This window comes from Cohnella laeviribosi DSM 21336 (assembly GCF_000378425.1).
Taxonomy (GTDB): Bacteria; Bacillota; Bacilli; order Paenibacillales; family Paenibacillaceae; genus Cohnella; species Cohnella laeviribosi.
The window spans coordinates 57,344-272,175 of sequence record NZ_KB899808.1 but is presented as its reverse complement, the minus strand read 5'-3'; the positions used below and the strand labels follow the sequence as shown (position 1 = coordinate 272,175).

The following is a 214,832-nucleotide window of genomic DNA, read 5'->3' as shown; positions in this document are numbered from 1 at the left end:
ATTCTCCATTTCGAGCTCTTCCAAGCGTTTTTGCAACCGCTTGATTTCAAGATCCTTGTTGGTGATAGGCTTCCCGTTGCCTGAAAAAGCTTCATCACCGTGGGTCTGATATTCATACACCCACCGGCTTAGCATTGTTGGAAGGATGCCTAAAGTTTTAGCAACATGGGAAACTTTCTTTCCTTCATCGATGATCTGCATCACCGCAGCCATTTTAAAGGCTTTGTCATACTTTTTCCGCACCATACAAAACACAACCCCTTTACACAAAGTTACGTTGGTCTTAACTCCATGTAAAGAGGTTTGGGGAAAGTCCACTATCGTTTTTTTATTCAATTTGAATTACATTCGAAATTATAGTATAGTTGATTTCAAAGCGTAAACCAGAGGCTTAAAAAAGTTTAAAAAAATAAAACCACCTACAATTAAGTAGATGGTTATAGATGGAATTACACATAAAATCCCAATCTGTAAACTGAACACAAAATAAATATTGTTAAATTTCCAATTTGGTTTACAGTTCAAAATTTTTTCAATATAATATAAACGTAGTGAATATTATATTTCATCAATGTTAATGAAATTAACTTTGATTACTTGCTAATCAACGTTAATTGAATGTTACTTTGATAGTAATCTATGATTAATAGATTACCAACAAATGAATAATTGGGTCTCTTACTTAATGGTTCCATTATTTCGCCATACGTTCGTTTTAAATTTTTATGCAATAAAATATTATCCAGTCTATTTCCTTTTTTCCTTTTTGATAATTTTCCTGTTTTCCGATAGGGACCATTTTCGATACGATATTGGAACCATTGTTATGTTTATCGCAAAATTTCTCACTAGCGCTGTTTTTGATACCAAAAACGCGCTATTTTTATCATATCTTGCACACCTGCATTTTTCATACCGTATGGAGTAACAGTAAATAAAAAGACTTCCCTAGGAAGCCATTCAAAACGCTTATAAAGTTGGGGAAGACGGTATTAACAACGGCGTTAATTGAATTTCGTTTTTAAATTTAATTTGAAAATGAGAACCTTTTTCGTATTTATTTTGTCCACAACATTTCTTAAACTTTTTACCACTGTTACAAGGACAGGGGTCATTTCTTTTTGCTTTGTCGTATTTCTCGTTATAGTAATACTTATCTATTTCAGTTACTGAAAATAATCTTAGTGGATTTTTATTGTTTTGAACAAAAAAATCTAATAGCTGAAACTTCTCTTTATCTGTCCTGTTATCCCCACTAAGTTCAATTATACAACGCTTATCCATTGGGTGCTGAACTAACGCAACAGCCTGAAATACAATATCCTCACAAATAGTTACTGCTTTTTGCCCCCAGTACAAATTTCCCGGAATGTGTACACAGTCAAGGTCTAAAACAGATTTACCACAAATGCTACATTTTTTGGTCTTAATGACCATTTCGCTGCTCGCAAAAACTTTGTAAGGATATAGCTTTTCCAACTCATATAGGTGTTCGTTAAACTTGTCAATACCAAATTCGCAATGGTCGTTTGTAAATTTGGTGACATCAATTAATCTGTCAATAGCATCTTGTAAAATCAACCAAGAATCTTTATAATTCCCATTTAATAGTGTCTTCCAATACATTGAGTAATATTTTAGCATTTTGCAGTACGCCTTAACCACAAACATAGAGTTTGCGACTTCTTCATTATTCAAAGCAATTGCCTGTTCTTTTATTCTATCGCATACTTCAATGCTCAAATCACACATTTGGATGACATTATCATAATTTCGTCTTGATAATTCACTGTAAATTTTATTGATATTCCTTTTTAATGACGTGTGTTCCGGATAATCGTTAAGTTCTCTTTTTAAAACAGAGAGCATTGGTTAATCCTCCCACAATTTGTTAACGTTAATCTTTTCAAAGGCTTCCTTAAAGCCGTCAATCGACCCTTTGTAGAATAAATGCTTGCTTATCCCTTTTTCTTTGTTTTCAACCAACAAGTTAAAATGTACGGTAGGTTCATCATTCGGTCTGCCTTTCATTCTGTCATATACGTAATTACTTACAAGGTTCACTACAAACGGTAATAATATTTGGCTTCCGATATATACTATTGGAATCCAAATGTCAAACGAATGTAAAGCTAATATTTTCTCTTCGCCTTTGTTCTCGAATAACTCAATTTTAAGGTCTGTATCGTTATTAGCAACCGAAAATTTATAGAAGGCTACCGTATCAGGCTGAAAAGCCCTGTCAACTCCTTCTTTTATCCCAAAGTCAGGTAGCAATATAATATCAGCCTCTTTAACTCTATCTTTTGTTTCATCAGTAAAAACTTCCATCTGCATATAAGTACCCAAAGTTTTTGTAGATTCATGTATTTCTAGCATTATTTCCCCCACCTATTTCTAAATTTTAACATGTTTATTTTATCACAATATTTAGCTAATATGTACCAATAATTATTAGCGATGTATGTAAAAAATATGATATATTTCAGTATCCTCTAGTTACATTTCATCAGTGGCAGGTGGAGTAGCCGATCGATAAGAAGACGGGTTTGTTCTCAGCTTTCGCTTTGGCGAACGCTTCGTCCGACCAAGGGAACCAGTCTACGGGGTTGTAAGCATGTTGCAGAAGATAAGGGGACTTTTCCTTGGCTAATCGATTGGGTTGATTGTTCTTTGTCATGTGGGCATCACCTCCTTGTTTGCTGGTTTTATTTGGCTACATTGAGCTTATCGTGAATGAAATCTTTTACAGGCGCCTCTAGTACATCGGAATACATCCCATTACCCCTATGAGACACTATCGTATGCTAAAAGGAGGTATGAAGGATGTCTCTATTTTGTATGAACGAGAACGTCTCCCACTTGCGCATGGGCATCGATGCGTGTTCCATTCGATCCTATCGTTGCAATGATCTGGTTTGCCGATTGAACCGTATACTCCATATTTTTCAGATTGGTACCCACACTGCCCAGTTCGCTCTTCAGATTAACCACGACAGCCTTGGGGGAGCGATCCAGCACAATATCGATGTCTCCAGCTTCCGTCCTCGCCGAGATATCATTCGCCGGATCGATTCCCAGGGCGGTTATTTTCCCGGCTTCCGTCTTCAACAGCAAATTGCCCGACACCCGGTTCAATCGGATTTCCCCCGCGGACAGCATGATGTCCACGCTTCTCGCCTTCAAATCAGCTGCATCCACGAATCCGAATTGCGTCTCTATGACGACTTGGCCGTATATCTGATCGGGCAGCGAAATCCGCAGCTTTCGCTCGCCTCTTTGCCCTTTGATCGTGTAATATTTCGTTTCTTCGTCTATGCGAATTATCAATTCCCTGGATTGGATCGCTGCATCGAAGGTAAATTGGTTTTCGATCGCTTTGTCGGTCAGCAGTTCCACCTTGGCATCGTGACCCGAAGACCGGGTCACTTCAATTTCCATGGCCTCAGCGTTCACACGAATGCTGTCGAACTCTTTAGACGCGAACGACTTGATCTCCCTCGTCAGTTCGCCTGAACCAGACTTCGCGCCAATGACGGATTCTTCCACTTTTCCGGACCAGGTCACAGTCGAATTTGCGCATCCGGATGCAACGGACGTCAAGATGAAGATTGTCAGCAACAGCAGCATTTTTACATCGTTTCTCATTTTCCATCTCCCCATGATTTTTGTTTAGTGATGCGTCCATTCAGCGGCTTGAACGGGACGGATTTGCTTGAACCGGAGCAACGGCAGCATGGACAAAGCGCCGAGCGCAAACAATCCGGAAGCGATCAAATATAGAGCCGTTAACGGAAGCTGATCTTTCAAAACGCCGACCAAGCTCATGTTAATGACCACGGCCCCCATGAAGAGCGGATTCAGGATGCCGTTTACCCTGCCTACGAAAGCTTCTTCCGCATGATTCAGGATCAGCGTATTGCAAGCAATATGGATAAAGGGAACCATCAAGCCGAAAATCAGTTGGGCCATGAACGCGATCCAGATCACGTTGACCGAACCAAGCACCGCAACCGAGATTGAACTAGTGACGAATCCAACCATAAGCATCGATTGCGGCGTCATTTTCTTGGAGATCCCCATCGCGATACCCCCGCCGAGAATCATCGGACCAAGAATCATAAAGATCTACGAGGTCGTCTGGTACATGGACATGCCAAGCTGGATCTGGGACTCCGGAACGTGAAGCTTGAACAGCTTCATGCCGGAAGGCTGCGAGAACTGGGACAATACGGAAGAGACCAAAGTTGCGAAAAATATCGCTTCCCATCCGCCAAAGAATAGAGCCAGCAGAATGACGAAACAAAATCGCTTGCACGGTACGATTGGAAAATAACGAACGCATGCTTGGCAGCAACCTTTCGAATCGTGGATATTTGAAGCACATCGATTTTCTTTCGTGCTTACGGACTCATTGTAAACGGGAAGCGCGAAGCTCAACCCGCAAGATATGAGCTTGTTCCCGCAATTATTTGCGGAAGACACGCAAAAAAACAGCCCGATCAGGGCTGTTAAGCTAACCGTCGACTCATCCGACGAAGGGAACCAGTCTAGGAGATAAATCCGAAAAGCGACGGAGTCCGCCGGGGAGCATGAACCTCGACATTCGGCCGGCTTCCCGGCGGCTGCACTTAAAAAACGATGCAAATTTTTCCCTCTATATGGCGGATACGCCAAGTCATTCGCCAGCTTGGCCGAACGATTCAAAACGGACTTGGGATGCGTGAGCTCTTGAAAATTCCGGTCAGCCGTTTTCCGTTATCCCCTTATGTTCGAGAGGTCTATTTATCGATCTCTTGCCGGTCTCCTGTATGAAAACGAGGATAAGAATAAGGGAAATAAGCGGCAAGCTTACCGCTAAGGCAACGGCATTCCCTAAGCCGAGCGATAAGGCGAGCGTCGAAACGACCGTAGGGACTAAAATTTGCCCCAAGCGGCCCACGATGTTATTGGTCCAGGCCATAGCGCCGGCACGAATTTCAGTGGGAAAAAGCTCATTGGTCAGCGTCGATCCGACAATGAGGAAAGAGTTCACGAAGCCGGCTGCGATCATGCTGCAGATGAGCACGGCGTAAAAATGGTGAAGGGTGAACACGAAAACACTAAATATACATCCGACGGTAATAATAATCGCCGCGGCGCGCTTGCGTCCGATTCGGTCCATCAGCTTGCCGTTCAAAGCAATGATCAAGATTCCCGTCACGGTTTGAGTCAATAAACCTATGCTCACCATGTTGGGGGTCCAGTTCAATTCGTTTACGGCCCTTAAGGTAAAGAAATTTAAAGTGCCTTTGATTCCGAAATAGAGAAACACCCATACGATGGACATGACCACCGTGTATTTGATATAAGGACTTTTCCAAGGTCCGAAAAAGTCTCCTTTCGGGAGCTTGTTGCCGCGTTTTTTCTCCTCCTGCATGCGCAGGAAAGCCTCGGTTTCAGGCAGCCGCTTTCGAAGCAGGAATACGGGAATCATCGGAATGGCTCCAACTACGTAAAGGACCCGCCAACTTAAGCCAAGCTTCGTGATGACGGGAAGCAGGATTCCGATGAACAAAGCGCCAAAAACCGCCGTAAGCTGGAAGCGTCCGACCGCGCTTCCCCGATGTTCTGTGGAAAATTCCTCGCAGAGAATGACATACCCGACCGACCAGCAGCCGATCAAAAAAATGCGCGCGGCAAACTGCAGGAAAATAAAAACCTCGATATTGGGGGCGAATGCTGTAAGCAGACTGCAAACGGAATACAGATAAACGCTTGTCAAAAACACCTGGCGGCGCCCGATCATGTCTGCCATTCGAGATACGAAAAACGCAACCATGGTTCCGACGGCAATGATGGACAAGGCGTAACCGGACATCTGAGGGGAGATTCCATAATCTTGCACAATGTACGGCAAAGCTATATTTATTACGGTATCATCGAAGCCCTCAAAAAACGCCCCCAAAATGAGAATGGGCCACAACCTTTTTTGACGCGCGTTCAGCATAAACTTTGTGCTCAAATGAACTTCCTCCCGGTAAAAAGCCCTAATGAATTTCAAATATAAAAAAGCCTCATTCCCCTTACGGAGAATGAGACCTCCATTTGAACGGTCGGTCCGCATCAACGTTAATTTTTTTATTCGAAAGCGTTTTAAAGATTTATAAAAATAAAATACCATATTAAATTTTCATGATGCAATTCTTTTTTCATTCTTTCCCTATTTATTTAATGGGATTATTCAACGCGCGCCGACGGCTTGACAGAATATCCTTTTATGGAAAACGATAGGACTGATTGGGAAAGTTGAATTGCGCAATGCAAGTTTCGAAACGACAAGGAGGATCTTCATGTCCGCGCCCGATCTTTCGCAAGTCGATAACCGGGGACCGGCAATTCTGCCGATGCGGCCGCCACGCAGGCGGTTCAGACGAATGACCGGACTCGCCATGGCTGCGCTGTTTCCCCTTCTGCTCCTCTCATCGGCCATTCTGTCCGCGAAGGCTGTTGCGGAGAACGGCGAAACGAATCTCGTTCTAAACGGAAGTTTCGAGGAAATGAACGCCGACGGGCCAGCGAATTGGACAAGGGATGCGTATTGGGCGGGCGAAGACCACAGCCGATTGAGGATCATCGAGGGAGACGCGCATTCAGGCTCCCGGTTTGCGGCCATCGAAAGTTTTCAACCGAATGACGCCAGATGGACGCAGACGGTCTCCGTCAAGCCGGATACGCTGTACAAGTTCTCTTGTTGGGTCCGGGTTGTCCGGGTAGCGAATCCGGAAGCCACCGGGGCGAACCTTTCCGTTCTGGGCATCGGTTCCACTTCGCGGGATTTGAAAAGCGCCTCCGGACGTTGGGAGCTTCTTGAATTTGTAGGCCGAACAGGTGCGGACCAGCATCAGATCACGGTCGCGGTTCGGCTTGGCGGCTATGGGAATTTGAACGCGGGGAGGGCCGATTTCGACGACTTTCGCATGGAAGAGCTCGCTGCCGCCCCCTCCGGAACGATCGTTGTGCCACTCGATCCGGCCGGCGATCAGGGCGCGCCCGGCGATCAAGAGGGGGCCGGCGCGTCCCAAGCGAAATCCCGGCACCCCGGATATTCGGGCTGGATGATCTTCTACGGAACGGCGTATGCGGCTTTATGCTTCTATTTGATTTCCCGGTTTCGCCACCGGAAGCCGAAGACGGCGGAACGGACGCCGGGAATGGGGATTCCCCGGCTGCGGCTGGTTGTCTGTTGGTTCGGGGGCGCGTTTCTGCTCAGGATGATCAGCGCTCCGATCATCCAAGGCCACCCGATCGACGTGCCGGACTTTCTGAGCTGGGCGGACCACGCGTACCGCAACGGATTGCCGAATTTCTACAACGGGGAAATTTTCGCGGACTATCCTCCGGGGTACATTTATGTGCTGTACGTGATCGGCCTGATCCGGCCGCTGCTTGGCTGGGAGCCGGCATCGGCCGCTTCCGTCATCTTGATTAAACTGCCGGCCATGTTGGCCGATCTCGCGGCGGCCTGGCTCGTCTTCAAAATGGCGCTGCGCCTGAAGGACGAGAGCGCGGCTCTGCTGGCGGCGCTTCTGTACGCATTGAATCCCCTCGTCTTTTTGGACTCCGTCGTTTGGGGGCAGATGGATTCCGTATTTTGCTTGTTTATTGTGCTCATGGTCTTTTCCCTTCAGTACAAGCGGCTGCCGGCGGCTTCCGTCTTCTTCGCGATCGCCGTATTGATCAAGCCTCAATCGCTGGTCTTTGCCCCGCTGCTTCTCTTTTCGGTACGAAGCTGGAAAGAAACGGCCAAAGCGGGGATTTGCGCTCTCGCCGTATTTGTTGCCGTCACGCTTCCGTTCGCTCTCCGGCAAGGGCCCTGGTGGATCTTCAAGCACTATGCTGAGATGTTCAGCATGTATCCGTACGCGACGCTTAACGCGTTTAACGTCTACGCCCTGCTCGGGGCCAACGGCGCGAAGACGGACCAAACGTGGGGGGGAATTCCTTTTTCCGGCTGGGATGTCCTCTTTATCGCGGCGATCGTTCTGGTCGTAGGCTTCCTTCTGCTTCGAGGCCGCAGGGACGGGAAGTTGTTCTACGCCGCCTTCCTTCTTGCGCTGCTCGTGTTCACGTTTAAGACCGGAATGCACGAACGATACGGCTATGCCGCCATCCCGCTGGCGCTGATCAGTTGGCTGTGGATTCGGGACAGGCGCGTATTCGCGCTGTTTGCCGGCGTCACGCTGACGAACTTCGCCAACACGGCTTACGTGCTGAAGTTCGCGTTGGACCGGAAATACTTTATTCCGAACGGCAACGGCTTCATGAACCTCGTCTCGTTGTGCAACGTAGGTCTTGCCCTGTACGCCGTGTGGGTCGGTTATGCCGTGTTGGTCAAGAAGCCGGGCGGCCAACCGGTCCAGCCCCTTAAACCGGCGAACGGCTCCGCCGCAATCCCTTTTTCGATGTCCCGCCGGGATGTTCTCGCAATGGCCGCCATTACGGTCGTTTACGCGTCCGTTGCGTTGTTCCGTCTCGGCTCGACGGTTGCGCCGCAGAGCTTCTGGAAGCCGGCGGCGCAAGGCGAGCGCGCTGCGGTCGATTTCGGGCGCGCGCAGCAGGTCGATGCGATCGTATGGTACGGGGGCATCGGAAACGGAAGCTTTCAAGTCGAGTCCTCGGAAGACGGAAACGCATGGAATCCGGTGGCGACCGTCGGCTTGAACGACGGCACCGTTTTTCAGTGGCAAAAGGCGCAAACGGCATTTGCTGCCCGCTATGTGAGGGTCGTCGCGATGCAACCGGGCGCTTCGCTTGGCGAAATGGGCTTTCAGGGGGCGGATCGGAAGCTCATTCCCTTTGCCGTCGAGGGGGCGCCTTCGGCGGCATTCGACGAGCCGGGCTCGGTTCCGCAACGGGCTTCCTATCGAAACGGCATGTATTTCGACGAAATTTACCACGCCCGGACCGCCTATGAGATGCTGCACCGAATGGAGCCTTACGAGACGACGCATCCGCCCCTTGGGAAAGTGCTGATCTCGGCGGGGGTGGCCTTGCTGGGCATGAATCCGTTCGGCTGGCGAATCGCGGGCGTCCTATTCGGGATCGCGATCGTGCCTTTGCTGTATGTTTTCGCCAAACGGTTGTTCGGAAAGACCCGCTACGCCGCGCTGGCCTCGTTCCTGATCGCCTTTGACTTTATGCTCTTTACGCAAAGCCGGCTCGCCACCGTCGATACGTTCGCCGTATTTTTCATCCTGCTGGCTTACGAGCGCATGCAGCGCTATTGGGAAATGAGCTTCTGCCGAGACAAGCTGTCGAAGACGTTCCCGCCGCTTGCAGCTAGCGGGCTCGCTTTCGGCCTTGCATCGGCCGTCAAGTGGATCGGCTTGTACGCGGGCGCGGGGTTGGCGGTCCTCTTCCTGCTTTCGCTGTGGAACAGGTACCAGACCTATCGGGAAAAACGCGAGCGGCCCTTCGCGCCTTATGCGCTGCGGACGGTGCTGGCGGGCGGTTTGTTTTTCATCATCATTCCCCTGATGATCTACACGGCATCGTATATCCCGTTTATGCTCGTGCCGGGTCCCGGACACGGGTTGAAAGACGTCGTTTCCGCCCAGAAGTTCATGTTCAATTATCATAGCCGGCTTAACGCCACCCACCCATTTTCGTCGCTGTGGTGGGAGTGGCCTCTCATCCGCAAGCCGATCTGGTATTACGGAGCCGCGGAATTGGCGCCGGGAAAAATGGCGAGCATCGTGGGCATGGGCAATCCGGCGGTGTGGTGGTCGGGGACGATTGCGGTAATCGCGGCCCTTCGCTCGGCCTGGAAGAAGCGGGACCGGAGCATGACCGTCGTCTTCGTTGGAATCGCCTCGTCTTATCTTCCGTGGATTTTCGTATCCAGACTCACCTTTATTTATCACTTTTTCGCTTGCGTTCCGTTTCTTGTTCTTTGCATCGTTTATTGGATTCGAAAAATGGAAGAGCGTAAGCCGGGATATCGGATTGCGACGCTCCTTTACGCAGGCGCGGTTCTGGTGCTGTTCATTTTGTTTTACCCGATTTTGTCGGGGACCGAAATAGACGTTTCTTACGCGGACCGCGTTCTGAAGTGGTTCGGCGGGTGGATTTTTCACGGGTAAGCGAGCGTTGGAAGCAAGGAAGGGAAGGAAGACGAGCGTCTCCTTCCCGAAATCCATCCAATATCTTGAAATTGTATACATTTTTCGTAAGATTGCTTCTTATCTGTCTCCCTCCCCTGTTCTTATAATGGGGGTATCCCAACGAAAGGAGGGTTTGTAAGCGCTGTCAGCGCTGTTTTGCCGAAAGTTCTCGCATTTGCTGACCTACACTTTGAGGAGGAGGAATTTAATGCGCTGCAAATTTGTCGCATGGTCGCTTGTTACAGCCATGCTGATTACAAGTTTGTTGACGGCTGTAGGACCGTTCGGACCCGCTTCCGCCGCGGGAGGACCGAATCTGACGCCGGGCAAACCCATTACGGCGAGCGGCCAATCCCAAACCTACAGCCCTCAGAACGTAAAAGACGGCAATCAAAATACGTATTGGGAAAGCACGAACAACGCGTTCCCGCAATGGATTCAAGTGGATTTGGGCGCAAGCACGGGCATCGACCAAATTGTGCTGAAGCTGCCCGCAAGCTGGGAAGCGCGCACGCAAACGCTGGCCGTTCAAGGCAGCTTGAACGGTTCGACGTTCACGGACATTGTCGGCTCCGCCAATTATGTATTCAGTCCGTCTGTCGGGAACAACACGGTTACGATCAACTTTACCGCGACCAGCACGCGCTACGTGCGCTTGTATGTAACGGCCAACACGGGCTGGCCGGCGGCGCAGCTGTCCGAATTCGAAATTTACGGCTCCGGCGACCAGACGCCGGCGCCTGATACGTATCAAGCCGAATCCGCGGCTCTGTCCGGCGGCGCGAAAGTCAACACGGACCATGCCGGATATATCGGCACGGGCTTTGTTGACGGTTACTGGACGCAAGGCGCGACGACGACCTTTACGGTCAACGCGCCGACGGCGGGCAACTACGATGTAACGCTGAGGTACGGCAACGCAACCGGCAGCAACAAAACGGTAAGCCTCTACGTCAATGGAGCGAAGATTCGCCAGACCACGCTGCCCAGCCTGCCTAACTGGGATTCATGGAGCAGCAAGACGGAGACGCTTAACCTGAATGCAGGCAGCAACACCATTGCGTACAAATACGACCCGGGCGATTCCGGCAACGTCAATCTTGACCAAATCACGGTCGAAGCGTCGACTTCAACGCCTACTCCTACTCCATCCCCTACTCCTACACCTACGCCAACGCCGACGCCTACACCCACACCTACTCCGACCCCGACGCCTACACCTACACCTACACCTACGCCGACGCCTCCTCCGGGCGGCAACATCGCCATCGGCAAATCGATTTCCGCATCCTCCCACACGCAGACGTACGTTGCGGAGAACGCGAACGATAACGATGTCAACACGTACTGGGAAGGCGGCGGCAATCCAAGCACGCTGACGCTCGATCTCGGAGCGAACTACAATATTACGTCCATCGTGCTGAAGCTGAACCCGTCCTCGATATGGGCTGCGCGTACGCAAACGATTCAAGTGCTCGGACACGATCAGAACACGACGACCTTCAGCAATCTGGTCTCGGCGAAAACGTACTCGTTCGATCCGGCCTCCGGCAATACTGTGACCATTCCGGTTACGGCGACGGTGAAACGTTTGCAGTTGAACATTACGTCGAACTCCGGCGCCCCGGCCGGACAAGTCGCCGAGTTCCAGGTGTTCGGCACGCCTGCGCCGAATCCGGACCTGACGATTACCGGCATGTCCTGGTCGCCTTCTTCTCCGGTTGAAACCGACGCCATTACGCTAAACGCAACGGTGAAGAACAACGGGAATGCCAGCGCCGCGGCGACCACCGTCAATTTCTACCTGAACAACGAGCTGGCGGGCTCCGCGCCGGTAGCCGCGCTGGCGGCAGGCGCTTCGGCAACGGTGCCGCTGAATGTCGGCGCGAAAACCGCCGCGACATACGCGGTCGGCGCCAAAGTAGACGAGAGCAACGCGGTCATCGAGCTGAACGAGTCGAACAACAGCTACACGAATCCGGCTTCACTCGTTGTGGCCCCCGTTTCCAGCTCGGATCTGGTGGGCACGGTTTCGTGGACGCCGAGCACTCCGATTGCCAACAATGCCGTTTCTTTTAACGTAAATCTTAAAAATCAAGGGACGATTGCTTCCGCCGGCGGGTCTCACGGCGTGACGGTCGTGCTTAAAAATGCTTCCGGTTCGACCGTTCAAACGTTCAGCGGTTCCTATACCGGCAGCCTGGCTCCGGGAGCGTCCGTCAACATCGCCCTTCCGGGGACCTGGACGGCGGCAGCCGGCAGCTACACGGTAACGACCACCGTTGCGGCAGACGCCAACGAACTTCCGATCAAGCAAGCCAACAACGCGAACACCGCAAGCCTGACCGTATATTCCGCCCGCGGCGCGAGCATGCCGTACAGCCGGTATGACACCGAGGACGCCACCCTCGGCGGCGGCGCCACGCTGAAGTCCGCGCCGACATTCGATCAGGCGCTGACGGCATCGGAAGCCTCCGGCCAGCTCTATGCGGCGCTGCCCTCGAACGGCTCCTATCTTCAATGGACCGTCAGACAGGGTCAGGGCGGCGCAGGCGTGACGATGAGATTTACGATGCCCGACTCGGCGGACGGCATGGGATTAAACGGTTCGCTAGACGTTTACGTCAACGGCACCAAAGTCAAAACCGTATCGCTGACCTCCTACTACAGCTGGCAGTATTTCTCGGGCGATATGCCCGGAGACGCTCCCAGCGCGGGCCGTCCGCTCTTCCGCTTTGACGAAGTGCACTGGAAGCTGGCTACTCCGCTCAAACCAGGAGACACGATTCGCATCCAGAAGAACAACGGCGACAGCCTGGAATACGGTGTCGACTTTATTGAAATCGAACCGGTTCCGGCTGCGATCTCCCGTCCGGCCAACTCGGTTTCCGTAACGGATTACGGCGCTGTGCCGAACGACGGACAGGACGATCTCACCGCCTTTAAAGCCGCCGTAAACGCGGCGGTCGCATCCGACAAGATCTTGTACATTCCGGAAGGAACGTTCCACCTCGGCAACATGTGGGAGATCGGTTCCGTCAGCAACATGATCGATCACATAACGATAACGGGAGCCGGTATCTGGTATACGAACATCCAGTTTACCAACGCCAATCCGGCGTCCGGCGGCATCTCGCTCCGGATTACGGGCAAGCTTGATTTCAGCAACGTGTATCTCAACTCCAATTTGCGGTCGCGGTATGGTCAAAATGCGGTTTACAAAGGCTTTATGGACAACTTCGGGACCAATTCCGTCATCCGCGACGTCTGGGTCGAGCACTTCGAATGCGGCTTCTGGGTCGGGGATTACGGCCATACGCCGGCGATCCGGGCGAGCGGTCTGCTGATTGAAAACAGCCGAATCCGCAACAACCTGGCCGATGGCGTCAACTTCGCCCAAGGGACCAGCAATTCGACCGTACGCAACAGCAGCCTGCGCAACAACGGCGACGACGCCCTTGCCGTATGGACGAGTAATACGAACGGCGCGCCCGAAGGCGTAAACAATACCTTCTCGTACAACACGATCGAAAACAACTGGCGCGCGGGAGGCATCGCCTTCTTCGGAGGAAGCGGACACAAGGCCGACCACAACTACATCGTCGACTGCGTCGGCGGTTCCGGCATCCGGATGAACACCGTGTTCCCCGGATACCACTTCCAGAACAATACCGGCATTGTGTTCTCGGACACGACCATCGTCAACTGCGGCACGAGCAAAGACCTTTACAACGGCGAACGCGGCGCCATCGATCTGGAAGCTTCAAACGACGCCATCAAGAATGTAACGTTTACCAACATCGATATTATCAACTCTCAGCGCGATGCGATCCAGTTCGGTTACGGCGGCGGTTTCAGCAACATCGTGTTCAACAACATCAACATTAACGGGACCGGTCTTGACGGCGTAACCACCTCGCGGTTCTCGGGACCGCATCTGGGCGCGGCGATCTTCACCTATACCGGCAACGGCTCCGCCACGTTCAACAATCTGAGGACCAGCAATATCGCTTACCCCAATCTGTATTACATCCAGAGCGGGTTCAATCTGATCATCAATAATTAGATATCTTGGCCCGTCTGCGGGGGAGGAACTCTTCGGAGCTCCTCCCTTTTCCGTACACGCAAAAACGTGAGGCGTCTTTATGTGACATCGGTGTGGCTATAAAATACCTCAACCAATATTTAGATATGCTAAATTTACATGAGTAATAAAAAACATTTCCATATTTCTTTGTGTTAAAGTTGTTCAATAGCATAAGGAATGCCCAAAACAGAGTCAAAACTGCAATCTATAAACTTAGTATGTTCGTTTATCTCTACTTCCGTCATCTCGGCAGTATCAAAACTAGTTTTATGAACATGAGAATATTGAAATTTTGAATATGCCAAACACGCCCCATTAAAATTGCAATTATGAATTTTTGAATAATTGAAGTCTGTAGTTTCTAATTCTAATTGTTTAAAGCTCACATTAGTAAGCTTTGATTTACGGAATATGGAGTTTGTTAAGACACAATTACTTTTGAATTGTATATTTTCAATAGTTGCTCCATAAAATGATGCACCAATCAAAGATTTATTCGAAATCACCCCATCTTTAAGTACTGCGCAACTTAAATCAACCCCATCAAGAGAGCTTAATTTTAAAATATAGGGTAAGATATTTTCATGTGTTTTAGCCATTATCGAAATGACATTTTTTTGCGAGATTTCTGACAATGAATGCAATTCAATTCCTTTTAACAATTTTATAATATTATCGTTATCAAAATTCTTACTTTCGAACAAATCCCTTAAAAAGAATCCAACTTCAAGAGTAATTAAAGTTTGTCCTAGAAGCAGATTCACGTCTCTTGTTTTATTTTTAGACGTTATATTCTTTTGTAGAGTTGACAACAAATGATACGCAGTGAAATATTCCATGAATGATTTATGAATAAATTTGTATCCTTTTTCGTCATCATCATTGTTTAAAAAAGAACAACTTTTAATATCATGACTAAAATGATTGATATCATCTTGACTTGTAATCTTAAAATATTCTTGTACTTCTTTTGGGAGTTCTTTATAGTGTATTGACAACTTATTCTTATTAAACATTTTCCAAGCTAATTCCTCAGCGAAAAGTTGTTTTTGCTCAGCTTTAATTAATGTTTTCCCTTTAGAATCTTCTCTTTCTAACCAATATCCAGTATATTTTTCATATAGCATCGCTGCGTTAATTCTTCTACCTTTTTCTTCAAGAAGTTTTGGCATTGTTTCAATTATAACATTTAGCAATACTGGTCTTTTCGCTAAGTCAGATAAATCATGAACCTCTTTCATTATTTCAAGAAAATCTTTAACTTTATACCCTTTTTCGGCTAATTTATCTTTATAACTACTAATAAACTTCTCAATTTGTTCTTCCGTAAGCTCTGCAATCTCAATTTCTGAAAACTCAACAGTTCTCCTGTTAGGTTCAAAATGTAATGGAGAAGATTTAAATATTTTTTCAAATTCATCTTTTTGGTTAAAAAAGTTTGGACGACAAGTTACGATAATTTTAGATTTTAACGTTGCAAATCTACAAATTTCGGTAAATACTTTATATTTAACTGAATAATCTACTCTTCTTGCAACCTCATCAAACCCATCAAAAATGAGAATTAAATAGCCCAATTCAAGTAATTCTAAAAATGTATTAAAATTACCATTTACAATTTTACACTTATTAACTAACATACTAGTAATTAATTGCTCCATATCAAATGCCTTTTCATAATCCCTTAATTGTATAAAAATTGGGATAGGTGCTTCGGAGCCCGATAGAATTTTTGTTGCGAGATCCGCACAAAACTTTGTCATCAATGATGTTTTGCCAGCACCATAGTCCCCAAGTATAACTAAAGCTTCATTTTCATCATCGGCTAAGAACATACTTAGTTCTTTACTTATTCTCAATCCATTAGTGGAATTAATCTCTATGTAATGATTCGCTAAATCACTTTTAGAGAAGTTTCTTACAAGCTGCTGAAGATATGGCTCAAAATTCATTAGGTTCTTTATTAAATCATAGTGACTAAAAAGCTCAATATTTAAATTTTTGGACACTTCTATTGCTTGTGGTGCAAACTTAGCATTAGTTATTAAATATGCTTTATCTGCATGGCCATATAAACCTTGTTTATTATATAATTCCCATGAACCATGAAATTTACGCACGTCCTCACTATTAACAGTATCATTCTCATCAAATTTCCATTTACATTCAACTAAAACACCAAATTTTGAAAATCCATATTGCAATGAAGCAAAAAAATCATGTTGTGTTCCAGACAATGATAAATTTCGCTTCACTTCATAACCTTGAACCTCAAACAATCTAGAAATTTGATTTTCAAAACTATTCCCAGCACAATTTTTACAATAAGGGCTTTTTTTAGGGTTTAACGACTGATTTTTGCATTTACCTAATTTATCTCCAAACCCTTTACAAATAGTTGCTTTAAGTTTACGTGCCAAACTTGTTCCTCCCAAACTAAACAACAGAATATTAAAACTTTATTCATTCATTAAAAAAATCTCATGATGCACTTTTCTCGTTTTTACTTTAAATAAGAGATTTTAGACCTGTTAATTCGACAGATTTCCTTAATATTCCTTCCATAGAAATGAATTATTTAATCTAAACTCCCCGTAGCATCTAACTGTCACGTTCAATCATCATTTGTCCTTATTGTTCGACTTGTTATTGTAGAGAGTAGGAATCTACCTGATTACGGCCTATTTTTTCTACGCGCTAGGCCCTACAGAAATTCTCTAATCGGTTCTAGTAGGCTCATACCCACTACATTTTGATATTGGTGGGTTTCTTTTTACCTTCAATTGCGAAAATTCTCGTACAAATGTTTGGAAAACACGTTGTGGGAATTGGATTCCAGATCATCGGGTCCGTTTCCATTCGTTCATACATTTCCGGGAATGAACATACAATCTCCTGACCGGTTCTTATTAAACATTTGCCAAAGAAATACCAGTATGCGGAGGGTACAGCTATTCTCAGGTAAGAAAGGATCATGACCATGCATGATAGAGAAAACAGGATGGTGAGTCATGCACGGATCATACGGGAGGATATTCCTACGGGGCTCGGTTATGAGGCGCTTGTGGCAGCATTTGAGAGGGAGATGGGACGGTGGGATCCGCTCGTCGAAAACGCGCTCATTCAACAAAAAGCGCCTTGGGAGAAGGTAAAGCGTGTCTTTCATAGCATGGCGGGCCCGCATGGACTTATGATTTTTTTCCATGTGGATCAAGGCCGATTAACGTCGCTTCATCATGGGATCAAACGCTGTGCTCTGTACATCGTGGGCAACGGGATCATCGCTGAACAGATTCTTAGTATTGATGTCCGTGCCAGCCAGTATGTGCCGTTTAGTGTTTGTCTTTATGACAATGGCCACCCGGGCGGTGCAATCATCTCCTTTGACCGCCCTTCTTCCTTTCTGGCGGTATTTCAACAACCGGCTCTAATGGAAATCAGCCGCCTGCTGGATAGCAGAATCTATAGCGTCGTTCACGCCATCCGAAGCAAATACCGATGATAGCGGCACCGCCCAAAACAAAGAAACTGCCCGACGGCAGTTCCTTTGTGTTCCCGTTTCAATGGTCTGCTTCGTTCAAAAACCGCACGATTTCCGCCTTTGAAGGAATGGAAGATTGCGCGCCCCGCTTGGTCACGGACAAGGCCGCAGCTGCGGATGCAAATCGCAAGCATTCCCGAACCGGCATGCCGTTCATGCGAGCGGCGGCAAAGGCGCCGATAAACGTATCGCCTGCGGCCGTTGTATCGACGGCTTGGACTTGATAAGCGCTTATGGCCATTTCATGGCCGTCGCGGTTTGCATAGAAGCACCCCCGATCGCCTAACGTGAGCAGCACTTCCCGGACGCCGCGGCCGATGAGGAGCCGCGCCACTTTTTCCGGCGACTTAGCCGTATCTCCCGAAATGAATTCCGCTTCCGTTTCGTTCAGCACCAGCATGTCGATGATGGCAAGATCGTCATCGGCCATCGGCATCGCCGGCGCCGGATTCAAGATCACGGGAATGCGGTGCTTATTCGCTTCCAAGATAACGCGCTTGTTGACCGGCCAAGGGATTTCGTTTTGCAGCAACACCGCATGAACATCCGAAAACGTCGAGAAGTCGGGAATGTCGCTTGCCGTAAGCTTGCCGTTCGCGCCCTGCGCCAAAATAATTTCATTTTCGCCGTCTGCGTTCACGGTAATAAACGCCATCCCCGAAGCGCCTTCCTTCTTCACGACAGCATCCGTCGAGACTCCCGCCTGTTTAAGGGACGCGATCAGCTCTTCGCCCAAGGAATCTTGGCCGACCGCGCCGATCATTCGGACGCTCGCCCCGGATTTGGCCGCCGCTACCGCCTGGTTCGCGCCTTTGCCGCCGGGAACGAACTCCGTCAGCCTCCCCTGGATGGTCTGTCCGGGAAGTGCAAAACGGTCGACATGGTTCACGATGTCCATATTGATGCTGCCTACGACGATGATTTCGCTCATGGTTCTGTCCTTTCTTCCGCTCCAAGCTTAAAGCTCGACAAAACGAAAATCGGAGAAATAAGCCCTGGCCGCATCGATCGTGCTCACGCCGTACATGCCGTAACCGAACTTATCATCCTGATGCTGCAACACTTGTTCCCCGTTAATCGACAGCGTAAGGGTATGGCCCTGTACGGTCACTTGAAAATCATAGGTTTGATTGAACCGCCATTCGTAGCTGCGGCTTGCCAGCTTTTTGAAACCGAAATCATTGATGTAAAGGGATACCTGATTCTCGCCGTCAAAACCCGCATGATACCCGCGCATCGCGCCTTGCGCGCGGACGGCCACGAGATGGGAATAACCGCTTTGCGGGTTCAGCTTAACCGAAACCGAATAATCTTGGGCAAAGTAGTTGCCCGTATAAGCTTCGCTCGGTTCCGCGGTCATCAGGTACATCGCCCCGTCTTCGATGCTCCAAGCTCCGTGATTGTGGGAGAACGGCGTCACGCAGCCGAAACTCATCGTTTGCTTCTTGAAGTCGATGCTGTAGTTGGCCTTGCCGTAAATGCGGAATTCGTCAATGAAGATGCGCCCCAGACTTTTCGGCTTGCGCGTCGAGTATGCCTCGAGCACGATGCCGACTTCATCGATCAGCTCGCCTTCGGAATCGGGAATGTCGAACTCCACATCGAGCCATTGCTGGTCGACCAGCTTGATATAGCCCTGCACCAGCTCCTTCTTGCTCTTGGCCAGACGGACGTAGGGCGCGATGCCCATCGTTTCGTTGCCGCCCCACTGATCGAGGTAGATCTTCATGGACACCTTCTGGCCCGAGTACGCCTTGGGCGCGAAGGTCGGCGAGTACCGCTCGTCGCTGAAATCGTCTCTCGTATAGAAAGGCTTGTAGTAAATTTTCGATTTCTCGCCGCGGGTCATCCGGTCGAACAGCACTTCCAGCGAGCCGGTGCCCCGAAACGCTTTCTCCGTGGAATGGCGGACCCGGCAGAAGAACGGATCGGAGACGCGAATATTGTGCGTGGAACCCGGAAGCTCGAAATCGAAGTAAATCTCGCCTTCCTTAAAGCTGTCGGTCAACCACTGCGGGCACGCTTCGCCCGCCAACCGGTAGCCCAGAATCGCGAGCTCCTTGGCATATGTCGGAATGTCCAGGATGTTCAAATAGCCGGATATGCCCGACATGACGATGGAATCGTTGATCGGCGTGCGGTATTTGTCCGCAATCCCTTCCAATCCGCATGCCACGCCGAGCACGGTGCCGACGTTCCCTGCGTTGCAATCGGTATCCCAGCCGCACATGGTCGCAATTTCCACCGTCCGGTTGAAGTCGCCCTGACCGTAGATCATCGCCAGGATGCAGACGCCCGCATTCGGAATAATGTGGCAGACGCCTTTATACTTGTCGTAGCCCCATTCTCTCTCGAGCATGTCGCGGCACGCCCGGAAGTCGTCCGGCTGCCGCGCGTGAAATTCCAACACCGCTCTCGCGACTTTCGCATAAAGGGAATCCGCAGGGATTTGACTAAGCCCCGTTTCAATAATCTCTCTCACGTCGCTCGTCTCAAAGGCCTTGGCGATCGCCGCGCAGAAGAATCTGGCGCCGAGCACGCCTTCGCCGTCATGGGATACGCGGGCCGCAGCCTCGCCGAAATCGGCGGCTTTTTTCGGGTTGCACGGATTCACCAGACCCCACGTATCGATAAAGATTTGCCCGCCGATCTGCTCGGCGATGATTTTCCCGTTCTGCTCGATGGAACCGGAGCGCGGAGCCGGAATGCCTTTCTTCAAATTGATATAAGCCGTATGCTCCGTGCTGACGCCGTAGCCGCCCCACCAGAACATGCCGATGCCTTCGCGGGTATAGTTCAGCCAGGCGCGGGCGACGTCGTTCGGCGTGATATCGCGGTCCTTGGCGTCGTCATAAAGCGCGCGGAGAAAATAGTACGGACCGTTCGCATCGTCGTCGGCCGCAAAATTTTTGTACTCCTTGACGTAGTTCGTAATTTCCCCGTACGTATTTTTAATTCGCTCATAGGTCCAAATCGTCGGCTCCACCGGAGCGCCCAGCCGGATGCCGATGTTCATGCCCAAATAGCCCGCGTATACTTTCTCCAAATAATTCGAAGGGATCAATCGGTACACCGCCTTTACATAATCGAACGTAGCTGCTGCACTCTTCTATTGTGCATATCCAGGTCTTGCTGAATGATGAACGCCGCCGTTTCGGCAAATTGCCGGCAATGCTGCTCGATGTTCTGCCGGTTGACTTGTTCCAGCACGGCGATTTCCTCAGCCGGGATCGCCGCGACGCCATGCATGGCTCCCAGGATCGCGCCGATCATGACGCCGATGGAATCCGTATCGCGGCCGGAGCTCACTCCGTCTTTGACGGCCTCCAGGAAATTTCCGTCATGCAGCACGATGTAAGCGAGAGCCAGCGGCAGCTCCTCGATGGAGAACAGCCGGCTTGGCGTATAGTGGTTCGACGGAAGGCCCACCTTGTCGATGCGCCGATTCACATCGTCGCCCATCGGCGAATACCGGCTTATTGCGGCATGGAAACGGCGAACGACCTCATCCCGGTCTTCTTTCCGATCCTTGAGCGCGGCGGCCGTTTCACATAGATCGTGAATGGCGCCCTTCGTTCCGTCCTTGGCATATTGCAGAGCCGTGTTTACAATATCGTCCACCGTTGCGCCCGGCTCGAACGCTTTGGCCACGCAGCAAGCCATCACACCGGCCGCCTCCAGGCCGTAGCTCACTTGATGACCGGATGCGAATAGAATCGCCTCGTCGTAAGCCCCCTTCGGATTGCAAGCGTTCACGATGCCGACGGGAGCCATGTACATCGCCGCGCCGCAATTGACCATATTGCCGTAACCGCCTTCCCGGGGTTCGCAATTGGCCAGAACGTGACGGTTGAAAATATGCTTCTCCGGATAAAACAAACGCTCCAGCAGCACCGTCTCTTTATCCAGCTCCGGAATATATTTCGGCCGGAAGGCAATTTCCTTCACAAACTCGTTGGCAAGGTCATAAGCGTCCAGATGGCGCCGTTCGGTTGCATAAACATTCATCAGCGCGAGCGTCATCAGCGTATCGTCGGTGACGATGCCCCAGCCTCTTCTTCTTCCCTGTCTCGCGGCTTCGGGCAGGTCCGCTTTCCACCATTTCGTCATGACGGTTTCGACTCTGCCGTATTGCTCCTTGATTTCGCCGTACGTCATCTTCTCGACGACAGCTCCCATGGCGTCGCCGTAAGCCGTACCGAATATGGCGCCTTTCACTCGATCGGCAAAAGAAATCATTTACCTAGCGCTCCCCTCTATGCTTTCCGCAGGAAAGCCGCTTTGTCCGCATTGGAGTGTGGGGCGCTCCCGCCCCACACTTAATATTTTGTTCGTTGCAGGTTATTTCAGCGTCTGATTCGCGTAATCCGTAATGTCTTTCCCGCCGGCCTCATTCCACGCTTGTACGAACGCGTCGAAATCGGCGCCGGTTTTTTTGCCGGTAACCATATCCGCCGCGAATTCTTTGTAGACCGCGGAAGCGGCATCCCACTTCGCCGCCAGATCGGCAGGCATGATGAAAGCGTTATCCTTGGTGGACATGGAAGCGAACATTTCCAGCGATTTGAGAGCCGGCTCCGACAGATAAGGCGTGGACGGATCGAATTCTTTGTCCGGCTTGAAGTTGACGGTGTTTTCCACAAAGTGCGGATACCAAGCCGCGAATTTGTCCGTGAGTTTGATTTTGCCGTTTACGATTTGATATTCTTTGCCTTCCACGCCCAGCTTGTCCAGCATTTGGCCTTTCGGGCTCGCCAGGAACTCCAATACGGCAAAGGCCATATCCTTGTTCTTCGAGGTTTTGGAAATCGCGAAGCCGCGGCTTTCCTTGCTGACGTCGACCGGCGTGTAGCCCTGCGCTTTGCCCTTGGCCGGCGGAAGCGGCAGGATTTTCGCGCCCGGTCCGTTTTGACCGATAGATTTCGTATTGTAGATGTCGATGACTTTGCCTTGCGTGCCGGCGATGACGCCCGCCTCGCCGTCGTAGAACGCTTTCTCTTTGGTGTCGAACTTCTTGGTCAGGTACTCCGGATCCAGCAGGCCTTCCTTATACAACTTTGCATAGAACTCGAGCTTTTCTTTCTCGGCCTGCGTCGTTTTGCCGAATACGTATTTGCCGTCGGGCCCCTTGATCCATGTCGAGGTCAGGCCGAACGCCTGCCCGAACACGACGTCAAGCTCGTCGATATCGCCGGCTGTCGTGTAGGCGAACTTCGCGCCGCTCTTCTCTTTCAATTCTTTGAAGAACGTATAGTAGTTGTCGATCGTCGGGTCGGCCAGCAGCGTCTTGCCGGACGAAGCTTTGTCGAACAAGTCTTGGCGAACGACCGGAATCTTGCTGCTGATCGGGGCCAGCCATACGAGATACGGATAGTTCTTCAATCGTTCTTTGTTGAATTCGGTCATCGAAGCTTTGACATACGTGGATTTTTCGATGTAAGGCGTCAGGTCCTCCAAAATTTGCTGCGTGATGGCGAAGTTGTAATCTCCGCCCTGGAAGTAAATGAGATCCGGAATATTGCCGCTTTGCAGCAGCAGGCCCAGCTTCTCGGAGTAGGTGCCGCTTTGCACGGGAACGACCTGCAGCTTGACGTTCTTGCCTTCCGCTTTCATGCCTTCTTCGATGCCTTTGATGAATTTCAGCGAGTTGGGATCGTCGACCGGCAAGTCCTTGGCTACGATGCTGATCGTCACCGGCTGCTGGCTCGTCTGAGCCGAAGATGACGGCGCCGTGTCCGCGGAAGGCTTCTTCCCGGCGGTGCCGCAAGCCGTCGTCGCGACCATGAAGGCCGCAACCAGTGTGATCCAAATTTTTTTCATCGATGTCTTCCTCCCTTTGCTGTGTTTGCTTTTACTCTTTAATGCCGCCATCCATGACACCGTTCGTGTAATACTTCAGAATAACGGGATAAAGCATCAGAATCGGTACCATGGCGACGACGATTGTTGCCGCTTTCAAAGCTCCGAAGTCGAGCTGCGCGATCGGATTGTTAACCAGCAGATTGGCGGCCCCGACCAACGTGGCGCTGTCCCCTTCGACGACGAACTGCCTAAGGAGCACCTGCAGCACGGTATTGTCCCGGCTGGACAAGAAGATGCTGGATTTGAAAAACTCGTTCCACCTCACGACGGCGTAGAACATCCCGATCGTCAGCAGCGGTATCCGGGAAAGCGGAAGAACGATCCGGGCAAAGATCGTCAGGTGCCCCGCCCCGTCCATCTTCGCCGCTTCCAGCAAGGCGTCGGGAATTTCCTCGATGAACCGCATCATGATGATCAAGTAATACACGTTGATGGTGCGATAGAGGACCATGGACCATAGGTTGTCGAGCAGATGCAGATCCTTGACGACCATATATTCCTGCACGATCCCGGGCTCGAAGATCATGATGACGATCAGCACGACCATGATCGGCGTTTTGCCGATTAAATGTTTCCTCGTGAGCACATATGCTGTGATCGTCGTGAAGAAGAGGCTTAAGGCTGTGCCTACGATGGTAATAAACAAAGAGTTGAACAGCGAGCGGCCGACAATCGGATTGCCGAGCACGACTTGAAAGTGGACGATGGAGAAGCCTTTGGGCCAGATGTCGTAACCGTGCAGCAAATGCACCTTGCTCGGGTCCGAAAACGCCTTGGCGAACAGATTGAGGATCGGCACGAGCATCGTAAGCGAGATGAACGCAAGCAGGAGTCCGATCACGAATTTGGACACGGTGAAATTCCGAACAGCCATGCAACTGAAGTCTCCTCTCCTTGGCGGATTACCAGGCGCCTTTAGAGGTTAATTTTTTGGATATGAAGTGAGTGGACAGCACCAGCGCGACGCCGATGGCGCTCTTGAACAAATTGGCCGTCGTAGCGAAAGAGTACTGGCCGTTGATCAAGCCGACGCGATAGACGTACGTATCGATGATATCGATCTTGCTGTTCACCGAGGCGTTGGTAAAGTTCAGCACCTGGTCGAGCCCGGCATTCATAATGAAGCCGACATTCAAGATCAGGACGGTCACCATCGGCACGTACAGATGCGGCAAAATGATTCGCGTAATCATATGCCACCGATTCGCTCCATCGACATAGGCGGCTTCGTACAGGCTTTTGTTGATGCCCAGAATCGCCGCAAGGAAGATGATCGAGTCCCAGCCGATATTGCGCCACGCTTCGCTCGCCACGAGCACCCATCTGATCGCGGTTTTGTCCGTCAGGAAGTCGTGAGCCGGGAAGCCGAACAGCCGGAGGACGTCGTTCACGATCCCGTTCGACTTCGACAAGAACTCGAACCAGATTCCCGCGATCACGACCCACGACAGGAAGTGCGGCAAGTAGGAGATAATCTGCACCGCCTTGCGGAATTTCCCGTTCACGAGCTCATTGAGCATCAGCGCGAACAGGATCGGAAGCGGAAAGATGAGGAACATCTTCATGGCGCTGATGATGAGCGTATTGGCCAGCACCTGCGAGAAGATCGGCGTGCCGAACAGCTCTTTGAAATATTTGAATCCGACATAGACGTGGTCGCCGAGGATGCGGTATTCGTAAAACGCCAGCCTCATCTCGAGAATCGGCCAGATATGAAAGACGGAGAAAAAGGCGGCGGCCGGCAGCAGCATGACATACAGCGTTTTATCGGCCCATATTTTTCGAAGCCTGGAATTCGTCTGCATGGTGTTCACCCCCTATCTGTCCGGTCCCAGGTCGATTTCCACATCCATCAGCGGAGCGTGCTGCTGGGCGCCGTATACGTCCCGGTCCAGGAACGTGCCGGAAGAAATCGCCCTTGCGAACGTGATTTTGAAGCCGAGCGCCTGGTCAAAGAAGACGATATGCGTTATGCTTTCCGGCGCGATGTTGTACAATCTGGAAACAAGCTCTGCGTTGATCACCCCGGAGCGTTTGATCTTGTCATAGATTTCGGGATCGTCGAAAAGCACGTCCACCGTAACCTCGAAAGGTCCGCTGTTCTTGCTTCTCAGCACCGCCGCTGCATCATAAAGCTTCATGGCCGCACCTCGATATATTCGATTGGGAACATCTCCAACCCGTCCGCGACTTCCATCAGGTGGTATACCGAAAATTCGTACACCGGTCCGAACGGCACATCGCTGGGGGCAAACGGAAAGGCCAGATTGCCGGCCGTCGATTTTCTTCCTTCATAACCGTAGTGCAGGAAAGTGGATCTTACCGAACTGCAGACCGCATTGGCGAGCTCCTGCGTCTTGGCGACGACCTCGAACACGATCCCGAGCTCATGCGCCGGCTCGCGGTGCGGTTCCAGCTCGCCCAGCACGCCGTTTAGCCCGTAGTTGATGAAATGGATGCGGTAATCTTCCGGCGGGACTTCGCTGTAATATTCGGCGACCTGCTGCTTGACGAGCTCTTCCACCTCTTCGATGCGGGCAATCAGCAGCGGATCCCGCACGCCCGCCACGACAAACGTGCGGTAAGCCACCTTCATCGCGCCCTCCAGCTTAATCTTGTACACGGGTGTCGCTTCGATCCGGCTGCCGCGCACTTCTACGCTGCCGTCTCCCCGCTCGGTGAATACGCAGTTTTCAAGGTTCAGCACCATGCCCGGCCCATGCAGGATGTACGGATGGTCTTTTTCGTAGAAGGTGTGCGCCGCAACGGAAACGGCCGTGCATCTGCGCTGCTCGTTAAGCGGCTTTACGATGAACGAATCTTTCCGGAGGATGCCCAGCATACTGTCTTTCGTCGTCCCCGGTTCGGCGCAAAGCGCGGAGCATTCCAATATTTTGCCAAGATGGTATGCGAGAGCCGCGTCAAAGCCGTGGTATATGGCAAAAGCCGCAAACGGCGACGGATCGTACGCCCGTCCGCAAAGGATAATGTCCGCCTCCGCTTCCAGCGCCTTCATAATCGGTTCATGGCCCATTTGGGCGACGATGCCGTTGGTGGCGCGGAGCCGGTCCTTTGTTAGCGGTTTCACCGCAAGCCCTAAAGGCTCGCATTTCCCCTCGGCAAGCTTGGCTTCCACCACCTCGAGAGGAATGTCCGCCCAGATGATGGCGATCTTGAGATTGCGGATCTGATGCTCCTGCAGAATTTCCATAATGATCGACCGGGTCCACTCCACATGAACCTTCGCGCCGCTTCCCCCGGCCGAACCGATGATGACCGGTATGCCCGCTACGACTCCCTCCGTGACGATCAGCTCCAAATCCTTCTTGCAGGCTTGCTTGCTGACAATCGCCGTGCCGGCGCCCAATTTATGAGGTCCGGCATCGGTGGAGCCGGCATCGACGACAATCGCGTCGGGGCGGTGTTCCATCCCTTTCATAAACGACGATTTCGGAAAACCGTAGCCCAGCATCCCGCAAGGCGCCAATATTTTCAGTTCTTCCTTTGCCTTTGCCATAAGATCCGCCACCTTCGGTTCCTTCGGATTTGAATATGTTTGGATAATTGGGTGGTCCAATTCGGTCAAATGGACGCGTTATCGCCCATTTGTAGTCGACAGAATGTTTTGCTTCACTTGCTTGAGATGATAAAGGATGGCCTCTCTAGCTTTGGACGGATCTTTCTCTTTAATGGCCTGAAGAATGTTGAAGTGTTCTTTGTACACCTCGTCTTTGCGGCCGGGAATATCGACAGTCTTGTTCAACGTTTTTTGCAGAAGATCCATATGAAGATCGATAAGGTTGACTAGAACCACATTGTGCGTCGCCTTTGCGATCGAGAGATGGAACGCTTGGTCGGGGCTGGTCGGGTCGTCCGAGTCGCTGTCGATCTTCCCCCACTTTTCCAGAGCGGTTTCGATCTCCAGGATATCTTGTTCGGTCGCCCGCTTTGCCGCCAATTCCACGATGCCGGTTTCGAAAATCTCCCGCGCCTCCAGCAGTTCGATAATGGTAGCCCTTTCAATATTCTCGATGATTCGGCTCTTGTCTTCCGCTTTGTTGAGGTTCTTGCTGAGAAAGCGGCCGCCCCCCGGCCGGGTTTCGATCAGGCCCTCCCGTTCCAAGATGCGAAACGCTTCCCGCAGCGTCCCCCGGCTGATTCCGAACGCTTGAGCCAATTCCCTTTCGGTAGGCAATACGTCTCCGGGAGCAAGATTGCCCTCAAGAATCAGATTCTCGATCTGCTCGATCACATCTTCATAGACCCGGTGATACTTGATTTTCTTAATGGTCATAGGTTATTACCTTTCCGTATACGAACTCCGATGGAATTGGATCACCCAATTACCCACACATCCATGCTAATCCGTTTTACCCGCTTTGTCAAGAGATTGTTTAAGCGGTTTCAGCTGCGGACTGTCTTCCATCCTTCTCGGGTGTTACAATGAGTTGGATTGCTGCTCAACGGTTTTGCGGAACGATTTCGAAATTGCGCGGAAGAGAAAAACGGCACGTTGATTCGTTTTGACATCATTCAGGGCCTTCGGAAGCTCTATGATCGGGATCAGGACGAGACCGTCAGGCAGAAGGCGCTGGAATTAATGGAAACGGAAGCGGACTTGAAATATCGTAAGAAGTACGCTTCCGTTTGGAGGAAATAGCCCCTGCCAATGGCTTGACGTGCCGTTACCAATCTCCCGTTCCGAGATTGAACTGCCATTGCACGCCGAACTTGTCCGTCAGGCTGCCGTAGCATTTGCTCCAGAACGTCTCTTGCAGTTCCATCTCGACCTTCCCGCCTTCTTTCAGCTTATGAAAGGCGGATTGCAATTCGTCCAGGTTGTCCGTGACGACCGCAAGGCTGATATTGTTGCCCACGACAAAGGGCATGCCGGGAAAAACGTCGGAAAACATCACATTGCTTCCGAAAATGTTCAGCCGCGTGTGCAGGATCAAATTCTTCGCTTCTTCCGGGAGCGGATATTCCGGGTTTGCCGGCGCTTCGCCATACGTCATCATTTTCGGTTTGTCCGTTCCGAACACCTGCGCGTAAAACTCGACGGCTTCGCGGCAATTGCCGTTAAAATTGAGATAGACATCAATCGCCATTTGCTCAGCTCCTTTGAAAGAAATAAATCGGGAATCAAAAAACGCTTGTTCCAGATTTTTCTAGACTATTCTACACCAATACTTGTCCAAATAAAACAGGAAGGCAAGCCGGACGGCATCGAGAAGGCGATTGGCGCCGGAATCATGCGCCCCTACCGCTCCCTTCGCTGCGTTTCGGTCCGGTGAGCAGGAGCAGAAAAAACGAAAATGCGATGACGGAGCCTGTCCAGGCCCAGACCATCGTCATATTCCCCGTATCGACGGCAACGTAAATCGCCGTCGGAATCGTTTGGGTTTTCCCCGGAATATTGCCCGCAATCATCAACGTCGCGCCGAATTCGCCAAGGCTGCGGGCAAATCCGAGAATATACGCGGTGACGGCCGACCGGTACGTTAACGGGAAGGTGATATGCCGGAACACTTGCCATTCGCTGGCCCCCATCGAGCGCCCCGCTTCTTCCAGTTCCCGGTCCACCGACATAAATCCGGTTTTCAGCGTCTGGTAGACCAGCGGAAAGGCGACCACGACCGAAGCGATGACGGCAGCCCACCAGGAAAATACGACGGGTGCGGCAAACAACCATTCGATAAAGCGGCCGATCCAGCTTTTTCGTCCCAGCAGAACGAGCAGCAGAAATCCGACGACGGTCGGCGGAAGAACTAGCGGCAGAAGGAAAACCGTTTCGAGCAGCGTTTTGCCTTTAAACGGCTTGCGCGACATCGCCCAGGCGATCCCCATGCCGAGCGCCAGAACCGCGATGCTGGATACCAAGGCGACCTGCAAGGACAGCCGGACCGGCGACCAAAATTCGTGCCAGTTCATGGGCGTCACGTCTTAGACGGAACGGAAAATCCGTATTGGACAAAGACGTCCAGTGCTTCTTTCGTTTGCAAATACATATAAAAATCCTCGGCTTCCCTGGGATGCTTGGTTTCTTTCACGACGCCGGCCGGATAGACGATGGGCGTGTAAAGATTCGGATCGACGGCGAAAGCGATCTTCGCCTTGCCCGAAGTCAGCGCATCCGTCTTATAGACGAATCCGGCGTCGGCGTTGCCGGTTTCCACGTATTGAAGAACCTGTCTTACATCCTTCGCCTGAACGGTTTTGGACTGCAGCGATTCCCACAGGTTGGCGTTCTCGAGCGCTTCTTTGGCGTAACTTCCGGCCGGCACGCTTTCCGGAATGCCGATAGCCACGTTTTGGACCGCGTCCTCCGCAAGGTCCCGAAGCTCTTGGACCCCTTCGACCGCCGGATTCCCATCGGCCGGAACGACAACGACCAATTCATTCGCCAACAGGTCTGTTTGCCGCTCCTTGTCGATCAAGTGTTTGTCGACGAGCGCCTTCATCGTTTGAACCGAAGCGGAAAGAAACAAATCGGCCGGCGCTCCCTGCTCGATTTGCTTCTGCAAGGCGCCGGATGCGCCAAAGTTCAAATTCAGTTTAATATCGGGATGTCGGGATTCGTACGCCTGCCGGATTTCCTTCAGCGCGTCGGTAAGGCTAGCCGCCGCCGAGACGGTCAGCTCCACCTTCGGCCCCGGCTCCCGGCTGGCCGCGCCCGATTCGGAAGCCGATGCGGCATGGCCGCCGACCGTATCTGGTTTCGACTCCGCTCCGCAGCCCGCCAGCGCAAGCATCAAGGCAAGAAGCACACACAGAATTGCATAACTTTTCATTGGTTTAACCATCGGTTTCCCTCCAACTTTTATCTGTATATCGAAAGAAAATGAACGCACGCGACATCGCGCCTCATTTTATTGTAAACTGGGTTCATAAACGGTTGACGTCCGTCGGGTATCGCAGAGCGGTGGCGGCGGGCGGACAACCTCAAAGGAGGCTCCCGATGTCCAGCGATATGTCCTATACGACGGAAGAAGTCGCCAAACTTCTGAAAATATCCAAACTTACGGTATACGATTTGATCAAAAAAGGCGAACTGCCCTCCTACCGGGTAGGCAAGCAAATGAGGGTGGACGCCGCCGACCTGGAAGCGTACAAACAGCGGAACAAGGAGTCGATGCAGGCCGGACGGCCGGCCCTATCCGACGTTCCCCCCTCCCCCGCCTCGTCGCCTGCGGCAAGCGGAACCCGGACGATCGTCATTACCGGTCAAGATATCAGCCTGGACATATTGGCCAAGCAGATGGAAAAATCCATCCCCGGCATCCGGCCGCTTCGCGCGTATGCGGGCAGTCTCGACAGCCTGGTATCGATGTACCGGGGAGAAGCGGACATTGTCAGCACCCATCTATGGGACGGCGATACCGGAACATACAATCTCCCCTACATTCGCAAGCTGCTCATCGGTTCGTCTTATCTCGTCGTGAACTTGCTCTCGCGTCGGGCCGGATTTTACGTTGCGCTGGGGAATCCGCACAAGCTGAGCGGATGGGCCGATTTGAAGCGGCCGGGATTGCGGCTGGTCAATCGCGAGAAAGGAGCCGGAGCCCGCGTCTTGCTGGACGAACAGCTGCGCCTGCACGGCATTCGGCCCGAGGAGTTGAACGGTTACGATTCGGAAGAAACGAATCACTTGGGCGTAGCCGGAAAAGTCGCCTCGGGTCAAGCGGATGTCGGCATCGGAAACGAAAAAGCGGCTTCCATCGTCGGCCAAGTTGATTTTATCCCGCTGATTCAGGAGCAGTACGATCTTGTCCTCATGAAAAAACCGGAAAATCGGGATTGGATCGAATCCGTCATCCGCATCCTGAACTCCGCAGCGTTTCAAGACGAGCTTCGAGCGATCTCCGGCTACGACTTGTCGCTGACCGGACGCATTTTGTACGAAACCTGACCGCGTCCATTCGCAAGCGCCGGACCACCACCTACTTATAACTATTTATATCTAATCATAATTAATTATTATCACTATATACCGGGATATGCGTTTTATCAATCTGTTTTGTTATGTTTTGTATAATCAAAAAGGAAGGGCACCCTCTGCGGGAGGGCGCCCCGATGAAACGATCAAGCAGCTTTGCGCAAACCGGACCATCACCTAACCTTTTTTCTTGCCGGGTTCTTCTGCCGGGTTCTTCGCATGCTCCCGATCAGGCTTCGACGCGGGCTTTGGCCGGATCGCATTGGGGAAAAGGCAGCGCACCCAACTGCGCCAGCTTGATCAGGTAGTAGCATTCCTCCCGCGCCATATGGTCCGGCATCAACGGGCTGATGATGTCGAGCGCCTCCGCTTTCAGCTCCAATTCCTCCAGCTCCTGCAGAAATTTGCGGAACAGCGCCATTTCCAGGTCGATCTGTCCGTGAAACCGGCGCAACGCCGGAAAGTCGTGCAGCTGCGTGCGCAAAAACCCCGCCATCTCGACCGCTTTCATATACAGCGCTTGAAAGTGCTTTTCGAATTCGACGCTTTTGCGCAACAGATCCGCCTCGATGCGGTCCAGACTCATCGCGATGGACCCCGCATGGCCGTAGGCGTCCTGAAGCCAGAGCAGATCGTGATGAAGCGGATGATAGACCGGAACCGGCTGCCCGGACAGCAAGGCGGTCAGAATGCGGACATATTCATCGAGCTCGTTGACCATATGATTGAGAAAGGTCGGAGGCAGCGAAATCGTCACTGCCCCCTTCAGCGACCTGGCCAGCAAATTCAGCTTGAATGCTCGCAGCGCCGACGTTTCCTCATGGGCGGCTTGGTTCAGTTGATCCAGGCTCGAGCCGGGCTCCGCAGACCGCGCCTGTTGCAGCAGCCGGTCGAACCCGGCGATAAACCGCCGCGCCCGCGCGATATCGTTCTCTTCCCGGGGCGACAAAGCGTCGAGAATGAACCGCGAGTGGTCGCCCAGGATCTGCAGCCAAAACCGGTGTTCGAACAAGGCGGCCGCATGGTCGTTCCCTTGCAAGCTCAACGAAATCCCCCTCTTCTTATTGGCGTTCACCATCTTAAAAAAGATTATGAGCCGAAGACCGGGGTGATTCTTCCATTCCGGCGCAATCGGGGGATCGATGCCGCTCGATACAGGCGGGCATTCGATACACAAAAAAAGCAGGGCTATAATACCCCGCTTTTCCGTATTTGCACTTTGGGATAATAACGCTGAAAACGCGGTATATTCACCCGGGCAATCGGGCAAAAGACGCCTTCCGCTTCCTCCCCGAAGTGAATTTGCTGCAAATCGCTGTAAATATACCGGACTTTGCTCGTATTCACCATGACGCCCCGATCGACTTCTTCAAAGCCGGTGCCATCCAGAAGTATTCTCCAATCCTGCAATGTCGCATGCAAAGTATATTTCCTTACGGCGAATTCCGTAAAAATGAATGCACTTTCCAATGACCCGCAAATACAACAAGTGATCGAGCGGAAGCAGCACGCGGACGCCCCGATCATGCTTGCTTTCTCTATAAATCACCGGGATCGAGAATAATTCCATGCCCCCACCTTACTCGACGTCTTCGACGCTGGGATTGCCGTAAAAAAATTTGGATACAAGGAGTGTAATCGAAGAAACGGACAAGAATAGCGAAAGTTTTTTCACAAATTTTTTCGTAACCATTTCATCATTCCTCCTTTCCATGTAATTAAGGTCAAACTTTGAAACAGCATGGATATAACAGCAACTTGATGCAAAGCGGCGAAAGAAATCGTCACAATGGTCACGGAAATCCATTTAAACACCCGCTTTTGCTTGTCCGTGGAGAACTTCTGGCCATGCCCGGTTGGAGCCAGACGCCATACCAGCAGCAAAGATATGCAGTTAAGAACGATCAGCCAATCGTCGGATAATCGCGGTACGAAGGGAATGGCGGTCGCTGCCGTTACCGTAAAGACGACGCACGCATCCATATTCCGGAAGTGCCACCCTCCGGAGAAGTAACGGAGCGCGCCCAAGACCGTCAACGCTAATATCGATTCCGGAAATTTGTCAAGCAAAAGGCCCGTCGCCGCTGTCAAAGCGAAGATGAAAACGGTGCTGATCCATAGCTGCAGCGAAAACCGCAAAATCCCTTCGGAGATGCTGGGATCCGCGCCGTTCTGTTTCATGTATCTCGCTCCGGATATGGAAAGCCGTTCAATGATTCCAGGATTGATCCGCATACTCGAGATCTTTCCTTTTCATGGTAGTCAACAAGAGAATAGAAACGACTGCCAACATGGCCAACAGCCCGATGAACCATTCGACATTTGACAATGAAAAACAAGCATAAGCAATACTCATGGAACTCATGGAAAGAAATGAAGCCAAGCTGATAAACACGAGTTGCCGGTTCATTTTGCTCCAATCAAAAGGTGCTTCTCGCGAAGTCGGAACAAATAAAAATCCGATTCGTTTTCTCTGCCAATACATGCCGAGAAAGAAGCAAACGACTGCACAAACAATCTGCACGGTATAGATTTCAATACTCATCTTATTTTCCAAGGATGCAGGAGTGGCAAATCCGATGCTGACCGCTATGACCATGACGATGCCCTGAAAAACGGCGTAAACTATACCAAATGAGCATAAGACAAAACTCCAGATCAAAGGCGTATCGAACAGCAACCAAAAACATAACGCGAGAAAAAACATCTGAATGATCGGTGCAAGCGTCAAATCGTACAAAATCATGACGATGTAGGAAAGAATGGAGCAGAAAAAGGAAGTAAACACGATTTGAGGCCAATAATGCGTCACCGGGTAACGGAACAAGGCTAGAATTGCCACGAGCACGCCGATATATTCGACAATGGAAATCAAGATAAATGCCAACGAAGACACGGCGTTCCTCCGAATGACAAAATCTTCATTTTTCTTTCTCGTATATACAGTATAACCTATGATTTGGTTAAAAGGGAGTATTTTTCGAAAATTTGGAAGACGACAGACTCATTCGCGAGATTCATATTTGGGTCAGTGTTCCTCTAAACGGCCTGGCAACGCAAATACGTTCCGGGCCTCCCTTTTATATGGTATCCCTTCCGTTCAGGAAATGGGCTGAGAGATGGGCTGTGAACTTGTCCTCTGCCGCAGCCGTTCCTTTGCCCTAGGGGAAAGGGCGTAGGATGCCCTCGACGTAAAAGGCTCCGATTCTGGATCATTCCTGAAGCGAAGGGATATCCCCGCAATGACCGACCTCTCCTGAACAGAAGGGATACCGCGGCTATGGCCAACCTCTCCTGAACAGAAGGGATATCCCGGAAATGCCGACCTTTCCTGAAGCGAAGGGATATTGCGGAAACGCCAACCTCTCCTGAAGAAAGGGGATATCGCATAAAAGACAGGAAAACGCGACATATAAGCGCCCATCCTGAGCGGAGGGGATAACGTGCCCCGTCATGCGCGGACGGGATAGCGTGCTCCGTCATGCGCAGACGGGATAGCGACGCTCTATTCTGAGGGAACGGCATAACGACGTTCCGAACTGAGTGAACGGGATAACGGGCCCCATAAACGTTCATAAAGCGATGACCAACCCTGCTCTTATGGGCGCAAAAACGCCCCTCCCCTTGCCGCGAAAAGCAAGACGAAGGGCGTTTCGTTCAAGGGAACGGTTGATCGCATTCGCCGTTTTGCCGCTTGCCGTCCCCGTCTTTCCAGCGTTGCAACGCCATTCGAACGGCTCCGATAGACGCGTCTTTCGGCGCCAAAACGATTCGCAAACCGGGATAGCTCTGCAGCAGCATCTCCAGCAGGGCGGTCCGCACGTACGCATTGTTCAGCAGAACGCCCCCCGCCAACGCCAGGCTTCCGTCCTGTAAGCCTAGTTCGGTGATAACGGGAACGGCCAGCTCGAACAAAGCGCGGGCGCTTGCGCTAGCAATGGCGAGCGCCGCCCGGTCTTCCAACGCGCACGCCTCCGACAAAATGGGCGCCAGAGCGGCGATATCCTTTTTGTTCGTCGACTTGTCGTAGACGAAGCCGATGATCTGCTGCACCGATTCCGCCTGCAGCCGCTTATGGACCATGTCGGTGATCGCCGTTTCCGGAATGCGGCCGTCGCTTGCCTTAAGCACGGCGGCGATCAGCTCCCGGCCGATGCTGTAGCCGCTGCCCTCGTCATCGACGAGATGCCCGCCGCCGCCCGTACGGTGCGTCTTGCCGGCTTCATTGCGGCCGAAGCAGATCGAGCCCGTTCCCGCAATGAGGACAATGCCGCAAGGGCTGTCCAATGCGCCGTACAGCGCCGTTTCGTGGTCGCCCGTCACGGTCAGTCCGCCTTCGTACCCGCACGCCCTGACTTCGGCGGTCAACCAGGAGTCGACCGCGGGATGGCTCACTCCCGCCGCGCCGATGCACAGATGCGCGCAATGCTCAAGTCCGCCGCAGGCGTCGGCGATTTGCGCCATCATCTCTTGTAAGCTATGCCGGATGCTCGCTTCATCCTGGCCGTTATAATTGATCGCCCCGGATGCGAACGACCGCACGAGGCGTCCTGTTTCATCCGCTACGGTCACCGCGGTCTTGGTGCCTCCGCCGTCCATGCCGGCCACATACTTCATGCCTGCATCACGTCTCCGTTCTCCAGGGCAACGCTGATTCTGCCGGAAGGCGAGGCTTCGCCGCCCAGAATCCGGATCAGCGACTTGATCGCCAGCGGCGTATACTCGAATGCGGCAATCGCGCATACGTCTTTATTCAGCCGTTCAAGATCGTAAGGCTTCCCCAGCGCAACCGCCGTCACCCGATGCCCTTCTTTGCGGAACCGCTCCACAAGCTCCAGTTGGCCCGGATGCTCCCGTCCGTTCACCAGCCCGATCACAACCCGTTTGTATCCTTTCGCCCGCTCCACCGCTTGCCGGATCTCGTCCCCGCCGGGATCGATGCCCGTCAGCACAAACGGCGCGGAAAAGGCTTCGGCCATCGCCTCCGGAAACGAAAAGGCCGGACTGACGCTGCTCGACGCCATATCGGTACGGTACGGACTACAGCCGACAAAGATTGTGTCCGCGGCATTCTTCTCAAGCGGCGTCAGCGTCCCGCCGACGTGGCAAATGCTTTCGAGGCTCATCGCCTCCGCCGACCGGCGGTGCGCCTCGCAGCCGACAACCGAAAGGTCCGGCGCCGCGTCCGCGCCATATTTCTTCTTATAGTAAAGCACTTTCTCCACGGCTTCGTCGACAACGGACAAAGGCAACTCCCCGGACTGCACGGCCTGCTCGATCCGTTCCACGGCTTCCATGACAAGCTGCGGGGTATGGCTGATAAAGAGCAGGTGAACCCCGGCCTTCAGCGCTCCGACCGCTCCTTCCGCCGTGCCGAAAACGTTCCGGATGGCGTCCATCTCCAGGCAATCGGAGATGATCAGCCCGTTGTAACCCAGCTTATGCTTCAACAGGCCGGTCACGATCGCTCTTGACATCGTGGCCGGAACCCGATCCGGCTCGAGCGAGGGAAACAAAATGTGGGCGGTGGTGATGCACTCCGCACCGCGCGCGATGGCGGCCGCGAACGGCTTCAGCTCCAGCTCCGCCAATTGTTCCGGGGATTTGTCGATCACCGGAAGTCCGAGGTGGGAATCGACCGACGTATCCCCATGACCGGGAAAATGCTTGACGGACGCCAGCACGCCTCCGTCCTTGAGTCCCTGCAGCATAAGCAAGCCGTATTGTTCCACCGTCTCGGCCGTATCCCCGTACGAGCGAACGTTGATCACCGGATTCAGCCTGTTGTTGTTGATGTCCAATACGGGCGCCAGATTAAAATTGATCCCGAGCGCGCGCAGTTCGCGCGCCGTGATGCGGCCGGCGGCATAGGCCAGTTCCGGCCGGCCGGTCGAGGCGATCGCCATCGCTCCGGGAACGTTGGTCGCTTCCTCGGGCAGACGGGTGACCCGTCCCCCCTCCTGATCGATGGAGATCAGGGGCGGAAGCCCGGTATGCGTGACAATGAGCCGCCGCAGGCTGCCGCAAAGCGCCTTCAACTGCGCAACGCTCTCCGCGTTGCGGGAAAACAAGATGATGTTTCCGACGCGGTATTCCTCGACCAGCCGCTTCAGATCGCCGGTGATGTCGGTCGCCGGAAATCCGGTGGCGATTAACTGGCCGATTTTGTCTCGCAGCGACAATTGATTCATCCCTGATCGCCCCATCCATGTCATTTGGTCTTTCACCAAAACGGCGGATTTTCCGCCCCTCTTTCTGCCTTCAATCATACAGATGATACTGCCGCTTGATCCGTGCGAATTGCCGGCTCTCTTCCCGGAATTGCTCCAGCAGCGCCTCCATCCCGACGGAATCGTCCCGGTACAGGCTGTCTCCGCACAGCAAGTCGATAAACGGCCTGGAACCCTCTTTGACAGGCGGCAAGAAGGCGAACGGCTCATAATGGCGCTTGATCGTATACAATAGCGTAATGCCCGTCTCGAGCGGGCGAACGGCGCGAGCATCCGTAACGTACAGCTGAACGCCTCCGCACAGCTCGCCCCGGAACTTGGATGCCGTCGGTTTGAAATAAACCGGGCGGAACCGGACGCCGGGCAGCTTCCGGCCGTTCATTTCGTCCGCAAGCCGCTGCGGCTCGATAAACGGCGCCCCGATCATCTCGAACGGAAACGTCGTGCCCCGGCCTTCCGACAGGTTAGTGCCTTCGAACAGACAGGTTCCGGCGTAAAGCAACGCGGTTTCGAAACGGGGAATCCCCATCGAAGGATGCACCCAGATCCGCCCCGTCTCCGGAAACAGCATCCGCCGCTCCCAGCCTTCGCACGGAACGACGTGCAGCTTGCCGTTCCAGTTCATCTGCTCGTTCGCCATCAACGCCACCTCGCCGGCCGTCAGTCCGTAGCGGACCGTGAGCGGATAGTTGCCGACAAACGACAGATACCCCGGCTTCAAAATATTCCCTTCCACCGTCAGCCCGTCCAGCGGATCGATGCGGTCCAGCACGACAAACGCCTTGCCGGCCTTCGCGCAATCTTCCAGCGCATAGAGCATCGTATAGATGAACGTATAATACCTGACGCCGACATCCTGAATGTCGTACACGACGACATCGACCGCATCCAGCATGTCCCGGGTCATGCGCTTGGAGTCTTTGCGATACAGGCTGTATACCGGTACGCCCGTTATCGGGTCGGTATACGTGCCGACTTCGCCGCCCGCCTCGATATCGCCGCGCACGCCATGCTCCGGCGAAAACAGCGCGGTCAGGTTAAAGTTCTCGTGCAAAATCTGAATGGTCGAGACAAAATCGGCGTTCAAGCCGGTCGGCGCCGTAATGAGGCCCACTCGTTTTCCTTTGAACAAATGGGCGTATTTCCCGATGCGATCGATCCCGTTTCGAACCATGCCGACAACCCCTTTTTTTCTACAGCTCGTCTTTCAGCACGCGTATCGTTTCCGGCGGAACCATAAACGTCTCGGCGTACATCTTCCGCGCTTCGATGCCGCGAACCCGCGCCAGGTGCTTGTAATATTCCAAATAAGGGAACGATTGGCTTCCGGTCACGAACCAGTGCTGGGATACGGCCTTCACCCACAAGTCGTACGCTTCCTGATCGAAACCCACGTAGATGTACGGCTTATAGTCGACCGCATCCTCCCAGTTCTCGGCATAGTAAAGCCTGGAGGCGAAAAAGGCCGGCAGCTCCCGCTTCAGCGGCGCAAGCGCCGCATAGTAGCGCGCGTCGCCCACAATGAGGTGCGTCGTGTTGTGATCCTTGTGCATGCTGCTCTTGTAATGGGTGATGATGACGTCCGGCCGTACCCGGCGAATGACGTCGCAGACGCGAAGCCGCATTTCTTCGGTATTTTGCAGTTCTCCGTCGGGCACGTCGAAGACGATCGCCTCGCCGCCCAGCATGTCCGTGAACGCCTTTGCCTCCCGCACTTTCTGCTTGCGGTATTCCCCGACTTCCCGGCCTTCCGGAACGCCGCGCTCACCCGCCGTCAGCGCCAGCGTGACGATGCGGCCGCCTTTCAGCGAATGGCTGGCCAGCACCCCGCCCGCCGTCAGCTCCATATCGCCGACGTGTCCGCCGATCGCCAAAATCGTGGTCTTTTGCTCGCTCATCGCGCAAGCTCCTTTCGCATCACCGCAAATTGTTTGACGGTTTTGAACCCGGCTTTCTCGTAAATCCGGATGGCCGGGTTCCCGCTTCCGGTATAAAGCGACATGTACTCCGTTCCGATGTCCCGGAACGCTTCGCATAACCGGAAAAACAAAATCGTCCCCAGTCCGTGCCCCTCGTGATCGGGATGCACCCCGATTCCGGCGAAGTAGCCCCTCCCGTTGTCCTGACGAACGACCGGGCCGGCGAATCCGACGACCGTTCCTCCGCGCGAGGCGACCACCACCGGTTTGCCCTCCGCCGTACACGACGCGACTTCCTTTTGCCACAGTGGATTGTTCAGCCCCACCAACATCTCCGCTACCCCGCTGTGCTTCGCCGGATCGAACAGTCCGACCGAGTATCCGCTCGCGGCGGCCTTGGCTTCCTTGGCCGCGATCTCGTCCGGAATCGCAAAGCCCGACAAATGCAGGTACATCGCGTTCTCCCGGGTCCGTTCCGCATAGCCGTTGCCGAGCAGGAACCGATGCAGCGCGCTGTCGACCGGAACGCCGGGCGCATTGTTATGCTCGTGTCCCGGCGTGCCCGGAATGTACCACGGAAGCCGCATCGGATTGAAAAACAACACCTCCGCCTGTTTTTTGCCGAGCTGCCGGAAACGCCGCTCCAACGCTTCCAGCATCCGACCGAAGTGCTCGTCGTTTTTGCAGTCGCCTGATAGGACGATGCAGGTGAGATAACCCGCCGTATCCCCAAGCGGCAGGTCGTCGCCCGTGCAGCCGCATGCGAACCCCTTCACCCTGCCGCCGGCATCCAGCAGCACGAAAGCGTTGCCGGAATCGAAATACGGATTGGACAAAAAAATGCGGTCAAAGCTTTCCTCCGTCAGCTCCTTGTACCCGTCCATGACGGCTTCCCGGTTCCACAACGCGATCGTCTCCCCGGCGTATCGCCGGTCCCAGGCTGCGATCATGACGCGGCGCCTCCTTTCTTCCGGAATCAATACGAGATTTTCCCCAGCACAACCGGCCGCCGCGCTCCCGTAACGGAAGGGAGATTGCCCGGACGCCCCGCCATGGCCAGGTCCGCCAGCAAAGCGAAGGCAACGGCTTCCTTGGCGTCGCTGTTGTGGCCGGCTTCTTCCTGCGTCCGCACGTTCACGCCCATCGGCTCCATCTCCCGCCGGAGAAAATCGAGCAGAACCGGATTGTAGCTTCCGCCTCCGCCGACGAGCATCTCGTCCGCCGGATGGCGGGACCGGACAAAGCGGCGGTACGCGTCGCCGATCGACCATGCCGTCAAATACGTGACGGTCGCAATCGCATCCTCCGCCGACAGGCCGCGCTCCCGCATGACGGCAAGCAGCTTGTCGACGTATGCCGAGCCGAACAGCTCCCTGCCGGTCGATTTGGGGGGCGGCAAGCGGTAGTAGTCCTCCTGTTGCAGCCATTGCAGAAGCTCTGGATCGACGCGTCCCCTTCGGGCAATTCCGCCGCCCGCATCCATGTTCTTGCCCGGATAAAGCCGCGATACGAGCCCGTCAATCAGCATGTTGCCCGGACCGGTATCGAAGGCAATCACCTGGTCCGGCGCGCAGCCGGCGGGCAGGACGGTCATATTGCCGATGCCGCCGATATTTTGCAGCAGCAGCGTCCGTTCTTCTTCCCGGTACAGCAAATACTCCGTAAACGGAACAAGCGGCGCGCCCTGTCCGCCGGCCGCCATATCGGCCGCGCGGAAATCGGTGACGCACGGGATGCCGCACCTTGCGGCGATGACCGCTCCTTCCCCGATCTGGACGGTGAACCGCAGCTCGTAGCCGCCCTCGCGCCGGACTTCCGGGGCGTGAAGGATCGTTTGCCCGTGGGAGCCGATGACCGATATGTCCCCGGGCTTGAGTCCGGCCGCCGCGATGACCGAAAGCGCCGCCTCGGCGTACAGCTCGCCCAGCCAGACGTTCAGGCGTCCGACCCGGTCGATCGTCGCCTCCCGCGGATCGAACAGCGCGAAAATCTCTTCTCTGGCTTCGGCCGGATACGGCCTATTTTCAAAAGCGACCAGCCTGACCCGGAGCCGATCGCCGGGAGTTTCCATGATTTCGACGACGGCCGCGTCGATCCCGTCGACCGACGTGCCGGACATCAGGCCCACGGCATAGCGGCGTTTGGTTTGCCTATATGTAGCGTTCATCCGCCTTCCACCCTCAGCCTTTCACCGCGCCGACGGTAACGCCTTCGAGAAAATATTTCTGCAAGCTGAAAAACAGAACGAACATCGGAAGCGCGGAGATGGTGGCGCCCGCCATCATCGGCGCGAAATACGTCGTATTGGCGAAACGGAAATTTTTCAATCCGACCTGAATCGTCTGCATTTCCATCGTATTGGTTACCAGAAACGGCCAGAAGAAGGTATTCCAGTTGTCCATGAAGGTGAGAATCGCCATGACGGCGAGCACCGTTTTGGACAGCGGCAAAATCACCATCGTAAAGATCTGCAGCTGGTTGCAGCCCTCCACCTTGGCGCTTTCGATAATCTCGGTCGGAATCGACCCCATGAACTGCTTGGCCAGGAAGATGTTGTACACCGTCACCAGGCCGGGCAAAATCAGGGCGCTGTACGTATTTTCGATTTGAAAAATGTTGACGACGAGAATATACAGCGGAACCTGCGTGACCTGATACGGAATCATCATGGCGCACAGAAGCACGGAGAACAGCACGTTCCGGCCCTTGAAGCGGATTTTCGAGAAGGCGTAGCCCGCAAGACTTGCGAACACGACGTTGGTCACCATGACGGACGCGGCCACGATAAGCGAGTTAAGCAGCCATTTGAACGAGTGAGGACTGTAATCGAAGAAAAACCGGTAAGAATCGAAGGAAATTTTTTTCGGCCAGAGCGAATAGCTGACGGCCCCGGCCTCGACGGGATCGCCGAACGATGACATGATCATGAAGTAGATGGGAAACAACGTCGCGACCGCAAATACGAGGAGGGCAGCCGCAATCGCGGTGTTCCGGACGTATTTGACGAGCTTGTTGCCGGAATGCTGTTTGTATAACGCCATATGCCGTTCGCCCCTCCTCTTAGTACTCTACGTCGTTACCCAGGAATTTGAATTGGAAATACGAGATGACGGCAATGATCAGCGCGAGAATCAGAGATTGCGCGGCCGCCTCGCCGAATTCGAAATATTTGAAGGCATTGTTGAAAATCAGCAGCCCCACCATCGTCGTCGCGTTGTCCGGTCCCCCGCCCGTCATCAGATAGGCGTTCTGGAACACCTGGAAGGAGCCGATCACGCCCGTGACAAGCAGAAACAAGGTCGTCGGCTTCAGAAACGGAATGACGATGTGCCAGAGCTTCTGCAGAAAGGACGCTCCGTCCAGCTCCGCCGCTTCGTAATAGCTGTTGTCGATGCCGAGCAGCGCAGCCAGATAGATGATGATGCTCGTTCCGTGACTGGACAGCCAGGACATGAGCACGAGGGAAAACATCGATGTCGCGCTGGAGCCCAGCCAGTTCTGGTTTTCGATGCCGAACAGGCCGATCATCCGGTTCAGAATCCCGGACGGCAGCGGATCGAAAATCCACAGCCAGACGACGGAAAGCGCGACGCCGGACGCGACGGCCGGCAAATAATACACCGCCTTGAAGGCGGTTTGCAGCCATTTTTTGAACGGCAAAATCAAAATCGCCACGGCAAAGGAAATGACAAGGGCGACCGGCACCGTAAGCGCCGTATAGACGATCGTATTTCGGATCGCTTTCCAGAACAGCGCGTCGCCGAACGTGTTGGCGTAATTTTCAAAGCCGACAAAGGTGGAGCCCAGAGGTTTGTATTCTTCGAAACTGATCAAAAACGCGCTGACGACCGGGTATGCGGTAAACATCGCGTACACCACCAGCGCCACCGCGATGAACGCATAGGCCCAAGCTCCGTCTTCATGGATCTTTCGCTTCTTTATGCCTTTTGACAGCCGAGCCATATTGCCTGACTCCTTTCCCCGTTCCCCGTAACGCGGAGGACGGCCGCCGGCGGAATACCCGCGGCTGTCCTCCGTGAACTTCCGTTAATCTTGCACGACGCCGTCCTGACCGAATTCCTTGATCGCAGCGTTCTTGACCGCCTCGTACATGTCCTCGGGGGTAATTTCATTGGCAAGCAGCGCCTGGAATTTCGGAATGATGACCTCGTCCTCGAGCTTGATCGCCTTGGCGCCCAGTTCGACCGGAATGTCGGGACGGGCCGGGGCCGCATGGGACAGAAGCACTTCGACAGCCGCCACGTTGTCCGGATTTCGGTTGACCGTCATGCTCTTCGCGGCTTCTCTGCCGCTCTTGGTAATATGCGCGACGAACAGCTCGTTGTTGGTCGTTGCCGCCACTTTGCCGCTGGCCAGGAAGTACGCCGCCTTGACAACGTTCGCCTTGTGCTCGGGCGTCGGCTCCTTTTTGCCGCGGAATGTAACGTAGCCGTCGACCGCCGGGGAGGACACCGGAGGCTGGCCCAGGAACGAAGGAACGGGCAGGACGATGTACTCGACCGGAATGCTGCCTTCGACGGCGCTGCCGTCATTGGCTTTGAGCTTTTCGTTGTTCTTGTTGGCAGAGTTTTCGAACGTCGCAAGGCCTTTGCCGGTGATCATCGTTTGCCCGGTCAGGAACATGTTCCAGCGCTTGCCCGCGTCGACCGAGCTGAGCTCTTTCGGCATCGAACCGTCGTCGATCAACTGCCGTACCGCTTTCAGCACTTCCAGATAGTTTTTGCTGGTATAGGCGTATTTCAAGTCCTGCGTAAACGCAGACGGCATGCCCGCGTTTTTGATGAGAATATTCAAATAGTCCTTGGACGTCACGCCGGCGTTGGCGAACACGAAGCCGTAGCGCTTCGTTTTGTCTCCTTCCTTGACGACGCCTTTTTTGATCGCCTCGCGGAATTCCTCGTACGTCCACCCGTTTTTCTGCACGTTTTTCCAATCGATGCCGGCTTCTTCGAGGAACTGCTTGTTGCCGCCCAGCGCGTGGATTTCCATATACGCCGGGAAGCCGTAGAGGCCGTCGCCTTTCTTCATGTATTCCAGCGGCGCCTTATCGAAATCGTTGATCATGTCGGGCGTCGCCACGTCGGTAATGTCCATCAGCATGCCCTGCTGCACGTACTTGGAAATGCCGTCTGAGCCGATGAAGGCGATGTCCGGCGGGCTTCCTGCGTTCACCTGCGTATCCAGCTTCTGCGTCATATCTTCCCAGCTGGCCGGTTCGATCTTGAGCGTCAGATTCGGATACAGGGCGTTAAAGTCCTTCGCCATCTGTTCGAAGTTGTTCTGATAGTTCGCGGAAACCGGCGGCAACAGCGCGGTAATGGTGTCTTTCGCTTCCGACGCGCCCGCGCTCGGACTTGCCGTGCCGGAAGGGCTCGAAGAAGCGTCGCCGCCTTTAGACGAACACGCCGCCAGCGCCGACAGCGATACGGATAAAGCCAATACCGATGCTAATACGCGAAACTTTCTTGCCATTCCAATCGTCCTCCCCTTTGGTTATCCATTCGATTTGGACTTGCGGGCGGAAGCGGCGGGCTTAAACGACTGTCGTGTATGTACGTATGGCCGCTTTCAGATTGCCGTCGCACTTGAGCAGAGCCTGTTCGGCTTCTTCCGCTCCCAACCCGGTTTTGATCATCAAGATTGCCAGCTTGCAATTCATCGAAGCCTTGTGCAAAAATTCGGTCGCCGTTTCGGCGTCTGCGCCGGTCGCGGCCTTAATAATGCGTATGGACCGGTCATACAGCTTCTTGTTGCTTGCCTTCAAATCGACCATCAGATTGTTGTACGTCTTGCCCAGCTTCACCATCGTGCAAGTCGTGAGCATGTTGAGCACAAGCTTGGTCGCGGTGCCGGCTTTCAAGCGGGTCGAGCCCATGATCACTTCCGGCCCGACGACGGGAGCGATACAAACGTCGCAAACTTCTGATAATTTCGAATTTTTATTGTTTACGACGCCGATCGTCGCCGCTCCCAGCTCGGCCGCCCTCTTCAGGCCGGCGATGACAAACGCGGCGCTGCCGCTCGCGGAAATGCCGATCACGGCGTCCTTGTCCGTCACCCCGCACCGCTCGATTAACGCGATCCCCTCCTCTGCATCGTCTTCGCAGCCTTCGACGGCTACTCGTAAAGCCATGTCCCCTCCGGCGATATGCCCCTGCACAAGCGACGGGTCCACGCCGAAGGTGGGCGGGCACTCGGATGCGTCCAGAACGCCTAGCCTCCCCGAAGTGCCAGCTCCTATATAGATCATTCTTCCTCCGTTCTTCAGAAGACGGTGAAGAATATCAACCGCTTTCACAATTTGCGGAATTTCGGCAGCCACGGCGGCGGGAACCTTGGCGTCCTCCCGGTTGAGGAGCCGAAGCATTTCCTCTGTCGAGCATTCGTCGATCATTTGCGTATCCGGATTGATTTCCTCCGTGATCAGTCCCGCAAGATATTCGTTCATGTCGGTTCCTTCTCTCCTGCCCTCGAAAGATGTGCCGGTCCGCTTGCCGGCTTTTGCTTATCTCCATCTCGTTAGTTAGGTTAATATTAAAGGGAGAAAATGGTTCCGTCAATACTTTCTGAAATAAAATTTTAGTTTAAAATTTATTTTTGTAATATTATTCATGAATTCCGGCGCCGGCAATCCGAAGAAAAACGCAAAAAAGCCGGCCCTCTTCCGGGCCGGCGTTAGCCGACTGGCCTGATTTTATTTGCGATGCTTGCTTGCCAGAATGTTGTGCGTCTTGGTCAAATAGCGTTTGACCTTCTGGTATTCCGCGCTGGCGACGCCCGCGAACAGCATGTCGATGACGGTGAGCATCGCGATGCGCGATCCCATCGCCCCGCTGCGGAACGTCAGCTCCGGCGTCGATATGCTCAACACGATCTGCGATTTTTCCGCCAGCTCGCTCTTGTTGTACTTGGTGATGGCGATCGTCTTGGCGCCGTTCTTCTTGACGATGTCCAGCGCGTCGAGAATATCCGCCGTGCTTCCGGAGTTGGAGACGAAGATCGCCACGTCGCCTTTCCCCATCAGCGTGGCGGCCGTCAGCTGGCTGTGCCCGTCGGTATAGGCGTGGCAGATTTTGTTGATGCGGGAAAACTTCTGTTCGGCATCCTTGCACACAAGACCGGAAGCGCCGATGCCGAACAGCACGATGCGGTTGCACGTACGCAGCGCTTCGACGGCGCGGGCGACTTCATTGCGGTCGATGACGCTCAAGGTGTCTTCGATCGATTTGCAGTTGTTGCGCGAAATATTGGAGATGATGACGGACAGATCGTCGCCCGGCTGAATATCGGTGTACTGGTCCTTCTGCTCGTCCTCCATCGACCCCAGCGAAGCCGATATGCTGACGATAAAACTGCGGTAGCCGCTGTACCCCATCGTTTTGCAAAAGCGGAGCACGGAGGCGTCGCTCGTCTTGCTGAGCTGGGCGAGGCTTTTGACGGAAAGATGCGGAATTTCCTCCACATTGGCGAGGATATAGTCCGCCACCCTTCTCTCCACCGGGGTCAGGCTGTCCTTCATGTCCCGTATTTTGATTAAAACGTTGTCGTTGATCGCCATGCGTTTCCCCTACTCGCCCATAAAGTATACTGGCTAAACATCCTAAATTTCCGCCGCAAAAATAAGCTACACCTAACAAAATTCAATTTAATATTAAGCGCATTTTTCTGAAAACACAAGACAAAAATAGATAAAAACTGGCAATTTCACGAAACTTACTAAAATTTAATTTTGAAATTTATTTGTCATTTTGGAATTTTGTTTTGATCGTGATCAGATGCCGCAGTCCGAGTCCGACCCCGGACTCGATCCCCGCGCGACAAATAAAAGCCCTGCCAATGCGCAGGGCTTCTGGGCGGCCTCGGCGGCGGAAGCCGTGTCCGGTTCTACTTGGCCGTCTCTTGCGGCTCCACCCGAAATCCGGCCGTCAGCGTCTTTCGGATCAATGTGCCTTTCCCTTCGACGTCCTTGGCGATGCGGTATTCGCCGGACGGCAAATCCGTTACCCGGATCTTCTGCTTCCAAGCGCCCCCCGCCTTGAGCTCAATGCCGATGGCCGGAACGGCCGCGTTCTCTTCCATCGGAACGGGGGTCCAAATGTCGCCATCCCGGTGCTCGAGGCGGTAGTCCAGACCGTAGAATAGCGTCGTCGGCCCATTGTTGCGCAGCGTGACGACGATATCGCCGCTGCCCGGGTATGCGGGCCGGTCAAGCGTAAGCTCGGCTTTGACTTCCTGAACCGGCACTTCGAGCGCGCCCAGCGCGGTATCCTCCACCTGCTCCCCGCTCAAAATTTCGGCGGTCAGGTAGTACCAGGCTCCCTCCTTCTCCGGGAGCTGTGCTGAAGCTGGAGTAGCTGTTCAGGTCGGTCAGCCGCTCGGTGCTTTCCGCGACCGTCCGGAGATAGGCGCCGTCCCGTTTCCGCTCCGTCAACTTGCAGCGAATCGTGCGGGTCAGAATATCCCGCGCTTTGGCCGGTTCGATGACGTGAATCGAAGCGTCAACCCGGTCCCCCGGTTTTTTCGCGCCGGCCGAAACCGAGACGCCGATGCCGTGTCCGGCAAAAGGTTGCATCACCCGACGACCAGCCGGTCCCGGTCGGCGCCGCCGCGGATCTGCTTGCTTCGCAGCTGGCCGCAGGCGGCATCGATGTCCGTTCCGTGTTCGATGCGGACGGTGCAGTTGATGCCGCGCTTTTTCAAAACGTCGAAAAACGCCCGGATCGACTCCGGCTCGCTCCGCTGATACTGGCTGTGCTCGTCGACGGGATTGTAAGGGATGAGGTTCACCGTCACCTGCCGGATGCGGTGCCCGATCAGGTCCGCCAGCTCGGCGGCATGCTCCTTGCGGTCGTTGACGTCCTTCAGCAAAATATACTCCAGCGTCACTCTCCGTTTCGAGCGCTCCAAATAGTAGTCGATAGCCTGCATCAATTTCTCGATCGGGATGGCGCGGTTGATTTTCATAATGCGCGTCCTAAGCTCGTTGTTGGGCGCATGCAGCGAAACCGCCAGATTGACCTGCAAGTCGCTGTCGGCGAATTCGACGATTTTGTCGGCAAGCCCGCTCGTCGAAACCGTAATATGCCTCGGCCCGATGGCAAGCCCCTTGTGGTCTTTGATGATGCGCACGAAATCGGCCATGTTTTGAAAATTGTCGAACGGCTCGCCGATCCCCATCACCACGACATGGGTGACCCGTTCCCCCTGTCCGGCACGGTCCAGGTACAGCTGCACGTTCATGATTTGCTCCACGATTTCGCCGGCGGTCAAATCGCGGCTTTTGGCAAGCAGGCCGCTGGCGCAAAAACTGCATCCGATGTTGCAGCCCACCTGGGTCGTCACGCAAACCGACAGGCCGAATTTATGGCGCATCAGCACGGTTTCGATCAAGTTGCCGTCGTTCAGCCGAAACAGAAACTTGACCGTCCCGTCCGCCGACTGCTGCCGCGTATGTTCGCTTGCGGTCAAGATGGCGAAATGCTCTTGCAGCAGCCGGATGCAGTCCGGATGGACATCGGTCATATCGGCAAAATCCGTCACCCGCTTCCGGTACAGCCAATCCCACACCTGGGAAGCCCGGTGCCGCTTGTGCCCGTTGTCCGACAGCCATGCCGCCAATTGTTCGTATGTCAATCCGTAAATGGAATCCTTCTTCATGTTCAAGCCTCTTTTCATCGCATTTGCACGCAGCGTTCCGGCTCTTATTGTCCCAGATTTTTTGCGGATTAACAAGAAGGACCCGCATTGACACGCGCCGGTAACGGTGATACGATCCACTCAATTCCTACATATCAAAGCTGCAAGCGGTTGTGGACGAAGCGCTGGAGCGGAATCTCGTCACCGGGTACAACCTGAAGGACAGCCGCTTCGACGCAAACTTTATCGACTCGCTCTCGCTGGTCTGATCGCAGCGCTCCTGGTGGCAGCCGCTCTACTACTCTATGACCGAATTGACGGATTACCGGCTTATTGCCAACAACAAAATCCAAAAAGGTTATTATTACGCCCAATCGTTCTCCTTGAAGGAAAAATCGGCCGACGTCGCAAACGGCTTCAAGCAGATCGACCCGACGGTGGATGTCATCCGTTACGATTTCTGGGCCGATGCCCCGTTTTACCGTTATTTGAACGGCGAATCGACCTGGCGAGGTCCGAACGCGCATAACCGAACGGCCCGCGGTTCCGCAGCGAACCGTCCGGGCCGTTTTTTCCGCGAACGACTGACCCGTTGACATTCCCTATTGGTTGTTTGTGATTGGAAGTCCGTATCCGGGATGGCTTCCGAACCGTCTTCGTCGGTATATCCAACATAGACCGGCTTCCGGCGCCTGAACGGCGAATTTGGTTGGATTTTTCCAATATAGGCGCGCAGCCGTTTTGCTGAAAAGTTGACTGAAAGGTTCGCTGAAAGCTTACCGGAAGGTGGAGTGGGAAAAATAACCGGGAAAGGCCGGCCGATTTGGGACCGTGACGGGAAGCTTTGCGCGACCTCCCTCAGCAAGGACGTCCATCCGGTTTGACACTGCAACCATTTGTCTCTACAATGAAGTACGACGAATGTTCGATAATCATCAAACTTATAACGAGGTGGCGATAACATGGCGTTAAAGCTCGGGGTGCTGGACCAGACGCATATCAGCCAGGGGCGGGACGCTTCGCAGACGCTGGCCGAAACCACCTTGCTCGCCCAGGAAGCAGAACGGCTCGGCTACAGCCGGTTTTGGGTGACGGAACACCATTCGATGAAGGCGCTGGCCTCGTCCAGTCCCGAAGTGCTGATCGCCCACGTGGCGGCAAAGACGGAAAAAATCAAGGTCGGCTCCGGCGGCGTCATGCTCACTCATTACAGCGCCTACAAAGTCGCCGAAAACTTCCGCCTGCTCGAAGCGCTTCACCCCGGACGCATCGACCTCGGCATCGGCCGCGCCCCCGGCGGCATGCCGCTTTCGACCCGCGCGCTCCAGGAAGGGAAGCGGATGGATATGGACAACTATCCGGAGCAGGTGGATGATCTGACCGCATACTTGCACGAGACCTTGCCGCGGGACCACCGGTTTGCCGGATTGCTCGCCGCCCCCACGGTGCCGACGGCGCCCGAGCTGTGGCTGCTCGGCTCCAGCTACGGCAGCGCGCAAATCGCGGCCGCCAAGGGAACCGCGTACGCGTACGCCCAGTTTTTCGGCGTGCCGGGAAGCGAAGTGTCCTTAAGGATGTACCGCGACTATTTCAAGCCTTCCATGCTCAACCAAAAGCCGAAGGCGCTTGCCGCGGTTCTGGTCATTTGCGCCGATACCGATGAAGAGGCCGACCGGCTCGCGACCGGCTCGGACCTGTTCTTTCTTTCGCTGGAGCAGGGAAAGCTGCTTTCCGCCTTCCCTTCCGTCGAGTTCTCGACGAAATATCCGTACACCGATTACGATCGCGAGCGCATTCGCGCCATTCGCGAAAACCGCATCATCGGTTCTCCGGAGACGGTGCGAAGCAAGCTGCTCGGCATGAGCGAGCGGCTCGGCGTCGACGAATTTCTGATCGTGACCATGACGCACAGCTTCGAAGCCCGCCTCCGTTCCTACCGCCTCGTCGCGGAAGCGTTCGGGTTAAGCGGCTAAAGGGCCGTTTCGCAAGCTCGTGAAGCGCGTTTGCCGGAAAACGGTCCAAGATTCGGAAACGAAAAAACCTTCGTCATCCGCACATTCGGCGGGTCGCGAAGGTTCTTTCGTTTATTTTTTGTATTTGCGTATCAAATCCATTTTCCCGCTCCAGGCCTTCGGGCTGAGGTCGACGGCGTATGGATGCGGATTGAGCTTGCGCAGCGTCTCCGGCCAGAACAGCTTGAGCTGCTCCCGATGATGCTCCCGGATCGTCTCCAGCGAAGGGAGCTCGTATACCTGCTCCCCGTTCGCAAATACGGGCTTGAGCAGCGGCATCGCGTCATACTCCTCGACAAACTGGTGCAGGTAGGGATGCACCGGATCGAACAGCTCCAGCCTTTTGCCTTCGCGGACGTCCGTCTCCTCGGCCAGCGCCACGTAATCGGCCAGCGCCTTCCCGGTGCTTCGGTCGATGATCCGGTACACGTCTTTGATTCCCGGCGTCGATACCTTCTCGGGGTTGCCGGAAATTTTGATGACCGGCTCCCACTGTCCGCCCCGCTCCCGCGCGACCAGCTTGTAGACGCCGCCAAGCGACGGCTGGTCGGCTGCGGTGATCAGCTGGGTTCCGATCCCCCAGCCGTCGATTCTGGCCCCCTGAGCCTTCAGCTCGACGATGATATTTTCGTCCAGGTCGTTTGACGCCACGATTTGGACATAAGGCAAGCCGGCGTCATCGAGCATTTTGCGGGCCATCTTCGAAAGATACGCCAAATCGCCGCTGTCCAGACGGATTGCGCGCATCCGCTTCCCTTCGGCCTCCATCCGCTTGGCCGTCCGGATGGCGTTCGGCACGCCGCTTTTCAACGTGTCGTACGTATCGACCAGCAGCGTCACCTGATCCGGCAGCGCCGCCGCGAATTTGTCGAACGCTTCCTGCTCCGAATCGTGCTGCTGCACCCAGGCATGCGCATGCGTACCCGATGTCGGAATGCCGAACATCATGCCCGCGAGCAGGTTGCTCGTGGCGTCGAAGCCGGCGATATAGGCGGCTCTCGCGCCCCAAATCGCGGCATCGGCCTCCTGGGCTCTGCGGGTGCCGAATTCCATCAGCGTTTCGTTCGGCGCGACCAGCCGGATGCGGGCCGCTTTCGTCGCGATAAGCGTCTGGTAGTTCAGGAAATTAAGCAAGGCCGTCTCAAGCAGATGCGCTTCGAATACGGTCGCTTCCACCCGGACCAGCGGCTCGTTCGCGAACACGACCGTTCCTTCCTCCGCCGACCATAGGCTGCCGGTAAAGCGAAACGTCCGCAGCAGCTCGAGAAATTCCGGATCGTACCGTTCTTCCTGCCGGGCCAAATATTCGATCATCTCATCGCTGAATCGAAGCTGGTTGATATATTCGACGATACGCCGAAGGCCTGCGAACACCGCAAATCCGTTGCCGAAGGGAAGCTTGCGGAAATAAGCCTCGAACACGGCGCGGTTCCGATGCGAGCCGTTGCGCCAATGCGCGTACATCATGTTGATTTGATACTTGTCCGTGTGCAGCGTCAGGTTGTCGGATTTCATAAGGTTAAGCCTCCCGTGTTCAAATATGCGCTTGGTGGATCGCAGCGCCGGGTCCTTTTTCGCGAATCTCCAGGCAAGCCGCTTTCGTCCCTATGACACGATACGATTTCAAACGATGAATCGAAGAAGGAATCCGATTCTCATCCATTATTGGCGGAAGCGGCCCCAAACATCCGGAAAGGCGCGGGAAACGAGGACGTGAAGCTCACAAGCCGCCATTTCCCCCGTCCGAAGTTCCCAGCGGAAGATAAATCCGGAATACGCTGCCCCCTTCCGGCCTGTTCTCGGCTGTAATCCGGCCGTCGTGCATTTCGACGATTTCGCGCGCGATGGATAATCCAAGGCCGCTGCCGGCTTCCGAGGACTTGCGGGATTTGTCGTTCCGGTAATACCGCTCGAAAATATGCGGCAAATCGTCCGGAGGAATGCCGCACCCCGTGTCCGCCACGCTCAGAACCGCTTGCTTGCGGTCCCCCGTCACCTGAAAGCCGAGCTCGATCTCGCCTCCCGGCGGCGTGTAGCGGACGGCGTTGTAAATCAGGTTGGAAAACACCCGGTCCATCCGGTGCTCGTCGATCCGCACCCACGCGTTTCCGTCGCCGCCCGTGTCGAGCCAGGTGTGGAACCTGAGCCCTCGGTTTTTCAGTTCCAGCTCGTATTCTTCGGTCAGCCGCTTATGCCAGTTGGCCAGCTTGACGGACATGAAGGACATCGGCGCCTTCCGCGCCTCCAGAATGGACAGCTCGAACAGGTCGTGAATCAAGTTGTTCAGCCCTTCGACCTTGTTCAGCATCGACCGGATGATTTTGTTCTTCTGCTCTTCATCGGCGATAATGCCGTCCCGCAGCGCTTCGAGATAGCCCTGCAGCAGCGTGATCGGGGTCTTGAGGTCGTGCGAGATGTTGCTGATCAGATGCCTGCGCGACTGTTCCATCCGTTCCAAATCCCGGTACGAGCGCCGGAGCTGCTCCGTTCGCTCGGCTATGCGCTCTTCGAGGCGGTTATTCCACTCCCGAAGCTCCACGGACATTTGCTCGGCCCGTTCGTAGGTTCGGGACAGGCGCAGCGAAATGCCGAACGAGTTCATCATTACGAGGAACAGCAGCCCGAACGCGACCAGATCGAACGACCGAAGCCAGCCGTTGTAAATCAGAATGTCGTTCAGGATCGTGGCGACCAAACCGGCTACGCCGATCAGGGACAGCCAAGCGCCCTCCCGCTTCCGGCTGGCGGCTGCGACGAGCGCGGCGATCGTGGCGAGACTGAGCAAAACGACATAGGCCTGATACAGCCAGACGACCGAACTCGCCTGCAGAACCGGCAGCAGCCACGTCAGCGCCGTCAGCCCAAGCCCAGCGGCGACCGCCAGCCGGCTCAAGCCGCGGGAAATTTCCTGCGGATACATGCGCTGATAATATAAGAAGCCGAACAAGCCGCTCAGAATAAAAGCGGTATACTCCAGCCTAGCGGCCAGCGTCCATGTCAGGCCGGCGTGCATCTCCATGAACAGGCCGGAACCGATCACGCCCATCCGGCACGCCACGAACAGGCACAGCAGCCCGAAAAACAGATTGGCCGTCTCCCGGCGCCGCAGCGCGAACAAGCCGAGATGGTACAAGCCGATCATGACCAGGCAGCCGAACACGATCCATTCCTGGGCGGTTTGCTTGAACTCCAGGCGGTGGATCTGCTCGGCCGTTCCCATGGCAAGCTCGCTGCGGATGCCCCCCGTGCGGTGATGGAAATTGGCCACTTCCAGCGTCAGCTCGGTCCGCTCATTTTCACAGCCGAAATACACCGTCGCAGGAAGCTGGTACGGCACGGTCGATGCCTTATCCGAGCCGGGCTGCCCCCGGGATAGCAGCGGCTTTCCGTCGACGAACAGACGCATCGAGGTCGAGATGTTCGGCAACCGGATCGCCAGCATGTCTTCAACCGGCCGGTGCAGAATCGTGAGCCGGTAAACGCCTTTGCCCTGATCGCGAAGCTTCAGGCCATTGGCCAGTTCGGCGCCTCCCCATGTCGCCGGAACCGTCATATACGAATGCGCCGCCGCTCCCCCTTCGGGCTGCCAGACGAATTCCCACTGCCCGTTGAGCGGCAGCACGCCATCCTGTTCGAAATCCCAGTCCGTCAAGTCCAGTATGCCATTTTCGGCCCGGGGCACGCCCGAGCTCCGGTCATGGTCCCACCCTGACGCAAAGAGCAAAGCCGTCAACGCGATTAGAAAAAAAACGACCGCACTTCCCGATCGCAAGACCTTTGCGCTTAAGCCGTTCATCGTTCTCTCTCCCGAAATATCTCCAGCTTCACTCATGGTAAACGCGCATTGATTCTCCGTCAACGCTTTCAGTATAATTAATTTCGTATTGTCGCCCTTAAGGCAGAGCGGATGGAGGAGAAACAAGTGAACAGGCCCAGCGCCGAAATCCTGGTCGTCGACGACGAGCCAGAGATTACCGAACTCATTTCGCTTTATTTGGAGAGGGAAGGTTACGTCGTTCATGCGGCGGATAACGGCAACGATGCGATACGGATTGCGGAAGCGATCCTTCCGGATTTGATCATATTGGACGTCTCGCTCGGAGCGTCCGACGGCATCGAGGTGTGCCGGACGCTAAGAGGCGGTCCGTGCGCGCATGTGCCGATCCTGTTCCTGAGCTGCAAAAGCGAGGACGCCGACATCGTGCGCGGCTTGTCCGAGGGCGGCGACGACTATGTGACGAAGCCGTTCAGCCCGAGCCAGCTGGTCGCGCGCGTGAAGGCCCACATTCGCCGCAGGAGAATGCGCGAGCAGCCGGCGGATCCGGCGCCCCGGACGATGGCCTTCGGGGATTTGAAGATCGATTTGAATCGGCTCGAAGTCCGGCGCGGAGAGGAGCTGATTCCCCTTTCGGTCAAGGAATTCGAGCTGCTGACGGTGCTTGCGCGCCAACCGGACCGCGTGTTCCCGCTGGACGAACTTTATCGGCTCGTCTGGCACACCGACAGCATCGGCGATACGCGGACGCTGATGGTCCACATCAGCAACCTGCGCAAAAAAATCGAAACCGACCCGTCCAACCCCGTTTTCATCCAGACGGTTCGGGGCTTCGGATACCGGTTTAACAGCGGAAACGCATAAGCGGCGGATCTCCCAATCGACGGAAACGCATAATTAAAACGGAAAAGCAGAATGAAAACGGAAACGCACAATCGACAAAGAAAAGGAAGTAAACAGAAAATGCGGATAGCAAGCAATTGGCAGGATTACGAGCTGCTCGATATGGGCGGCGGGGAAAAACTGGAACGTTGGGGCAGCTTCGTGCTGCGCCGTCCGGACCCCCAAATCATCTGGCCTTTGGCCAACGAAACGGAGCAGTGGCGCAACGCGGACGGACATTATTTCCGCAGTTCGTCCGGCGGCGGACGATGGCAATTCCGCAAGCAGTTGCCGGAAAGATGGACGATCGGTTACGGACCGCTCAAATTCTATATCCGTCCGACAAACTTCAAGCATACCGGGTTGTTCCCGGAGCAGGCCGTCAATTGGGACTGGATCATGAAGCGGATCTCGACGGCAGGCCGCCCGATCCGGGTGCTGAACCTGTTCGCCTACACCGGCGGCGCCACCGTCGCCGCGGCCGCCGCAGGCGCGGAAGTTTGCCACGTGGACGCGGCGAAGGGTATGGTCCAATGGGCGAAGGAAAACGCGCAGCTGTCCGGTTTGGGCCAAGCCCCGATCCGCTACATTACGGACGACGTGTTCAAATTCGTGCAGCGCGAGGAACGCCGCGGGCGGAAATACGAGGCGATCATTATGGACCCTCCTTCCTACGGGCGGGGACCGAACGGGGAAATGTGGAAGCTGGAGGACAGCCTGTATCCTTTCCTGTATTCATGCCGCGCGATTTTGTCGGACCGTCCCCTTTTCGTGCTGATCAACTCGTATACGACGGGATTGTCGCCAACGGTTCTGCATAATCTTTTGCATATGGCCATCGGCAGCAAATACGGCGGCAAGCTGGACTGCGGAGAAATCGGCCTCCCGGCGTCCAGCAGCGGGCTAACGCTGCCGTGCGGGATTTACGGCCGTTGGGAAAGCGAAGAATAAAAGGCACTGCCGCTGCGCGCCGGGCGCTTCCTGCAGCGCTTTGGGCGCGCGCCTGCCAAACGATCCGTCCAGGGGAGAGGGGCGCATTCGATGCGAAGAAGTTTGGCGCGGCTTTTGGCCGCGCTCGCCTTGGTGTTGGCATTGGCCGCCTGCACGGGGGAACCGCCCCTGCCCGCCCGGTCCGCCGCGCCCACAGCCGTCTCCGCTTCCCAGCCGCCTTCCGCGGAAGGCGCGGCGGCCGCCGGCGCACGGGAACGTCCGGCGAACGAAGCGCAGGCATCCGGGGATCTCGGGACCGGACAGCCGGCAACGGGCAATACAGCAACGGGCAATTCGGCAGCGGGTAACTCGGCAACAGGCCATACGACAGCGGGTAACACGGTAACGGAAAATACGGCAGCGGACAACGCGGCAACGGACGAATCCGCCTCCCGAGGCGAGACGGGCGAAGCGAACCCGGATGCCGCTCAGCGCGAAGAAGCTTCCGAAACGTCGGAAGCGACTTTGATGGCCGTCGGAGACATTATGGTGCACGCGCCCCAATTGCCCGGCTATTACAACGCTTCGACGAAAACGTACGATTTTACGCCCTGGTTCCGCGAAGTAAAGCCGCTCTTCTCCGCCGGAGACTGGGTCGTCGGCAACTTGGAGACGCCGCTGGCCGGCGGCGATTTGAAATATTCCGGCTATCCCCGGTTCAACGCTCCGGCAGAGCTTGCGACCGCCTTGGCCGACGCCGGCTTCGACATCGTGACGACCGCCAACAACCACACGCTGGACCGCGGCTTCGTCGGCCTGGCCAGGACGCTCGGGAACGTCCGCGATGCCGGGCTCATTCCGGTCGGAACGGCCGCATCCGCCTGGCAGGCCAAGCAGACCGTCATCGTCGAACGCCGCGGCATCCGGCTCGGCTTTCTCGCCTACACGTACGGAACGAACGGGATTGCCGTTCCCAAGGATAAGCCTTATGCGGTCAATTTGATTTCGCTGCCGGCCATTGCCGCAGACATCAAGCGCCTGCGCGAAGAGGGCGCGGATGCGGTGTCGGTGTCGCTCCACTTCGGCACGGAGTACGAGCGCCAGCCGAACGCGGAGCAGCGCTTCATCGCCCGTGCGGTCATCGAGAGCGGCGCCGACATCGTGCTGGGCTCGCATCCGCACGTCGTGCAGCCCTATGAAACGATCGAGGTTCCCGACCCGACGCGGGCCGGAGGAACAAGGCGCGGGCTGATCGTGTACTCGATGGGCAACTTTATTTCCAATCAAACCGGCGACTGGAAAGACGTCGGCGTCATCATGCAAATCCGGTTGCGCAAAAGCGCGGCGGGAGGAAAAACCGTCACGACGGTCGATAAAGTGTCGGCCACGCCGACATGGGTGCTGATCCGCAAGCAGAACCGCTTTAAAACCTATACGATCGTCCCCCTGCCGCAAACGCTTGCCGCGCGCGATTCGAAACGATGGACCGCCGCGGAATACGCGGAGATGGAAAAGCTGCTCAAAGGCATCGACCGGCACTTGACTTCGTTATCGCCGCCTTGACCCTCCGTTCGGACGGTCCCGTCTCCATACACCCGATCATCACTCGGTCTATTGCCCGGCCCATCAATCAGCTCATCAGTCAGCTCAACAACTCAACAATCGGCTTATCCGTTCGGCCCATCCACTCGGGCCATCATGCGGTCCATTCACCCGCCGCCTGCTTGCCGGCCTCTTTCGGCCGGCTCTTTGCTCTTTTCTTGTCCTCTTTCGCCTTTCGTTCCGGCTCTCCTGCCGCGGCTTCCCGCGATCCGGCTCCCAACCGCAGCCGGCTTCGCTATGTCCGCAACGCCTAAGCCGTCGCGCTTCTTCGCTCCGGAACGTCCGCTTCCGCGGCCCCTTCGCCGTCCGCAGCGTCTTTCTCCGCCCCTCCGCTGCGGTCCGCCGGCGACTCTCTTGTTCCCGCCACTTTCCCGATCAGGTAGACCAGCAGTTGGCGGTTATGCGCCGACAGCCGTTCCAGCGAACGGCCGACGATCTCGCTGCGGATTTTCAGCCCCCGCTCGACCTCCGCCCGTCCCGTATCCGTCATGCTGACCCAGACAATCCGCCGGTCCTGCGCGTCGCGGACGCGCTTCACAAGCCCGTTGCGCTCCATCCGGTCGAGCAGAGTGGTGACCGCCGCAGGTGTCGTCTCCAGGTGCGGAATCAGCTCCGACGGCTTCATCGGCTCGAACGCCTGCAGCAGCTCCAGCACCTGCAGTTGTCCTGCCGTAAGCCCCGGCGCCAACTCCGCTTCCATCTGGGTGTGCCAGTCCTTCGAAAGCTTCAACCAGCTTTTTACAAATTCCACCTCGATTTCCATCCCCTCTCCCTCCTTTTCCCGAACCATGCCTTCTCTTTATATTATACGGGTTGCGAATGTCGAAAGATAGTTTAATGAAGTTAAATATTTACGACCTAAATCGAGAGGATGAGGTACGCTGCGACAACGCCCGACATACACTGGGGATAGAGTTTGCGGAACATTCGGACATTTTGAAGGCTGGAGAGAATAAGCCTATGAATTCGGCGGATGAAAAAAAACGGATGATCGGACGGATGGCGAAGGAAGCCGGATTGATCGACGACCCCAAATGGCTGGAGCGGCTGGACGAACCGGTGCCGCTTTGGATCGTTCTGGATATCCTGCTGCGTTGGATGGACCGGTCGGAAACGACGGACGGACCGTACGATTGACGGTCCGCCTGTCTTTTGTTACTCGCTTTGCAAAGGTTTGACAAACGCATCGACAAGCGCGTCCGCGCGTTCGACCGCATGCATCAGCTTACCGTGCGCCCTCCGCTCGTCTATCGGCGCTTGCTCCGACGAGAACGCCGCGGCGGCGCCGGAAGCCGTCACCGTCACGAGTTCAACCTCTTCCTTGACATGGAAGGCCGCGACGATGCGCGTTCCGTTCGGTTTGACCCGTTTGCCTTCCTTGAATTCGAACGTCTGAATGCCCTTGCCGCCGCGCCCCTGCTGCGGATAATCGAGCAGCAGCGTCCGCTTGGCGTAGCCGTAATCCGAAAGCACCAGAATTTCGCCTTCGTCGCCTCCGACCGGGAACCCGGCCACGACCGCGTCACCGTCCTTCAGCGCGATGCCGCGCACGCCTCCGGCCACCCGCCCCTGCACGCTGACGTCGCTTTCGGGGAAGCGGATGCTCATGCCGCCCTCCGTCACGAGCATGATCTCCTGCGGCCTGTCGCAGCGGTAGACGGTGACCACCTCGTCCCCTTCCGCGACCTTGCAGGCGGCGATGGCGATGCTTCGGGTGGTCGCGTAGTCGGCGAGCAGCGACCGCTTGACCTGTCCGCGCCTTGTGACGAACACGAGCGTGGGCGGCTCCGCGCCCTCGGGAGGCGCCCAATCGCTTTGGGCAACCGGGATCGCGGCGACAATCCGGTCCTCCTTCGTCAGCGGCAGCAAATTGACGATGGCGGTCCCGGTATCCTTCCATTTGAACTCGGTGATTTGGTGCACCGGCAGTTGGAAGTATTGTCCCTTCTGCGTAAAAAGCAGCAGCGAATCGAGCGTGTTCATTTGCAGGCTCCAGCGGATGACGTCGCCTTCCTTCACCCCGGAGCTGCCCAGATCGCCGCCCGACCGGGTGAACGACAGAAGGCTCGTCCGCTTCACGTAGCCTTGGCGGCTGAGCGTAACCAGGACGTCTTCCGCCGGCACCGTGACCTCCAGGTTCACTTTCAGTTCTTCCACTTCGCCCTGGATGACCGACCGGCGGTCGATCCCGTATTTGTCGCGGATTTCGCCGAGCTCTTCCTTGATGACGCCGCGCAGTTTTTTCGGATTGTCCAAAATCGAGCGCAGGCGGTGAATTCGCGCAAGCGTATCGTTCAGTTCTTTTTGCAGCGATGTGATTTCCAGATTGGTCAAACGGTACAGCTGCAAGGTAAGAATGGCGTCCGCCTGCCGCTCGCTGAAGCCGAACTTGGAAACCAGGTTGTTCTGGGCGTCCTGGCGGTTTTTCGACGCTTTGATCGTCTCGATGACGGCGTCCAGCAGGTTCAGCGCCTTGACCAGCCCTTCCAGCACGTGGGCGCGGTCCTCCGCCTTTTCCAGCTCGAATTGCGTCCGGTGCGTGACGACTTCGACCTGGTGCGCGATATAAGCCTCCAGCATCGCCTTGAGGCCGAGCTGCCGCGGCGCCTTGTTGACGATCGCGACCATGTTGAAATTGTAGGCGACCTGCAGATCGGTTTTCTTGAACAAAAAGGCGAGTATGCCTTCCGCGTCGGCGTCCTTCTTCAGCTCGATGACGATCCGAAGCCCGCCTCTGCCGCTCTCGTCCCGGACTTCCGCGATGCCCTCGACCTTTTTCTCCAGCCGCAGATTGTCGATCGCGTTCACCAGCTTCGATTTGACGACCTGATACGGAATTTCGGTAATGACGATCTGCTGCTTGCCGCCGCGGACATCCTCGATCGCGGTTTTCGAGCGGACGTAGATCCGGCCTTTGCCGGTTTCGTACGCCTCGCGGATGCCGTCCTCGCCCATAATGATGCCGCCCGTCGGGAAGTCCGGACCTTTGACGATCTGCATCAGCTCCGCCGTGCCGATGTCGGGGCGGTCGATGACCGCGACGCACGCGTCGATGATTTCGCGCAGATTGTGGGGCGGGATTTCCGTCGCAAAGCCCGAGGAAATGCCGCTGACCCCGTTCACGAGCAGATTCGGGTACCGGGACGGAAGCACGACCGGCTCTTTGGTCGTATTGTCGAAATTGTCCTTGAACGGCACCGTCCGCTTCTCGATGTCGCGAAGCAGCTCCAGCGCAATCTGCGACAGGCGGGCTTCGGTATAACGCATCGCCGCCGCGGGATCGTCGTCCATCGAGCCCCAGTTGCCGTGGCCGTCAATGAGCGGGTGAGCCATTTTCCACGGCTGGGCCATCCGCACCATGCCTTCGTAAATCGAAGCATCGCCGTGCGGATGGTAGTTCCCCATCACGTCGCCGACCGTTTTGGCGGATTTGCGGTACGGCTTATCCGGCGTGTTCCCCGCGTCGTACATCGCGTACAGGATGCGCCGCTGCACCGGCTTCAGCCCGTCGCGCACGTCGGGAATCGCCCGGTCCTGAATGATGTATTTGGAGTAGCGGCCGAACCGGTCCCCGACGACCTCTTCCAGAAACGCGGGCAAAAACTGTTCCAGCGAGTTCATCGTAAATGGATCACTCCTCGTATTCGGTGAAGTCGACGTTGTCGATGATCCAGCGCTTGCGCGGGTCCACCTTGTCGCCCATCAGCGTCGACACGCGGCGCTCGGCTTTTGCGGCATCCTCGATCCGCACCTGCAGCAGCGTCCGCGTTTCCGGATTCATCGTCGTCTCCCACAGCTGCTCGGGGTTCATTTCGCCGAGACCTTTGTACCGCTGCAGCTCCGCGCCTTTGCCGAATTCCTTCAAATAATTTTGCAGCTGCTCCTCCGTCCAGGCATAGCGCACCGTCTCCAGCTTGCCCGACTTGCGGGTGATCTTGTAAAGCGGCGGCTGCGCGATGAAAATCCGTCCTTCGTCGATCAGCGGCTTCATGTACCGGTAGAAAAACGTGAGCAGCAGCACCTGGATATGCGCTCCGTCCGTATCGGCGTCGGTCATGATGATGATCTTCGAATAGTTGGCTTCGTTCACGTCGAACTCGGAGCCGATCCCCGCGCCGATGGCGGAAATGACGGCTTTGTATTCGTCGTTTTTCAGAATGTCCGCCAGCTTCGCCTTTTCCGGGTTCATCGGCTTGCCCTTGAGCGGCAAAATCGCCTGGTGCTTCGAGTCGCGCCCCTGCTTGGCGGAGCCGCCGGCGGAATCGCCTTCGACGATGAACAGCTCGTTGCGCGTGTAATCCTTGGACTGCGCCGGCGCCAGCTTGCCGCCGAGACTCGGGCTGTCGCTGCGTTTTTTGCCGCTGCGGATCTCGTCCCGCGCCTTGCGCGCCGCCTCGCGCGCCTTCGCGGCCTGCACCGCCTTGCGGATCAGCATCTGGCCGATCTGCGGGTTTTCCTCCAGGAAGACGGCCATCTTCTCCGAGACGACGGCATCCACCGCGCTGCGGGCCGAAGCGCTGCCGAGCTGGTCCTTCGTCTGGCCGACGAATTCGACCTCGGCCATCTTGATGCTGATGACCGCCATCATGCCTTCGCGCAGGTCGGCCCCGTCGAGATTTTTGTCTTTTTCCTTGAGCTGTCCGATCTTGCGGGCGTATTCGTTCATGACGCGGGTGTAAGCGGTTTTGAAACCCGTTTCGTGGGTGCCGCCCCCGCGCGTCGGAATCGCGTTGACAAACGAGGCGATCGTCTCGGTGTAGCCGTCGTTGTATTGAAGCGCGACTTCCACCTCGATGTCGTCCTTCTCCGCGTAGAAATGAATGGCTTCGTGCAGGGCCGTTTTTCCCTCGTTCAGGAATTGGACGAACTGGCGCGCCCCGCCTTCGTAATGAAACGTCTCCTGCTGGCCGCTCCCGCGCTCGTCCTTCAGCACGACTTTAAGCCCCGAGTTCAGGAACGCGATTTCCTGCAGCCGCTCGGCGAGCGTATCGTAGTTCAGATGGATGTTTCCGTGAAACACCTTCGGGTCCGGCCTAAACGTAATTTTGGTGCCGGTTTTGTTCGTTGTGCCGACGACCTCCAGACCGGTGACAGGTTCGCCTACGTGCTCCTTGCCGTCCGGGTCCGTCCAGCTTTCGAACCGCATTCTATGTATTTTGCCCTCGCGGTAGATCTCCACTTCCAGCCATTCCGACAGCGCGTTCGTAACGGAAGCGCCGACGCCGTGCAGGCCGCCGGATTTTTTGTAGCCGCCGCCGCCGAACTTGCCGCCCGCGTGCAAAATCGTGAACACGACCTGCGGCGTCGGAATTCCGGTCTTGTGCATCCCCGTTGGGATGCCCCGGCCGTTGTCAAACACGGTGACGGAGTTGTCGGGATGGATCGTCACTTCGATTTGCGAACAGAACTTCGCCAAGTGCTCGTCCACCGCATTGTCCACGATCTCCCATACAAGATGATGGAGTCCTGCCGCTGACGTGCTGCCGATATACATGCCGGGCCGCTTGCGCACGGCCGTCAAGCCTTCAAGCACTTGAATATCGTCGGCGCCGTATTCTTCTCCGGCTTGGGCCGGGGAAGCGGTAAACAGGTCTAATTGTTCGGCCACAAAGGGTCCTCCTTGCTTGTCCTCTTCCCGCGTCCGTTTTGAAAGCAGCCATGGCGGCTTAAACCGCCATTTGTTATTTTCAAAACGGACGCGCCTTCCGCTTATTCTAATTCATTATAACTTGCTTCGTAAAGACGGCAAAACGCCGATGGGCCTCTCCGGCCGCAAAGCGGTCATCCCCACGATACCTCTTCTGCGCCGAAATCGCAAATGCCGTCCGCGTTCCGCATGCAAAAGGGCTGCGCCCGAGCCGAGATCTAATCCCGGCCTGCCGGGGCAGGCCGAACGCCGCTTGTGCCTTCGTCCACCTTCGGGGCTTCGACGATCGACCAGCTGACCCTTTTGCCGTCGCGCGTCAAGCCAAAGCCCTTGTTGTCGTCGCCGGCGATGGAAACCAGATTAAGCTTGTCGTACGTTGTCCCCAGCGCATTTGTCACCCACAGCGAGCCGTCCGCCATCAGCATCGCGTTGTCTCCCGCGACCGAAAGGATCCTGGACTCGGCGGCCGCCTTTGCCGGATGCGGAACCCAGAGGGAACACGACAACAATAAGGCCAATAACAAGGATGCGATTCTCGTTCTCTTCATGACTTCGGTTGCTCCTTTCCCATAATCAACAGGAAAATTGTAGCATTTTTATTCGGGACGTTTCTACTATTTTTTACAGAATCAAACAACCTCTGCGTATGCAGAGGTTGTTTGACCTGCCGTTTTATTTTGGGTTTTATATCGAAGATTCAAGCGGACAGAAACCGATATTGCGCCTCGATCAGGTTGCGGTAATGGCCGCCGTGGCGCATGAGCTGCTCATGATTGCCCTGCTCCACGATCACCCCGTGGTCCAGCACCACGATCAGGTCGGCGTTGCGGATGGTCGAGAGCCGGTGCGCGACGATAAACGACGTGCGTCCTTCAAGCAGCGTGCCGAGCGCCTCCTGAATGCGCAGCTCCGTCTCCGTATCGATGCTGGCGGTCGCTTCGTCCAGAATCAGAATGCGGGGGTCGGCAAGCAGCGCCCGCGCGAACGAGACAAGCTGCCGCTGCCCCATCGACAGCGCGCTGCCCCGCTCCTGCACTTCCGTATCGTAACCGTCCGGCAAATGGACGATGAAGTCGTGGGCCCTGACCGCCCGCGCCGCGGCCTCGACTTCGGCGTCCGTCGCGTCCGGACGGCCGTAGCGGATATTGTCCCGGATCGTTCCCGAGAAAATAAACGTGTCCTGCATGACGATGCTGATCTGCGAGCGGAGATCGGCCAGCTTGACGTCGCGGATGTCGATTCCGTCGATCAGCACCCTTCCCTTCACCGTATCGTAGAAGCGGCAAAGCAAATTCACGATCGTGCTCTTGCCCGAACCCGTATGCCCGACCAGCGCCACCGTCATCCCCGGCTTGATATCCAGATCGATGCCGCGCAGCGCGGGTCGATCCGCTTCGTAGCCGAATTCCACCTCTTCGAAGCGCACATGCCCTTCGACCTGCGGAAGCTCCCGGGCGTCCGGCTTTTCCGCCACGACCGGCTTTTCGTCCAGGTACTCGAAGATCCGTTCCGCGGACGACATGGCGATCAACAGCTGCGAGTACATTTGGCCAAGCCGCGTAATCGGCTCCCAGAAGCTGCTCACATAGGAGAAAAAAGCGACCAGCACGCCGACGGTGATCGCTTCCGTCCGCACCAGATGCGTGCCGTACAGCAGCAAAATCAGCGTGCCGACGGCCGACGTCACCTCGATGATCGGCCCGAACAGCTGGTTGAGAGCCGACGCCCGGTTCCAGGAAAGGATGCTGCTGCGGTTCATCCCTTCGAAAAACGCCGTGTTCTCCTTCTCCTGCGCGAACGCCTGCGTCACGCGAATGCCCTGAATGCATTCGTTCAAGTGCGAGTTGATCCGCGACTGCTTGATCCGCACCGTCTGCCAGGCAAAGCGGATCCGCTTGCGCAGCGAAGTGGAAACAATGAACATGAGCGGAACGGTGATCATGACCGCAAGGCCCAGCCTCGGTTCGAGAACGAGCAAAATGACCGTGATGCCGCAGAGCTGCACGATATCGATCACCGAGTTGACGACGCCGTTGCTGAGCAGGTCCTGCAGCGAGTTGACGTCGTTCGTCACCCGAACGAGCACGGAACCGGCCGGGCGTTTGTCGAAAAACCGGAACGACAAATTCTGAATGTGCTTGAACAGCGTGCTGCGCAAATCGAAGATGACGTTCTGCCCGATTTCGTTCGTTTTGCGGATCGTGTACCGCTGCGCCCACCACCGCAGCGCGTACAGCGCGAGCATGACCGCCGTCAGCGTATAAAGAAGCGGAATCCGCCCGCCCGACGCCTTGATCGCGTGGTCGATCGCATAGCTGATCACAAGCGGGATGGCAAGGCGGGTCAGCATGCCGAACAGCGTCATGACGAGCGCGACCCGCGCGACTTCCTTGCGGTAAGGCTTAACAAAGGTAAACAGCCGGCGCATCTGTTTCCAGTTAAACGGTTTTTCGATCAATACGTCGTCCTGGTACAAAAATTGTCGGCTCATCCCGTCACCCTCCTGACGCAGCCGGCGGCGGACTCGATCTCTTCGGGCCGGTCCGCGTATTGAATGCGGTACGTTTCCCGGTACAGCCCCGGAACGCGGACCAATTGCTCGTGGTTGCCTCGTTGGACAACCCGGCCCCGATCCAGAACGACGATTTCGTCGGCATGCCGCAAGGAAGAAATCCGGTGCGCGATAATAAACGTCGTCCGTCCGGCCATCACCTTGCGGAGCGCAAGCTGGATCTGATGCTCCGTCTCCATGTCAAGCGCGCTGGTCGAGTCGTCCAGAATCAGCACCCTCGGCTTGACGAGCAGCGCGCGGGCGATCGCGATCCGCTGCTTTTGCCCGCCGGACAGCCCCATTCCCCGTTCGCCGACGATCGTGTCGTAGCCGTTGGGCAGCTCCATGATGAAATCGTGCGCCTGCGCCAGCTTCGCTGCTTCGACAATTTCCTCCATCGTGGCGTCCGAACGGCCGTAGGACAGATTTTCCTTGATGGTCGTCGAGAAAAGGAACGTTTCCTGAAACACGATCGCCATCTGCCTGCGCAGGCTTTCCAATTCGATGTTGCGCAGATCGACGCCGTCCAGCGTAATCGAACCGTCGTTTACGTCGTATGCGCGCAGCAGCAGCTGCATAATCGTGGATTTGCCCGACCCGGTGCCGCCCAGAAATCCGATGACCGAGCCGGGAGGCGCGTCGAGATCGAACCCGACCAGGGCCGGAGGCTGGTGGTCGTGGTTCGGATACCGAAAGCTGACGCCTTCGAAGCGAACGTGTCCTTTGACGAGGTCGTCCTTCAAAACCAGCGGATGCTCGACATTCCGGATCGCAATCGGCTTGTTCAGCAGCTCCAAAAGCCGTTCCCCCGCCGCCTTCGACTGCGTGAAGTTGTTGATTTGAAAGCCCAGGTTCCAAAGAGGAGCCACGATCATGCCGAGCATAAAGTTCAGCGAAATCAGTTCGCCGAGCGTCATTGAGCCGAAGATGACCCTCAGGCCGCCGACCAAGATAAGAAGCGCTATGCACAGATTGGCCGTAAATTCGATTACGGGAAAAAATTTCGCCCAAACGCCGGCAAGCTGCAGATGGTTGCTGCGGTACTTTTCGTTGCCGACCGAAAACTTCTTCATCTCGTGGGCTTCGCTGTCGAACGATTTGACGGTGCGAACCCCCATGATATTCTCTTGAACGCTGACGGTAAGATTGCTGATCGCCGCCCGAATCGAGCGGAAAACCGGGTGGATCTGCTGCTCGAAGCGGATCGCGACCACGCCGATGACCGCGATAAGCGCAAGTATCATCAACGTAAGAGGCCAGTCGATGACCGCCATCATCACAAAACCGAAAACAAGCAAAAAGAACGTGTTGAGCAGCTGCGCAAAGCCGAAGCCGATAAAGTTCCGGATGCCTTCGATGTCCGCCGTCAGCCTCGACATCAGGTCGCCTGTGCGGGCGGAATCGTAGAACGAGAACGATAGCTGCTGCAGCTTTTCGTAGCAGGCATTGCGAAGCCGGTACGCGAGCCTGTTGCCGAGCCGGCCGCCGCTGAAGCCGTGGAGATACTGGCTGGACGCCTTCAGCACGACCAGCCCTACCGCCATCAAAGCAAGCCCGAGCAGGCCGTCGTACCGGCCTTGGCCGATCATGTCGTCAATGAGCACGCCCAATAAAAGCGGATACACAAGTCCGAATGCGGTTGCGAGCGCGAGCCCCAGCACCGACCCCAGAAGAAACCCCTTGTCCTGCCAGAAGTACGCCTTTAAACCTCGGAAAATGTCCAATTGTCGACTGACCTCCCTGTTGGTGGCTACCTCGGAAGTTTAACAGGATCACCACCCCCGCTCAAACGGCATATAAGAGGATTATGGCGCAACAATCGCGGCGAACGATGCTTAGCTCCCGGATCGAGTCAAATTCTCCCATATGATCGAAATTAATAACCAATATCCCTTTATTGGCATGAAAACGCGTGCAAAACCGCAAAAACAAAAGAAAAGGCCCTCTCTTGAGCGGTTTTCTCAAGAGAGAGCCGGATAATAAGGATTAATCCTGATGGGAAAGAAAGCAAGATTTGGATGATCGCAAATTCGTCCATTGCCCGTAAATTTCGGCCCAAATTCGCTCTTCGCCGGACTGGCCGAGCGACGCCTCCAGACCTGCGGCGAACGCTTCGAGTTCGGCAACCAGCCCTTCCGCGGCCGCATAGAGCGACAGCCGGTATACTTCCGTGATCCGCTCGCTCCATAGAGCCTTCGTCTCCGCCAGCCAGCGGTCGGCCGTTTGGAACAGTTCCGTCTCCAGATCGTCGCGCAGCGCCGTTTTCCCGTCTTTTTCGAAGAAATATTTCGGGCTGCGAAAAGCGTTCCACAACCGCCGTCCGTCTATCGGCGGCGGATCGGCGAACGGCTCGCTGATCGGCAGCTCAAGGTCCGGTTTCGGCGGCTGCTCCGGCGCAAAGCCGTCCAGGGCGGCGTTCGCCGCTTCTTCCGCCACCTTCTCCGCGATCCGTTTATGCAGCGCTCCTTCCAGCCGCAGGCCTGCGGCCCTGAGCTCCTGCAGCAGATCCTCGCCGACGCTCCGCACCAGGTCCGCCCAGCAGGCCTGGAGCATTTTTTTCAGGTCGCGCCCGTCATCCTGCAGCACCGACGGATGAAACGCCGCCGAAAAATGATCGTTGAACCGGTACTTCACCCGCTGGCGCAAGTGGTACAGCTGGTCGCTGGTTTCCTGCACCAGCGGCTGTACTCCCGCAAACGACAGGGAGGAAAGCAGACGCTCTTTGAGCCCTGCGGCTTCCCCCAGCATTCTCCGCTTGCGGGCGTCGCGGGCTTCGGCATCCTCGTTCGCGGACTGCAGCAAGCTCGCCATCAGCGCGTCGATCCGGTCGAGCTCTTTGTGCGCGGCCTGAACGGCCAATCCGCCGAGCTCCTCCCGCGAGAACCTCCAAAACGCCGCTTCGAACGCCTCAAGGCCGGACGAGCGCAGCCCTTCGGCGGAACGCTCCAGCTTCGCGGCCAGCCCGTTCAAGCTGGAAACGGGGAACAGCCGCGGATTGCGAATGCCGTGCTTCAGCAGTTGCCCCTCAACATGGCCCAATACGGCCGTCAATTCTTCGGAGGACGCCGCCAGGTCCGCGGCGTTCACGATAAAGAACATTTTATCGAGCTCGAACGCGTCCTTCACGCTGCCGAGCTGGTTCAAAAATCCCCGGTCCGCTTCGGTGAACGCATGATTGTAGTACGTCACGAACAGAACCGCGTCGGCATCTTTAATATATTGGAACGAGACGCCCGTATGCCTTGCGTTGATCGAATCCGCTCCGGGGGTATCCACAAGCACCGCTCCGCTTCGCGTCAGCGGGGCGTCGATGTGCAGGTCGACCGAAGCGACGAAGCAGGAGGCTTCTTCCTCCGCGACGTACCGGCGGTATTCGTCTTCCCCCACGTGCAGCTCTTGCCCGAGCAAGCCGCCGTACTGCGGCCATCCCTTCGCCGCGGCGAGCAAAAAGGCCAGATGCGGCCGGCCGCGCGGATGAAGCTCCTCCGGCGACATGCTGCCCGCAAGCGCCAGCAGCTGTTCGGCGTCGTCGCCGGCCGCGGCGATGTCCAGATCGGACGCGCCGAGCCGATGCAGCGAATGGCGAATATCCGCAAGCATATCTTCAGCCGATTTCATCCGGATCAGCGCCGTGCCGTGCGGATACGAATCGCTTGGCGCCACGATGCGGTTAATCGTCGCCGTCGTCGGGTTCGGCGACACGGGCAACACCGGAAGCCCCACCAGGCTATTGGCGAACGAAGACTTGCCGGCGCTGAACGCCCCGAATAGCGCGATCGTGAACTGTCTTTCCCGCAGGCGCTTCGCCTTCTCGCGCAAGCCGGCCGCCTGCTTGCGCAGCGGCGCCAGCGGCTCGAGCAGTTCCGCGGCTTTGGCCAACAGCGCCGCGGCCTCCTGCGTGCCGCTTGCCGCAGCGACGCTATCCGAATCGCCCGCCGCCACAGCGCCGCCCTCTCGCGCTCCGGTTGCCGCCGCGCCGCTCGCCGTGCCGCCTTTGGACGCGTCGCCGATTCCTTGCGCGCCGCCTTTCAGCGCAACCTCCTGCGCCCGGTTCGCTCCCGCCGCGGCCTTCGCCTGCGGCCGACCGATTGACAGCGCCGCATCGCCTCCCGCTTCCTTCGGCTCGGGCAGCGTTCCGGCCGCGACAAGCTTCGGTTCGGGCAGCATAGCGAGCAGCTCGGCTTCAGCCGCCCGCTCCTTCTCTTCGAGCGCGTCGAGCCGGCTAACCCACCGTTCCTGCTCCGCCAGCGTTTCCAGCTCCCGCTTCACTTCCGCTTCCGCGGCCTGGCGCTGCGGCTCGCGGGCCTCTTCGAGGCGCTCGTAAAATCTCAGCGCCTCCTTGCGCACCTGCGCCTTCCGGTCCGAGCTCAGCTCGGCGGCAAAATGCAGCGTCGCCTGTCCGTCCGCCCCGGCGCCCGGCTTCACCCGCGCCTTCAGCCATTCGGCATCCGCCTGCGGGAACGCATCGGCCAGCGCCGCCTCCAGGTCTTCGCCTTCAAGCCCGTCTTCCTTCGCTTCCTTGCGCAGCATCTCGCGAACATGGCCATGCACGTTCGCGTCCAACTGCGCATTAAAGCTGTCGGTCAGCTCCCGCCATCTCCGCTGCCGCTCGGCCTCCGTCTTCGCGGCGCTGCCGAACCAGCCGACCTTGAAGTTCGGCTGCATGCTTTCCAGCGCGGCGCGCGCTTTTTCCCGCGTTTCCGCCGGCGTTAAATTCGCGTTGCCCAGCAGCTTATCCAGTTCTTCGCGGAACCTGTCTCTCCGCTTGTCCGCCTCCGTCCGAACCTGCGTCAGCCTGGCCTCAAGCTCCGCCCGTCCGTCGCGGACCCGCTTCGCTCCTTCCTCTCCGCCAAGCCGTTCCAGCAGCGCTTCCCGTTCGATCAAATGCTGCTGCCTGATGCTGTCGCGGTGCCGCTCCGCCAAATGCCGCGCCGAACGGTCCGCGCTATACAGCAGCAGCTGCTCCCGAAGCGGCTTCAGACGCTCGATGATGCCGGTCAATTCGTCCCACTGCGAGAGCGGATGCGCAGGTTCGCGCAGCGACAAATACAAAACGCCGGCCGGCTCAATCCGCCAATGGGCAAGCGCTTGACGCACGCCCTCTTGGAACGAGCGGAAAGCCACCTCTTGCTCGCGGTGCTTGTCGACCTGATTTACGATCAAATAGGTCGGCTTGCCCCAACGGTGCAGCGTCCGCAAAAAACGGAAATTCACTTCGGACAGCACATGGTTGTAGTCCGTCACGTAAAACACGACGTCCGCCAGGTGCAGCGCCGATTCGGTCGCCGCCCGGTGCGCCCCGTCGGTCGAGTCGACCCCCGGCGTGTCGACGAACGCAAGATGAGACCCGAGCAGCGGAACCGGATACGTAACCTCGATCGAAGCGACGCCTTCTCCGTCGATCGCCCAATCGTTCAAACGCTCGACGGGCATTTCCGGCTGCACCGCAACCGTGCCGTCTGCCGCCCGAAACACGACGCGCGCGGCCGGCTCCCCGTTTGCGATCGTCACGACATTCGCGCTTGTCGGGATGGGCGAAGACGGAAGAAGCTTCGCTCCGCAAAGCGCATTCACCAAAGTCGACTTTCCCGCCGAGAAATGCCCGCAGAACGCGAGCGTTAATTTTCCCTGCTCCACCTTTTGGGCCAGTTCCTCGAACTTCTCGCCGTGGACGGCGTCTCCTTCGGCCGCCGCTTTTGCGGCCATGCGCCGCAAAATATCCGCATAAGCCCCTAAAGCCGCTTCGCTTCGGGTCGCGGTCAATTCCGTCGTTTCGCTCACAGGGCATCGCCTCCCTGCGCCTTCTTGGCCGCAGCCGCTTTGCGCTGTCCGTTAGCGGTCTTTGGCCTGCCGGTTTTTTGGGGACGCTGAGCCGCCTTCATTCTTTTTTTCCCTTCCGGACAAACGTCCAGCAGCGCGCATACGTCGCATTTCGGGTTCTGCGCCTTGCAATGGTATCGCCCGAAAAAGATAAGGCGGTGATGCGTAATCGTCCATTCGTCCCGCGGCACTAGCTTCATCAGCTTCTTTTCGACCTCGAGCACCGAGTCGTCCGCCTTGGCGATCCCGAGCCTTTTGGACACCCGCTCGACATGCGTATCGACTGCGATGGCCGGCACGCCAAACGCATTGGACACCACCACGTTCGCCGTTTTCCGGCCCACGCCGGGCAGTTCCGTGAGCGACTCGTGGTCGCGCGGCACCTCTCCTCCGAACCGGTCGGTCAGCATTCGGCACAGCTTTTGAATGTTGGCGGCCTTGTTCCGGAACAAACCGATGCGCCGGATATCCTGTTCGAGCTCTTCGAGCGGAACGTTCAAATAATCTTGCGGCGTCCGGTATTTTTCAAACAGCGTTGCCGTTACTTTATTGACCGTTTCGTCGGTGCATTGGGCGGACAGCAGCACGGCGATCGTCAATTCGAACGGATTGCGGTGATTTAGCTCGCAATGCGCATCCGGGAACATGTCGGCGATGACGTCCAGAATATGTCTCATTTTTGCGGCATTCATCCGGTGACTCCTTCTCCTAGTGAAAAAAAGGACTTTCTTCGCATAATGAAAGTGTACCGAATCTTCGGCGCTCCGACAAGCTTTCGGCTGGCGTCTTCCCGATCGTGTGTCCTCTTTTTCCCTCTTTTATTGGGTATCCCCTTCACTCAGGAGGGGGTGGAAATTCGCAAAAAACGGCCCCCGCTTTGATATCCCGTTCGCTCAGAAAAACGCGCATCTCCAAAAATTGAATTTTTTGCTTGAAAAACGAACAAATGTTTGGTATTATTTAACCAGAACAAATGTTCCTATCTCGGACGGTGAGGATGCATGTTCATTTGGGACGAAACCCTTACGTTTGAGCAGTTTCGCCGCCGCTTTCAAACGGAGGACGACTGCGTCGCCGCCTTGTACCGCTTCAGATGGCCGGACGGATTCCGTTGTCCGCGCTGCGGCCACTCTCAAGCTTATACCATTGCGACGCGCCGGCTGCCGCTTTTTGAATGCCGTCATTGCCGGAAACAGACGTCCCTGATAGCGGGAACCATTATGGAAGGAAGCCGTACGCCGCTTCGCCTGTGGTTCCAAGCCATATTTCTGCACTGCCGTCCCGAAGAAATCAATGCGACTCAATTGGCAAGCATTCTTGGCGTGACCTATAAAACCGCCTGGCTGATGTGCCACAAGCTTCGCCATGCCATGAGCCAGAGAGACGCCGCTCTTCTGCTGGGCGGAAAGGTTCACATCGTGAACGCCATTCACCGCCGACAATTTACGTTGGAATGGCATCAGCAAGAGCATCCTGTTTTGATTGGAGCTTCCGTAGACGAAGACGGACAGTTTTCCTATTTAAAAATCAAAATCCAGCCCAAATTCATTCATCATCATAAATTGAAACAACCCGAAATCGAGCCCTTTCTTCTGCAACATGTCGACAAAAAGGCCCAATTCACGGTGTTCCCGGTTTCAAAAGGAAGCGATGCCAAACACAAGCTCAGAAAAATGGGTTGGTTGGCGGAAAGCTGGCTGGCCAGACTTTTCAGAGGAATTGGCCGAAAACATCTTCAAGTCTACCTCGACCATTATTGTTACATGCGGAACCTCCCGGCTTTTACCCGATTTAGCCGTCTTTTGAACGATTGCGCCGTATTTCCGACGATTACCTATCCAAAGTTGACCGGATCGACGGCTGCCGCCCGGTCTCGCCGCCTTCATCGGAACGCAACGGTCTCATCCCCATTTGCAAGCTGATCGGCAACGTCTTTTTCATCATCATAAAATGGTATTCCCGAACGAAGCTATCCGGTATGGATACATGAAGCGCTTTTGTAGGACCCACGATGGCCCATTCCTTCATGAGGCGAATTTTTTCACCCTGATGAATTCTTCGCGATTCGCTTTCATTATAACTGCTTTGACTTTGCTTAAACGCAACCTTACTCGCTTACTCTCGTCTTGATTCATTCACTTCCTGTCCTGCCGTCATCCTGAGTTAAAGGGATATCAAAGAAAAGCGCTGCAAGACAGATAGGAGAATCGGCAGCGCGCCGAAACCCTTTCCCTGAGCGAAGGGGATATCAAGCAAAAGGCAAACAAACAAGACACACGCAGGTCCCCCGGAACGGCAAAAAGCAGCTGCGCCGGGAAATCCCGGGACGCAACTGCTTTTCGTAAAGATCGTATGGTGGGAATTACGACTTCGCAACTTCGATCGCTTGACCGCGCAGGATATAGATGGTAATCGCATCCCCGTTTACGAGGTTGCTCGCCGTCAGCGTCGTCGTGGCATTATGGATGTAGACCTGAGGATGCAGCTTGACGAAGTTGTTGGTTTCGCTCAGCGAGCTCACTTTCCAGTAGAGAAGCGAGCCGTCAATGCGGAAGAACGTTTTCGCCATTCCGGGAACAATCGTAATGACCGTGCGATCCTGCTCGTCCTTTCGAACCTCGACGCGATCTTCGGCGCGAACCGACGAAAGGGACGGTTGCAGGACGCCATCCTTGTAAACGAGAGGCGAAGCGCCTACGTTTTGCTGGACGGTAGCTCCGGTGTTCGTTTGAAGCTGAATCGTTCCCGCGGCCGCATCGACGGATACGACTCGGCCGTAAGCGGTCGGCACGTATTTAAGCACCGTTGGCGTGTTGCCCAGCATCGTTGCGGTGACGAAGGAACCTGCCGGAAATTGCCCCAGGCCAGCGGCATTTCCGTTCTCGTCAAGATAAACCGTTTCCGCCCCGAGCGTCCACTCGTTAATGGTGCCCGAAGCGGATTTAAGCGTAATTTTGCTGTTGGCCGGATCGACGGATACGACCTCAAATTGCGCTTTTCGTTGGACATACACCGTCGAAATAAAATCCTGAGTCGAGTTCAGCAGCGCCGTCACCGTATCGCCGACCGCAATGTTCGTATAGGTCGGCGAGCTTTGGCCATAGATTTCGACCTTCGGCGTCGTATACGGAATCGTAACGGAAACGCCGTTCGCCTGCAAAAGGGTCAGCGTTTTCGTTGTCGTGTTGTTGGCGGTTACGGTGCCCGTGTATTTGGCGATGAAGGTGATTTTGACGGCGCGATCGTCGATATACCCGATATCCACTTTTTTGTTTTTGTAGAGCATAAGCGACGCGTTCGCCGCCGAAATGAGTTGTCCGTCGAGATAATAACGGGTCGAATCGCCGGTCGAAAACGCCTTGGCCTTTCCTGCGGCATCCTTGACGACCAGCACTTTGGCATCCGCATCGTAGGAAGATACGATCGCGCCGTACATCGTGGAAACCGTGCTGTCGTTCACTTCCACCGTCGCCACTTTGCCGTTTGCGTCCAACGTCATCGTAACCCGGTCTCCGCTCATCAGATCGTTGACGGTTGCGTCCGTCAGATCGCCGATTTTGACCTTGACGTTGTCGGCGTAAAATTTGAGGACGATGTTGCCGCTCCCCCCCGATTCGGTATATTGAATCGTTTTGGCGCTCGTGTCGACTTTAAATATCGTACCGGTGATCGTATTGGCGGCAACCGATTTCGTAATGACGACGGACGTGATTTCTCCGTTTCTGATCTCGTACGCAATCGTATCGCCGACCTTCAGCACTTGCTGGCCGACATAGTTGCCGTCTTTTTGATACGTAGCGCTGGCCGAGACGGAACGCGTCTCCGCGATTCCCGTCGTTTCATCTTTGACGGTAAGCAAACGGCTTGACGAATTCCACGACACCACCGTTCCCTGCCCGCTCTTGCTGACCGTCGATTGTTTGAGCGTTACGGCCACGACCTTGCCGTTGGCCCGAACCGTATCGACAACCAGCTTGACTGCCGCGCTGGAAGGAAGATCGCCCAGCGTCAGCGGGTTATTCTCGGCGTCGGCAACAACCGGAGGAACCTCCGGATCGTATTCGTACGTCTGCACATCTTCGCCGTTCAGAATGGAGATTTGATGCTTTGTCGCGCTCACGACGACCAGCGTTCCTTCCACCGTCTTTACTTGCGGCGTGTCGTCGATCTGTTCGGCGTAGGCGGCGCCGCCCGCGCCGTCGCTGATGACGAGTGCTTTACCGTATAGCGTAAGGCCGTCAAGCGTGGTCAGCTTCTCCGAATCGGCGCGCGAGAAGAGCGTGCTGTCCGTTACGGCATACGTCGTGATCGAACCGTCCGCCTGAAGCAGGGTCAGCTTGTCCGGCGCGATTCCGATCCAGATGCCCGAAGCTTGGTTGGGAAATGCGGTGTTCACGAACGTTTCGGCCCGGCTGATCAAAGTCGCCGCGGTTGCGCGGGAGACCTTGCCTTTCGGATCGAATTTGTTCCCGTCCGTTCCCTTGACCAATCCGAGGCTGACCGCCGCGTTGACGTATCCGAGCAAAGCCGGGTCGATGGCGGCGTTGTCGGCAAACGACGTGGCCCGGCCTTTGGCTGCCGTCGCTTCGTCCTCTTTCCCTACCGCGCGAACGAGCAGCCGCGCGATCCACTCGCGGGTCGCCGGCGCCGTGCCCCAGGAACCGCCTTTTTCCTTCTCCGCCAGCGCATACTCTTCGTTCCGGTTGAGCAGCCCTTTGGCGAACGCGTAATCGACATACGCGCTCGCGTAATTGCTCACGTTAAACGTGCTCGGAAAAGCGATGGCGCCGCCGGTGTCCGCTTTGCTTTCCAAGCCGAGCAAACGCAGCGCCATAATGACGGCATCCTGCCTCGTAACCGAACCGTTCAAGTCGAACTTGCCTTCGTTTCCTTTAACGATGCCCTGCAAAGCCAGCTTGGCAATGTGTTTCTCGGCCCAGTGGCCTGCCGCCACATCGCTGAACGGCGTCGCAGCCGCCGATGCGGACGGAACTCCCGTTACCGTCCCCGTCCAGACGAGCGCCAGCAATGCGATTAAACTCACCCATGTTTTCCCGCGCGTCACGAGCGCCATCCTATCTTCTCCCCTACGTCAAATTAAGATAAACCTTGATTGCCGTAGCCAAGCCTTGCGCCAGTTTGTTTTGGAATGCCTCGGTATACAGCTTCGATTCGTCGGAAGCATTGGACAAATACCCCGCTTCGTAAAGAACCGCAGGCATCGTCGTTTCTCGGGTCACGTACAAGCTGCTTTTGCGGACGCCGTTATCCTTCAGCCCCGTCGCGGAAACCGCATATTTGTGAACCGTCTCCGCGAAAGCCTTGCTGGCATCGCGCGTATAATACGTCTCGCTTCCGTTGGCCGAGCTCGACGTACTGCTGTTGGCGTGAACGGACAAAAACAGGTCCGCTTTCAGCGAGTTCGCCAGGTTCGCCCGGTCCGCCAGCGTCGGATACGAATCGTCGGACCGGGTCAGCACGACTTTCAACCGGGGATCCGCCGCAAGCAAATCCCGCAGCTTCAGAATGACCGCAAGGTTAAAATCCTTTTCCTTTTTCTTCGTGATGCTGATCGCGCCCGGGTCCGAACCGCCGTGGCCGGCATCGAGCACAATTGTATATACGTTCTTCCCGGGGCCGGACGGCGAACCGGCGGAAAGCGGCGCCAGCGCGATTCGAAGCTGATGGGCGTCCAGATCGTTCGTCAATTTGTAGCCCCAGGCTTGCTTGAGATCAAGCACGAAGCGAAGCGTCGAAGGATTGTTCGAAAACAAGGAATACCGGATTTTCTGCAGCGCCTCGTGGCCCGTGACGGCCAGTTCGCCCGTTTGCGTCTTGGAATCCGCCGAAAAACCGGGAACAAAATCGCTGGCGAACCCGGCGTTCGGCATGTCGATCACGATCCGGTCCGGTCCGGTCAACGTTGAAGTAAGAGGCTGAATGATGCCGTCGTATGTAAAAATAACCGTATCGTTTTCAAACTTCACTTCGCTTACGGTGCCTAACAGCCTGGGATTGGCGGCTCCGCCGCTGCCGCTTCCGTCCGTCGCGCCTCCGCCCGTCTCCCCGTTTCCGCCGGTTCCGGTCCCGTCGCCGGGTTCGACTACCCCGACCGTTCCTCCGCCCTTGGGCGGCGTGTCGCCGGAATTCTCGTCCGTCGATCCGCCGGATGATTTGTTGCTGTAGAGAAAAGCGGCCTTGGCGGTGTTGTCCCAGTATACCTGGAGACCGAACGCTTCGCCCGTAAAGCGCAGCGGAATGAGCGTCGTCTCCGATTTGGCCGTCGGAGCCGCAAGCATCGTCCGTTCCACGCCGTCGACCGTCGCCGTCTTCTTGTCAAGCGTCATGACGACTACGGATGTCCCGTTTTTTACGGTGATTTGTTTCGTACTTTTGTTGTAGTCTACCGTGTACCCCAAATTCTCGGTCACGATCCGAACCGGAACCATCGTAAAGTTGCCGATGATTTGCGGCGGTTCAGGCGGATTCAGCACTTTGCCGTCCAGAATGAGCTTTGGCGTAACCGACTGCGCGGATACGACTCCAGCCGACAGGAACAGCATGACGATTGCAGCAAACAATAGAGACGTCCAATTCTTCATGCTCCACCTCGGTGTCAAAAATCTCTTTGCCGAAAGAGTGCGTCCGCTTCCGGCTTGTCCATGAAAAATTAGACGTGAATAATAGATAAAAGTTGCGAGAACAATAGGAAAAAAGGGCCCTTTGTCCCGATTTTTGCCGAACCGGAAACAAAGGGCCTTGGCGCTTGTTCAGTACGAGTTGGCAAGACGAGCCTTATGCTTCTCTTCGTACGCCGCGATTTTGTCTTCGTGCTGCAGCGTCAGGCCGATGTCGTCCAGTCCTTGAAGCAGGAACTGGCGGCGATGCTCGTCGAGGTCGAACGCGATGGTCAACCCGTCGGCGTCGGAGATGATTTTGCTCTCCAGATCGACGGTAAGGGCGTAGCCCTCTTTGGCGTTCGTGCGCTGGAACAATTCTTCGACTTGCTCCTCGCTGAGCTTGATCGGAAGAATGCCGTTTTTGAAGCAGTTATTGTAGAAAATGTCGGCGAACGACGGCGCGATCACGACGCGGAAGCCGTAGTCGAGAATCGCCCAAGGCGCATGCTCGCGGGAAGAGCCGCAGCCGAAGTTGGCGCGGGAAATCAAAATGGACGCCCCTTGATAACGCGGCTGGTTCAGGCTGAAGTCGGGAATCGGTTCGCCTTTTTCGTCAAAACGCCATTCGTAGAACAAAAATTGGCCGAAGCCGCTCCGTTCGATCCGCTTCAAAAATTGTTTGGGAATAATGGCATCGGTGTCGACGTTCACGCGGTCAACCGGCGCGACAATGCCTGTCAATTTCGTAAATGGTTGCATCGTATCGTTGCTCCTTTCTTAAACCGTCACTTCGGAATGAAACTTCCATTTGCGGACGTCGGTGAATTTGCCCACGATCGCCGCTGCCGCCGCCATCTCCGGAGATACGAGATGGGTCCGTCCGCCGCGTCCTTGACGGCCTTCGAAGTTGCGGTTGGAAGTGGAAGCGCAGCGTTGGCCCGGCTGCAGCACGTCGGGATTCATCGCCAGACACATCGAGCAGCCCGCATCGCGCCATTCGAAACCGGCTTCGATGAAGATCTTGTCAAGCCCTTCCTTCTCCGCCTGCATCTTGACGCGCCCGGAACCCGGAACGACGATCGCCGTCACGTTCGGATTCACTTTGTAGCCTTTCGCCACTCTGGCGGCGGCGCGAAGGTCTTCGATCCGGCCGTTCGTGCAGGACCCGATAAAGACGTAGTCGATCGGAATTTCGGTCATCGGCGTGCCCGGCTTCAGATCCATGTAGGCCAGGGCTTTCTCCGCGGCCTTCCGTTCGTTCTCGGTCGGCAGTTGATCCGGATACGGAACGGACGACGTGATGCCCGTGCCCATGCCCGGGCTCGTTCCCCAGGTGACTTGCGGCTCAAGCTTGCTGATGTCCAGTTCGACGACCGCGTCGTAGGTCGCGCCTTCGTCGCTGACCAGCTGCTTCCATTGCTCAACCGCACGGTCGAAAGCTTCGCCTTTCGGCGCGTATTCGCGGCCGCGCAAATAGTTGAAGGTCGTTTCGTCCGGCGCGATCAGACCGGCGCGGGCGCCGCCTTCGATCGACATGTTGCAGATGGTCATCCGCTCTTCCATCGACAGGGCGCGGATCGCCTCTCCGGTGTACTCGATGACGTAGCCGGTCGCAAAGTCGGTGCCGTATTTGGCGATCAGACCGAGAATCATGTCCTTCGCCGTTACGCCGACCGGGCGCTCGCCGATAAAGTGGACCTTCATCGTCTTCGGCTTCGCTTGCTGCAGACACTGCGTAGCCAGCACGTGCTCCACTTCGCTCGTTCCGATGCCGAACGCCAGCGCGCCGAAAGCGCCATGCGTCGACGTGTGGCTGTCGCCGCACACGATCGTCTTGCCCGGGTGAGTCAAGCCAAGCTCCGGCCCCATGACGTGAACGACGCCCTGGTCGATCGTGTTCAGGTCGTAAAGCTTGACGCCGAACTCCTGGCAGTTCCGGGTCAGCGTGTCGACCTGCTGCTTGGAGATCGGATCCTTGATGTTGAAACGGTCTTTGGTCGGCACGTTATGGTCCATCGTCGCAAACGTCAAGTCCGGACGGCGAACCTTGCGTCCGCTCATGCGCAAGCCTTCGAACGCTTGCGGACTCGTCACTTCATGCACCAAGTGCAGATCGATGTACAAAATGCTAGGTTTGCCCTCTTCCGAATGGATGACGTGATTGTCCCAGATTTTCTCGAACATGGTCTTTTTTTGGCTCATGCTTTTCACCCCGTCGTGGTCTTTTCGTGAACGTTCTGTGAACATTTCGGATGAATATGACTCTATCATACCATTTCGGCATTCATTGTTCCAACATATAATATCTATAAGCTTAATAGTTCCATGCTATAATGAAAGTGCAGAAAGCGATGAAACGAATGCGACAGGAGGCTTTCGCGTGGAATTCCGACTGCTTCAATACGTGATCCAGATTGCCGCCGAGCGCAACTTCTCCCGCGCCGCCGAAAAGCTGCATATTGCCCAGCCTTCGCTCAGCCAGCAATTGTCCAAGCTGGAGAAAGAGCTCGGCGTCCTGCTGTTCAAGCGCAGCACGAACTCGGTCGAACTGACCTACGCGGGGTCCGTATTCGTCGAAAAAGCGCAGCGGATCCTCGATATGACGGAACAGCTCCGCCGCGAGATGGAAGATATCGCCGATTTGCGCAAGGGACGGATCGTGATCGGCAGCCTGCCGATGACCGGGACGCATGTCCTTCCGCTGGTCATCCCGGCTTTTCGGGCCGCCTATCCGGACATCGAGATCGCGCTCGTCGAGGAAACGTCGACCGAGCTTGAGCAGCTCACCGCCAGCGGCGGCACCGACGTCAGCCTGCTGTCCCTTCCGCTGACCGAGCACGCGCTCACGTACGAACCCATAATAGAAGAAGGCATCTTGCTCGCCGTTCCGCCCGACCACCGGCTGGCCGGCCGCAAAAGCGACCGGCCGGTGGTTGTGGAGGAGCTTGCCGAGGAACCGTTCGTGCTTCTGAAAAAAGGCCAGGGCTTCCGCGACATCTCGCTGCGCATGTGCGAAAGCGCGGGCTTCAGCCCGCGCATCGCCTTCGAAAGCGGCAATATCGAGACGGTGCAGTCGCTCGTCGCCGCCGGGCTCGGCATCGCGTTCGTGCCGGAGATGGTTGCCCGCAATTCGGGCCGGGAGCACGTCCCGGTCTATGTCCCGCTTCAGGGAGAGCCGACGCGAACGCTGGTCATCGCTTACCGCAAGGGCCGCTATTTGTCGAATGCGGCGGAGGCCTTTATCGCGACCTTTCGCAGCGTGATCAGCCGTTCGCTGGACAAGAAACGGGCAAATCCCTGAACAGGCGCATCGGAACAAGAACGTCGGAACGGGCGCTTCGGAACAGACGCAACCGGAACGGGCGCGATTACCCTTCGTAAAGGGCGGGACGGCGATCGGCGAACACCGGAATCCGTCCTCTGACTTCGTCGACCAGCGCAAGGTCGATGTCGGCCGTCAGAATCGTTTCCTCTTCGCCGGCTTCGGCCACGATCTCGCCCCACGGGTCGACGACCATGGAGTGGCCGAAAAACGCGGTCGTCCCGCTCGTGCCGACGCGATTGCACGCGACGACGTACATTTGGTTTTCGATCGCCCGCGCCTGAAGCAGCGTCCGCCAGTGGTGAAGCCGCGGATGCGGCCATTCGGCGGGAACGAACAGCACCTTCGCGCCGTCCAGCGCAAGCTTCCGGGCAAGCTCGGGAAACCGGATGTCGTAGCAGATCATGGCGCCCGCATCCGTTCCTTCCAATGAGAAGCGTCCGATCCGGTCGCCCGCTTGCAGATGCAGATGTTCGTCCATCAGTTGAAACAGATGGATTTTCGAGTATTCCGCCGTCAACCGGCCGCCGCGGTCAAAAACGTACAGCGTGTTGGTGACGCGATCCGGCTTCTCCTGCCCGCCGGCGCGGAGATTGGCGATCGATCCGGCGATCACATGGATGCCGTGACGGCGGCAAAAGCCGGACACGAACGCTTGGGTGCGCGCCCCTTCGGGATCGGCAAGCTCGCCGATCCGGTCGAGCGCGTAGCCGGTATTCCACATTTCCGGCACAAGGATGACATCCGGCTTCGGCGCAGCCGCCGCCGCTTCCTCAAGCAGGCGCTCCAGCCGTTCGAAGTTGGCGTCGGGAACCCCCGCTTCAATATGCATTTGAATAAGCGCAAGGCGCAGTCGGTTGCTCATGGCTTCAAATCTCCTTCAACTACCGTCGTTAGCAATCCCGTCCCCATCGTAACGCATTTCCGAGCGCGGCGGCAAGCCGGGTTATCCCCTCTTTTCCGATTGCCCTAACTCCTTCCCATGTGCTACAGTTGCCATATCCATGTTTGATTCAGGTTGGAGTGTGAACGAAATCCCATGGCAAAAACGATCCATCCGGCGCAGCGCCTTCAGGAGCTGCCGAAGCAATTTTTCGCCGCGCTTGTCGCCAAGGCGAACGCGCGCGCCGCTACGGGCCGCGACGTGCTCAATTTCGGCCAGGGCAATCCCGACTTGCCGACGCCCCCCCATATCGTCGAGTCGCTCAAGCAGGCGGCCGACAATCCGCTGTATCATAAGTACCCGCCGTTTCGCGGCTTCGCCTTTCTGAAGGAAGCCGTCGCCCGCCGGTACAAGGAGGATTACGGCGTCGAGCTCGATCCCGAAACGGAGGTGGCGGTGCTGTTCGGGGGCAAAACCGGGCTGATCGAGATCAGCCAGTGCCTGCTCAACCCCGGCGACGTCGCGCTCGTCCCCGATCCCGGTTATCCCGATTACTGGTCCGGCATCGTTCTCGCGGGCGGCGTCATGGCGTTCATGCCGCTGCTGGAACAAAACGGCTTCCTGCCCGATTACGAAGCGATACCGGAGGAAGCGCTGAGGAAAGCCAAGCTGATGTTTCTGAACTACCCGAACAATCCGACGTCCGCCACGGCGACGCGGGCCTTCTACGAGGAGACGGTTCGTTTTGCGGAGAAGCACGGCATCGTGATCGCCAGCGACTTCGCCTACGGCGCGATCGGATTCGACGGTAAGCGGCCGGTAAGCTTTCTTGAGACGCCGGGAGCCAAAGAGGTCGGCATCGAATTTTACACGCTGTCCAAAACGTACAACATGGCCGGCTGGAGAGTCGGCTTCGCTCTCGGCAACCGCAACGTGATCGAAATGATCAACCTCATTCAGGACCACTATTACTGCAGCCTGTTCGGCGGCATTCAGGAAGCCGCGGCGGCGGCGCTGAACGGACCGCAGGACTGCGTCGCCTCGCTTGTGCGCACCTACGAGAGCAGGCGCAACGCGCTGTACGGCGCGCTTGCCGACATCGGCTGGCACGCGCCCAAGCCGGCCGGTTCCTTTTTCTGCTGGCTGCCGGTTCCCGAAGGCTATACGTCCGTCTCCTTCGCCGACCTGCTCCTGGAAGAGGCCGATGTCGTCGTCGCGCCCGGCGTCGGCTTCGGTTCGCATGGCGAAGGGTACGTCCGGCTGGGGCTGCTGGCTCCCGAGGAGCGGCTGATCGAAGCGGCCGAGCGGATCGGAAGGCTGGGTCTGTTCCGCTGACCGTTCCTTTACAACCGAAGCCGCGCATGCTATGCTTAAACTATATATGAGCCGCTTAAGAAAGCGGCGCGGATCGGAAAACGCGATGAAGGGAAACGAAGCGGACAAAGGCATGTCCAGAGAGCGAATTCGGAAGCTGCGAGAATTTGCCTTGCCTCCGCCTCCCCCACCCCGGAGCGGCCGGCGACGAGCCGGACAGTCCCCCCTGTTACGGGGAATCCAAGCGGATGCCGCAAACGCGATAAGCTTCAGCGCTTTCGGCATCAATAAAGGTGGTACCGCGGAAGGCAACTTTCGTCCTTTGTTTCAGGGCGAAAGTTTTTTTGTTTTCTTCATGCGCGGCACCGATCCACCGCGTTCGCGTCATTATCGCGATATTTGTGCTACTACATGCAACGAAAGGACTGTGTATCCCATGGCGCAACGGATCGTCGTCAAGATCGGCAGCAGCTCGCTGGCGTCGAGCGAAGGCGGGCTGAACGGCGACCGCGTCCGCTTCTATGCCGACGAACTGGCTTCGCTTCACAAGGCGGGCGCGGAAGTGCTGCTCGTCACCTCGGGAGCGGTTGCCGCCGGCTTCAAGCCGATCGGCTACGCCTCCCGTCCGAAGCTCATGCACGAAAAGCAAGCGGCGGCGGCTGTCGGACAGGCGCTGCTCATGAGGGCGTACCAGGAGGCGTTCGAGGCGCACCGCATCACCGCAGCGCAAATATTGCTCACCCGTCCCGACTTCGCCAGCCGCTCCCGCTCCCAGCATGCGCATCGCACCATCGAGGAGCTGCTCCGGCAGCGGGTCATACCGATCATCAACGAAAACGACACGGTGGCGGTCGACGAGCTGAAATTCGGGGAAAACGATTCCCTTTCCGCGCTGGTCGCCAACCTGGTCAAAGCCAACGGCCTTTATATATTGACGGACATCGAGGGGCTCTACACCGCGGACCCGCGCAAGGACCCGAACGCGCAGCGCATCGACCGAGTCGAGGTCATCTCCGAGGAACTGTACAAAATCGCCGGAGGCGCCGGCTCTGCCGTCGGCACCGGGGGAATGCGCTCCAAAATCGAAGCGGCGCGCATCGCGATGGGGGGCGGCGTGTCGACCTTCATCGGACGGGTTGCCGAGCCTGGCGATCTGGCCGCGGCGGTCGCAGGCCAAGGACGCGGCACTTACTTCGCCGGCTCCCTGCATTCGCTGCCCGCGAAAAAACAGTGGATCGGGTTTCTGTCCGTTCCGCAAGGGCGCGTGATCGTGGACGAAGGCGCCGAAGCGGCCCTGCTGACCAAGGGGCGCAGCCTGCTCCCCGCCGGCGTCATCCGCGCCGAAGGCGACTTTCACCCCGGGGACGTCGTCGAGGTCGCGAACGCGAACGGACGGACGCTCGGACGCGGCGTGTCCAACTACGCCTCGTGGCAGCTCACCGCCGTCGCCGGACTGTCCAGCAAGGAAGCGCAGCGGCGCGTCGACGTGCCGCGCATCGAAGTGATCCACCGGGACGAATGGGTTGAAACTTACGTGCAGCAATCGCAATAAGGAATTCATGGCTAGGAGGCGATACGACATGAGTGAAGTCAAAACCAAAGCGAAGCTGGCCCGGGAAGCCGCGGCCGTGCTCAACAAGCTGACCACCAAGCAGAAAAACGACGCGCTGCTGCGCATGGCCGATGCGCTCATTGCGCGAGAGGCGGACATTATCGCCGCGAACGGCGAAGATTTGGAGCGCGGCCGCGCTAACGGCACCACCAGCGCCATGCTCGATCGGCTGAAGCTGACCAAGGAGCGGATTGCGGATATCGCGCAAGGGCTGCGCGAAGTCGCGGCCCTGCCCGACCCGGTCGGCGACGTGCTGGAGACGATCGAGCGGCCCAACGGGCTGCATATCGAGAAAATCCGCGTGCCGATCGGCGTGATCGGCATGATTTACGAGTCACGGCCCAACGTGACGGTCGACGCCGCCGGCCTGTGCCTGAAGACGGGCAACGCCGTCGTGCTGCGCGGAGGCTCGGCCGCCATTTCCTCCAACCGGATCATCGTGGAGACGCTGAAACAGGCGCTGGCCGGCACGGACGTCCCTCCCGACGCGTTGCAGTTGATCGAGGATACGGACCGCTCCTCCGTCGACGAGATGCTGAAGCTCAACGGCTTGCTGGACGTCGTCATCCCCCGCGGCGGCGCGTCGCTCATCCAAAACGTCGTGCAAAACGCGACCGTGCCGGTCATCGAGACGGGCGCGGGCATTTGCCATACTTACATCGACGCGAGCGCTAACGCCGAGATGGCCGAAGCGATTGCGCTCAACGCCAAAGTCCAGCGCCCATCGGTGTGCAATTCGATGGAAACGCTGCTCGTGCACGCCGAATTCGCCGAGCGCGGCTTGCCGGCTCTGGCCGAACGCTTCCGCGACAGCGGCGTCGAGCTTCGGGGCTGCGAGCGCGTCCGCAAGCTGGTCCCGTGGGCGAACGCCGCCACCGAGCAAGATTTCGCCACGGAATACAACGATTACATTCTCAACGTCAAAATCGTCGACACTTTGGACGAAGCGCTGGACCATATCCGCCGGTTCGGCACGAAGCACTCGGAGTGCATCGTGACGGAAACGAAAGAGCATGCCGAACGGTTCCTGCAGGAGGTGGACGCCGCCGCCGTTTACCATAATGCTTCCACCCGTTTCACCGACGGATTCGAATTCGGCTTCGGCGCCGAAATCGGCATCAGCACGCAAAAGCTGCACGCCCGCGGCCCGATGGGCCTGCCTGCGCTCACCTCCACGAAATACAAAGTGACCGGCAGCGGCCAGGTGCGCCAATAACCGGCGTTGGATAGGAGTGTAAAAAACATGACAAACCAAACGAATTCGTCCCCTCTCGGGAACGTTGGCATCTGTTTTTACGGCGCCGGTTCGATGGCTGAAGCCATTATCCGCGGATTGACGGCGACAGGCGCCGCATCCCCGGACCGCATCGTCGTCCTGAACCGCCAGAACGCCGCAAGGCTGGAGGAGCTTCGCCGGCTGTACCGGGTCGTGCCGGCCGCCGGCGAAGACGCAAAGGCGAAAGCTTTGGCGGAAAGCGACGTCATCGTACTCTGCATGAAGCCGAAAGACGCCGCCGAAGCGTTGCTTAAGCTGAAGTCCCATCTTCGCGGCGATCAGCTCCTCATCTCGGTCGTCGCCGGCCTGTCGATCCGCACGATGGAGCAGCTGCTCGGCAGACCCCACCCTATCGTCCGCACGATGCCGAATACGTCGAGTACGATCGGCCTCGGCGCGACCGGGCTCAGCTTTTCCGCTGCCGTTACCGACGCCGGCCGCGAGCTGGCGCTGGCGATGTTCGAGGCCGTCGGCATGACGGCGGTCGTCCGCGAGGAGCTGATGGAGGCGGTCACCGCCGTCTCCGGCAGCGGCCCTGCCTACATCTATTACATGATGGAGGCGATGATTGCGGCGGGCGTCGCGCAGGGTCTTACGCCGGAAACGGCGCGCGCGCTCACCGTGCAGACGGTTCGCGGCGCCGCCGAAATGGTGCACCGCACGGGAGAAGCGCCCTCCGAGCTGCGCCGCAAGGTGACGTCGCCGAACGGCACGACGCACGCTGCGATCGAAACGATGGACCGGCTCGGCTTCGGCGAGACCGTCCGCCGGGCGATGGACCGCTGCGCGGCGAGAGCCGCGGAGCTGGGCGAAGCGATTGCAAGCGAAGCGCTCAAGCGCATGTGACGTACCCAAGATTTCCAGAAAGCGGGGAGTTGTGATGAGCAACAACGCATACACGACGGCTACCTATCGTCTGTTTGACGACAAAGCCGATTTCGCCAAAAAAGCCGAAGGCATCGCCGTTGGCCTTACCGTCGGCAGCTGGACCGACTTGCCGGAGGTAACCAAACGGAACATGGAAAAGCACCTCGGCAAAGTCGTGTCGATCAAGGCGCACGAGCCGGAAGGCGCCGCGCCCGGCGAGCGTTACGCCGACATTACGATCGCCTATCCGGATATCAATTTCAGCCGCGACCTTCCGGCGCTGCTGGTGACCGTGTTCGGCAAGCTGTCGATGGACGGCCGCATCAAGCTGCTCGATATCGCGCCGTCGGACAAGTTCCTCGAGGCGTTCCCCGGACCGAAGTTCGGCATCGAAGGCGTGCGCGCCGCCCTCGGCGTTCATGACCGGCCGCTTCTGATGAGCATCTTCAAATCCGTCATCGGCTATGATCTGGCGAATTTGCGCGAGCAGTTTCTGCAGCAGGCGCTGGGCGGAGTCGATCTGATCAAGGACGACGAAATTCTGTTCGAAAACCCGCTGACCCCGCTCGAGCGCCGGGTCGAAACGTGCATCGAAGCAGCCAGGGAAGCCGAACAAACTACCGGCCAAAAGCTGATCTATTTCACCAACCTGACGGGACCGACATCGCAGCTTCGCGCCAACGCCCTAAAGGCGATCAACGCCGGCGCGAACGGTCTGCTCTTCAACGTGCTCGCTTACGGCTTCGACGCGCTCGCCGAGCTCGCAGCCGACCCCGCGATCAACGTGCCGATCGCCGCGCATCCCGCGATGGCCGGCGCCTTCTATCCTTCGCCGCATCACGGCATTGCCGCCCCGCTGCTGCTCGGCAAGCTGACGCGGATCGCAGGCGCCGATCTGTCGCTCTTTCCGTCCCCGTACGGCTCCGTCGTCATGCCGAAGGAGGAAAATCTGGCGGTGCAGGCCGCGCTTGTCGACCCGGCTCTGCCGATGAAGTCCGCCTTCCCGGTGCCGTCGGCCGGCATCCATCCGGGACTGGTGCCGCTGATCGTCCGGGATTTCGGGCAGGACGTCGTCGTCAACGCGGGCGGCGGCGTTCACGGCCATCCGCAAGGCGCCGCAGCCGGCGGCAGAGCGTTCCGTCAAGCCATCGACGCGGTATCCGCCGGCGTCGACCTGGAAACGTACGCGGCGGAGCATGAAGAACTGAAGATCGCGATCGAGCGTTGGGGGGTCCGCAAGGCATGAGCGAATGGGGCCATCGTCCTCCCGTCCTCTTTTGCGATTTTGACGGCACCATCACCATGAGCGACAACATCGTCGCCATTATGAAGCATTTCGACCCGCCGGGATGGGAGCCGATCGTCCGGGATATCGTCGACGAACGGAAAACCGTGCGCCAAGGAGTCGGCGAGCTGTTCGCCCTGCTGCCCTCCTCGATGCGGGAAGAAATTACGCGATTCGTGCTCGAGCAAGCGGCCATCCGCCCCGGCTTTCCCGAGCTGCTCGACTGGTGCAAGCGCAACGGCGTCGAATTTTTCGTCACCAGCGGCGGCATCGACTTCTTCGTCTATCCGCTGCTCGCGCCGTTCGACATTCCGCGCGACCACATCTTCTGCAACGGCAGCGACTTCAGCGGCGAGCGGATCCGCATTACCTGGCCCTACCCGTGCGACCATGAATGCGACAATTACGGCGGCTGCGGCATGTGCAAGACGACGATCATCCGCCGTTATCCCAAAGAGCGGTACCGCCGCATCCTGATCGGCGACAGCGTGACGGATTTTCCCGGCGCGCGGCTTGCCGACCTGGTCTTCTCACGCTCGCACTTGACGGAAAAATGCCGCGAGCTGGGCCTGGCGCACATCCCGTTTGAGACGTTTCACGATATTGTAGCCAAATTGGAACAAGGAGAATGGAAACCATGAGCGAAGCATCCAAGCAGCCGATTTACTTGGAGGACAAGCAGCGCGTCTTCCGCGAGCTGGCCGCCGTGAAGGCCGATTTCGCGGCCCGCGGCTGGTTCCCGGGCACAAGCGGCAACCTGTCCATGCGCATCGGGGACTACGCGCCCGATCAATTTACGTTCGCCGTCACGTCCAGCGGCAAAGACAAGGCCGCTTCGACGCCGGAGGACTTCCTGATCGTCGACCAGACGGGCAAGCCCTGCGAGCCGACCCGGCTCAAGCCGTCCGCGGAAACGCTGATCCACTGCGAAATTTACCGGTTGACCGGCGCGGGCGCCATTTTCCATATCCATTCCGTCTACAACAACCTGGTCTCCGAGCTGTTCTGGGAGCGCCGCGCCGTGCCGGTCGAAGGCGTCGAACTGATCAAGGCGTTCAATATTTGGGACGAGGAAGCGGTCATCGACGTCCCGATCGTCTCCAACTTCGCCGACATCCCGCGCATCGTGCCGGAAGTTACCGAGCGGCTTAATCCGCGGATTCCGGGCATTTTGCTGCGCAAGCACGGCATTTACGCCTGGGGCCGCGACGCCTTCGAGGCGAAGAAGCATCTCGAGGCGTTCGAGTTTCTGTTCGAGTACGTGTATCGGCTGCAGCTCGTGCGCGGTCGTTAATCCTGCGGCAAAAAAATAAAGGGCAGGGCCCAAAGACGCGCAAACGCTTTGGGTCCTGCCCATTTTTTCATGCGGATTCGCTGACGGGATCAGGTGCCGGTATGGCCGAATCCGCCTTCCCCGCGGACCGTTTCGGACAGTTCGGCCACCTCTTCGATCCTAACCTGCGGAACGACTTGAAACACCATCTGCGCGATCCGCTCGCCGCGGCGGATCGTAAACGGCTCCCGGCCGTGATTGATCAGCAGCACCTTTACCTCGCCGCGGTAATCGGCGTCGATCGTGCCGGGCGAATTGAGGCACGTGATGCCGTGCTTATAGGCAAGGCCGCTGCGGGGGCGGATTTGCGCCTCCAGCTCGCGCGGCATCGCCATGGCGAAGCCGGTCGGAATCAGCGCCCGCTCTCCGGGCGCCAGCGTGACCGGCTCCGCTACGGCCGCGTGAAGATCGAATCCCGCCGCCCATTCGGACATTTTTTGCGGCAAGGGGATATCTTCATTCCCCGGCAACCGTTTCAACTGTATTGGATACAACAAACTCCCTCCCGATTCCTGCGAGCGCCTTCTCCTGCCCACCGACCAATGCGATCGAACAAGGTTGGGCCATGATTTTCCGCAGCATGCCGTTGACGTCTTCCATCGTCACCGCATCGATTTTTTCCAGCATTTCATCGAGCGTGAAATATTTCCCCAGCATCAGCTCGTTTTTGCCGATCCGGTTCATCAGGCTGCTGGTGCTTTCCAGACTCAAAATCAAATTGCCTTTAAGCTGCTCTTTCCCCCGGGCCACCTCGGCTTCGGTCAGTCCCTTGTCCTTCAATTCCTGCAGGATCTCCATCGTCAAGTCGTAGACGTCCTTCGTCTGCTTGGGCGCGGTCCCCGCATAGACGGTCAGCAAGCCGCTGTCCGAATAAGAGGTATGATAGGAATAGACCGAGTAGGCGAGTCCGCGTTTCTCCCGGATTTCCTGGAACAGCCTGGAGCTCATCCCGCCGCCGATCGTATTGTTGAGCAAAATCATGGCGTAAAGCTTCGGATCGTCGATGGCGCAGCCGGGAAACGACAGGCACAGGTGATTTTGCTCCGTCTTCTTCTTGTGGAACAGCGCGTCGGAACGGAAAACCGGCGCCTGCAGCACCGGGTCTTCGCCCCTCACGGCAAAATGTCCGAAATGCTTCTCCAGAAGCTCCAGCACTTCTTCCCCGACGTTGCCGGCCAGGCTGATCACCGTGTTCTCGACCCGGTAGCGCTCGGCCATATAGCGGCGAAGGTCGGCCGCCCCCATCGCGTTCAGCCGTTCGGCCGTTCCCAAAATTGAGTAGGCAAGCGGATGATCGCCGAAGGACGCGCGCGACGCCAGGTCGTGCACCGTATCGTCCGGCGTATCCTCGTACATCGAGATTTCCTCGAGAATGACGTTTTTCTCCTTGGCAAGCTCGTCGTCCGCGAACTTCGATTCGAAAAACATATCCGCCAGCACGTCGACCGCGATCGGCAAATGCTGGTCGAGCACCTTGGCGTAATAGCACGTATACTCCTTCGAAGTAAAGGCGTTGACATTGCCTCCGATCCCGTCGAACAGATCCGCGATCTCCCGGGCGGAATGCCGGTCCGTGCCTTTGAACAGCATATGTTCGATAAAATGGGAGATCCCGTTGTTGTCCGGCGTCTCGTTGCGGGAACCGGTTCTGACCCATATTCCGAAAGCGACGGAACGGCTGGTCGGAATCGATTCGATCATGACGCGCAGACCGTTTTTCAGCTGATATTTGTTCACCCATTCTCCCCCTATAGATCAGTAGTAACACTATATCAAATATCGACACGCGTCTCAACCGCCGGCCAGCCGGCAAGCGCCTATCCTCTTTAAGGCTTCCGGCGCTCCGCTCTGGCGGAAGACAGCGTATCCGAGACGGTCCCGGGTTCCAGCCCTTTGGCCCGAACGGCGCGGATGATGCCCTTAAGCGCCTGCTCCGTCGTCGCGGTCGGGTGCATCAGGATAAGCGTGCCGGGCTCCGCCCTGGCGGCCACCTTGGCGACGACGCTGTCCGGCGGAGGGCTTTTCCAGTCGATCGTATCCAACGTCCACAGCACCGTTCTCAGCCCAAGCTCGGAAGCGACCCGGACGGTCAGCCCGTTGTAATCGCCGGACGGCGGCGCAAACCATTTGTTTTTCACGCCGAGCCTGTCCTTGAGCAGCGCCTCGGTCCTGGCGATTTCGCTGCGCTGGCGCGCTTCGCCAAGCGCGCTCATTTTCGGGTGGGTATACGCGTGATTGGAAGCCTCGTGGCCCTCTTTGACGATGCCCTTCGCCGTTTCGAGATGCTTGCTGAGCCAGGACCCGTCGAAAAAAAAGGTCGCTTTCGTTTTTTCGTCCCGCAGCGTGTTCAAAATCGACGGCAAATATTCGTCGCCCCAAGCAACGTTGATCATTAGCCCGACCATCGGTTTGTTCGGATTGCCGCGGTATACCGGCGCCGGCTCAAGCTCGTCGAGCTGAACGGCGGGCGCCACTTCGCGGAATACCCAGGGAAAGTCCTGCGGATTGCCGCCGGGCTTTAACCCCATCGCCTTCGCCTGGGCAATCGTGGCGCCGATATCGACTTCGCGCCCGTTGTAACCGGGGATCGCTTTCCACACCCGGTCGATGACCGCATCCACCGGCGGCTCGCGGAGCTTTGAAGCTTCGGTCCGAATCCATTCCTCCAGCTGCCGCTGATCGGACGCCCCGAACTCATCAAAGGCGATGGAGGCGGAACGCTCGTTTTTCACGGCTTGTACATAATCGCCGATCGGGCTGTAGCGCCCGGCGGCGAGAACGGCGGCCAGACATGCCAGCATCGCCGCCAGGCGAAACGGCGACGTCGTTCGCATCGGTCATCCCTCCTCGTGTGCACGCCAGCGGCGTTCGTTCCGGACAACCCGTGCGCGGCAGCGAGTCGCCTCGCCTCCATCCTATGCCCTTTTCGTCCCGTTTATGTACAAGGCTCTTCAAAGCGGCTTCCGCTTCCCGGACATGAAAAAAGAGACTGACAGGATCGGTCTCTTTTCAGCAATATGGAGTTGGATCATTTGGCCGGCACTTTTTGCGCGTTCAGCAGCACTTTGCGCGACAGGTTGATGCGTCCCATCGAATCGATTTCCGTCACCTTCACGTCGATGCGGTCGCCGATCGACACGACGTCCTCCACCTTCGCGACCCGCTCGTTCGCAAGCTGGGAAATGTGAACCAGTCCGTCCTTGCCCGGCAAAATTTCAACGAAGGCGCCGAATTTTTCGATGCGCTTGACCGTACCGGTGTAGACTTCCCCGACGACGACCTCCCGCACGATGCCTTCGATGATTTGGCGCGCTTTCTCGTTCGCGGCGGTATCGGCGGAAGCGATGTACACGGTGCCGTCCTGCTCGATGTCGATCTTGACGCCGGTATCTTCGATGATCTTGTTGATGATCTTGCCGCCGGAACCGATGACGTCGCGGATTTTGTCCGGATGAATCTTCATCGTGACGATCTTCGGCGCGTAAGGGCTCAGCTCTTTGCGCGGCTTGTCGATGATTTCCAGCATCTTGCCGAGAATGAACAAGCGGCCTTCCTTCGCCTGCTCGAGCGCCTGCGTCAGGATGGGGCGGTCGATGCCGTCGATCTTGATGTCCATTTGAATCGCCGTGACGCCTTTGGCGGTTCCCGCCACTTTGAAGTCCATGTCGCCCAGATGGTCTTCCATTCCCTGGATATCGGTCAAAATCGAGAATTGGTCGCCGTCCTTGATCAGCCCCATGGCGACGCCCGCGACCGGAGCCTTGATCGGCACGCCCGCATCCATCATCGCCAGCGTGCTGGCGCAAATGCTGGCCTGCGACGTGGAGCCGTTCGATTCCAGCACCTCGGAGACGAGGCGGATCGTATACGGAAACTCGGATTCGTCCGGGATCACCTTCAGCAGCGCGCGTTCGCCCAGCGCGCCGTGGCCGATTTCGCGTCTGCCCGGCGCCCGCAGCGGACGGGCTTCCCCGACCGAGAACGGCGGGAAGTTGTAATGGTGCATAAACCGCTTCGACTCTTCCAGGTCGATGCCGTCGAGAATTTGCACGTCGCCGAGCGGTCCGAGCGTGCAGACGCTGAGCGCTTGCGTTTGGCCGCGCGTAAACAGCCCGGAGCCGTGCGTGCGCGGCAAGATGCCCACTTCGCCGGAAATCGGGCGGATTTCGTTCAGCTTGCGGCCGTCCGGACGGATCTTTTCATGCGTAATGAGCCGGCGGACTTCTTTTTTCACGATATTGTAGAGCACTTCTTTGACATCGGAAAGCTTCTCGGGGGTTTCCGCATAGACGGTTTCGAAATGCTCGACCGTCTCGGCGTTGATTGCGTCGATCGCTTCCTGCCGCGCATGCTTCTCCGGAATGCGCACCGCCTCGACGAGACGTTCCTTCGCGTAAGCGTTGACTTCGGCTTCTACGGCCGGATCGACCGTGTGCAGAACCACTTCCATCTTCGGCTGGCCGGCTACCGCTTGCAACTGCTCGATCGTATCGACGATCCGCTTGATTTCCTCGTGACCGAACATGATCGCTTCGAGCATATCCGCTTCCGGCACTTCGTCGGCTTCCGCCTCGACCATCATGATCGCATCCCGCGTGCCCGCGACGACAACGTACATATCGCTTTTTTCTTCCTGGGCGACCGTCGGATTGATGACGAATTCTCCGTCCACCCTGCCGACGATCACGCCGCCGATCGGTCCGTTGAACGGAACGTTCGAAATGGACAGCGCCGCCGATGTGCCGATCATCGCGGCGATTTCCGGCGAGCAGTCCTGGTCGACGCTCATGACGAGATTGACGATTTGCACGTCGTTGCGGAAGCCTTCCGGAAACAGCGGCCGAATCGGGCGGTCCGTCAGACGGCTCGCCAAAATCGCCTTTTCGCTCGGGCGCCCTTCCCGCTTGATAAAGCCTCCCGGAATTTTGCCGACGGCGTAAAGCCGTTCTTCATAGTTGACCGTCAACGGGAAAAAATCGAGATCTTTCGGTTCGGACGATGCCGTAACCGTAGACAGGACGACCGTTTCGCCGTAACGGACGAAAACGGCGCCGTTCGCTTGCTTGGCCAGGCGCCCGGTTTCCAAAACGAGCGGACGGCCGGCCAGCAGCATTTCAACACGATGTTCCAAGCATATCCCTCCTCTAATCGGACGTATGTATTTTCGACACACTTTCCAGTATCTCCTGCCGAAACCATCTTAGAACCGCACAAAAAAGTCCGGTCCCGCCCATCGCGCGGATGCGCTTTGCCGCCGGGGAGCCTAAAAGCGGGCCCTCTATCGTCAACGAAAAAGCAACCCGGTGCCCGTCGGGATCGTTCCCGTGCGACACGACAGGTTGCTTCTTGCGTTATCGCAAAATTAGCGGCGCAGGCCGAGCTTTGCGATCAGTTCGCTGTAGCGGTTAACATCCTTCTTCTTCAGGTAGGCCAGCAGCTTGCGGCGTTGGCCGACCATCTTGAGCAGACCGCGGCGGGAGTGATGATCCTTCTTGTGCTCCCGGAAGTGCTCCGTCAAGTTATTGATGTTCTCCGTCAGGATAGCAATTTGGACCTCCGGGCTGCCGGTGTCCGTCGGGTGCGTCTTGAATTGCTCGATCAGTTCTTGTTTGCGTTCTTGCGTCAGTGCCATCCTCGTTCACCTCCTTGTTCGAATCGCCGTTGGCCTAGCGGTCGCCGGTGAGAGCGAACGGCCAAGCCAAGGTTCCCAATGTGCGGCAGCTTGTGCCGCAGCCGCGCAAACGGTGTGCGCAACACGTATTAGTATACCATACGAAGATTGCGGGATACAATGCCGGCATTCAAATTTGATCGGCCGAACCGCTTACGGCAGCCGGGCCAAAATCGCGCGCGCATCCGCCGCGTCCTGCTTGATCTGGGCGGCAAGCTCGTCGAGGGACGCGAATTTTCGCTCCGGGCGGATGTATTTGTGGAACCGCACCGTCAGCCGGCTTCCATACAGATCCCCGTCGAAATCGAACAGATGCGCCTCCAGCTTCGTTTCTCCGCCCGGCTCGTCGACGGTCGGCCGGACGCCGACATTGATGACGCCGCCGTACGTTTCGGCTCCGCGGACGGCCGTAATCGCGTAAACGCCGTGACGGGGAATGACGTACCGCTCCTCCGCCGACAGGTTGGCCGTCGGAAAGCCGATCAGCCGGCCGCGGGCCTGGCCGTGAATGACCGTTCCGGCCACTTCGTACGGGCGTCCGAGCAACAGCGCCGCCTGCTCGCAATCTCCTTGGGCCAGCAGATCGCGAATGCGGGTGCTGCTCACCTTCATCCCGTCCAAATAGACGGGCTCGATCACCCTGACGTCGATCGCTCCGCCGGCATATTCGCGCAGCGAGGAAGGGTCGCCCTGCCCGCGGTGGCCGAACCGGAAGTCGAACCCGACAACGACGGACCGGACGCGAAGCGGCGCCAGCAGCCGCTTGACGAACTGCTCCGCCGAAACCTGCGAGAAGCCGATGTCGAACGACACGACGTAGGCCACTTCGATGCCCAGCTCGGCAAACCGCTCCAGCTTTCGTTCCAGCGGCGTCAGCGTCGTGTGGTACGCATCCTTTCCCAAAACGACGCGGGGATGCGGATCGAAGGTCAGCACCGCCGCGCGCTGCCCTTGCTGCCCGGCCAGCCGGACAGCCGTCTTGATCACTTCGGAATGGCCGAGATGAACGCCGTCGAAAAAGCCGATCGCCAGCGCCGCGCCTTCCGGCTTGGCCGCATGTTCCGGAATATTGAAAGATTGCGCCAAAGACGAAAAAGAAATGTCGAAACGTTCCACTTGCTGTCCTCCTGCCTTTTCCGACTACCGGTCCGTCCGCCCGTCTCCGTCCGAAGGATGAAACACCTTGACGGGACGAAGCTCGCCTCGGCCGATATCGGCCTCGAACAACCCGAGAAAAACGCCGTCCTCGCGGTACAGCCGCCATAAGCCCGGCTGCTTCGGCTCCGGGTTCAGCGCTTTTTTCGGAATGGCCCGTCCCTGCAACGCGCGCGCCGATTCGGCGGCCGGCGCCGCCGCGTGCGGAATGAACCCGAGCAGCCGGTCCGCCGGAACCAGCTTGTCCGCCAGTTTGCCTTGCTGCTTGAGCTCGCCGATTTGTTCGAGCGTCAGGCAATCGGCCTCCGTAAGGCCGGCGCTCTCCACCCGCTTCAGGTCGGCCATCACGGCCGGCACCCCGAGCTTCCGGCCGATGTCCACGCACAGCGTGCGGATGTACGTTCCCTTGGAGCAGCGGACGGAAAAGCGGACTTCCGGATGCGGGCCCGCCGCGTTCATCTGCAGCACGTCGATGCTGTGGATCGTGACGGTTCTGGGCTTGCGTTCGACCGTCACGCCTTGGCGGGCAAGCTCGTAAAGCCGTTTGCCCCCCACCTTCACGGCGGATACCATCGGCGGGATCTGCTCGATATCGCCGACAAACGAGCCGATAGCGCGCGCGATCTCCTCTTCCGTCAGATGATGGACTTCCATCCGTTCGACGACTTGCCCGCCCGCATCCTCCGTATCGGTCGCGATGCCGAAGCGGAGGGTCGCTTCGTAGGCTTTCGGCGTCTCCTGCAAATATTCCACCAGACGCGTCGCCCGGCCGATGCAGATCGGAAGCACGCCCGTCACGGCCGGATCCAGCGTCCCCGTGTGGCCGATGCGGCGGACGCCGATCAGGCGCCTGGCCTTGGCGACCACATCGTGGGACGTCCAGCCGGCCGGCTTCCAAACGCCGAGCACGCCTTCCAAGGCTGAGTTTCCGTTCATGTCGGTCCCGCCTCCAAAGCCGCTCTTACGGCGCCGACCACCCGTTCGATCGCCTCCGGCAGCGCCGACGCGATCCGGCAGCCGGAAGCGCGGACATGGCCTCCCCCGCCGAATTGCTGCGCGACCGAAGCGACGTTGACATTGCCGGCCGAGCGCAGGCTGACCTTCACCGCATCGCTTCCCATCTGCTTGAAGAGCAGCCCCACCTCGACGCCTTCGATGTTGCGCGGATAATTGACCAGCCCCTCCAAATCCTCGTTCGTGGCGCCGGTTTCGCGCAGATCCTCGGAGGTGACCCACAGCCAGCCGATTCGTCCGTCGTCGCTGAAGGACAGCCTGGACAGCGCCCGCTTGGTCATCTGGATCTGGCCCATCGTCATCCGCTCGAGCAGCCGTTCCGCCAGTCCCGGACCGTCCGCCCCGGCGGCAAGCAGCTCGGAGGCGATCGCCATCACCCGCGGCGTCGTATTGGCGTAGCGGAAGCCTCCCGTATCGGTCATCAGCCCGGTGTAGACGGCGTTCGCGATGTCGGCGTCAAGCTCCGCTCCCAACGTCTTCAGCAGCCCAAACAAGATTTCCGCCGTCGCGGCGGCTTCAAAATCGAGCAGTTGAACCGTTCCGAAGCCGTCGTTGGTCGGATGGTGATCGATGTTGAGCAGCTCCGCGTCCTCCGCAAACCATTGCCGCGCGGCGCCGACACGGTCGAAATCCGCGCAGTCGACGGCGATCACGTGCTTGAACGGCCGCATGGGCCCGCCGCTTGCGGCGGTGACGATGTCGGAGAAGCCCCAAAGATAAGACAGCCGCGAAGGAAGCGGACCCTCGTTATACAGCGTGAACGACTTGCCCAGGCGGTTCAGCAGCCAGCCGACGGCGACCGTCGAGCTGATCGCGTCCCCGTCCGGCTGGACGTGCGAGACGACGAGAAAATCGTCCCGCTCGCGCAGAAACCGCGCGGCCGCTTCCCATTGTTCCGGCCGCCTCATTCGTCCCCGCTCTCCCGGTTAATCTTCTGCAGCAGCGCTTCGATGCGGCTGCCGTATTCGATCGAATGGTCGAAGCGGAACTCGATTTCGGGCGTGTGCCGAAGGCGGATCCTCCGCCCGAGCTCGCTGCGGAGGAAGCCCTTCGCTTTGCCGAGCGCGTTCAGCGACGCTTCCTTCTGCTCCTCGTTGCCGAGAATGCTTAAATAAATCCGGGCCAAGGACAAATCGTTCGTCACATCCACCCCGGTCACGGTAATGAATCCGATGCGCGGATCCTTCAGTTCCATTTGAATCAAGGTACTGATTTCTTTTTTGATTTCTTCGCCGACGCGTCCGACTCGGAATTTGGCCATGCATATTCACCCCATTCTGTCTAGCAAATCTTAAGGCTCGACAGATTCCATGACGAACGCTTCGATGATGTCGCCGATTTGAATGTCGTTGAATTTCTCCAGCGTCATCCCGCATTCGTAGCCTTCCGTAACCTCTCTGACGTCGTCCTTATACCGCTTGAGCGTTTCGATCTTGCCTTCGTAGACCACGATGCCGTCGCGCACGAGTCTGGCCTCGGCCGAGCGGGTCACCTTGCCGTCGGTCACCATGCAGCCCGCGATCGTGCCCACTTTGCTGACCTTGAACGTCTCGCGGACTTCGGCATGCCCGATGACCTTCTCTTTGAAGACCGGATCCAGCATGCCCTTCATCGCCTGCTCGATCTCTTCGATCACTTTGTAAATGACGCGGTGCAGGCGGATGTCGACCTTCTCCTGCTCGGCCATCGCGGCCGCCCGCGGCTCGGGACGCACGTTGAAGCCGACGACGATGGCCGAAGAAGCGACGGCGAGCGTAATATCCGACTCGGTGATGGCGCCGACGCCGGCGTGGATCGTCTTGACGCGCACGCCCTCGACATCGATTTTTTCCAGCGAGCCTTTGAGCGCTTCAAGCGAGCCTTGCACGTCCGCTTTCAGGATGACGTTGAGGTCTTTGATTTCGCCTTCCTTGATCTTGTTGAACAAATCGTCCAGCGTCACCTTGGAGTTCGACTTCAGCGCTTCCTGGCGCGTCTTGATCGCGCGTTTTTCCGCGATCTCGCGGGCCTTGCGCTCGTCTTCGAACACCATGAACGGATCGCCCGCCTGCGGCACCTCCGTCAGCCCCGTGATCTCGACCGGGGTGGACGGTCCGGCTTCCTTGACCCGGCGTCCGCGGTCGTTGGTCATGGCGCGGATGCGGCCGAAGCAATCGCCGGCGACGAAGGCGTCGCCCACCTTGAGCGTCCCGTTCTGCACGAGGATGCGGGCCACGGGGCCTTTGCCTTTGTCCAGCTCGGCCTCGAGCACGGTGCCGCGTGCGCGTTTGTTCGGATTGGCCTTGTATTCGTTCACTTCGGCGACAAGCAGGATCATCTCCAGCAGGCTGTCGAGATTCAGGCGCTGCTTCGCGGACACTTCCACGAAAATCGTATCCCCGCCCCACTCTTCCTGAACGAGGCCGTATTCCATCAATTCCTGTTTGACCCGGTCCGGATTGGCTTCCGGCTTGTCGATCTTGTTGACGGCGACGATGATCGGCACGTTGGCCGCCTTCGCATGGTTGATCGCCTCGACCGTCTGCGGCATGACGCCGTCGTCGGCCGCGACGACGAGAACCGTAATGTCGGTCACCTGCGCTCCGCGGGCGCGCATTGTCGTGAACGCTTCGTGGCCCGGAGTGTCGAGGAAGGTGATCTTCTTCCCGCCCACATCAACCTGGTAGGCGCCGATGTGCTGGGTAATGCCTCCGGCCTCGCCGGATGCGACCTTCGTTTCGCGGATCGCATCCAGCAGCGTCGTCTTCCCGTGGTCGACGTGGCCCATGATCGTGACGACCGGCGGGCGTTCGACCAGATCGCTCGGATCGTCGTTTTCTTCGATCGTCTCGAAATTCGTTTCCTCGACAACGATTTTCACTTCGGTCTCGACGTTGAATTCGCTCGCGACCAGAAGAATCGTGTCCAGATCGAGCTCCTGGTTGATCGTCGCCATCACGCCGAGGAAGAGCAGCTTCTTGATCACTTCGGAAGCGTCTTTGTGCAGCAGCTTCGCGAGCTCGCCTACGGTCATCTCGCCGCGGACGATGATTTTCTTCGGCGTGTTGTCGATCTTCTCGCGCGGGGGTTGAGCGCCCCGGTTTTTGCCGTTTTTGCCGCCCTTGCCCTTCGGCTTGAAGTTCATTTTGCCCTCTTCGAACCGTTTGCCGAACTCGTTGTCCTTGCGTTTGCCCCCGCTCCGGCCGAAGTCGCTGTCGCGGCTCTTGCCTTCGCCGCGCGTTCCCGGACGCGCTCCGCGGCTAGCGGCCGGCGCTGCGGCCACAACCGGCGGTGCCGGGATGCGCGGACCGCCGAAGCCGCCCTGGCCTTGCGGACGTCCGCCGCCTTGGCCTTGCGGACGGCCGCCTTGCGGGCGGTTGCCGCCGCCTTGGCCCTGCGGACGATTGCCGCCCTGGCCTTGCGGCCGGTCGCCTTGCGGGCGGTTGCCGCCGCCCCCCTGACCTTGCGGGCGATTACCGCCGCCCTGACCCTGCGGACGGCCGCCCCCTTGCTGGCGGTCGCCCTGCGGGCGGTTGCCGCCGCCCCCCTGACCTTGCGGGCGATTGCCGCCGGTCTCCTGCTGGCGCTCGCCTTGCGACCGGCTGCCGCCGCCTTGACCCTGGCCTTGCGCCGCGGCAGCGGGCTGCGGTTGCGCCGGCTTTGCCGCCGCTTTGGCCGCGGAGCCGTCCTCCGCCTTGCGGCCGGCTTCCCCTGCTCCCGCGCCTTGCTTGTTGCCGCCGCCCGCAGCTTGCCCTTCCGGACGGGACTGCGCGCCGGCAGGCTTCGTTTGCGCCATCTTGGCCGCCGCATTCGCCTTCACGTCATGGAAAAACTTCTCCACCGCGCTGATCATGTTGTCCTCCATGACGCTCATATGATTGTTGACGGGCAGGTTGACGCGCTTCAGAATCGTTAAGATTTCCTTACTGCTCATATTGAGTTTCTTGGCGTATTCGTAAACGCGAATCTTGTCCTTGTTATCTTGCGTATCTTGTTTATTAGTCAATATTTTCCACCTCCGATTGTTGAACCCAGCCGCTTCGGATCAGATCGGCAAAACCGCGATCCGTCACGGCGAACAATACGCGCTCGGGCTTGCCGACGGCTCCTCCGAGTTCGTACCGCGTATATCCGATCAACAGCGGAACGTTGTAGCTTCCGCATTTGTCTTCGACTTTTTTGCGCGTCAGTTCCGAAGCGTCCCCCGCCAGCAGAACCAGCTTGGCGTCGCCGGAACGGATGGCTTTCAGCACGAATTCTTCTCCGGTAACGAGCTTGCCCGCGCGCATCGCAAGCCCAAGACGAGACAGCGCCTTATTCGTCGTCATCGTCGTCCGCCCGCTCCTTCGCCGCGTTAAACTCGTCCTCCACCTTGACGAAATCCGCCGCCAGCCGGTCGTATATTTCCGGCGGCACCGCCGTCTTGAGCGCCCTGTCAAGCGCCTTCGTCTTCTTGGCCAGCTTGAAGCAGGAGGAATTGCCGCACAAATAAGCGCCCCGTCCGGGCTTTTTGCCCGTCATGTCGATCAGGATCTCCCCCTGCGGGGTGCGGACGACGCGGATCAGTTCCTTTTTCGGCATCATTTCCTGGTGGACGACGCATTTGCGAAGCGGAATTTTACGTTGCCTCATGGTTTCCCTCCCCCTGTTCCTGCAGCTTCCGAAGCTTTTCCGCCGATGTCAGGAGGCCTTTGCGCCATCCCGGCGGCCCATGCCTTCGGGCAGCGCCCGCGGTCCTTCCGCGGTCAATCGATCGTCACGCTGTCCTGATGCATGACTTCCCCGGACAGCGTCCGCGGCCGCCCGTACTCCTGCTCGGCTTGCGTCTCGCTTTTGATATCGATTTTCCAGCCGGTCAGCTTCGCCGCAAGGCGCGCGTTCTGGCCCTTGATGCCGATGGCGAGCGAAAGCTGGTAATCCGGGACGATGACCCGCGCCATCTTCTCCGCTTCGAACACGATGACCTCGAGCACCTTGGAAGGGCTGAGCGCGTTGGCCACGTATTCCTCCACCGAGTCGGACCAGCGCACGATGTCGATCTTTTCACCCTTCAGCTCGTTGACGATCGTCTGCACGCGGACCCCTTTCGGCCCGACGCACGAGCCGATCGGATCGACTTCGGGATTGCGGGAGTACACCGCGATTTTGGAGCGGAAACCGGCTTCCCGGGCAACGGAGCGGATTTCGACCGTGCCGTCGAAAATTTCCGGAACCTCCAGCTCGAACAATCGTTTCAAGAGGCCCGGATGCGTGCGCGACAAAATGATCTGCGGGCCTTTGCTCGTGTTCTCGACCTTGGTGATGTAGGCCTTGACGCGTTCAAGCTGCTTGAATTTGTCGGTCGGCATCAGCTCGGTGAGCGGAAGCGCCGCCTCGACCTTTCCCAAATCGACGTACAGATTGCGCGAATCCATCCGCTGAATGATGCCGGTGACGATGTCCTGCTCTTTGTCGACAAACGCGTTGTAAATCAGCCCCCGCTCCGCTTCGCGAATCCGCTGGGTTACGACCTGCTTGGCCGTCTGGGCGGCGATGCGGCCGAAATCGCGCGGCGTCACCTCGATTTCCGCGATGTCGTCGAGCTGGTAGTGCGGGTTGATGGCCCGCGCCGCCTCCAGCGAAATTTCCAGCCGCGGATCGAGCACTTCTTCGACGACCGTCTTGCGCGCGTAAACCTTGATCGATCCGGTCGTCCGGTTTATATCCACCCGCACGTTCTGGGCGGTGTTGAAATTCCGCTTGTAGCTGGAAATAAGAGCCGCTTCGATCGCTTCGATGAGAACATCCTTGCTGATGCCCTTCTCGCGCTCGATTTCGGAGAGCGCTTCGATAAACTCCATGCTCATGTGAAGATGATTCCTCCTTCCGTGATTAAAACACAATGGCCAGGCGAGCCGAGGCCACTTTATCGTAAGGGATGGCCTGCTTGCGGTTTCCGATCGTCATCCGGATGACCGACCCGTCGAAGCCGTCCAGCCTTCCTTCGAATTCCTTGGCGCCGTCCACCGGCTCGTACGTCGTAATGAACACGTGGCGGCCGACCGCTTTGGCCACGTCTTCGGGCTTCTTCAGCGGCCGCTCCGCGCCGGGTGAACTGACCTCGAGGAAATACGCGTCCGGAATCGGATCCGCCTCGTCCAGCTTCGCGCTCAAATATTCGGAAATACGGCCGCAATCGTCGATGTCGATGCCGCCCTCCTTGTCCACGAATACGCGCAGGAACCAGCTGCTGCCTTCCTTGACGTATTCGATGTCCACCAGTTGGAACCCGTTCTCGTCCAAATACGGCGTTACCAGCGCCTCTACGGTGGATTTGATTTTCGGTGCGCTCAAATGTGTGACCTCCCGATACCTTCAAATGGATCTGCGCAGCGATCCGTTCCGCCAACCCAAAAAGGCCCATGGCAAAACGGAAAGAGTGGGTTTCCCCACTCTTCTGCAGACAGTGATATCCACATGATTACCAAAAATAATATACCATAACCGCCACGGGCTGGCAACCTGAATTTCCCTACGGAGGCGGCCACCCTGTCAAAACAGGCTGAGCTGGTTGGATTCGGGCAGGCCGCGGAAGCAGCCCATGCCGGCGAGCACCTCGACGATCGTCTTGCTCGCCTTCGAGCGTTGCTGGAAGTCCTCGACCGACAGAAATTCCCCTTCCTCCCGGGCGGCGACGATGTTGCGCGCCGCGTTCTCGCCGATGCCGGCAATCGCCGAAAACGGCGGGATCAGCGCGTCCCCGTCGATAATAAAGCGCGTCGCGTCGGAGCGGTACAGATCGATGGGCTTGAAGCGGAAGCCCCGCGCCGTCATCTCCAGCCCCATCTCGAGAATGGAGATCATGTTCTTCTCCTTCGGCGTCGCCTGAAACCCTTTCGCTTCGATCTCGGTCAGCGTCTTCAAAATGGCGTCGTAACCCTGGCAAAACAGGTCGACGTCAAAGTCGGCCGCCCGGACCGAGTAATAGGTAGCGTAAAATTCGATCGGATAATAGAGTTTGAAATAGGCCGTACGCACGGCGGAGATGACGTAGGCGGCGGCATGCGCCTTCGGAAACATGTATTCGATTTTCAGGCAGGAATCGATATACCACTGCGGAACGCCGCAGCGCTTCATCTCCTCGATCCACTCGGGCGTAAGCCCTTTGCCTTTACGGACGCTTTCGGTGATCTTGAACGCCAGCGACGCGTCCATGCCCGCCTTGTAAATCAGGTAAAGCATAATATCGTCCCGGCAGCCGATCACCGTCTTGATCGTGCACGTGCCGTTTTTGATCAGTTCCTGGGCGTTGCCGAGCCATACGCCGGTTCCGTGGGACAGCCCCGATATCTGCAGCAGGTCCGCGAACGACGAAGGCTTCGTTTCCTCGAGCATCTGCCGGACGAAGCGCGTTCCCATCTCCGGCACGCCGTAGGTCGCAACCGGCGTGCGGATTTGCTCCGGCGTCACCCCGAGCGCTTCGACGGAGTTGAACAGGCTCATCACCTTCGGATCGTTCATCGGAATCGTCGTCGGATCGACGCCGGTCAAATCCTGCAGCATCCGCATCATCGTCGGATCATCGTGTCCCAGAATATCGAGCTTGAGCAGGTTCGCGTCGAAAGCGTGGTAATCGAAGTGCGTCGTCTTCCATTCCGACTCGACGTCGTCCGCGGGATACTGCACCGGCGTAATGTCCTCGACCTCGATGTAGTCCGGAACGACGACGATGCCGCCGGGATGCTGGCCGGTGCTGCGCTTGACGCCGGTACAGCCGGCCGCCAGACGGTTCAGCTCCGCGCTCCGCCACGACTTGCCGTGATCCTCCTGATACTTCTTGGCGAAGCCGTACGCCGTTTTCTCCGCCACCGTGCTGATCGTTCCGGCGCGAAACACGTTTTTCTCCCCGAACAGGACTTTCGTGTAATTGTGCGCGTGCGGCTGGTATTCGCCCGAGAAGTTGAGGTCGATATCGGGCACCTTGTCGCCCTTGAAGCCGAGAAACGTCTCGAAGGGAATGTCCTGGCCTTCGCCGCGCATGATCTCGCCGCAGCGCGGACACGGCTTGTCCGGCAGGTCGAAGCCGCTCGGCACGCTGCCGTCGGTAATCCACTCGCTGTACTTGCACTCCGGGTTGCGGCACAAATAATGGGCCGGCAAAGGATTGACCTCGGAAATGCCGAGAAACGTCGCGACGACGGAGGAGCCGACCGATCCCCGCGAGCCGACGAGATAGCCGTCCTGGTTCGACTTTTTGACGAGCCGCTCGGAAATGAGATAGTTCGCCGAAAAGCCGTACTTGATAATCGGAACGAGCTCTTTTTCCAGCCGCTGCACGACGATGTCCGGCAACGGGTCGCCGTACATCGACTTGGCCGTGTCGTAGCATTTGTTGCGGATTTCCTCGTCGGCCCCTTCGATGATCGGCGTAAACAGCTTGTCCGGAAACATCACGATGTCCTCGAACCGGTCGGCAAGCTCCGCGGGATTGCGAACGACCACCTCGTACGCCTTGTCCCGGCCGAGAAACGCGAACTCCTCGAGCATTTCGCCCGTCGTCCGCAAGTGCGCGTCCGGCTTGCGCTGCTCCTTGAGCGGGCTGAAGCCGGTAATCCCGTGGATCGTGATGTCGCGGAACAGCTTGTCGCGGGGATGAAGGTAGTGCACGTTGCCGGTGGCGATGACCGGCTTGCCGAGCTTGTCCCCGATCCGGCAAATGCGGCGCAGCGCTTCCTCCAGCTCCGCCCTGCTGCCGACGAGCCCCTTGTCGAGCAGATGCAGGTAAAACTCCAGCGGCTGGATTTCCAGCACGTCGTAAAACTTGGCGACCTCTTCCGCTTCCTCTTCGGACTTGTTCAGCACCGTTTCGAACAGCTCGCCCTTTTCACACCCCGAAATCAGCAGCAGCCCTTCCCTCAGTTCCACCAGCTTGCTGCGCGGAATGCAGGGCACGCGGTTAAAGTAGTCGGTATGCGACAGCGACACGAGCTTGAACAGATTTTTTTTGCCCTTCGCGTTCAGCGCGTAGATGCCGCAGTGAAACGGCCGGGTCGTCCGCCAACTGTCCTTGTTCGCCGTATTCAGCTCCGTAAGCTGCGTCACACCCTTGGCCGCCGCGTCCTTGAGCAGACCGTTCAAAATGCCGCCGAGCGCCACCGTATCGTCGATCGCCCGGTGGTGGTTCTCCAGGCTCACCTTGTACAGGGCGGCCAGCGTGTTGAGCCGGTGGTTTTTCAGCGTCGGGTGCAAATATCTCGCCAGCTCCAGCGTGTCCAGCACCGGGTTCGTCAGCGGCGGCAAGCCGATTCGCCTTAAGTTCGCCTGGATAAACCCGATATCGAAGTTCGCGTTGTGCGCGACGAGCACGGCGTCGCCGACAAACCGGACGAAATCGTTCAGCACGGGCTCCAGGTCGGGCGCATCCCGCACCATATCGTCCGTAATGTTCGTCAGCTGCTGGATGTTGTACGGAATCGGCTCGTGGGGATTGACAAACGTCGAGAACCGCTCCAGTTCTTTGCCGCCGCGCATTTTGACGCCCGCGATTTCGATGATTTTGTTCGCCGTAATGGAAAGCCCGGTCGTTTCGATGTCGAACACGACGTACGTCGCGTCCTCCAGCCGTTCCTCGCGCGGCGACAGCACCATCGGCACCGCGTCGTTGACGACGTTCGCTTCAAGCCCGTAGATGACCTTGATGCCGTGCTTTTTGGCCGCTTTGGCGGCTTCGGGATAACATTGCACGTTGCTGTGGTCGGTGACCGCAATCGCCTTGTGTCCCCATTTGGCCGCCGTCTTAATATAAGCGTCGACCGGCGTCACCGCGTCCATGGCGCTCATCGTCGTATGCAGATGGAACTCGACGCGTTTCTCTTCGGCCTCGTCCATGCGCTCGGCAGGCGGGGTCACCTCCCTGACGTCGTTGGGCAGCATGATCAGCTCCGGCGGATTCATGAACCGGTCGTACTCGACCCGGCCGCGGAGCTTCAGCCATTTGCCGTTTCCGATCAGGGATAGGATCTTGTTGTCTTCCTTCGTCTTGCCGAACACCTTGACCGCAATCGAGTCGGTGTAGTCGGTCACGCAGAACTGGTACAGCGTGCTGCCGTTGCGCAGCTCCTTCGTTTCATGGCCGAACACGAGGCCCTGGATCGTGACCCTTTTCTCTTCTTCGGTAATGTTCTGGATCGGAACCGGCTCGTCCTTGATCTCATAGCCGTACTGAAGCGCCTGCGGAGCTTCGGTTTCGGCGGCGGCCGCCTCTTCCCGCACGCTCGCCATCAACTGCTGGATATGCTGCGTCTCCTCCATTTGGATCTTCTGCGCGAATTCCTCGTACACTTCCTGGCGAGACTGGCCGACGGTCAGCTTCACCCGGCAGGGGCACCCGAACCGCTGCTCGAAGAACGCCGCCGCGTGCGATTCGACGTTTTTGCGTTTGGCCATCTCAAGTCCGGTCTGATCGATCAGCGCGAGCGTCAGCACCCCGTCTTGCGCTTCGATTTTGCCTTTCGCCAGCCAGCCGTTCACCGACGCGAATTCGGATTGCATCCACTCGACAAAAACGCTCCAATATTCGGTCAGCACCGCATCGGTCGGCACTTCGTCCGTATAGCGCAGCGTGATCGCGATCGTCGCCAGATGGCCGAGCTTGCTTTTGACCTTCTCGCAAAAATCCGCATAAACGTTCGCAGGCAACAGCGTGCTTTTGACCAGATGAAAATGCCATTCCTTCTTCGAGCGGCTGACTTCGACCCGGTCTATGTATCCGTCGCGAAAATAAGAGTCGGTCCATTCCGCCGAAACGCCGGCCTGCTGCAGCAGCAGTTCGAAGCGTTGCCTCTGGTCCGCAGTCGGTTGCATGATTGTTCCTCCCCGAATTCCCTTCAAAAACAAAAGCCTCCGCGAAAAAGGGGGCCGTCGCGCCCGCATCGGCGCTCGGACCGTCTTTCAAGCCGGAAGCTGAACAAATCGCTGTCTATTATTCTACCTTATCCAAGAATCTAGCGGCAAGCGGTAATGGACAGTGATTGACTATAAAAACGCTGCCCGCGTCGCCTCGACCGCTCGCCTGCCCCGTCCGCCGGCCCGTTTTTCCCGTTTGGCAGCCTTGTCCCCGAGCGCGGTTGCGATAAATGGCCGGAGTTGCCGTATGGTCGCGGTTGTGATGAAAAAAGAGCCGCCCCCTCGGGCGGCTCCCGCTCCGCTTCCGGCGCGCGCCGCGGTTGCGCTCAACGCCGTTCGCAGAAGGCTTCGGCCTCCAAGCATTTCGGCCCTCAAGCTTCCCAACCTCCCGCAGCGGCCGCCGGGAAGCTTGGTCCGAAGCCTCTTGCTCTTGTGAGGCTTGCGCCAACCGCTTTAATAAGCTCTCGCGAACACAACCGTATGCTTCGACGGTTGGCCGCAGACCAGGCATTGGCTCTTATGCTCCGCCGGCTCGAACGGAATGTTGCGGCTGGTGGCGCCCGTCTCGTCTTTGACCCGCTTTTCGCAGTCGTCCGAGCCGCACCAGCCCGCCAGCGCGAAGCCGCGCTTTTCCTCGAGCGCGCTTTTGAGCTCGTCCAGCGTCTCGATCGAGAAGAAATGCTCGTCGCGGAAAGCCAAAGCGCGCTTGAACATGTCGGCGTGCACTTCGTCCAGCATCGCCTTCACTTCGTCGACCAGGTTGTCCAGCGGCACTTGCTTTTTCTCGCCGCTGACGCGGGAGACGAGCACGCAGACGCCGTTTTCCAGATCGCGCGGACCGAGCTCAAGCCGAACCGGAATGCCGCGCATTTCGTATTCGTTGAACTTCCAGCCCGGAGACACGTCCGTGCGGTCGTCAACGCGCACGCGGATGCCGGCGGCTTTGAGCTGCGCGTAAAGCTCGTCCGTCTTGGCGATCACGGCCTCCCGCGTCTTTGGCGGGCCGATCGGAATCATGATCACCTGCGTCGGGGCGACCTTCGGCGGCAGCACGAGGCCGCGGTCGTCGCCGTGCACCATGATGAGCGCGCCGATCAGCCGGGTGCTCACGCCCCAGGACGTCGTATGGCAGTATTCCTGGGTATTTTCGCGGCTCAAATATTTGATGTCGAAGGCGACGGCGAAGTTGGTGCCCAAATAGTGCGACGTGCCGGCCTGCACCGCGCGTCCGTCCTTCATCATCGCCTCGATGGAATACGTGTCCACCGCTCCGGCGAACTTCTCCGACGGGGTCTTCTGCCCTTTGATGACCGGAATGGCGAGCACGTTTTCGACGAAGTCGGTATAGACGTCCAGCATCGTCATCGTTTCCTTGCGGGCGTCCTCTTCGTTCTCGTGCGCGGTATGGCCCTCCTGCCACAGAAACTCGCTCGTGCGCAGAAACGGCAGCGTCCGCTTCTCCCACCGGACGACGTTGGCCCATTGGTTGATGAGCAGCGGCAGGTCGCGGTACGAGTTGATCCATTTCGCATACATGTGCCCGATCATCGTTTCCGAAGTCGGGCGAATCGCAAGGCGCTCCTCCAGCTTCTCGCCGCCCGCCTCGGTTACCCACGGCAGCTCGGGATTGAAGCCTTCGACGTGCTCCTTTTCCTTCTGGAAGAAGCTTTCCGGAATGAACAGCGGAAAATACGCGTTGCGGTGGCCGGTATCCTTGAACCTTCTATCCAGCTCCCGCTGCATGTTTTCCCACAACTCGTAGCCGTCCGGGCGGAAGACGATACAGCCCCGCACCGGCGAATAGTCCATCAGCTCGGCTTTCTTGATGACGTCGATGTACCAGCGGCTAAAATCTTCGCTCTGCGGCGTAATTTCGGTGACAAACGATTTGTCCTTCGACATGCGGTTCCCCTACCCCCGGCAGCAACATTAATTTTTGACCAAACGCAAAATATCGTTATACGTAACGACGATCATCAGCAGCATGATCATCGCGAACCCGATGAAATGAATCAAGCCTTCGCGATTCGGATCGACGGGTTTGCCCCGAATGGCTTCCAGGCCGATAAACATCAGGCGGCTTCCGTCCAGCGCCGGAATCGGCAGCAGGTTAAAAATGCCCAGATACAGGCTCAACACGGCCGCCCACGAAGTGAGCTGCGGTATGCCCTGCTTCGCGATCTGTCCCGTCATTTCCGCGGTCCGGACCGGTCCGCCCAGATCGTCCAGCTTGAACTCCCCGAAGATGAGCTTGCGGAAGCCTTCGAAGATCCGGCCGGTCATGTCGACCATCGTCGTGCCGGCGAATCGGATCGTTTCGCCTATCCCGGCGCGGCGCATTTCCGGACTCAGATAGATGCCGACTTTGCCGGTTTCCGCGTCCGGCGTGACCGTGAGGCTGACCTCTTTGCCGTCCCGCTCGATCACCCAGTTCATCGGCTTGCCGGCGGACGCCTGAATCTGTTCGACCAGCCGGGTGCTGTCGCCTTCGACGGGAACGCCGTTCACTTTCTTGATCCAATCGCCCTTCTGAAGCCCCGACTTCTCCGCAGCCATTCCCGCTTCCAGCCCGCTGACGAACACTTTGGTCGAATTCTCGACCGGAACGCCGGAAAGCTGCAGGTAGACGCCAAACAGAACAAACGCAAGCACGAAATTCATCATCGGTCCGGCGAAAATCGTCATCGCCCGCTTGCCCGTCGAAACGCCGCCAAACTGCCGCTCGAGCGGAGCGACTTGCGTCTCCTGCCCCCGCGACACGATCATCGCTTGCGGGTGCAGGCCGTAACGCTGTTCGTCGCCGTCCACGTCGAGCGAAACGAACATCTCTTTCTCCAAATCAAGCGACTTCACTTCGCCGCGAATGATGTTCGAACGTTCGTCCAACCGGTCCAAATACAGCTTCGTAATCTTGCCGTCCTTAAGACGGACGCCGACCGTCTGTCCCGGCTGCACCTCGACAACCTCCGGCTCCTCACCGGCCATCCGGACGAATCCGCCAACGGGCAGAAGACGCAGCGTAAAACGGGTTTCCCCCCGCTTGATCGAAAAGAGCTTCGGCCCGAACCCGATGGCAAACTCGCGGACGAGAATCCCCGCGCGTCTGGCAAAGTAGAAATGGCCGAATTCGTGAATCGAGACGAGCAAAAAAAAGACGAGCACTGTCAGGAAAACAATCTGAATCGTTTGCATACGCTCTCCAACCCCCGATGCCGGTGACGGCTGTCCTTAGATTATCATTATTCTCCAGGCCGTTACAAGAGAATACGGATCGGTCGGCATTCAGTCGCAATTATTTCAGCGCGGCGGCTTCCGCCCGCGTTTGCGCGTCGACGGCCAAAATCGCGTCCAGATCCGGATCGGCCGTCGCGGCGTGCTTTGCCAGCAGCCGCTCGATGATCGTCTCGATCGCCAGAAACGGGATTTCTCCTTTCAGGAAACGGGCGACGGCCACTTCGTTGGCCGCATTGAACACCGTCGGCGCCGTGCCGCCCGCGCGCCCCGCTTCATAGGCCATGCGCAGGCAGGGATACCGGGCGAAGTCCATCTCCCGAAAGTGCAGCGCGCCCGCCTTGACCAGATCGAGCGGCGAAGCCGGCGACGGCTGCCTTTGCGGATAGGTGAGCGCATACTGGATCGGCACCCGCATATCGGGATTGCCGAGCTGGGCGATGACGCTCGTATCGGCAAATTCGACCATCGAGTGGACGATGCTCTCGGGATGCAGCACGACCTCGATCTTGTCGTACGGCAGATCGAACAGCCAGTGCGCTTCGATCACTTCCAGCCCTTTGTTGACCATTGTGGCGGAATCGATCGTAATTTTCGCGCCCATCGACCAGTTCGGATGCTTGAGCGCGTCCTCCACGGTCACGGAGGCAAGCTCGTCCCGCGTGCGGTCGCGGAAGCTGCCGCCGGAAGCGGTAAGGATGAGCCGCTTCACGGCGCGGCGGTCTTCCCCGTTCAGGCATTGGAAAATCGCCGAATGCTCGCTGTCGATCGGGTAGATCGCCACGCCTTTGTCGGCCGCCCGCTTCATGACGATATGGCCGGCCGTGACCAGCGTCTCTTTGTTGGCGAGCCCGATCGACACCCCCGCATCGATCGCGGCGAGCGTCGATTTCAGCCCGACGCTACCGATCAGCGCGCACATCGCAAAGTCGGCGCCGGATTCGGCCGCCACTTCGATCAGCCCTTGCTCGCCGTAAGCCACTCTCGTTCCCGGCGGCAGATCGATGCGGATTTGCTCGGCCAGTTCCTTGGTCGCAACGGATACGACCTTCGGCTTCCAGCGTTTCGCCTGCTCCAGCAGCAGGCCGACGTTCGTGCCCGCCGCAAGCCCCGTAATCTCGTATCGCCCGGGGTCGCGGGAGACGACGTCGAGCGTCTGCGAACCGATCGAACCCGTGCTGCCAAGTACAGCCAGTTTCATGATGGTCATGGCGTTTCCTCCGTGTCCATTATGTAGCACCGTAAAAACGAACGTTATGTGACGTTAGTGACGTCAGGCGGCCCCAATCCGCCGTCCGAGACGTTTGCGGCGCCTTCCGGCGGTCAACTCCGTTCGCGTTCAGACCGGCAGCAGCGACAACAGATGAAGAACCGGGAAGACGATGATCCAGCTGTCGGTACGGTCCAACACGCCCCCGTGTCCGGGCAACAGCGTTCCCGAATCCTTCACGCCGCGCAGCCGCTTGTAGGCGGACTGGATCAAGTCCCCGAGCGTGCCGAATACGGCGGCCGCGATCCCGATCGTCGCCGCGCGTCCGGCTCCCAGCAGCTCCGGCCGGATCCAGGCGAATACGAGAGCAACCGCGACCGCGACGGCCAGCCCGCCGATCGCGCCTTCGACCGTCTTGTTCGGACTGATCGCCGGCCACAATTTGCGCCTGCCGACCGCCTTCCCGACAAAATACGCTCCCGCGTCGGAGCCCCATATGCACAGAAACGCCAGCAGCGACCAGAACAAACCATGCTCAAGCTCCCGGGTCGCGGACATATAGCGGAACCCAAGCCCGATATAAAAAGCGCCCAGAAACAGAAGACTTGCATGCTCCAACTGAATGCTGTTTTTGCTGAAGACGGTGCCCGCCAGCAGCGCCAGCATCAGCAGCCAGGCCACCGTCTCGACGGACGGCGCTCCCCAGCCCGGCGGCAGCGTCGGGAGCGACATCAGCAGCACGGCCGCATAGCCTGCGATCACGTCCAGACGCGCGGCAGGCTGCTTGTTGAGCCGGACATACTCGTGAAAGCCGATCAAGGCGAGCAGCGCGAGCAGCGCGGAGTAAAAGCCCCCTCCGACGAGCAGCAGCGCCAAAAAGCCCGCTCCCGCGACAACGCCGGTCACAATGCGTTGACCCATGCGCTTAGAGCCCCCCATAGCGGCGCGCCCGCCGTTGATATTCGCGAATCGCTTCGTAGAAATGCTCGTCCGAAAATTCCGGCCAATAAACGTCCGTAAAGCAAAATTCGCTGTAAGCGAGCTGCCAGAGCATAAAATTCGACAGGCGAATCTCCCCGCTGGTCCGAATAAGCAGGTCGGGATCCGGCATGTCGCTCGTGAGCAGGCAAGCGTTGAACGTCTCTTCGGTGATCGCTTCGGGGTCCAGTTGGCCGGCCGCGGCTTTGCGCGCCAGCTCTCTGGCCGCAAGAACCAGTTCCATCCGCCCGCCGTAATTCAGGGCAAAATTGAGTACGAGTCCCGTATTGTGCTTCGTCTTCTCGATCGCTTCTTCGACCGCTTTCAGCGTATAATCCGGAAGCAGGTCCCGAACGCCCATCATGCGCACCTGGACGTTATTTTCCATCAACTCGCCCAATTCCAACGCCAGAAACTCCTGGGGAAGCTTCATGAGAAACTCCACTTCCGATTTCGGGCGCTTCCAGTTCTCCGTCGAAAAGGCGTACAAGGTCAGGTAGCGGACGCCGATTCGGTCCGCCGCCTTCGTGATCCGCTTGACCGCCTTCATTCCGTTGTGATGGCCGGCGATGCGCGGCAGTCCGCGCTCCTTCGCCCAACGCCCGTTGCCGTCCATTATAATGGCGACATGCTGCGGCACGTTGTCCGGATCCGGCAACCCGCCCTGACGCTCGGGCTGACCTTTGCCGTCCGTGCCGTCCTGCCGCTTGCGGAACAAGCCGCCGCGGAAACCGTTGATCATGGTCGTTCCTCCTGATTCGGTTCGCCTTTGATTCGCCGAAAGACGCGCGAAGTCCGATTCTCGGCAATGAAGAATAAACCCCACCTGATGGAGGGGTCGAAACGGGCTTAAACTTCCATTATTTCTTTTTCCTTGGCGGCCAGGATTTTGTCCACTTCCGCCGTGAAGCGGTCGGTCAGCTTCTGGATGTCTTCCTGATGGCGGCGGGATTCGTCCTCGGAAATTTCGCCTTTTTCCTTTTTCTTGATCTCGTCGTTCGCGTCGCGGCGGATGTTGCGGATCGCCACTTTCGCGTCCTCGCCGAATTTTTTCGTCGCTTTGACGAGCTCGGCGCGGCGTTCCTCCGTCAGCGGAGGAATGGTGATCCGGATGATCGAGCCGTCGTTGGCCGGCGTCAGCCCGAGGTCGGATTTGAGAATGGCTTTCTCGATCGCCGCCAGCGCCGACTTGTCCCAAGGCTGGATCATCAGCGTGCGGGAATCCGGCGTCGTGATCGTGCCAAGCTGATTGATCGGCGTCATCGTTCCATAGTACTCGGCTTGCACCCGGTCCAGCATCGACGCCGAAGCGCGGCCCGCGCGCAGCGTGGACAGATCCCGCTTCAGGGCGCCGATCGCTTTTTCCATCCGTTCTTCCGCGTTTTTCTTGATCGCTTGAGGCACTTAGTTCACGCTCCCCTTGACAATCGTTCCTATTTTTTCGCCCAGCACGGCGCGTTTTATGTTTCCTTTTTCGGTGATGGCAAATACCAGCAGAGGAATATTGTTGTCCATGCAAAGCGAAGATGCCGTGGAATCCATGACGCCGAGGTTTTTGTTCAGCACGTCCATATAGGTCAACTGCTCGTATTTCTGCGCCGTCGCATCCTTGAACGGATCGGCGCTGTATACGCCGTCCACCTTGTTTTTCGCCATCAGGATGACTTCGGCTTCGATTTCGGCGGCGCGAAGAGCGGCCGTCGTATCCGTCGAGAAGAACGGATTGCCTGTGCCGGCGGCGAAGATGACGACGCGGCCTTTTTCGAGATGCCGTATCGCTCTGCGGCGGATGTAAGGCTCGGCGATTTGCTGCATGGCGATGGACGTCTGCACCCTTGTCGGCACATCGATCTGCTCCAGCGCATCCTGCAGCGCAAGCGAGTTCATGACGGTCGCCAGCATGCCCATATAGTCCGCGGTGGCGCGATCGATGCCTTTCTGGCTGCCGGAAATGCCCCGCCAGATATTGCCGCCTCCGCATACGATGGCGACTTCCACGCCCAGCTCGACGACTTCCTTGACCTGCTCCGCAATCGACAAAATGGTCGCCGCGTCAATGCCGAAGCCATTCGGTCCGGCAAGCGATTCTCCGCTCACCTTCAATACGACTCGTTTGTAAACGGGACGATTCAACGTTGGTACCTCCACTGTGTCTATTTCACTCGCCAGCCTTGGCCGCCCGAAAGATTTCTGTCCCTCGAAAAAAGGGAACACGGCGTGTTCCCTTCGACGGATTGCTGCTTATACTTTCACTTGAGCCATAACTTCTTCGACGAAATTGTCCTGCTTCTTCTCCAGGCCTTCGCCCAGTTCGAAGCGGACGAAACGGCGGATCGAAATTTGCTCGCCGATCGTCGCGATCTTTTCGTTGAGCAGCGTTTGGATCGTCTTGTCCGGATCCTTGATGAACGCTTGCTCCAGCAGAACGTTCTCTTCGAAGAATTTGTTCAGGCGGCCTTCGACCATCTTGTCGACGATCTTCTCCGGCTTGCCTTCGTTGAGCGCCTGGTTGCGCAGGATTTCGCGTTCCTTATCCAGTACGTCCTGCGGCACTTCCTCGCGGCGGACATACTTCGGATTCGCCGCTGCGATATGCATCGCCAGGTCGCGGACGAATTCCTTGAATTGATCGGTCATGGCGACGAAGTCGGTTTCGCAGTTGACTTCGACGAGCACGCCGATGCGGCCTGCGCCGTGGATGTAAGATTCCACGCGGCCTTCGGTGGCGATGCGGTCGCCTTTCTTTGCGGCTGCGGCAAGACCTTTTTCACGGAGAATTTCCGCCGCTTTGGTCAGATCGCCGCCCGCTTCTTCCAACGCTTTTTTGCAATCCAACATACCGGCTCCGGTTCTTTCGCGGAGCGTCTTTACGTCTGCAGCACTGACTGCCATGGAACAACCTCCTGATCCTTAACGTCTCGGCGCCGCGCGCCGGGCGTATACGAATGGTCTAATAAGCAAAAACGGCTGCGCCGCCTTTGTAGCCGGGCGCATGCGTTTGGGCGCCAACTTCCGGAGGAGGACGGATGCATCCTCAACCTTGTCGAGCCGCCAAAAAAAGGGCGGCAAGAAGTTCGTCTTCTGACCGCCCTGTGGTTGCTACGCTTAAGCCGTCGTTTCTTCGCCTTGATGCGCTTCGACGATAGCGTCGGCCATTTTGGACGTCAACAGCTTCACAGCGCGGATCGCGTCGTCGTTCCCCGGAATGATGTAGTCGATCTCGTCCGGATCGCAGTTCGTGTCGACGATGCCGACGATCGGAATGCCGAGCTTGCGCGCCTCGGCAACGGCAATGCGTTCTTTGCGCGGATCGATGATGAACAGCGCGTCAGGCAGCTTGCGCATGTTCTTGATGCCGCCGAGGAATTTCTCGAGACGCTCTTTCTCCTTGCGAAGGAGGATGACTTCCTTCTTGGGAAGACGCTCGAACGTGCCGTCCTCTTCCCATTTGTCCAATTGATGCAGGCGTTCGATCCGCTTTTGGATCGTGGAGAAGTTCGTCAGCGTGCCGCCCAGCCAGCGTTGGTTGATATAGAACTGGCCGCTGCGCTCCGCTTCTTCCTTAACGGAATCCTGCGCTTGCTTCTTCGTGCCGACAAACAGCACCGTGCCGCCTTGCTCCGCGAGCTGGCGAATGAAGTTGTAAGCTTCGTCGACTTTCTTGACCGTCTTTTGCAGGTCGATAATGTAAATTCCGTTCCGCTCGGTAAAGATGTACTTGGCCATTTTCGGGTTCCAGCGGCGCGTTTGGTGACCGAAGTGAACCCCTGCTTCAAGCAGCTGTTTCATGGAAATGACTGCCATCTTTCCTGCACCTCCGTAAAATGGTTTTGTTAGGTGAATCTCCTCCGCCGGTTCGCATCTTTTGCCAGAACTTCCCGTGCAGGACAGCCGGAAGCACCGCTGGCAAAATTGAACGGCGTGCGTTTTTTCACACTGTGTGATAATATACCATATCATGGCGAAAGACGCAATAGCTGCACGCACGCTCCGAAGCCCGGCGCGGCGGAAAAACGGCTGATGGCGTCTTTTTTGAAGGTTCGTGCATTCGTCAATATTTGGCGCGGGTGATTTCCGCGATAATCCGGTCGAAAGTCGGCTTGCCTTCGAACACGCTCGGACCGACCCGCAGCTTGCCGCTGTAAGGCTTCGCCTTTCGGATGAACGCTTCTTCGTCCTCGATCAGCCCGAGCTCCTTCAGTCCGGTGGCGACTTCCGCCAGCGTGGCGTTCGCCCGAATATAGAAGGCGTACTTCTCCGCGGCCGGCTTCTGCGAAGAGGCGGACGCCTTGGCCGGCGAAGCGGAATCCGCGGGAGCCGGCGCGCCCGTTCCGCCGCCCTTCTGCGCGGCGCCGCCGCCTCCGCTCGCCGCCGCCTTCCGGACGGCTTCCGCGACCGCCCGGTCCAGCTCCTGCTGCGTATAGGTTTTCTCTTCCGCCGGAACAAGGGCGAAGCCTTGGGCCGCCGCTTCCTTTTTCAGCGCTTCGCCCGTCAACGGCGCGCCGGGCAACCGCGATGCATCCGCGGCCAGCATAAGCTGCAGCATCGCGGCGCCCAGCATAAGCCCGAGTCCCAGACCGATGATGAAGCCCCGGCGCTTACGCAAGTCTCTCCGCCTCCCGTTTGGCCAGTTGCAAAATCAATTGCACTTCCCCTTTGTTCATGTTCATCGCCTTGGCGATTTGCTCGATCGAGCGGCCCTTCTTGTCCAAGCTGAGCAATTCGGCGTAGCGTTCCCGAATCGTAGCCGGCGCCGCGTCGGCCTCTTCCGCCAGCTCTTCCCGTTGCTCCGGCGGCGCGGACGGCGCCGAAAGAGCGGACGGAACTTGCGGGTTCGGCCCGGCAGCTTCCGTACGGATCCCCGCTGCCGCTTCGGAACGGGCCGCCGCGGCAGGCCTTTCCAAAAGCTCCGCCATCTGCCGCTCCATCTCGCGTATGCGGCGGTTAAGCCGCTCGACGGTCAGGTCCTGCTCGCGCTTGAATTTCTCTACGGCTTCGACGAGCTCGCGGTTTTCGGCCTCAAGATCGGTTAGCAGCCGGTCGTAGGCTTCTTCGGTTTGAAAGCCAGGGGAATCTTCCTTGCGGTCGGCTTTGGGAATCAGCCATCCGAAACCGGCTATGGCCGCGCCCGTCAGCACGATGCTTACCCAAGGCTCCATCATGAAACGCCACCTTTCTGTTCCGCCTACAACGTAAAATCGATATGTTTGCCTTTGTACGGATGCAACGGCGCTTCCCGTTGCTCTTCCGGCCGGTCCGGCTGTTTCGGCTTCGGCCGGGGTCGGGGCCGCTGGCCCGGTTGCCGGGGTTCCCGCTCCGAGACGGTTCGCTGCGAAGAGGCTTCCGTTTTGACGTTGCTGCGCGCTTGCTTCTGCCTCAGCTTTTCCGCCTCCCGGCCGAGCATTTCCTGCTCCATCGCCGGACGCTGCTGCTGGATTTGCTGGATGGGGGAAATTTCCGCGGATCGCGGCATCGACGTTTGCAGATCGATGGGTTTGAAGCTCACGGTGAACACCCGCCTTTTACAGAAATTCGGTCCCTGGCGACCGTTTCCGCCACAGAAGCAAAACCGCTGCGCCGCCCTGTCCGGGGCGCCTCTCCGTTAACGGAGCCCATCCGGAAGCCGCCGGCAGCCGCCTTATGCGTTCCGCATGGAAAGCGAATCCCGCCAAGCGGGCCAGCCGCCCGGTTCGGTCATACGTACGGCACGGGGACGATTTCCCCGTCGATAAAACGGAACGACACCCGCTGGACCGTATCCTTGATAAAACGAGTATACCGGCCGATGACGATTTTGGTGCCTCCGTATATGGAATGAACGACGTCCACCCTTGCGCTCTCCGCATTTTCCAGCGTTTTTTCGATTTCCAGCACGGCTTCCTTCGCGCTCTGCAAATCCTGCTCCGTCTGGCGGCTGGTCGCGGCCAGCTTGATCCGCATGGCCAGGCGTTCCTGCGTCAAATTGCCGGCCGCGGCCATCTGGTTCAGCATCGCAAGCGCCTTCTCCGTCTTGTCCAGGCTTTCCGTCAGCTGGCGGATCGTCGCGCGCAGCTCGTTCAACTGCTGCCTGAGCTCCGGCTGAACGCCGACTTCGATCGCCGTCGCCGTCGACATCGCATTGCCGATCATCCGCGCGGTCACCTTTTCTCCCGCCTGCGTCAAGCCGCCGACGATGAGCCCTTTGGAACCGAGGCAGATGACGTTTTTGCCCGCCCGGACGTTCGAATGCATGATGCTTTGCGTCACGAGCACGTCCTCGCCCGCCGTGACGTTGCCCTCTTGAATGAACGAGCAGCGCACGTTGCGGCCGGCTTTCACGTAACCCTTATGGCTGCCGATAATGCCCCCGTTCACCTCGATCGAGCCTTCGGATTCCACTTCCGCGCCTTCGATTCCGCCCGTGACCCGAATGTCTCCGGCCGCGCGAATCCGAAAGCCCGTCAGCACGTTCCCCCGGATGACGACCGTTCCGACGAAGTCGATGTTCCCGACGGTGTAGTCCACGTCCCCGTTTACCTCGTACACGGGAAACACGTTCAGCTTATCCTTTTCGGTACGCGTGACCAGCCCGTCGATCGCGGCGTAAATGCCCGTTTTTTCCGGGTTGACGACCACGTTTTTCCCCAGCTTGAGGACGGCCTCCTTGCCTTCCTTCGCGGGAATTTCCTCGCCGGTGACCGCTATTCCGGGCGTGCCGGGTCCGGGCGGATACCGCTCGGCGATCAGTTGGCCGGCCTTCACGTTCGCCAGACGGGTGACCTCCCGGTAGTCCACGCTGCCGTCTTCCCGCTCCAACGGCTTACGCGTCTGGCTGTCTTCATCAATGAGAACTTTTATGTACCCGTCGGTTCCTTTTTGCGGAGGCAGACCGATCGCAACAATGTTAGGGCCGTGGAGAAAATTTTGAGGCTTGGCGGCAATCTGCGCAAGCACGTCGCTCTGGATTCCGTACGTAACCCCTTCCGCGGCCAAAACAAGTTCCAGATCCGGTACCGTCAGCTTGATTTCGCCGTCGACCCGTTTGAATGTCAAAAATGCCTGCATTTTGTCTTCGGACACGGTCACCTGCAGCATTTCCGCCAAATCGGAATCTTGGATCATCGTTAGCGCCTCCTTAAACCGTGGTTATTTTTGAAGCAGCTGATCCTTTTGTTTTCCGAGCGCGGCCCGCAAGCGAAGTATGGCCTTTGAATGAAGCTGGGATATGCGGGACGGCGACAAGGACATGACTTCGGCGATTTCGCTTAAGGACAAGTCCTCGTAATAAAACAAAGAGACGACGGTCCGTTCTTTGGGCGTCAACCGTTCGATGCCGGCCATAAGCGCTTCTTTCAAATACGTCTCATGCACCGTCGATTCGGGATTGAGCGCCTTCTCGTCCACGAGAAGGGACATCCGGGTTTCCGATTCTTCTTCGCGGATCGGATCTTCGAGCGAACAGACCGCGGCGACAGCCACTTCCTGCAGCATTTGCTGAAATTCCTTGTGCGTGATGTTCAAATAAGCGCATATTTCCTCGTCGGTAGCGGACCGAAGGTGGCGCTGCTCGAGCACGGCATAGGCGTCTTCCACTTTTTTCGCTTTGTCGCGGACGGAGCGGGGAACCCAGTCGCCTTGCCTCAGACCGTCGATGATGGCGCCCCTGATGCGCCAGGACGCATAGGTTTCGAACTGAAGCCCCCGCTCGTAATCGAACTTTTCGATCGCATCGATCAGCCCCATGACGCCGCTTGAGGCCAAATCTTCCTTGGTGACATTTTTGGGCAGTCCGACAGCCATGCGGCTGGATACGTAATCAACCAACGGCAAATAATGCTCGATCAGCTGCTTTCTCGCATCGGAGTCCCCGTTCTCCTTCCACCGCCGCCACAACTCGCGCAGGGACAACCGGGTATGTTGATGATCGATCATCGATTTTCACCGTCCTTATTCGTCCGTCATTCGGCGTACCGCCTGGACGACTTCCTCGGGTTTGGGATTGTCGACGGATACGAGCCTTTGCGGCTTCAGCGGCTTGAATTCGCTGGCGCCGCCCGAATCCGCGCCGGCCGGCTTGCCGCTTTCCGCCCACTGCTCTTTGAGCATATCGGCCAAAACGCCGTCGTCCTCGGGCGTAGACAGATCCACGACCGCCCCTCTTTCGTCGGACGGCCCGGCGTCCGCCGGCGCCATCCGGCCCGCGGGCCGAAGCAGTTGGGAAAGCGCCACGTGGACGACCGACCCGATCAATCCGAATGCGAGAAACGCGTACAGGGTGCGCAGCGCCGTCGTCGCAAGCGGATTGTTCGACAAAGAGATGAAAAAGGTTAGCGCGGCGCCGAACCCGGCAAAACCGACTACCCACCGCCATGTACGTCGCATTTCAAATCTCCTTTACCCCATGCTGCACGCTTCGGATGCTTACAATGCCGCTTCGGCAGTCCAATTCGATCGTTCTTCCGTAATTTCCCCCCGTATCTTCCGCAATGACCGGAATGGAGCGCAGAGCCAGCGCATGCTTGGTGGACTCCACGTTGCGGGGGCCGATGCGCATGCTGTCGCTTCCTCCCGCGAACGCGAACATCTGGGCGCCCCCGGCGAGCTTGGCCACCAGCCTGCGCGGGTCGGCCCCGATCCGCGCAAGCCGGTCGATCAGCTCCGGAACGGCCGTATCCGCGTATTTCGCCAGATTCAGCTTTCCTTCGCGGGCGATCTCGGACGAAGGAAGCATGATATGCGCCATGCCCGCGATCTGGCGTTCCGCGTCGTGCAGCGTCAAGCCGACGCAGGAGCCGAGTCCGGTCGTTCTGAGCAGCGTCCCGCCGATGCCGACGTTCATGTCCGCCATGCCGATTTTGATCAGGTTCGCTTCCGTCATCAGATCGGCACTCCCAGCGCCCGGAACAGCTTCTCGAACGAATCGGGGTCGGGAATCAGGAAGAAGTGGCCCTCGGATTCTTGCGAGCCGTGAAGAAACGTCGTATCGATGAGAAGCGCGTCATCGCCCATCGTTCCGAATTGCAGCAGCCCGTAACTTAAAATCGCCCCCGCCATGTCAACGGCGATCGAAGGCACGGTCGGCGACATGTACAGTCCCGTCAAGTCGGCGAGCGCGGACAGGTAGGAGCCGGCCAGAATGTTCCCGATCTCGCACAGCGCCGACAGCTCGAGCTCGCTGTAATCGCCGTCGGCCGCAGCGTCGATGCCCAGCAGGCCTTGCAGCAGATGCCTGGTCTGCTCCCGGCTGATCAAAAAGAACATATTGCCCGGCGCATCCCCCTCCATCCGGAGAAAAATGGCCACGATCACCGCCTCGGAACCGCCGACCTGTTCGGCAATGCGCTCGAACGGAAGCAGGTTCACTTTGGGAACGGCCATGTCGACGGGCTTGTCGAGCAGGCGAGAAAGAGCCGTCGCGGCATTGCCGGCCCCGATGTTGCCTACCTCCCGCAACACGTCCATTTTGAAATCGGCGTCCTGACTGAACATGTTCACCGGCTTACTCCCCGAATTCTTCCAGTTGGATGATTTCCGAGCGGTTGAGCACTTCGGACAGATTAAGCAGGATCAGCAGACGGTTGTCGCCGATTTTGGCCACGCCGCTCAAATATTTCGCCTTGACGCCGCCGACGACTTCCGGAGGCACTTCGATCGAGTCGCTCATGATGTCGATCACGTCGTTGGCCGAGTCGACGATAAATCCGACTTCCAGGTCCCCTACGGCGACGATAATGATCCGCGAGTTGTCCGTCGGTTCCGTCTCCGGCAGACCGAACCGGCCTCTTAAATCGATGACCGGAACGACGACCCCGCGAAGATTGATGACCCCTTTGACGAACGGAGGCGTCTTCGGCACGCGCGTAATCGGAGCCATGCGCTCGATCGTGCGGACCTTGTCCACCTCGATGCCGTATTCTTCATGCGCCAAAGTGAAGACGATGACTTTCAGTTCCTCTGCCACAGGTGCTTCCTCCTCGTAAAAACCGAAATTTTATTTGATAAGCGAATTCGGATCGATGATGAGCGCAACCTGGCCGTCGCCCAAAATCGTGGCTCCCGAGACGAATTGGAGATTGGTCAAATATTTGCCCATCGTTTTCAGGACGATTTCGTTTTGCGCGATAAAATCGTCCACCAGCACGGCGGCCAATTTTTCGCCTTTGCGGATGACCAGCATCTCCGTTTCTTCTTCCTGGTCGTCCCTGTAGTCGGGAGATTCCAGCAGCTCGGCGAGAGAAAGCACCGGAATGATCGAACTGCGGTACTCGATGACGCGGCTGCCGTGCACTTCCCGGATTTGGTCCCGCCGGACCGTGGCCGTTTCCACGATGGAAGACAGCGGGAATGCGTATTTTTCCGAGCCCAGCTTGATCAGCATCGCCGAAATGATGGAGAGCGTCAGCGGAAGCTGGATGGAAAATTTCGAGCCTTTGCCGAAGGCGGAGGTAACGGTCACCTGGCCTCCCAGCGATTCGATCTTCGATTTGACGACATCCAGCCCGACGCCGCGGCCGGAAATGTCGGAAATTTTGTCCGCGGTGCTAAAGCCGGGTGCGAACAGCAGCATGTTTACCTCGTCGTCGGTAAGCTTCTTCGCCTCTTCCGGCGTCACGACCCCCCGTTTCAGCGCGGTGTCCAGCACCTTCTGCCGGTTGATGCCCCTGCCGTCGTCCTCGATCTCGATGAACACGTGGTTGCCGCTGTGATAAGCGCGCAGATGAACGGTGCCGGTCTCCGGCTTGCCCGCCGCGGTCCGGTCCGCGACCGGTTCGATCCCGTGGTCGATCGAGTTGCGGATCAAGTGGACGAGCGGGTCGCCGATCTCGTCGATGACCGTCCGGTCCAGCTCCGTTTCCGCGCCCGTGATCACGAGGTCGACTTTCTTGTCCAGCGACTTGGCGAGATCCCGCACCATCCGGGGGAATCGGTTAAAGACGCTCTCGACCGGAACCATGCGAAGCTTGAGCACGATGTTCTGCAAATCGCTGCTTACGCGGGCCATATGCTCGACCGTTTCCGTCAGGTCGTTGCGGCGGACTTCGGACGCCAATTGCTCCAGGCGGGCGCGGTCGATCAGCAGCTCGCTGAACAGGTTCATCAGCTTGTCCAAACGGTCGATGTCGACGCGGATCGTCCGCCCCGCCGCGGCTCCGCCCGCCGGCTTGGCCTGCGCGGCCGGGGCTTTTTTGCCCGTGTCCGCAGCCGGAGCGGAAGCGTTCGGAGCGGAAGCGGCCGGAGCCGAGGCGGCGGGAGCGGCGGCCGACGTCTCGCGCATGGCTTTGACGGCTTGAAGCGCCGCCTGGCTTTCCTGCTCCTTGGACTGGTCGAGCTCGGCCAGCGACGAGCGGTCCACCTGCATGATCGTGACGTCCTCGATCTCGGAAACGTTCAGGATGGCGGCCTTCAGCTGCTCTTCGTCGATTTGCGAAACATAGTAGACCGAGAAGCTGCGGTCGAATTTGTCCTGTTCGATGTCCTGGACGGAAGGATGGGACTTGATGATGTCCCCGTTCCGCTCCAGCAGCTCGAAGACCATGTACGCCCGAACCGCTTTGAGGACGCAATCCTCGCGGATGAACACCTCGATATGGAAAACTTTCAGCCCGCTCTCGATCGATTGCTGCAAAACCGAAAGCTGATACTGATCGAGCAGAAGCTGCGTCGCGACAAGCGGGCCGTCGGCAACGCCGCCGGGCGCGGAAGCCGCCGAAGCCGGCTTGCCCGCATCCCCTCTGACGATCGCCTTCAGCTGTTCGACCAGCTCGGAGACGTCCGCCTTGCCGTCGCCCCCGCCCACGACATCCTGAACCATCCCTTCCAGCGCATCCAGACATTTGAACAGGGCGTCGAAGATCGTTTCGTTCATCTTCAATTGGTTGTTGCGGACCAGATCGAGAACGTTCTCCATTTCGTGGGTCAGCGACGCCAGATCCTCGAAGCCCATCGTCGCGGACATCCCCTTCAGCGTGTGGGCGGAACGGAAAATGACCTGCACGATGCTGATGTCTTCGGGCTCCTGTTCCAGCCGGAGCATATTTTCGTTCAGGGCCTGCAAGTGATCGTTCGCTTCATCGAGAAAAATGGATAAATACTGATTCATTTCCACTGTCCGGGCACCTCCTGGTCGGCTGAATCAGCCGCTCAAGTTTCATCAATTACGTTCGCGCACCTCTTGCACGAGAACCGGGGCGATTTGCTGCAGGCGAAGCACATGCGTCGCCGCGCCGAGCTCCACCGCCGACCGGGGCATTCCGTATACGACGCAGGTCTGTTCCGCTTCCGCGATCGTCATTACCGCTCCGTCGTCCCGGAGCGCCTTCATTCCCTTCGCCCCGTCGCTGCCCATCCCCGTCATCAGGACGGCATGCCGCCTAAGTTCCTTCATTCCGAGCACCGATTCGAACAGCCAGTCGACCGACGGCTTGTGACCGCTGTAAGGCGGCTCGTCGGACAGCGCGATCCGGTACCGGCCGGCGCTTTCTCTCTTTAGCGCCATGTGCCTGCCTCCCGGCGCGATGTAGGCCGTGCCGGCAACGACCGGTTCGCCGTCCTGCGCTTCGCGGACCGAAAGGGCCGAGTACGTGTCGAGCCGCTGCGCGAGCGAGCGGGTGAACTTCGGCGGCATATGCTGCACGATCAGAATCGGCGCAGGGAACGATTCCGGCAGCGCCGACAGCACCTCGTGCAGCGCTCTCGGGCCGCCGGTGGACGTTCCGATGACGACGATATCCGTAAAATCGGTCCGTCCGGGCCGCGCCGGCCGCGCTTCCCGGCCGGCGCCTTCCTGCGCGGCCTGCGGTTTGGCCGCGGCAGCGGGCTTGGCCGTCGCCGGGGCGGCGCCATCCTTGTCCGGCAGCCCGAGCGCCCCGCGTGCGTCCGGGAGCCCGTCGGCGGGAGCCGGCGGCCGCGCGCGTCTTGCCGGCGGCAGCTTGGCGAGCGGACCGGGCGGCGGCAGGCCGCGGGATCTCGCCGGCGCTTGCGCTCCGGCTTCTGCCGGCTGGGCGTCCGCCGAAGGCGGGGCTGGCTTCGTCAGCTCCGGCGAAGGCGCCGCCGGCTGTTGCGGTTCCGGCTGAAGAGGCTTCGGCGCAGGCGACGGCAATCGCGATGGCGCAGAAGCGGATGCCGATGCGGCCGGCGCCCGCGGCGCCTTGCCGGCCTCGTCCGCCGGACTCGGCGTTCGGCCGAAGGCCGGTCCCCGCTCCTCCTCCTCGCCGTCGCCGATGGCGTAAAGAAGATGGAAGTTGCCGCTTTTGACCATCTCGACGGCGATGTGAAGCTTCTCCAGAAGCTGCTCGCCGACTTTGCGGATATCGAGCTTGACCGCGCCGTCCGGCTTGCGGATGAAATCGAGCGCGCCGTACTGCAGCGCCTTGATCGTGTCGCGGGTTCCGTTGTCCGTCACCGCCGAGATCATGATCACGGGCGTCGGCCTAAGGGCCATGATTTTCCGCAATGCCTGCAGCCCGTTCATGTGCGGCATTTCCAGATCCATCGTAATGACATCAGGCTCAAGCTGCAGCGTCCGCTCAACCGCTTCCACGCCGTCGGACGCGGTGCCGATGACCTCGAACGCCGGATCCGCGGCGATAAAGTCGCTAAAAACTTTGCGCATAAAAGGGGAGTCGTCCACAACCAGCACTCTGAAGTTCGACATGAGGCCCCCCCCTTACAAGTCTCTAAGATGCAAGCTGGTTGTCAGCCCCATAAACGGCGAATCTTTTGCAAAAAACGGGTCGTCGTGCTTGCTTTCCGTTCCTGCGATTCTCCGGACAAATAGCGGGAGGCGATGCTGTCGATGCCCCGGTAAGCCGGGCTGTCCGGAAAAGCGAGGGAAAGCGCCGTTTGGCGTTTGACGGCTTTGGGCACGCACGCGTCGTCGGGCACGCAGCCAAGCAGCGGAACGTCGATGCCGAGAAAACGGCTCGCGACTTGCCGGATGTTCTCCGCGGTCTGTCGTCCCTCGCGCTCGTTGGCCACCCGATTGACGATGAGCCGGAACTGCACGTCGTATCCCATCGACCTCACCATCTTCATCAAGGCGTAGGCGTCGGTAATCGAGGTCGGCTCCGGCGTCGTGACGACGATGGTTTCGTCCGCTGCCGTAATAAAACGAACGATTTCCTTCGACAGCCCGGCTCCCGTATCGAACAGAAGAAAATCGACATGGCCGTGAAGCTTTCCGATCTCGTTCACGAAGTATTCCAGCTCCTGCTCCGACAGCCGGATCAAATCCTGAAACCCGGAGCCTCCGGCAATAAACTGCAAGCCGCCCGGACCGGTCTGGATAATCTCCCAGATCGTTTTTTCGCGCTTCAAGAGATGGATCAGACTGTAGGTGGCCGGCGTCCCCAGCAAAACATCGATGTTCGCCATGCCGATGTCCGCATCGAACAGCAGCACCCGGTACCCTTTGCTTTGGAGCGCCATCGCGAAGTTCAGGCTGAAATTCGACTTCCCGACCCCTCCTTTGCCGCTGGTGACCGTAAGAATCCGCGTCGCATGCGTCGGCGGCATGTCCCTGGAGTAAACCATATGCCTGAGCGCCTGCGCCTGGTCAGCCATGAGCGGGTTCCCCCAGCAAGCGGGCAATCATGTCTTCGGGATCGAAAGCGCGAATATCGTCCGGTACGGTCTGCCCGCATGTGACGTACGAAATTTCAAAATCGAACCCTCGCACCAGATTGAGCACGGAACCGAAGGAATCCGTCTCGTCCATTTTCGTCAGCAACAGCCGGCGGACGCCGTATTTGGCGAATTGGGCAGCTACCTCCTTCATGTCGGAATACTTGTGCGTCAGGCTCAGCACCAGCACGTTTTCGGCTTGCTGCCCGGGAGCGAGCAGGCTGTTCACTTCGGATACGAACAGCTCGTTGCGGTAATTGCGGCCGGCCGTATCCATCAGCAGCAGGTCCCGGTCTTCCAGCTTCTTGTAAGCGCGGCTGAGCTCCGAAGGCGAGAACACCACTTCCAGCGGAACGTTCAAAATGTCGGCGTACGTCCTGAGCTGGTCGACCGCCGCGATGCGGTACGTATCCGCCGTAATGAAGCCGACCTGCCGCCGGTGGACGAACGCTTGATCCGCCGCCAGCTTCGCGATCGTCGTCGTCTTGCCGACGCCGGTCGGCCCGACGAAATTGACGATCCGGGTTGCGGGCGAAATGCCGCGTCCTACGGACGGCAGCATCCATTCCCGCAGCAATTCCCGCGCCAAGTCGTACGCTGCCGCGCCGTCCGGCGAGGCGGCTCCTTCCAGCCGCCGGTTCACCGTTTGGGCGAACTGCTCGACGTATTCGGGCTCGACGCCCTGCCTCGCCAGCCGCTGGGACAGCAGCAGCACCTCGTCGTTCAAACTGCGGGCGCTGTATTGGCGGTTGATCCGGATCATCATTTCCTTCATCGACCGCAGCTCCCGCAGCAGGGCCGTGGTCTCATCCTCCTCTTCGTCGGACAAAGCGGCGGCTCTTCCATTGCGCAGAGGCGAAACGGACTCGGCCTTCGCCGCGGCCGCCGCAGGCTCGAGAGCGGCTTCTCCCCCCTGCCGGGACAACGCCGATTGCACCGCATCGGCGAAGGAAATCGCCGTCGCTTCGCGCTTCCGCCCTTCCGGTCCCGCCGCAGGAACGCTTTCGTCCCTTGCGGGCTGGACGGCCGTGCCCCGGATATAGCGCTCTCGAACCGCCTTCGGCGGCAGCACCGGCTTGGCCGGCTCGTCCGCCGCTGCCGCTTCGGCGAGAACGGCGGAGGCGGACGGAGCAGCGGACGGCTGCGGCGCCGCCGCTGCGGTCCGGGCCGCCGAAGGCGCTGCCGCCGCGGGTTGAAGCGAAGCGGCTTTTCTTACGGTCTCGTCGACCGCGGCGATCACCTCGACGCGTTTCTTACGAAACATGCCAAGAAATCCGCCGACGCGGATTTCCTTCGTGTTGAGGATGACAGCATCGTTGCCGAGTTCGCTTCGGATTTTTTGCACCGCTTCAGGCAGATCGCCCGCCAGGTAACGTTTTACTTTCATGCGCTCACCACCCCGATGCTTTGCACTTCAATGTTCGGCTCCAGCTCGCTGTACGAGAGAACGGGAACGTCCTGAAGGGTGCGCTCGATCATCTGGCGCAGATACATCCGAACGTTCGGCGAAGTCAGGACGATCGGCTGCTGGCCGGTCTGGACGGCCTTGTTCACCTGTTCGGCCAATCGGTGATAGATCGCCTGGGACGAAGCGGGATCCATCGCCAAATAACTGCCCTGATCGGATTGTTGGACCGATTCGGCGATTTTCTTCTCGACGGCCGGACTGATCGTAATGACTTTAAGCGGCTCGTTCGGGCTCGCATACTGCTGGGTAATTTGCCGGGAAAGCGCCTGGCGCACGTACTCGGTCAGCACGTCCGGGTCCTTGGTGAACTTGCCGTAATCGGCGAGCGTCTCGAAGATGGTGACCAAATCGCGAATCGAAATTTTTTCTTTCAACAGCTTGGCCAGTACCTTTTGCACGTCGCCGATCGACAGCGTCGACGGGATAAGCTCCTCGATAAGCGTGGCGTGGTTTTCCTTGACACTGTCGATGAGCGTCTTCGTTTCCTGGCGCCCAAGCAGCTCGTGCGCGTGTTTTTTGATGACTTCGGTCAAATGGGTCGCGACGACGGACGGCGGATCGACGACCGTATAACCGGACATCTCCGCGCGCTCTTTCATCGATTCGTCAATCCAAAGCGCCGGCAGCCCGAAAGCGGGTTCCTTCGTCTCGATTCCCGTAATCGTTTCGTCCTCGAACCCCGGACTCATCGCCAAATAATGGTTGAGCAGCAATTCGCCGCGAGCGACCAAATTGCCTTTGATTTTGATGACGTATTCGTTCGGCTTAAGCTGAATATTGTCGCGAATCCGAATAACCGGGACGATCAGCCCCATGTCCAAGGCGCACTGCCGCCTGATCATGATGATCCGGTCGAGCAGATCTCCTCCCTGCTGCGTATCCGCCAGCGGAATGAGGCCGTATCCGAATTCGAACTCGATCGGATCCACCTGAAGCAGGCTGACGACGCTTTCGGGACTGCGGACTTCCTCGATTTCCTTTTCCTCCACAAGCTGCTCTTCCGCCTTTTGCTTCTGGTTCATATTGCGCTGCAGCCTGTAGGCCGCAAAGGCCAGGAGAGCGGCGAGCGGAACCGTCGCGATCGGCCCGATCGGCGTAGCGATGCCGAGCAAAGCGACCGTGCCCGCGACAATGTAGAGCAGACGGGGGTAGCGAAGCAATTGCACCGACAGGTCGGAGGCCATATTGCCGTCCGATGCCGCGCGCGTGACGATAATGCCCGTCGCGGTGCTGATGAGCAGCGCCGGCACCTGGCTGACCAGCCCGTCGCCGATGCTGAGAATCGAATAGGTATCGAGGGCTTCTTCGAAGCTCATCCCGTGGATGGCCATGCCGATAATGAACCCGCCGATCAGGTTGATCGCCACAATGATGATGCTGGCAATCGCGTCGCCTTTGACGAACTTGCTCGCGCCGTCCATGGAACCGTAGAAATCCGCTTCCTTCTCGATCTTTTCGCGCCGCTCTTTGGCTTGCTGCTCATTGATCAGGCCGGCGTTCAGATCGGCGTCGATGCTCATCTGCTTGCCGGGCATCGCGTCGAGCGTAAACCTCGCGCCGACTTCGGATACCCGTTCGGCGCCTTTCGTAATGACGATAAACTGCACGACGATCAGAATGAGGAAGACGATGAAGCCGATGGCCAGCTCCCCGCCCGCCACAAAGCTGCCGAACGTCTCGACGACCTTGCCTGCTTCGCCTTCGGACAAGATCAGGCGCGTCGTGGAAATGTTCAGCGCCAGGCGATATACGGTGGTCACCAGCAGCAGGGTCGGAAAAATGGAGAACTGCAGCGGGTCGGTCGTATTCATGGACAGCAGCAAAATCATGAGCGCCAACGAAATGTTGATAATGAGCAGCACGTCTAGCAGCTGATGAGGAATAGGGACGACCATCATCAGGACGATGCCTATAATGCCGACAAGAATGGTAATGTCCCGGGTTTTCATGATGCTCCCTCCCTCCTACGAAATGCTTCAATCCTGGCGACAAGCTTCGCCGGCGGCGTCACGCTTTGCGGCGGCCCTTGAGACGGTATACGTAAGCGAGCACTTCCGCGACGGCCTGGAACAAATCGCTCGGAATCGTGTCTCCGATTTCCGTCCGTTCGTACAGCGCGCGGGCGAGCGGTTTATTTTCCATGGTGACGATGTCGTGCGCCTTGGCGACTTCCCGAATCCGCAGCGCCAGATAGTCCTGCCCTTTGGCGATCACTTTGGGCGCATCCATCTTCTTCCCGTCGTACTGCAGAGCGACGGCATAGTGGGTCGGGTTGGTGATGATCACGTCCGCCTTCGGCACATCCTGCATCATGCGCGTGATCGCCATTCGGCGCTGACGTTCGCGAATTCGCGCTTTGACCCTCGGATCGCCCTCCAAGTTTTTGTACTCGTCTTTGATGTCCTGTTTGCTCATGCGGATGCTTTTTTCGAACTGGTATTTCTGGAAGTAATAGTCTCCGATCGCCAAAAGAAACAGCAGCGCCGCGACGATGATCCCCAGGCGGACGGTCAGATCCGCGGCAAAGGAAAAAATATCCTGCACCGGAACGTGCGACAAGGCCAGAACGCTGTCGCGTTCCGCCCAAATCACCATATAAACGACGATGGCGACCACTATGAGCTTCAGCGTGCTTTTCACCAGCTCGAACAGGGAGCGGGCGCTGAACATCCGCTTGAAGCCCTCAACCGGATTGAGGCCGCTGAGCTTGAATTTCAGCGGCTCCGTCGTGAACAGCCAGCCGAACTGCACGTAGCTGGCCGCAAACACGACCGCAATCGCCCCGATAAAAACGGGGGCCAAAACCAACAGCATCTGATACGCATACCGGGTAAACAATTGGCCGACGTTCAATTCGTTGACATCCATCGTCAGCCGGTGAACGAGCACATCGCCGAACATGCCGACGATGTGCTTCCAGAAAAAAGAGCCCAGCACCATAAAGAGGGCGACCGTCACCAGCAATTCGAGCGAAGAGACGACTTCCTGGCTGTGGGCGACCTGGCCCTTTTTCCTCGCTTCTTCCCGCTTCTTGGGCGTTGCCTTTTCCGTTTTCTCCCCGGCGAACAGCTGCAAATCCATCGACAGATGAAACCTGGACATCGGAAAGGCCCCCTCCTTCGAAGCGTCTGTTACGACTCGCCGGCTTGCAGAATGACGAACAGCTTTTCGAGCGCGTCGTACATATGATCGAACAGCGTTTGAAACACGACGCCGATTCCCGGCATCACCAGAATGAGAACCGCAAGGCCGATCATGATTTTGACCGGAATGCCGATCACAAACACGTGAAACTGCGGCGCCGCTCGGGTCAGCAGGGCGAGGCCGACATCGGTCAGAAACATCGCGACGACCAGCGGAGCCGACACCTGCAGGGCAAGCATGAACGTATCGGCGAACGTACGGCTCAGAAACGCCGTCAGACTGCCGCCGTACACCGTCTGAAAAAAATGGTTGTCGAGCGGCAGCCAACGGTAGCTGTCCATGATCGCGGAAATCAAGTAATGGTGCCCGTTGATGTTGAGAAACACCAAAATCATCAGCATGAATTTCAGGTTGCCGAGCAGCGGGGCCGACATGCCCGTCAAAGGATCGACGATGTTGGCCACGCCCAGCCCCATTTGCATATCCATAAACGAACCGGCGGTCTGCACGACCGTGAAGAACAGATAAGCGACAAACCCGATGAGCAGTCCCGCCAGAACTTCCTTCATGACCGCAAGTATGTAGTTGGCATCGGCCGTAACCCGATCGTCGAAGCCGACGTTCAGAAAAACGATGACCGCGATAAAAAAAGCCAGCCCGATTTTAAACGTCCCCGGAATCGTTCGGGTCGAGAACACCGGGGCGACAACGATAAACGAACTGATGCGGCACAGCACGAGCAGAAATGCCGGAAACAACTGCATAATCTGTTCCATGCGGCGTCATCCGATATAACTCGCGAGGTTGCCGAGCAGCTGCTTCGTAAAATCGACCAGCGTATTTAAAATCCACGGCCCGAACACCAGCACGGCAACGAATACGGCGATAATCTTGGGAATAAAAGCGAGCGTCTGCTCATGAATCTGCGTCGTCGCCTGAAAGATGCTGACGATCAGACCGACGATCAGACCCAATCCGAGCATAGGCGCGCTAACCTTCAAAATGACGTACAGCGCTTGCCCTGCCAAGCCGATGACGAAATTGGAACTCATTGCTCTTCCTCCAATGCCTGCTGCCAAGCGGCGTTACGTCTGAAAGCTGGTTAACAGCGACTGAATGACCAAATACCATCCATCGACGAGAACGAAAAGCAAGATCTTGAACGGCAGCGATATCATAACCGGCGGCAGCATCATCATCCCCATGGCCATCAACGTGCTGGAGACGACCATATCGATGATCAGGAACGGAATGAAAATCATGAATCCCATCTGGAACGCCGTTTTGAGCTCGCTCATCGCGTAAGCCGGGACGAGTACCGTCAGCGGAATGTCCTGATACGTTTTCGGTTTCTCCGTTTTCGTATAGTTCATGAACAGCAGCAGGTCTTTCTCCCGCGTGTGCTTGTACATGAACTCCTTCATCGGGACCGCCGCTTTCTGGAGCGCCTCCGTTTGCGAAATGTTCCCGGCCAAATAGGGCTGCAGCGCCTGCTCGTTCACTTTCGAAAGCGTCGGCGACATGATAAACAAGGTCAGAAACAGCGCAAGGCCGATCAGCACCTGGTTCGGCGGCATTTGCTGGGTGCCGAGAGACGTCCGGACGAACCCGAGCACAATGACGATCCGCGTAAAGCTGGTCATCAGCACCAGGATGGCGGGCGCGAGGCTGAGCACCGTAATCAGCAGCAGCAGAGACAGCGCAGAAACGCTTGCGTTCTCGCCTCCGCCTCCGATCGAAATGTCGACGATCGGCTCCGAAGCGTGAGCGGGAACGCCGGCGAATAACCAAACCGCTTGAAGCCAAAGAAAGCTGAATATCCGTTTTTTGGTCATGTTTGATCCGTCCGATTTCCGGAGCCGCTGTCCTCTAGCAGCTGCTCCACCTTCTGACGCCGCTGCGAAATCTCCCGCAGTCGGTGTTCCAACGTTTCTTCGAAGCTGGGCGCGGGCAGGTCCGCATCGCCGGACGCATCGGAAGCGCCGGCCTGACGGCGTTTCCCCCATTGCCGAAGCCAAGCGGGGAGCGCGGCTTCCGGGGCCGCGTTGTCGGCCTCGTGCCTGGCCAAGAGGTCCGCGACCAGCTCCGGATCCGTTATGGCTTCCAGCAGCGTTACGTTCTCCCCTACGCCAAGCACATAAATCCGGCCGTTCCATTCGACGATCTGAAGCGATTTGTTCGAACCGACGGACAAGCCGCCCAGAGAGCGGAGCGACCGGTTCATCCACCAGCCCCGATTGCGCTTGCCGATAAACCGAAGCACGACGATGATCAGGCCGATGATCAGCGCCAGCACCAAAATAATGCGCAGCAGGTCCCAGGCCGAGGTTCCCGGAATCTCGCCGGCCATCCATGCGTTAGACATGCGGTATGGCTCCCGGATCAGCCTAACGTTTTCTTGATGGCTTCGATGACGCGGTCGGCCTGGAACGGCTTGACGATAAAGTCTTTCGCGCCGGCCTGGATCGCGTCGATAACCATCGCCTGCTGTCCCATGGCGGAGCACATGATGACTTTCGCGTTCGGGTCCAGCTTGCGGATTTCCTTAAGCGCGGCGATTCCGTCCATTTCCGGCATCGTGATGTCCATCGTGATCAAATCGGGCTGCAGTTCCTTGAACTTTTCGATCGCTTGCGCGCCGTCCTGAGCTTCCCCGACGACTTCATATCCGTTTTTCGTCAAAATGTCGCGAATCATCATTCGCATGAATGCAGCGTCATCCACAATCAAAATCCGGTTTGCCATTTATGGTTCCTCCCGTATAGACTCATTGTATTTTATGGACCCGATCCCACTGGCTGACGATGTCCGTTACGCGGACGCCGAAGTTTTCGTCGATGACGACGACTTCGCCTTTGGCGATCAGTTTGTTGTTGACCAAGATATCCACCGGCTCGCCCGCCAGCTTGTCCAGCTCGATGATGGAGCCTTGGGACAACTCCAGAATTTCCTTGATTTCTTTTTTGGTCCTGCCGAGTTCGACCGTCACCTTAAGCGGGATGTCCAGCAGCAGGTTCAGATTCGATTCGTCGCCGTGAACGCCCGGATTTTGGAAATGGGCAAACTGCACGGGCTGAACGTTTACGTTGCGGTTCATCGAAGAACCTCCCGCAGGCGGCGGGTAATACGAAGGAGCCGGCTCCTCGTAAACCGGTCTCTGAGCCGCCGGCGAAGGCGCCGGAGACGGAGCGGGCGGCGGCGTCTGAGGTGCCGATGCCGCAGCGGGCGGCGTCTGTGGCGCTTGCGCAGCGGGCTGCGTTGCAGGCTGCGAGGCGGGTGCCGAGGTCTGCGGCTTCGGAGCCTCCGGCTCCGCCGGGCCCGACGAAGATCCCATGAGCGATTTCACCAGTTCCTTCGAGAAGGACACGGTAAGCAGCTGCATGATCGTCGAGTCGATCAAATCGCCGATTTTGAGCCGGAACGACACCTTGACGAACACTTCGTCGGGCGGCATGTTGCCCAGCCCGGCACCGCTTTTCACATCCATGATGTCGACCGTCGGCGGCGAAATGTTGACGAACCGGTTGAAAATCGTCGACATGGACGTCGCCGACGAGCCCATCATCTGATTCATCGCTTCCTGAACCGCGCTGATATGAATCTCGTTCAGTTCTTCCGACGTTACTTTCCCCTCCCCGCCCAGCATCAGGTCCGCGATCACCTGCGCGTCATGGGCGCGGATCACCAAGGAGTTGATGCCTTCGAATCCGTCCACGTAATGCACGTGAACGGCCACGTGAGGCTTGGGGAATTCGTCTACAAATTGGGAGCGGAGGATCATCGACACCTTGGGAGTCGTAATATCCACCTTTTTGCCAAGCAGCGTGGACAGCGCGGTCGCGGCGCTGCCAAACGTGATATTGCCGATCTCGCCGAGCGCATCCTGTTCCAGTGGCGACAAATAGTCGTTTACATTCAGCTCCTGTTCGGCGGCGAGCGCCGCGGCGCTTTCTTCTTCGCCCGAAGATTGGCGCAGCAGCGCGTCTATCTCTTCCTGCGACAAGTAATCCTTACTCGTCATCGATCTCTTCCACTCCTTCGCTGACGATTTCGTCGATTTGGACCGCCATTCTGTCGCGAACGGTTCCCGGACTTCCAATGAACTTCAGCTTGCCGCCAACCTTGATTTCCAGGCCGGAATCGGTCTTTTTCTGCAGCGTAATCACATCGCCCACCGCCAGATTCAGAAACTCCTGAACGGATATTTGCGAAGTGCCCAGCTCGGCGACGATGGGAAGCTTGGCCTTGTGCACCCGCTGCTCGAGCAGATGAACTTCATCCGGCGACCTGGTCTTTTTCTGCGAGACAAACCAGTGATGGACCGACAGCTTCGACATAATCGGCTCAATGACGACATGAGGGATACACAGGTTGATCATCCCGGTCGTATCGCCGATTTTGGTGCTGAGCGAGATGAGCGCAATCGTCTCGTTGGGCGAAACGATCTGCATGAACTGCGGATTCGTTTCCAGCGCCTCAAGCCGCGGCTCGATGTCCAACACGGTTTTCCAGGCTTCCTGCAGCGTTTCCAGCGCCCGGCTGAAGATTTTCTCCATAATAATGTTCTCGATTTCCGTCAAGGTGCCGATTTTGCTCGGAGCCGAACCCGTCCCGCCCAGGAGACGATCCAGCATCGCGAACGCGACATTGGGGTGAACCTCGAGGACCATGCGCCCTTCCAGCGGTTCCGCTTCGAAGATGTTCAGAATCGTCATTTTCGGAATGGACCGGATGAATTCGTCGTACGGAAGCTGCTCCACCTGAACGACATTGATCTGAACGAACGTCCTCAACTGAGCCGAAAAATAAGTCGTCAGATAACGCGCGAAGTTCTCGTGAATGCGCGTCAGGCTGCGAATGTGGTCTTTGGAGAAGCGAACGGCTCTCTTGAAGTCATAGACCCGAACCCGCTTTTGGGACTCCTCTTTTTTCAGTTCTTCGGCATCCATTTCACCGGAGGACAGCGCCGCAAGCAGCGCGTCGATCTCGTTTTGCGAAAGGACGTCTACCAATCTTCTCACCCCTTTCCGGAGAGTTCAGCGCCGGGCGATCGTCAGATTTGCGTCATGATGAAATTCGTAATCTCCACTTTGGTCAGCTTGCCCTTGGTCAGAACGGGATTGATATCGTTAAGAAGCTTGGCGGTCAGACGGTCCTTGCCTTCCGTACCGCTCAGTTCCTCCGGCTTCAATTGCCATAAAGCCCGGTTGACGATCGCCTTGATCTTCGTCTCTTTCACTTTGTCGAATTCTTCTTTCGAAGATTCCGAATCCAGCTGGAAAGAGAAGCTGAAGGACACCACATAGCTGGTATCCGCAATGTTCGTTTTAATATCGTTCAATTCGGATGTGACCTTGACGATCTCATCGGCGGACATCGGCTCGGCTTGTACGTTCGCTACGCTCTCTTGCGCCTGCGCCTTGGGATCGCTGGAATCCGTTCCTCCGAACAAGGTGTTCCAAGAATACAGCACGACAATGGCGATGAGCGTAATCGCAAGCAATAGCGAAACGAGCCAGGGCAACATTTTTCTCATGACGTAGCTCCCTCCGTTTGCGTGCCTGCCGCATGCCCGGCGACCGCGGCAAACACGCCGATACTGCGCAAATATTGCCGGATGGACCGGATCACATCCGAAGAATTTTCCATCACGATGTATTTCTTTCCTGTCGTAAGCGTAATGAGCGTATCCGGCGTCTGTTCGATCGATTCGATCAGCAAGGCGTTCACGTAAAATTGCGTGCCGTTTAAACGTGTCACTGCGATCATGGGGATCCTCCCGAATCGCCGGGGGAGGAGAACGTCCTCCCCGGCGACGCCTTATTACCGTTTCAGGTTCACGACTTCCTCCAGAATCGAGTCGGAAGTGGTGATGATACGAGAGTTCGCCTGGAAGCCCCGCTGCGCAACGATCATTTCCGTAAACTCGTTGGTCAAGTCGACGTTGGACATCTCAAGCTGGCCGGCGATGATATCTCCTCTTCCTGCATCCCCGGCAAAAGTGGTTATCGTAGCGATATCTTCCGGATCCGCATATGTCGTTAGCTTGTACAGACTGCCGCCGGCTTTCTCCAATCCGCTCGGATTTCTCACCTTGGCGACCCCGATCTGATCGATCGGGGCGGTTACGCCGTCCACATCCGTCCCCATTACGGTACCGTCCTTTTCGATAGAGAACGATACGTAAGTGGCCGGATCAATAAAAATGGGCCCGCCGGCTCCGGCGTTCATGACGAACAAGCCGTCCGAATTTACCAGATAGCCTTCAGCATCGACCGTGAAGTTGCCGGCACGCGTCAGATATGCCGTGGCGTCGGTGCCGTCCGCGCTGACGACAAAAAATCCGTCGCCGTCAATCCGAAGATCGGTGGGAACGTTCGTCGTCTGGGCGCTGCCTGGCGTATGAACGGTATCGATGGCGGCAACCGTGACGCCAAGGCCGATTTGACGCGGATTCACTCCGCCCACTACGCCCGGATCGGGCGTAGTGCCTCCGGCAACGGTTTGGCTCAAAATGTCCTGGAACATGACCCGGCCGGCTTTGAAGCCCGTCGTGTTCACGTTTGCGATATTGTTGCCGATGACATCCAGCTTCGTTTGAAAGCCTCTCATCCCGGAAACTCCGGAGTACATGGAGCGAATCATAACTATTCTACCTCCCGTTTGGTAACTGACCGCTTCCGTCGTTCGGCGGTCAAGGGCCTCCTGTCGAAGGTCCAGCCCTGCTAGCGAGCACTAAGCGACAACGACCGCGCTGTCGATTTGCGTAAAGACGTGGTCCTTCACGGACGAGCCGTCCAAAGCGGTGACGACCGTTCGGTTGGGTACGTTGACGATCATCGCGATGTCCCGGAAGATCACGAGCGAATCCTTCGCCCCCTTGGTCGCGGCCCTGTCGACGGCGTTTGCGATCCGGTCCAGCTGATCCGGCTGCAGGACGATTCCCCGCTGCCTAAGCCTCTGTTCCGCGTGCTGGCTGAAGCGCAGCCTTTCCTTTGCCAGCAAATCCTTAAAGCTGGCCGCTTGCGTATGGGCAACCAGCGAATCCCGGTCTGCCGCCGTCGCGACGGTCCGTAAGCCCTTGGGCACTCCGGCTGGGCCCGCCGTCAAATGGGCTGCCAGCAACCGGTCGCTCACGCCCCCGTCACCTCCGGCTCATCCGCGCCGTTCCCGCCGTCGGACTTGCCCGGATAGGCGATCGACGTCAGTTCCTCCACCTTGACTTCATCGGAACCGATCTTGGCATACGGCACCCCGTCTCTCATGACGATCGAATCTACGATTCCGGATTTGAGAGAGGTCGAGCCGTCGCTGTTCGTCGCATACCATTCCACCTGCATGCCGATCACCCCGGAAGACAAACTCGGGGAATAACGGAGCGCCTCCATCTGCTTGGATACGTTCATCATCTGCTCAAGCGAGGAGAACTGAGCCATTTGCGAAATGAACTGCGTGTTGTCCATCGGCTGCAGCGGGTCCTGATTGGACAATTGCGTAATCAGGATTTTCAGAAAATCATCCTTGCCCAATTCGGACGATGGAGATCTGGCGGCCGCCTTTTGCACATTTTGCGAGGAGTAGTACGGCCAGACGTTCGTCGTGCTGACGCTGCTGGATGCCACTTGCTTCACCTCCTTAGATTGTGCTTAGGCTTTCACATTCAAGGAGCTGCCGTAGCCGATCTCCTTCAAGCCGTTCGAGCGGGCAAGCTCGTCTTCGAAATCCCCGATTTCCTCAATGGAAGAATCGCGGCCGGTTCGGGAAGAATACTGCTCTTCGCGTCCCGAGCCGGAGTGGCGCCGCTCCTGTTCGCTAAACGATGCGGTATCCTGCAGTTCGGAGTGCTGGACGACTTCGATCCGCTCCACCTGAATGCCCTGGTTCTGAAGCGCCGCCCGAAGGGTGTTCAACTGATTCTCGATCAATTCCTTCGCCGTGCCGTTCTGGGCGACGAATTGGGCCGTCATCTGGCCTTCCTGCATGACGATGCGCACATCCACGTGGCCCAAATGCTCGGGATGGAGCGAAATCCGCGCCTCCGTCAGTCCGTTGCCGTTATGCAGAACGAACTGCTTGACAAGGAAACCGCCGATTTCCCGGGAGAACTGTTGCACGGGCACCTGAGCCGGAACGCCGGTTCTGGCCGCCGTTTCCAAAGATGGAACCGCAGAAGCGTTCATCGCCGGCACGGCAAGCGGTGCGTGACCGCCCTCCGGCTGCGGACGTTCGCTTATGCCGTCCGCCTGCGGACCGGTTGCGTCCGGCCTCGCGTCGTTCGCTTCGGCTGCCCAATTCCACATGAGGATCGGTTCGCGGAAAGCGGCGACTTTGCGTCCCGTTTCCTGACCTGCGGGCTGCTGCCGAATGTCGGCAAGCCCCTCCGCTGCCGTCTGAACGCCTGCTTTCGGCCCTTCCGAAGCTGCCGCCCTCGCTTCGCCGTTATCGGCAAGCGCAGCGGAAGCCATCTTCAGCCCTTCCGCCAAAGCGGAGGCGTCACCGGACGGAACGCTCCCCTGCGACAGCGCTTCGGAAAGCTGCTTCGTCTGCCTGAACAGATTCGCGAGCATGTCGGCGGGCAGACTGGACAACGCCGTTTCGCCCGTTTGCGCAAGCGCCGTGCCGTCCGCAGCGCCCGGTTCGGCGGCAGCGCTCCGGCTTGCCTGCAATTGCAGGAACAGCGCCTGAATGACCGCAAGCAGATCGGCAAGTTCTCCCTGCTGCCCGGACGTGCCGTCGGTTTTGTCTTCCTGGACAAGCGGCCGCAATTGACCAAGCAGTTCGTTCAGCGCCGCAAGCAACCGGTCGCCCATTTGCCCGTCCTGTTCCGCCTCCCCGGCCGGCTCCGTCAGCAACCCGGGCAATAGCGCAGCCGCTGAAGGCGCCGTCAAAGCGCCGGAACCCGTTCCGGCCGCCGCCTCTCCGCCAATCGCCGCCACGAGGACCCCGGCGAATCCGCCGGAAGACGCCGCCGCTTTGCCGGAGGACACGCCGCCTCCCTGGAGCAAGCCGCCTCCCTGGAGCAAGCCGCCGCTTGCCGACGCGCCCGGTGTGCCAACCGCAGGCGCGGATACACTAACGTTCATAGCCATTATTTCACCTCCTTTCATCGAAGAAGAGTGAAGGGGTCGTGGCCTAACTTGAAGCGCCCGGTTAAGGATTGGCCGGCATCAGCTTGGCGACCAGGCGCGCCGTCGTCTTGCTGTCCTCTTTGGACATCGCCGCCAGGACGCCGGACCGCGTCGAATCGTCCAGGGAGCCGAGAATGCGAAGCGCCTTGCTCTGCTCGGAAGCCGCCAATTGCAGCAGCAGCTTCGCCGCGCTGGAGGCGTCCATCGACGTAAAGGTCTGCTTCAATTGGGCCGTGTCCAGCGTCGACGTATCGGACCTTAGCTGCTGCTCCAATTCGCGAATTCTGGACTGCAAGGCCGCGATCTGCTGATCGGATACGGACTCGGCGTCTTTCAGACGGGCGGTCACCTCGGCCGCGACCTGCGGCGACATTTTTTCGAGAATGCGGCCCCGCGCCGAATCGTTCATGGACCCGAGCACCAGCGCCGCTTCCTCGACCGTCATGTTCTGCAGGATCGGAGCGGCTTTGCCCGGCGTCATCTTGCCGTACATCTCCGCCAGCGATCGGATTCGCTCGGTATACTGCTCGGCCGATATGGTTTTTTCTTTATTTTGTTCGGTCAGCGAGGCGATCTGGCTCTTGAGCTGGTCAATCGTCTTCTGCCGGGCGGCGGACTCGGCGTTCGCCTTTTGCAATGCCGCCTCCTGCTCAGCGAGCTGCGCCCTTAGTTCATCAACTTTCTCCTTTGCGTTCTTTACTGTCAATTCGTCGGTATCGATCCCTTCCGTCCCGCCGCCGGCTGCCGACGGATCGGGCAGAACCGCGTTCAAAAGCGGTATTTTGTTACCGATTTCCAGCGCGTGCTGCCGCCAGTTCTGGTTGAACAGCAGAAGCAAAACGCCCAGCAATACCGCCGTAAACATGATGGGGGTCAGAAAAAAGAGGAACCGTTCGAAGCCGGAGTATCCGCTTTTTTCCACATCTGCATTCGACACGAAAGCCCCTTCCTTTCAAGCTTCGACTTGCCTCAGCCCTGCCGCTTCAGCCGCGGGCGGCTGCGGCGGACCGCATGATCGCCATTTCGTCCAGTTCGTTCTGCTCGCGTCTCAAAGCCTCATGCCGGAAGCGCTGCAGCGCCTTGTCCCTCGCATTGACCCATACTTTCTCGTCCACCATTTTGTCCGTAAGCTTCTGGCGGCGCTGGATCATCTTTCGTTCGGCCTCCCGGACGCTTTCGCTTTGCTTGCGGATTCCCGCGTCCAGCCATTCGATCACCTGCTGCAAGCGCTGCAGCTCGGACAACGCCGTCGGCCGCTGGGTCTGCTCGAACAATCTCTGCTCCGCTTCCTCCTTCTCCTTGCGGAGCGCAGCCAGCCGTTCCTCTTCCTTGCGGAGGAATCCGATCGCCGCCGCGTATTCCCACTCCGCCATCGATTTCTCGCTTTCCTTCAAGTCGACGATCTTTTGCAACGGATACCGAAATTTCACGCCGCCTTCCCTCATCTCTTATAGAAATCGATAATCAGCCGCTCCTGGACTTCCTCCAACGTAACCTTCTCGGTCGTCTTCTGCCGGGTAAATTGATGAATCGCGTCGATAAATTGGATCGATTTATCGATTTCCGGATTGGATCCCCGTTGGTACGCCCCGATATTGATTAGGTCTTCCGAATCCTTATATATAGAAAGCATACGTTTGAGCCGCTCGGCGGCGTCCTGGTGCTCGGCGGACACGATATCCTTCATCACGCGGCTGACGCTGGCCAGGACGTCGATCGCGGGAAAATGTCCCTTGTTCGCAAGCTGGCGGCTCAGCACGATATGGCCGTCCAGGATGCCGCGGACCGCGTCGGCGATCGGTTCGTTCATATCGTCGCCGTCGACGAGAACGGTGTAGAATGCCGTGATGGAGCCGTTCTGGCCGGTGCCCGCCCTCTCCAGCAGCTTGGGCAGCGAAGCGAAAACGGAGGGCGTATAGCCCCTCGTCGCGGGCGGCTCCCCGATGGCGAGCCCGACTTCCCGCATCGCCATCGCGTAGCGGGTGACGGAATCCATCATGAGCATGACGTTCAAGCCGCGATCCCGAAAATATTCCGCGATGGTGGTGGCAATGAGCGCTCCCTTGATCCGGATGAGCGCCGGCTGGTCGGATGTCGCCACGACGACAACCGAACGGGCGAGCCCTTCCGGCCCGAGATCGCGCTCGATGAATTCGAGCACCTCGCGGCCGCGCTCGCCGATGAGCGCGATGACGTTGACGTCCGCCGACGTGTTGCGGGCGATCATGCCCAGCAGCGTGCTTTTCCCTACGCCGGAGCCGGCGAAAATCCCGACCCGCTGTCCCCGGCCGACCGTCAACAGGCCGTCGATGCAGCGGACGCCGGTGCCGAGGGGCTCGGTAACCCGCGGCCGCAGCAGCGGATTGCCGGGGCTGTTGTTGGTCGAATAGTGCGCCAGCCTGCTCGGAAGACGGCTGCCGTCGAGCGGCCGCCCGAGACCGTCCAGAACCTTGCCCAGCAGCTCGGAGCCGACCTGAACCGTCAGCGGCCTGCCCGTCGTCACGACTTCGCAGCCGGGGCCGATGGAATGCAGCTCGCCGAGCGGCATGAGCAGCACGCGGTTGTCGCGAAACCCGACCACTTCCGCCAGGATCGGCTCTCCGCCTTTTAGCGGATGAATCATGCACACATCGCCGATCCCGGCATCGGGACCTTCCGACTCGACCGTAAGACCGATGATCTGGGCCACCCTTCCGTTCACCCGCACGGGATCCAGATGCTGCAGCGCCTCCGCGTACTTGGAAACGTCAAGCGTCCTGCTCATCGGCGTCCCTCTCTTCTGCGGCGTGAGCGGCTACCCTGAGCAGCTCTTGCCGAATGGCCGCCATCTGCGTGTCGATCCGGGCGTCAATGCTGCCGAACGGCGAACGGATGACGCAGCCGCCTTCGCCGACCGACGCGTCCGGGACGATCTGCAGCTCGGCCTGGGAATCGACCAGCATCGCGAGCTCGTCTTTCGAGGCTTGGACAAACGCGAACTGCGCGGGCGCCACGCACAGCGTAATCACGCCCTGCTCCTTGCGCCGGGCCAGCGCTCTGCGGATCAGTTCAATCGTCAGCTCCGGCGTCTGTTCGAACTGTTTGGCCAATACCTTTTCGGCAATTTTGCAGCTCAGTTCGACCAGAAACCGTTCAGCGCCTTCGATAATGCTCTCTTTGGCCGCGTACGCCTGGCGGACGATGCTGCCGGCTTCCTGAAGCCGGCTCTCCCATTGCTCGCGCATGGCGCGCTCGGCATCTTCCAAGCCCTGGCGGTAGCCGGCCTCGTAACCCGACTCGCGGGCCCGCGCGACCTCCTGCTCGTCGTCCTGACGGCGCTGCCGCCACCAGGCTTCCGCTTGTTCGCGCGCTTCCGCCTGCAGCCGTTCGGCCGTCTCGCGGGCTTCGCGAATGATTTCGTTGGCGGTTTGCTCCGCATCCCGCAAGATTCGTTCCTTCAACGACTGTGTTTCGACATCAATCGCCGAATTTCCTTCGTTGCCGTTGTCGGAATGGGAGACATTTTGGGGTTTTGTCACCTTGCGGAGCAGCTCGATCCGCTTCAAATCTTCCAACGGAATGACATGGGTCGACTTGATCAGATTAGACAATGATATCGTCGCCTCCGCCGCGGGCGATGATGATTTCGCCCGCTTCTTCGAGTCTGCGAATCGTCGCTACGATGCGCGTCTGTGCCTCTTCGACGTCCCGCAGCCGGACCGGGCCCATATATTCCATTTCTTCCTTGAACGTTTCCGCCATCCGCTTGGACATGTTGCGGAAAATCGCTTCGCGCACTTCTTCGCTGGCCACCTTGAGCGCAAGCTGCAGGTCGGCGTTCTCGATGTCGCGAATGATGCGCTGGATCGAGCGGTTGTCCAGATTGACGATGTCTTCGAATACGAACATGCGCTTCTTGATCTCTTCGGCAAGCTCGGGGTCCTGAATTTCCAGCGCATCCAAAATGGTGCGCTCCGTTCCCCGGTCGACGCCGTTCAAAATCTGCACGATCGCTTCGATTCCGCCGGCGTTCGTATAATCCTGCGTAACGGTCGCGGACAGCTTCTGCTCGAGCACGCGTTCGACTTGCGCGATCACTTCTGGCGAGGTGCTGTCCATAAGCGCGATCCGCCTTGCGACGTCCGCCTGCTTGTCCTGCGGCAGCGACGAGAGCACGGCCGATGACTGGTCGGGTTGCAAGTACGAAAGCACGAGCGCGATCGTTTGCGGATTTTCGTTCTGGATGAAGTTCAAAATTTGCGTGGGCTCGGCTTTGCGCGCGAAGTCAAACGGCCGCACCTGCAGCGTGGCCGTCAGGCGATTGAGAATATCCGTCGCTTTCTGCGAGCCCAGAGCCTTTTCCAAGATTTCTTTCGCGTATGCGATACCGCCTTGGGAGATGTATTCCTGGGCGAGGCAGATCTGATGGAATTCCGCCAAAATCTGCTCTTTCTCCGCGGCGTCGACTTTTCGGACGTTGGCAATCTCGAGCGTCAGCTGTTCGATTTCGTCGTCCCGCAAATGCTTGAATACTTGAGCAGACACTTCCGGCCCGAGCGTAATGAGCAGAATGGCCGCTTTCTGTCGTCCGCTTAACTGATATTGACCCGGTTTAGCCATAACTGCCACCTCTATTCATCCACAAGCCAAGTCCGGAGCAGATTGACGAATTCGTCCGGTTTGCGCTTGGCCAGTCCTTCCAGCTGCTTGCGAACCTGATTTTCGTTCGAAACGCTGTCGATGTCGATGGTCGGAAGCTCCACGCGCGGCAGCTCTTCCGGCGCCGCCTCTTCTTCCTGCGCGGCCTTGCGCCTGCGGTAAATGTAGTAGCCGCCTCCGCCGAGCAGCGCGAGCGCCAGCACGCCAAGTCCCGCCAGCCAGTACGTCGAAGGCGAAATGCCGGACGATTGATCGGCGGTCGTGTCGAACGTCTGCGAGATGACGGATACCCGGTTGGCCATCGCTTCCGGGGACAGATCCTGTCCGGAGTCCGCAAGAAGCGTGCGCACATCGTTGATGAGCTTTTGCTGGATGGCCTGAACCGTCTGCGGCGTCACTTTCGAGGAATCGAGCGCGACGCTGACCGACAAATCCTTCACCTGAAAAGGCGCGAACGTCGTGTTCGTCGTCACCCGGCTCGGCTCGTAATTGGTCGTCGTGGACGTTTTCTCCGAAGTGGAGCCTCCGGACGCGCCGCCCGACGGATAGTTCGTAATGTCGGTCTCGCCGGTTCCCGCCACCCCGCCGGGCGTGGCGGATGTGCCCTGGTACGTCTCGGAAGTGCTCGATTCGCTGATGATGATGCCGCGGTTGTCGTTGTTGTCCAGCGGCTTGACCAGCTGCTCCTGCATCGTCTTCTGGTCGAAATTGAGCGAGGAGACGACGCTGACGACCATGTTGTCCGTCCCCACCAGCGTGGCGAGGAATTGCTGGATGTTGTTTTTGATGCCGTTTTCGAACTTGCGCTGAATTTCGAACTGCTGATCGAGCGCCGTTCCGTTGAGCCTGCCGGTGCCGCCGATCGCCGAAGAAGGCGTCAGCTGCGCATTTTGGCTCGTAATCGTGATATCCTCGACGCTCAGGTTCGGCACCGCCGTCTTGACCAAATTGAAGTAGCTGTCGATCTCTTCCTGGGAAGGCCGAAAGCCCGGTTTGAACGTAAGCATGACTGATGCGGTAGCGCGTTCCCGCTCCTCATCGTTCAGAAATACGCTCTCCTGCGGGAGATTGACCAGCACCTTCGCCTTTTGGATGCCTTCCATGCCGAGAAGCAGCTGCTGAATTTCCCCGTTTAAGGCGTTGCGGTACTTGACTTGAAATTCCTGATCGGTCGTGCCGATCATCGAGGAGGTTTTGCTCATCTCGGCGAATCCCATCGAACCGTTCTGCACAAGCCCTTGGGAGCCGACGGCGATTTTGACTTTGGCGGCGTCGGCGCTCGGAACGGAAATGCTTGTCCCTCCGTCGCCCAGTTTGTACGGAATCCCGCTGCTATCCAGATACTCGGTAATGGCCGCCGCATCCGTGCTGTCCAAATTTTGAAACGCAAGCTCGTATTCAGTCCTGGTAAAAACGTAGGTCAAAATGATGATGGTAATGACTAACAGGGCTGCCGTCGAAGCCAATACCCATTTCTGCGTCTTGCTGTATTGGTTCCAGAAGCCTAGCCACCTTTCCCGGAGCCGGGCCAACTTCTCGCTCACGATTTCACCTCACTAGCTGGCTTTGCTGCGATGAAAGACTGCGATTATACCGACATCCGCATGATTTCCTGGTAGGCGTCAATCACTTTGTTGCGGATTTGAGCGGTCAGTTCCAGACTGAGCGAGGCTTTCGACGCCGCGATCATCACATCGTTAACATCCGCTTCGCCGATGATAAATGCTTCGTTAACCTTATGTACGTTGTTTTCCTGCGCGGCCACGCTGTCCAAAGCCGTTTTCAAAAAAGAGGCGAAGCTCTCCGTCGCCTCCGCCGGCGTCGTCTTTTTGCTTGCGGCGGCCATCCCGGACACCGTCTGTCCCACGGATGAAACCAAGTGGTTCTCAATCATCAATGATTCCTCCAATCTACCGGATGATATCCCTTAAGCCGCCAGGAAAACTAGGCGCGGCCGATTTCCAGCGACTTGGTGAACATCGCCTTGGAAGCGTTGAGCGCGGTGACGTTCGCCTCGTAAGAGCGGGTAGCGGAAATCATGTCGACCATTTCCTTCAGGATGTCGACGTTCGGCATTTTGACCATGCCGTCGGCGTCGGCGTCCGGATGCGAAGGATTGTACACCTGCTTGAACGGGGTCTGATCCTCGACGATCGCCGTCACCTTGACCCCTTGGCTGCTCAGCGCGCCAAGCTTGTCGTTCAACAGGTCGCTGAAGCTGGTCTGGCTGGGTTCCACAACGACCATTTTGCGCCGGTATGGGACGAATTCCCCATTGACATACGAAGCGCGCGTCGTCTCGGCATTGGCGATATTGGACGAGATGACGTCCATCCTCAACCGCTGCGCGGTCAGGGCGGACGCGCTAATGTCGAATCCCGCTAGTTTCATTCGCGATGCCTCCTTCAATCAGGACGAAATCAAACTTGCCCTTTGATCGCGGTTCTGTACATGGAAATTTCGTGGCTGATTTGCTGAACGAACAAATTGTAGCGGAGCTGGTTCTCCGCGAGCATGGCCATTTCCTTGTCGATGTCCACGTTGTTCAGGCTGTTCGTGATAACCGTCGAGTTATCCGTGACAACCTGAGCGGACGGAACGGTTCCGGACGATCCGATCGGGATGTGGCGCGGATCCGTCCGAATGCCGGATACGCCCTGAGCCGCAGAGGAACTGGTTCCCATCTCCCGCGCGAGCAGTTCCTCGAATACGACGTCGGACCTTTTGAAATGGGGCGTATCGACATTGGCGATATTGTTCGCCAGTACCTGCTGCCTAAGGGAAGCGGCCTTGACGGCTCCTTCGAGCCGCTGAAACGAAACGCCACCAAGCAAATCCATAATGCGTCCACCTTTCATCTTGGGTTGTCATCTTTAATCATTCCACGTCAACTAACATTTTCCTGCTTATTTCGACAATTAATTCTGCCCCTCTCCTAAATAATGCCAAGAGATGACAAATTAAAAATTTCTAAGAACAATCATCTACGACAGAGCCGAAAGTGACAATAAGAAAAAAGCCCTAATCTCAGGAAAATGGTTGGGCCAATTCCAAAATTCGGGGCTTTTTTTCGAAAAAACGGATTAAATTTTACGGGAAAGCAGCTCTTCCTGCAAACGGGGATTGAGGATGCGGATATAGGTCCCTTTCATGCCGAGCGAGCGCGTGTCGATGACGCCGGCGCTTTCGAGCTTGCGCAAGGCGTTGACGATGACAGACCGCGTAATGCCGGCCCGGTCGGCGATTTTCGAGGCGACGAGCAGACCTTCTTTTCCTTCCAGTTCTTCGAGAATATGCTCAACGGCTTCCAGCTCGCTGAACGAGAGCGAGTTGACCGCAATGGTGACGACGGCTTTGCTGCGCGCTTCGAGCTCGCGTTCCTCGGCCCTTTCGCGCAAGATCTCCATGCCGATAATTGTCGATCCGTATTCCGCCAAAATGAGGTCGTCGTCGCCGAACGGCCGGTTTTCCCGGACCAAAACGAGGGTGCCCAAGCGGTCGCCGCCCCCGATAATTGGGACAATAGTCACAATTTGTCCGGCAAAGGCGGCTTCGACGGGAACGAGCACTTCCGAGGGGGACACGTTGGATTCGGTCTCGACGATCCGCAAAAATCGTTCGTTCGTCTCATTCGGAAACCGCAGCTCGTCCGAATCCTCCTGCTTCAGCCAAATATCCGGAAAATCCGGAGACGTGGAGGACCCCAGGATTTTCCCCCGCCTGCTGACGACGAACACGCCGCCTTGCAGCGTCTCTCCTAGCACCTCCGCCATCTCGCGGAAATTAAGCGGTTTGCCCGCCGCCTTCTGCAGCAGCGTGTTGAGCGTGCGGGTCTTTCCGAGCAACGTCATGATTCTGTTTCCTCCTACATTACGACAAGCAACGCATTATAGAATATATTGACTTAAATCCCTGTTGCTTGCAATCGTTGACAGTTTTTCTCTGACATATTCCGGTGTAATCGAGAATTCCTCGAGCGACAGCTCGGGAGCTTCGAACGACAAATCCTCCAGCAGCTTTTCGAGCAGCGTATGCAGCCGTCTGGCGCCGATGTTCTCCGTGTTCCGGTTAACTTCCTGCGCCATCCGCGCCAGTTCCGCGATCGCCTCCGGCGTAAAGTTAATCTTGATCCCTTCGGTCTCAAGCAGCGCGGCATACTGCTTCGTCAACGCATTCTCCGGTTCGGTCAAAATGCGGACGAAATCCTCGTCGGTGAGGCTGGACAGCTCGACGCGGATCGGAAAACGGCCTTGAAGCTCGGGAATGAGATCGGACGGCTTGGAGATATGGAACGCGCCCGCAGCCACGAACAAAATGTAGTCCGTCTTCACGGGGCCGTATTTGGTCATGACGGTCGATCCTTCGACGATCGGCAGAATATCCCTTTGAACCCCTTCGCGCGACACGTCGGGCCCTTGCCCGCGCCCGTTGCTGGCGATTTTGTCGATCTCGTCGATGAAGATGATGCCGGACTGCTCCGCCCTGGCGACGGATTCGGCGATCACATCGTCCATGTCGATCAGCTTGTTCGCTTCCTCCACGATCAGCACCTTGCGCGCTTCCTTGACCGTCAGCTTGCGCTTTTTGCGGCGCTTCGGCAGGAACTGGCTGAACATCTCCTGCATGTTTTGGCCGATCTGATCCTGGCCGGTTCCGGCGAACAGGTCCAGCATCGACGGCGTCGAATCCTCCACTTCGATTTCCACCAGCTCGTTTTCCAGCTCCCCGGACTTAAGCTTCGCCCTCGCTTCGGCTCTCCTGGACGCCAGCGTCGGATCGTGCGGCTCGGCCTCTTCCTGCGGGTTCGAGGCTCCGCCGCCGAACAGCATCTCGAACGGGTTGCGCTGCGTCTTCGGCTTTGCGTTCGAAGGCACCAGCAAGGACACCAGCCGTTCGTTCGCGGCCTGTTCCGCTTTGTCCTTCACCTTCTCCATCCGCTCTTCCTTGACCATGCGGATCGCCGTTTCCACCAGATCGCGCACCATCGATTCGACGTCGCGGCCGACGTAGCCGACCTCCGTGAACTTCGTCGCCTCGACTTTGACGAACGGCGCCTGCACGAGTTTGGCCAGCCTGCGCGCGATTTCCGTCTTGCCTACGCCCGTCGGGCCGATCATCAGGATGTTCTTCGGCACGATCTCGTCGCGCAGCGATTCGGGAAGCTTGCTTCGGCGGTAACGGTTGCGAAGCGCCACCGCGACGGAACGTTTCGCCTGCTTCTGCCCGACGATGTATTTGTCAAGCTCCGCCACGATTTGGCGGGGCGTCAATTGACCATTCATCCGGATGCCCTCGCTTTCGTTTGTCAAATTTCTTCGACGACCAGGTTGTCGTTCGTGTAAACGCAGATTTCCGATGCGATTTGCAGCGCGTTGCGCGCGATCTCCTTCGCCTCGAGCTGCGGCGAGAAACGCTTCAGCGCCCGGGCGGCCGCCAGCGCGAAGCTGCCGCCCGAACCGATCGCGAGAATGCCGTCGTCAGGCTCGATCACTTCGCCGTTGCCGGACAAAAGCAGCATCCCGCCGCTGTCCACGACAATCATCATCGCCTCAAGCTTGCGCAGCACCCGGTCGGAACGCCAGTCCTTCGCCAGTTCCACCGCCGACCGCTGCAGGTTGCCGTGATGCTCCTCGAGCTTGCCCTCGAACTTCTCGAACAGCGTGATCGCATCGGCGACCGAGCCGGCAAAACCGGCCAGCACCTGCCCGCGGTACAGCCGGCGGACTTTTTTGGCCGTGTGCTTCATGACCATGCTGTTGCCGAACGTGACCTGCCCGTCTCCGGCGATCGCGCCTTTGCCGTTGTGCCGCACCGCGCAGATGGTGGTGGCGTGAAAGCTCATGTCCATATTCGTTTCCTCCCTACGTTTTGTCGCGGGCCAAAGCAGCGCGCAGCGCGGGCTTCATCGGAAGCCCGGGTAACGCGGCAAAGCAGCGGCCCACAATCCCCGCTGCCTCTGCCGAATCAAGTCGCCGCGGCACTTGCCGCAAGAAGCGACTTGAAGCTTTCGATTTGTTCCAAAGCTCTGGCGGCTATCGCCTCGTTCTTTTCCTTTTTGTTGCGCACCCGTTCCCCAAGCGGCGGGAACAGGCCGAAATTCGCGTTCATCGGTTGAAAATGGCGGAAATCCGCCGTCGTGATATAGTGCGACATGCTGCCGAGCGCCGTCTGCGGCGGCGGCACGACCGGATCGAGCCCCCGCGCGAGCCTGCCCGCGTTGATTCCCGCGACAAGGCCGGACGCCGCCGATTCCACGTAGCCTTCGACGCCGGTCATCTGTCCGGCAAAAAACAGCGAATCGCGCTTGTTGAACTGGTACGTCGGACGCAGCAGCTTCGGCGAATTGAGGAACGTATTGCGGTGCATCACGCCGTAGCGCACAAATTCCGCATGCTCGAGCCCGGGGATGAGCGAAAACACCCGCTTCTGCTCCCCCCATTTGAGATGGGTCTGAAAGCCGACCAGATTAAACAGCGTTCCGGCCGCGTTGTCCTGCCGGAGCTGCACGACGGCGTAAGGCTGCTTGCCGGTTCTCGGATCGACTAGGCCGACGGGCTTCAGCGGCCCGAACAGCATCGTCTGCTTGCCGCGCCCCGCCATCACCTCGATCGGCATGCAGCCTTCGAACACCATGTTCTTTTCGAAATCTTTGACTTCGGCCGTCTCCGCCGTGATCAAGGCTTCGTAAAACGCCTCGAACTCTTCCTCGTTCATCGGGCAGTTCAGATAGGCGGCTTCGCCCTTGTCGTACCTGGACGCGAGAAAGACTTTGTCCATGTCGATCGAGTCCTTCTCCACGATCGGCGCAGCCGCGTCGAAGAAATAAAAGTACTCTTCCCCCGTCAGCTCCCGGATATGCTCCGACAGCTCCGGCGAGGTGAGCGGACCGGTGGCGACGACCACGATGCCGTCTTCCGGAATCCGCGTCACTTCCCGGTCGACGACGGTGACGAGCGGATGATTGCGCAGCCGCTCCGTCACTTCGCCCGAGAACCCTTCCCGGTCGACGGCCAGGGCGCCTCCGGCCGGCACGGCGTGCCGGTCCGCGGCGGACAGAATCAGCGAATCGAGGCGCCGCATTTCTTCCTTAAGCACGCCGACCGCGTTCGTCAGTCCGTTGGCCCGCAAGCTGTTGCTGCAAACGAGTTCCGCGAACTGGCCGGTATGATGCGCCGGCGTCCGCTTCCCGGGACGCATCTCGTATAACGTGACGGGAACGCCCTGGGCGGCGATTTGCCAGGCGGCTTCGCTGCCGGCAAGTCCCGCGCCGATGACCGTCACGGACGTTTTCGTATTCAAATCGGTATCCCTCCTGCCAATTCCCGCGCGCAGCGGAAGCGCCGCGTCCTTATTCCGCAGCCTCTTCCGCTTCCGGCGCGACTTCGCTATGGGCGCACTGCGTGCAGTGCCAGTTCACGTTGCCCTTCGCGCGCTTCTCCACCATCAGCCCGCCGCAGCTCGGACAAGGCTTCGGCACCGGCTTATCCCAGGAGACGAAGTCGCACTCGGGATAGCGGTCGCAGCCGTAAAACAGCCGCCCCTTCTTGCTGCGCCGCTCCACGATATGGCCTTTGCCGCATTTGGGGCAGGCGACGCCGGTCGCCTTGACGATCGGCTTCGTGTTCCGGCACTCCGGAAACGCAGAGCAGGCAAGAAATTTGCCGAACCTTCCCATCTTGTACACCATGGGGCTTCCGCATTTGTCGCATGTTTCGTCGGACGGCTCGTCGCGGATCTCCACTTCCTTCATTTCGTCCTCCGCGACTTCCAACCGTTTTTCGAACGACTTGTAAAATTCGCTGATGACGTCGACCCAGTTCTCCTTGCCTTCCTCGACGTGGTCGAGATCGTCCTCCATATGGGCCGTGAACTCGACGTTGAGAATTTCGGGGAAAAACTCCTCCATGAGCTGAATGACAAGCTCACCCAGCTCGGTCGGCACGAACTTCTTGTCCTCGATCGCGACGTAATTGCGTTTCTGGATCGTCTCCAGCGTCGGCGCGTACGTGGAGGGGCGTCCGATCCCGAGCTCTTCGAGCGTCCGCACGAGACGGGCCTCGGTATAGCGCGGCGGCGGCTGGGTGAAATGCTGCTTCGGCTCGATCGACTTCGTTTCGACCTTGTCGCCAGCCGCAAGCGGCGGCAAAAGGCGGTCCTCCTCCGTCGTTCCGTCGTCGTTGCCTTCGACGTACACCTTCATAAATCCGGGAAATTTCATCTTGGTGCCGACGGCCCGGAAGGTTGCCGGCCCGTTATGCAAATCGACGTTCATCGTGTCCAGCACGGCGGACGCCATTTGGCTTGCGACGAAGCGTTCCCATACGAGCTTGTACAACCGATACTGGTCGCGCGTCAAGTACGGCTTGACCTGCTCCGGTTCCCGCATGACGGAGGTCGGGCGGATCGCTTCGTGCGCGTCTTGGGCGTTGGCGTTTTTCTTCGTGTAGACGCGCGGAGTCTCCGGATAATACGCTTCGCCGAACTTGCCCAGAATGTACGCCTTCGCCTCTTCCTGCGCGACCGGGGAAATCCGCGTCGAGTCCGTGCGCATGTACGTAATCAAGCCCACGGTGCCTTCCTTGCCCAGATCGACGCCCTCGTACAGCTGCTGGGCGATCTGCATCGTCTTCGCGGCGCGGAAGTTCAGCTTGCGGGCCGCTTCCTGCTGCAGCGAGCTGGTGATGAACGGAGGGGACGGATGCCGCTGCCGTTCCTTCTCCTTCGCTTCGCCGACGACGAAGGCGCCGTCCTTGATCTTCGCCAGCACCTCCTGGACGTCGGCTTCGCTGCGCAGTTCCTTCTTCTCGCCGTCCAGAGCCTGGAATTTGGCTTCGAAGACAGCGCCGTCCTTGGACAAACCGGCGGTAATGCTCCAGTACTCCTCCGGGACGAACGCCTTGATTTCGTTTTCCCTGTCGATAATCAGCTTGACGGCGACCGACTGCACGCGCCCGGCGCTGAGCCCTTTTTTGACCTTTTTCCACAGCAGCGGGCTGATCTTGTAGCCGACGAGCCGGTCCAGAACGCGCCGCGCCTGCTGGGCGTTGACAAGGTCCATGTTGATCGGCCGGGGCGACTTGAACGCGTCCTTGACCGCCTGTTTCGTAATTTCGTTAAATACGACCCGGCAGGCTTCGTTTTCGTCCAGCTCCAAATAATGCGCAAGATGCCAGGCGATCGCTTCGCCTTCCCGGTCGGGGTCGGCCGCGAGATACACTTTTTTGACTTTTTTGCTCGCTTCCTTCAGTTCCTTCAGGACGCTGCCCTTTCCGCGAATCGTTATATACTTGGGTTGAAAATCGTTGTTCACTTCGACGCCGATCTGACTTTTCGGCAAATCCCGAATATGGCCCATGGACGCTTTGACAATGTATTTGCTGCCCAGATATTTGCCAATCGTCTTGGCTTTGGCCGGCGACTCGACGATGACCAATGAGTCTGCCACGTCCACTCCTCCTCTCAACGGTCAACGGGTCCTTTGGATCCGGCCGGATCGATGGAAAAAGAGGCCGGTCAAAGGATAGTATATACAGAACCTGAAAGCTGGTGAATTTGCGCTTAACTTGTAGCATAAATCATTCTCCGCCATGTTCGCAACAAAGCGCCGGCGACGGACAGGCGGGGACTTCCGGTTCATATGCTTCGGAAACATCGTATATCATCCCGTAGGCCGCGGTCAAATTTGGGAGCGAATTCGGCGTCTTGCCTGCCTTGGACCGCCGTCCGCCGGACGGCTAAATCGCGCGGTAGACCGATCCCGGCCCGCTTTCGATCCTGCCTTTGAGCTCCAGGGACAGCAGCAGGCTGTACAGCCGTCCCGCATCCGCCGCGCTCCGCTCGAGCAGCTCGTCGATCGTCTTGGGGCCGTCGAGGAGCAGTTCGTACAGCGCCGCCTCCTCCGGAAGCGGATCGGCGGCTTCGCCGGTTTTCGCTGCCGCTTCCGCGCGGCATCCTTCGCGTCCGGTCCGGTTTTCCCCGCGGCCTCCCCAGTATTCGTCAAGCTGCCTTTCGTATTCCGCCAAAATGTCGCTCGCGTCGATCACCGGCTTGGCGGACGCTTCCCTGAGCAGCTTGAGGCCGCCCCGACTGCGCGGCGACGTAATCGGTCCGGGCACGACAAAAACGTCCCTGGACGCTTCTATCGCCCGTTCCGCCGTAATCAGCGCGCCGCTGCCCTCGCCCGCTTCGACGACGACGACCCCGAGCGAAATGCCGGCGATAATCCGGTTGCGCAGCGGGAAAAACACCGGAACGATCGGCGTGCCCGGGGGAACTTCCGACAGCACGAGCCCCCGTTCGGCGATTTGCCGGTACAGCGCGCGGTTTTCCCGCGGATACGGATTGTCGGCCGGTCCGCCGAGCACCGCCACCGTCCCGGCCCGTCCGGTCAGCGCCCCGAGGTGGGCGCAGGTATCGATCCCTTTGGCCATGCCGCTCACCACGGTCAGTCCGCCCGCCGAGCAGCCTGCGGCCAGTTCCTCGGCCGCGCGCCGGCCGTACGAAGTCGCCGTCCGCGTCCCGACCATGCCGACCGAAGGGCGCTTCAGAAGCTCCATGTCTCCGGTGTAATAAAGAACCCACGGAAACCTGTACGTGTGCCGCAGCATAGCCGGATAGCCGGCGTCAAGCGCGGTTACGGCCGAAAGTCCGGCCCGCTCCCTACGCCGGATGGCGGCTTCCATCGCCTCCGGCCGCAAACGGGCGGTCAACGCCGCGGCTTCGCCCGCTCTCAGGCCCAGTTCGCGCCAATCCCCTTCCCTGCGGCGCTCCGCGTCTCTGTGCGCGCCCATCGCCACAATGCGGCTGATCTTTTCAAAGCCGATTCCCGCCGTTTCGTGCATCGCGATAATGATTTCGCTGTGAGGATCCGTCAATGGCATGTTTCGTGCTCCTTCCAATTATAAGGATAAACTAATATCGCCGAAGAGTGCCCGAACGCCCAACGCTTCCGTGGGGTTGATTGTTGCGGTTACCGTTGGGCTTCGCGTTGGGATTCACGTTAGATTTGCATTGGATTTACATATTACATTAGGATTTACATCGAGATTTGCTTGAGATTCACGTCGGGATTTATGTCGGGATTTATGTCGGGATTTATGTCGGGATTTCTTTGCGGGAAGGTTCCTTGCGGCTTGATGGCTAGGCCGACCCGCTTTTTGATTTTTTACGGTCGAAGCCGTTTTCCAGTTGCCCCAAAAGCAATTCGAGAGCCCGGCCGCCGCTTTGTCGCCAATGCAATTGCCTTTTCTGCACTTAGGCGGTCGTTCCAGCGAAATTCGGCGCTCATGCGAAGCCCAGTTGCTTTTGGTGCACTTCGATCGCCCTCTCTCCCCAAAAAGGGCGTTGCAGTTGCGCAAAAGGCACTTACAAACGGGTGCATATGCCATAGCCGACGGAACACGGTTCGTACAAATCGTGAATGCTGCTTGCCCACCGGAAAACGGTACGGACAAATGAGCAATGCCACCACTTTGAACAAAACGGTACGTGCAGGCATGTTTGGGAAACGTCGACTGGGATCGGACAAAAAGGAATTTTATCCCTCCTCCTTGCAGCAAAGGAGCAGACTGCCGTTGCGAAGGCGAAGACGGCAGCGCGGCCGGTCAAGCGAAAGAAAGCCGAACCGTTCCTCCGACAATAAGGCAAAAAAAGCAGCCCTCCACCCCCCGTTGCGGGGGAGCGGAAGGCTGCTTGCCTGTCCGTGCTGTCCGTTGTTAATGCGATACGGTTCTTATTTTACGCTTAGCTTTTGCATTTCTCAAGCAGGCCGCGTTCCTCGAGGACTTTGACCAGCGTTGCGCCCATTTCGGCGGGCGTCGGAGCGACGCGGATGCCGCATTCCTCGAGCTTTGCGATCTTTTCGGCCGCCGTGCCCTTGCCGCCGGAGATGATCGCGCCGGCATGACCCATGCGCTTGCCGGGAGGCGCCGTAGCGCCGCCGATGAAGCCGACGACCGGCTTCGTCATGTTCGCCTTGATCCATTCGGCCGCTTCTTCTTCGGCCGTACCGCCGATCTCGCCGATCATGATGACGGCGTAGGTGTCCGGGTCCTCGTTAAAGAGGCGAAGAATGTCGATGAACTCGGAGCCTTTGACCGGATCGCCGCCGATGCCGACGGCGGAAGATTGGCCGATGCCGCGGTTGGTGAGCTGGTGAACCGCTTCGTACGTCAGCGTGCCGGAACGGGACACGACGCCTACATGGCCTTTCTTGTGGATGTAGCCCGGCATGATGCCGATTTTGCATTCTCCCGGCGTAATGACGCCCGGGCAGTTCGGCCCGATCAGCCGCGTTTTCTTGCCTTCCATGTAGCGTTTGACCTTCACCATATCCAGCACCGGAATGCCTTCGGTGATACAGATGACAAGGTCGAGCTCCGCGTCGACCGCTTCCATGATGGCGTCGGCCGCAAACGGAGGCGCCACGTAGATGACGGACGCCGTAGCGCCGGTCGCGGCTACCGCTTCCTTAACCGTGTTGAAAATCGGTAGCGATACCGTATTTCCGTTTTCGAGCGTAATGTCGACTTTTTGTCCGCCCTTGCCCGGCGTAACGCCGCCGACCATTTGCGTGCCGTAATCCAAGGCTCCTTTGGCGTGGAACAGACCCGTCGCCCCCGTAATGCCCTGGGTGATCACCTTGGTGTTTTTATCGATCAAAATACTCATGACTTCACACTCCCCGGTTCGTTCTCCCTTGTCATTTCACGAGCGACACGATTTTTTGCGCGCCGTCGGCCATCGAATCCGCAGCTACGATATTGAGCCCGGAGTTGTTCAAAATTTCCTTGCCCAGCTGAACGTTGGTGCCTTCCAGGCGAACGACGAGCGGCTTGTCCAGACCGAGCTCGCGGGCCGCCGCCACAACGCCCTCCGCAATAACGTCGCACTTCATGATGCCGCCGAAAATGTTGACGAAAATGCCTTTGACGTTCTTGTCGGACAAAATGATTTTGAACGCTTCGGTAACCTTCTCTTTCGTCGCGCCGCCGCCGACGTCAAGGAAGTTTGCCGGCTCCCCGCCGTAATATTTGATGATGTCCATCGTCGCCATCGCCAGCCCGGCCCCGTTGACCATGCAGCCGATGTTGCCGTCCAGCGCGATGTAGGACAGATCGAATTTGGACGCCTGAATTTCCTTTTCGTCTTCTTCGTCCAGATCGCGCAGTTCCAAAATGTCCTTGTGGCGGAACAGAGCGTTGGAATCGAAGTTCAGCTTCGCGTCAAGCGCCACGACGTTGCCGTCGCCCGTGACGACGAGCGGATTGATCTCGGCAATCGAACAATCCTTGTCGACGAATGCGTTGTACAGCGCCAAAATGAACTTGGTCGCCTTGTTGACCAGCTCGTTCGGAATGTTGATGGCGTAAGCGAGCCTGCGCGCCTGGAACGTTTGCAGACCGACGGCCGGATCGACGACTTCCTTGATGATTTTCTCCGGCGAGCGGGCCGCGACTTCTTCGATTTCCGTGCCGCCTTCTTCCGATCCCATGACCACGATGCGTCCGGTGCTGCGGTCCACGACGAGACCGATGTAATATTCTTTTTTAATGTCGCAGCCTTCTTCGATCAGGAGGCGTTTGACTTCCTTGCCTTCCGGACCGGTCTGGTGGGTAACCAGCACTTTGCCGAGAAGCTGCTCCGCGTATTCCCGAACCTGGTCGAGCCCTTTCGCCACTTTGACGCCGCCCGCCTTGCCGCGGCCGCCCGCATGGATTTGCGCTTTGACGACCGTAACCGGCGTGCCCAGTTCTTCGGCGGCTTTGACCGCTTCGTCAACCGAGAACGCGACTTTGCCGCGAGGGACGGTGACGCCGTACTGTCTCAAGACTTCCTTGCCTTGATACTCATGAATATTCATGATCCTGCATCCTCCCGTTTAACACGCATCTGAAGAACATATCGGCGCTTGCGATCGCACCGAAACCTCCATTATTGTATCACTATTTGTCCGCGCGTTCCTCTTTTTTTCATCAATTTTTTAGCTCCATTTGGCAATGGTTTCATCTCAGGATTCGATCAAATCAACAGGAAACGATAATAGAATTTCCAAAAAAACCGAATTCATGCTTGCGTCCGTCCGAAATTGCATATGATCCGCATATAATCCGCGGCTGCCCGCGGCATTGACAAACGCGCATGCGAACCGCTAGACTAATAGCAATCGAACCTATAGGGCGAAAAGGAAGCACCTTTCTTCGCGAACGCAACCGTTTGAAGGAGGGTGCTTTTTTGTCATGTATGCGAAAATGCTCAGCGCAAGCGTCGTCGGCGTCGAAGGGCGCCTGATCGAAGTCGAAGTCAATCTTTCGTCCGGGTTGCCCCAGGTCGCGATCGTCGGGCTCCCCGATCCCGCCGTCCGCGAATCCGTGGAGCGCGTGCGCGCCGCCATCCAGAACGGCGGCATGACCTTTCCGCTCGACCGGATCACCGTCAACCTCGCGCCGGCCGATATGCGCAAGGAAGGGAGCGCTTACGATCTGGCCATCGCCGCCGGCATTTTAAGCGCAAGCGGACAACTGCCGAAGGAACGGCTCGACGGCGTTCTGCTCATCGGCGAGCTGTCGCTCAGCGGCGAAGTCCGGCCGGTTCCGGGCGTGCTGCCGATGGTCGAGCGGGCAAGGCGCGAAGGCTTGCGCCGCGTGATCGTGCCCCGGGCCTGCGTCGCCGAAGCGCGGCTGATCGAAGGCATCGAGGTGCTCGGCATCGCTTCGCTGGGCGAATGGAAGCAAGGCCCCCGGGGCGCGGGGTCCGTCGGCAACGCCTGCAGCGACGCGCCGGAGAGCGTAGGCGAACCCGCGGCAACGGAAGCATTCGCGAACGATGTCGACCTGGCCGACGTAGTCGGCCAAACGCACGGCAAGCGCGCGCTGCTTATCGCCGCGGCCGGGAAGCACAACCTTCTGGTCGTCGGGCCGCCCGGAACGGGGAAAACGATGCTGTGCCGACGCCTTCCCACGCTGCTTCCGCCGCTGGACGACGAGGAAGCGCTCGCCGTGACGAAGATATATAGCGTCTGCGGCAAGCTCGGCGGCCGTCAGGGATTGATCCGCAGACGCCCGTTCCGCTCCCCTCACCATTCGATCTCGGTCGCCGGGCTGATCGGCGGCGGAACGGTGCCGAAGCCGGGAGAAGTGACGCTTGCGCATCACGGCGTCCTGTTTCTGGACGAGCTGCCGGAATTCACCCGCGGCGCGCTGGAAGCTCTCAGGCAGCCTTTGGAAGACCGCCGCGTGACGATCGGCCGGGCGCGGGGCTCAACCGCTTTTCCGGCGGATTTTTTGCTGGCGGTTTCGCTTAATCCCTGTCCTTGCGGTTATTGGGGCTTTGACGGCGACCGCGTCTGCACCTGTTCGGCGGCGGCCGTCGCCCGCTACCGGTCGCGGCTGTCGGGGCCGCTCGTCGACCGCATCGACCTTCAGGTGGAGATGCCCCGGCAGTCGGGGCGGGGCGCCCCTTCCGGCGAATGGACGTCCGCCTGGGCCCGGGAGCGGGTGGCCGAGGCGATCGAACGGCAAAAAGCCCGCTACCGGAACAGCGGGATCCGATGGAACAGCGAGCTTCAGGGCAGAAAGCTGGCGGAATTCGCCCGTTTGGCGCCCGACGCCGAGAAGCTGCTGGCCGGCATCTACGACCGGCTCGGGCTTAGCCACCGGGCGCACGACAGAATTCTCAAAATGTCGCGCACGATCGCCGACTTGGCCGCAAGCGAACGGATCGAAGCCGAGCATGTCGCCGAAGCGGTGCGGTACCGCTGCCTGGACAAGCCGGCTTCCGACCCGCCGGGCTTCACGAGCCAGAACGGCAAATAAAGAGTTTATGCCGGTTGCGGTTGGGGGTTGGTCGGCTTGCGGCTATCCTGGATTTTTTCCAACGTGCCGGTTCGTTTTCAGCGCCTTCTACACCTATCTTGGATTTCATCCAATCTACAACGCCATGTTGAGGGAATTTTCCGCCCAAGCCCGCAAATTCAATGGAAAAATCCAATGTAGAGCGGCTTCTCAGAGGGAAACGCCTTCGGTCATTGGAATTTTTCCATGATAGCTCCTGCCGCAAGACAAAGAAAGTAGACAGATATGAAGTACACGGATCAGATCGCCTGTGAAGAAGACGACGGGTGCAAGCTCCGATTCATTTGCCGCCGTTATGCATCGTAACATCCTTGGCCTGCATAGCATCTGCGCAGCTGTATGACGTACAGTTGTATTACGTAGGCAATTTGTTGAATGCAGTAGCATTATGTAGCCATTTTACTCAGTTGCATTGCGCAGTCATTTTGTGCAGCAGTTATGTTCCGTGAAGGACATTGCGTGTGTTGGCATGCAGTTCCATTGCGTAGACACATTTTGCTCAGGTACCTTGCACAGACGTCCTACGCAAAGGCTGCTTCGCCGTCTGTACGCCGCAACCACCTCTGCCCGCTCAGAAAGCGCCCGGAATATGCCGAAGCTCGCTGACGCTTCCGTCCCTGCCGAACGTGACGGCGATCGCATCGAAGCGGACGGGGCGGACCTGCTGGCGCGACATCGCTAGATACACGCTTGCGACGCTGCGGACCTGGGCTTGCTTCGCGGAAGAGAACGCCTCGACGGCGGAGCCGAAGCGGGAGGGATTGCGTCTGGACCGGACTTCCACGAACACGAGCACGCCGCCGTCCGCCGCGATCAGATCGATCTCTCCGGTCCGGCAGCGCCAGTTCCGTTCGATGATGGCGTATCCTTGCGCCGCCAAATACTTGGCTGCGGCTTCTTCCGCTTCCCGCCCGGCGCGCTTTCGGCGGTCGAAGCCGCCGGAACGGGAGGCGCCGCCCGTCTTTTTCGTCTCGTCCATCGCCAACGCCTCCTCACGTCCACATGTCGGCTTTGCGTTCCTGCAGCCCGGCTTTCCGGTCCGTGCGGTAGACAAAGCTCAAAATCTCGGCGACAAGCCGGTACAGTTCCGGCGGAATTTCCTGCTGAAGGTCGAGCTTCGACAGGACCTCCACCAGCGAAGCGTCCTCCTGCACCGGCACGCCGCCTTCTTTCGCCCGGCGCAAGATCTCCTCGGCGAGAACCCCTTGCCCTTTCGCCACCACGACAGGCGCCTGGGCTTGCTCCGGATCGTATTTCAGCGCCACCGCTTTCTTGGTGATCGTCCGCGGCTGCGGCTGCTTGGGAGGTTGATCCTGGGCATTCATGCGCGAAAATCCACTCCCCTGTAAAGCTTCGCGGCGAACGCGTCCGGTGCGGGCGCATCCGCGGCGCCGGGCCGCCGGAACGCTTCGGCGGAAGCGGGTTCGCCGTCTCCCTGGGCCGGCTTCGGCAAGGATGCCGATTTGAGCGACAAAAGCTGGTATCCAGCCGACAGCAGGCGTTCCTGCGCTTCGTCTCTGGCCGATTCGATCAGGTCGGCCACCCACGGACGGTCGTTCCATATTTTGAGCGACACCATCTTGTTCACGACCGAAACGTCGACCAGCGTCTCGCCCAAATGCTTCATCTTCAAGTCGAACAGCAGCCGGCAGTTGTCCGCATCCCATTCGCCGCGTCTTCCGCGCCGCGTCTGCACGTGGATCGTCGCCGTCGTGTCGCCGTCTTCGCCTTTGAGCGGGACGAAAAAGACCATATGGCTCAGCATCCCCGTATTTTGCCGCTCGGGGGAGAGCAGCAGCTGCTGGCCGGCGATTTGCTGCGCCAGGCTGCTTGCCGCCTCGCGCAGCGGCGCGGGGACATCGTCCCGGCCCGCCAGCGCCAGCAGCGCGCCCTTCAGCGTCTCTTGGACTTTGGCCGCGTCTTGGCCCCCGGACTCTTCGCTCCGCTCCGTTCCGAAAGCGGCCGCAGCCGGGCCCGCATCGGGCTGAAGCAGCGCCTGGCGCTCATGCCCGACGCCGAGCCACTGCAGGAAGCGGCCGATCCACGGCTCCGAAGCCTCCGGCCGGGCTGCGAAAGGACGGGCCGCAAGCGCGGCGGCTTCCCGGCCCGGCTTGCCGGCGGCTCCGGCGTCCCGGGCTTCCGGAGAAGCGGTCCGCTGCGGCTCCTCTCCCGCCGACGCGCCGGAAGCCGGGACACGCCCGGGAGCGCCCGCGACCGTTCCCGCACCCGGCGCCGCCTGCGCCCGCGCCCCGCCCCCGCTAACCATGAGGATCGGCTGCTGCGGCATCGCCTTCTGTCCGGCAGCCGGCTGAGCCTCCGGCGCAACCGCAGCGGCCGAAAGCGGCGCCTGCACAGCGCCGGAGCCGGATGCCGCGGGCCGTTCCGCCGCGCTTGGGCCGGCCCCCTGGGCCGCGGCTCCCGCCGGGCCCGCCTGCTGCCGCGGCAGCTGCGCAATGGCGTCCTCGGCCGTCCGACGGGCGCCTTCGGACAGCAAAGCCGCGCCCTCCGCAAGCAGGCCGAGCAGCCGGCCGGCCGCCTCGGCCTGTCCGCTGCCGGGCTTGGCCGCCGCCGCAAACGCCGCCAGCTGCGTCTCGAACGCCGCCAGCTGCGCATGCAGCGGCGGCCCGAACAGCGCCTGCCGCAGCGAAGCGATCGTCGCCTCCGTCGGCGCAAGGCCGCGCCGGAACGCCACGGCGGCGGCATTCGCCCATTCCTTGGCGCCGGCGCCCGCGGGTTTTGCCTCAAGAGCCTGCCGGAACCAGGCGGCGGTCTCTTTGTCGAGGGCGTAGCCGTCGCGCTTGAGCCCTCGGACCAAATCTTCCGCCCATTTCGCGTCGGGCAGGCCGAACGATTTCAGCGCGCCCCGCACCACTTCGTTCGGAGCGGCTTCGGGCGCCTCCGCCAGCGGCTTCAGCACGATGAGGCCGCTTTGGGACTCGGGCTGGACTTGCAGCAGCGTCCCCCGGCCGACCGGCAGCTCCGCCTCGAGCCGCGCCCGCACTTTGACCCCGTTCACGTTAAGGACGGCTTCGCCATCATCCAGCATTTCCACGAGGACGCCCCTGACGATCTGGCCGATCCTCAATTCAAGCGCGCGGGCGCTTTCCGACGGCTGAACCTCGCCCATCATCGCCCGAAGCAACGAGCCGATATTGGCATTCATGCGCTGCCTCCTTTCCAAGAAAAAACCGATTGTCTGACGAAAATCCCGCACAATTTATGTATCGGCAGCAATCGCGCTCCATTCAAGTTAGAACAGTTCCTGCTGAACCGACAAAATCCCGCTCAAAAACGAATGGCGGTGCAATGGCGTAGGCCCGAGCGCCAGCAGCGCTTCCCGGTGCTCCTTCGTCGCATAGCCTTTGTTGGCGGCGATGCCGTACCCCGGATACATGACGTCCCAAACCTCGCGGCAAAGCCGGTCGCGGGTTACCTTGGCCACGATCGACGCGGCGCCGATCGATTGGCTTCGCGCATCGCCCTTGACGATGGCCGTCTGCGGGATGTCCACGGCGACCGTTTCCGCATCGACGAGCAGATGCTGGGGCGTGACGGACAGCCCCTCGACCGCCAGCTTCATCGCAAGCCGCGAAGCCTGGCGAATGTTGATCCGGTCGATCGTGGCGGCGTCGACGCGGGCGACCGACCACGCCTCCGCTTCCGCCAAAATCAGCTCGTACAGCCGCTCCCGCTTCTTTTCGCTTAATTGCTTCGAATCGTTGATGTCCTCCAGGACGGTTCCCGGACGGAAGACGACCGCCGCCGCGACGACATCGCCGAACAGGCAGCCTCTTCCCACCTCGTCCACGCCGGCGACGGCGACGAGGCCCCCGTCCCAAAGCTTTGTTTCGAATTCAAGCCGGTTCGGCTTTTGGTCAGATGATTCCACTACGCATTCCGCCTTCCCGGAAATGATTTCGCATGATGACCCTATTGTCCATGAAACCGCCCTTTTTCGGCAAGTTTTTTTTTCGTCCGGCCAAACGGCAAGTGGAACGAATCGTTCCGGTTCGGGTACAATCATTGTAGGTGATGGAAAAATGAACATGGCCAAATTGCTGATCGGGTCCGGCATCGTGCTGATCGTCGCCGGTTTGCTTTGGATGCTGCTGGGCCGTTTTATCCACCTGGGCCGTCTGCCCGGCGATATCGTCGTCGAGAAAGAGAACTTCAAATTTTACTTTCCGCTCGCGACCTGCATTCTGTTAAGCGCGGCGCTCTCTCTTATCGCCTACCTGTTCCGGTGGCTGTCCAAGTGAAATCCGGCCGGCGACAAGAAGAAAACGGCGCAAACGTCCTTGCTCAAGTCAAGGACGATGCGCCGTTTCTCTTGAAAATCCATTGCCTTATGAATGCTGCTGGACGACCGGGGCCGCCTCGCTTTGCCTCGAAATTAACAGATTCAGCACGATCGCCGTCAGCGAGCCGGATACGATGCCGTTCTGCAGAAGCATCTTCGCGAAGTCCGGCAGCTGGTCGAACATCTGCGGCAGCGTCGCCGAGCCCAGGCCGACCGCGATGCTGCAGGCGGCGATCAGCAGGTTGCCGTCCTTGCGCAGATCGACCTGCGACAGAATCGAGATGCCGGAAGCCGCGACCGAGCCGAACATGACGATCATGGCGCCGCCCAGCACCGCATTGGGAATGACGGTCGTCAAGGCGGCCAGCTTGGGCAGCAAGCCGAGGACCACCATGATCGCGCCGGCCGCAAAAATAACGTCCCGGGATTTGACCTTCGTCAGCGAGATCAGGCCGACATTTTGCGAAAACGCCGTGTAAGGGAACGCGTTGAAGATCCCGCCCAGCGTGATCGCAAGCCCTTCGGAGCGCAAACCGTTCACGATCTGCGCCGGTTCGACCTTCTGATCCGTCGCCTTGCCGACCGCCAGATAAACGCCCGTCGACTCCACCATGCTGACGATATTGACGAGAATCATCGTGATCACGGCCGTCAAGCTGATCTGGGGCACGCCGAAGTAGAACGGTTGCGCGATGCTGACCCAGGAAGCTTCCCCGACGGACGAGAAGCTGACGACGCCCATGAAGTAACCGGCAAGCGTACCGGCCGCCAAGCCGACCAGTACGGATATCGCCCGCATAAACCCTTTGGACAGACGGTTCACGGCCAAAATGACGATCAACGTGACAACGGCCAGCAGCAGATTGCGCGGCTCGCCGAAATCGGCGCTGCCCTGCCCGCCTGCCGCGTTGTTCATCGCGACGGGAATCAGCGACAGCCCGATGATCGTAACGACCGAGCCGATGACAATCGTGGGGAAGAACCTTAACATCTTCCCGTACAAAGGAGCGGCCAGCACGACGAATAAACCGGATAAGATCACGGCCCCGTATACGGTAGCCAGGTTCGAAGACGACGCAATGGCGATAATCGGTCCGACGGCGGTAAACGTGCAGCCCAATACGACGGGAAGCCGGCTGCCGAAATATTTGGTCCCCATCGTCTGCAAAATCGTGGCGATCCCGCAGGTGAACAAGTCCGCGGCGATCAGATAAGCCATCTGGGCGGCGGTCAAGTGGAGCGCTCCCCCGACGATCAGAGGCACCACGACAGCCCCCGCGTACATCGCCAGCACATGCTGGAAGCCTAAGGCAAAGACTCTTTTTTTGGTTAACATCCTATACCGTCTCCTTGACGCGATGGATTGAGCTTTCTTCTATGAACTGAATCTCGCCCGGCGACATCGAAGCGATGCGTGCCAGCGAATGAACCCTGACGTCCATCTCCTCCAGCAGACGTCGGCCTTCCTGGAAGCTTTTCTCGATCACGCAGCCTACGCCTGCCAGCTTCGCCCCGGATTCCCTGACGATCTTGACCAGCCCCGCAAGCGCCGCTCCCGTCGCCAGAAAATCGTCCACGATCAGCACCCGGTCGTCCGGGCCCAGATATTTTCGGGAAATGCTGACCTGATACGTCTCCCCCCGGGTGAACGAATGCACCTGCGCCGAATACACCTCTTCGGAGAGCGTAACGGCTTTTTTCTTTTTCGCATAAATAAACGGCACGTTCAGCGCGATCCCCGTCGCCATCGCAAATTGTATGCCGCTGGCTTCAATGGTGAGCACCTTCGTTACCGGTTCGTCCGCAAAGATTCGCCCGAACTCGCGTCCGATCTCCAAGGCAAGCTGCGTATCCACCTGGTGATTCAGAAACGAATCGACTTTCAGCACCTTATCGGACAAAATCAATCCCTCTCGGCGTATCCGTTCCAAGAGCACTTCCATCGCCATCTACCGTCCCTTTCTGCATGAAAAAAAGGGACAAGCTCCTTGAGCGGTTTCTCAAGTGAAGCTTGTCCCGGGGATTCATCCCTTATGGCGGCACTTCAAGTGCCAGCATCGCCGGACCGGTCCCCCGTTTCGCTGAAGGACGGAATCCGGAATGCACTCGCTATCACTCATAGTCGGACGATTACAGTGGTCGTCCGGTAGAAACTTATGGGCCATATTCCCAAAATTATATGAGCTCGTATGCAATTGTACGATGACTATACTACACACTCTTTCTTATCGTTTCAAGAGAAAAATCGCCGTTTCGATATTTTGGCAAGGTTCCGCGGGTGCGAATGCCCTTATCGGACCGGCGCTTCCAGCGTGATCCGGCCGAGCTTGCCGGAGCGCAAATCGCGCAGCAGCACGCCGGACGCCTTCTCGTAGTCGATTCGCCCGCCGCTTCCGACGCATCCGCGCCGCCGTCCGATCTCTTCCAGCACTTCGGCGGCAGCCGCCAAATCGGGCAAATCCTCCGGAAGCTCCGTCAGTCCGTAACGTTCCGCAAGCGCTTCGCGGTAAGCCTTCGTCAGCCAGCGAAGCGTAAAGCAGGCCACTTCCTCGATCGGCAAAATTTCCTCTTTGATCGCGCCCGTCGCCGCAAGCCGGAATCCGACCTCGGGATCCTCGAACTTCGGCCATAAGATTCCCGGCGTGTCCAGCAATTCGAGATCCCCGCCGGTGCGAATCCATTGCTGGCCTTTCGTCACGCCCGGGCGGTCGCCCGTCACCGCCGCGTTTCTCCCCGCCAGGCGGTTAATGAGCGTCGACTTCCCTACGTTGGGGATGCCTACGATCAGCGCGCGGGCGGGCCTCGGACGCATGCCCTTGCTGATTTGGCGCTCGATCTTCTCCTTCAGCAGGACCTTGACCCGGCCGGGGATGTCCCGAACGCCGCTTCCCGTATTCGCGTCGATGGCCAGCACCTCGCGGCCGAGCGCGCGGAAGTGCTCGCTCCAGCGCACGGTCGCCTCCGCATCCGCCAAGTCGGCCTTGTTGAGCAGAAGCAGGCGCGGCTTGCTCCCGACGATCTCGTCGATCATCGGGTTGCGGCTCGACTCGGGCACGCGTGCGTCCAGCAGCTCGAACACGACGTCGATCAGCTTCAGCTTCTCTTCGATTTGCCGTTTGGCCCGGGTCATGTGGCCCGGAAACCATTGTATGGTCATATTGCATCCCTCCGCGATTTCCGTCCGGCAGAGGGACCAAGGCGCTTGTCCTTACCAGCCGCGACCGATATATTTTATTTTATTTAACGGCCAAAAGATCAATTCGGCCCGCCCGACCACCCGGTCCATTTTGACGAACCCGATCATCCGGCTGTCCTTGCTGTCCGGACGGTTGTCGCCAAGCACGAACAGCTCGCCTTCCGGAACCGTCGTCTCCTGGAACTGTGAATTCGGGTAGTCGCTGTTGAAGCTTTTCTCATTATAAAGGCCGCCTGCGGCATGAGCCCGTTCGTACGCTTCCTTCAGGTAAGGCTCCTCGATCGCTTCGCCGTTCACATAAACGGTGTCTCCGTCGACTTTCACCGTGTCTCCCGGCGTCGCAATGACCCGCTTGATATAATCCCGGCCTTCTTCGGGCACATGAAACACGATGACTTCGCCTCGTTTCGGCGCGCGGAAGTCGTACAAAATTTTATTGACGATAATCCGCTCCCCGTTCCAGAAGTTCGGCTCCATCGAAGAGCCGTCCACGATGAACGGAGAAACGAGCAGCCAGCGGATGACGAACACGAGTATGGCCGCGATCGCCAGCGCCTTGATCCATTCCACCAGCTCGCTCTTTTTGCGGGGGCCTGCCGGCTTGACCGTCCCGGGCGCTTTGCCGCTTCCCGCGGCCGCCGCGCTTCCGGCAACGGCATGCATGCCGCCCGCTTCATCGGACTCATGCCCGGATGAGGCGTGTGATGCTCCCAAGCGTTCTCCCGTTCCGGTGCCCGCATTTGTTCCGGCTTGCTCCGCCGTTTCGCCACTTTTCCAATCACGCGACTGATCCATGTCGATTCGCCTCTTTCCCGAGTCCGTCTTTTTCGAAATCGTCTGATGTCAACGCGTATTTTAGGGGAAATGCAAAAAGGAGGACTTGAACGTAAGCCAAGCCCCCCTTTTGATTAGCCTTATCGAATTTCCTTGATACGAGCAGCTTTGCCGCGCAGGTTGCGCAGGTAGTACAGCTTCGCACGACGGACTTTGCCGCGGCGCGCCACTTCGATCTTCTCGATGCGGGGCGAATGCAGCGGGAAAGCGCGTTCTACGCCGACGCCGTACGAAATTTTGCGCACGGTGAACGTTTCGCTGATGCCGCCGCCACGGCGTTTGATCACAACGCCTTCGAACAGCTGGATACGTTCGCGGGAACCTTCGACAACCTTGACGTACACTTTAAGCGTGTCGCCCGGACGGAAGTTCGGAATGTCCTTGCGCAGTTGTTCTTGCGTAATCTCTTGAATCAGATTCATGGATACCACTCCTTCCACCATAGACGTTCGTACCCGCTCCACAAGTCCGTTGACCGCTTCATGGCGTGCAGAGGACCGTCCGATTTTTCGCCGATTGCCCGTTTTGAACAACGGAGCATCCGGCATACACAACATCTGAAATTTTATCACACCCGCCAGGTAAAAACAACCTTATATTTCGTTATTCGTCCCGTTTTGCACCTCTTCGAGCCAACGGCGCTCCTGCTCGGTCAGCTCCGCATTCCGAAGCAGGTCCGGACGGCGCTTGACCGTGCGAAGCAGCGACTGCCGGCGCCGCCATTTGTCGATTTCCGCGTGATTGCCCGAAAGCAGCACATCCGGCACCTTCCAGCCGCGGAATTCGGGCGGCCGCGTATAATGCGGGTGTTCGAGCAACCCGTCGCTGAACGAGTCGCGGGCCGCCGACTGGTCGTTGCCGAGAACGCCGGGTAAAAGCCTGACGACCGCGTCGATCACGACCATCGCCGGAAGTTCGCCTCCGGTCAGCACATAATCGCCGATCGACAGCTCGTCCGTGACCAGATGCTCGCGAATGCGCTCGTCGAAGCCTTCATAGTGGCCGCAAATAAACACGAGATGCGATTCGGCGGCCAGTTCCCGGACCTTGGCCTGCGTCAGCGGTTCCCCTTGCGGGCACATGAGGATGATGCGCGGGGACGAACGGGAAGGCTCGACGCTCAACCGTCCGTCCTTCTCGCCGGGTGCGCTCTCCCGGAGCGGCTCTTCCCGCTCCTCACGCTCTTCCCGATCCGCGCGCTCTTCGCCGCCAGGCTCCGCTTCCGCTCCTTCCCGCTCCTCCACCCGGGCGGACCGGATCACCGATTCGACCGCGGCAAAAATCGGCTCGGGCTTGAGCACCATCCCCCCGCCTCCGCCGTACGGCGTATCGTCCACCGTATTGTGCTTGTTGTTCGCGAAATCGCGGAAGTTGACCGTCGACAACTTCACCTTGCCGCGCTCCCGCGCTTTTCCCAAAATGCTGCTGCCGAAGACCCCCTCGAACATTTCGGGAAAAAGCGTCAAAACGTCGATCCGCATGCTACAGCAGCCCTTCCATCAGATGAACTTTGACCGTCCGCCCGGGAACGTCCACTTCCAGCACGACCTCGTCGATGACGGGAAGCAGCACGTTGCCGCCTTTCGGCCGTTTGACGACCCAAACATCGTTGGCCCCCGGCGACAGCACGTCCGTAATGATCCCCAATTTCTCGCCGTCCTCGGTGACGACGGTGGCGCCGACGATGTCGCGCACGTAGTACTCGCCTTCCCCGAGCTCGACCCGGTCCTCGTCCCGTACCTTCAGTTCCCATCCTTTGTATTTCTCGACGAGATTGATATTGTCGTAGCCTTTCAGCTTCAGAATGAACAGATTTTTGTGCTCGCGGGCGCCCTGCACTTCCACTTCGAGCGCCGCTTCAGCTCCCGCCCCGGGCGGACACAGCAGCAAGCGGCTTCCGTTACGGAAGCGCACATCCGGAAAATCCGTATGCGGCCACACCTTGATTTCGCCTCGGATGCCGTGAGTATTGACGATTTTGCCGACGTTAAGCAAACGCTCTTCCGTCACGGAAGCAGCCTCCTTCTATGTTCAAGACTCCGGACTCATTTTACCCTTTTCGGTTCGCCAAAAAAAGTCCGGGCATGCCAAACGCAGCCCGGACCTTCCTTTTTGCCTTATTCCGATTTGATGTCCACGATGACGCGCTTCCGCTCCTTGACCGCAGCGGAAGTGACGACAGTGCGCAGCGCTTTCGCAATGCGCCCCTGCTTGCCGATGACTTTGCCGACATCGTCTGGATGAACGGACAGCTCGTACACCAGGCCGCGCGCGTCCTCCTTGACTTGAATCTGCACGTCTTCCGGATGATCCACCAACGCTCGGGCGATAACCCGAATCAATTGTTCCATGGCCTATGCCCTCCGGGAATCCGACGTTACTTCTGAAGCTTGGATTCGTGGAATTTTTTCAGAACGCCGGCACGGCTAAGAAGATTGCGGACCGTCTCGGAAGCCTGCGCTCCGTTTTGCAGCCATTTCAGCGCTTTTTCCTCGTCGATTTTCACTTCAGCGGGTTGCGCGACCGGGTTGTAGTACCCGATCTCCTCGATGAAGCGGCCGTCGCGCGGGGAACGGGAATCGGACACGACCACGCGATAGAAAGGAGCTTTATGAGCGCCGATGCGTTTCAGACGAATGCGTACTGCCATTTCAACTTTCACCTCCTTAACAAAATCCACTTCCGCGTCAAAACGGGAATCGCATGTTTTTGCCGCCCAGCATGTTTTTGAGGCCTTTCAGGCCGCCTTTGGGACCTTTGGGTCCCATCATGCCGGAAAACTGCTTCATCATCTTCTTCATTTCCTCGAACTGCCGGATCAGCTTGTTCACTTCGGCAAGCGACGTCCCGCTGCCCGCGGCGATCCGCTTGCGGCGGCTGTAGTTGATGATTTCCGGTTTCTGCTTCTCCGCCTTCGTCATCGACTTGACAATCGCCTCGGTGCGCGCGATTTGCTTTTCGTCGATTTTGAAGTTGGGCATGTTCTTCAGCTTGTTCATGCCCGGCAGCATGTCGAGAAGCTGGTCAAGCGGGCCGAGCTTGCGGACCTGCTCCATCTGCTCGAGGAAATCCTCGAACGTAAACTCGGCGTTCCGCATCTTGCGTTCCAATTCTTTCGCTTTTTCGGCATCGATGTTGGACTGCGCCTTCTCGATCAGCGACAGCATATCGCCCATGCCGAGAATCCGCGACGCCATCCGGTCGGGGTGAAACGGCTCCAGCTGGTCGATCTTCTCGCCCATCGACGCGAACTTGATGGGGCAGCCGGTGACGGCCTTGACGGACAGCGCCGCGCCGCCTCTCGTATCGCCGTCGAGCTTCGTCAGCACGACGCCGGTCAGCTCCAACTGCTCGTGGAAGCTTTTGGCCACGTTCACCGCTTCCTGGCCCGTCATCGCATCGACGACGAGCAGCACCTCGTCGGGTTTGACCGCCGCATGAATCTGCTTGATCTCCTCCATAAGCGCCTCGTCGATCTGCAGGCGGCCGGCGGTATCGATCAGCACGTAATCGTTGCCCTGCTCTTTCGCATGCTGGACGCCCTGCTTTGCGATCTCCACCGGGCTGACCTTGTCGCCCAGCGAGAACACCGGCACCCCGATCTGTCCCGCCAGCACTTCCAACTGTTTGATCGCGGCGGGACGGTAAATGTCGCCCGCGACGAGCAGCGGCTTGTGATTCTGCGATTGGAGCAGCTTCGCAAGCTTGGCGGTGAGCGTCGTCTTCCCCGCGCCCTGCAAGCCGGCCATCAGAACGACGGTCGGCGGCTTGTTCGATTTTGCCAGCTTCGCCTGGGTGCCGCCCATCAGCTCGATCAGTTCTTTGTGCACGATGTCGACGACGACCATGCCCGGCGTGAAGCTCTTTTGAACCTCCGCCCCGACCGCCTTCTCTTTCACCTTCGCGATGAAATCCTTGACGACCTTAAAGTTGACGTCGGCTTCGAGCAAGGCCAGCCTGACTTCGCGCATCGCTTCGTTAACGTCGTCCTCCGACAGCTTGCCTTTGCCTCTCAGCTTGCCGAACACATTCTGCAGCCGTGTCGTCAATCCTTCAAATGCCATGCCCGATCCCCTCCTTCCGCTCCGAATTTGCCCCGTTAGCCGGGCTCGCATTTTCGATTGGCAAACCGCTGTCCGCCGACCGCAGCATCGCTACCGTATCCAGAAGCGGCTTGCGCCACTGCGCCGGAAGCTCGCCGATCTGCCGCTCCAGCCGGTCGAGCCCCTGCTGCAGCCGCTCGTGGCGGACCGTCAGGGACAGCTTGGCTTCGTATTCTTCCAGGATCTGCTCCGCCCGCTTAAGGTGTTCGTACACCGCTTGCCGACTGATGTCAAAATCTTCGGCAATCTCGCCGAGGGAGTAGTCGTCTTGATAATAGCATTTCAGAAAGGTCTGCTGCTTCTCCGTCAGCAGCGGACCGTAGAAGTCGAACAGCACGTTCATGCGGTTCGTCTTCTCCAGCGCATTCTCCCCATGCACAAAGGCTCACCCCTCGCCTGTCAAGGAAAAGCACTTTACAGCGATTCAACTTAGTCTATGTTACGCAATTCTCCCGCCGATGTCAAGCGAAAAGACTTAACACCGAAAACTCTTTTCGACCGCGGCCTCCGAACAGGATTCCGATCGCTGCCGTTCCCCGGAACGGCCCCTGCAAAGTACGCGCTCGCGCTCCCTTTTACACGGTATCCCCTTCGCTCAGGACCGTGTGCGGCAGCGCATTTTTATTCCGTATCCCTTCCGTTCAGGACGATGCGTGACAGCTCCCTTTTACGCGGTATCCCCTTCGTTCAGGACGATATGCGGAAGCGCTTTTTATGCGGCATTCCTTTCGTTCAGATCGGTCATCATGCGCTCTATCCTGAATGAAGGGGATATGGAAATGAAGGGGCGTTGATGCCCTCTGTCTCCTGAGCGTAGGGGATACCTAAGTAAAAGGAAGGAAAAGATAAATAATGGAGGAAACGGCGATTGACGCCGAAACGAAAACCAGCCTCAAAACCGGGCCCAAACGGCCGGTCTTGAGACTGGTCGCAAAAACGAAAGCGCAATGCAGCCGCGCGGTCAACGCCGTAAAGTCAGTGCCTCAAAGAAACCGCCATAGAGTTTATGCCGCAAAGTTTACGCCGTAGAGTATACGCCCTAAAGTCAACGCCATAAGGTCAACTGCCCCGATAAGTGCTGTATCCGCCGGGGGCGACCAGCAGCGGGACGTGGTAATGGGCCTGCGGATCGCCGATGACAAACCGGACCGGGATCCATTCGAGAAAGCCCTCGCCCGCCGTTCCGCGGAAATACCCCGCGGCGTCGAACATCAGCTCGTAAATGCCCGCCGCCATCTCGTCGCCGGACAGCAGAGGCTCGCCCAGCCGTCCGTCTTCGTTGGTGAAGGCTTCCCGCAGCATGGTGCGCGCTCCCTTTTCCGCGAGCCGCAGCCGCCACAGCTGAACGCGCATGCCCGCAGCCGGCTTGCCTTGGGATACGTCCAGCACATGCGTCGTCAGCCGGCCGCTCATGCTTCGCCCGCCGCCAGGTCGTCGCGCGTCATCGTGAAGCCCTGAAAGCCGAACGGCGGACGCGGTTCCGTAAAGACGCCGGGCTCCGTGCCCGACTTGGGCTCGACAACCGCCTCCCACGTGCGGTTGTTCGATTCGAAGCGCACTTCGGCCAGTTGCGGGAAGCGAGACAAGATCCGGCGGCCGATCTGATAAATCAGGGACTGGATCGAGGGCGAGTTCTTTTCATGGAAAACGTGATGGGCCAAATCCCGGATTTGCTCGGCGGCGACATAGTTGCCTCTGGTCGCGTCCAGGGCGTCGTTTACGTCCGCATAACGCCAATGAATGTCGAGAAAAATGAAAAGAGGCCGGTCGTAGCTGTCCGGAAGCGTCGTATATTCGTCCCGGACGAAGCCATAGAACGAGCTGCCGCTCACCTTGATCAGCTGCAGGTCCGACAGGCTGCACTCCAGCGACCGGATTTCGCAGCCCGCATCCGTCCGCACGAGCGACATGGCGGCGCTGGCATGGTCGTTATGGCTGCGCCGGTAGACGAGCCCGCTCGGCACGAATCCGTTCTCTCCCCGCACTTCGAGGGGCAGAAACGGAATCCGGCGTGCGCTCAGCTCGATCGCTTCCATATGCGCATATTTCGCCAAAAACTTTTCGCTGATGTAAAAGAGAAGCCCTTCCGTCGTGCTGCCTTCGTACCCCGCGGTCTCCCGCAAAATGAAGTTTTTCATCGAATCGGTGGCGACCACGCGCGAATTGTCCCCTTCGGTAAACGAAGTAAGCAGCTCTTCCCCGCTGACCGAGAACGTGATGTTGTGGGCGAAAATGACGTTCGCATCGCCGGAATACGGAGATTCCGGGATAGGCTTGACGGCAAGCGGCGCGGCATAGGTGCGATAGTTATAAACGTCTCCTTTTCCGTAATAAAGCGTTCGTCCGTTGGCCAGTTTCAGCATAGGTCCGTCCTCCCCGGTTCATCGTTTTCGTTATGGATCAAATCCGCCAAGCGGAAGCCGGCAATCCGCCCGATTTCGCTCAGCGCCCGCTCGCGCTCTTCCGCGGCCGAGCGGCTGATGCGCTCCTGCATGGCGGCGAGAATATCGCTCTTGCTTTTGCCGCGAACGGCAAGGATAAAAGGGAATCCGAATTTGCCTACATACCGCTTGTTCAAATCGTGGAACCGTTCGTATTCCTCCTGCGTCAGCCGGCTGAGACCGGCGCTTTGCTGCTCCGCCGCGGAATAGCCGCTGACGGCCAGCCGCGTCCCGAGATCGGGATGGGCCAGCAGCAGCGAATCGATCCGGTCCTGCGGAGCGCCGCGAACGATCCCCATCATCGCTTCGTGCAGTTCCCGCACGGAAGCGAAAGGACGCAGCGTCCATGCGTCCTCGGCGACCCAAGGGGAACACTCGAAAATCCCGCCTAATGCTTCGACAAACTCGCTGCGGTCCATACGGTTAATCGACTGCAGCGTTATTTTTTGCCCGGTCGGCTTCATTTCCAATACCCCTCGTGCACCGCGACGACTTCGGCTTCGATTTCCGGAAACGGCCCGATCACCACGATCGGTTTCCTTCCTCTTGCGAACACTTCCCTGCACGGCAGATCCAGCGTCAGATTCCGCTCGTCGTCGCCCGTAAGCTCCGCCAGCAGCGATTCCGTAATCCCGTATACGACGCGGCCGACGTTGCCCCAATAAATCGCCCCCGCGCACATGGCGCACGGCTCTGCCGTCGTATAAAGCGTGCAATCCCAGAGCTCGTCTTTGGTAAAACGCTTCGAAACGACCCGCATCAGCGCCGCTTCCGCATGCCCTGTGCAGTCGCGCTCCGTCATCTCGACGTTGCCCTGCTCCCATAAAATACGGCCGTCTTTGCCGACCAGCAACGCCCCGAACGGCGTATTTCCCGTTTGTCTCGCTTTCTGCGAGATTTCGACGCTTCGGCGCAAATACGCCAGATGGTATTCCTTATCGTTCGGCTTGTCGCTTCTTCCGTCTCGCTCACGCGCTCTCATGCCGTCCCGCATGCCGTCGCCCCCCTTGCTCCGCCGCCTTCAGCACGGAACGGATGATTCCGCCGTATCCCGTGCAGCGGCACAGATTGCCGGACAGCGCCTCTTCGATTTCGGCCATGGAAGGCTCCGGGTTCTTGTTCAGCAGCGCGGTGACCGTCACGATCATGCCCGGCGTGCAGTAACCGCACTGATAACCTCCCTCCTCCAAAAAGCACTTCTGAACGCGATTCAGCGCGCCGTCCGCAGCCAGGCCTTCGATGGTCGTAATGTTTTTGCCCTGGCATTGATAAGCCATCGTCAGGCAGGAATTGACCGGCTTGCCGTCCACCAGCACCATGCACGCGCCGCAGCGGCCGATGTCGCAGGACCGCTTCGTGCCGGTCAAATGCAAATCTTCGCGCAAAATGCAAAGCAGCCGCTTCGCCGGCGGAACGTCAACCGATACCGGACGCTTGTTGATTACGCATTGCAGCGTAAACGTCTCGGCCGCGCTTGCGAGCTTTGGATCGATCATCGCCATTCCACCGCCTTGTTCAAAAATACGGGCTTCTCCAGAAGCAGCGCCGGGTCGATCGGAAGCTTGTTCACCCGCTTGCCGACCGCATCGTGCACCGCCGCCGCAATCGCCGGAGCGAGCCCGACCGAACCGATCTCGCCGACTCCGCGCGGGCCGTGCTTGTCTCCTTCCGGCAGTTCCTCGATCGGAAGCACCTCGAATCCGCCGCTCAGCTCCGCGATCGTCGGAATCAGGTACGTGTCCAGATTGCGGGTCAGGTACATCCCTTTGTCCATCACGGCGTCTTCCGTCAAAGCGAACCCGAGCGCCATGCCGCTGCCGCCTTCGATCTGGCCGAGATAGCCCTGCGGATTGACGACCGGACCTGCGGCGACCGCGTGAAACTGGTCCAGGAGCTTGACGCGTCCGGTAAGCGTGTTGACCTCGACCTTCACCGCAACCGAAGCATACGTGTACAGGTAATGCGCCCCGACGCGGTCTACGGGCGAAGTCGGATACGCAAACTTCGTCTCGGCGACGATCGGTTCGCTTGCCGTCTTTGCGAGTTCGCCGTAGGAGATCAGCAGGCTCCCCGATTCGGCGTCCCGAATGCCGCCGCGGCCGAGAACAAGCTTCTCCATGCCGACGCCGAGCGCGCGGGAGGCCTGCTTGCGCAACGCCGTTGCAAACGGAGGATGCAGCCGCTTCAGCGCCTGCCACATCATGCTGGTCGCCCGGGAGGCGGTGCTTGAACCGCTGTCCGGCACGGCGTCGGTATCGCCGATGACGATCCGCAAATCCTGCGCGTCGAAGCCGAACTGTTCGATCAGCATTTGCTCCAAGGAGGCGATAAGCCCCTGGCCGAATTCCTCGTACCCGAACGCCGCCTCGATCTTGCCGTCGCCCGCCAGCGTCAGGCGTCCTCCGGCGGGATCGGGAATCCCGACGCCCAGGCCCGCTCCGTGCATGACCAGCGCGGCGCCGTACCCGGTTTTGATCCAGGGCGGCCGCGTTTCGGAGCGGTTGCCGGCGGCCGCTTTCTCCTTCCACAAGCGGCAATCCGCCAGCGCCTCCCACACTTGCCGCGCCCCGTCCGTCTGCGCGATCGGCTGGCCGAGCGGACCCGGGTCGCCGGGCTGCCGCATGTTCATCAGCCGGAACGTCCACGGATCGATGCCGAGCTTCTCCGCGAGCCGGTCCATTTGCCCTTCCAGGGCGAAGATGGCCTGATTGCCGCCGAAGCCGCGGAATTCGCCGGACATCCCGTTGTTCGTGAACACCGATACGCTTTCCACCTTGACCGCGCCGAAACGGTACGGCCCGATGACATGCTCGACGGCGAAATTCAGCACCTCGGCGCTGAGCGTCGAATACGGTCCCGCGTCGGAAACGATCCTCACCTGGTGGGCGAGCAGCCTGCCGTGTTCGTCCGTGCCGGTCTTCATGGTGATTTTCATCGGATGGCGCTTCAGTCCCGCGCGCACCGATTCCCAGCGGGAGTTGTGCAGCTTGACCGGGCGGCCGCAGGCGAGCGCGAGCAGCGCGCCGTACGGCTGCACGTTCAATTCGTCCTTCCCCCCGAACGAGCCCCCGATCGGGCTGGAAACGACGCGAATATCCGCTTCCGGACGATTCAGAATGCGAGCCAACTGCATCCGGTCCATAAACCCGTGCTGGGTCGGCGCGTACACGGTCAGCCGGCCGTTCGGCTCGGGAACGAACAGGCCTCCTTCGGTCTCCATGTACGTGTGCATCTGCCTGGGCGTAGAATAGGTTTCCTCCACAATATGCCGGCACGCCGCAAAGCCCGCTTCCACGTCCCCGCAGCCGTAATCGCTCCGGTGCAGCACGTTGCCGTGCTCGAACAGTTTTACACTGTCCGGAGAAAGCGCCGACTCCGGATCGTCCACGACGGGAAGCGGCTCGTAGTCGACCTCGATCTGCGTCAAGGCGTAAGCCGCCAATGCTTCGGTTTCGGCCGCGACGGCGGCGACCGCGTCGCCGATAAAACGCACCCGGTCCTCGCAAAATACCGGCTGGTCGGGCCTTGCGATGCCGAACCGGTTCAGGCCCGGAACATCCGCGCTCGTCAGCACGGCGCAGACGCCCGGAATCGCTTTGGCCTTCTCCGTGCGGATCGATACGATTCTCGCATGCGGATAAGGGCTTCTCAGCACGCGGCCGTGCAGCATGCCCGGCAAGGACAAATCCGTCAAATACGGCAGGCGCCCGGTCACTTTGTCCGGCCCGTCGGGACGGACGCGCCACCTGTCGCCGCTTGTCGTCCGGTTCAGCGGCATGGCGCCCCCTCCTTCCCTCCGGCAGCTTCGCCGGCCGCGGTCAGCTTCCACAGCTCGGTGACGACCAAATTGGCTGCCGTCAGTTTGCGGTACATGTCCGGCGCGAACGGATCCGGCGCCGGCGCGTAATCCGCGGCCACTTGTTCATAAACCTCGCCAAGCGCATCCGGATCGGGCATGCGGCCCGTCAGCAGCTCTTCCGCCCGCTTCAGCCGCGCCGGAACGGTCTGGCCTCCGCCCGCCGAAATCCGGATGCCGGTTAGGCGGCCATCCGGCTCCAGGCTGCCGCAGAGCGCCACGGTAACGAGCGAAGGCGTAAACGCCTCCCTGCGGCCGACTTTATGGAAAGCGAAAAATCGCTTTGCGTTCGCTATCGAATCGTCCCCGCCCAGCGGGATCCGGACTTGCGCAAGCAGGCGGACGCGGGCGCGATCCGGTATCGGTTCGGACAGCCAGTCGGCCAGCTTCTCCGTTCGCTCTCCGTCCTCGCCGATCCAAACGAGCGAAGCGTCCGCCGCCAGCAGCGCCGGCAGCGAGTCCCCGGTACGGGAAACAATGTTGCCGCCGATCGTGGCCACATTCCGCACCGACCAGCCGGCGATCGTCCGGATGGCCTGCGCCACGATCGGCGCGTGCCGTCCGAGAAGCGGATCGTTCAGGCAATCGTCCAGCGCCGTGAGCGCCCCGATCGCCAGATCGCCGTCTTGCAGCCAGATGCCCGACAGCCCTTCGATCGAGCCCAGATCGATCAAATGCCTGGGGATCGCCTCCGTCCCCGCCTCCCACCGGGTTCGAAGCAGCGTGCCGCCGGCCGCGAAAACCGCGTCCGCGCCGAGCGCCCGCTTCCGCGCGACCGCTTCCTCCGGCGTCCGGGGCCGCCAAACGGAGGGAGATTGAAGGATCTCCTCGTGACGTAAAACCATCCTTGTCCCCTCCCATCCAGTCGTTCATGGATTTAAAAACGCTGTTCCCGAATGTACGGAATGCCGAGCGCTTCGGGAGCGCCCGTCGGCTTGTTGCGGTTTCGCCATCCCAAATACATCAGCACGAGAATCGTGACGACATACGGAATCATTTTCAGAAAATAAGAAGGAATGCTGCTGCCGATGAGCTGAATTTTGAAGCCGATCGTGTCCATCACGCCGAAGAAATAAGCGCAGAACAGCGCGCGCAGCGGGTTCCACCGGGCAAAGATGATAAGCGCGACCGCGATCCAGCCGCGTCCGGCCGTCATGCCTTCGATCCAGGTCGGCGAATACGCGAGCAGCAAATCCGCGCCGGCCAGCCCGATCAGCATCGAGCCCGCAACGGTATAGCCGTACTTCAAGAGCTGGACGCGAATGCCCATGACGTCGGCCGTAGCCGGATTGTCGCCGATCGCCCGCAGATGCAGCCCCCAGGAAGTCCGGTGGATCAACAGATGCAAAACGATGACAAGGGCGAAGCTGAACCAGGTCAGCACGTCCAGACGGGCGAAAATGTCCCCGATCACCGGCAGCGGCTCAAGAAACGGCAAATCGAGCTTCGGCACGGAACCGGGAATCGGAGTGCCGGCGACGGATTTGCCCAGGTAGGCGCTGAGCCCGCTCCCGAACAGCGTCATCGCAAGGCCGCTGACGACCTGGTTCGTACGCAGCGTCACGCACATGAACGCGTGCAGGAGCCCGAGCGCGGCGCCTACGCCGGCGACGGCAAGCAGCGAGGCGATAAAGCTGCCGGTATGAAGGTACGTCATGCAGGCGGTGACCGCTCCCATCAGCATGATGCCCTCCGCGCCCAGTTGGATTATGCCGGACCGCTCGTTCAAAATGCCGCCGAGCGTGGCGAAGAGCAGCGGCGTTCCGGACGCGATGGCCGCGACCGCCAATTGAATGAACCATTCCATGACCGAACGCCCCTTTCAACCGTTGCGCCGCAAGCGGAACTTGGCCGCCATGTTGCCGGCGATCAGAAAGAACAGAATCGCGCCTTGCAGCATGGTGGAAATCGAAGACGGAAGGCCGAGCGTCTGCACGCTGTAGCCGCCGACGATCAGGCCGCCGAACAGCACGGAAGCGGCGACGAGCCCGAGCGGATGCAGCTTGGCGATCCAGGCGACGATAATGGCGGTGTAGCCGTAGCCGGGCGAGATGCCGTACATCAGCCGGTGCGCGACGCCGGACACTTCGCTCATGCCCGCGATTCCCGCAAGCGCCCCGCTGACGATCATGACGATCAGGATGTTCCGCTTGAGGTTGATGCCCGCATGGTTGGCCGCCTCGGGATTCGCGCCGATCAGCCGCAGCTCGTAGCCCCAGCGGGTGTAGCGAATCATGAACGCGTATAAAGCGACGGCCGCAAGCGCGATCACCAGGCCGAAGTGAAGGCGGGTGTCGCCCAGAACCGGCAGCGTCTGCGCTTCGGTGAACATCGGCGTTCCCGGAAAATTGAACCCTTTCGGGTCTCTCCACGGATCGAACACGACGTAGTCGAGCGCCAGCAACGCCACATAATTCAGCATCAAAGAGGTAATGAGCTCGTTGACCTGAAAATACGTCTTCGGGATCGCCGTCAACGCTCCCCAGATTCCGCCCGCGGCGATCGCAAAGACGATCATCAGCGGAATCGACGCGTAAAACGGCAGGCCGGGAAAATAGATCGTAACCGCAGTCGCGGCGATGGCGCCGGCGACAAATTGCCCTTCCGCGCCGATGTTCCAGACGGATATCCGGTAGGCGATCGATACGCCCAGGCCGCACAGCAGCAGCGGGATGGCTTTAACCAGCGTTTCCGTAATGCCGAATTCGCTGCCGAACGCGCCTCTTAGCATTTTCCCGTAGACCTCGACCGGGTTTTTGCCGTTGGCGGCAATGAAGACGGCGCACAGCAGCAGGGCGAGGACGACCGACACGATCGTCATCCACCACGGGCTTTCCTTGCGGGCCGGATCGATCTCAAGCCGGAAGGAAAACCGCCCCTTTGCAGCCGGGGTCTCCTGCTCGCCGATCAAGGCGGCGGCCGAACGTTCGCTCATACCGCCTCCTCCTTCGCACGCTGCAGCCCGGCCATATACATCCCGATAGTTTCCCGGTCCGCCTCTTCCCGGCCTATTTCTGCCGCGATGCGTCCGTTGTAGAGGACCAAAATCCGGTCGGAGAGCTGCATGATTTCATCCAGGTCCTCGGAAATGAGCAGCACGCTTTTCGAGGCGCCGCGCAACTCGTTCAGCAACCGGTGCACCCCTTCCGCCGCGCCGACGTCGAGCCCCTGCGTCGGATGAACGGCCACCATCAGCAGCGGCTGCCGATCGATCTCGCGGGCAAGCAGCAGCTTCTGCTGGTTGCCCCCGGACAGCTGGCCGACCGGCGTATCGAGACTTGGGGTTTTGACGTCGAACCGCTCGACCAGTTGCTGAGACCACCTCCGGTTGCTCCCTGTAAGCAAGAAACCGTACTTCGAGCGCTCAGGCGACCGGTACGTTTTGGCCAACAGATTGTCGACGGCGCCCAGGCTGCCCGCAAGGCCGCTCTTCATCCGGTTTTCCGGCACATGCGAAATGCCGGCTTCGATCGCCGCGCGAACGGACGCGGTTTTGAATTCCTTGCCGTTAAAGACGATGCTGCCTTTCTTCCACGGAAGAAGACCGCTGAGCACCTCGGCCAGCTCCTTCTGCCCGTTGCCGGCCACGCCGGCGACCCCCACGATCTCGCCCGCCCGCACCTGGAAGCTCAAATCGTCAAGCGCTTTGCGCCCGTGCTCGGCATATACGTCCAGATGCCGAACGTCGAGCAGCACGTCGCCTCTCGGGCGCCGGTCCCGCTGCCGGGCGACAGGGGCGATGTCTTTGCCGACCATCAGGCGGGCCAGCGCTTTCTCGTTCGTGTCCGCCCGATCGATCGTCTGCATCATGCGCCCCTTGCGCATGACCGAAATCCGGTCCGCGACGGCCATCACTTCTTTGAGCTTATGCGTCGTCAGAATGACGGTTTTGCCTTCGGCCTTCATCTGCGCGAGCGTCGCGAACAATTGCTCCGCTTCCCCGGGGGTCAGGACGGAAGTCGGTTCGTCCAAAATGATGAATTCGGCCCCGCGGTACAGCGTCTTGACGATTTCCACCCGCTGCTGCTCCCCGACCGACAGCTGCCAAATCGGGCGGTCGACGGGAAAGGCCAAGCCGAAGCGCTCCGCGATCGCCGCGATTTCCTCCTGTTTGCGCCGCATCCAGTTCGGCCCGCGCCAGAAGGCGCTTTTCTCGCCGAGCACGATGTTTTCCGCGGCCGTAAGCGTCTGAACGAGCCGGAAGTTCTGGAACACCATGCCGATCCCGAGCCGGGCCGCCTCTTTGGGGGAACGGATCCGAACCTTTTGCCCGTGGATGTAAATCTCGCCGCTGGTCGGACGGTAGACGCCGGACAGCATGCACATGATCGTGCTCTTGCCGGCCCCGTTTTCGCCGAGCAGCGCGTGGATTTCCCCCGGCTTGCAGGCAAAATCGACATGATCGCTTGCAAGCACGCTTCCGAACCGCTTGACGATCCGCTTCATTTCCAGAGAGTACGTTTCGGCCATTGCCGCCTCCTCCTTTATTGGGGAATGGTGCCTTCCACGCCTTTGACGAACCAGTTCATCTCCAATATTTCCGCGTCGGTCAGCGCCTGCCCGGCGGCGACCTTCTCGGCTCCGCTCTGGTCAAGGATCGGTCCGGTAAAGACGTTCAGTTCGCCGCGCACGAATTTCTCCTTCGTTTCGTTGACAAGCTGCTTCACGTCGTCCGGCACGCTCGGACCGAGCGGCGCGATATCCACCATGCCGTCCTGGAACGACCCGAGGTACGGCTCGTTGGTCCACGTCCCCTCCATCAGCGCCTTCACCTTTTTCACGTAATACGGGCCCCAGTTCCAAACCGGGTTGGTCAGGTAGGCTTCGGGAGCGTAACGCGTCATATCGGAATCGTTGCCCCCCGCCATGGCGCCCCTTTCAGCTGCGGCCTGCAGCGAAGCCGGGGAATCCTGGTAGGCGAGCAGAACGTCGGCCCCCTTGTCGAGCAGGCTTACGGCGGCGTTCCGTTCGGCCGTCGGATCGAACCAGGTGTTCGACCAGACCACGCTGACTTTGGCGTCTTTGTTGACGCTTTGGACGCCGAGCGCAAACGCGTTGATGTTGTAAATCAGCTCCGGAATCGGGAAAGCCGCGACGTAGCCGATCAGGTTCTTTTTCGTCATTTTGCCGGCGGCGATGCCGCTTAAGTAGCTGGCCTCCCAGTTTTTGCCGAAGTACGTCGCCATGTTGTCGTTCGTCTTGTAGCCGGCCACGTGCTCGAACTTGACGTTCGGGAATTTCTTCGCCACATTGAGCGTTTGATCCATATACCCGAAGCTGGTCGTGAAAATGATGTCGTGATTTTGCGCCAGCTCGCCGATCACCCGTTCGGCGTCCGCGCTTTCCGGCACGTTCTCGACGGTGTCGGCCTGGATGCCGAGCTCTTTTTCCATATACTTTCTTCCCTCATCGTGCTGATACGTCCATCCGCCGTCCCCCGGAGGGCCGATATAGACGAACGCGACGCGCGGCTTGGCGATCCCCGGCGCTCCGGCGGAAGCCGAGGGCGATTCGCTTGCCGGCGCGGAAGCGGACGGCTTTCCGTTGTTCCCGCCGCATGCGGAAAGCACTGCAGCCCATGCGAAAACCAAAACGATACCGAGCGTCCATGACCTCTTCATCCTTTTCATCTTTTTCCTCCCCGACTTTCTGTTCTTTTTTGCCTTCATGGAAGCTTTTCGCCATTGATGTAACTCCAATATACGTACGCGTTATTTATGAGTCAACTTAAATGACATTTAATTGGCGAAAATGATGAAAAAACGACCCGAACATTGTGCGCGATGCACTGTTCGACATGAATTATGTTATACTTTATTACATAAACATATCACAAATCGCAAGCGAGAGGGGACGACACAACTTTCGTCTCCTCATCATCCATGGACGCCAATTCCGCCGCTTCCCGCCCTCCGGCCCGCAGCGCTCCCGCATCCGCCCGGCGGCGCCGCCTGCGAACCGCAATCAGCTCCGCCGCGACGCTGACCGCAATCTCCTCCGCCCCTTCGCTGCCGATGTCAAGCCCCACCGGAGCATGGACATAAGGCGGGACGGGCAGCCCTTCGAACAGATGCCGGATCCGGCTTGCCGATCCCATCACCCCGACATAAGCCGGACCGATCGCCAGCAGCCGCTCCAGCATCTCACGGTCTCTGCGGATCTGATGGCCGCAAACGATCGCGTAGTCGCTCCTGCCGATCGCGAGTCTGCATACGATATCGGCGGCCGAACCGACCGCAAGCTCGGCGCGGGGAAAGCGTTCCGCCGTAACGAGCGAAGGCCGCCAGTCGGCGACGGCGATCCGGAAACCGATGCGTTCGGCCAGACGAACGATCGGCTCCGCGTCCGGCCCGGCGCCGAACAGGACAAGGCGGGGCCTCGGCTCAAAGCGCACGCTATGGTAAGGAGACGCCTTGCGCGAAGCTTCCCGGGACTGCGCATCCTCCCTCTCGGCTTCCCGGCATATCTCCGTCTCGTACCGGAACCCCCGGCTCGACTTGTATCGGTTCAAGCGGACCGTATAGCCCGCGTCAGTTAGCTCGCCAGCCTTGGCCAGCGCTTCGCGGAGCTCCCCCTCGACCGGTTCCAGCAGAATGCGCGCGACGCCGCCGCATCCGACCGACTCCCCCCACATCGCATCCTCCTCCGGGCGCATGTCGTAAACGACAAGCTCGCTTCGCCCGCTTCGCAGCAGTTCCGGAACCCGCTCGCGAAGATCGGCTTCCAGGCAGCCGGGACTGATGCTTCCGATCGTATTGCCGTCCGCCATAAGCAGCATCATCGCGCCGGGTTTCCGGTACGCATGGCCTTCCACGCCGACAACCGTCGCCAGCACGGCCGCCTCCCCGCTCCGCCGAAGGAAAGACAAGATTTCGAAACCGTCCATCTCTTTCGCCTCCTACCCGATTCTCGCAAGCAGCGCTTTTAACGAGCGGTCCGCCCCTTTCAGCGTCTCCTCCCGGTCGATCGTGATCACGCGCTTGCCGGACATCACGATCTCCCCGTCGATCATCACCGTGTCCACGTCGCCTCTTGTCGCCGCATACACCACCCTGGAAAACAAATCGGCATCGTAAGAAGGGAACGTATGAAAATCCTCCAGATCGAGAAGCTGCAAATCGGCGAGCTTGCCCGGTTCGATGCTGCCGATCTCGTTCGCAAGCCCCAGCACCTCCGCGCCGCCCATCGTCGCCATCCGCAGGACGGTCCGGGCATCCATCACGGTCGGCCCGTGCCGCACTTTCTGAATAAACGCCGTAAGGCGCATTTCCTGAAACATATCCAGGTTGTTGTTGCAAGGCGCCCCGTCCGCGCCGAGCCCGACCGGAATGCCGCGCTCCATCAGATCGGGAACTTCGGCGATGCCGGACGCCAGCTTCAGGTTGGAGCCCGGACAATGCGTCACTTTGACGCCGCGCTCCCGGATAATCCGCTTCTCTTCCTCGTCCAGCCAAATGCTGTGCGCCAGAATCAGATTAGGCCTTGCAAGGCCGATGTGATCGAGATAGACGACATTGCGCATTCCCCGCTCGGCTTCCACCAGCGCGATCTCCTCGCGGTTTTCGGACGCGTGCGTATGCACCCGCACCCCGTATTGCGCCGACAAATCGCGCACCTCGGTAAGCAGCCGTTCGGTGCAGGAGACGACAAAACGCGGACAAAACGCATATTGAATGCGGCCGTTCGCCGCTCCGTTCCATTTTTCCAGCAAATCCACGCTTTCCCGCAACGAGCGGTCCGTATCCTCCTGCAGCGGCAAAGGCACTTCCGTTCCATGGTCCATCATGACCTTGCCGGAAATCGCGCGAATGCCGCTTTCCCGGATCGCGTGAAAAGCGGATTCCGTATGATGCACCGTTTCCATGTCCAGGATGGTCGTCGTCCCGCTCCGGATCAGCTCGCCCAGACCGAGCAGCGCCGAATAGTAGACCGATTCCTCCGAATGCGCCGCTTCCAGCGGCCAAATCCGCTTGCGCAGCCAGTCGATCAGCGCGAGGTCGTCCGCCCGCCCGCGGAACAGCGTTTGGCAAAGATGAATGTGCGTCTGCACGAATCCGGGCAGCAGCACCTTGCCCCTAGCCTCGATGACGCGGTCCGCTTCCGCCCCAAGGTCCGGGCCGATTCCGGCGATGCGGTTGCCGTCCACCAACACATCCCCGAATATTACGTCGTTGTTATCGTTCATCGTCATAATCGTTGCGTTGCGAAACACCGTCTTCGCCATACCCTTTTCCCCCTCGAATCGGAACGTCAACGCGCCCGCTCCGTCCGGCCGTCCTCCGCGCTCAGCATCCGCCGGAACAGAAACGCCATTTTGAGCCGCAGCAAATCGTTGATTTTTTTGAAATCGACATCCAGCAGTTCGCTCAGCTTTTCAATGCGATATGTCGCCGTGTTGCGGTGAATGAACAGCTTTTTGGCCGTCTCGTTGAGTTGGCCGTCGTTGTCCAGATAAGCCTCCAGCGTCCGGAGCATTTCCTGGGCATATTCCGGGTCCTTGCCCATCAGACCGCCCAGCATGCGGTCGCAGTACATCCGCATTTTTTCTTTGGGCACATGCTCGAAAAGAAACGCCAAATCCAGCGTCTCGCAGCGCATCACGCGCCCCGCGCTCCCCCATTCCCCGGACAAGCGGAGCGTCTCCCGGCACTCCCCGAACGCTTCCGCCAGTTGTTGCGGTCCGATCTTGCGGCAACTGACGGCCGCTTTCGGCGCAACTTTCTTCAGATCGGACAAGCAATCCTCCAACGCCGCGGCCAGCGCGCCGTCCCCCTCGCCGTCGGAGACCGGAAACAGGGACAGCAGCCCTTCTTCCATCAAAACGTGCAGCCCTTCCATCTCTTGCAGGCGGGGATGATGAACGTATTCTTCCTTCAGCCATTCAAGCGTTTCGATTCGCGCCGCTTCGTCCGCCGGCCCGGCGACATCCGTCAGCACGCAGCGATACGGGCGCTTGAATGTCCCGATCTCCCGGCGCTCCGCATATTCGGCCAGCATTTCGGCCGGAAGGCCGTCTTGGAGATGGCGCTTGATCAGTTGGCTAAAATGGTTGCGGGACGAAACCTCGAAATCAGGCCCGCCATTGAAATTCAAATGGAAGGAAAGCAGCTCGGAGGCTTGAATGTACAAGCTCTCCTCGACGGCGGACAGAACCTGGCGCGGAGTAAAAAACAGCACGTATCCCGTGCAGCGATCGTTTTTCAGAAGCGGAACGCAGAACGCTTGCCAACCCTCGCTTTTGACCCGCATCGGACGAAGCGGCCACGGCCATTCCCGCACCAGTTCCGCATCCGGGACTGCGGACGTATTGTATACGATTCGGCCGCGCGACCCGACGACCGCAACCGGTTCTCCGATCACTTCCGCCACCGCGTCGAACAACTGCCGGACCGGGTTCGTCTGCAGCGCGAAGCGCATCAGCCTGATTTGCTTATCCAGCACATCCTGCAGCACGCTTGTATTCCGTTTCATCTCGGCATGGAACAGGCCGTTGATTTGATCCGAAAATGTGAATGGGTAGGGAAGCTCGATGAGCGGAAATCCGAGCTCGTCGGCTTGGGCGATCAGCCGATCGGGAATGGAGGTCCAGAACCGCCCCAGCTTGATCCCGAGCCCCGACGAGCCGCGCCGGTTGAGCTTGACGATCAGATCCGCCGCTTCTTCCGGATGATCCTTGATCAAATAGGCGGTCGTAAACAGCATTTCGCCTTCTTTGATCCAATTCGCGATATCCGGAGCGTCCATGACATTCACGGATTTGACAATCCGGTTTCGTCCGGCTTTGCCCGCGACTAGCCTGGCTTCGGTAAGCGGATAGACGGATAAGGCCTGCTCGACGGTCAGATACATAACACCCCTCCGCCCTTTATTTTATGTTACTATTAATAACATTTTATGGTCGGATAAGATTTTTATCAATACTTAATGTAATATAATATTACATATAAAAGAATTTTTTTAGAATAATATGCCAATCTTATTGTGAAAAACCAATAAACCGCAATGAAATGTTAGGTATTCGTACGTTTTTTATGCGTATAGGCAAGCGGATTGCTGCCCATGAGAAATTTATGCCGAATCGTTTGGAAAAAGGGCCGCTAAATAAAAAAGCCGCCCGGCGGATCCAATGCGATCCGCAGAGCGGTCTGCTCAAAACCGAATATCGCTTTACGATTGGGCGGAAGACGCCGCAGCGGGCTGGGCCGTTTGCGTTTCTTTGGCCTGTTCCTCGCTCGGACGCGTCTTCTGAATGAAGAACGCCAGCACCAGGGCGGCGATCGTAAACCAGAAGGAGTACAGGAAGGCGTGGTTGATCCCCGTTACGGTCGCATGCCGGGTCGCGTCGAGCATTTTGGCCGCATCCGTCGGCTTGATGCCTTGGGAGATGATCGTTTCCGTCAGCACGCTCCTCGTTTTGTTGGACATAATCGAAACAAGCAGCGCGGTACCGAGAGCGCCGGCCACGTTGCGCAGCGTCTGGGACATCGCCGAGCCGTGCGCATTCAGCCGTTGCGGCAGTTGGTTCAGACCGGCCGTCTGAATCGGCATCATCAACAGGCCCATTCCGAACATCCGGATCGTGTACACCCAGATCAAGTGCGTGTAGGTCGTATCGACGGTCAGCCGGGTGAATTCCCAGGTGGCGGCGGCCGTAATCGCAAGTCCGATGACCGCAAGCCACCGGGCGCCGATTTTATCGAAGATGGCCCCGGTTACCGGCATCATCAGCCCCATCACAATCGCTCCGGGCAGCAGCAGCAATCCGGATTTGACCGGCGTGAAACCGAGAATGTTCTGCAGATAGATCGGCGTCAATACCATCCCCGCAAACATCGCCATGGTCACAATGACGTTAATGACCGTCGTCAGCGAAAACATGTTGTATTTAAACACGCGGAATTCAAGCACGGGCCCGCTTGTTCTCAGCTCGCGGATGGCAAACAGCAGCAGCGTGACCGCCCCGATTGCGAGCGAAACGATAACCGTCGTGCTGCCCCAGCCCTCATCGCTGTTCCCCGCTTCGCTGAAGCCGAACAGCAGACCTCCGAACCCGAGCGTAGACAAAATGACGCCCAGCGTATCCAGTTTCGGGTTCGTCCTTTGGCCGACATTTTTGATGAAAAAAATACCGAATATCAAAGCGATAGCCGAAAGCGGAAGCAGCATGTAGAAGAGCACATTCCAGTCATAGTGCTGAACAATCCACCCTGACAAAGTCGGACCGACAGCAGGCGCAAAAATCATCGCAATTCCCATAACGCCCATCGCTTTTCCGCGTTCTTCCACCGGAAAAATCGTCAAGGTCACGACCGTCATCAGAGGCATCAAAATGCCCGCTCCCAAAGCTTGCACGACGCGGCCGGTCATCAGCAAACCGAAGTTGCCGGACACGGCGCAAAGCAGCGTGCCGAGCGTAAATAGCGCCATCGCGGTGATAAACAGCTGTCTGGTCGAGAACTTCCCGATCAGATAAGCGCTGATCGGAATCAGCACGCCGTTCACCAGCATAAAGCCGGTCATCAGCCATTGGGCCGTATTCGTAGAGATGCTCAGACTTTCCATGATTTTGGGCAATGCCACATTCAGCAGCGTCTGGTTCAAAATCGCTACGAATGCTCCGATGATCAGAGCGACCATAATCGGGGCTCTTTTAATTTTCGGTGCAGCTTGACTCATAAATCTTTCCCTCTCTCCACTTCCTGTAATTTTTCGATAATCAACTGGTGAATCCGGATCAGTTCGTCGACGACGTCCGCAGGCAAATCCGATAGCGGCGACATGCGCTTCATCGCGTTATCGTTGGCCTGCTGTAAAAATGCCTCTCCCTTCGGGGTCAGTTTTAAAGCGATGGAACGACGATCGGACTCAAGCCGTTCGCGCATCACCATGCCTGATCTCACCAGCCGGTCCACGATTCCGCTGGTCGCGCTGTTTCCGATATGAATGCGCTCCGCCAATTCGGTCAAACTAACCCGCGGATGATGTTTCAGCGTCTTCATGACAAAAAACTGAATCGGGGTTACGCCCAGCCCTTCCGCTGTTTTCGAAACCGTTTGATGAAAGACCTGGTTTACCTCGCGAAACGATCTGAACAACTTGCTGATCGGCAAATCCTCCTCCTGATCCATCGTCTTTCCACCCCCTTACCACTAAATAATATGCTTACAAACTTTTCGCATACGAAATATATTACTCACAGATTGCTTACTAGTCAATTATTATTTTGTAAGGAACTCCTCGATAACCGTCATTTTTCGAGAACAGAAGCCTCATCCCGAACGCAATCTTGATCGAAGCGTCAAGATAACCGATCGCTGCGAAAGGAATATCCGGACGGACATAGCCGGCTCCGACGACTAGAATTAAAGCCAGGGAAAGAAAAGGCATGGTTTTTCCGTGAACGAAATAGAAAGGAATAAAATGGATCGCGACAGCCATTAAAGCTCCAAGCCAAATCATTCTGTAATCCATGGCAGCATAGAAAGGCCCGCCGATAAGAAACCTGAGGACAAAAGCCCTACTCCGCAGTGTTCGATATCCGGACCCCGATTTCTTCAACGGATAAAATCACGGTTTCTCCGTGACACGCGACAGTTTCTTTACGCAGTTCGTTGCTTCGCCTGGTCCTGATCGATCTTTTCCATTAAATCCTCGAAAATTTCCTCTTTGGTCTGGTAATACAGATAGATCCAGCCGCGGCTCATATTTGCCTCTTCCACAATATCTTTTATGGTCGCCGGCTCATAGCCCTTGCGAGTGAACACCCGTTCTGCCGCCTCGAGGATTTGCATCTTGCGCTGCTCTTTATGTGCGTCCGATTGACACGCGGTTCATTTTACAAGAGGGGTTATTTTGATAAAAAAAGCTATTCCCAAGCGTCCTTCCGGACACCATGGAAATAGCATCGTTTCAGGTTTGTTCGCCGACTTCGCGGACGGTGCGCCCGTCAAGCGCCCGGCTCCGCATTCGCGTCCGTCTCCGCCGCTTCGTTCTCGGCCAATCCCGCAAACAGCGCGTGCACGAACTGCTCGGCGTCGAACTGCTGCAGGTCGTCCATCTTTTCGCCCAATCCGACGAACTTCACCGGCAGCGAAAGCTCCTGGCGAATCGCGATCACAATGCCGCCTTTCGCCGTTCCGTCGAGCTTCGTCAGCACGAGGCCGGTGACGCCGCTTTTCTCGCCGAACAGCTTCGCTTGCTGCAGGGCGTTTTGGCCGGTCGTCGCGTCGAGCACAAGCAGCGTCTCGTGCGGAGCGCCGGGGATTTCCCGCTGGATGACGCGATGAATTTTCGCCAGCTCCTCCATCAGATTCGCCTTGTTCTGCAGTCTTCCCGCCGTATCGCACAGCAGCACGTCGACGCCGCGCTGCTTGGCCGCATGGACAGCGTCGTAAATGACGGCCGCGGGGTCCGATCCGGCCTGCTGCCGACTGACTTCAACCCCGACGCGCTGCCCCCATACCTCGAGCTGCTCGATCGCGCCGGCCCGGAACGTATCCCCCGCCGCCAGCAGCACCGACTTGCCCTGCTGCTTGAAGCGCCAGGCCAGCTTCCCGATCGTCGTCGTCTTTCCGACGCCGTTCACGCCGACGAACAGAATGACGGTGATCCCGTCCGGGTTCATTCTGAGCTCGGCTTCCTCGCCTTCGTTCTTCAGCAAGCCGACCAGCTTCTCCGACAAAATCGGCTTCAGCTGGGAAGCCTCCTCGATTTTGCGTTTCTTGACCTCCGCGCGCAGATCGTCGATGAGCTCCATGACGGTGTTCACGCCGACGTCCGCCCCGATGAGGATTTCCTCGAGCTCCTCGAAGAAGGCCTCGTCGATTTTGCTGCGGCGGGTGAACAGATCCATCACCTGCCCGACGAAGGCGTCGCGGGTTTTGGCCAGACCTTCGCGAAATTTGTTCGTCACCGCCTCGGCTTTCGCCGAGATGCTTTCTTTCAACCTTTTGAAAAAGCTCATGGATCGTTATGCCTCCAACCGATTAATCAATCCGTATCATGCCGGCGATACCGCGGCCGCAACCGAATCCTCGTCCTCGTCCAGCCGGACGGAAACAAGCTTGGATACGCCGCCTTCCTCCATCGTCACCCCGTACAACCTGTCCGCTTCCTCCATCGTGCCTTTGCGGTGCGTCACGACGATAAACTGCGTCACCTCGGAAAATTCCCGCATGTATTGCGCATAGCGGGCCACGTTCGCCTCGTCGAGCGCGGCTTCGACCTCGTCAAGCACGCAGAACGGAACCGGCTTGACGTTCAAAATCGCAAACAGCAGCGCGATGGCGGTCAGCGCCCGCTCTCCGCCGGACAGCAGCTGCAGGTTTTGCAGTTTTTTGCCGGGCGGCTGGGCGACGATATCGATGCCCGTCTCGAGCGGGCGATCCGGTTCGTTCATGATCAGATCGGCGCGCCCGCCGCCGAACAGGCGGGAGAACACGACGACGAAGTGCTTGCGGATCTCCTCGAACGTCGACCGGAACCGCTTCGACATTTCCTCGTCCATTTCGCGGATGATGTCGTGAAGCTTCGTCTTCGCTTCGATCAGATCTTCCTTCTGTGCGGACAGGAACGAATAGCGCTCGCTGACGCGGCGGTATTCCTCGATGGCGCCCATATTCACGTCGCCGAGCGACGCAATGCGGCGCTTGAGGTCCCGGACTTCGCTTTGCGCCGCAGCGATGTCTTCGGGAACGGGATATTTCTGCTTCGCCCATTCGAAGCCGATTTCGTATTCCTCGCTCAGCTTCTTCAGCAGGTTTTCCAGCTCGACGTCCATCCGGTTCGCCGCGATCTCGGTCTGCCGGATCTGGTCCTCGACCTGTTTGAGCCGCGTGCGCTGCTCCTTGATCTCGTTTTCCTTCAGCTCAAGCTGACGGAGTCGCTCGGCGCGGTCGGACCGCTTGAACTCGATGCCTTCGGTAAACTCGCGCTTGGCGAGCCGAAGCTCGTTCAGCCGTTCGCGCTGCTTGACCTGCTCCTCCTCGGTGCGGGCCGTCTCTTCCGCGTTTTGCCGCAGCGCTTCGGCAAGCTGCTTCTTCTCCGCCTCAAGCCGCTGCCATTCGGCGCGGTGCCGCGCGAACTGCTCCTCGACCGCCTGGCGGTCCTGCTCCAGCCGGGCCGTCGCGACCTTGAGCTCCGTCACCGCCGTCTGCAGTTCTTCCTTCTCCGTCTGGCTGCGGCGGCGCAGCTCTTCGGCTTCGCGGATCTGCCCGGTCAGCTTCGCTTCCTCCGCCGTCAAGGCAGCCAGCCGGCCTTCGGCATCGCTGCGCGCGGCGTTTTGCTGGTCCGCTTCGGCTTTGAGCGTTACGTCCTCCTCCTCGAGCACGTTCAGCTGCTGGGCGAGCTGCTTCTCCTCATGCTCCAGTTGGCGGAGGTCGGCGCCGAGCTTCTGCTCGTTCATCCGCTCCCGCTCGCCCAGTTCGCGCAGCTGCTCGATGTTTTGCGCGACGATCGACAGCTCCTTTTTCAAATCGTCCACTTCGCTGCGCGCGTTCATGCGGTCGCTTTCCGCCTTGGCGATCTCAAGCTCCAGTTCCTCGAGCTGGCGCTGCCGTCCGAGCAGGCTCGACGATTTTTTCTGCAGGCTTCCCCCGGTCATCGAACCGCCGGGATTGACGACATCGCCGTCCAGCGTGACGATGCGGTAGCGGTATTGCAATTTGGCAGCGATCCGGTTCGCCTGCTCCAGCTTCTGCGCAATCAGCACGTTGCCGAGCAGGCTGCCCACAATATTCGCGTAGCGCGGCTCCGTCTTGACGAGTTCGGAAGCGACGCCGACAAATCCTTCCGTCTCCCGGGCGACGCTCCGGTCGCCTTCGCCGAGCTGGCGCGGACGAATGACGTCGAGCGGCAAAAACGTCGCCCGGCCGGATTGGCGCTGCTTCAAATAGGCGATCGCCGCCCGCGACGTCGCTTCGTTTTCCATGACGATGTTCTGCATCGCGCCGCCAAGCGCCGTTTCGATCGCCGTCTCCAGATGGGCCGGAACGCCGATCAGTTCGGCCACCGCCCCGTGCACGCCGTGCAGTTGGCCGCGTTTCGCCGCTTTGAGCACTTCGCGGACGCCGTGCTGAAAGCCGTCGTAATCGTTCTGCATCTCCTTAATCGTATCGCGGCGGGACACGAGCGCTTCGCGCCTTTGCTCGGCCCGGCGGAACGCCGCCTGCGCTTCCTCCAGCTTGCGCTGAAGCTCGGAGCTTCTGGCGCCTTCCGCAACGTACCGGTCCCGCGCCCGCACGACGGAAGCGGCGCTGTCGGCGAGCCGGGCTTCGAGTTCCTCCCGGCGGGCCGCAAGCTGCGCGAGTTGCTCGCCAAGCTTCGCCCGCTCTTCGGCCGTCCGCTGAAGCCGCCTGTCCAGCACCTCGCGTTGCTGCTCGTGGTAGCGGATGTCGTTGCGCGCCTGCGCCATCGCATTCATCGTCTCGAACAGCTCGGCTTTCAGCCGTTCCTCGGCTTCGGAATTTCCGTCCGCCAGCGCCAGCTTCGTCTCTTCGCGCTCAAGACGCTCCCGCAGCTGCGCAAGCTCCGCCTCAAGCTGATCGCGGCGCTGCGCCAAGGCGGCGCCCTCCGCTTCCGTCTCCGCAAGCCGCTGCTCGGCCTGCGCCAAATTGTGCTCAAGCGTCTCCCGGTTGCGCAGCAGGTTCGCATGGCGCTCTTTGAGCAGCTCGACGTAGCCTTCGCTTTTTTCCGTCTCTTCGCTTGTATGCAGCAGCTCGTCCTGCAGCTTTTCGAGCGTCTCTTCCAGCAGGTAGAGCGCCTGCCGGTCTTCCTCCAGCTTCGCGTCGTGAAGCGCCACTTCGGCGGACAGCGCCTGCTCTTCTTCCTTCAGCTTCGTCAGCCGCTCGTTCGTTTCCGACCAGCTTTTGTGCGTCGTTTCGATCTGGTGGACGTACAGGGCGATTTCCTTCGCCTTCAGCTCTTCTTTGAGCGCTTTGTACGTTTCGGCCTTTTCGGATTGCACGCGCAGCGGCTCCACCTGGCCCTCCAGCTCGACGACGAGGTCGTTGATCCGCAGCAGGTTGGCCTCCGTATCTTCCAGCTTCTTCTGCGCTTCCTTTTTGCGCGTTTTGTATTTGACGATTCCGGACGCTTCCTCAAAGATGCCGCGCCGGTCCTCCGAGCGGGTGCTCAAAATCTCCTCGATGCGGCCCTGCCCGATGATCGAGTACGCTTCTTTGCCGATCCCCGTGTCCATGAACAGTTCGGTAATATCCTTGAGGCGGCAAGGCTGCTTGTTGATCAAATATTCGCTTTCGCCGCTCCGGTGGACGCGCCGGGTTACCGTCACTTCCGAGAAGTCCAGCGGCAGCGCTTTGTCCGAATTGTCGAGCGTCAGCGACACTTCGGCGAAATTCACCGCTTTGCGGCTGTCGCTCCCGGCAAAAATAATGTCTTGCATGTTGCCGCCGCGCAGGCTTTTGGCGCTTTGCTCCCCGAGCACCCAGCGGATGCCGTCGGAAATGTTGCTCTTGCCGCTGCCGTTCGGTCCGACGACGGCCGTAATCCCGCGTCCGAATTCCAGTTCGAGGCGGTCCGCAAACGACTTGAAGCCGGCAAGCTCAATGCGTTTCAAAAACATAGGCCTTCAGATCACCTCCTGCGTTCCCCGGTTTTCAACCGCCCGGGAATGCCGCCGTCCTGCAGCAGACGCAGCGCTTTGGCGGCGGCTTTCTGCTCCGCTTCTTTTTTGGAGCGGCCCGCGCCTTCGCCCAAACGGCGGTCTCCCACAAACACGGCAACGACAAATTCGCGGTCGTGGGCGGGACCTCTCTCCTCGACGGTGCGGTAGTCGAGCTGACCCAAATTGATCTGCTGGATTTTTTCCTGCAGCTCCGTTTTGTGGTCCTTGAGGGATGAAGCGCTGTCCTTGGGCAGATGGACAAACAGGTGCTCTTCCAGGAACACCCGGGTCGCATCCAGCCCCTGATCCAAATAAAGCGCGCCGACAAACGCCTCGAACGCATCCGCCAAGAGCGACGGCCGCGTACGGCCGCCCGTTTGCTCCTCCCCTTTGCCGAGCAGCACGACCTGCCCGAAATCGAGCGCCTCGGCAAAACGGACAAGCGACGGTTCGCATACGATGCTTGCCCTGAGCCGGGTTAATTCGCCCTCAGGCCGATCCGGATACATCCGGTACAACTTCTCCGATACGGTAAGCTGCAGCACGGCGTCTCCGAGAAATTCCAACCGCTCGTTATGCTGAACGCGCGCTCCGCGTTGTTCGTTGACATACGACGTATGGGTAAACGCCTGGCGCAGCAACGCCGGATTGCGGAACCGCAGATTCAGCCTTTCTTGCAAACGACGAAAATTCTCGTCCATTCAGGGCACCTCCCGGACTGTATGGAATGAAACGGCCGCGCCCCGTCCTGCCGGGGGGCGCGCCCGTTCTGCGGAACGATCCGGAAAAGAAGAGACGAAATCCGATCCTTTCCGAACCGTTAAAAACGCAGGCGGCTCGCGCCGCCTGCGTCACACGTTCGCGCCGTTAGGCTTCATATTTCCGCATAATAATGGTTGCATTATGACCGCCAAAGCCGAAGGAATTGGACAGTCCGATCTCGATATCCGCTTTGCGCGCCACATTCGGCACGTAATCGAGATCGCACGCGGGATCCGGATGTTCGAGATTGATCGTCGGCGGAAGCATGCCGTCCCGCAGCGCGAGTCCGAGAATGACCGCTTCGACGCCGCCGGCCGCGCCAAGCATATGGCCGGTCATCGACTTGGTGGAGCTGACCGCAAGCTTGTAGGCATGGTCTCCGAACGTCGTCTTGATCGCCGTCGTTTCGGATTTGTCTCCGACAGGCGTGGACGTGCCGTGCGCGTTAATATAGCCGACCGCTTCCGGAGCGATGCCCGCATCCTTGAGCGCGCGCGCCATGCAGCGCGCCGCGCCGTCCGGGTCCGGATCGGTGATGTGGTAAGCGTCGCCGCTCATTCCGTAACCGATGACTTCCGCATATATACGGGCGCCGCGGCGCTTCGCATGCTCGAGCGATTCGAGAACGAGGACCCCCGCGCCTTCGCCCATCACGAACCCGTCGCGCTCCGCATCGAACGGCCGGCTGGCCTTCTCCGGCTCGTCGTTGCGGGTGCTCATCGCCCGCATGTTGGAGAAGCCCGCCATCGCGATCGGACGGATGGTCGCTTCGGCTCCGCCGCAAATCATCACGTCGGCGTCCCCCCGCTGGATCATCTTGAACGAGTCGCCGATCGAATGGGTGCCGGTCGCGCAAGCCGTTACGGCCGTCGTGTTCGGACCTTTGGCGCCGGTCGCGATCGACACCTGGCCGCTGGCCATGTTGGCGATCATCATCGGGATAAAAAACGGGCTGACGCGCCGCGGGCCCTTTTCCATCAGAATCGTATGCTGGTCTTCCCAAGTCGCAAGTCCGCCGATACCGGATCCGATGCTGACGCCGACCCGGTCGGCTTCCGCATTCTCGCCGATCCGCAAGTCCGCGTCCTTGATCGCGTACAGACTGGCTGCCATCGCGAATTGCACGAAGCGGTCCATTCTCCGAGCGTCTTTCTTGTCGATACCGTGATCCTCCGGGTTAAAATTCTTGACTTCAGCCGCGATTTTCGTCGGATAGTCGGCCGTATCGAACGCCTCGATCAGGCTGACTCCGGATTTCCCGGCCAGAAGGTTGTTCCAAAACGTATTTAAATCGGCGCCGAGGGAAGTCAGCACTCCCATCCCGGTCACAACGACACGTTGTTTCAAAAGAAGTTCACCTCTTCAGGTACCTGAATTGCCAAAAAGACGCTTGGATGTGGAGAAGTCCCGTTCCACGAACGGGACTTTTAGGCAGATCATTACGAATGAGATTTTATGTAATTCACGACTTCTCCCACCGTTGTGATCTTTTCTGCATCCTCATCGGAGATCTCCAAGTCGAATTCATCCTCGAGCTCCATCACGAGTTCAACCACGTCGAGAGAATCAGCGCCCAAATCGTCTTTGAAGGATGCGTCGTCGGTCACTTCCGCCTCGTCTACGCCCAGGCGTTCGACCACGATGCGTTTCACACGTTCCTGTATATCGGACATCCGGTTCACCTCCCTTTAAGGTATTATACGTGAATCGTCAACAAAAAGCCATAGCGCAACCGGTTGAGCGGCCCGCCTTCCGGACGGGCGCCCTTACATGTACATGCCGCCGTCGATATGGATCGTCTGGCCGGTCATGTACGAGGCGGCGTCCGACGCCAGATAGACGACCGCGTGCGCGACGTCCTCCGGCTTGCCCATGCGGCCGAGCGGCACCTGATTCAGAATGCCTTCGCGCACGTCCTGCGGCAGCTTGTCGGTCATGTCCGTCTCGATATAGCCGGGCGCGACCGCGTTGACGGTAATGCCGCGGGAAGCCAGTTCCCGTGCCGCGGACTTGGTCAGGCCGATGACGCCCGCCTTGGCGGCCACATAGTTCGCCTGCCCGGCATTGCCGAGCACGCCGACGACGGAGGAGATGTTGATGATCCGTCCCGAGCGCTGCTTCATCATGGGGCGGGTAACCGCCTTGATGCCGTTAAAAACGCCCTTGAGGTTCGTCTCGATGACGGCATCGAAATCTTCTTCCTTCATGCGCATGATTAGGTTGTCTCGGGTAATCCCCGCATTATTCACCAGTATATCCAATTTCCCGAACGTTTCCAGCGTCTTCTGGACCAAATCCTCGAATTCCGCCGCTTTGCCGACGTCGGCCTTGATCATGACCGCCTTGCGGCCGAGCGCTTCAATGGCCTGCACCGTCTCCCTGGCGGCGGCTTCGCTGCCGGAGTAATTGACGGCCACGTCCGCGCCCGCCTCCGCCAGCGCGACGGCAATCGCGCGGCCGATGCCGCGGGAAGCGCCGGTAACCAGCGCCGCCTTTCCCGTTAAATCCCATTTCGCCATGCCGTTTCGGCCTCCTTTCCAGTGTTCCGCAAGCTTCGGATCAGCCTGCTTCCGCTTCGCTTACGGCATCCGCGCTGTTGACGGACACGACCTTGACGGTCTTGTCGATCTTTTTGATCAGGCCCGCAAGCACCGTGCCCGAGCCGATTTCGACAAACGTGTCGACGCCCTCGCCGATCAAGTAACGGACGCTGTCTTCCCACAAGACGGGCGAAACGACCTGCCGGACGAGCAGGCGGCGAAACTCTTCGCCCGACGCGACGGGACGCGCCGTTACGTTCGCGATAACCGGCACGGCGGCGTCGCGGAATTCGGCGGCCGCCAGTTCCTTCTCCAGCTTGTCGGCGGCGGGCTGCATGAGCGACGAGTGGAACGGCCCGCTCACTTCGAGCGGCACGACCCGCTTCGCGCCGGCCTCTTTGCCCCGCTCCGCGACGGCCGCCACGCCGGCGGCCGTTCCGGATACGACGATCTGCCCGGGGCAGTTCACGTTGGCAAGCTCGACGCGTCCGACCGTAGCCGAGATGTCGCGGCAGAGCGCATCCAGAGCGTCGCGGTCCGCCCCCAGCGTCGCGGCCATCGCGCCTTGTCCGCCGGGCACGGCCTGCTCCATGAACAGCCCGCGCGCCCGCACGAGCCGAACCGCGTCGTCGAAAGACAACACCCCGGCCGCGACCAGCGCGCTGTATTCGCCGAGGCTGTGCCCGGCGACATAGTCGGGCTTGACGCCGCGCGCCTTGAACGCCTCCAGCAGCGCGACGCTGGTTGTCAAAAGCGCCGGCTGCGTGTTGGCCGTCAATTTCAGCTCCTCTTCCGGCCCCTCGAACGCAAGCTTGGACACCGAAAAGCCCAGCACTTCATCCGCGCGGTCAAAAACGGCGCGCGACGCTTCGAACCGCTCGTACGCGTCCCGCCCCATGCCTACGGCCTGCGCCCCTTGGCCGGGAAATACAAACGCAATTTTGCCCATCGTGACGATTCCTCCTGTTAGATGCCGGGTCTATTGCCGGGAATGAAGCTTACCAGACGAGCACCGATGCGCCCCACGTAAGCCCGCCTCCGAAGCCGACCAGCACGAGGCGGTCGCCTTCGCGGACGCGGCCTTCCTCCACCGCTTCGGCCAGGGCCACCGGGATCGAGGCCGCCGACATGTTGCCGTAGCGGTCGACGTTGATCAGGCATTTGTCCTCCGGCAAATTCAGGCGTTCGAGCGCGGACTGGATGATGCGGATATTCGCCTGGTGCGGGACGAGCAGATCGATGTCTTCCTTGCCCAGGCCCGCCTTCCGCAGCGCCTCTTCCGCCGCGTTGCCCATTACGCGCACCGCGAACTTGAACACTTCGCGGCCGTTCATATAGATATAATGATTCCGTTCCGCGATCGTCTTCTCGGACGCCGGCAGGCGCGAGCCGCCGCCGCGGATGTTGAGCAGCTCGCCGCCGCTGCCGTCGGCGCCCAGCTCGAACGACCGGAAGCCCCGGCCTTCCGGAACCCGGCCCAGCACGGCCGCTCCCGCGCCGTCGCCGAACAGGATGCACGTGTTGCGGTCGGTATAATCCGTAATCCGCGACAGGCAATCCGCTCCGACCACCAGCGCATATTGGTAAGCCCCGGTCGCGATGAAACCGGCCGCGTTGGCCAGGCCGTAAATAAATCCCGAGCAGGCGGCGGACAGGTCGAAAGCGGCCGCTTTTTTCGCGCCCAGCTTTTCCTGCAGGATGCACGCCGTGGACGGAAAAAACATGTCCGGCGTAATGGTCGCCACGATGATCAGATCGAGCTGATCGGCGGAAATGCCCGCGGCGGCCAGCGCCTTAAGCGAAGCTTCGTACGCGAGATCGGACGTCGCCTGCTCCGGGGCGGCGATCCGGCGCTCGCGAATGCCCGTGCGGCTTACGATCCATTCGTCGCTCGTCTCGACCATGGTCTCGAGCTCTTGATTCGTCAGACGGCGTTCCGGGGCGTACATGCCGGTGCCCAGAATGCCAACGGGAAATCCATTCATTTTGTAATCTCTCACTTTCTGCCGAATTCTCCCGCCAATGCAGGAATAAGTCCGTTGCGAATGGCCGTGCGGGTTTGGCGGATCGCATGCTTCATCGCCACGGCGTCGGAGGAACCGTGGCTTTTGACGATCAGGCCGTTTACGCCGAGCAACGGCGCTCCGTTGTGTTCTTTGTAATCCATCATCTTTTTCATTTTGCGGAAATTCGGCATCAGCATCCAAGCGGCCAGCTTCGACTTGATCGACGAGGACAGCTCCTGCTTGAGCACCTCGAACACCGTCTCGCCGACGCCTTCCATCGCTTTGAGCAAAATATTGCCCGAAAAGCCGTCGCAAACGAGCACGTCGCAGTTGCGCGCCAGCACGTCGCGCGATTCGACGTTGCCGATAAAATGGATCGGCGCAGCGCTAAGCAGCTCGAAGGCCGCTTTGGTTAATTCGTTGCCCTTGCCCGGCTCGGTGCCGACATTGAGCAGCCCGACCCGAGGTTTCGGCATGCCGTGCACCTTCTGCCGGTACAGGCTTCCCATCAGCGCGTACTGCAGCAAGTGCTCCGGCTTCGCATCCATATTGGCGCCCAAATCGAGCGCGAGCACGCCCGTCTTGTCCACCGTCGGCAGCATGGGCGCAAGTCCCGGACGCTCGATGCCGTTCATCCGGCCGAGCACGAGCAGTCCGACCGCCATCAGCGCGCCGGTGTTGCCGGAAGAGATCATCGCGTCCGCGGCGCCTTCCTTGAGCATTTTGCCGGCTACGACCATCGAGGAGTCAGGCTTGCGGCGAACCGCGCGCACGGGCTCGTCTTCTCCGCCGATCACCTCGGTCGCCGGGGCGACGGAAACGTTGGCCGGCTTGCGTCCGGCAAGCAGCGGCTCGATCGCATCGGCCCTTCCGACGAGAATCAGTTCCGTATCCGGCCATTCGGCCGCTGCGGCCAGCGCCCCTTCCACTTGGGCATGAGGCGAGTGGTCGCCGCCCATCGCGTCAACGGCGATCCTCATGAGCGCCTCCTCCTTCGCGTTCCGGCGCACCCGCAGAACGATAGATAACAAAATTCCCCTGGAATACCATTTCTTCACCTACGTACGTGAATACTTCCACCTTGCCTTTGCCTTTCGAATTGCCGCTCGAACGCACATAGGCTTTGGCAATGCATTTTTCTCCGAGCCGCACCGGCCGGATGAAGCGGATGTCCGCCGAAGCGGTCAAAGCGATTTCATCGTTGATCACGGCCACCGCCAGCGAATTGGCCTGCGCGAAAACATGATGTCCCCGGGCGATGCCGCTGCGGGAGAACACATGCTCCTCCCGGATTTCAAAGATGGAGATGCCGCTCTTGTCGAGCTGCAAATCCACGATGTCGCCGATCACTTCATGCAGTGGCAGCGAACGAACCGGGTCGTAGGATCGTTCCGCCATCATTTTCAGCCTTTCCCGAAGTTCGGGAATGTTCAATTCCATCCGGTCTAGCCGGATCGTCTGAATGCTCACTTTGAGCAGTCGGGTCAGCTCCCGGTCGGTAAGGAACGGATTCTCCTCCAGCAGTCGGCTGAGCTGCTGTTGGCGCTGACGTTTCGGAAGTCGTTCCATGACCGCCACCGCCTTATAAGTTCATACTGATACCTGGTACTAAGCAGAGTATAAAGAAAAACGCGCCGGGAAGCAATGACCCCTGAGCGCGTTACTTCGATTATTGCTTGATGACTTCGCGAGCTTTGTACGTGCCGCACACCTTGCAGACGCGGTGCGAAAGCTTCAGCTCGCCGCATTGTTCGCATCTTACCATGCCCGGGACAACCAGCTTGAAGTGCGTACGACGCTTGTTCTTGCGGGATTTCGATGTTTTACCAAAAGGGACTGCCATGTTCCCACCTCCTTATCCGAGTCGAGCGCGCAACTGCCTATGTCGGCGTTCATCTTCATGTCAAAAAGTCAGTTCGGCCGGGCATCGTACCAATCCTTCAGCGCCATAAGCCGGGGATCGATTTTCTCCCTGTTGCACCCGCATTCGCCGCGGTTCAAATTCTGCCCGCATTCCGGACACAATCCCTTGCAGTCCTCGCGGCACAGCAGGGCGTACGGTAAATGCAGGAGCAGTTCTTCCTCCACATACGGACGAAGGTCCAAGCGTTCGCCGTGAATAGGCACGAAATCTTCGTCGTCCTGCTCTCCGCGTTCGGCCACTTCTTTTGGAACGATCTTGAATGTTTCCTGAAACGAAACCTGACAGTCGTATTCGATCGGTTCGAGGCAACGAGAACAAGCGAGCTGCAGCTTGCAGGCGAGATGGCCCGATACGTCGATCACACCGTCGGCGTATTCGGCGACAAGCTCCGCAGAGAGGGGCCCCAGCGGCTTGACGTCGCGCACCTCTTTGACCGCTTCTGTCGCATCGAAGGACTCGCTCAGCCTCACAGTCTCCCCGCGGGCCGCGAGTTCTTGCACGTTCAGCAACATTCACCATCACTCCAAACAAACAAAATTTATTATATCGGTGCCGTAAAGGTTTTGTCAACATTTAGTGCCTGTGCGCCCCGTCGTGATATGATGGAGAAAAACGGGCCGAAAATTCCCGAACAACCTGTTTTAACCGGCGAAAGGAGCGCAATTCGTGAGGACGGTCGGCATCGTCGTCGAATATAATCCGTTGCATAACGGTCATCTCTATCATATACAACAATCGCGAAAAATAACGGGCGCGGACGCGGTCGTCGCCGTCATGAGCGGACATTTTCTGCAGCGCGGCGAGCCTGCGCTCGCCGACAAATGGGCGCGGACCGAAATGGCGCTCCGCGCCGGCTGCGATCTCGTGCTGGAGCTGCCTGTCGCGTACAGCGCCCAGCCGGCGCAGTGGTTCGCTTACGGCGCCGTCGCCGTTCTGGAGGCGACCGGCGTAGTGGACGCCTTGTGCTTCGGCAGCGAGAGCGGCGAGCTCGCGCCGCTGTTGCGGATCGCCCGGCTGCTGGCGGAGGAGCCGCAAGCGTTGAGCGGCCGCCTGAGCGGGCTGCTGAAAGCGGGATTGCCCTATCCGTCCGCCTACAGCGAGGCGGTCCGTTCGTACCTGAGCGACGCGGGACTGGCCGTCGATGCCGGGTTTCGGCTGGACCAGCCGAACCATACGCTCGGCCTGCACTACCTGCTCGCGCTGCTGCGTCTCGGCAGTTCGATCGAGCCTTTTTCGATCCGCCGCGAAAAATCCGGCTACAATCAGACGACGATTACCGACCGCCGGATCGCCAGCGCCACCGCCCTGCGCAAACTGCTGTCGGAACGGGCCGAGGTTGCGGCGCTTGCGCCGTACGTACCCGCAAGCACGCTGGAGATTTTGGCCAGGGAGGCGGCGGCGGGCAGAGCCCCCGTTACCTGGGAATCGTTCGCGCGCCCGCTGCTGCATCGTCTGCTGCAATCGCGAGAAGCGGATCTGGCCGCGTTCGCCGAGGTGACGGAGGGACTGGAATTCCGCATCCGGCAAAGCCTGAGGACGCTGCCGGAATACAGCGTCGAAGCGCTGCTGGCGGCGCTCAAGACGAAGCGGTACACGCGCACGAAGCTGCAGCGGATGCTGCTGCGCATCCTGCTCGGCCACCGCAAGGACGAGCTGGCGCCGGAGCGGCTGGCCTCCGGCATCGAATACATCCGGGTCCTCGGATTCGGCGAGAAGGGCCGCGAGCTCTTGCGCCGGATGAAGAAGACGGCGGCCGTGCCGGTCATCCAAAGCGCCGCCGAAGGCGACTGGCCCTATCTGCGCCTGGATGCCGAGGCGACCGCCCTGTACTCGCTCGCCTTCGATGCTCCCGCTCCCGCCGACGCCTGGCGCGACTACACGCGGCCTCCCGTTCGCGTTTAGAACCGCCGCATCCTGCATCCCGCGGCCGCTAAGGGCCGGTTCCGGCTCCGCTTCCGGTTAACCGGCCCCGCCATGGAGAAGCAGGAACGCCCTCTCCGGTCATCGCATCCCCTTTCCGCCCCGCGTTCCCCTCCCCTTCGATCTTGAACCCGCTTCGTTGCACACCCTCCCGCATGCTGGTCTACCGTCCCGGGCTGCCGCGTACATTGTAATGTAAACCGCTTGTCCTCGCCCAAGCGGCTTGGCGCGCAACCGTGCGATTCCGCTCGTCGCATGCGGCCGCCGGCGGGGAGTTGCGGTTTCCGGGGAGGTGGCGTCATGAGCGGGAAAGAATCGGGCCCGGCAAGCGGCCCGACGAATGCCAAAAACCAAAATTCCGTTCTCGTATCCGTTCTGCTCGGCGCATGCGCGCTGCTGCTGGTCGTCAGCATCGTACGCTCGCCCGGCGAAGCGTTCCGCGCTTCGCTCGGCGGGTTTGAAGTTTGGTGGCAAACCGTGTTTCCCGGACTGCTGCCCCCGCTTATCCTGACCGAATTGCTGGCGGCATCCGGCCTGTTGCACGGGATCGCCGTTCTCGGCGAGCCGATCGCCCGCAAGCTGTTCCGGCTGCCCGGAGCGGCCGGATGGGCGCTGGCCTTCGGCTGGGCGGCCGGAGTCCCCGTCGGCGCTCGGGAGGCTGTGCGGCTAAAGGAAAAAGGTCTTGTGCGCGACCAGGATATGGACACGCTGCTGCTGGTCGCGCACTTGCCGAGCCCGTTTCTGGTCGTGCTTGTGGTCGGCAGCGGATTTCTGCAGTCTCCGCTGTACGGATGGGCCATTGCCGCCGGGTTATGGCTGTCGGCGTTAGTCGCGGGCTGGCTGTGGTCGAGGCTGACGAAATCCGCCTCGCCCGCAGTGCCTCCGCATCCGGCGGGCCCTGCGGCCGCGACGCTGCGCCGGGCTTATCGCGCCGTTCGCGAAGCCCGCGCCGAAGACGGGCGGCCGTTCGGCCAGCAGATCGCCGAAGCGGTGACCCGCGCCGTGTCGATGCTGATGGCCGTCGGCGGCCTGATCATGCTCAGCTCCGTCCTGCTGCGCATGCTTCAATTGGCTATCCCCGGAGCGGACGCCTGGGTTGCCGTTCCCGGGGCGTACGAAATGCACCTCGGCGCCTATGAAACGAGCCGTTCCGCCCTGTTCGAGGCCGATCCCGCCCGCGCCGCCGCCCTGCTTGCCGCAGCGCTTGCCTGGACGGGCGTGTGCGGCCTGCTGCAAGCGCGCGCCGTTTTCGGGACGCGCATTCCGTTCCCCTGGCTGCGCTTTATCGCCGCGCGCCTGTTTCACGCCGCGCTGGCGCTCGCCTTCGCCTACCCGCTTGCGCTCGCCGTCCAACAGGACTGGCTCAAGCGTTTCGTTCCCGCCTGGGCCGCCGAGCCGGCCTCCATCGCGGGCGAAGCCGTCTTCGCGCTGCCGGGCGGCTGGAAGCTGTCGGCCGCGACGCTGGCCACCGCCGCCGCGTCCATCGGCGTTTTTCTGCTGCTGGCGCTGCTCGCCGCGATCATCCGTCCGTCCAAGGGCAAGCCGAAGGATCCGCCCGGTTCGTGAGCCAATCGCTTGCCCGAACCGCGCGATGATCGTTCGCGCTATCGGAAAAGAAGTCGCCCTCCGTCCGGCCCCGAAGGCCAGTCGGAGGGCGATGCCGTGAAATAAAGCTGTTGAACTTGCAGCCGCAATGATCTCCGCCGCAATTATGTAGAAGATGGGGACGTTCCGAATTTGCGCCGCAGCGCGGCTTCAACCGCCGGCGGCACCAGTTCCTGGACTTGGCCGTTGAACTGGGCGATCTCCTTGACAATGCTGGAGCTTAAATACGAATATTTCGGATTCGTCATCATGAAGATCGTTTCGATGCCTTCGTCCAGGTGGCGGTTGGTGGATGCCATTTGCAACTCGTACTCGAAATCGGTGACGGAACGAATGCCCCGCACGCTTACCTGCGCGTTCCGGGATCGCATGTAACGGACGAGCAGGTCCCGGAAGCTGTCGATCTCGACGTTCGGGATGTCCTTGGTCACTTCCTGCAACAGCTCGGTCCGTTCTTGCACCGTGAACAGCGCGTTTTTCTTCGTGTTGTTCAACACCGCCACAATCAGCCGGTCAAACTGCTTTGCCGCCCGGCGAATGATGTCCAGATGGCCGAATGTCACCGGATCAAAGCTGCCGGGGTACACCGCGATCCGGCTTTGGCGTTCCCCTTCCGGTCTGGATGTTTTTGGCGCCATTTATGCCTCTCCTTCGTAACGATATATGGATAGAGCGACTTCGCCGTAGGTCGCATGGCGCCGCCGCCCGAACGCGCCGAACCGGTCTCCGTAATCGAAGCCCGATTCATGCTCCACCACGGCGGTGGCCCCGTCCGCGACCAGCCCCCTTGCCGCCAGATCGAGCAGCCGGTCCGCGCAATCCTTCATTATATAAGGGGGGTCCAAAAAAATCAGATCGAACTTCATTCCCCGGCGCTCCAACTGCCGGACCGCTTTGCCCGCGTCGTTGCGGTACACTTCCGCTTTTCCCGCAAGTCCTGTCGCTTCCAGGTTGTGGCGGATGACCGCCACGCTTTTGGGGTTCGCGTCGATGAACACCGCATGATCCGCGCCGCGGCTCAGCGCTTCGATCCCGAGACCGCCGGTTCCGGCAAAAAGGTCGAGCACCCGTCCCCCGTCGAAATACGGACCGATGATGCTGAACAGCGCTTCCTTCACCTTGTCCGTCGTCGGACGTGTCGAATGGCCCGGCACCGCCTTCAGCGGCCGTCCCCGGGCTTCTCCCGATATGACTCTCACGTTGCTATCCCTCGCACCTTCGCCCCGCCGCCATAAGCTCATTCGAGGCGCTGATGGTGCTATGTTACCACATTCCGCCGCGCCGCAAAAGATTGTGTATTTTCCTTCCGCACCGTCCGCAAAAAAATTTTCCCGCCCGCGCGTATATTTCCGTCCCGAACGGTCACAATGGTAGTACCGGCGCTTAACCGGCGCCGGGGACAACCGCGGAGAAGACTTACGTTTCCCCATAAGCTCTTCGTCCGGTTTCTCCTCTCCCATGAGGGCCTCGTCGCGAGACGGGGCTCGATTTTTTATTTATAAAAAACCGAATCCCCTTGATATTGCTGCATTTTTTAGCAAAGCATTCGTTCTTGAATCGCATAAAAAATCTGTTTAATTTTCTTCTTTGGCAGCCAATTGGTAGCCATTGTCAGAAAACATAAGAATCACCTCGCAGGCAAAAATAAAAAGCCCACCGGTTAGTAGACTAAAATGGTATAATCTTCTTACAACAGAATGGCTTGCAAGGGCGGTCGGCTAGTCTCCCGGAAGGGAGGTGATGCCCGTGGAAGTGTATCAGACCTTGACGCTGATGATTTCATTTGCGACATTGGTCGTTATGATTCTTTCATTCCACAAAAAGAAATAGACCGCCCTCGCCAAAGGTATGCGGTCTATTTCCACCCGTAATACCAACAAGCCTACCGCCCTTTAAAGCGGCTGTTGTCGGGGGAGTCGTGTTAGCAGCACGGCTCCCTTGATATTTTAAGCATAGCACAGCCGTTTTAAACGCGCAATCTGTAAACCATTACCTCGCTCTGCTAAAGCAGCCCAATTAATGTCGATTTGGAATCGTATATGAACCCAGGGCTAACTTTTATATAAGCAGTTGATAATATAACCAATTCATTATATAATCAAACGCGAATATAACCGTACATAAGCCTGAAAGGAGGGAGATCATTGGAAGCTGTGCCGCAATCCATTGCCGAAATGGCCGAAACCCTCAAGCTTCTCTCCGACAAGACGCGATTGACGATAATGGCTTTGCTTAAAGAGCGGGAGATGTGCGTCTGCGACATCGTCGAATTGCTGGAGACCACCCAGCCGAATATCAGTCAGCATTTAAAGAAATTAAAGACGGGCGGAATCGTGAATGAAACCCGTCGCAGCCAGTGGGTTTATTACTCCTTGAATATAGACGATAAGCCCTATCTTAAAGAAATTTTGGATCAACTTCCTTCCATGAAAGACCGCATTCAGTCGCTCGGATCCAACTCTTGCTGTTAACTTGGAGGTCGCATGCTCGCATTAGCCGCCGTCATCTTTCTCGTCACGCTCGTTTTCGTCATCTGGCAGCCTAAGGGGCTGGGGATTGGATGGTCCGCTTGCGGCGGCGCCGTCATCGCCCTCATTTGCGGAGTCGTTCATTTGCACGATGTCTGGGATGTGACCCGAATCGTCTGGAACGCTACGCTGGCGTTTGTAGCCATCATCTTGATCTCTTTGATCTTGGATGAGATCGGATTTTTTGAATGGGCTGCGCTGCATATGGCTCGTCTCGCGAAAGGAAACGGAACCTTCATGTTCGTCTGCGTCGTTCTTCTCGGAGCCGCGGTTGCTGCCTTCTTCGCGAACGACGGAGCCGCCTTAATCTTAACGCCGATCGTTCTCGCCATGGTGCGCGCGTTAAAGTTCGACGAACGCATGGTCCTGCCTTTTGTCATGGCAAGCGGATTTATCTCCGATACGGCATCGCTGCCGCTCGTTGTCAGCAACCTGGTGAACATCGTATCGTCGGATTTTTTCGGCATCGGGTTTGTCGAGTATGCGAACCGAATGATCGTGCCCACCTTCTTCTCGGTCGCAGCCAGTTTGCTTGTTCTGTACCTTTTCTACCGTCGAAGCATACCGAAGCATTATGACTTGGCGCAGTTGAAGAAGCCGGCCGAAGCGATTAAGGATATCCGTTTGTTCCGAATCTCATGGGTCATTTTGGCGGTCCTGCTTGCCGCTTACTTGACCAGCGGATGGATCGGCGTCCCGGTTTCGTTGATCGTAGGCACGGCTGCCATCGTGTTCTTGCTTCTGGCCGGGCAAAGCCGGGAAATCCGCGCTTGGAAGCTGGTCAAAGGCGCGCCCTGGTCCGTCGTCGTCTTCTCGATCGGCATGTACGTCGTCGTCTACGGGCTTCGGAATGTGGGGCTAACGGATGAACTTGGAAACGGATTGAAATGGGTTGGCGATCAAGGATTGTTCGTCGCAACCGTCGGTTCCGGCTTTATTGCCGCAATTCTCTCTTCGATCATGAACAATTTGCCGACTGTGATGATCGACGCCATAGCCATCCAAGATTCGAATCCGACGGGAATTCTTCGGGAAGCGTTCATCTACGCGAATGTCATCGGTTCCGATCTGGGGCCCAAAATCACCCCGATCGGTTCCTTGGCGACCCTGCTTTGGCTTCATGTATTGTCGGGC

General features: G+C 58.4%; 195 protein-coding genes, 2 pseudogenes and 1 riboswitch (1 of these 198 cut by a window edge). Of the genes and pseudogenes, 27 read left to right on the top strand and 170 right to left on the bottom strand.

The window, feature by feature from the left end; genetic code table 11:
• The 8 genes and pseudogenes from F560_RS0101295 to F560_RS0101260 all read right to left on the bottom strand — a co-directional run.
• Positions 1-246, bottom strand: a 246-nt coding sequence (locus F560_RS0101295; RefSeq protein ID WP_019003889.1) for a transposase, incomplete at its 3' end; no start/stop codon positions are given.
• Between the two features lie 723 nt (positions 247-969).
• Entirely contained in the window at positions 970-1,869 is a 900-nt protein-coding gene (locus F560_RS0101290; RefSeq protein ID WP_019003888.1) for a YecA family protein, read from the bottom strand.
• Positions 1,870-1,872: 3 nt separating this feature from the next.
• Positions 1,873-2,379 carry a hypothetical protein gene (locus tag F560_RS0101285; protein ID WP_019003887.1) on the bottom strand — a complete coding sequence of 169 codons (507 nt, stop codon included), beginning with the start codon at positions 2,377-2,379 and terminating at the stop codon, positions 1,873-1,875.
• Positions 2,380-2,512: 133 nt separating this feature from the next.
• Positions 2,513-2,680, bottom strand: a pseudogene (locus tag F560_RS24795) (DUF255 domain-containing protein); the annotation flags it as partial.
• 152 nt (positions 2,681-2,832) lie between these two features.
• A complete protein-coding gene (locus F560_RS0101275; RefSeq protein WP_019003885.1) occupies positions 2,833-3,648 on the bottom strand; it encodes a DUF4097 family beta strand repeat-containing protein in 816 nt (271 codons plus the stop codon).
• Positions 3,649-3,672: 24 nt separating this feature from the next.
• Positions 3,673-4,083: an MFS transporter gene (locus tag F560_RS0101270; RefSeq protein ID WP_019003884.1), complete on the bottom strand. Its 411-nt coding sequence runs from the start codon at positions 4,081-4,083 to the stop codon at positions 3,673-3,675.
• Positions 4,084-4,131: 48 nt separating this feature from the next.
• Positions 4,132-4,302 (bottom strand): annotated as a pseudogene (locus tag F560_RS26550) (MFS transporter); the annotation flags it as partial.
• Between the two features lie 442 nt (positions 4,303-4,744).
• A complete protein-coding gene (locus tag F560_RS0101260) occupies positions 4,745-6,004 on the bottom strand; it encodes an MFS transporter (protein ID WP_019003882.1) in 1,260 nt (419 codons plus the stop codon).
• A gap of 328 nt (positions 6,005-6,332) precedes the next feature.
• Here F560_RS0101260 and F560_RS24400 point away from each other — a divergent pair, with 328 nt between their 5' ends.
• On the top strand, positions 6,333-10,124 hold the full coding sequence (locus tag F560_RS24400) for a phospholipid carrier-dependent glycosyltransferase (protein ID WP_019003881.1): 3,792 nt from the start codon (positions 6,333-6,335) through the stop codon (positions 10,122-10,124).
• Between the two features lie 229 nt (positions 10,125-10,353).
• Positions 10,354-14,211 carry a discoidin domain-containing protein gene (locus F560_RS0101250; RefSeq protein WP_019003880.1) on the top strand — a complete coding sequence of 1,286 codons (3,858 nt, stop codon included), beginning with the start codon at positions 10,354-10,356 and terminating at the stop codon, positions 14,209-14,211.
• Positions 14,212-14,384: 173 nt separating this feature from the next.
• On the opposite strand, the gene F560_RS0101245 is transcribed toward F560_RS0101250, so the two are convergent.
• Positions 14,385-16,652, bottom strand: a complete 2,268-nt coding sequence (locus tag F560_RS0101245) for a restriction endonuclease (RefSeq protein ID WP_026298026.1) — start codon at positions 16,650-16,652, stop codon at positions 14,385-14,387.
• A 554-nt stretch (positions 16,653-17,206) separates the two neighbouring features.
• Here F560_RS0101245 and F560_RS0101240 point away from each other — a divergent pair.
• Positions 17,207-17,734: a DUF302 domain-containing protein gene (locus F560_RS0101240; RefSeq protein ID WP_019003878.1), complete on the top strand. Its 528-nt coding sequence runs from the start codon at positions 17,207-17,209 to the stop codon at positions 17,732-17,734.
• 58 nt (positions 17,735-17,792) lie between these two features.
• Here F560_RS0101240 and rbsK read toward each other — a convergent pair whose 3' ends face one another.
• The 9 genes from rbsK to F560_RS0101195 form a co-directional block, all read right to left on the bottom strand.
• Positions 17,793-18,704: a ribokinase gene (rbsK, locus tag F560_RS0101235; RefSeq protein ID WP_019003877.1), complete on the bottom strand. Its 912-nt coding sequence runs from the start codon at positions 18,702-18,704 to the stop codon at positions 17,793-17,795.
• A 27-nt stretch (positions 18,705-18,731) separates the two neighbouring features.
• Entirely contained in the window at positions 18,732-20,837 is a 2,106-nt protein-coding gene (locus F560_RS0101230) for an ADP-ribosylglycohydrolase family protein (protein WP_019003876.1), read from the bottom strand.
• Between the two features lie 14 nt (positions 20,838-20,851).
• A complete protein-coding gene (locus tag F560_RS0101225) occupies positions 20,852-22,012 on the bottom strand; it encodes an ADP-ribosylglycohydrolase family protein (RefSeq protein ID WP_019003875.1) in 1,161 nt (386 codons plus the stop codon).
• Between the two features lie 102 nt (positions 22,013-22,114).
• On the bottom strand, positions 22,115-23,593 hold the full coding sequence (locus F560_RS0101220; RefSeq protein WP_019003874.1) for an extracellular solute-binding protein: 1,479 nt from the start codon (positions 23,591-23,593) through the stop codon (positions 22,115-22,117).
• Between the two features lie 31 nt (positions 23,594-23,624).
• Positions 23,625-24,509: a carbohydrate ABC transporter permease gene (locus F560_RS0101215; protein WP_019003873.1), complete on the bottom strand. Its 885-nt coding sequence runs from the start codon at positions 24,507-24,509 to the stop codon at positions 23,625-23,627.
• 28 nt (positions 24,510-24,537) lie between these two features.
• On the bottom strand, positions 24,538-25,440 hold the full coding sequence (locus F560_RS0101210) for an ABC transporter permease (RefSeq protein WP_019003872.1): 903 nt from the start codon (positions 25,438-25,440) through the stop codon (positions 24,538-24,540).
• A 12-nt stretch (positions 25,441-25,452) separates the two neighbouring features.
• Positions 25,453-25,776: a DUF4387 domain-containing protein gene (locus F560_RS0101205; RefSeq protein ID WP_019003871.1), complete on the bottom strand. Its 324-nt coding sequence runs from the start codon at positions 25,774-25,776 to the stop codon at positions 25,453-25,455.
• A complete protein-coding gene (locus F560_RS0101200; RefSeq protein ID WP_019003870.1) occupies positions 25,773-27,152 on the bottom strand; it encodes an acyclic terpene utilization AtuA family protein in 1,380 nt (459 codons plus the stop codon). The genes F560_RS0101205 and F560_RS0101200 overlap by 4 nt, the downstream gene beginning before the upstream one ends.
• A 78-nt stretch (positions 27,153-27,230) precedes the next feature.
• Positions 27,231-27,929 carry a FadR/GntR family transcriptional regulator gene (locus F560_RS0101195; RefSeq protein WP_019003869.1) on the bottom strand — a complete coding sequence of 233 codons (699 nt, stop codon included), beginning with the start codon at positions 27,927-27,929 and terminating at the stop codon, positions 27,231-27,233.
• A gap of 219 nt (positions 27,930-28,148) precedes the next feature.
• Between F560_RS0101195 and F560_RS22180 the strand changes: the two genes are divergently transcribed.
• Positions 28,149-28,295 (top strand): hypothetical protein, encoded by a 147-nt coding sequence (locus F560_RS22180; RefSeq protein WP_156828848.1) that lies wholly within the window; start codon positions 28,149-28,151, stop codon positions 28,293-28,295.
• A 25-nt stretch (positions 28,296-28,320) separates the two neighbouring features.
• Here F560_RS22180 and F560_RS0101185 read toward each other — a convergent pair whose 3' ends face one another.
• The 3 genes from F560_RS0101185 to modA form a co-directional block, all read right to left on the bottom strand.
• On the bottom strand, positions 28,321-28,743 hold the full coding sequence (locus F560_RS0101185; protein ID WP_019003867.1) for a VOC family protein: 423 nt from the start codon (positions 28,741-28,743) through the stop codon (positions 28,321-28,323).
• Between the two features lie 142 nt (positions 28,744-28,885).
• Positions 28,886-29,566 (bottom strand): molybdate ABC transporter permease subunit, encoded by a 681-nt coding sequence (gene modB, locus F560_RS0101180; RefSeq protein ID WP_019003866.1) that lies wholly within the window; start codon positions 29,564-29,566, stop codon positions 28,886-28,888.
• A 5-nt stretch (positions 29,567-29,571) separates the two neighbouring features.
• Entirely contained in the window at positions 29,572-30,438 is an 867-nt protein-coding gene (modA, locus tag F560_RS0101175; RefSeq protein ID WP_019003865.1) for a molybdate ABC transporter substrate-binding protein, read from the bottom strand.
• 155 nt (positions 30,439-30,593) lie between these two features.
• Between modA and F560_RS0101170 the strand changes: the two genes are divergently transcribed.
• The gene (locus tag F560_RS0101170; RefSeq protein ID WP_019003864.1) at positions 30,594-31,544 is read left to right on the top strand and encodes a helix-turn-helix transcriptional regulator; all 951 of its coding nucleotides are present in this window, start codon (positions 30,594-30,596) and stop codon (positions 31,542-31,544) included.
• 256 nt (positions 31,545-31,800) lie between these two features.
• On the opposite strand, the gene F560_RS0101165 is transcribed toward F560_RS0101170, so the two are convergent.
• The 18 genes from F560_RS0101165 to rlmN all read right to left on the bottom strand — a co-directional run bounded on the left by F560_RS0101165 (position 31,801) and on the right by rlmN (position 49,398).
• On the bottom strand, positions 31,801-32,616 hold the full coding sequence (locus F560_RS0101165) for a DUF2935 domain-containing protein (RefSeq protein ID WP_019003863.1): 816 nt from the start codon (positions 32,614-32,616) through the stop codon (positions 31,801-31,803).
• Positions 32,617-32,759: 143 nt separating this feature from the next.
• Entirely contained in the window at positions 32,760-33,098 is a 339-nt protein-coding gene (locus tag F560_RS0101160) for a LytTR family transcriptional regulator DNA-binding domain-containing protein (protein ID WP_083931905.1), read from the bottom strand.
• Positions 33,099-33,242: 144 nt separating this feature from the next.
• A complete protein-coding gene (locus F560_RS0101150) occupies positions 33,243-33,752 on the bottom strand; it encodes an accessory gene regulator ArgB-like protein (RefSeq protein WP_169449876.1) in 510 nt (169 codons plus the stop codon).
• A 28-nt stretch (positions 33,753-33,780) separates the two neighbouring features.
• On the bottom strand, positions 33,781-34,467 hold the full coding sequence (locus F560_RS0101145) for a hypothetical protein (RefSeq protein WP_019003859.1): 687 nt from the start codon (positions 34,465-34,467) through the stop codon (positions 33,781-33,783).
• 761 nt (positions 34,468-35,228) lie between these two features.
• Positions 35,229-36,188 carry a BadF/BadG/BcrA/BcrD ATPase family protein gene (locus F560_RS0101140; RefSeq protein WP_019003858.1) on the bottom strand — a complete coding sequence of 320 codons (960 nt, stop codon included), beginning with the start codon at positions 36,186-36,188 and terminating at the stop codon, positions 35,229-35,231.
• The gene (locus tag F560_RS0101135; RefSeq protein WP_019003857.1) at positions 36,185-37,762 is read right to left on the bottom strand and encodes a glycoside hydrolase family 3 protein; all 1,578 of its coding nucleotides are present in this window, start codon (positions 37,760-37,762) and stop codon (positions 36,185-36,187) included. The genes F560_RS0101140 and F560_RS0101135 overlap by 4 nt, the downstream gene beginning before the upstream one ends.
• A gap of 70 nt (positions 37,763-37,832) precedes the next feature.
• The gene (locus F560_RS0101130) at positions 37,833-38,975 is read right to left on the bottom strand and encodes an exo-beta-N-acetylmuramidase NamZ family protein (protein WP_019003856.1); all 1,143 of its coding nucleotides are present in this window, start codon (positions 38,973-38,975) and stop codon (positions 37,833-37,835) included.
• A 19-nt stretch (positions 38,976-38,994) separates the two neighbouring features.
• Positions 38,995-39,699 carry a PIG-L deacetylase family protein gene (locus F560_RS0101125; protein ID WP_019003855.1) on the bottom strand — a complete coding sequence of 235 codons (705 nt, stop codon included), beginning with the start codon at positions 39,697-39,699 and terminating at the stop codon, positions 38,995-38,997.
• Complete coding sequence (locus F560_RS0101120) at positions 39,696-40,670, bottom strand: GNAT family N-acetyltransferase (protein WP_019003854.1); 975 nt, start codon at positions 40,668-40,670, stop codon at positions 39,696-39,698. Before F560_RS0101120 ends, F560_RS0101125 begins: the two co-directional genes overlap by 4 nt.
• A 26-nt stretch (positions 40,671-40,696) precedes the next feature.
• The gene (locus F560_RS0101115; protein WP_019003853.1) at positions 40,697-41,887 is read right to left on the bottom strand and encodes an anhydro-N-acetylmuramic acid kinase; all 1,191 of its coding nucleotides are present in this window, start codon (positions 41,885-41,887) and stop codon (positions 40,697-40,699) included.
• Between the two features lie 13 nt (positions 41,888-41,900).
• On the bottom strand, positions 41,901-42,761 hold the full coding sequence (locus F560_RS0101110) for a carbohydrate ABC transporter permease (protein WP_019003852.1): 861 nt from the start codon (positions 42,759-42,761) through the stop codon (positions 41,901-41,903).
• Positions 42,762-42,780: 19 nt separating this feature from the next.
• The gene (locus F560_RS0101105; protein ID WP_019003851.1) at positions 42,781-43,683 is read right to left on the bottom strand and encodes a carbohydrate ABC transporter permease; all 903 of its coding nucleotides are present in this window, start codon (positions 43,681-43,683) and stop codon (positions 42,781-42,783) included.
• Positions 43,684-43,767: 84 nt separating this feature from the next.
• On the bottom strand, positions 43,768-45,213 hold the full coding sequence (locus F560_RS0101100) for an ABC transporter substrate-binding protein (protein ID WP_019003850.1): 1,446 nt from the start codon (positions 45,211-45,213) through the stop codon (positions 43,768-43,770).
• 61 nt (positions 45,214-45,274) lie between these two features.
• A complete protein-coding gene (gene murQ, locus F560_RS0101095) occupies positions 45,275-46,189 on the bottom strand; it encodes an N-acetylmuramic acid 6-phosphate etherase (RefSeq protein WP_019003849.1) in 915 nt (304 codons plus the stop codon).
• 246 nt (positions 46,190-46,435) lie between these two features.
• A complete protein-coding gene (locus F560_RS0101090; RefSeq protein ID WP_019003848.1) occupies positions 46,436-47,299 on the bottom strand; it encodes a MurR/RpiR family transcriptional regulator in 864 nt (287 codons plus the stop codon).
• A 326-nt stretch (positions 47,300-47,625) separates the two neighbouring features.
• The gene (locus tag F560_RS0101085) at positions 47,626-48,015 is read right to left on the bottom strand and encodes an immunoglobulin-like domain-containing protein (RefSeq protein ID WP_156828847.1); all 390 of its coding nucleotides are present in this window, start codon (positions 48,013-48,015) and stop codon (positions 47,626-47,628) included.
• Complete coding sequence (locus F560_RS25445; RefSeq protein WP_156828846.1) at positions 47,948-48,316, bottom strand: hypothetical protein; 369 nt, start codon at positions 48,314-48,316, stop codon at positions 47,948-47,950. The genes F560_RS0101085 and F560_RS25445 overlap by 68 nt, the downstream gene beginning before the upstream one ends.
• A complete protein-coding gene (gene rlmN, locus F560_RS0101080) occupies positions 48,313-49,398 on the bottom strand; it encodes a dual-specificity RNA methyltransferase RlmN (protein WP_019003846.1) in 1,086 nt (361 codons plus the stop codon). Before rlmN ends, F560_RS25445 begins: the two co-directional genes overlap by 4 nt.
• A 284-nt stretch (positions 49,399-49,682) precedes the next feature.
• Here rlmN and F560_RS0101070 point away from each other — a divergent pair, with 284 nt between their 5' ends.
• On the top strand, positions 49,683-49,973 hold the full coding sequence (locus tag F560_RS0101070; RefSeq protein ID WP_019003844.1) for a hypothetical protein: 291 nt from the start codon (positions 49,683-49,685) through the stop codon (positions 49,971-49,973).
• 366 nt (positions 49,974-50,339) lie between these two features.
• The gene (locus F560_RS0101065) at positions 50,340-51,350 is read left to right on the top strand and encodes an LLM class flavin-dependent oxidoreductase (RefSeq protein ID WP_019003843.1); all 1,011 of its coding nucleotides are present in this window, start codon (positions 50,340-50,342) and stop codon (positions 51,348-51,350) included.
• A gap of 111 nt (positions 51,351-51,461) precedes the next feature.
• Here F560_RS0101065 and F560_RS0101060 read toward each other — a convergent pair whose 3' ends face one another.
• Both F560_RS0101060 and F560_RS0101055 read right to left on the bottom strand, forming a co-directional pair.
• Entirely contained in the window at positions 51,462-52,904 is a 1,443-nt protein-coding gene (locus F560_RS0101060; RefSeq protein WP_019003842.1) for a nicotinate phosphoribosyltransferase, read from the bottom strand.
• Between the two features lie 205 nt (positions 52,905-53,109).
• Complete coding sequence (locus F560_RS0101055) at positions 53,110-55,185, bottom strand: sensor histidine kinase (protein ID WP_019003841.1); 2,076 nt, start codon at positions 55,183-55,185, stop codon at positions 53,110-53,112.
• A 126-nt stretch (positions 55,186-55,311) separates the two neighbouring features.
• On the opposite strand from F560_RS0101055, the gene F560_RS0101050 reads away from it, so the two are divergent.
• The 3 genes from F560_RS0101050 to F560_RS22175 all read left to right on the top strand — a co-directional run bounded on the left by F560_RS0101050 (position 55,312) and on the right by F560_RS22175 (position 58,539).
• Positions 55,312-56,028, top strand: coding sequence for a response regulator transcription factor (locus F560_RS0101050; protein WP_019003840.1), 717 nt, complete (start codon positions 55,312-55,314; stop codon positions 56,026-56,028).
• Between the two features lie 99 nt (positions 56,029-56,127).
• The gene (locus F560_RS0101045) at positions 56,128-56,997 is read left to right on the top strand and encodes a class I SAM-dependent methyltransferase (protein ID WP_019003839.1); all 870 of its coding nucleotides are present in this window, start codon (positions 56,128-56,130) and stop codon (positions 56,995-56,997) included.
• A gap of 90 nt (positions 56,998-57,087) precedes the next feature.
• Positions 57,088-58,539 carry a CapA family protein gene (locus F560_RS22175; protein ID WP_019003838.1) on the top strand — a complete coding sequence of 484 codons (1,452 nt, stop codon included), beginning with the start codon at positions 57,088-57,090 and terminating at the stop codon, positions 58,537-58,539.
• 289 nt (positions 58,540-58,828) lie between these two features.
• On the opposite strand, the gene F560_RS22170 is transcribed toward F560_RS22175, so the two are convergent.
• Positions 58,829-59,341, bottom strand: a complete 513-nt coding sequence (locus F560_RS22170; protein WP_019003836.1) for a MarR family transcriptional regulator — start codon at positions 59,339-59,341, stop codon at positions 58,829-58,831.
• Between the two features lie 197 nt (positions 59,342-59,538).
• On the opposite strand from F560_RS22170, the gene F560_RS25440 reads away from it, so the two are divergent.
• Positions 59,539-59,715: a hypothetical protein gene (locus F560_RS25440; RefSeq protein WP_019003835.1), complete on the top strand. Its 177-nt coding sequence runs from the start codon at positions 59,539-59,541 to the stop codon at positions 59,713-59,715.
• A gap of 18 nt (positions 59,716-59,733) precedes the next feature.
• Here the strand turns inward: F560_RS25440 and gyrA are convergent, their stop codons facing one another.
• The 7 genes from gyrA to nth all read right to left on the bottom strand — a co-directional run bounded on the left by gyrA (position 59,734) and on the right by nth (position 73,288).
• Complete coding sequence (gene gyrA / locus F560_RS0101020; RefSeq protein ID WP_019003834.1) at positions 59,734-62,199, bottom strand: DNA gyrase subunit A; 2,466 nt, start codon at positions 62,197-62,199, stop codon at positions 59,734-59,736.
• 10 nt (positions 62,200-62,209) lie between these two features.
• Positions 62,210-64,186: a DNA topoisomerase IV subunit B gene (parE, locus tag F560_RS0101015; protein WP_019003833.1), complete on the bottom strand. Its 1,977-nt coding sequence runs from the start codon at positions 64,184-64,186 to the stop codon at positions 62,210-62,212.
• 257 nt (positions 64,187-64,443) lie between these two features.
• Entirely contained in the window at positions 64,444-64,773 is a 330-nt protein-coding gene (locus F560_RS0101010; protein WP_019003832.1) for a hypothetical protein, read from the bottom strand.
• Positions 64,774-64,922: 149 nt separating this feature from the next.
• Positions 64,923-66,716, bottom strand: coding sequence for an ABC transporter ATP-binding protein (locus F560_RS0101005; RefSeq protein ID WP_019003831.1), 1,794 nt, complete (start codon positions 66,714-66,716; stop codon positions 64,923-64,925).
• Positions 66,713-68,500: an ABC transporter ATP-binding protein gene (locus tag F560_RS0101000; protein ID WP_019003830.1), complete on the bottom strand. Its 1,788-nt coding sequence runs from the start codon at positions 68,498-68,500 to the stop codon at positions 66,713-66,715. The genes F560_RS0101005 and F560_RS0101000 overlap by 4 nt, the downstream gene beginning before the upstream one ends.
• Positions 68,501-68,762: 262 nt before the next feature.
• Positions 68,763-72,557 carry a dynamin family protein gene (locus F560_RS22165; protein ID WP_019003829.1) on the bottom strand — a complete coding sequence of 1,265 codons (3,795 nt, stop codon included), beginning with the start codon at positions 72,555-72,557 and terminating at the stop codon, positions 68,763-68,765.
• Positions 72,554-73,288: an endonuclease III gene (nth, locus tag F560_RS0100990; RefSeq protein WP_019003828.1), complete on the bottom strand. Its 735-nt coding sequence runs from the start codon at positions 73,286-73,288 to the stop codon at positions 72,554-72,556. Before nth ends, F560_RS22165 begins: the two co-directional genes overlap by 4 nt.
• Positions 73,289-73,597: 309 nt before the next feature.
• Here nth and F560_RS22160 point away from each other — a divergent pair, with 309 nt between their 5' ends.
• Positions 73,598-74,518: a transposase gene (locus F560_RS22160; RefSeq protein ID WP_019003827.1), complete on the top strand. Its 921-nt coding sequence runs from the start codon at positions 73,598-73,600 to the stop codon at positions 74,516-74,518.
• Positions 74,519-74,958: 440 nt separating this feature from the next.
• Here the strand turns inward: F560_RS22160 and F560_RS0100980 are convergent, their stop codons facing one another.
• The 4 genes from F560_RS0100980 to leuC form a co-directional block, all read right to left on the bottom strand.
• The gene (locus F560_RS0100980; RefSeq protein ID WP_019003826.1) at positions 74,959-77,670 is read right to left on the bottom strand and encodes an S-layer homology domain-containing protein; all 2,712 of its coding nucleotides are present in this window, start codon (positions 77,668-77,670) and stop codon (positions 74,959-74,961) included.
• A gap of 13 nt (positions 77,671-77,683) precedes the next feature.
• Positions 77,684-79,198, bottom strand: a complete 1,515-nt coding sequence (locus tag F560_RS0100975; RefSeq protein ID WP_026298023.1) for an N-acetylmuramoyl-L-alanine amidase family protein — start codon at positions 79,196-79,198, stop codon at positions 77,684-77,686.
• Positions 79,199-79,366: 168 nt separating this feature from the next.
• Positions 79,367-79,975, bottom strand: a complete 609-nt coding sequence (gene leuD / locus F560_RS0100970; protein WP_019003824.1) for a 3-isopropylmalate dehydratase small subunit — start codon at positions 79,973-79,975, stop codon at positions 79,367-79,369.
• A gap of 18 nt (positions 79,976-79,993) precedes the next feature.
• Complete coding sequence (gene leuC / locus F560_RS0100965; RefSeq protein ID WP_019003823.1) at positions 79,994-81,418, bottom strand: 3-isopropylmalate dehydratase large subunit; 1,425 nt, start codon at positions 81,416-81,418, stop codon at positions 79,994-79,996.
• A gap of 178 nt (positions 81,419-81,596) precedes the next feature.
• Between leuC and F560_RS0100960 the strand changes: the two genes are divergently transcribed.
• Positions 81,597-82,517 carry a LysR family transcriptional regulator gene (locus tag F560_RS0100960; protein ID WP_019003822.1) on the top strand — a complete coding sequence of 307 codons (921 nt, stop codon included), beginning with the start codon at positions 81,597-81,599 and terminating at the stop codon, positions 82,515-82,517.
• Between the two features lie 67 nt (positions 82,518-82,584).
• On the opposite strand, the gene F560_RS0100955 is transcribed toward F560_RS0100960, so the two are convergent.
• Entirely contained in the window at positions 82,585-83,403 is an 819-nt protein-coding gene (locus F560_RS0100955) for a carbon-nitrogen family hydrolase (RefSeq protein ID WP_019003821.1), read from the bottom strand.
• A gap of 174 nt (positions 83,404-83,577) precedes the next feature.
• Here F560_RS0100955 and F560_RS0100950 point away from each other — a divergent pair, with 174 nt between their 5' ends.
• The 7 genes from F560_RS0100950 to mtnB all read left to right on the top strand — a co-directional run bounded on the left by F560_RS0100950 (position 83,578) and on the right by mtnB (position 91,069).
• Positions 83,578-84,756, top strand: coding sequence for a pyridoxal phosphate-dependent aminotransferase (locus F560_RS0100950; protein ID WP_019003820.1), 1,179 nt, complete (start codon positions 83,578-83,580; stop codon positions 84,754-84,756).
• Between the two features lie 415 nt (positions 84,757-85,171).
• Entirely contained in the window at positions 85,172-86,287 is a 1,116-nt protein-coding gene (gene proB / locus F560_RS0100945) for a glutamate 5-kinase (RefSeq protein WP_019003819.1), read from the top strand.
• A gap of 28 nt (positions 86,288-86,315) precedes the next feature.
• Positions 86,316-87,563 carry a glutamate-5-semialdehyde dehydrogenase gene (locus F560_RS0100940; RefSeq protein ID WP_019003818.1) on the top strand — a complete coding sequence of 416 codons (1,248 nt, stop codon included), beginning with the start codon at positions 86,316-86,318 and terminating at the stop codon, positions 87,561-87,563.
• Between the two features lie 27 nt (positions 87,564-87,590).
• Positions 87,591-88,469, top strand: coding sequence for a pyrroline-5-carboxylate reductase (proC, locus tag F560_RS0100935; RefSeq protein ID WP_019003817.1), 879 nt, complete (start codon positions 87,591-87,593; stop codon positions 88,467-88,469).
• Between the two features lie 34 nt (positions 88,470-88,503).
• Positions 88,504-89,736: a 2,3-diketo-5-methylthiopentyl-1-phosphate enolase gene (locus F560_RS0100930; protein ID WP_019003816.1), complete on the top strand. Its 1,233-nt coding sequence runs from the start codon at positions 88,504-88,506 to the stop codon at positions 89,734-89,736.
• The gene (locus F560_RS0100925; RefSeq protein WP_019003815.1) at positions 89,733-90,416 is read left to right on the top strand and encodes a 2-hydroxy-3-keto-5-methylthiopentenyl-1-phosphate phosphatase; all 684 of its coding nucleotides are present in this window, start codon (positions 89,733-89,735) and stop codon (positions 90,414-90,416) included. Before F560_RS0100930 ends, F560_RS0100925 begins: the two co-directional genes overlap by 4 nt.
• Positions 90,413-91,069: a methylthioribulose 1-phosphate dehydratase gene (gene mtnB / locus F560_RS0100920; protein ID WP_019003814.1), complete on the top strand. Its 657-nt coding sequence runs from the start codon at positions 90,413-90,415 to the stop codon at positions 91,067-91,069. Before F560_RS0100925 ends, mtnB begins: the two co-directional genes overlap by 4 nt.
• An 89-nt stretch (positions 91,070-91,158) precedes the next feature.
• On the opposite strand, the gene dut is transcribed toward mtnB, so the two are convergent.
• The 69 genes from dut to sucC all read right to left on the bottom strand — a co-directional run bounded on the left by dut (position 91,159) and on the right by sucC (position 162,070).
• Positions 91,159-91,602: a dUTP diphosphatase gene (gene dut, locus F560_RS0100915; protein ID WP_026298028.1), complete on the bottom strand. Its 444-nt coding sequence runs from the start codon at positions 91,600-91,602 to the stop codon at positions 91,159-91,161.
• On the bottom strand, positions 91,565-92,845 hold the full coding sequence (locus F560_RS0100910; protein ID WP_019003812.1) for a M16 family metallopeptidase: 1,281 nt from the start codon (positions 92,843-92,845) through the stop codon (positions 91,565-91,567). Before F560_RS0100910 ends, dut begins: the two co-directional genes overlap by 38 nt.
• Positions 92,846-92,934: 89 nt before the next feature.
• Positions 92,935-93,942, bottom strand: a complete 1,008-nt coding sequence (locus F560_RS0100905) for a polysaccharide deacetylase family protein (protein ID WP_019003811.1) — start codon at positions 93,940-93,942, stop codon at positions 92,935-92,937.
• Between the two features lie 194 nt (positions 93,943-94,136).
• Positions 94,137-96,239 (bottom strand): polyribonucleotide nucleotidyltransferase, encoded by a 2,103-nt coding sequence (gene pnp, locus F560_RS0100900; protein ID WP_083931902.1) that lies wholly within the window; start codon positions 96,237-96,239, stop codon positions 94,137-94,139.
• Positions 96,240-96,470: 231 nt separating this feature from the next.
• Entirely contained in the window at positions 96,471-96,740 is a 270-nt protein-coding gene (gene rpsO / locus F560_RS0100895; RefSeq protein WP_019003809.1) for a 30S ribosomal protein S15, read from the bottom strand.
• Positions 96,741-96,932: 192 nt separating this feature from the next.
• A complete protein-coding gene (locus tag F560_RS0100890) occupies positions 96,933-97,895 on the bottom strand; it encodes a bifunctional riboflavin kinase/FAD synthetase (protein WP_019003808.1) in 963 nt (320 codons plus the stop codon).
• Positions 97,896-97,919: 24 nt separating this feature from the next.
• Entirely contained in the window at positions 97,920-98,870 is a 951-nt protein-coding gene (gene truB, locus F560_RS0100885) for a tRNA pseudouridine(55) synthase TruB (RefSeq protein WP_019003807.1), read from the bottom strand.
• Positions 98,867-99,856, bottom strand: a complete 990-nt coding sequence (locus F560_RS0100880) for a DHH family phosphoesterase (RefSeq protein ID WP_019003806.1) — start codon at positions 99,854-99,856, stop codon at positions 98,867-98,869. The genes truB and F560_RS0100880 overlap by 4 nt, the downstream gene beginning before the upstream one ends.
• Positions 99,853-100,209, bottom strand: a complete 357-nt coding sequence (gene rbfA, locus F560_RS0100875; protein ID WP_019003805.1) for a 30S ribosome-binding factor RbfA — start codon at positions 100,207-100,209, stop codon at positions 99,853-99,855. Before rbfA ends, F560_RS0100880 begins: the two co-directional genes overlap by 4 nt.
• A 30-nt stretch (positions 100,210-100,239) precedes the next feature.
• Positions 100,240-102,933: a translation initiation factor IF-2 gene (gene infB / locus F560_RS0100870; RefSeq protein ID WP_019003804.1), complete on the bottom strand. Its 2,694-nt coding sequence runs from the start codon at positions 102,931-102,933 to the stop codon at positions 100,240-100,242.
• Positions 102,926-103,255, bottom strand: a complete 330-nt coding sequence (locus F560_RS0100865; protein ID WP_019003803.1) for a L7Ae/L30e/S12e/Gadd45 family ribosomal protein — start codon at positions 103,253-103,255, stop codon at positions 102,926-102,928. The genes infB and F560_RS0100865 overlap by 8 nt, the downstream gene beginning before the upstream one ends.
• A complete protein-coding gene (gene rnpM / locus F560_RS0100860; RefSeq protein WP_019003802.1) occupies positions 103,242-103,559 on the bottom strand; it encodes an RNase P modulator RnpM in 318 nt (105 codons plus the stop codon). Before rnpM ends, F560_RS0100865 begins: the two co-directional genes overlap by 14 nt.
• Before the next feature lie 113 nt (positions 103,560-103,672).
• A complete protein-coding gene (nusA, locus tag F560_RS0100855; RefSeq protein ID WP_019003801.1) occupies positions 103,673-104,773 on the bottom strand; it encodes a transcription termination factor NusA in 1,101 nt (366 codons plus the stop codon).
• 25 nt (positions 104,774-104,798) lie between these two features.
• Positions 104,799-105,260, bottom strand: a complete 462-nt coding sequence (gene rimP, locus F560_RS0100850; RefSeq protein WP_019003800.1) for a ribosome maturation factor RimP — start codon at positions 105,258-105,260, stop codon at positions 104,799-104,801.
• Between the two features lie 198 nt (positions 105,261-105,458).
• Positions 105,459-109,769 (bottom strand): PolC-type DNA polymerase III, encoded by a 4,311-nt coding sequence (locus F560_RS0100845; protein ID WP_019003799.1) that lies wholly within the window; start codon positions 109,767-109,769, stop codon positions 105,459-105,461.
• Positions 109,770-110,264: 495 nt separating this feature from the next.
• Positions 110,265-111,713, bottom strand: coding sequence for a proline--tRNA ligase (gene proS, locus F560_RS0100835; protein ID WP_019003797.1), 1,449 nt, complete (start codon positions 111,711-111,713; stop codon positions 110,265-110,267).
• 27 nt (positions 111,714-111,740) lie between these two features.
• Positions 111,741-113,003, bottom strand: coding sequence for an RIP metalloprotease RseP (gene rseP, locus F560_RS0100830; protein ID WP_019003796.1), 1,263 nt, complete (start codon positions 113,001-113,003; stop codon positions 111,741-111,743).
• Between the two features lie 100 nt (positions 113,004-113,103).
• The gene (locus F560_RS0100825; RefSeq protein WP_026298020.1) at positions 113,104-114,246 is read right to left on the bottom strand and encodes a 1-deoxy-D-xylulose-5-phosphate reductoisomerase; all 1,143 of its coding nucleotides are present in this window, start codon (positions 114,244-114,246) and stop codon (positions 113,104-113,106) included.
• A 135-nt stretch (positions 114,247-114,381) separates the two neighbouring features.
• Complete coding sequence (locus tag F560_RS0100820) at positions 114,382-115,173, bottom strand: phosphatidate cytidylyltransferase (protein WP_019003794.1); 792 nt, start codon at positions 115,171-115,173, stop codon at positions 114,382-114,384.
• 4 nt (positions 115,174-115,177) lie between these two features.
• Positions 115,178-115,972, bottom strand: coding sequence for an undecaprenyl pyrophosphate synthase (locus F560_RS0100815; RefSeq protein WP_019003793.1), 795 nt, complete (start codon positions 115,970-115,972; stop codon positions 115,178-115,180).
• Between the two features lie 107 nt (positions 115,973-116,079).
• The gene (gene frr / locus F560_RS0100810; protein ID WP_019003792.1) at positions 116,080-116,634 is read right to left on the bottom strand and encodes a ribosome recycling factor; all 555 of its coding nucleotides are present in this window, start codon (positions 116,632-116,634) and stop codon (positions 116,080-116,082) included.
• Positions 116,635-117,363 (bottom strand): UMP kinase, encoded by a 729-nt coding sequence (gene pyrH, locus F560_RS0100805; protein ID WP_019003791.1) that lies wholly within the window; start codon positions 117,361-117,363, stop codon positions 116,635-116,637.
• Between the two features lie 108 nt (positions 117,364-117,471).
• Complete coding sequence (gene tsf, locus F560_RS0100800; protein WP_019003790.1) at positions 117,472-118,122, bottom strand: translation elongation factor Ts; 651 nt, start codon at positions 118,120-118,122, stop codon at positions 117,472-117,474.
• A 213-nt stretch (positions 118,123-118,335) separates the two neighbouring features.
• Positions 118,336-119,034, bottom strand: coding sequence for a 30S ribosomal protein S2 (rpsB, locus tag F560_RS0100795; RefSeq protein ID WP_019003789.1), 699 nt, complete (start codon positions 119,032-119,034; stop codon positions 118,336-118,338).
• A gap of 247 nt (positions 119,035-119,281) precedes the next feature.
• The gene (locus tag F560_RS0100790; protein WP_019003788.1) at positions 119,282-119,836 is read right to left on the bottom strand and encodes a hypothetical protein; all 555 of its coding nucleotides are present in this window, start codon (positions 119,834-119,836) and stop codon (positions 119,282-119,284) included.
• Positions 119,829-120,392, bottom strand: a complete 564-nt coding sequence (locus F560_RS0100785; RefSeq protein WP_019003787.1) for a DUF6115 domain-containing protein — start codon at positions 120,390-120,392, stop codon at positions 119,829-119,831. The genes F560_RS0100790 and F560_RS0100785 overlap by 8 nt, the downstream gene beginning before the upstream one ends.
• A gap of 23 nt (positions 120,393-120,415) precedes the next feature.
• Positions 120,416-120,736, bottom strand: a complete 321-nt coding sequence (locus F560_RS22155) for a hypothetical protein (RefSeq protein WP_019003786.1) — start codon at positions 120,734-120,736, stop codon at positions 120,416-120,418.
• A 188-nt stretch (positions 120,737-120,924) separates the two neighbouring features.
• Positions 120,925-122,331, bottom strand: coding sequence for a flagellar assembly protein A (locus F560_RS0100775; protein ID WP_019003785.1), 1,407 nt, complete (start codon positions 122,329-122,331; stop codon positions 120,925-120,927).
• Between the two features lie 24 nt (positions 122,332-122,355).
• Positions 122,356-123,141: a FliA/WhiG family RNA polymerase sigma factor gene (locus F560_RS0100770; protein WP_019003784.1), complete on the bottom strand. Its 786-nt coding sequence runs from the start codon at positions 123,139-123,141 to the stop codon at positions 122,356-122,358.
• A 15-nt stretch (positions 123,142-123,156) separates the two neighbouring features.
• Positions 123,157-123,591, bottom strand: a complete 435-nt coding sequence (locus F560_RS24395; RefSeq protein WP_019003783.1) for a hypothetical protein — start codon at positions 123,589-123,591, stop codon at positions 123,157-123,159.
• Between the two features lies 1 nt (position 123,592).
• Complete coding sequence (locus tag F560_RS0100760) at positions 123,593-124,090, bottom strand: chemotaxis protein CheD (protein WP_026298019.1); 498 nt, start codon at positions 124,088-124,090, stop codon at positions 123,593-123,595.
• Entirely contained in the window at positions 124,087-124,698 is a 612-nt protein-coding gene (locus tag F560_RS0100755; protein ID WP_033395620.1) for a chemotaxis protein CheC, read from the bottom strand. The genes F560_RS0100760 and F560_RS0100755 overlap by 4 nt, the downstream gene beginning before the upstream one ends.
• Positions 124,699-124,708: 10 nt before the next feature.
• The gene (locus F560_RS0100750; protein ID WP_019003780.1) at positions 124,709-125,170 is read right to left on the bottom strand and encodes a chemotaxis protein CheW; all 462 of its coding nucleotides are present in this window, start codon (positions 125,168-125,170) and stop codon (positions 124,709-124,711) included.
• 30 nt (positions 125,171-125,200) lie between these two features.
• Positions 125,201-127,315: a chemotaxis protein CheA gene (locus F560_RS0100745; protein ID WP_019003779.1), complete on the bottom strand. Its 2,115-nt coding sequence runs from the start codon at positions 127,313-127,315 to the stop codon at positions 125,201-125,203.
• 45 nt (positions 127,316-127,360) lie between these two features.
• A complete protein-coding gene (locus tag F560_RS0100740) occupies positions 127,361-128,863 on the bottom strand; it encodes a protein-glutamate methylesterase/protein-glutamine glutaminase (protein WP_019003778.1) in 1,503 nt (500 codons plus the stop codon).
• A gap of 41 nt (positions 128,864-128,904) precedes the next feature.
• A complete protein-coding gene (locus tag F560_RS0100735; RefSeq protein ID WP_019003777.1) occupies positions 128,905-129,771 on the bottom strand; it encodes a MinD/ParA family protein in 867 nt (288 codons plus the stop codon).
• Positions 129,764-131,218: a flagellar biosynthesis GTPase FlhF gene (gene flhF, locus F560_RS0100730; RefSeq protein WP_019003776.1), complete on the bottom strand. Its 1,455-nt coding sequence runs from the start codon at positions 131,216-131,218 to the stop codon at positions 129,764-129,766. The genes F560_RS0100735 and flhF overlap by 8 nt, the downstream gene beginning before the upstream one ends.
• Positions 131,215-133,248, bottom strand: a complete 2,034-nt coding sequence (gene flhA / locus F560_RS0100725) for a flagellar biosynthesis protein FlhA (RefSeq protein WP_019003775.1) — start codon at positions 133,246-133,248, stop codon at positions 131,215-131,217. The genes flhF and flhA overlap by 4 nt, the downstream gene beginning before the upstream one ends.
• A 58-nt stretch (positions 133,249-133,306) precedes the next feature.
• A complete protein-coding gene (gene flhB / locus F560_RS0100720; RefSeq protein WP_019003774.1) occupies positions 133,307-134,401 on the bottom strand; it encodes a flagellar biosynthesis protein FlhB in 1,095 nt (364 codons plus the stop codon).
• Between the two features lie 29 nt (positions 134,402-134,430).
• On the bottom strand, positions 134,431-135,219 hold the full coding sequence (gene fliR, locus F560_RS0100715) for a flagellar biosynthetic protein FliR (RefSeq protein WP_019003773.1): 789 nt from the start codon (positions 135,217-135,219) through the stop codon (positions 134,431-134,433).
• Between the two features lie 6 nt (positions 135,220-135,225).
• The gene (gene fliQ, locus F560_RS0100710) at positions 135,226-135,495 is read right to left on the bottom strand and encodes a flagellar biosynthesis protein FliQ (protein WP_019003772.1); all 270 of its coding nucleotides are present in this window, start codon (positions 135,493-135,495) and stop codon (positions 135,226-135,228) included.
• A gap of 33 nt (positions 135,496-135,528) precedes the next feature.
• Positions 135,529-136,278 (bottom strand): flagellar type III secretion system pore protein FliP, encoded by a 750-nt coding sequence (fliP, locus tag F560_RS0100705; protein WP_019003771.1) that lies wholly within the window; start codon positions 136,276-136,278, stop codon positions 135,529-135,531.
• Positions 136,275-136,808, bottom strand: coding sequence for a flagellar biosynthetic protein FliO (locus F560_RS22145; protein WP_019003770.1), 534 nt, complete (start codon positions 136,806-136,808; stop codon positions 136,275-136,277). Before F560_RS22145 ends, fliP begins: the two co-directional genes overlap by 4 nt.
• 17 nt (positions 136,809-136,825) lie before the next feature.
• A complete protein-coding gene (locus F560_RS0100695) occupies positions 136,826-137,188 on the bottom strand; it encodes a response regulator (RefSeq protein WP_019003769.1) in 363 nt (120 codons plus the stop codon).
• 22 nt (positions 137,189-137,210) lie between these two features.
• Positions 137,211-138,464: a flagellar motor switch phosphatase FliY gene (gene fliY / locus F560_RS0100690; protein ID WP_019003768.1), complete on the bottom strand. Its 1,254-nt coding sequence runs from the start codon at positions 138,462-138,464 to the stop codon at positions 137,211-137,213.
• The gene (gene fliM, locus F560_RS0100685) at positions 138,454-139,455 is read right to left on the bottom strand and encodes a flagellar motor switch protein FliM (RefSeq protein ID WP_019003767.1); all 1,002 of its coding nucleotides are present in this window, start codon (positions 139,453-139,455) and stop codon (positions 138,454-138,456) included. The genes fliY and fliM overlap by 11 nt, the downstream gene beginning before the upstream one ends.
• A 41-nt stretch (positions 139,456-139,496) precedes the next feature.
• Entirely contained in the window at positions 139,497-139,979 is a 483-nt protein-coding gene (locus F560_RS0100680; protein ID WP_019003766.1) for a flagellar basal body-associated FliL family protein, read from the bottom strand.
• On the bottom strand, positions 139,976-140,212 hold the full coding sequence (locus F560_RS0100675) for a flagellar FlbD family protein (protein ID WP_019003765.1): 237 nt from the start codon (positions 140,210-140,212) through the stop codon (positions 139,976-139,978). Before F560_RS0100675 ends, F560_RS0100680 begins: the two co-directional genes overlap by 4 nt.
• A gap of 54 nt (positions 140,213-140,266) precedes the next feature.
• Complete coding sequence (gene flgG / locus F560_RS0100670) at positions 140,267-141,088, bottom strand: flagellar basal body rod protein FlgG (protein WP_019003764.1); 822 nt, start codon at positions 141,086-141,088, stop codon at positions 140,267-140,269.
• A 90-nt stretch (positions 141,089-141,178) separates the two neighbouring features.
• A complete protein-coding gene (locus F560_RS0100665; protein WP_019003763.1) occupies positions 141,179-141,580 on the bottom strand; it encodes a TIGR02530 family flagellar biosynthesis protein in 402 nt (133 codons plus the stop codon).
• The gene (locus F560_RS0100660; RefSeq protein WP_019003762.1) at positions 141,577-142,065 is read right to left on the bottom strand and encodes a flagellar hook capping FlgD N-terminal domain-containing protein; all 489 of its coding nucleotides are present in this window, start codon (positions 142,063-142,065) and stop codon (positions 141,577-141,579) included. Before F560_RS0100660 ends, F560_RS0100665 begins: the two co-directional genes overlap by 4 nt.
• 24 nt (positions 142,066-142,089) lie before the next feature.
• Positions 142,090-143,532 (bottom strand): flagellar hook-length control protein FliK, encoded by a 1,443-nt coding sequence (locus tag F560_RS0100655; RefSeq protein ID WP_019003761.1) that lies wholly within the window; start codon positions 143,530-143,532, stop codon positions 142,090-142,092.
• A 61-nt stretch (positions 143,533-143,593) separates the two neighbouring features.
• The gene (locus F560_RS0100650) at positions 143,594-144,508 is read right to left on the bottom strand and encodes a MotE family protein (RefSeq protein ID WP_019003760.1); all 915 of its coding nucleotides are present in this window, start codon (positions 144,506-144,508) and stop codon (positions 143,594-143,596) included.
• Between the two features lie 46 nt (positions 144,509-144,554).
• Positions 144,555-145,001: a flagellar export protein FliJ gene (gene fliJ / locus F560_RS0100645; protein WP_026298018.1), complete on the bottom strand. Its 447-nt coding sequence runs from the start codon at positions 144,999-145,001 to the stop codon at positions 144,555-144,557.
• A gap of 11 nt (positions 145,002-145,012) precedes the next feature.
• Positions 145,013-146,335: a flagellar protein export ATPase FliI gene (fliI, locus tag F560_RS0100640; protein ID WP_019003758.1), complete on the bottom strand. Its 1,323-nt coding sequence runs from the start codon at positions 146,333-146,335 to the stop codon at positions 145,013-145,015.
• The gene (gene fliH / locus F560_RS0100635; protein WP_019003757.1) at positions 146,319-147,161 is read right to left on the bottom strand and encodes a flagellar assembly protein FliH; all 843 of its coding nucleotides are present in this window, start codon (positions 147,159-147,161) and stop codon (positions 146,319-146,321) included. Before fliH ends, fliI begins: the two co-directional genes overlap by 17 nt.
• Positions 147,154-148,170 carry a flagellar motor switch protein FliG gene (gene fliG, locus F560_RS0100630; protein WP_019003756.1) on the bottom strand — a complete coding sequence of 339 codons (1,017 nt, stop codon included), beginning with the start codon at positions 148,168-148,170 and terminating at the stop codon, positions 147,154-147,156. Before fliG ends, fliH begins: the two co-directional genes overlap by 8 nt.
• Positions 148,171-148,181: 11 nt before the next feature.
• Positions 148,182-149,753, bottom strand: a complete 1,572-nt coding sequence (gene fliF, locus F560_RS0100625) for a flagellar basal-body MS-ring/collar protein FliF (protein ID WP_019003755.1) — start codon at positions 149,751-149,753, stop codon at positions 148,182-148,184.
• Positions 149,754-149,797: 44 nt separating this feature from the next.
• Positions 149,798-150,103 (bottom strand): flagellar hook-basal body complex protein FliE, encoded by a 306-nt coding sequence (gene fliE, locus F560_RS0100620; RefSeq protein ID WP_019003754.1) that lies wholly within the window; start codon positions 150,101-150,103, stop codon positions 149,798-149,800.
• Between the two features lie 50 nt (positions 150,104-150,153).
• Complete coding sequence (gene flgC, locus F560_RS0100615) at positions 150,154-150,600, bottom strand: flagellar basal body rod protein FlgC (RefSeq protein ID WP_019003753.1); 447 nt, start codon at positions 150,598-150,600, stop codon at positions 150,154-150,156.
• Positions 150,601-150,629: 29 nt separating this feature from the next.
• Positions 150,630-151,049: a flagellar basal body rod protein FlgB gene (flgB, locus tag F560_RS0100610; RefSeq protein WP_019003752.1), complete on the bottom strand. Its 420-nt coding sequence runs from the start codon at positions 151,047-151,049 to the stop codon at positions 150,630-150,632.
• Between the two features lie 243 nt (positions 151,050-151,292).
• Positions 151,293-152,060 carry a GTP-sensing pleiotropic transcriptional regulator CodY gene (gene codY, locus F560_RS0100605; protein ID WP_019003751.1) on the bottom strand — a complete coding sequence of 256 codons (768 nt, stop codon included), beginning with the start codon at positions 152,058-152,060 and terminating at the stop codon, positions 151,293-151,295.
• A 36-nt stretch (positions 152,061-152,096) separates the two neighbouring features.
• A complete protein-coding gene (gene hslU / locus F560_RS0100600) occupies positions 152,097-153,491 on the bottom strand; it encodes an ATP-dependent protease ATPase subunit HslU (RefSeq protein ID WP_026298017.1) in 1,395 nt (464 codons plus the stop codon).
• Between the two features lie 23 nt (positions 153,492-153,514).
• Entirely contained in the window at positions 153,515-154,057 is a 543-nt protein-coding gene (gene hslV / locus F560_RS0100595) for an ATP-dependent protease subunit HslV (RefSeq protein WP_019003749.1), read from the bottom strand.
• Between the two features lie 116 nt (positions 154,058-154,173).
• Positions 154,174-155,508 carry an FADH(2)-oxidizing methylenetetrahydrofolate--tRNA-(uracil(54)-C(5))-methyltransferase TrmFO gene (trmFO, locus tag F560_RS0100590; protein WP_019003748.1) on the bottom strand — a complete coding sequence of 445 codons (1,335 nt, stop codon included), beginning with the start codon at positions 155,506-155,508 and terminating at the stop codon, positions 154,174-154,176.
• A 49-nt stretch (positions 155,509-155,557) separates the two neighbouring features.
• Complete coding sequence (gene topA, locus F560_RS0100585) at positions 155,558-157,654, bottom strand: type I DNA topoisomerase (RefSeq protein WP_020621258.1); 2,097 nt, start codon at positions 157,652-157,654, stop codon at positions 155,558-155,560.
• A gap of 289 nt (positions 157,655-157,943) precedes the next feature.
• Positions 157,944-159,089 (bottom strand): DNA-processing protein DprA, encoded by a 1,146-nt coding sequence (dprA, locus tag F560_RS0100580; RefSeq protein ID WP_019003746.1) that lies wholly within the window; start codon positions 159,087-159,089, stop codon positions 157,944-157,946.
• A gap of 862 nt (positions 159,090-159,951) precedes the next feature.
• A complete protein-coding gene (gene sucD, locus F560_RS0100570) occupies positions 159,952-160,878 on the bottom strand; it encodes a succinate--CoA ligase subunit alpha (protein ID WP_019003744.1) in 927 nt (308 codons plus the stop codon).
• A 31-nt stretch (positions 160,879-160,909) separates the two neighbouring features.
• Positions 160,910-162,070: an ADP-forming succinate--CoA ligase subunit beta gene (gene sucC, locus F560_RS0100565; RefSeq protein WP_019003743.1), complete on the bottom strand. Its 1,161-nt coding sequence runs from the start codon at positions 162,068-162,070 to the stop codon at positions 160,910-160,912.
• Positions 162,071-162,446: 376 nt separating this feature from the next.
• Between sucC and F560_RS0100560 the strand changes: the two genes are divergently transcribed.
• Positions 162,447-164,021, top strand: a complete 1,575-nt coding sequence (locus F560_RS0100560) for a YifB family Mg chelatase-like AAA ATPase (RefSeq protein WP_019003742.1) — start codon at positions 162,447-162,449, stop codon at positions 164,019-164,021.
• Between the two features lie 610 nt (positions 164,022-164,631).
• Here F560_RS0100560 and F560_RS0100555 read toward each other — a convergent pair.
• The 4 genes from F560_RS0100555 to F560_RS0100540 all read right to left on the bottom strand — a co-directional run bounded on the left by F560_RS0100555 (position 164,632) and on the right by F560_RS0100540 (position 167,949).
• Positions 164,632-165,039, bottom strand: coding sequence for a YraN family protein (locus F560_RS0100555; RefSeq protein WP_019003741.1), 408 nt, complete (start codon positions 165,037-165,039; stop codon positions 164,632-164,634).
• Between the two features lie 13 nt (positions 165,040-165,052).
• Complete coding sequence (locus tag F560_RS0100550) at positions 165,053-165,385, bottom strand: EscU/YscU/HrcU family type III secretion system export apparatus switch protein (RefSeq protein WP_019003740.1); 333 nt, start codon at positions 165,383-165,385, stop codon at positions 165,053-165,055.
• Positions 165,382-167,223: a flagellar hook-length control protein FliK gene (gene fliK, locus F560_RS0100545; protein WP_019003739.1), complete on the bottom strand. Its 1,842-nt coding sequence runs from the start codon at positions 167,221-167,223 to the stop codon at positions 165,382-165,384. The genes F560_RS0100550 and fliK overlap by 4 nt, the downstream gene beginning before the upstream one ends.
• 87 nt (positions 167,224-167,310) lie before the next feature.
• Positions 167,311-167,949: a ribonuclease HII gene (locus tag F560_RS0100540; protein WP_019003738.1), complete on the bottom strand. Its 639-nt coding sequence runs from the start codon at positions 167,947-167,949 to the stop codon at positions 167,311-167,313.
• A gap of 151 nt (positions 167,950-168,100) precedes the next feature.
• On the opposite strand from F560_RS0100540, the gene F560_RS0100535 reads away from it, so the two are divergent.
• Positions 168,101-168,319, top strand: coding sequence for a DUF2905 domain-containing protein (locus tag F560_RS0100535; RefSeq protein WP_019003737.1), 219 nt, complete (start codon positions 168,101-168,103; stop codon positions 168,317-168,319).
• A gap of 87 nt (positions 168,320-168,406) precedes the next feature.
• On the opposite strand, the gene F560_RS0100530 is transcribed toward F560_RS0100535, so the two are convergent.
• The 41 genes from F560_RS0100530 to F560_RS0100325 all read right to left on the bottom strand — a co-directional run bounded on the left by F560_RS0100530 (position 168,407) and on the right by F560_RS0100325 (position 208,157).
• The gene (locus F560_RS0100530; protein ID WP_019003736.1) at positions 168,407-169,696 is read right to left on the bottom strand and encodes a nucleobase:cation symporter-2 family protein; all 1,290 of its coding nucleotides are present in this window, start codon (positions 169,694-169,696) and stop codon (positions 168,407-168,409) included.
• Between the two features lies 1 nt (position 169,697).
• A complete protein-coding gene (locus F560_RS0100525; RefSeq protein ID WP_026298015.1) occupies positions 169,698-170,303 on the bottom strand; it encodes a xanthine phosphoribosyltransferase in 606 nt (201 codons plus the stop codon).
• A gap of 156 nt (positions 170,304-170,459) precedes the next feature.
• Positions 170,460-170,563, bottom strand: a riboswitch (purine riboswitch).
• A gap of 87 nt (positions 170,564-170,650) precedes the next feature.
• The gene (gene ylqF / locus F560_RS0100520) at positions 170,651-171,517 is read right to left on the bottom strand and encodes a ribosome biogenesis GTPase YlqF (protein ID WP_019003734.1); all 867 of its coding nucleotides are present in this window, start codon (positions 171,515-171,517) and stop codon (positions 170,651-170,653) included.
• A gap of 51 nt (positions 171,518-171,568) precedes the next feature.
• The gene (gene lepB, locus F560_RS22140) at positions 171,569-172,219 is read right to left on the bottom strand and encodes a signal peptidase I (RefSeq protein ID WP_156828850.1); all 651 of its coding nucleotides are present in this window, start codon (positions 172,217-172,219) and stop codon (positions 171,569-171,571) included.
• A 251-nt stretch (positions 172,220-172,470) separates the two neighbouring features.
• Positions 172,471-172,812, bottom strand: a complete 342-nt coding sequence (gene rplS, locus F560_RS0100510; RefSeq protein WP_019003732.1) for a 50S ribosomal protein L19 — start codon at positions 172,810-172,812, stop codon at positions 172,471-172,473.
• A gap of 171 nt (positions 172,813-172,983) precedes the next feature.
• Positions 172,984-173,871, bottom strand: a complete 888-nt coding sequence (trmD, locus tag F560_RS0100505) for a tRNA (guanosine(37)-N1)-methyltransferase TrmD (protein ID WP_019003731.1) — start codon at positions 173,869-173,871, stop codon at positions 172,984-172,986.
• A gap of 1 nt (position 173,872) precedes the next feature.
• Positions 173,873-174,400, bottom strand: coding sequence for a ribosome maturation factor RimM (gene rimM, locus F560_RS0100500; protein ID WP_019003730.1), 528 nt, complete (start codon positions 174,398-174,400; stop codon positions 173,873-173,875).
• A gap of 107 nt (positions 174,401-174,507) precedes the next feature.
• The gene (locus F560_RS0100495; protein ID WP_019003729.1) at positions 174,508-174,741 is read right to left on the bottom strand and encodes a KH domain-containing protein; all 234 of its coding nucleotides are present in this window, start codon (positions 174,739-174,741) and stop codon (positions 174,508-174,510) included.
• A 26-nt stretch (positions 174,742-174,767) separates the two neighbouring features.
• Positions 174,768-175,040 carry a 30S ribosomal protein S16 gene (gene rpsP / locus F560_RS0100490; protein WP_019003728.1) on the bottom strand — a complete coding sequence of 91 codons (273 nt, stop codon included), beginning with the start codon at positions 175,038-175,040 and terminating at the stop codon, positions 174,768-174,770.
• A gap of 37 nt (positions 175,041-175,077) precedes the next feature.
• Positions 175,078-176,454, bottom strand: a complete 1,377-nt coding sequence (gene ffh / locus F560_RS0100485; protein ID WP_019003727.1) for a signal recognition particle protein — start codon at positions 176,452-176,454, stop codon at positions 175,078-175,080.
• Complete coding sequence (gene ylxM, locus F560_RS0100480; protein WP_425393265.1) at positions 176,444-176,836, bottom strand: YlxM family DNA-binding protein; 393 nt, start codon at positions 176,834-176,836, stop codon at positions 176,444-176,446. The genes ffh and ylxM overlap by 11 nt, the downstream gene beginning before the upstream one ends.
• Before the next feature lie 716 nt (positions 176,837-177,552).
• Positions 177,553-177,906 carry a hydroxyisourate hydrolase gene (uraH, locus tag F560_RS0100470; protein WP_019003724.1) on the bottom strand — a complete coding sequence of 118 codons (354 nt, stop codon included), beginning with the start codon at positions 177,904-177,906 and terminating at the stop codon, positions 177,553-177,555.
• Positions 177,903-178,856, bottom strand: a complete 954-nt coding sequence (pucL, locus tag F560_RS0100465; RefSeq protein ID WP_019003723.1) for a factor-independent urate hydroxylase — start codon at positions 178,854-178,856, stop codon at positions 177,903-177,905. The genes uraH and pucL overlap by 4 nt, the downstream gene beginning before the upstream one ends.
• Complete coding sequence (gene uraD / locus F560_RS0100460) at positions 178,850-179,398, bottom strand: 2-oxo-4-hydroxy-4-carboxy-5-ureidoimidazoline decarboxylase (protein ID WP_019003722.1); 549 nt, start codon at positions 179,396-179,398, stop codon at positions 178,850-178,852. Before uraD ends, pucL begins: the two co-directional genes overlap by 7 nt.
• On the bottom strand, positions 179,395-179,928 hold the full coding sequence (locus tag F560_RS0100455; protein WP_245554790.1) for a nucleoside deaminase: 534 nt from the start codon (positions 179,926-179,928) through the stop codon (positions 179,395-179,397). Before F560_RS0100455 ends, uraD begins: the two co-directional genes overlap by 4 nt.
• Complete coding sequence (locus F560_RS0100450; protein ID WP_019003720.1) at positions 179,903-180,430, bottom strand: (2Fe-2S)-binding protein; 528 nt, start codon at positions 180,428-180,430, stop codon at positions 179,903-179,905. The genes F560_RS0100455 and F560_RS0100450 overlap by 26 nt, the downstream gene beginning before the upstream one ends.
• A complete protein-coding gene (gene pucD / locus F560_RS0100445) occupies positions 180,427-182,712 on the bottom strand; it encodes a xanthine dehydrogenase subunit D (RefSeq protein WP_019003719.1) in 2,286 nt (761 codons plus the stop codon). Before pucD ends, F560_RS0100450 begins: the two co-directional genes overlap by 4 nt.
• A complete protein-coding gene (locus F560_RS0100440) occupies positions 182,703-183,635 on the bottom strand; it encodes an FAD binding domain-containing protein (RefSeq protein WP_019003718.1) in 933 nt (310 codons plus the stop codon). Before F560_RS0100440 ends, pucD begins: the two co-directional genes overlap by 10 nt.
• 32 nt (positions 183,636-183,667) lie before the next feature.
• The gene (locus tag F560_RS0100435) at positions 183,668-184,597 is read right to left on the bottom strand and encodes an ABC transporter permease (RefSeq protein WP_019003717.1); all 930 of its coding nucleotides are present in this window, start codon (positions 184,595-184,597) and stop codon (positions 183,668-183,670) included.
• A 15-nt stretch (positions 184,598-184,612) separates the two neighbouring features.
• Positions 184,613-185,725: an ABC transporter permease gene (locus F560_RS0100430; protein WP_019003716.1), complete on the bottom strand. Its 1,113-nt coding sequence runs from the start codon at positions 185,723-185,725 to the stop codon at positions 184,613-184,615.
• Positions 185,722-187,260, bottom strand: coding sequence for an ABC transporter ATP-binding protein (locus F560_RS0100425; RefSeq protein WP_019003715.1), 1,539 nt, complete (start codon positions 187,258-187,260; stop codon positions 185,722-185,724). Before F560_RS0100425 ends, F560_RS0100430 begins: the two co-directional genes overlap by 4 nt.
• Positions 187,261-187,274: 14 nt before the next feature.
• On the bottom strand, positions 187,275-188,420 hold the full coding sequence (locus F560_RS0100420; protein WP_026298013.1) for a BMP family ABC transporter substrate-binding protein: 1,146 nt from the start codon (positions 188,418-188,420) through the stop codon (positions 187,275-187,277).
• A 200-nt stretch (positions 188,421-188,620) separates the two neighbouring features.
• Positions 188,621-189,676, bottom strand: a complete 1,056-nt coding sequence (locus F560_RS22135) for an XdhC family protein (RefSeq protein WP_019003712.1) — start codon at positions 189,674-189,676, stop codon at positions 188,621-188,623.
• Positions 189,677-189,688: 12 nt separating this feature from the next.
• Positions 189,689-191,014 carry a 5'-deoxyadenosine deaminase gene (locus tag F560_RS0100410; RefSeq protein WP_019003711.1) on the bottom strand — a complete coding sequence of 442 codons (1,326 nt, stop codon included), beginning with the start codon at positions 191,012-191,014 and terminating at the stop codon, positions 189,689-189,691.
• Positions 191,015-191,040: 26 nt separating this feature from the next.
• Positions 191,041-192,639 carry a PucR family transcriptional regulator gene (locus F560_RS0100405; RefSeq protein WP_019003710.1) on the bottom strand — a complete coding sequence of 533 codons (1,599 nt, stop codon included), beginning with the start codon at positions 192,637-192,639 and terminating at the stop codon, positions 191,041-191,043.
• A 318-nt stretch (positions 192,640-192,957) separates the two neighbouring features.
• The gene (locus F560_RS22130) at positions 192,958-194,466 is read right to left on the bottom strand and encodes a DHA2 family efflux MFS transporter permease subunit (RefSeq protein WP_033395580.1); all 1,509 of its coding nucleotides are present in this window, start codon (positions 194,464-194,466) and stop codon (positions 192,958-192,960) included.
• Entirely contained in the window at positions 194,463-194,918 is a 456-nt protein-coding gene (locus tag F560_RS0100395; RefSeq protein WP_019003708.1) for a MarR family winged helix-turn-helix transcriptional regulator, read from the bottom strand. The genes F560_RS22130 and F560_RS0100395 overlap by 4 nt, the downstream gene beginning before the upstream one ends.
• A 79-nt stretch (positions 194,919-194,997) precedes the next feature.
• On the bottom strand, positions 194,998-195,348 hold the full coding sequence (locus F560_RS26475; RefSeq protein WP_342662920.1) for a DUF6609 family protein: 351 nt from the start codon (positions 195,346-195,348) through the stop codon (positions 194,998-195,000).
• 41 nt (positions 195,349-195,389) lie between these two features.
• Complete coding sequence (locus F560_RS0100385) at positions 195,390-195,581, bottom strand: helix-turn-helix domain-containing protein (protein WP_019003706.1); 192 nt, start codon at positions 195,579-195,581, stop codon at positions 195,390-195,392.
• 155 nt (positions 195,582-195,736) lie between these two features.
• The gene (gene ftsY, locus F560_RS0100380; protein WP_019003705.1) at positions 195,737-196,753 is read right to left on the bottom strand and encodes a signal recognition particle-docking protein FtsY; all 1,017 of its coding nucleotides are present in this window, start codon (positions 196,751-196,753) and stop codon (positions 195,737-195,739) included.
• 36 nt (positions 196,754-196,789) lie between these two features.
• Positions 196,790-200,371, bottom strand: a complete 3,582-nt coding sequence (gene smc / locus F560_RS0100375) for a chromosome segregation protein SMC (RefSeq protein WP_019003704.1) — start codon at positions 200,369-200,371, stop codon at positions 196,790-196,792.
• Between the two features lie 11 nt (positions 200,372-200,382).
• A complete protein-coding gene (gene rnc / locus F560_RS0100370; protein ID WP_019003703.1) occupies positions 200,383-201,114 on the bottom strand; it encodes a ribonuclease III in 732 nt (243 codons plus the stop codon).
• A 166-nt stretch (positions 201,115-201,280) separates the two neighbouring features.
• Positions 201,281-202,522 (bottom strand): beta-ketoacyl-ACP synthase II, encoded by a 1,242-nt coding sequence (fabF, locus tag F560_RS0100365; RefSeq protein ID WP_019003702.1) that lies wholly within the window; start codon positions 202,520-202,522, stop codon positions 201,281-201,283.
• Between the two features lie 92 nt (positions 202,523-202,614).
• Positions 202,615-202,848 (bottom strand): acyl carrier protein, encoded by a 234-nt coding sequence (acpP, locus tag F560_RS0100360; RefSeq protein ID WP_019003701.1) that lies wholly within the window; start codon positions 202,846-202,848, stop codon positions 202,615-202,617.
• A gap of 93 nt (positions 202,849-202,941) precedes the next feature.
• Entirely contained in the window at positions 202,942-203,694 is a 753-nt protein-coding gene (gene fabG / locus F560_RS0100355) for a 3-oxoacyl-[acyl-carrier-protein] reductase (protein ID WP_019003700.1), read from the bottom strand.
• Positions 203,695-203,734: 40 nt separating this feature from the next.
• Complete coding sequence (gene fabD / locus F560_RS0100350; protein WP_019003699.1) at positions 203,735-204,664, bottom strand: ACP S-malonyltransferase; 930 nt, start codon at positions 204,662-204,664, stop codon at positions 203,735-203,737.
• Positions 204,665-204,713: 49 nt separating this feature from the next.
• On the bottom strand, positions 204,714-205,700 hold the full coding sequence (locus tag F560_RS0100345) for a beta-ketoacyl-ACP synthase III (protein ID WP_026298012.1): 987 nt from the start codon (positions 205,698-205,700) through the stop codon (positions 204,714-204,716).
• Positions 205,701-205,711: 11 nt separating this feature from the next.
• Positions 205,712-206,701, bottom strand: a complete 990-nt coding sequence (gene plsX, locus F560_RS0100340) for a phosphate acyltransferase PlsX (protein WP_019003697.1) — start codon at positions 206,699-206,701, stop codon at positions 205,712-205,714.
• A complete protein-coding gene (gene fapR / locus F560_RS0100335) occupies positions 206,685-207,290 on the bottom strand; it encodes a transcription factor FapR (RefSeq protein WP_019003696.1) in 606 nt (201 codons plus the stop codon). The genes plsX and fapR overlap by 17 nt, the downstream gene beginning before the upstream one ends.
• Before the next feature lie 100 nt (positions 207,291-207,390).
• Positions 207,391-207,564, bottom strand: a complete 174-nt coding sequence (gene rpmF / locus F560_RS0100330; RefSeq protein ID WP_019003695.1) for a 50S ribosomal protein L32 — start codon at positions 207,562-207,564, stop codon at positions 207,391-207,393.
• Between the two features lie 68 nt (positions 207,565-207,632).
• Positions 207,633-208,157: a YceD family protein gene (locus F560_RS0100325; RefSeq protein ID WP_019003694.1), complete on the bottom strand. Its 525-nt coding sequence runs from the start codon at positions 208,155-208,157 to the stop codon at positions 207,633-207,635.
• Between the two features lie 154 nt (positions 208,158-208,311).
• Here F560_RS0100325 and F560_RS0100320 point away from each other — a divergent pair, with 154 nt between their 5' ends.
• Both F560_RS0100320 and F560_RS24390 read left to right on the top strand, forming a co-directional pair.
• The gene (locus tag F560_RS0100320) at positions 208,312-209,547 is read left to right on the top strand and encodes a nucleotidyltransferase (protein ID WP_019003693.1); all 1,236 of its coding nucleotides are present in this window, start codon (positions 208,312-208,314) and stop codon (positions 209,545-209,547) included.
• A gap of 318 nt (positions 209,548-209,865) precedes the next feature.
• Positions 209,866-211,131, top strand: a complete 1,266-nt coding sequence (locus F560_RS24390) for a hypothetical protein (RefSeq protein WP_019003692.1) — start codon at positions 209,866-209,868, stop codon at positions 211,129-211,131.
• Positions 211,132-211,274: 143 nt separating this feature from the next.
• On the opposite strand, the gene coaD is transcribed toward F560_RS24390, so the two are convergent.
• Entirely contained in the window at positions 211,275-211,808 is a 534-nt protein-coding gene (gene coaD / locus F560_RS0100310) for a pantetheine-phosphate adenylyltransferase (RefSeq protein WP_019003691.1), read from the bottom strand.
• Positions 211,809-212,369 (bottom strand): 16S rRNA (guanine(966)-N(2))-methyltransferase RsmD, encoded by a 561-nt coding sequence (gene rsmD, locus F560_RS22115; protein ID WP_019003690.1) that lies wholly within the window; start codon positions 212,367-212,369, stop codon positions 211,809-211,811.
• A 541-nt stretch (positions 212,370-212,910) separates the two neighbouring features.
• Between rsmD and F560_RS26545 the strand changes: the two genes are divergently transcribed.
• The 3 genes from F560_RS26545 to F560_RS0100290 all read left to right on the top strand — a co-directional run.
• A complete protein-coding gene (locus F560_RS26545; protein WP_019003689.1) occupies positions 212,911-213,000 on the top strand; it encodes a putative holin-like toxin in 90 nt (29 codons plus the stop codon).
• Positions 213,001-213,344: 344 nt separating this feature from the next.
• Complete coding sequence (locus tag F560_RS0100295; protein ID WP_033395598.1) at positions 213,345-213,641, top strand: ArsR/SmtB family transcription factor; 297 nt, start codon at positions 213,345-213,347, stop codon at positions 213,639-213,641.
• A 12-nt stretch (positions 213,642-213,653) separates the two neighbouring features.
• Positions 213,654-214,832 carry the 5' portion of an arsenic transporter gene (locus F560_RS0100290; RefSeq protein ID WP_019003687.1) on the top strand. It continues 114 nt past the right edge of the window, so the window shows 1,179 of its 1,293 coding nt (coding positions 1-1,179); it begins with the start codon at positions 213,654-213,656; the stop codon falls past the right edge of the window.

What these genes read in the sequence shown, in the direction of transcription:
- rbsK (WP_019003877.1), bottom strand. Translation starts at nt 18,704, where the DNA reads ATGAGCGAAATCATCGTCGTAGGCAGCATCAATATGGACATCGTGAAC.
- truB (WP_019003807.1), bottom strand. Translation starts at nt 98,870, where the DNA reads ATGAACGGAAACTCAGCCTTGGAAGGCGTGCTCGGCGTTTGGAAGCCG.
- proC (WP_019003817.1), top strand. Translation starts at nt 87,591, where the DNA reads ATGACAAACCAAACGAATTCGTCCCCTCTCGGGAACGTTGGCATCTGT.
- F560_RS0100955 (WP_019003821.1), bottom strand. Translation starts at nt 83,403, where the DNA reads ATGAGCAACCGACTGCGCCTTGCGCTTATTCAAATGCATATTGAAGCG.
- F560_RS0100550 (WP_019003740.1), bottom strand. Translation starts at nt 165,385, where the DNA reads ATGAATGCCCAGGATCAACCTCCCAAGCAGCCGCAGCCGCGGACGATC.
- F560_RS0100560 (WP_019003742.1), top strand. Translation starts at nt 162,447, where the DNA reads ATGTATGCGAAAATGCTCAGCGCAAGCGTCGTCGGCGTCGAAGGGCGC.
- F560_RS0101200 (WP_019003870.1), bottom strand. Translation starts at nt 27,152, where the DNA reads ATGGCAAAGGCAAAGGAAGAACTGAAAATATTGGCGCCTTGCGGGATG.
- rbfA (WP_019003805.1), bottom strand. Translation starts at nt 100,209, where the DNA reads ATGGCCAAATTCCGAGTCGGACGCGTCGGCGAAGAAATCAAAAAAGAA.
- uraD (WP_019003722.1), bottom strand. Translation starts at nt 179,398, where the DNA reads ATGAAGCCGACCGGGCAAAAAATAACGCTGCAGTCGATTAACCGTATG.
- rseP (WP_019003796.1), bottom strand. Translation starts at nt 113,003, where the DNA reads ATGCAAACGATTCAGATTGTTTTCCTGACAGTGCTCGTCTTTTTTTTG.
- F560_RS0100845 (WP_019003799.1), bottom strand. Translation starts at nt 109,769, where the DNA reads ATGCAACCGACTGCGGACCAGAGGCAACGCTTCGAACTGCTGCTGCAG.
- F560_RS0100755 (WP_033395620.1), bottom strand. Translation starts at nt 124,698, where the DNA reads ATGTTCAGTCAGGACGCCGATTTCAAAATGGACGTGTTGCGGGAGGTA.
- fliY (WP_019003768.1), bottom strand. Translation starts at nt 138,464, where the DNA reads ATGACGAGTAAGGATTACTTGTCGCAGGAAGAGATAGACGCGCTGCTG.
- F560_RS0100785 (WP_019003787.1), bottom strand. Translation starts at nt 120,392, where the DNA reads ATGATGGAGCCTTGGGTAAGCATCGTGCTGACGGGCGCGGCCATAGCC.
- proB (WP_019003819.1), top strand. Translation starts at nt 85,172, where the DNA reads ATGGCGCAACGGATCGTCGTCAAGATCGGCAGCAGCTCGCTGGCGTCG.
- rpsP (WP_019003728.1), bottom strand. Translation starts at nt 175,040, where the DNA reads ATGGCAGTACGCATTCGTCTGAAACGCATCGGCGCTCATAAAGCTCCT.
- dprA (WP_019003746.1), bottom strand. Translation starts at nt 159,089, where the DNA reads ATGCCATTGACGGATCCTCACAGCGAAATCATTATCGCGATGCACGAA.
- F560_RS0100940 (WP_019003818.1), top strand. Translation starts at nt 86,316, where the DNA reads ATGAGTGAAGTCAAAACCAAAGCGAAGCTGGCCCGGGAAGCCGCGGCC.
- plsX (WP_019003697.1), bottom strand. Translation starts at nt 206,701, where the DNA reads ATGAGGATCGCCGTTGACGCGATGGGCGGCGACCACTCGCCTCATGCC.
- F560_RS0100430 (WP_019003716.1), bottom strand. Translation starts at nt 185,725, where the DNA reads ATGAGCGAACGTTCGGCCGCCGCCTTGATCGGCGAGCAGGAGACCCCG.
- sucD (WP_019003744.1), bottom strand. Translation starts at nt 160,878, where the DNA reads ATGAGTATTTTGATCGATAAAAACACCAAGGTGATCACCCAGGGCATT.
- F560_RS0100925 (WP_019003815.1), top strand. Translation starts at nt 89,733, where the DNA reads ATGAGCGAATGGGGCCATCGTCCTCCCGTCCTCTTTTGCGATTTTGAC.
- flgB (WP_019003752.1), bottom strand. Translation starts at nt 151,049, where the DNA reads ATGGATTTGCTTGGTGGCGTTTCGTTTCAGCGGCTCGAAGGAGCCGTC.
- acpP (WP_019003701.1), bottom strand. Translation starts at nt 202,848, where the DNA reads ATGTCCGATATACAGGAACGTGTGAAACGCATCGTGGTCGAACGCCTG.
- F560_RS0101195 (WP_019003869.1), bottom strand. Translation starts at nt 27,929, where the DNA reads ATGACCATTAAGAAAATCAAGTATCACCGGGTCTATGAAGATGTGATC.
- F560_RS0101215 (WP_019003873.1), bottom strand. Translation starts at nt 24,509, where the DNA reads ATGGCTGTTCGGAATTTCACCGTGTCCAAATTCGTGATCGGACTCCTG.
- ylqF (WP_019003734.1), bottom strand. Translation starts at nt 171,517, where the DNA reads ATGACCATACAATGGTTTCCGGGCCACATGACCCGGGCCAAACGGCAA.
- F560_RS0101135 (WP_019003857.1), bottom strand. Translation starts at nt 37,762, where the DNA reads ATGAATCAATTGTCGCTGCGAGACAAAATCGGCCAGTTAATCGCCACC.
- F560_RS0101005 (WP_019003831.1), bottom strand. Translation starts at nt 66,716, where the DNA reads ATGAGCCGACAATTTTTGTACCAGGACGACGTATTGATCGAAAAACCG.
- F560_RS0101115 (WP_019003853.1), bottom strand. Translation starts at nt 41,887, where the DNA reads ATGAACGCTACATATAGGCAAACCAAACGCCGCTATGCCGTGGGCCTG.
- F560_RS26545 (WP_019003689.1), top strand. Translation starts at nt 212,911, where the DNA reads ATGCCCGTGGAAGTGTATCAGACCTTGACGCTGATGATTTCATTTGCG.
- F560_RS0101185 (WP_019003867.1), bottom strand. Translation starts at nt 28,743, where the DNA reads ATGGCGATTGATGTCTATCTCAATTTTAACGGCAATTGCCGCGAAGCC.
- F560_RS0100420 (WP_026298013.1), bottom strand. Translation starts at nt 188,420, where the DNA reads ATGAAAAGGATGAAGAGGTCATGGACGCTCGGTATCGTTTTGGTTTTC.
- flgG (WP_019003764.1), bottom strand. Translation starts at nt 141,088, where the DNA reads ATGATTCGCTCCATGTACTCCGGAGTTTCCGGGATGAGAGGCTTTCAA.
- F560_RS0101110 (WP_019003852.1), bottom strand. Translation starts at nt 42,761, where the DNA reads ATGGCGTTATACAAACAGCATTCCGGCAACAAGCTCGTCAAATACGTC.
- F560_RS24390 (WP_019003692.1), top strand. Translation starts at nt 209,866, where the DNA reads ATGAGCGGGAAAGAATCGGGCCCGGCAAGCGGCCCGACGAATGCCAAA.
- flgC (WP_019003753.1), bottom strand. Translation starts at nt 150,600, where the DNA reads ATGAAACTAGCGGGATTCGACATTAGCGCGTCCGCCCTGACCGCGCAG.
- F560_RS24400 (WP_019003881.1), top strand. Translation starts at nt 6,333, where the DNA reads ATGTCCGCGCCCGATCTTTCGCAAGTCGATAACCGGGGACCGGCAATT.
- F560_RS0100740 (WP_019003778.1), bottom strand. Translation starts at nt 128,863, where the DNA reads ATGTCGAACTTCAGAGTGCTGGTTGTGGACGACTCCCCTTTTATGCGC.
- F560_RS0101090 (WP_019003848.1), bottom strand. Translation starts at nt 47,299, where the DNA reads ATGGCGATCAACGACAACGTTTTAATCAAAATACGGGACATGAAGGAC.
- F560_RS0101160 (WP_083931905.1), bottom strand. Translation starts at nt 33,098, where the DNA reads ATGATCGGGGCGTCCGCGTGCTGCTTCCGCTCGATCACTTGTTGTATT.
- nusA (WP_019003801.1), bottom strand. Translation starts at nt 104,773, where the DNA reads ATGAGCATGGAGTTTATCGAAGCGCTCTCCGAAATCGAGCGCGAGAAG.
- F560_RS0101065 (WP_019003843.1), top strand. Translation starts at nt 50,340, where the DNA reads ATGGCGTTAAAGCTCGGGGTGCTGGACCAGACGCATATCAGCCAGGGG.
- fapR (WP_019003696.1), bottom strand. Translation starts at nt 207,290, where the DNA reads ATGGAACGACTTCCGAAACGTCAGCGCCAACAGCAGCTCAGCCGACTG.
- fliR (WP_019003773.1), bottom strand. Translation starts at nt 135,219, where the DNA reads ATGGAACAGATTATGCAGTTGTTTCCGGCATTTCTGCTCGTGCTGTGC.
- fabG (WP_019003700.1), bottom strand. Translation starts at nt 203,694, where the DNA reads ATGGCGAAATGGGATTTAACGGGAAAGGCGGCGCTGGTTACCGGCGCT.
- fliQ (WP_019003772.1), bottom strand. Translation starts at nt 135,495, where the DNA reads ATGAGTTCCAATTTCGTCATCGGCTTGGCAGGGCAAGCGCTGTACGTC.
- ftsY (WP_019003705.1), bottom strand. Translation starts at nt 196,753, where the DNA reads ATGAGCTTTTTCAAAAGGTTGAAAGAAAGCATCTCGGCGAAAGCCGAG.
- leuD (WP_019003824.1), bottom strand. Translation starts at nt 79,975, where the DNA reads ATGCAACCATTTACGAAATTGACAGGCATTGTCGCGCCGGTTGACCGC.
- gyrA (WP_019003834.1), bottom strand. Translation starts at nt 62,199, where the DNA reads ATGAACTCGCTGGAACAGTTTTTGCCCGCGTTTCTGGAAGAGGTCGTC.
- F560_RS0101240 (WP_019003878.1), top strand. Translation starts at nt 17,207, where the DNA reads ATGACCATGCATGATAGAGAAAACAGGATGGTGAGTCATGCACGGATC.
- smc (WP_019003704.1), bottom strand. Translation starts at nt 200,371, where the DNA reads ATGTTTTTGAAACGCATTGAGCTTGCCGGCTTCAAGTCGTTTGCGGAC.
- F560_RS0101170 (WP_019003864.1), top strand. Translation starts at nt 30,594, where the DNA reads ATGTCCAGCGATATGTCCTATACGACGGAAGAAGTCGCCAAACTTCTG.
- F560_RS0100815 (WP_019003793.1), bottom strand. Translation starts at nt 115,972, where the DNA reads ATGATCAACGGTTTCCGCGGCGGCTTGTTCCGCAAGCGGCAGGACGGC.
- F560_RS0100880 (WP_019003806.1), bottom strand. Translation starts at nt 99,856, where the DNA reads ATGAGGCGGCCGGAACAATGGGAAGCGGCCGCGCGGTTTCTGCGCGAG.
- F560_RS0100770 (WP_019003784.1), bottom strand. Translation starts at nt 123,141, where the DNA reads ATGATCGATCATCAACATACCCGGTTGTCCCTGCGCGAGTTGTGGCGG.
- codY (WP_019003751.1), bottom strand. Translation starts at nt 152,060, where the DNA reads ATGACGTTGCTCGGAAAGACCCGCACGCTCAACACGCTGCTGCAGAAG.
- F560_RS0100975 (WP_026298023.1), bottom strand. Translation starts at nt 79,198, where the DNA reads ATGAAGAATTGGACGTCTCTATTGTTTGCTGCAATCGTCATGCTGTTC.
- F560_RS0101120 (WP_019003854.1), bottom strand. Translation starts at nt 40,670, where the DNA reads ATGATCGCAGCCTGGGACCGGCGATACGCCGGGGAGACGATCGCGTTG.
- F560_RS22160 (WP_019003827.1), top strand. Translation starts at nt 73,598, where the DNA reads ATGTTCATTTGGGACGAAACCCTTACGTTTGAGCAGTTTCGCCGCCGC.
- trmD (WP_019003731.1), bottom strand. Translation starts at nt 173,871, where the DNA reads ATGCGGATCGACGTTTTGACGCTTTTTCCCGAAATGTTCGAGGGGGTC.
- modB (WP_019003866.1), bottom strand. Translation starts at nt 29,566, where the DNA reads ATGAACTGGCACGAATTTTGGTCGCCGGTCCGGCTGTCCTTGCAGGTC.
- rpmF (WP_019003695.1), bottom strand. Translation starts at nt 207,564, where the DNA reads ATGGCAGTCCCTTTTGGTAAAACATCGAAATCCCGCAAGAACAAGCGT.
- F560_RS0100535 (WP_019003737.1), top strand. Translation starts at nt 168,101, where the DNA reads ATGAACATGGCCAAATTGCTGATCGGGTCCGGCATCGTGCTGATCGTC.
- F560_RS0101130 (WP_019003856.1), bottom strand. Translation starts at nt 38,975, where the DNA reads ATGGTTCGAAACGGGATCGATCGCATCGGGAAATACGCCCATTTGTTC.
- rpsO (WP_019003809.1), bottom strand. Translation starts at nt 96,740, where the DNA reads ATGGCACTGACGCAAGAACGCAAACAAGAACTGATCGAGCAATTCAAG.
- F560_RS0100425 (WP_019003715.1), bottom strand. Translation starts at nt 187,260, where the DNA reads ATGGCCGAAACGTACTCTCTGGAAATGAAGCGGATCGTCAAGCGGTTC.
- F560_RS0100455 (WP_245554790.1), bottom strand. Translation starts at nt 179,928, where the DNA reads ATGCGGGACGGCATGAGAGCGCGTGAGCGAGACGGAAGAAGCGACAAG.
- F560_RS0101100 (WP_019003850.1), bottom strand. Translation starts at nt 45,213, where the DNA reads ATGGCAAGAAAGTTTCGCGTATTAGCATCGGTATTGGCTTTATCCGTA.
- F560_RS0100385 (WP_019003706.1), bottom strand. Translation starts at nt 195,581, where the DNA reads ATGCAAATCCTCGAGGCGGCAGAACGGGTGTTCACTCGCAAGGGCTAT.
- F560_RS0100345 (WP_026298012.1), bottom strand. Translation starts at nt 205,700, where the DNA reads ATGAATGGATTTCCCGTTGGCATTCTGGGCACCGGCATGTACGCCCCG.
- pucD (WP_019003719.1), bottom strand. Translation starts at nt 182,712, where the DNA reads ATGCCGCTGAACCGGACGACAAGCGGCGACAGGTGGCGCGTCCGTCCC.
- F560_RS0101070 (WP_019003844.1), top strand. Translation starts at nt 49,683, where the DNA reads ATGACCGAATTGACGGATTACCGGCTTATTGCCAACAACAAAATCCAA.
- fliE (WP_019003754.1), bottom strand. Translation starts at nt 150,103, where the DNA reads ATGATTGAGAACCACTTGGTTTCATCCGTGGGACAGACGGTGTCCGGG.
- flhA (WP_019003775.1), bottom strand. Translation starts at nt 133,248, where the DNA reads ATGAAAACCCGGGACATTACCATTCTTGTCGGCATTATAGGCATCGTC.
- hslU (WP_026298017.1), bottom strand. Translation starts at nt 153,491, where the DNA reads ATGAATGGTCAATTGACGCCCCGCCAAATCGTGGCGGAGCTTGACAAA.
- F560_RS0101220 (WP_019003874.1), bottom strand. Translation starts at nt 23,593, where the DNA reads ATGAAAAAAATTTGGATCACACTGGTTGCGGCCTTCATGGTCGCGACG.
- F560_RS0100440 (WP_019003718.1), bottom strand. Translation starts at nt 183,635, where the DNA reads ATGGTTTTACGTCACGAGGAGATCCTTCAATCTCCCTCCGTTTGGCGG.
- F560_RS0101055 (WP_019003841.1), bottom strand. Translation starts at nt 55,185, where the DNA reads ATGAACGGCTTAAGCGCAAAGGTCTTGCGATCGGGAAGTGCGGTCGTT.
- ffh (WP_019003727.1), bottom strand. Translation starts at nt 176,454, where the DNA reads ATGGCATTTGAAGGATTGACGACACGGCTGCAGAATGTGTTCGGCAAG.
- F560_RS0100435 (WP_019003717.1), bottom strand. Translation starts at nt 184,597, where the DNA reads ATGGAATGGTTCATTCAATTGGCGGTCGCGGCCATCGCGTCCGGAACG.
- fabD (WP_019003699.1), bottom strand. Translation starts at nt 204,664, where the DNA reads ATGGGCAAAATTGCGTTTGTATTTCCCGGCCAAGGGGCGCAGGCCGTA.
- F560_RS0101205 (WP_019003871.1), bottom strand. Translation starts at nt 25,776, where the DNA reads ATGAAGCTTTATGATGCAGCGGCGGTGCTGAGAAGCAAGAACAGCGGA.
- F560_RS0100930 (WP_019003816.1), top strand. Translation starts at nt 88,504, where the DNA reads ATGAGCAACAACGCATACACGACGGCTACCTATCGTCTGTTTGACGAC.
- F560_RS22135 (WP_019003712.1), bottom strand. Translation starts at nt 189,676, where the DNA reads ATGGACGGTTTCGAAATCTTGTCTTTCCTTCGGCGGAGCGGGGAGGCG.
- F560_RS0101105 (WP_019003851.1), bottom strand. Translation starts at nt 43,683, where the DNA reads ATGGCTCGGCTGTCAAAAGGCATAAAGAAGCGAAAGATCCATGAAGAC.
- F560_RS0100735 (WP_019003777.1), bottom strand. Translation starts at nt 129,771, where the DNA reads ATGGCTGACCAGGCGCAGGCGCTCAGGCATATGGTTTACTCCAGGGAC.
- coaD (WP_019003691.1), bottom strand. Translation starts at nt 211,808, where the DNA reads ATGGCGCCAAAAACATCCAGACCGGAAGGGGAACGCCAAAGCCGGATC.
- F560_RS0100325 (WP_019003694.1), bottom strand. Translation starts at nt 208,157, where the DNA reads ATGTTGCTGAACGTGCAAGAACTCGCGGCCCGCGGGGAGACTGTGAGG.
- rlmN (WP_019003846.1), bottom strand. Translation starts at nt 49,398, where the DNA reads ATGAAGAAGGATTCCATTTACGGATTGACATACGAACAATTGGCGGCA.
- F560_RS0100525 (WP_026298015.1), bottom strand. Translation starts at nt 170,303, where the DNA reads ATGGAAGTGCTCTTGGAACGGATACGCCGAGAGGGATTGATTTTGTCC.
- proS (WP_019003797.1), bottom strand. Translation starts at nt 111,713, where the DNA reads ATGTCGAAGGACAAATCGTTTGTCACCGAAATTACGCCGCAGAGCGAA.
- ylxM (WP_425393265.1), bottom strand. Translation starts at nt 176,836, where the DNA reads ATGAACGTGCTGTTCGACTTCTACGGTCCGCTGCTGACGGAGAAGCAG.
- F560_RS0101060 (WP_019003842.1), bottom strand. Translation starts at nt 52,904, where the DNA reads ATGAAATCCGACAACCTGACGCTGCACACGGACAAGTATCAAATCAAC.
- tsf (WP_019003790.1), bottom strand. Translation starts at nt 118,122, where the DNA reads ATGGCAGTCAGTGCTGCAGACGTAAAGACGCTCCGCGAAAGAACCGGA.
- F560_RS0101010 (WP_019003832.1), bottom strand. Translation starts at nt 64,773, where the DNA reads ATGAAGAGAACGAGAATCGCATCCTTGTTATTGGCCTTATTGTTGTCG.
- murQ (WP_019003849.1), bottom strand. Translation starts at nt 46,189, where the DNA reads ATGAACGAATATCTTGCGGGACTGATCACGGAGGAAATCAATCCGGAT.
- F560_RS0100655 (WP_019003761.1), bottom strand. Translation starts at nt 143,532, where the DNA reads ATGGCTATGAACGTTAGTGTATCCGCGCCTGCGGTTGGCACACCGGGC.
- F560_RS25440 (WP_019003835.1), top strand. Translation starts at nt 59,539, where the DNA reads ATGAATTCGGCGGATGAAAAAAAACGGATGATCGGACGGATGGCGAAG.
- rpsB (WP_019003789.1), bottom strand. Translation starts at nt 119,034, where the DNA reads ATGGCAGTCATTTCCATGAAACAGCTGCTTGAAGCAGGGGTTCACTTC.
- F560_RS0101250 (WP_019003880.1), top strand. Translation starts at nt 10,354, where the DNA reads ATGCGCTGCAAATTTGTCGCATGGTCGCTTGTTACAGCCATGCTGATT.
- F560_RS0100405 (WP_019003710.1), bottom strand. Translation starts at nt 192,639, where the DNA reads ATGTATCTGACCGTCGAGCAGGCCTTATCCGTCTATCCGCTTACCGAA.
- F560_RS0101150 (WP_169449876.1), bottom strand. Translation starts at nt 33,752, where the DNA reads ATGAAACAGAACGGCGCGGATCCCAGCATCTCCGAAGGGATTTTGCGG.
- fliG (WP_019003756.1), bottom strand. Translation starts at nt 148,170, where the DNA reads ATGGCTAAACCGGGTCAATATCAGTTAAGCGGACGACAGAAAGCGGCC.
- F560_RS0100495 (WP_019003729.1), bottom strand. Translation starts at nt 174,741, where the DNA reads ATGGAACAATTGATTCGGGTTATCGCCCGAGCGTTGGTGGATCATCCG.
- F560_RS24395 (WP_019003783.1), bottom strand. Translation starts at nt 123,591, where the DNA reads ATGCGACGTACATGGCGGTGGGTAGTCGGTTTTGCCGGGTTCGGCGCC.
- F560_RS22130 (WP_033395580.1), bottom strand. Translation starts at nt 194,466, where the DNA reads ATGAGTCAAGCTGCACCGAAAATTAAAAGAGCCCCGATTATGGTCGCT.
- rnpM (WP_019003802.1), bottom strand. Translation starts at nt 103,559, where the DNA reads ATGAGGCAACGTAAAATTCCGCTTCGCAAATGCGTCGTCCACCAGGAA.
- F560_RS0101285 (WP_019003887.1), bottom strand. Translation starts at nt 2,379, where the DNA reads ATGCTAGAAATACATGAATCTACAAAAACTTTGGGTACTTATATGCAG.
- F560_RS0101140 (WP_019003858.1), bottom strand. Translation starts at nt 36,188, where the DNA reads ATGAAGTATGTGGCCGGCATGGACGGCGGAGGCACCAAGACCGCGGTG.
- hslV (WP_019003749.1), bottom strand. Translation starts at nt 154,057, where the DNA reads ATGGACATGAGCTTTCACGCCACCACCATCTGCGCGGTGCGGCACAAC.
- F560_RS22170 (WP_019003836.1), bottom strand. Translation starts at nt 59,341, where the DNA reads ATGGAAATCGAGGTGGAATTTGTAAAAAGCTGGTTGAAGCTTTCGAAG.
- F560_RS0100555 (WP_019003741.1), bottom strand. Translation starts at nt 165,039, where the DNA reads ATGGACGAGACGAAAAAGACGGGCGGCGCCTCCCGTTCCGGCGGCTTC.
- pucL (WP_019003723.1), bottom strand. Translation starts at nt 178,856, where the DNA reads ATGCTGAAACTGGCCAACGGACGAACGCTTTATTACGGAAAAGGAGAC.
- F560_RS0100675 (WP_019003765.1), bottom strand. Translation starts at nt 140,212, where the DNA reads ATGATCGCAGTGACACGTTTAAACGGCACGCAATTTTACGTGAACGCC.
- modA (WP_019003865.1), bottom strand. Translation starts at nt 30,438, where the DNA reads ATGGTTAAACCAATGAAAAGTTATGCAATTCTGTGTGTGCTTCTTGCC.
- F560_RS0101225 (WP_019003875.1), bottom strand. Translation starts at nt 22,012, where the DNA reads ATGATTTCTTTTGCCGATCGAGTGAAAGGCGCCATATTCGGTACGGCT.
- F560_RS0100295 (WP_033395598.1), top strand. Translation starts at nt 213,345, where the DNA reads ATGGCCGAAACCCTCAAGCTTCTCTCCGACAAGACGCGATTGACGATA.
- rplS (WP_019003732.1), bottom strand. Translation starts at nt 172,812, where the DNA reads ATGAATCTGATTCAAGAGATTACGCAAGAACAACTGCGCAAGGACATT.
- uraH (WP_019003724.1), bottom strand. Translation starts at nt 177,906, where the DNA reads ATGAGCGGCCGGCTGACGACGCATGTGCTGGACGTATCCCAAGGCAAG.
- F560_RS0101290 (WP_019003888.1), bottom strand. Translation starts at nt 1,869, where the DNA reads ATGCTCTCTGTTTTAAAAAGAGAACTTAACGATTATCCGGAACACACG.
- F560_RS0101270 (WP_019003884.1), bottom strand. Translation starts at nt 4,083, where the DNA reads ATGGGGATCTCCAAGAAAATGACGCCGCAATCGATGCTTATGGTTGGA.
- F560_RS0100950 (WP_019003820.1), top strand. Translation starts at nt 83,578, where the DNA reads ATGGCAAAAACGATCCATCCGGCGCAGCGCCTTCAGGAGCTGCCGAAG.
- F560_RS0100410 (WP_019003711.1), bottom strand. Translation starts at nt 191,014, where the DNA reads ATGGCGAAGACGGTGTTTCGCAACGCAACGATTATGACGATGAACGAT.
- F560_RS0100680 (WP_019003766.1), bottom strand. Translation starts at nt 139,979, where the DNA reads ATGAGAAAAATGTTGCCCTGGCTCGTTTCGCTATTGCTTGCGATTACG.
- F560_RS22145 (WP_019003770.1), bottom strand. Translation starts at nt 136,808, where the DNA reads ATGTCTAACGCATGGATGGCCGGCGAGATTCCGGGAACCTCGGCCTGG.
- F560_RS0100820 (WP_019003794.1), bottom strand. Translation starts at nt 115,173, where the DNA reads ATGGGTCAACGCATTGTGACCGGCGTTGTCGCGGGAGCGGGCTTTTTG.
- F560_RS0100905 (WP_019003811.1), bottom strand. Translation starts at nt 93,942, where the DNA reads ATGCGAACGACGTCGCCGTTTCGCCTGGCGGCGATGCTGGCATGTCTG.
- nth (WP_019003828.1), bottom strand. Translation starts at nt 73,288, where the DNA reads ATGAATGCCGCAAAAATGAGACATATTCTGGACGTCATCGCCGACATG.
- F560_RS22175 (WP_019003838.1), top strand. Translation starts at nt 57,088, where the DNA reads ATGCGAAGAAGTTTGGCGCGGCTTTTGGCCGCGCTCGCCTTGGTGTTG.
- F560_RS0100395 (WP_019003708.1), bottom strand. Translation starts at nt 194,918, where the DNA reads ATGGATCAGGAGGAGGATTTGCCGATCAGCAAGTTGTTCAGATCGTTT.
- F560_RS0100530 (WP_019003736.1), bottom strand. Translation starts at nt 169,696, where the DNA reads ATGTTAACCAAAAAAAGAGTCTTTGCCTTAGGCTTCCAGCATGTGCTG.
- F560_RS0101210 (WP_019003872.1), bottom strand. Translation starts at nt 25,440, where the DNA reads ATGCAGACGAATTCCAGGCTTCGAAAAATATGGGCCGATAAAACGCTG.
- F560_RS0100980 (WP_019003826.1), bottom strand. Translation starts at nt 77,670, where the DNA reads ATGGCGCTCGTGACGCGCGGGAAAACATGGGTGAGTTTAATCGCATTG.
- F560_RS0101275 (WP_019003885.1), bottom strand. Translation starts at nt 3,648, where the DNA reads ATGAGAAACGATGTAAAAATGCTGCTGTTGCTGACAATCTTCATCTTG.
- F560_RS0100775 (WP_019003785.1), bottom strand. Translation starts at nt 122,331, where the DNA reads ATGATCCAAGATTCCGATTTGGCGGAAATGCTGCAGGTGACCGTGTCC.
- F560_RS0100865 (WP_019003803.1), bottom strand. Translation starts at nt 103,255, where the DNA reads ATGACGACGAATAAGGCGCTGTCTCGTCTTGGGCTTGCGATGCGCGCG.
- lepB (WP_156828850.1), bottom strand. Translation starts at nt 172,219, where the DNA reads ATGCATGCCGTTGCCGGAAGCGCGGCGGCCGCGGGAAGCGGCAAAGCG.
- F560_RS0101125 (WP_019003855.1), bottom strand. Translation starts at nt 39,699, where the DNA reads ATGAGCGAGCAAAAGACCACGATTTTGGCGATCGGCGGACACGTCGGC.
- sucC (WP_019003743.1), bottom strand. Translation starts at nt 162,070, where the DNA reads ATGAATATTCATGAGTATCAAGGCAAGGAAGTCTTGAGACAGTACGGC.
- F560_RS0100450 (WP_019003720.1), bottom strand. Translation starts at nt 180,430, where the DNA reads ATGATCGATCCAAAGCTCGCAAGCGCGGCCGAGACGTTTACGCTGCAA.
- mtnB (WP_019003814.1), top strand. Translation starts at nt 90,413, where the DNA reads ATGAGCGAAGCATCCAAGCAGCCGATTTACTTGGAGGACAAGCAGCGC.
- rnc (WP_019003703.1), bottom strand. Translation starts at nt 201,114, where the DNA reads ATGGACGAGAATTTTCGTCGTTTGCAAGAAAGGCTGAATCTGCGGTTC.
- flhF (WP_019003776.1), bottom strand. Translation starts at nt 131,218, where the DNA reads ATGAAAGTAAAACGTTACCTGGCGGGCGATCTGCCTGAAGCGGTGCAA.
- flhB (WP_019003774.1), bottom strand. Translation starts at nt 134,401, where the DNA reads ATGTCCAGGTTTCATCTGTCGATGGATTTGCAGCTGTTCGCCGGGGAG.
- F560_RS0101045 (WP_019003839.1), top strand. Translation starts at nt 56,128, where the DNA reads ATGCGGATAGCAAGCAATTGGCAGGATTACGAGCTGCTCGATATGGGC.
- fliI (WP_019003758.1), bottom strand. Translation starts at nt 146,335, where the DNA reads ATGAGCAGGACGCTTGACGTTTCCAAGTACGCGGAGGCGCTGCAGCAT.
- F560_RS0100695 (WP_019003769.1), bottom strand. Translation starts at nt 137,188, where the DNA reads ATGGCAAACCGGATTTTGATTGTGGATGACGCTGCATTCATGCGAATG.
- fliK (WP_019003739.1), bottom strand. Translation starts at nt 167,223, where the DNA reads ATGAATGCCAATATCGGCTCGTTGCTTCGGGCGATGATGGGCGAGGTT.
- leuC (WP_019003823.1), bottom strand. Translation starts at nt 81,418, where the DNA reads ATGAGCCAAAAAAAGACCATGTTCGAGAAAATCTGGGACAATCACGTC.
- fliP (WP_019003771.1), bottom strand. Translation starts at nt 136,278, where the DNA reads ATGACCAAAAAACGGATATTCAGCTTTCTTTGGCTTCAAGCGGTTTGG.